Raw genomic sequence first — 230,686 nt, 5'->3', positions numbered from 1 at the left:
ACAATGCATGAAATCCTTCAATCAAATAATCAAGATTGTGTTGTTCAGCCAGTCGTGAATAAACGAATAAGTTCGCTACCAGACTTGCTGCATCGGCAGACATTGTTCCTTCGAAGTAATTGCTATCAATTTCCACGAAAAATTTCTTGTCGGATTTCAGTGACATATAAAATCCCCCATTGCTAAGTTCGATAAATTCCCAATAACCGCTCTTGTAGGATTTAGCGAACTTATTCATGTGGTCATAGACATTATTTTCGAATACTAGGAACAGTCCCGGAAATCGTCTTGGTAATGTCTGCATGCGCAAGTGTCCGGGCACCGGGATTGCATTGATCGCTGAAGTTGCTGGTGATAAAACAGTACTCATGATGATTCTCCTTAACGAAAAAAATAAATGAGGAAAATCATCAGCCCCAGGGGAATGATGAAATTCCCCTGGGGTGAGAGTGGCAAACGCCTGGATTAGATTAAGCCGCGCTCTGCAAATGAGAGTGATTCGGTACCCGATACAATAAAGTGATCCAATACTCGAACATCTACTAACTCCAACGCTGAAACTAATCGTTGAGTTATGCGTTGATCTGCTGTGCTCGCTTCAAGCATTCCGCTTGGATGGTTGTGGGCAAGCAAAACAGCTGCAGCGTTATATTTAAGGGCCGCTTTAACAACTTCGCGAGGATAAACGGCAGCGCCATCTATCGTTCCCATAAATAAATCTTCAGATGCAATTAAGCGATTCTGATTATCGAGAAAGATAACGCAAAATATTTCGCGCTCTGCTTTCCCTAATCTCAGCATCAGATATTGTCGAACTAACTGCGGGCTTGTTAACAACGTGTCGCGTTGCTCCATCATTGATTCCATGATGTGCTTCGCGGCATTGATAACTTCTTCAGCAGTGGTGTAATTGAATGTAGGCTGGTGCCTAATGTGTGAGGATAGCGCCACCAAAGGTGAGATCATCATCGATAAAATATCGTTGCACTGTGGATGATCGTTTTTAAGGGCAGCTTTCGCTGATCTTAAATTTCAAAAATAATGAATTTGTTTTCGACTCAGCACCAAAAATAAATTCATTACTTCTGCATAACAGTGACACATCCATGTGTCTTGGGGTGTTTGTCTTGATGGGTGTGGATCGCAACAAACTACATTCGCGCACAGTCAATTCTGCACAACGATTCACGTCTATTTCTCGCGGACGGGCGCGAATTTGAAGGGATAATGAGCAGTGCTCTGAGAGTGCACCACAGTTGTATACGATGGTGCTTTGTCAAAGCACTGCATATCCGGAACGAAAACGGCCCGGGTACACAGTACCAAGGCCGTTTCTTTGATGGAGCGTGTCGCATCTCATTGCGATGTGATGGCCGAGGTGGCTTGAGTCACCAATTTCTGACGTTGGAGGACACCTAACGGTGTTACAACATTGGTTTCTCGCTCAGCGGGAGGATACAAGGAGGTAGATCGAATACCTACGGACATTTAACCCTGTGTGGTCCGTCAAACCCGTGAGGGCTAAGGGTCGCAGAGACAGCTGCGTCTGGAGAACTGGTGGCGCAATCATACCATAGCACTCGGAATCTTGATCAAGTGCTGTGGTATGACACCTTCAGGAATGGTTAACCCATTCCTAAAAGTATCAAGAATAACCAGCCGATGGCTGATAAAGCGCCGCTCTGCTTGGCTGGTTTCGTTACTGCTGAAACCCGCTTTGCTGGCAATTGCCGGTGTTCTGGTAATTGCCCGTTAACGGCTTTGGGACAGATGGCAAGTTCCATACTGCGTTGGCTTTGGAGAAGACATAACCGGCATTTTTCAATGCATGGTATTTCTCATTGAATGCTGGATCTGATTTTTCCAGTTTGATATTCGCCAAACACCAAGCGAGCTTATCATTGCTCCAACGATAACCTTGCTGTTTCAAACGATCCTTTGCTGCACTGAAGTTAGGATCATTTTTTTGCAACGTTACCAACAATGGTAATCCGAACAGGTTTTGGCTATTGGATGATTGAAGTGATGGTGAATTGCTTTGTGTAGCAGCTGGCTGTTGCGCAGGTACACCAAAATCAGTCGTAGTGACTTGTTTCAAGTCAATTGCCATATCACCCACTTTTAACGCTATGAGTGAGATTAAATTGGCTTGCCAATTAACACCTAACTGACCCGCGAGATTGCTGTTATTGCCATAAATAAATGGCTCAACAGTTACATCCGATATACGTGCAGTCACCCATACCTTGGACTGGTCAGTATTGAGCTGATTAGCGTAAGGTTTGAGAATATCGACAAGTTTTAAATTGACGATGTTGACGTTGATAAATGTTTTACGTGGTTTTTGTGGATTACCTTCATACATGCAGAAGGTACTCACCCAAAACGGTTTGAAATCCTGTCCAGGCTTAGGGGTAATCTCCTTCAAGCCATTCAGATAACCGCATGCTTCAGTATGAGCGTTAAACCAGCGAACATTATTCAAAACTGCAGAATTTACATTAGAGATTGACATGGTATTTCTCCTGGGGCTGAAAAAAGAAAACCCGCTAAGGAGAGACCACGCCCGATGGGAGTGATTGTCCCAGCGGGGTGAGGTTGGCAGATGCCGTGTTTGAAAGGTTAGGTAAGCTTGAAAAGCTTGATCACTAAAATACCTGTGGTGATCGGCTAAAGGCTCGATGAAAGTCATCGAAACTTGGCATTAGTATTATTAGCACAAACCGCTTAGGCGTACAACTTAACCCGGTTATTTGGGGCGAGATTTTGAGGGGATTGCCTCACCCAGGGGGGAGCTAAAGGTCATTTTGTCTGAAAGCGTTGGTGGGCGGCGGCGAAGATCCTTTTCCAAGTCCAACAGGTTCACCAGGTTACCGATAGTGGCGTCCAGAATATAGGGAACCAGGTAAGCTCTATTCTGCTGCAGGGCGACGGATATCAATTCCAGGCGTTGAATTTCATTGTCGTAGGTGACGGCCGTAATTGACCATGGTGCCTGGCCATTGGAATACAGTCCCATGATTCGCTTGCGTTCTGCCTCAAAAGCAACCGGGTCGTTAACCGCGTATACCACTGTGACATAGTTTGGCGCAGAAATTGACTTACCCATAGATTCCAACTCCGTGTCCATTTTGGACGACTTTGGCGACACTTATTGATGCTTCTTAAAGTGTAGCCCTAAAGCGCTGATGTGAAAGTGATCACAAAATGTCGGCACGAAAAAAAGCCAGCGGGTGCTGGCTTGAAACACGTTATTTTTGAACACTCTCTAACTCGACTAGACGGTATTAATCACAGTCGCAATACTCTGAATTTCGGCGGCATTGCTTGCACAAGGGCCGCGATTTTGGCAGAGCATCCACAATTTTTTTCATCAATTGAATTTGCGGGGAGTCATTGAGGCGATACAAGCCCGTCAAATCGCCTAATGATTCACTTTTTGATTCATCTTCAATAAATTCTGACAGTATGTACAAACAACGATGCAACAGTGGAAAGTCGGATGCCAATAAACCGTGAGGCAAAAATGTCCCCTCAGTGTTTTTGGTATAAAAGTCCAGATCCGACGTTCGATATTGATTGCCGTTTCCGCGCCAACAAAATTCATCTGAAATATCCATCTCGTTTTGCCCAAAAGTAAAGCGAGAGTGAGCCATCAAACGATTTATCGATTCGCGTAATACAACCGGCATAATGATCTGGGAAGGGCGTCATCGGGCTAACCTCATGGATGAATGCAATCTTTCAGTTTCGAAATAACTGCGTTCAGCAGAGGTAATTCCTCTTGATTCAACACATCCACACCACGATCATATGCTTTAAGTACAGCAGCACATTCATCGCGGGTAAGATCTACTGAGCAAGGTAAATCCCGGGTCAATTCTCGATAATAATCAAGATCCTGGGGCGCGAATAAACCTAAACCGGAAGTAGACAGTTCAGCCATTTGTATTCTCCTTAGCAGGATGGATGATTAGATCTCATAATTGAATTGAGTCCATTGACCTGATTCAAGTGCGTGGCTTGCGTCATTCTCGCGAGTCCAATATTCATTGGATTCACGAGACAGAGGGCCTTGTTGTTCATCGCACGTACCGATGTAAAAACCGCGAGCGGATTTCAAGACTTTTAATGGAATACCGTTAACTGATTTCTTGATAACACCGTAGTCAATCGACAGCATCCAGTCGCTCTGTGTCATTAGCTGATCAATCTCTGCTAATCGAGCATCCGTGAGGTCAGTTTCTTCACCTTTGGCAATAGCGAGTTCAAGCGAATAGGCTTCGCGTTCTAATGCCAAAAAGGCTTGTTTTGATAAAAAACACATAGCTAGTCTCCTGGTTAGATAGTAAAACAGGAGATGCATTACCTTGCGGGAATGTTCTCCCGAAGGTGGGTATGAAAAGGCATGAGCCGTGAAGGAATATTAGGCACCGTCTTTCGACGCAACCACTTGATGTGCCTGTGGTGGTTCTGGAAAGGATCTAGCCGTAGGCTAAATGCTTTGTGAGTATAAAATAACCCAGGTATCCGCGCAAATAGCAATCCGCTTACCTGGATAGCTGGGTATGGCTGTCATCGGACAAAAACTGAAAATTGTGTATCACCACCATTGAGTCGTCGTTATCTGTCGCATCTATCAGCAACTGTCTTTGGGCATTGAATACATATTTTGCTGCCGCATTTAACTGTTCATTTTCCACGGGGTCATCATAATTCGTTTTATGTTGTTGTATGACCAACTTTAGACTGTCATGGCCACGCCTAACACCCAATTCAAGTGTGCTTCGTTGGCCGTCTTGTGTTCGAAGAGAAAAAATAATCGAACGTCCAAAATAGACTTGTTCGTGGTATGACGCTACACAATGAGTTAATTCCCTTCCTTCGATTATCAGGGCTGCACGACTGGAAAGCAGCGTTGCCGTAACACCTCGATACTGCAGCTCTTTTATCCAAGGGATTTCAAAGGAATATTCCTGATAATAATGTTCATGAATCGTCGTGTTTAATAACTTTGTTAGCGCTTTATGTTCACGCTCAATGCGATTGAACGACCAGTGATCATTGAATGGCTCGTTCAGTCTATTTGCCATGCGACGGCAATCCTTAATGGTCTGCATAGCGTCTCGAAAAAAATGAGGATCGGTTACTTTTTTGCATTGCTTTGCAGCAACCGCAATAGTCAATGAATATTGAAAAATCTGGGCTTCTGATGGATCTAGGTCGATAACTTCATAATCACCATTGTCCAGATAATCATAATGGTATTCATTTCCCTCTATTGCCCGAAGAAAAGCGTTAGATTGCATAATGCCCGAGGGCAATGCATTAAGTGCCTCCAGGATTGGTTTTGCGGTAACGATCGGAACTGTCTGCAATGCAGGTGATTTTAATTCGTTAAATGAGAAGCATGGTCTTATCAATGGAGAAAGCGTTGCTGTGAACGAGGCGCATTTAAATATCAGTTTATTTCGGGATGCTGAGTTTTTACAAAGTGATTTCCAAAGAGATGCGCCAAGACCAGCTTTAATGGTGTTGACATTGGCACCGAAAAATAAAATAGCGGGGATAAGATGAAATTCTTTATTCTTGACGGTTTCCATAATTAAATCGCGGAAACAGTGAAATCGATATACCAGTTCATTATCCAAATGCTTTCCTTTGCGACAGAACCGATGAATTAATTTACTATCCTCACCCACCCATAATGCATAACTGAGTTTTTGATAACGGCGATTAAATTTCCCACCAAGATGGGTGCGATAGAATAATGCATATTGTTCAAACGTACTGTTTTGCGGAAAGCTGACATTGTTATGCCTCAATATGGTGTCTTTACGCGTTTGTTGATTATCGGAGTAAATATACAAGTCTGGGTAGCAATTATAGAATTTTCCGACCTGGAGGCACTTAGGGGAATTGTGAAGCACTAATTCCAGCTGTGTTATTGGCGAAACCAAATCTGTATCTGTGCTCATATGAGATGTGTCTTGCGCAAACATGTATTTACCTTCGGCTATTGCTATGCCATTTCGGAAATATTCGGAACGAGAGATAATTGTGATTCAACCTGTCGTGCAATTTGTTGCGCAAACGCATCCTCTGAGTGATTGTCCGCCCAATAGATAAGTTGTTGCGCGAAGGTGTTTATAATCTGCTCGGATTCACAGCATTCGACAAATCGCTTCATCAATGAAAACAGATGGCTTCTGGACTTCCTCAACGCTGTCCGTTTGGCGGCCGTCTGAAAATCTTCGTTGATCCAATTAGGCCCCATAGACGCTTTGTCTTTGGAGGCCACAATGGAATAGTAAGGTTGTTCATCGCTACCGCGCATATGCTCATCGGCAAGATAAAATAATATCGAGGCAAGCTGTACGGTCGAGCCCGTATCGAGACTCCATAGCATTCTGCGGCGGTTGCCTTGCTTCCCGGATTCCGTTTTATAAAGATCCCGGAAATCAAAAACCAGGTGGTCATGGCCATTGTGGGCAATATCAACACAAAATCCTTCCATAGAGCCTGGGCGACGTTGCTCGCTACGAAATTTTATTCCGTCTTTGTTGTTGACCCTTTTGAATGGAAAATACGTTGGAACGAGATCGAGAGAGGTTTCGAGTTTTTCAACTTGGGAATTATCACGCTTATTCATGTGGTGTTCTCAATTAGCAGGCTTACTCATCCAATCCAAATAATGCCTGGCGGGCTTCGCGAATTGCAGTTTCAGCTTCGTATGCCAAGGCATCCTCATCGACTATTTCATGATAAGACTTGAAATAATGCATGAAACGATTGGCGTCTTCCGCACAAAGGGCCCTGGAAAATCGATAGGCATTATTTAATGCATGGCGCAGCCACACTTCATAAATACAAGATTGTTGAACAAGGTTTTCACATAGATCACGCAATGTGCCCACGCTTACGAATTTCAATTTCCCTACTGACAACCGTAAATAAGGTATTGACGAATCTTTAATAAATACCAAGTCCGTATCTGCAGGAGTGTATTTTAAAATCGAAAACTCCATTGAGTTTCGAATCCACACCTGAAGTTCATCAAGGTATTTAATATCCTCATCCGTTAATAGGCTTTGTGCCATGAAATCACCTACTGAATAGTATTGCTTAACCGCTTAAACAGTGCAGGCTGAATGATATCGACATACAGTTGATTATCAATTCGAAGCAAATTATTTGCCTGACGAAGATTATTTCTGGATGGTGATTTTTGGATAAACTGTGCCAGCTGATTCAGACTGCCAATATAACTTTTGAGATCCTGCTGCAATTGAGCTTCCGCATGGGCAGCGACAAGTTCCTTTGCAATCTCATCAATGTATTCAATAAATGCTGTTCTATTTTCATTCATTCAAAAATTCCTCATTAGCTATCAATCAATGCAAATGATTTAATCCTGTGCGCCGGTCTTGATTCACAGCTTTATGTAACTTGGTGCTTTGTCCTGCTTCGTATCCGGCATAGGCTGCCCGAAAGTCACGCTTAATCACTTTTCGTGACTCAAGTTCTCTGGTGGGAATAGCAGGAAGGTTTTTATCAAAATACGCCTTGATGACTTTCTCGGCCGTTTCATCTGCCTCAGCAAATCGCATGACAGTGCTCCAAACGCCATTCACCCAATTCTCGGCAAAAATTTCACCGCGTCGACGTTTGGTGGTTAATTTGCAACGGGAAAGAGTTGCTACATATTTTTTTCTTGCAGCAGTTAATTGATTTTGAAGTGCGACAAATGCGTATTCACAAAATTGCGGACTATTGTCCAATCCGATGAACACCACTTTAGAGCCTTGTATGGATGATTCTGTAATGACACGGCAATTGAATGCCTTAGCGCAGGTCTGTGCTAATGTGAGCATCCACACGGGGGGACGCTTGCCTGCTGGATGTTTTACCGTATTGGCTTCTGAGGCATCAATGTCCTGCATATCCAGACGGTGTTCTTGCATCAGCTTTTGAGCTTGCCTCCAGGCAATCTCCGCCTCATGAGGATTGGATGAACCTGCCATTGCCAGACATTTTTTGATTCTTTCCAGAATACGCTCATCGCTCATATTTATTTCTCACACTGAATACACTATAGCTACGTTAATTAAACTATCGAATTACAAGGAATTACTTAATTCAAGCGCCAAACTTCATCAATCATGTTCTGCCGAAGCCGCTGCATTAATCGTGTGTGTGCGTGCTTCTCGGCACGTTTCATTTTCCTCAGGTAAACAGATTCATTTCTGCAATGCTTGTGTTGCACGAAAAATCGTCTGCACGCACCGCGAGGCGGCTTATCCTTTAAACCAAGCCGCTTAAACCACTCGCCATAGGCAACTTGGCCATTTACATGAAATAAAAACACTTCACGTAATTTGGGGTCGCCTTTCGGGTCAAAAGGAAAGCTTTTGGTGTTGGATTCAATCAATCTGACCATGAATAACTTCCCGTCTTTAAGTGAAAATTTATAAATACCGAGCGCAGGCTAAATGCCACTGCGCAACTTCCCAACAACTGCTTCCCCGTGCGGAATAGTTATTAAAGAATCCACCATTTGAAAGCAGGTATTTTGCCTTGCGCCTGTGAGCTCTGCGTCTTTTACGTCGATCAGCTGGCCAACCATGTTCAACCGCTTGAGCGGTTCGCATGGGTTTAATCCTGTCTATGGAGTGATGTGAAGGTGTCATTATTCCTTACCTGATTGTTTATTCTGGCGATCAATCAAATACGGTTCCTTCTTCGCATCTGGATGATTATTTTGAATGTCCGATAAATAATAATCGCCCCGTGCTTCTGCCAGATCTTCATCAGTTAATGCTTTTCCGAGTTCGGGAAAGTAATGCGCTATTGCATTTGTTTCATCCACCAGCCGTGAAAGATAGTGATCAATATTGTGCAAATGATAGGGAGTAGAAAATTCACAGGTCTGACTTGAGACTAACGTTGTGAGTAAATGCCTGTATTCCTGCTGGACTTTCCAGTTGGGGTAATTGCCCAGATAGGTGTATATGCGCAGATAAAATTGTCTTAAGGCTTCCAGCTCATTGGTCTGTTGTTTTGATTGATCATCGATGTCGCCAAGCCGCTGTTCTGCAGAGCGGAATTTCTGAGTGTCCAATAATCTTCCAGTTATTATTCCTAGCAATGCAAATCCCGTTGCAAGAAGTGATGTGGCAGGGGCAGTGTCACGCATTCCTTGATTAAGAGGCGAAAAATGCATGACGATTGCAGCTATTAAAAGCAGTACTGAAAATAGGTTTAACGTTGGATGCAGTATTTTAATTGTGTTCTTCATGGGGCCGATGCCTCTGGATCGCTAGCCTTTCTTTCTATCAATAGATTTATTGGGCAATTTGGGGATGGGGTGATGAATTCGCCATTGCGTAACCGAATTCGACGATCCACTATTTCATCCACAGAGTAGATTCTGGGTTGTTCCGGGTAAGCAGATCCAGGTGGTCTGGTATCTCGTGATACGTCTGCAGCGGTAAACTCGCCCCAGATTTCAACATCATCAATACATCCATAATGTTTAAACACACTCCGTAAGCTGGTCGCGACCGACCATTGCTCGCCCTGCAAAAATAAAGCTTTATAAATTGGAAGCGCTTCTTGGATATTCCCGTACCTGATCATTGCATTGGCCTTGAGAAATAAAACTTCAGGCACTTTTCCCGTGTAAAGAGCCATTGCAGAAGATTCATTTATATCCAAGCCATGCTTCAAATCGGATGCTGTAGACAACCCGTGAGAAAACAAAAGATCAATATGGCTGGTTGTAGCAAGTGCTTTAATGAATGCTCGCTCGTTCTCACTGCTGCAAACCCATGTATTAGCCAAGGCATAGCATTCGGCTAGCTTATCCAGTGCAAATTTGACGTTGTCCATTGTTTGATTGGCAATGTATTGTCGAATGGCCGTGTTGCTGGTTTCTACACTCTCATCCCTCACGCGATCATCATGAATAAATCCGTAATAGACAAAAGCACCAAAAAATAAAACGACGACTACAGCGATGACACCATTAAAGAGGAAATCTATTGTCCGGTTTTTTATAGGTTGACTGATCATAGTTGGTCTTCCTTCTTGCGGCGGAAAACACGATAGAGCGACCAAATAGCGTAAGTGCCAATGAAAAGTGAAAAGAACCAAATTACAAGGCGCTCAATAAATGTTTGCTTTTTGGGTGGCTCTGATATTTCAGGTTCTTTTGCTACCAGTGTGTTATCACCTGTAGTTTTCCTGGATAAATCAATAACCAAAATTTGGTCTACTTCAGCTTCAAACGCTGATAATTCTTGGCGACTTGGGTTCGGTATTTCTTTCAAGAAAAGAACTAGTTTGGATTTCACTTCTTCTGATGAAGACTGATTGACTCGTGAAACCAGGCTTTCCAATTCGCTACTGGATGCGGGGCTGTTCTGCCAAAATGTTACCCCCACAATCAGAATACACACCAATATCATCACAAAAGAACTGTTCATTGCTGTTCTCCTGCGGTGTCACGGTTGTCTTGTTGAGTGTTATTTTTTTCGACATCGGTAGTGGTTGGGGTAATAACTTTATATTTATAGTCGCTTTTAAAGAGATGTTCTTCTTCGGTGGCGAACCACCAATCAGGATTTTCTTTTGGCTGAAAATTAATTTCTTCGCCATTGGCGTAGGCAGTAATAATTGGCAAATTATCCTTCCAAAACTTCCGCGAATATCCTTCATCTTCATTGTCATCACTTGCAATATATCCGGCCACACCTAACACAAATGCAACAGCCAATACTGACCGATACCAAACGGGCCATTCGAGAATGTTCCAGGATAAAAATATAAGATAAGACGCGAAATATACAGAAAGGCCAAGCAACAAAAATTTAATGAGATAGACAAATCGTAGCTTCACAAAAAATCTCCTGATAGTAATGACTCATGTCGATATTGCGGAATTTAAAAAAGCCGCCCCGAAGGACGGCAACGACAGACCGCGCTAGCGCGATTAGAAAAATCCACTCATTGCTGCAGCTGTTTTTGAGTAAATAGGCTCAGCTGCTTCTTCCAGGTTTAAGTTCGCTTTATTGGCCGTGGTGACAATACGTGTGCGGTACTCTTTCATATTGCTGATTTCATCAACGGTTTGTTTTGTGTAGCCGTGATCAGATACTTTGGTGTCAATATCCGTTGCGCGTTTTACGACGGCACCATTCTTGGTGCGCTCCTTGATTTGCACATCGCACACCAACATGTAAGTGACATCTTTTACTAAGGCACCACTGACCAAATCGACACCAGCGCCGAGAACACCACCGGCAACGGCACCTTTCCAATCACCACGCGCTGCGCCTCCAATGGCTGCACCGGCTAAAATGCCGCCTTCATAACCCTTGTTTAGCGCCTGTTCGGATGCACTGGGTGAAGCCTTCTCCAGGTTCAGCACAAACGCAGACAGAATAAATTGCGCTTGCTCCGGATCATCAATAAGACGGTAGTTATTATCATTAATGGCAAAGCTGTCTTTCAGCAGTTTTTTAAATATTGCGCGATCAAATTCCTGCACACTGCTTTTTACGTCCACGTATACCGTGCGTTTTGCCGGTGCAACGGGATCAATAAAAATAGCGGTACTGGTTTTGGTTTGGACATCCAGGTCTTTTTTGGATAGCGCAGTATTGGTAGCGGCGCACCCTGATAAAACAAATACTCCGGCAGTGATAACAGTTAAGGTCATGCGTTTAACGAACGAGGTCATAGTCAACTCCTGTTGCTAGGTTTGTGGTAGAAAAATTAATGCTTGGTTATCGTGGTTTGTATTGCGTTACACGCTCTCGTTGCTTGCGCTGGTAGATTTCTTCGCGATCAACAGCGACGTCTTCTGGAGCGTTAATTCCCAGGCGCACCTGGTTACCTTTGTTGCCAAGTACAGTGACGGTGACTTCATCACCGATCATGAGCGTTTCACCAATCCGGCGAGTCAGAATCAACATGACTTACTCCTGCAGTGACAGGGAATGCTGGGTTTCTTTCACGTCGAACCAGATAACTCGATGTAGCGTGTCGCTACGCAATTGCCAGGCTTCGCCCGCAATCGTCTGTAAAGCATCATTCAATGTCACCGGGCCTAATTCCCGGATCACCGACGGTAGCGGTAATGTGTTCAGCAGTTGGTCTTGGCCATCCGGGCTCTGCCAGCGATAGCCGGATCCTTTTAATACTTCTCGCAAGGCATCACCCACCATCGATACATCTTTGCCTAGCGACAAATTCACAATGGATTTGAGCGGTGATTTTTGGTCAGCTCGTGCCTCAGCCGTTACCAGTGTGTAGCGGTCAGTTCGAACCTGGTTCTCACGTTGTTCTGCTTGTACGGCCGTACTGCTGCACAGCAAGGCGAGTAAGACTAATTTGCGGCGGATTTGCATGGTGTAATCTCCTGAGTGAGTGTTTCCTGTGTTGTTGGTGAAGCGGATCCCGCAGCCAGAAGTAGCTCCTGGTTGAGATGTTCTAATTGCTGCTCGATGCTAAGCAGCTCGAGACTCAGCGCTGCTGTCTTGCGCTGCAGGGAAATCAATTTTTTCAACTCGCGTTCGCGAATAACTGCGCCTTCAAGAAATTGATTTAAATCAGAATTGAGAGCGCCCTGCGATGCACTCATGCGCGCACGGACTTCCTGATGCAGCGAATGGAGTTCTGCAGCAGGATGCAGATAAATAATTCTTCGAATCTCATCCGCTCGCGCTGATAGTTGTTTCATTGCTCGTTCAATGACGTCTCGTGAAATTTGATCATTCATGCATTGCTACCTTGTGCCCAGGAAAAGAAGCGACACGTAGGGAAGCTGGTGCAGCCCTTGAATTCTTTGCCTTGATTTTTTCCACTGTTAATGGTGCGTAACACCATTGTTCCTTTCTGGCACTCCGGGCATTTGTCGCCCACTTTTACGGTGCCTGTTGTGGGCGATTTATTACTGGCTGGTTTAGCAGTGGTTTGAGTGGCAGTTTTTTTAGTGGATGTTTTCTCGGGTGTTTTTGATGCGCTTTGGTCGTTTGCGAATTGGGAAATCAGGGCTTTAACCTGATCAGGGATTGCTGCAGCACGGAATTTTTCAATCTCCTGCAGCAATGCATCATGGGCATGACTTATCACAGGTAAGTAGTCTGCTTTTCGTGAGGCAATTTTGTCGAACGACTCTTCAATGTCGGCGGTGTATAGGTATTCCATAAATGAAAAATAATTTTTCAATAAATGGATAACCGCGATGCCTTTGGGTGTGGGTGTAAATTTCAGTGTTTTATGCCGTGTCACATAATCCAGCGTGACGATGCGCTCAATAATGGTGGCATAGGTGGATGGTCTACCAATTCCCAGGCGATCCAATTCTTTTACCAGGGATTTTTCGGTGTATACCAACGGTGGTTCTGTATATTTGACATCGAGCTTCACGGATTCACAGGCAATACGTTCACCAATTTTTAAATCCGGTAGTGAAACAGGAGGTTCTTCCTCTTCGTCCTCACTGGTGGACAGTGACGTAATGGGTATGCACTTTTCAGCAGCATTTCGCCAGCCTGCAGTCTTCATGCGGGTGGCATTGGTTTTGAAAAAATCCATTGCCTCATTGTGAAATTGCACGGTTGTCAGAATGTCTTCACCCGCGCTCAATTGCGATTCCAGAGTGACTTTCCATATCCAGGAATACACGTCGCGCATGATCTTATCGTCAATCTCGGGGCCCAATACCAGCAAGTTAATATCAGTGACCCGTATACATTCATGCGCTTGCTGTGCGCTGTCTTTGGCTTTGTGAAACGGTGCCTGTAACGGTAGGGGTAATTGCTTGCCTCGGGCGAATGCCCGTATCTGCTCAATAAAGTCTTTTGATATGTTGGGGCTATCAGTGCGGTGATAGGTAATTAAACCGGCCTCAAACAGCTTCTGCGCGGCCGCCATGGATTGTTTAGTGGTTAGCTTGAGTTTTGTTGCCATCAGCTGCACAAAGGCGCTGGAGGTCAATGGTACGGGTGGTGAGATTTGCTTGGGCTTTTGATTAACCGCATCGACAATTAATGCCTTGGTGCGCTTTTCGATCATTTCTGCCCGCGCACGATCAGTCATCAATTGACCGGGGGGTAATCCGTTCACCCAAGTGGCAGTAAAGCTTATACCCGCATGTTTAAGCGTTGCTGTTACACCAAAGTGCTCAACAGGTTTAAATGCCTGGATAGCGAGATGGCGTTCAACGATCAGCCGCAATACAACGGACTGAACGCGTCCACCGGTAAAAAAATGATTGATACCCAGGGATTTAAATTTGGCATTGAGTTCCCGGGTGATCAGGTACCCAACATAGCGATCCAGCACACGGCGTGCTTCTTGTGCCCTGACCAACGCCCAATTGATTTGGCGTTTGTTGGCAATCGCTATTTCAAGTGCTTTCTTGGAAATCTCATCAAAGGTAATGCGGGATATCTTGGTTTTATGGGTATTGCCCAATTCGTTGACCACATGTCCTGCAATCGCTTCACCCTCGCGATCAAGGTCAGTGGCGACATAGATAATGGTGGCTTTTTTGGCGGCATCGGTAATGTCTTTAACAACCTTGCCTTTGCCGTGAATGGTTTGCCATTGCGGTTTGTGATGCGGTGGTTCGACACCCATGGTGTCTACCGGCAAATCCTTGATATGGCCCAGCGTAGCCAGGATTTTAAACGTGGGAAAATACTCCCGCATTTTCTTGGCTTTCGCCGGACTTTCAACGATCAGTAAGGTAGACATCCTGGGCGTCCTTATCCGTGGTTATTCGGGAATTTCGTCTTCGTAGTTATGCGGTATGTTTTGGTTCGCATAATCAAAACTATCGCCGCCAGTATTTCCGTTGGTCTGACCTTTGCGCTCGGCATAAATAATTTTTTCAATACCCAGCGGCACAATTGCAACTACGTCAGCTGTTATCACGATAACGGTGCGCTCTTGGCCTTTGTATGCACCTTTGGTGGCTACATAAGTTTCTTGACTCTGTGAGCCAGCAACATATACGCGAGCGCCTTTAATCAAATGTTCGTTGAAAATTTCTGCGCGTTTGCCCCAAATTTCCACCTTGCCCCAAAAACCGCCTGAATCTTCATACTCACCTGTGGCTTGATTTAATTTGTCCACGTTGAAGCGTGCTGAAAACTTCAAAACCGCTTTTTGTTCTGTACCGTTTTTTATCGGTACATACGATAGTGTTGGTGCGCTTCCTAAATTACCTTCACCCGCAAAATAATTTCCCATAGGGTATGCCTCGTTGATCAGTGGATTCGTGACTGAAAAGCGGCTGCATCATTCCTTAAATGAAAACAGTAAAACAGTCAGAAAATGTGCTCCGCCTGTACAAATAAAAAAGGCGCTCAACGAGCGCCAAAGTATGATGTTTCGTGTGTCGCTTGGGATACGTTGAAGGTTCCAGCAACACGATCATTGTAGGGAGGGTCGTCACTGAAAACCGCAATCAAATCGTAAGCGGCTTGTGCAACATGAATAGTGTGTTTCTCTCAAAAATCGTTATAGCTTTTCCCCGGGGCTAACTTTTCAGCGATCACGTCGTACATATTGAGATCTGAATATCGAATCACCCATAGGCCTGCGTTGGGATTATGTTTGTCCGCTTTGATAGTGATATCCAGGCCTGTTACACCTGAGTAATGCTCACTCTGGCGTTCAAGCTCTGCAGTCAGTTTTTGATCGCTACTGCCTTTCAGTTTGTTGCGAAATTTACTTACACTTGTGCACTTGGCAATCGCGTCCCGCGCTGCTTTTTCCTGCTTCTTGGGTGCAAGGGAGGCAATGGCTCTCACCATTGAAAAGGTAATTTTTCCAGCCTGAAATAAACTCATTACTTCCGGTACCAGATTGCGGTATACCCGAAGGTAATGCCGTACCTGGTAATCCGGGAGTTTTGATTGTTTGGAAATGACAGCATTTTTGATGCCTGCGTCGGCGAGCTGGCCGATCAGGTTAACTTTTACCCGACAGTCGGTGCTGTGCTTTAGCGTATTTAACCAATCTTGCGTTTCCATTTAATGCACTTTTCGTTGAGTAAAAAAGTGTCCTGCCTTGATGGTGTCAGATGTCAATTTTATATCGCGAATGACCCAAACGGATTCATCTTGTAAGCCAACTGACTTAGCGTAGTCATTGGTAATGATCAGGCATTCCTCAACCATTTTTGATGTGGATTTTCTGCAGTCACGATAGGTGGTCACCAGTGTTTGATGCGCGTACCCTTTGTCCATGAGGGTTTCCCATTGATCCTTCGCGAAGTGCTCATGCTGTATTCGCTTCCATTCATCGAAACAAGCAATGATGAATAAAGCTGAAAATATTGCTATAAATATTTTTTGTACCGGAATCTTATCCACAAAAGGAATGTATTCGGAATTATTGTGATCATTTCCTGAGCTCATTATCATTCTCCGAGATTAGCTATTCATGAATCAATTTTGATTCTGAGCTTTTTTAGACGCATCTCCAGACTGCTGTACAAACGTCAAATAGCTACCATTTACTTTTGCTTGATTTGCACGATCTACAACAACACCGTGCCAGATGTCGCTTGGCGTTAATTTGCTAACGTCCATGTTGAAATGCTGCAGGAAAAACAGTCGGGCTGAGAGTACTCGCTTGTTATAGAAAGAATATTTCCAAGGCTTCCGTAGATAGACTAAAAAGAAAACAGACAAGGAGAAGATGATGGCCGCAACAACCGTAATCACAATGTTAGTGACTGAAGTAAAAGGTACGTTGTTCGGTGTTGTTTCTGAGAATACTACCAACAAGGTGATCATGGAGATCCACACAAAAATATAAGCCATTCCTAATAATGTTTCATGGCGGCGTTCCAGATCGTTCATGTACTCAAACAATAATTGCTTTCCCATGTCCGGCAAGTATGCCAGGTCTTTTGCAGTCAATATTTTAATCATCATGGTTCCTCAAAAAGTTTGGTTATTTGAATGCCGACCCGTTGAGCATTAATCCATCCGCCCAACTCTTGTCGAGCAGGTTTTCCAGCAGCGGGATGTCGCGAGTACTGCGTGGGCGGTTTGAATCGACATGGCGATTGCCGCGTTTAATTTTGGCAAACGCAAATTGCTTGGCCCATTTGAATTTTGCATGCTGGATGAACTTGGTATTCCAGGAGGGATAGCAGCGCTGCGTTTCCTTCCAGTACAAAATGAATTCCGGTACCAGCTTATGGATAAAATCATCATCCATGTTTGCGTGACGCAATATTTCAACTGCCTCATTGCATGGCTGCCAATCACTGCTAATTGGAGTGGCGGTTACACCTGATTGGGGCAAGTTGTTAAACCTGCTCCATTGGTTTTTTACGTGCTGTATAAATTTGCCATTCCAGGATGCTTCTATGGTTCCGCGTTCCATCCAGTAAATGACAAATTCTGGCACTGCATCTTCAGCAAAAGCCTGATTGATCCCTAATATGCCTGTGATCAAGGCCATGGTGTCTTCGCTTGGGCGCCATGTGGTGGTCATTCGGGTTGCTTGGGGTAGGGCGGCCGCTGAATATGACTCATCACTTACGCCTGGGTTCGTTGTAGCTGCTCGGCACCGCCAACGAGCCATGACAAACTTTAAAAAAACATCAGGCTGATTTGTTGAAAGTTGTGGTACTTCTTGATTGAAAAGCTGAACCTGTTCTTTGATGTAATGTTCAGGGATTGCGAATGAACAAATGCGTTGAATCAATGCATTGTCTGGTTGCCATTTATCTGAAAAGGTATTCATTCAGAATCACCCGATGATGTGCGCACTAGATAGGGATTGATTGCCGGGATATCAGGTGCGTATATTTCTTTAAATGGAATTAACCAGCCATTCAATACCTTATGGGGTGCACGCTTGAGGTGGTATTGGTGCAGATTTATGTCGCCTTTACGTTTGTGAATTTGCAAACGGGAAAAATTTTTGGACAGCTTTCTATGCAAACACTCATCCAGCTGGTGCAGATGAAGATATAGCCTGAAGATACGAGGCGCTAATAAAAACACGCCTTGATCTACAATATGGACTGCCGCAGTCGAATGATTAACGGACAGTACTTGATTGTTCAATCGAGTCACTAACCAGCTTAGAAATACCTCGCCTTTCAATAAATACTCCCGCCTTTCAACGGGATCCATTGGTAGCGGGGCATCTCCAGTGCCTAGCCACAAACTCATGATTGTCTTAGGCTCGGTAGCATTTGCAGTTAGTAATGGTGTGGCTGGTTGATGTGCGAGCTGTAGAAGAGCATAGATTTTCGATGCCAAATTGTGCAATGAATATTTTTGAAGATATTTGTTAGCCATGTGGAGTCCCAATAATGTTTTAGACTTTCGCTGACCTAAAAGATGATGAAACAATGGTGCCGGTGTGGAATAAATAATGACAGTTTCAATCTGTGTCCCGAGACACGATTTTGTTTATAAGAACATACTCCCGTATACCTTCATCCCATACCGCCCCCAATTTGTCTGGATGTTCGCAAGGCAGCACTACTGCATCACCTGTGTCTTCATTGATTCCATTGGATACGGTGAATTCTTTTTCCCCTGTCTTAGTACCTTGTCGGTTATAGATATCGAACCAACCCGTAATACAAATAATTCGACTCATGGCGGATATTTCCGATTCAATCACGGCTTACTTGGCCATTACATCAAACCCGGCGCTTCTTAGTAATTGAGCCTCTTGTCCATGCAGGCCATCTTTGAGCGTAATAGCGCCGTTCTCTCTTACGTGATCGGTTAACGCATCAATTCCATCAAGGGTTTCGATAAGACCCGGAAAAAGATCATCTACATTGCCAAGAATTTTCATTCTCCACTCATCATCGAATTCAACCTGATACCAGGTTCTGCCACCGTCAAAGGTGCGCAAGTTATAATTGACCATTTCTCCATTCCATAGCGTTGTTCCTCCTACTTTTTGATCCCAGTATTGAAACGCTAATTTGTGGTCTGCTTTCAGCTTATCGATGTAGGATTGTTTGTATTTAACACCTATAAAAATGCCAATCATTAACGCCGCTACGCTAACTGCTAGAAGTTTTAATTCATTCATTTCTTTTGCTGCCTTTAGCTATTTGCATAATTCGTGTTCCGAGACATGAATCGCCGGTTATTTGTCTTCGGGCATCCCATAACTGGAGCGGTATTGTTCATGCTCAGCGCAATCAGCAACCAACCCCATCATGGTGAGTAATTGACGCTCCCATGCTCCAGGGCGGCGACTGCCATCCGCAACTGATGCCAGTACAAAGCTCACCAAATCTTCAACTGTTTCCATTGAGCTTGGCGCACCGTGTTCCTTATGTAACGCCACAATGTATTCCAATTCCTTAAGTACTTCTGGGTGTATCTCAACTGTCTTTGTCATAACCACCTCGACGATTGATTCCAAATTGCATTATCAAAATTCATGCGTATAACTGGTTCAAAACATCGGTCAGTTCCTGAAAGCCCGGCAGTGTTTTGAACAATCGACGAGATAGCTTTTCAGCCTCTTTGGCTACATCGTCTGGGTATCGCGATTCCTCACTCACTGAGTTCAGATCCAGAATGGTTTTGCGAAGAGATTTCACAGAGTTGTTTAATGTCACGCGGACGACATCGTAACCAGCAAGCACTTCGTAATACTCGGGGGATTGTTTGCTCACATACTCCCGCACAGTGCAATAGTGGTCATGCTGTGGATTAAACGCATGAATGCGTGCTGTGTTGCCGTAACCGTATGCCAGTGCAAATTCCCGTCTGGCTCGCCATTCCAGTGCCATAGGGCGCTTGGTATGCTCAAACGATAATTCAGCGGCCGATAAATGTTTGACGGTATCAATATCGTCATTCAACAGCTGCGTGCGCAGGTTGGTTGCCAGATACAGCTCAATGCATTCCGACCCGGCAGTTTCCCGACTGAGGCGTTGTTGCGTTTCCAGATCTTTCATTGCTTGTTGCACCAGCTGCATTTTGCGCAGCACTGTGCGAATCTTGTCAGAAAGTCCCGCCGCCCCCTTACCCATTAAAAGGCCTTTTAAAGGACGGTCCGCCGATTGAGTATTCACATGTTGCGAAGAAGCCATATTCACACCTTGCTGCGTTTTAAAGTATTCATTGTCATTACAGGCATTCATCAAATCAGCATTTTATTAGTGTAAAAAATGCTCAATTTGTGTGTGTGTTTTCTGATGGTTCTTGTTCTGTGTTCTGCGATCTTTGCGCACGCTCTTCAAGCGCACGTTTGTTTGCCAGATATTTTTCCAATTCCAGACTGCGTGGCGCGATTGAAGCGCGCTTGGTGCCTTCCATCACGTCAGTCTCAATTTCCAAACGGTTATTTTTCTTCTCAAGGTATTGGCCTTGCGCACGTTTGGCGACCTTGGTGTTTTTACGGATATCGTCACGAGTCACATTGGTGAATATCCAGCGATTCACTTCTTCAAACAGATTCCGCATAGCTCTACCAGAGTCCGTCACAACATCATTCCACTCGGCATCACCGATAAATCCCACATGATGGGCTGTAAGCCCAAGTCTCACGATGCGGTCATATTGCAGAAGGAGTAACACCGAACGGTACGCCCAAGGCGAATGAAAGTTGAGGGGAATTTCTAACGGCTCTGCACAGGCTTGCACACTCACATCGAAGTCTTCCAAGCCTACGATTAAATCCGACAACGATTTTTCACGTTCATCCAGCAACGCTTTGGTGCGCTTATGAGCGGCTTCAATTTCAACCAGACATTGATCCGCATAAGGATCGTCATTCTTTGCCGCTGTCCAAATCAAACCGGCCTGACGTGCAAAGAGGGACATACCCACAATCTGGCGAATATTTTTATGGCGATCACCACGGCGACCACGAAACAAATTGATCGCAAGATGCGTGTGTAATTTCAGCGTGGCACCCATCTGCATCGATGGTGGTAGGTTCACAGTGCGCTCTGTTGGCTCGCCAGAAAGCCCTGGCTGGTTGCGTTTTGCTGCGCGCCCTTTGGGTGTGCTTTTCTGTGTGCTCGCATCGGCTGTGAACATCTTATCGAGCTTACCCATATCCAGGGTGCCCGCGCCTGATGCTTGTGCGGTAGCGCTTGCTCCTTCAACCGCATCTGCAAGATGAGAATCATTGCTTGGCATAAAAACTCCGTTCGTGGTGTGTGAAAAATTTAATAACGATTAAAAACATGCTGTCTCTTGTACAAAAGCGTGTCTCGGGACACGAATTACTTACAATTTCTGCGTCATTCCAACATGAGGTAGGCAACTTCACTCCAAACCCAACCCTGTGTTACTTCAAAGTTCGACCGGCGTTCGAACTCAAACCCACAATCTGCTTCCTTCCCATAGTTCGACCGGCGTTCGAACTCAGTGTCATTGCCTGTGCTGCGTCCGAAGTTCGATAGCCTATCGAACTCAGTTCTGTGTCTGTGCCTCTCAAAGTGAAGCAGGCTGCTTCACCCTGGCACTACTTCCGTAACTCTTCGAAGTGCAACAGGCTGTTGCACTACCAAACCCTAGTGTGGTCGGCGACCACACTCCAAACCCAGCCCTGCACTTGTTTCAAACTGTGGTCGGCGACCACACTCCAAACCCAGTCCTGCGCTTGTTTCAAACTGTGGTCGGCGACCACACTCCAAACCCAGTCCTGCGCTTGTTTCAAACTGTGGTCGGCGACCACACTCCAAACCCAGCCCTGCACTTGTTTCAAACTGTGGTCGGCGACCACACTCCAAACCCAGTCCTGCGCTTGTTTCAAACTGTGGTCGGCGACCACACTCCAAACCCAGTCCTGCGCTTGTTTCAAACTGTTGTCGGCGACCACACTCCAAATTCCGTGTCTCTCTAAGTGCGATAGCCTATTGCACTTCATTTCCTTCACCGTGTTACTCCAAAGTGCAATAGCCTATTGCACTACCAAACCCTGTCCGGGTTATCGGTAAACGCGGGTGGCTGGGAACTGGCCTTATCGTGATAACAGCGCATCAATTCCAATGCCCATTCGTCAGGTACAAGCTCATTAGCCGTTTGCAACGAAACCAGCTTGTGGGTGTAGGCGATGGGGTCACGAATGTGTTCACGCCAGCCATGTGATGCAGCGGCTGTGTGCCCGAGCAGTTGCATCAGCACCAGCTCTTGGCCGTGATTCGGCAGGGGTTTAATTTTCCGGTAGATGGCTGGCAAACAGCTGTCACGGCCTGCCGTCAGGATCAGCGCATAGCGCTCGAAGGTTGGGTGTTTGAGCCACGGCAAATAGCGAGTTATCCAGGCATCCTCGTGGTCAGCATTTGCTCCCCAGCGACCTCGACGCTTAATCTCAAGGTAATTCGCCAGACTTTGCTGATCCTGTTCGCTCTCTATCGCGCGCGCAGTAGATATATATTTATTATTTATAAAACTACTACTACTACCACCGGGGAAAGAATTTTTTTTCTCAGCCAGAGAAAAATTTTTACTCTGGTCATTTTCCGCCAGAGAAAGATTCTTTCTCTGGTCGGTTTCCACCATGGAAGAATTCTTACTCTGGTGATTCGTAAGTCCTGATTCCGCATGGGTTTTGTTATTTTGACCCGTTTCCGCGTTCTCATTCACCAGAGAAAGATTCTTTCTCTGGTGACCATCCGAGGTATTGGGTTCAGTGTTGGTCTCTCCATCCATTGCGAACATGCGATTCAAGCGGTTTAAAAATACATCACCCTCTGTGGGTGGGGCAGACGTTTCCAACGCGCCGATTTCTTGCAGGGCTTTTGCCGCTGCTAACCGTATGCGTTTATTTTCTGACTGGCACTGGCCTTCTAAAAACTGCACATATGTTGGATCAAAGTCCAGCGTACTGATCAGCGAGAGCGGTTCATCGTTCAACAGATAGATATCGCCAACAAAGCGACCTTGCTTACGCACGGTCTTGCACAACGTCATCCAGCGGGAAATCCTCAACATGTTGCGACTGGCGGTCAGCGTCGGTGCCGAGCAGCCGACCATTGCCGCCAGCTCATTGCGTTTCGGTGTTGATCCTGGGCGCGTTGGATCGGTGATCGTCAATCGAATGATTTGCCACGTTACTTTGTCCGTGGCATTCAGCTCGCGATTGAGGACTAAATAGCGCGGAAAAGAATCATGATGGTTGCCGGTAAAAAGTACCGCCATACCATCATCATCGTCGGCATAGGAGCGCTGACTAATCAGGTCTCGCTCCGCCTTATCGATCTGTCGCGCAATAATGTCGAGTTCTTTACTCATACTCGTTGCCTTATTGCAGTTGCTTTATCGTTATATAGGCTTGATCCAGAGCGATATCAGTTTCCTCATATAGCGCTATCAGTCTCACCAAAGGGTCTTCAATATCACGCAGCTTTTCCCACACTCGCAGCACCGTGATTTCTTCCTCCTCACTCAAGACTTCGATGCGTCCGCGACTGTGCTCAGGTAGGTTCATACGCGCCCGTCGCGCTGCAAAATCACGGCGGGTGATGCCTTTTAGTTCTTCAAGCATGGGCTGACGTAAACCAGCGCGAATTGCGCGGTTAACCAGGTCATCCTCGGTGACCTTGCTGTCAGCAAAGCCAAGGTACAGTCGCAGGGTGTGTGGATCGATGCGCAGTTGGAATAGAGAACCCTTGAAGTTCGGCAGACATGCAATACGGTCAGCTGATAACGCCTTTAACTGCGCTGCAACGCCTTGATCCAATGCACCTAACCCCAGTTGGTGAAGCAACTGGCTGTCGCCATTGCGTAATGCTTCGGCAACCGCGAGTAATGCCTGGTGATTTAATGAAGTGATGTAGTAGTTCTGCATATCACTCGCCTCCCAGTTCAACAGTGCTGTTGAGCTTATGAGGTGAGTGCGTACGGTAGTCCACTAACAAGCTGACAATGGCTTCCAATTCAGTTAATGCTTGCCATTGAATAGGGTTCGCATCCGGATCACTGATTTGACGCCCCATGAGGCGGCCTTTAAATGCAGAGCCGAGCGCGAGCAGGGTCAACAAATTATCTTTGCTGATGGAGGGGCAAACCTCCAACAACTCATTCATTGCATTAAACAATGAAATGGGTGCTGTCAGCGCATGCGACTGCGCCCACAGCGTTACCCAATAAAGAATTAGCTCTGAATCAATATTTGAGGGTGGCAGCATGCGATAACCGGTGTGCCATCCATCCTCCTCAAGGTAATCAACATACTCCGATAATCCCACGGTATCGGCATAATCGACGGCGGCTTGGTAAGCCAGCTCTTTGAGAGAGGACACCTCGTAATCCAATAGATACTGCAGTGACGATAAGTCGCCGTAGACATGACGAACTACTGCAGGTGAATTATTTACAGGTTCCTGACTTTGTTGCCCATGCTCCGTATGGAGTGACGAATCAGTTTCCTGATTGCTACCCGGGTTTGATGGGCCTAATTCAGGGGGGCGCTTGGGTGGTTGTGGTGCCTTGGTTGTATTGGTTCCCGTTTGTTTCTGTAGCTGCTCCTGGGCATTGGCTTCGGCGATGATGTCCTTCGGGCGATTACCGCCTTTTGATATGCCTTCTCCAATGGCCTGCACTTCCGCACGTAATTGCAGCACGGGTGAGTCTAGCTTTGCAGACATAGCCGAACAGAGTTCATGCTCTGCTTTGTCTACATCGAAACCGTCGCCATCCAGGGCTTGGAAAACGGGCTTCCAAATGTCATCGAAGGTTCCTTCATGTTCTTGGGCGACAGATTCCCAAAACGTTTTACAGGTTTCGAGCAGCTTCCTGATTTTTTTAACAGTATCGCGACCCATTCCATTCCAAAACGCGTCCGGTATGACAGGGAAAAGGGTCTCGTGGGCATACAGCATCTGTCCCAGATTAGAAAAATCTACAGTCCACCCTTCTGCAGTGATTGACCTTGAAAGCTCTCTGATGGACAGAGCACCTTTTTCAGCTTCCAGTTCAATTTTCAGGTCATAGGCAGCAAGAGCGCGCTCAATGAAGAGGGTATCCCCTTTCATTTCGTTCTCAATCATATGGCTGATGAGATTTTTGAAGTCACTCGTCCATGGCTCAAAATCGCAATCAAACTCGTAGTATTTCGGGTCTCCGGTTTCTTGCCAAAGTTCGCGCAAAATACTCAGGCGAGTATTTCCGCCTTTCTTAATCATGTAAGGATCGGCTGGGGACTCGCGTGTAACTACGGGTGGGTGATCAAGTCCTGCATTGCGAATTGATTCCTTAATTTCGTCGTATCTCGGGTTTCTGGTTCTTCTCGGGTTGCGACGATAAGCAATGGTGTTATCCAGGTTAACCCTGACACGTGTTTTTACGACAGGATCCGGTGGTAATGGGGACCCATCAGACGGCGAAGCACTCAAATGAGGTTTGTTAAGGCGATCAGCAATAGAGGACTTATTCATTGTTCAGTCCTCCTGTTGCTTCTAATTTTTGACAGCCGTGTGCAGGCATGACCTGCACCTCAGCGAGCCGCGTTTTACCAGTTCGGGTGGAACCGCAAACTAGGCGAGGGGTGCTTAGTTGGTCTACCCAATCCAATTGTTCTTCCTCGGTAGGTCTACCGAGGTTTGCGATAGTTGTGTTTTCCATGGCGCAGCCTCACACAGACCATTGAGGCTTGATGCCAAAAAGTTTTGGCTCTAACTCGTAGGCTAGATCAACCATGGTTTCCAAGGCAGAGCGAGTGGGGCCGCTTCGGCTTTTTTCGAAGCGATGAACGGGAATACCTAAGCCAGCCGCTTCTGAATAGGCTTTAAGAGAGGGAATCACGGTGTTCAGCACAGTGACGTGACCATCAGTTTCCTTGTCGAATTCACAGCGTAGATAATTGGAAACCTCGGCCGCCGTTGAGGTGCGATCCCATAGATTTATCAAAACCTTGACTGGTGGCATTGGTCGGCCAGTAATGCTGTAAAAGCCGGGCTTAGGTCGAAATTTATTCACCAGTTCAGTGGTGCCGTATATGAACTCTCTCGAATCCAGCACTTGGGGTTTGATAGGGGACAAAAGCACATCTGCAGCCAGGATGACCGACTCTTGGACGATACCGCTTGCACCTTGGGTGTCGATCAAAATGTAGTCATAATCCAGTTGTTCCAAGGCATGCCTTAGGTGCTGGAAATGGAGGACAGATTCTCGTAAAAAGTTGGGTATTTTCCCCTCGCTACCTTTGTCGTCATTTAAAATGATGTCCAGATTAGCGATGGCAGTCTTCGAGATGCACTCGGAGACACTTGCGGTGCGGTACACATGGCTCAGACCATAAGCGGCTGCTTGGGTGACTGGATAGAAGCGAGACAGTGATTGTTGTGGATCTGCATCTACCAGTAGAACTCGCTGGCCCATATCGGCTAATATGGCGCCAAAGTTCGCGGCTTTAGTGGTTTTACCCACGCCTCCTTTGGTGCAGACAATACCGTAAATCTTTGATTTTGCAGACATTTTGGAACCTCCAACGTCAGATTTCTGATGTTAGAGAACATTGCCAAAAGTTGTCCCCTGCACTGCCAGTGTTGCGCTCAGGCCGTGTGTAGGTTTTAACTAACTGGTTGATTTACATACAAAATCGGCGCGCAGTGCGGAGTAAAAATTGCTTGACACTCCCCCAACTGCTGCATAGAATGCGCGCCACTTACGACACAGTCGTATCCCGTTTTTGGGGCTATAGCTCAGCTGGGAGAGCGCAACACTGGCAGTGTTGAGGTCAGCGGTTCGATCCCGCTTAGCTCCACCAAACACCACCGGACTGTTTTGGTACAGTCTGCGTTACAAAATGAAGAGGAAAATTGAGGCAATGCCCTCAGTTTAGCCACGAAACTCAGGATTGTTCGCGCAGCAATGCGCGAATAACCTATTGAGTTTCAGGCATTTTTCTTTGTTTTGTCAAGCTATCCATATTTTTTTGCCTGACCTGTCTTCTTTTCTTCCAAGCTTTCCCAGACGATTTACGACCCTACCAAGGTGATTAACCCTAGGTTGGACGTATATTCTTGTCGTTTTTAAATCCGTATGACCTAACAGTTGCTGCACCGCAAAAACGTCTGGCGGAGTGTCATCTTCCGGATTGCACAACGCAGTTGCGAAGGTGTGCCGAAACCTGTGAGCTCCCACACGGATATCGAACTTTTTACTCAATCGCTTGAAATAATTGGTAATGGCTTCCGGAGGCATACGTCCCTGGGGGTCTTTCTTAAAACGAGGGAATAAATCAAACGCTCGGAACAGGTAATCACGTCTCAATAGTTTCTTACCGCGTCGAAGTTCGGTTTTCCGAATCAAGAGCTGCAGTGTCTCTTTCAATCCGCTATGCATCGGTACAGTCCATTCGCGCCGTGTCTTCGATCCTTGGTAGCTGAGGCGGATAGTTTCTCTATTAAAATCGAGATCATCGAGGCGGAGATTCACGAGCTGGCGGCGTCGCATCCCCGTGTAGTAAAGACAGCGGAGTACTGCTGCCCAAAACCATCCTGTTTGGTAAAGCTCCTCCTCCAGCATAAGTGCATAATCCAATACGCCGATATCCTCCAATTCAATTGTCTTGGGGGGAATCGTGCCCACTGGAATGAGCTTCAGTTCTTCGAATGGATTTGAAGTGAGGTAGCCAACCTCCACACCATAGCTGGCAATCAGGCGTAGATATTTCAGGTACCCGTTATAGGTGACCGGTTGAATCTCCTTGAGTGATTCATTCTTAAATCGCATCAAGGCCAAACGGTTAATTTCGGAGGTCCTTAAGACAGCCGACCGCTTTACAAATAATTTTGCGATGGTTAGGACTTGTTGTTGGGTGTATGAGTTAACCAATCTCATGCCCGCATATTCTTGTGCTAAATCAGAAAACATCATAATTTTTCACTCCGTGATGCAATAAATCCGTATGCGTTTAAGCATACCTATGATCATAATTTAGGCGCCGCCACTATACTCAGTAACATTTTTGAAATATAGGTTTTGCCGCCACAAAGTGTGATTTTTGTCTCATAATATTTGGGTATAAGTTAATTATTAGCCATCGTCGCCTCCCAGTTTCTTCTTGATGAATTTGTTGGGCTTCGGGATGGGGTAGTCATTCTCGTAAATGACATTGAAGGGCAATAACCAGCCGTTTATTTTTGCAGCGCGATTGGATGAGCTCACCCAATACGGGTGAATGTTGAGATCATTACAACGAATATGCTTGCGCAAATTGGCGAAGCGTTTGCTTAGATTTTTGTGTTTCTCTTCCGGTACGCCATGCAATCGCAAAAACGTTTTAAATATGGCGGGAGCGAGTAGAAAAATACCGTCCTCGACAATATGAACTTCTGCATCGGGATTATTAATCAGAATGGTTTTTTCAAGCAGTCCTCGCTGAAGCCATGACAGGAATTTTTGCGCAGTTTCCGGAGCTTCATACTCCAAATTTTTGATGATGCTGACAGAGGTTTTTACGGGCCCTACATCCTCCTGATTGTTTGAAACAGTATCCAGAGGTTCAGCAGTTTCCTGGATGACTTCGTCATGCACCTCGCTAATTTCAGATTCAGAAATATTGTTATCAATTTTCTCACTTGAGTTTTCAGATGTTATTGCTGCAGCTTCCACACCCATTTCAGGTTCCGGAGTCTGTTCAATATCCTCATTTTCCCCCCCGGTAGTCACATTCTGCAGAGGTTGTTCATTTGCCTGTGCCGCAGATTCAGGGATTATTTTTGCAGAAGCTTGTTCGCCAGGTGCCACAAATTTAATAACACCATCCAATGGTTTTAATTCGCGTGATGAGGGAATTAATCGACGTGATTCAAATTTCAGGCAAGTGAATTGATGATGATAAGTTCCTGTTTCTATAGAAATGGTCCATATCGCTTTGCCATCATCAGTGGATAATGCATACCCATGTTCCTGGAGAATGTCATATACACGCACAGGATCCTGAGGCAAATTTTTAAGCCCAAGGGAATTACATTCCTGGATCAATTTTTCGGCGAGTGATCGGCATACCAAATACAAATGACCATGCTCATCAACCCAGCCCATGCCCCCATTGGTATTGATACGAATTGCTCCGTCCTGAATCCACTGACGCAACAACTTGAGATAGCGATCAATTGCCGGAATGACATTACTGAAGCGATGATCAGGCGGTACTTGTAAATTCTTGGCGGTGGATTCGCGGTCGGCATACTCGATAATCTGCCCAATAGTTCCAGACTCAAATTTGTCCCCCCATAACCACGCGGTCAGTTCTGCCATGATATGGGAGGCTTCAATAAGCCAGGTTCGTCCGGATTTTGGCAAAACACCCCAATGAATTAACGCTAGGTGTTCGTGATATCGGTAAGGTGTCTTACGAAATTCAATGCGATATCCCTCAAGAGGAATTTTCGCTCCATCTTTATCAACCAGATTGGTTAAAGGACCACTACTGGGAGTCCACGGTAATTCTTTACCAGATTTATGTATGGCAACGAGACGAGTATTTGCGCTCAGTTTTCCAATGTCATGCAGGAGGCATCCCACAAAAACAGCATACGTCCACAGTAAACGTTGTTTACCAATATCAGTGAGGCTACCGCCAAGAGGTAATTGATATCCTTTACGTTTTTTCAGGGCGAGGGTAGTTACATCCAGGGTGTGTTTTAACAAGCCGCCTGGACCACTGTGGTGGTGGGCCTCGCTAGCAGGAGCCAACTGGACAAGTTCAGCATATTGCTGAAGCGGTTCGCTGATTAATACATTAAAAATATTGGTATCAAATCCAGCAATTGTTCGAAGTTCAGAAAACTTGCTATCAATTTTGCAAAGTTCAAATAATTTTGCAGCCGATAAAATCGGTAACACCTGGCTCAACGTAAATTCTCCCGAGCCCAGCGTTTGATAATGTCAGTCGAAGGGTAGGAGGATGTACTTTGTTGAACAGTTATTTTTTTCTGGAAATCGGGAATTGGTGTATTCAATGGATCCAGATAATGATGCCGTCCGGATTCAACATGGAAAAAGCGATAAGTCCAACATGTTAAACCTGCCAAGCGAATAGCCATCAATTGACTCAGTGGTAAGCTGGCATCTAATTCAATTGCTTGATGCAGAGCATGGAGAGTGTTAATAATTTCTGTGCCGAAGCTTGTTTCATCTTCCGGAAGCTGGCGAAATTTTTGTTCCAAGCCCTTTAATGGGCTCGCCCATTCCTTTTTTTCTAATTGTTCAAGAATGATTGAAAGGGAGGTTTCAAAAGTGGAAGTTGATTCAGTCATTACGTTTTTGGCCTTTTTGCGGTTTGGTTTTTTAACCCTTCACGGCTTTTTTCCTTTCTGTAGTTAACCCTTCTAATCCTTTAGCCCTAGCGTTTTCGCGCCCGCGCCTCCGGACGATTAAACGAGGAGGAGGCGCGGGCTTTTTCCCTGGGTAAGCCCCTTGACCCTGCTTGCGCGCTTTGTAATGGTTTTGGCTTTTTAGTGCATTAATCAAATTGCACATGGCGAGTTCGAATTGATAACTGACGAAGGGTTTTTGATCGTTATGATTCGCGCCCATCATGAGTACAAAACATCCCGTAGAAAATTTATTACGCCCAGCATACGAAACCATGTCAGCGACTGCTTATGGTCTCGCGGGCGCATTGACGTTGTTATCACCAGCGGTGTTAATGGGTGCACTGAGCACGCCATCATTAAGCTATGGGATTGCGGCGGGATTATTTGCGCGTTGTGGTCAGCGATTTATGCAATCGCGTAAATTGCTGAAATACCAATATGAAATGCATGTACTTACGGGTTTCACAATTGACAGTAATGACATACCGGTATCGAAAGACGATTTATATCTAGGATTAGGTTTTGAATGGACTGCGCGACACACACAGCGCCGCGTGGATTTTGATCGACAGGAATTTGATTGGCATCGATACAGGCACCAAACTCGAAAATACAAAGCTGCACGCGCACTTGAAAAAATTCTACGCCGTTCAGCGCTCACAGCATGGATGGCATGGGTTAGTTCAACGCAGGCCTGGTATAACCCGGTTGCACCCATTCCTTACACTGAAGGAAATCCTGCAATTCACGCGGTTGGTTTGTGGGAGGGTGAAGTCCCAATTTATGAGCGTCAATCTGAACGAGTTGCGCATAAATTTGTTGTCGGCACGACCCGTGTCGGAAAAACGAGATTGGCCGAAGTTCTCATCACCCAAGACATCCACAATAACGAAATTGTCATTATCTTTGATCCGAAGGGAGACCCGGACTTACTCAAGCGCGCATATACAGAGGCTGTCAAAGCGGGCCGTGGTCATCAATTTTATTGTTTCCATCTGGGTTACCCGGAAATTTCTGCACGCTACAACCCTGTTGGTTCCTTCAGCCGAATCACCGAGCCTGCATCCCGTATTGCCGGGCAATTACCAGGTGAGGGTAACTCGGCAGCATTTAGGGAATTTACATGGCGTTATGTCAATGTAATTTCCAAAGCGGCAACGGCATTAGGTAAGCCAATCACTTACGAAAACCTGTTGATGTATGGCGCAGATATCGATCCGTTACTACTTGAATATCTCACGTTTGTATTTACTCAGCCACAATCAGAAAACGCATTGCATCGAGCAGGGCATAGTGATTGGAATAATTCAATCAACGCTATCGCTGAATCTGATCGCAAGCCATCGGATAAAGCACAAGCATCACGTGATCGGAAAACGTGGGCAGCTGTTGAAGTTTATAAAGAAGCGAAATTGGTTGATCCTGTTGCGCACGCACTAATCAAAACGTTTGAGTACGAAAAGACATTCTACGACAAATTGGTTGCATCGCTTTTCCCGCTGTTGGAAAAGTTAACATCTGGCCCAACCGCCGAATTGCTTTCGCCGAATTACGATGACTTGAATGATCCACGGCCTACGTTTACGTGGGATGAAATTATTCGCACGGGCGGGATTGTATATTGCGGCTTTGATGCATTGACCGATGCAGAAGTAGCGCAAGCGGTCAGCAGTTCGATGTTTGCCGACCTAACGTCGACCGCAGGATCGATTTATAAATTTGGTCAGACACAAGGTTTATCGCCTGAGTTGGCTGCACTCGCAACGACTCGCAAAATCTGTATTCACGCCGATGAATTTAACGAGCTGGTGGGTAAAGACTTTGTCCCAATGGCGAACAAAGCGGGTGGTGCTGGATTCCAGTTAACGGTCTATACGCAAACATTATCCGATATCAAAGCTCGATTTGGTGATGACGCAAAAGCCGGTCAAGTGATCGGTAACCTGGGTAATCTTATTATGTTGCGCGTGAAGGAGCTCGCAACCGCTGAATTGTTGACGCAGCTGTTACCACAGGTAGAAGTGAATCATCTCACGTTAGTCTCGGGTACTTCAGACGATACGAATCCTGATAGCCCGAATGACTTTACCTCTAATACACAACAACGTATTTCTACCAAAGAAACACCACTGGTTTCAGCGGGTGATTTAACTCGCCTGCCAAAAGGTCATGCGTACGCAATGCTGGGTGGAAAGCTCTACAAATTGCGTATTCCACAATTTAAAGCGACGGGAGAATTACCGGAAGATCTCGATTTCCTCTACACAAAAATGCGCGAGACCTGTGACAGCGGTAGTGCGAATGATGACTGGTTCTCTATCGCCGATTTGAAGGTGGCAGCATGACAACACAGCATACAACGCGGCCGCCTCGACCAAAGCGGGTTGGTGTCTGGGGTTGGCTGATGCAGACAACGGTAGGCAATGTATTTCGTTTTACCGGATGGTCATTAATCGCTATCGGTGTGTCGATCCTTGTCGAATGGGTGGGTATGGTCAAATTTTGGGGGCCTGACCATTCACGAAAAATTTTGGAATTGGAAATTACGTATTTAGGTGCATACAACCGTAATTTAATTACCGGCCTCTATCCGCAAGATGTTGCTGTGACCTTCATGACGTGGGCGGATAAAGCCGTATCCATTTTACATTTGCGTGAAGTTTCAAACTGGTTTGCAGGGGATGTAAACAGCGTTACGCAGGTCATTGCTTACGGCCTTGATGCCATGATCAACACCATTTTTATTTTCGCCGTGCGCAGCGCTATTTGCATTAGCGCCTTGTCGGGATTTGTGCTGGTTGGACTAGTGGCATTTATTGATGGTCTGGTTGAGCGTGATATTCGCAAGGCGTGTGGTGGGATTGAATCAGCAATGCTTTATCACCGTGCTAAACGCATTGTGGTACCGACTTTATTTTTGTCATTCGGTGGTTATCTCACTGCTCCCATATCCATTCACCCAACATTGGTTTTTCTCCCTGTAATGACAGTGTTCGCCGTTGCGGTATTCGTAACAGCAAAAAGTTTCAAGAAATTTTTGTAAGTAACAATTTTTGAGGATTTTATGAACGAGTTTCCGGAGTTACCTGAAGTCAACAGTTTGCATGCTGATCCTGATGAAACGACTCGCCGTCGTAACAACACGCAGAGCAATCCTCGCAATGGATTGACGAAGACAACAGTTATAGCCGTTATGTTATCAATTGTTGCTGCATTACTAATCTCTCTGACGATTGCAATGTTGGGCAAGGATCCAATACTGCAAATGTTTGGCCTTGCTCCAGAATCCAAAAAACCGGATCCATTTAAGGTGGCCATCGAAGAAATGAGTGGAGTGGTCAAGCAGCTGGCAGACGATCTGGATACGATCAAGTTAAAACAATCTGAACTACAGGAAAATATTAACGCTGGAAATTTCGCCACGCAAAAAGCAACGCAGAGATTGGAGAATTTAGAGCGATTCTCCTCATCGCTGGAACAAAAAATTGAGCAACAGAAAAAAGTCCAGCAAGCCGCTGCAGCTAAACCGGTAGTTAAAGCGGCGCCCAAACCCGTTCCCATCATTCCGGTAGTGCTGATATCCATACGCAACATCGCCGGAACGTCATACGTTTCCCTCCGTGACGGGTTAGATGATTCCGATTTATTAATGCCTGGTGATACCTGGCGTGGATGGACGCTCATTGCAGCGGATACCGCAACGAAATCAGCCATTTTTACCGTGGCAGGCAAGCAACAGGAGCTTCGTTTGTAATGGCTAAGCATCTGATTGGTATATGCATAGGGTTCGTTGTTACTTTGCTTTCAGCAATGCCATCATTCGCACAGTTTTTGCCTCAGACGCCAATTGTTTATACCCCGACAACAACAACTGATTCGCTTTTGAATCGTTATTCAAAAATGCACAGCAAACCCAATGCGTATTGGCAATTGACAGACGAAGAGTGGACAACTTACGAAGAATTGAAAAAGAAATCGCCATGGTCTGTTTGGGAGAACCATTCTACGCCGCTTGCGATGCTGTCTTATTACAGTTCCTCCATGGAGGAGAAACGCCGTTACGCCCGTATCGAGGCAGAGTTGGATGTATGGCGCCAATACTCGGTAACGGAATTCCAGACCCTGTATGACAAAGAGCGCACCATTGTTCAGGAACGTTACGTCGAGTACATACAAAAACGTATGCCGACCTTGGCGACGTTAAAGCCCTTCGACAAATTGCGCCTGTTTGTGAATGCCGGTGATTGTGATGTGCATTGTCGATCATTGGTAACCCGGATATTAAAAACCCAGGCAAAGGTGGATATTTTCATCATCGGTGCGGCTGATGAAAAGGCTATTTTTAAGTGGGCTGAAAGCGCCAGTATTCCCGTCGAGCGTGTAAAAACCAAAGAGATAACGCTCAATTTTGATAACGGTATTTTCGCCGCAGCATCAAAGAGCATGGCTATCCCTACGCCGAAATTGCCCGCACTGTTCAAGCAAACGACGGGTGGTGGTAACCAGGTGGTGGCGATATGAAATTGCGCGTATTGCTGTTAGCAATCCTGAGTGGAACTTCATGTATCAGCATCGCGGAAATTCCGCGTGCCTATCGCATTATTGCCGACTACTACGGCATGCCAGCTGATGTGTTTTTTTCAGTAACCATGCAGGAAAGCGGTAGGTCGAACGATGGAAAATTATTGCCTTGGCCCTGGACGCTAAATATTGATGAAAAGCCATTCTTTTTTGAAACACGTGAGGAAGCCGAAGCTGCATTGATTAATGCAATGACTGACGCTGCGCGTCAGGGACGCATCGGAAAAGTTGCGGTGGGCTTAGGGCAAATTTATATGCCTGCGCATGTAGACAATTTTAAATCACCACTGCAAGCACTCGATCCAACGATCAATTTAAATTACGCGGCTAACCTGCTGGTTAAACATTATCTCTCTACGGTTGAACAAGGTTCTCCTGATTGGTGGGTGGCAGTCGGAAAGTACTACAGTCCCGGTGATGGGCCCAAGGGAAGGGCACAGGCAGCGTCCTATCGGCAAATGGTATTTAACCGCTGCTTGCGATTTAGTGAGCGCTGTTACGAATACGGTCAATCAATGGCGCCTCGCCAGGAAGGGGGGGCAGGATGATTCGCAAATTATTTTCTGTGTTCTTACTGCTGGTGTCGTCTTCCTGGTCCTTTGCGCAGCCCGAGGTCATTGCTGATTTTGGTGGGCGCGACACTGAGTTTCCAAAAAGGAAACACATTAAACAGCAACTCCTTGATCGCAAATCACTCGCAGAAAATATCGTGCCTGCAACAGCACCTGATCATTTTCCTATTCGCTCGGAATTGACGGTTGGGATTGTTGAGCAGACTAAACATTCGTACCAGGTCACCAAGCCGATGTTCATCATTGGTGTCGACAGTTTATCTATCGAATGGTTAATCGCCAATAAAGCCCACTTAAAGGCAATTGGTGCACAGGGCATTGTTATCAATGTGTCGTCGCAGGAAAACATGGATTTTCTAAGAGCGCGTGCGCCCGGTTTAACGCTAAGTGCAGTCCCTATTGATGACATTGCCAGTAGTTACGGCATACATCATTACCCCGTATTGATTGATAAAGAGGATATCAAACAATGAAAAATATGTTAGCGAGGTTGATGGGTTGTGCACTCATGTTCAGCCAAGCAGTAATTGCAGAAGTAGATACCACTACGGAGGCAGAAAAACGTTATTTAATAAAGGTTGCGCAAGAACTAAAGCATCTTGATGAGTTAGCTGCGAAAGCAGCGACTAATGCAGATCCAGATGCACGTGTTACATTGGATTATGTGGCATTGCGAAATGATTTACAGGAAATGCGTAGAGCGCTGGAGGCGCATTTGCAAAAGCCATCGCGCAGCCCAAGAAAAATTAATGAATTGGCATTTGCAGGTAATACCCCGCAATGAATTCTGATGCGAAAGAGGTATTTCTAAATTATTTCGGTGCGGTTGATCGATTGTATTTAGGTTTGGCAGTCACGTTATTTGTGTTGGCAGCGCTGGTTTTGATTTATATAACTATTAAAGCTTTCAAGGATAGAAGCGAAGAGAAAAACAAAGATGATATGAGTGTGTTCATGGTGGTGTTGAGAGGACTGGTGATGCTGCTGTTTCTGGTAGCCATTTTTATGTTCTCTTAAATCATCGGAGTTAATTATGTTACAACTAGTTCCGCCTTCACGGATGGTGATGGCTCGCCTGCGCGCTCAATTTCAACGTTGGGTCTCTCTGTTCAATCTCCCCTTATTACTGCTCGTGGGTCTGTTCAGCATTAATGCTGCATACGCCCAGGATATCACCATGCCAGAAATTGATATTGACGGCATTGATGAAGATTCCGACGGAGCAGACATTCTTATCATCATTCTCAAATTTCTCGGAAAAATCGCTATTTGGGGTGCAATGTTGTACGCCGGTTTCGTTGCACTCAAAACCATTTTGAAATCCTGGAACGAACAAAAATCGAATGACCAAGGCCGTTGGGGTGCTGTGATCGGTGACTCCCTGGGTAGCGTGGTGATGGTGATTTTTGTGATCGCCGTTGGCACTTGGGTTTTACGTTTCATGAGTTAAGTCAGGAGGCCACTATGTCAGAGCATGATGATCCCTTGGCGGACGCGGTCAATCAGGAACCCATCGTGTATTACGACTGCACGCAAACCGAATTGATGACATCAATTTTGGTTGGCGCTGTTGCTGGATTAATTATCGGCGTAATGATCGGCGTCGCTATCGGAATCATCATGTTCGGCATTGTGATTGGTTTGATTATCGGTCTTGGTATTACGTGGGGTTTGTTGGAATGGCTGAAGTACATTCGCCAGAAATATTACCTCACCTGGTTTAAAGAAAAGGTGCTGTTGATGAAGATAAATTTCGGTTTGGTAAACACCAAATACATCGGTGAATCCAAACGTTTTGGAAAAGGAGCACGCCGTGGGTGATGCACGCAACGCGCTTCATTCGCGCGACTCTCACATTTGGACATTACGCATTGCTTTAGTTTTTGCATTCGGCCTGGCGTTTTTCCAGGCATATGTAAATTACCAGCGGCAAAGTGAAATTACGGTACATGTACCGCCGGATTTATCCCGAGGTGCCACATTAAAACCAGGGATGCTTCAAAAGCCTAACACCTATTCATTTGCGCATTATGTATGGCGTGGGCTCAATGATTGGCCGGAGTCAGGAAAGGCGGATTACAAAAAAGCAATTGAAAAATACAAATGCTTGATCACGCCGGAGTTTGAGGCGTGGCTTAAGAAAAACATGGCTGAGAAAAGTCGGGCAGGTGAACTGGATCGAACCCGTGTGTTAACGGAAGAGCTTTTTTACCAAGAGGGTTTTGTCAGCGATGTGGGCGTAAATGTTTTTAGTGTGGCCATGGTCATGAAGCTCCAGGAGCGCGTAGGGGGAATGGTCATCAAGAATGTTGCTATGAATTATTCGCTCCGTGTTGTGCCTGATTTCCGCAACTGTAACGAAATGGGTATGGCGGTGGACGGCTTCATGGTAGACCCGACTCGCGCGGAGAAAGAGGCCGAAGAAAAAAGCAAAAAAGAGAGGGCGAATAAGTCATGAAGAAATCATTGTTGATAATCCTTCTGTGTAGTTTTCCATTGCTTGCTTATGCAGACCGTATGCTGGTGTGGGATAAGAATCCTATTACGATTATTTTGCCAGTTGGTGAAGAAGTACGCGTGACGTTTCCAACTGATGTCAGTTTGCAGATACCCAAGTCATTGATTAGTTCGCTTGAGTCACTTGCACCCAATCAGCAAATTGTTTATTGGAAAGCGACCCAGCCGTTCGATAAAGCTAGAGTCGTCGCCCCGAGCGCAGATAACCAAACAGTGTATTTAATTGACCTGGTTACGCAGGAAAATGCATTAGCGGAATCCCTTGTAATCGAAGATCCGGATCGTGTTATTGCACAACACAATGATGAACCGCCCAGGGATTTGTTGGAAGGTGTTCAGGATCTATTAGATCCACCAGAGATTGTGCTCACACGTTTCGCTTCGCAGTCGCTATACGCACCGCGTCGATTGATGCCGGTTAATCCGGATATTGCAACTATGCCATTGGTTCAAATTCCTGCCAATTTTCCATTAATGCGTAGCCAGAAAGGTGAACAATACCGTCTCAGTGTAGTGAGTGCCTGGTCAGGTTATGGTTTGCATATCACCGCCGTATTACTGATTAACCAAAGCGAATTGAATCTCGCGGTTAATCCAGGATTAGTACAGGGCAATTTTTCTCACATCACACCGCAACATCTCCAGCTAGGTCCTAAGGGAAGTCTTGAAGACCGGAAAACGTTATATCTGATTTCTTCCGTTCCCTTCAATGCGGCAATCCAGGAGGACGGTTATGGCTACTAGTATGAGCAGCAATAAGTTGGTGTGGGTATGCGTCGCTGCATTGGCGGCCATTGTGATTGTTGCCTACGTGAATTCTGACAGTGAGGAACCGGGGAAGAAAACCGAAACTGTTCAATCTGAAAAGGATACAGGCAAAAAGAAAGGGAATGCTCCCAAAACTGAAGATGGCGATACGGTTGCGGAGACTATTCGTGAAGTTCAGGCTCGCTTTGTCGAATCCGAAGCAAAAAATGAAAAATTGAATAAAGACATGGATGAGATGAGACGTCAATTGAATGCGCTGCAGAACAAGGGAAACAGTGGGGGATCTACCAGCGTAACAGACCCACGGGTGAGTCAAGTTCTTGAACAATTTTCGTCAATGCAAACTGCTGTAGATACGCTTACTAAAAATGTGGTGAAACAGAATGACGACTCTACGGCTGAAAATAATGGGTATGAAGTCACTACGATCGATTTAGGTTATTCGGATGGTTCAGGTGGAAGCAGTAAAAATAAAAAAGGGTATTCATTGGAGCCGCAAGCGTTACCCGGATATGTCGTTGTTCGTCCGATGACGCGCACCCAGTTGCTTACCACTGATCCGAAATTAGCGGAAAAAATGTTGCGTGAAAAATTGGGTAACGGTTTGGGGGATGTGAAATCTGCCGCAGGTGCGGTAACACAACAAGCGGAAAAAACTGAATTAACCAATACGTTAAAAAAATCCGGCGGCAAAGTACTGGCAGACGTTAAACCGTATTACACGATCCCCGCTCGTGCCACTATTTTCGAAGCGGTGGCAATGACCGCATTAATCGGTACTGTACCGCTGGGTGGAAAGGTCAATGATCCATTTCCCGCAAAATTCATTGTCGGTGAAGAAAACCTGGCGACCAACGGTTTGCGCATTCCAGGTTTAAAAGGAATTATTTTTGAAGGCATTGTACGTGGTAACTGGAGCTTGTCGTGCGCGGCGGTGAGCTTAACCAAGGCCACCTACACATTTACTGATGGCCGTGTTCACCATATGGGTTATGAACAAGAGCAAGGTGGTTCAGGATCCAAAGCGGGTAAATCCCAATCTCCTTTTGCCGAAGGTGAGGCGTCGGCAAGTATTGGTTATGTGACCAATCCGCAAGGTATTCCCTGCATCCCTGGGAAGCGGGTTACCGATGCGCACAAGCAAATGTTCACTATGGGGCTGCTCGGTGCAGCTGCCAGTCATTTTGAAGCTAAAGCTGCTGCAGAGACTACGACCACTGACAATCCGTTAGGTGGTGGCTCGACCTCAGTTACAGGCAATAAATCAGCCTTTATCAATAACCAAACCTATTCCGACACCATCGCAGCAGCAACTGACTTTTACAGCAAGCGGATGCGTGACTCTTTCGACGCAATCTACGTCGACCCATCGGCCAAAGTGTCTCTCAACATTACCCAGGATTTGTACATCGACTATCACAGCGATGCGCGCAAGCTCGCTTATTCCACAGGAGGCAATCATGTTAATCGCATGGATTAATCGCATTATCGCAATTTTCATTATCGTGCTTTGCACCGGGTGCGCGTCGTCCTTGGAAGGTGTAACAAATCCTGATGCACCGAATATGAAGCAGGTTTATGAGGATTACACCGGTACCAACACCGAGCAGCTCGATAAACGTCAGGCTGAATTACTCCAGCGTCCTGCATTGCATGATGACGATTTGCAATTGGAATTGCCGCCATATCCTGCGCGTCTGGATCATTTGTATCCACGGTTACCCAATCCTGATTTGTTTATGTACGTGCGTCCGCATGCCGTAGGGTTAACCGGTGCACCCATTCCGGCGTACATCACACGCTTTTCCATGTACGAACGCCAGCCCTATGCATTGCCGGGTGAAACCTTGGATGCGGCAAAAATTGTGACTGATCACCGTGTAAAAAAAATAAAAGAGCGTGAAGACGCACAGAAAAAAGAAGCCAATAAATCACAACCACGGGAGTTATTTCACGAATGACGTCAGATCCATTTATGAAAGTATCTGAAGGCATCCGCGATTTTCTGTTACGTGGATCGCCTTTAAATGGCAAACCGGTTACCGCAACGGATGTCAAACGCGCTTACACCTATCGATCCCCCATTGCGGGCTATTTGCCGTGGCTGGATATTATTGATGACGATAAGTTGCTATTGGAGGATGGACGCAGTGTTGCGGCTGTTTTTGAATTGCAACCAGTACCCACCGAGGCACGTTCAAAAGAGTTTCTATTACAGCAACGCAATCAGATTCGCGATTTTATTACGGGGGCTTTTGAAGAGCACACGGTATGTCCCTGGGTTGTATCAACCTATTCCTGGTTGGATGCGGCCGCATTTACGTCACTTGCTGATGCGGTAAAAGCGCATGCGATTAATGTGCATGCACAACGCGATACCGTAGTAGATAAATACACCGATCACTTCATCGAAAATATTTTACGACCCCATGTTGCCGATATGTCACGCAAAGGTGGTTTGTTTACAGATCCATTGGCAAATGACCGTCCATGGGGCGGTTCAAAACGAAAATCCTATGTGGTGTTTTATCGTCGACATACCGGCGCCAGTACCCGGCGTAAAGGCATGACCCCAGAAAAAGAATTGGATACGCAGTGCGAGCGTGTTCATCAAATGCTGCGCGCAGCGGGATTAAATGGGCGGCGTTTAAAGGGCAAAGCCATTCGTGACTGGTTGTTTCGATGGTTCAATCCAAATCCAAAACAAACGAAAGGCGATGTTGAATCCTGGTTGAAAATGAATCCGTACGCGCATACGGAGGATGAGAAAACCGCTGAATACGATTTATCCAACGATATTATGACTCGCGATGTACGCTCTGATAAATCTACCAACTGTTGGTATTTTGATGGCATGCCGCACACGGTATTGTCTGTTGAGCAAATGAGTCAGGTTCCCAAAATTGGACAGCTATCAGCGGAGCGTTATATCAGTGAGGAAGAGGTGAGCGGTGCAAATGCACGCATCACATGTTTGATTGATGAGCTTCCGGAAGGCTCCATGGTTATCACTAATTTTGTCGTGAAGCCGCAAAGCGCTGTGCGCAAACATTTGGAAAAACTCGCGAAAAATTCAAAGGGTGATACGCCGGAAGCCCAGGCAACACGAGACGATGTTGCACATGCTCGGGCGCAAATTGCCCGAGGCAATAAACTTTATCCTTACAGCATCGGAATTGCTGTGCGTGCGGTAGATGATGATGAAATGGATAACATCATTATGCAGGTCGATACCAAGCTCAGTGCAAATGGATTACAGCTGATTGATCCTGAATACGACGAAGTACGATTGGATCGCTACATTCGATTTATTCCCGGTGCTTATGATCCTGCACTAGCGCAAGTCGAGATTCGCCAGCGCCTTGTTTATGCACACCACCTGGCAAATTTATTACCGGTATACGGTCGCAGTGTGGGTACCGGCAATCCAGGCATTCTTGGTTTTAATCGCGGTGGTGAGGCATTTACGTGCGACCCATTATTCCAGGGTGATCGCACGAAGAACGGACATTTATTTTTATTTGGGCCTACTGGTGCGGGTAAGTCCGCCACGTTGGTATGGCTGCAAATGTTGATCACCGCCGTACACAATCCTCGATGGGTGGTGATTGAAGCGGGTAACAGTTTTAACCTCCTCTCCGAGTTTTTCAAACTGTGGGGTAAGAGCGTTGTTGATATTGTTCTTCGACCTGGACAAGCCCCGTCCATCCCTCCGTTTAAACCTGCACTTGATCTCTTTGATGAGGATGGAAATTTAAAACAGAGTCATTCTGTCATTGAAGAGGTAATGGATGGTTCTGCAGAGCTCCAGTCTGCTGCAAAAGAGGCTGATGAATTAGACAATTCGCAACGCGATATCCTGGGTGAAATGCTTATTATCGGTCGCTTAATGGTAACCGGTGGTGAGGTCATGGAAGAAGCGCGAATGAGTCGCTCGGATGTGGGATTGATTAAGACCGCCATTTTAAATTCGGCGAGAGCAGCAAAACTTGCCAAGAAAAAAGATTTGCTCACAGAGGATGTGATTAATGCGCTCGCGGATTTGAAAACAAATAAACCTGAACGTGCTGGACGTATCGATGAGATGGTTGAGGCGATGGGTTTATTTATTGATGGCTTTGCTGGCGAATTATTCAATCGTCCCGGCGATGAATTACCCGATGCTGATTACATCAGGATTGAGATGGGTGCGCTGGCATCGGGTGGATCCAATAAAGACAAACTATCCGTTGCTTATATCTCCATAGTGAATCAAGTCGTTGCACGAGCGCAACGTACGCAGCGCGATGGACGGCCGACCATCAATCTCACCGACGAAGCTCACGTTATTACCACCGATAAATTACTTGCTGCATATCTGGTAGTGCTTTCCAAATTGCTTGGCCGACGTATGGGGTTGTGGCTCTGGCAAGCCACGCAAAATATGAAAGATTATCCCGACGATGCAGAAAAAATGCTCGCGATGTTTGAGTGGTGGATGTGTTTGTTCGTTGATCAAGGTGAACTCGCCAATATCGAACGTTTTAAGGCGCTTACTCCGGATCAAAGAACCATGTTGCTTTCCACAACCAAAGCGCCTCGCAAATACACCGAGGGCGTAATCATGAGCGATACCGTTCAAGGTCTATTCCGGATTGTTCCTCCTGGTTTATGCCTGGCATTGGGACAATCGGAGAAAGAGGAAAAAACGGCGCGAGCGAAATTGATGGATCAACACAATATCACAGAGCTTGAAGCTGCAACGATGATTGGGGAAATGATCGCTAGCGGGCGACGTAAAGCGGCGTAAGTCGAGGAAATAGATATGAGCGAGTCTATAAGTTACGCATTAAAAATTACGGGTGATGAAGAAATTCCGTGTCATCTGAGTGAGTTGAAAAGAGATGATCTTTTTTATCTGGTGCAGGCTAGCAAAAAAAGTAAATTGCTTATCGCAACGGATGATGCGTTTCAATCGGATGTTAATGGTCAAACAATATGGAGTGTACCTCATGAAATTCACGCGTAATGCACTTTTCCAATTCACGTTGCTGCTGCTTTTCAGTATTTCAAACATTGGCCACGCGCAAACACAAATCGAAGTGTTTACCGATACTCCGACGGCATTGGGCAATGTACCTGGTATTGAAGTGATTCACTATGATCTGAGCGTTCCAGAAAGGGTAAAAGAGAAATATTTACCGGCGCTTCCAGGCGATATTGATCGAGCCAAACAAATCATGAAGACCTATTTAGCCTCTGCGCAAGGAATGGAATTTCAGAAGGCGATACGTGAAGCCTACCGTGGCCATGAAAAAATGGTGCAGTACCAATTAGAGAAGATTCCAGCGGTAGTTTTTAACCAGGGTCAATACGTGGTGTATGGCATCACTGATATTCAAAGAGCGCTCGCGCTGTATAAATCACATCGCAACCTGGAGGAAGCGCCATGAAACGATGGATAGCATCAATGCTGATTGCTGTATTGTCATTATCGGCCGCTGCTCAAACTGTGAAGACAGGGAAAAAGAACGGGAAGTTTGGGACGATGGATATTGTGGAATCCGCTGTTGAGTGTACCGACTGTTTTGATTGGGAACTAATAGGGATGTGCTTCTGGTTGAAGTGCAAATTATTTTCGTGCAGCGTCGAAACGTCGATGCGTGTTCGGCATTACATTCCTGACCTGGTTGTGTCCAGCTACACCTACCAATCTGAGTGGGAGGACACCAAAGATTGGAACCACAATCCGAGTGGTGCAATCGGCCAAAGCGAGAGTATTCAGGATCAAGCAACTGCATTGGATTTTAAAAGTGTCGATGTGATTTCCCACCCGGCGCTACCCATTTATAACAGCTTGGGTGGTGAGGAATATTTCTGCGAATCAATGCTTGATATTCCGATGATGCCGTATTTTCTTAGCAGTCATGATCCCTCATGGAATGAACCTGGCATCGAGCAATTGTACCCACAATCAATTTTAGGTTTGCCGCGCTTCAAGACGGGCACCGGTTCCTGGCTCTCCGGATTATTGGAAGGCTCATGGGCACCGTTGTATCCACGTTGCGGATGGGGCGCACATCCATACGATCCTATCAATGCTGCCGTAGCGGCGCACCGTGCAACAGAAATTGTTACGCGTAATGCACAGCCACATATTTATCTACCTCTAACTGGTGACTGCGATAACCGGTGTTGGAAACCGGGGCCCGTCAATGTCAACGAAGGCGGTGACAATCGCTTTCAAATGCTGGTGCCTTGGGTTGAAGACTCCACGCGCATTTTAAATGGCCCAGCTACCTGGGCAAATGGAAAAAACATCACGCGTGAAAGTTACATGTGGACGTTGTGGCGACGCTATTCCTGCTGTGAAAAAAAGGGGCAAGCATTCCTCTTCAAAATTGATTTCAAGAGTTAATCCTATGAGTACATTCACATTATCAATTGCAAAAAAAATCATGCTGGGATTTTTGGTTGTCATCACTCATTCGACGATGGCTGGTGACATTGTTCGCCCCACTGGTGATGGTTCCTGGTATTACGCTATCGGTGGAGGTGATCCCATGATGTATTACCACCAATCCAATAAAACCACGCTCAACCTTTCTGCCGGTGCGGAATGGAATATGTTTCGCGGATGCAGTTTTGATCCGAGTTTTGGTATTGCCGAAACATTCTCTGATATGAAACACAATGTTTATGGCTTGTCGGACGATGTTCTGGGCGCGGCTACTGCGGTGTTTAGTGCATGGGGCTTATCAAAGATCCAGGAGAACTGGCCGGGGTTGTATGACACGTTGACGAAAGGCCTGAAAGACGCCAAGGAAACTTACACGCTGTCTTTAAAAACATGTCGTGATGCAAAGGCTGATCTACGTGCGGGTAGGGATCCCGTTGAGGGGTGGATTGCGGTTACCCGCAAAAGCTCCTGGGACAAAGCATCGAAGGCTGGGGAGAATCCGGTTACTGCAGAAGAAAACATTGAAGCTACAGCAGGGAACAGCGGTGTTACGTTTGCTGGTGGTTTTAAGAAAGGGGGCCTTGGGCAACCACCTATCAGGATTGTTGAAGACACCATCGGTGCGGGTTACGAACACCAGGTAGGTTCTCTCGCACCCGAGGATCCGGATGATGTTACGGGTGATAGCAATATTGCGCGCGTCTTTCCAACTGCAACCAGTGCTACATCCTGGGCAACTGCAGTAGTGGGTGAACGTGAAGTAAGGACTTGCGCAAGTTGTGACAAATTAAAAACAAAAATGGGTCAAGGTTTGCGTTTCCAATATCGCAAAGAGCGTGAGGTTGTGAGCGCTGATTTAAAAACGTTAATGAGTAAACCGCTGAACTACAAAATGTCGGCTGCTGAACTGGATAAATTATCTGTTCCAGGAATGGGCCTGGTTATTAATGATTTGACAATTCAGGATTTGAAACGTGCGCCGTTAGATGAGCAGGCCATTCTCGCTAACAAACTTACTGGAGAAATTGCGCTGGCTCGCGCAATGGAAAAAGCACTCATTGTTCGAGATTTATTAAATGCCGGTGCGCAAGAGCCAAACATTGCATCAGTTGGTGATGCGGCGTCGACAGAAATTGATTATTCACGTCAACGCTTACAGGCCGAAATTGACAATATTTTATTTGAAACAGAAGTTCGCCAAAAAGTAATTACTAATGCGGCCGGTACTATTGCGCAACGGGGCACAAAACGAAATAGAGATGCCGGTGCTACAGATTACATGCGCACCAAAACTAAAGAGCCACGCATGATTGATGGAGCAATCAGTGATGAATAAATCTTCATTGGCCAAGCGTGGCTTCAAACATGTGATGTGGCTTTTTTTAAGCTTCGTTCTGTTAATCATTATTGTGAAAATTGGATTGGGGCTCATTGGTACTGAAGCAGAACAAATTGAAATGCTTAATCGCTGGAGAGATTCAGGATGGCTCATCTGGATACGTTATGCGATATACGCAGTCCTTTGGTTTGGATGGGGGCCACTATTGCGGCAATTTAACAAAGAATTGTCCGATGCAATGATCAAAGCGAGCCGTCGACCATTGATTGCGCTCATTGTGCTGTATGAAATTTTTATCGCGAGAGATTTACCGCGGTTAATTTCAAGTTGGATATCGTAGGGAGGACGTATGCCTGTCGGAAGTACAATCGAACTATACACCACGATACTCGGCTGGATTTTGTATGACGCCATTTGGGGGATATTGGCCTACACGGGCCTTGTTCTCGTTCCGTTTATTATCACTATCATTAATGTAGTTATTGAAACTCGGGATTCCGCTCAGGAGATTTCGGCAGAGGGTTTGATCCGTATCCTGGAAACCCGGATTTACGTCATGATCGGTGTAGTCTTGTTTGCCGCACAGCCGCTGATCAATGTTAATCCGTCAAAGACAACCTACACCCAATATCGATGTGGGGTGACCTCATCGAAAAGCTTGACTAAAACCATGACTGAATTGGCTTATGGGGATAGTAAAAGTACCTTGGATAAATCGACGGGAACCTTTGCTGTCATGCTCGATGGACGCACACCCCGAGCGCCGATTTGGTGGTATCTGGTTACCAAGTTAAATCATGCGATTACTCAGACTGCCCGACAGGAATTACCTTGCCAGGCAGATCTGCGCACGATGGGGGCAGGGCTGTCCAAACTGAATATTGCCGACAAAGCACTTAAAGATGAGTTGAAGGATTTCTATAAAGATTGCTGGCAACCAGCAGCTAACCAATTCGCCCGAGAACGTATTCCGGAAGATGACCTGCCAACGAAATTTAAGGGTGGGGCAGTGTATGACGATATCACTTGGCCAGGTAGCGAATTCTTTATTAACCGCTCAGGGTATTACGACACCCTCCGGGCTACAGCTGCTGTACCGGCGTTCCCTTATGAATCCTTGAGAGACAGTGTCAAAGCTCCTGAACCGCCCACAGGCGTCGATACAGGCGGTTATCCGACGTGTCATGAGTGGTGGTTAGGGTATCCTGCAGATGGCGTTAGTTTTGACAGCGATAAAGGCCTCCGGGAACGCATGCTGACGTATATCAAGAACGACGCCATACCTGACGACTCCGAAGACAGTACCGGCGCCTGGTGGAAGTTCTGGGCAGAGGACAAGTTTGCCACCGCTGGAGATGCGGATGATGCCCTTATCAAAACTACGCTTAATGCGGAAAGTGAAGAAATTCAACTGGAGCTGACTAACGGCGCCTCGGAATATGGTGGCGTGATGGGCTCAACCACAGATCATGTTTTGCGAGGAATGCGATCGCTGATTGGAGGTGCAGGATTATTAATTGGTGGTGCCAAAAAGGCTGTAGAGGTTGAAATGGTTCGCCAGGTTGCACCTATGGTGCAATCCATGGTTCTTCTGATCTTTACGGTTGGTTTACCATTGCTACTAGCGATTGGTTCTTTTTCTCTGAAAAACATGATTGCATTAACGCTGCTGCAATTTAGCATTATTTTCTGGGGATTCTTATTTGCGCTGGCAGCTTGGCTGGATAACTTCCTATTGTCCGGGCTTTGGTCTGGCGCCGACAAAAATGCCAATATGCTTATGGATACATTAATGCCTAATACCAGCGGTGTAGGTACTCAAATTCTTGCAATCAGTTGGGTTACCTGGATGCTCTACACCTTGGCTCCCCTTGTATTCACTTATTGCTTAGGAGTATTGGGGATTCGTGCGGGAAATCAGATATCTACCTTGATAAATCAAGACTCATCATCAGTAGGTGGAGCTGGAGGAAAGGGGGCGGACCTTGCACAAAAGGTAATTACAAAGGGAAAAAAATAATAGTTAGGCGGTGATGCCTATTGCTTCTTATAGCAATGCTCACCGCCATATCCCAGCTCTCCTTCAGCGTTGTAACCATATTCACCTGGCTTGGTATAAATGCTGTCACTCTCATCATTAGAGTCAGATGTGTTGGTCGTAGAAGCCCAAGCTGAAAGAACCGCTACAAACACCTTAGCCATGACAGTCAAAATCGCCACTAAGATCAAGCCAGCATGTTTGCCTAACCACCAAGTCGCTTTGGCCAATGTCAACAACACCACACCAGCAACCTTGGCGGTCTTATTCCAATCGACGCGATGTGTGTCTTTAGTGATCATGGCTCATTCCTCAAGGCATAGGTAGATTTTCAATATATAGCAGATCCAGGGTAAATGGAAAGTGAACAACATAGTGGAAGTACTTTTTGGCGCACAAATCTTTGAGTGTCATTCCTTAGTCAAAATTGTAAAATGCTTACATCGAATGTTCACCGACTGTCTTTTACTCTGACAATCGATTAGCTACAAAATCAAGCATGTCTTTTATAGGACTTGTAAAAAGTTAATGCAAAAAACTGGTCTTGATTCCAAACGTGAAAATGTGTTTTTGATACATGTTCAGCATGGGTACTAGCTCGCAATATTAGATTTTTTTGTTAAGGATACCCACTGGTTTCATCGGCCTTTCCGACAAAAGTAGTCTTGGCGCGATACGTTAAAAAAACCGACGATTTAAAATATGGCCGGGCTTTTTTAATTGTGATTTTACTCTACGTTTTCAAACAGCTTCAAATCGTCTTCTGTGCTTTCCATCGCCCAAATATATTTCCTAAATATCAATTTTGATCTCCCTATTGCGGGTCTTAAGCCAGTTAACACTGATGTATCCCAATACTATCAAGGCAACCAACATCTGTGCGGTCAATGTTTCCAGCGTCGGATAAAGTCCGAGCCATTCTACGCGCGGAGTAGCAATTAAACTTACACTAATCCATCCAGCTTCTTGCAACGCTGACACACCTTTGCCAGTCAATATTACTGCTAGGATCATTACCAGAATGGAAGTGAAAGAGAAGAACTTCTCTAACGGCATGCGTGCGGTGGTGCGTAACAATATCCATGCAATCACAGCCAATAATAATACTGCTGTGAAAAAACCGGCTATAAGTGCTTCACTATTTCCATCTGCTGCCAGAGCGGAATAGAACAGCACAGTTTCAAAAACTTCTCGATACACCGCGATGAACGCCAGCGCAAATAGCGCCCATGCTGATCGACTCGAAACCGCCGCTGATAATTTTCCTTTCAGATAATCTTGCCACTTACCCGCACTGCTTTTTTGATGCATCCATAGCCCAACACTCAGCAAAACGACAGCGGCGAGTAATGACCCAACACCCTCGGTCACCTCGCGGTTAGCACCACTGATTCCTATCAAATAAGTTGCTACCACCCACGTCAGGACTCCCGCTATCAAGGCGCTTATCCATCCCCTGTGAACGTGGCGGAGCGCATCGGGTTTATCAGTCTTTTTCAGGAATGTGATCATGCCGATAACAATTAACAATGCCTCAACACCTTCGCGCAAAAGAATGGTGAGCGCCCCGATGAAAGTAGTCGCAGGGTCTGCTTTTGCTTCTTGTAATACGCCATCAACTTGCGAAAAAAGCAGCTCCAATTGGATGGCCGCCGCTTCAGCATCCTCGATTGTTCCTTTGGCAACCGCTGAGCGATAGTCGAGCATCGCTGTTTCAACAGCAATCATCAGTGTGCTGTCGCGAGTGGCGACTATGGGCTCAAGTGGTTCGAAACCATCCAGATAGGCCGACAAGCTCAAACGGGTAGCAAGATTTCGATCTCCGGCTCGCACAGCGGCGAGACTTTCTGCAAGACGCAACCGCGATAACGCCAAGCCTATGGGTTTATTTGCTTCTACTACAGTGGGATTGGCCCTGAGGTATGCCGTTATAGTATGAGCTGTACTTTCTTTTACTGTCTCGGCCAGACCTGCCTCGGTGATCGTTGTAAGCGCGGTTAAATCGACGAAGCGGCCCTTTATCTGATCATGGTTGTTAGCCCACAGTTGTTTACCGTGTTCGCGCATGGTCTCATCGTGGGAAAGTGTTCCGATATAAAATGCGAGCGACCATCGATCTTCTTCCGATAGTGAATTAAAACTCACCATCGAAGTGCCTTCCACACCTTGGGAAATTACTTGGTAGAGAGCCATCAGACTCCTTGTACGAGCACGCTCCGCATCCGTAAACGCAATCGGTTTAGGTTCCAGGTTTTTTGCAAGCAAACCATCGCCTTTTCCTTCTGCTCCATGGCATGAAGCGCATTGCGCTGCATACAGAGATTGACCACGAACAAGATCGGGAACAGTTCTTGGCGCTACCGGAAAGGGATAGGCGGTTATCAAGAGTGCGTTTGCTTGTTGCGCTAGTGGGGCGACGTTTTTACTCGCTTCCTTCCGCAGAACAGCTGCTCGCAGTTCAGCTATCTTGTCGGCAATATTTTGTTTAGATTCATGCTCGGGTAACAACTGTAATTGCGCGCCTGCGTTCTCCGTGAAATCCAACATTTCAGCATATTCGGCTTCGCTGATGATGACGCCGTCTGCAACCGCTCCACTGTAGTCAACCGCGACGTAATCAAGCAGCTGCCATAACTGCTTCGAATCTCCGGGAGCAACACTTTGTGCAAATGCAGAACCTGCAATAAGAAACCAGGTTACAACAACACTGACGATACACATATGGAAACGTTTCAAATCATTCACCTTTATTTTTACCTTCGAGCTTAGGGAGTGGGCAGATATAAATCAGTATCAAAATTTCATCCGCTGAATTCGCACCGCATTTAAAATGGCCAGTAATGCCACACCAACATCGGCAAAAACAGCTTCCCACATCGTTGCCAAACCACCTGCACCCAATATCAATACCACCACCTTTACACCGAAGGCGAGGGAAATATTTTGCCAAACGATGCGTTTAGTTTGCTTGCCGATAGCAATGGCAGTGGGAATTTTGCTGGGTCTGTCATCTTGAATGACGACATCGGCTGTTTCGATAGTTGCATCGCTGCCTAAGCCGCCCATCGCTATACCGACATCGCTCAATGCAACTACGGGTGCGTCATTAACACCATCCCCTACGAAAGCAACGGTTTCGTTTTGCGCTTTGATTTCTTTTACCTTGTTAACTTTATCCTCGGGTAACAAATCGCCAAACGCGTTTTTGATACCTAATTTTTGCGCAACAAATTGCACCACAGAGCTTTTATCACCACTTAGCATTGTGATGTTAACGCCGAGTTGTTTAAGCGTATCTATTGTTAATTGCGCGTCCTCCTTTATGCTATCAGCAATGGTCAAATAGCCTGCGAATTTACGGTCGTAACTGATGGCAATAACCGTATGCACAATGCTGGCAGGATCTACATCGTATTGAACAGAAAATTTGTTGAGCAATCGAAAATTTCCAACTAGCAATTCTTTACCGTTGATTTCAGCTTTAAGTCCGTGGCCAGAGATTTCTTCCACATTGTTCAATGTAATATCGGTATCAATAGCACCAACAAATTGACTGATGGCGGTGGCTACTGGATGCGTACTTTGACTTTCCAGTGCATTGACCATGTTGAGGATTTCATCTCGATTGAAGTCAGGCTTGAGATTTACTTCTTGTACTTTGAATACGCCCTCCGTCATGGTGCCAGTTTTATCCATCACCACGTTTTTAATAGTTGACATGGTGTCCAGGAAGTTGCTGCCTTTGAATAAAATTCCATTTTTACTTGCAGCGCCTATGCCCCCAAAATAGCCGAGCGGAATACTGATTACCAAAGCACAAGGGCATGAGATCACCAGGAAAATCAGTGCGCGATACAACCATTGGCTGAACACATAAGTCTCAACAAAAAAGTACGGCAACAGACAAATCACAACACCTAATACAACCACAATCGGAGTGTATATTTTGGCGAATTTACGGATGAACAATTCGGTGGGAGCTTTTTGTGCAGAAGCGTTTTGCACTAGTTCTAAAATTCTGGACAGCTTGCTGTCGCTATAGGCGGCGGTCACTTTGACTTGCGATACCACATTTAGATTAATCATGCCTGCTAAAACAGTCTCACCTTTGGTTTTGGTGTCAGGATTACTTTCACCTGTCAGTGCTGCTGTATTGAAGGAAGCGGTTTCGGATAAAAGCGCACCATCCAAACCTAATTTTTCACCTGCTCTAAGCTGGATAATATCCCCAATGCTGACTGTTTCTGCTTTCAGCATAATTGCTTGATTATTTCGTAATACAGTTACTTCATCGGGGCGTTGGTCAAGCAGTGTTTTAATATTGGTTTTCGCTCTTTTGACTGCAAGAGTCTGAAATACTTCACCTACGGAGTAAAACAACATCACGGCAACACCTTCAGGGTATTCGCCAATAGCAAAGGCGCCAAGAGTTGCAATGCTCATCAATAAAAATTCAGAAAATACTTCACCTTTGACAATGTTCTCAACCGCTTCTTTTAACACAGGTAGACCAACAGGTAAGTAGGCAGCAACGTACCAACCAATGCGCAGCCAGCCAGTAAACCAAGTTTGCGGAACATAATTATCCAGAATTATCGCAATTAGCAATGCAATTAAACTAATCGCAGCGGGTAGAAACAGTTCGAAGTTACGGTCGCTACTGCTGGCATGATTATGGTCATCATCATCGGTATGCTGTTCGTGATCGTCAGCCGCACAACAACAATTTTTCACGGATTTGTTTTTTATTAGCGCATCAGCCTGGACATTTATTTTTCCTTCTTCTGTGCAGCACAGTTGTTTTCCCTGTGCATCGTAGCTGTGTGTATGTTCCATAGCGTTTTTCCTTGACTCGAAAAATTGCGATAAAAATGGGCGTCATTAATAGTGCTGACCCAGCACCAGCTCACAGTAAGTAACGTGGGCATGAAAGACGATCAGTGAGCCTCATGCGGCTTTTTTTGATAACTGGCTTTAATGATCAATGCCTGTTGGTGAATGTCATTGATCACTACCGAAAAAGATCCTGTACGTCGGGTATTGGGGCCGTAATGCAGGTGACAGGGTGAATAATCTGTATTGAGAGTTTTTAATAAAACACCTTGGGTATCAAGTATGCGAAGCTGCAATTGTCCGCAAGCGATATGCGGTCTTTTTTGTGTTGGGCCAATGCCACCGCTTATGGTCAACGTGCCGTCGTTAAAGTTGGCTGTCGCATTGCTTAATTCAAGGTTGTGCTGACGCAACGCATCCTCTTCAAACACAATACCGGAGGTATTGGGTACTGTTGTTTGGCAAGCGCTAAGAAATAAGGCAACGACGATTGCAATGAGTATCCGGGAAAGAGTGAGCATAAAAATTTTCCTGTAGTGAATTGAAAGGCGACGGGGAAAAACTTTCCCGTCGCACATTTTTCAGTGCCTACACTTAGGAACCCCCGATGGGCCACGCCTGTTCAATAGCACTCACATAAACCCATCCGGATACATCGGTGCCGATACGACCAGTCTCGCGGATAATGCTGGTAATCGATTCCACTTCCCCGTCTTCACAGGGGAGTGACAATTGCACCTCAGAAATAACTAGCCGGGCTTCTGACGAATAGGTCAATTCAAAATCACCCAACGGTTTAAGTGTGCCTTTGACATCTTGCAAATTGAGATTGCGATAACCAGCATCATTCAGCGCATCAATAACAGCAGTTACCCGCACGTGGTGTAAGAGAGCAGTGATCAGTTTCATAGTTCCAGTCTCCTGACAAAGGCGCGCCTCAGGTTTTCAACGCGCCAGAATTGGGTTGTCACCAGCGCAGGGCTGGTGACAGCTCAGGTTATTGACCTTTTAGTGTTTCGCGATAAGCCATACGGTATAAGCCCGGCAAGACCAGCAGGGTCAATATGGTGGATGAAATAATCCCGCCAATGACCACCGTAGCTAATGGCCGTTGCACTTCTGCGCCGGTACCAGTATTTAATGCCATAGGCAGGAAGCCCAATGCCGCTACCAGCGCTACCATCAATATCGGCCGTAACCGCAGCATGGCGCCCTCGCGAATGGCAACTTCCAATGGTAAGCCGCTCTTCAACCCATCGCGGAATGCCGACACCATCATCACCCCGGTCAATACCGCGACACCGGATAGGGTGATAAAACCTACACCTGCTGTAATCGACAACGGAATGTCCCGTAGCCACAGGAAAATGACTCCGCCCGTAAGCGCCAGTGGAACACCACTGAACACAAGCAGCGCATCCCTGGCCGAACCAAAAGTCATCAATAGCAATGCGAAAATCATCAGTAAGGTCAAAGGCACCAGTAGTGTTAGGCGCGCAGATGCGGACTGTAACTGTTCGAAGGTTCCACCGTAATCGAGCCAGTAGCCTGGTGGCAGCTTGACCTGCTGCGCGATTTTTTCTTGTGCTTCGGCCACAAACCCGCCCAGATCCCGATCACTTACGTTGGCTGTCACCACCAGCCGTCGCTTGCCGTTCTCACGGCTGATTTGGTTGGCACCGGGAGCCAGGGTGATACGGGCAACTTCACCCAAGGGGACATAACCGCCGTCCGGGAGGGGAATGGGTAAATTGGAGAGTGCCTTCAGGTCATTGCGCAGAATTTCTGGAAGCCGGACCACCAGTTCAAAGCGCTGGTCGCCATCAAACATCTGTCCTGCCTCTTCACCGCCCGTCGCGGCAGCCAGCGTGTCCTGGACCTCGGAAATGTTCAGGCCGTAACGCAACAAGATATCCCGATCAGCTTCCACAGAGAGGATGGGTAAACCCTCTGTCTGTTCGATCTTCACCTCTTCAGCGCCCTCAATGCGGTTAAGCACGGCAGCAATACGGTTTCCGGCTGTGCGCAACTGTTCCAAATCGTCGCCATAGATTTTCACACCCAGATCGGAGCGGACACCGGAGATCAATTCATTAACCCGCATCTGGATGGGTTGGCTGATTTCGTAGGCATTGCCAGGGACTTTTTCCAAGGCTTCTTCAATGGCTTCAAGTACCTCCGCCTTGGGCTTGTCCGGATCCGGCCAGTCCGCGTTATCTTTCAACATGACATACCCATCGGAAACATTGGGTCCCATAGGGTCACTTGCCACTTCGGCGGTACCGACCCGGGCAAAAACGGTATTTACCTCGGGTACCGCTTTCAATGCATGCTCCACCTGGAATTGCATCTCCACAGACTGGCTGAGGCTCGTACCGGGAATCCGTAAGGCTTGCACTGCAATATCGTGTTCATCCAGTTCTGGAATAAACTCGGTACCCATGCGGGACGCCAGCCAGCCGGATCCAATCACCAATACCACCGCGCTGATCAGGATGGGTACACGGCGGTGAAGTGCCATGTCGAGTGTCGGTCCGTAAGCAGCGCGAGATTTGGCGATTATCCGGCTTTCCTTTTCCTCGATCCTGCCCGTCATACACAGTGCCAGTGCCGCTGGAACGAAGGTCAAGGACAGTACTAGCGCACCGAGTAAAGCCATGATCACTGTGAGCGCCATCGGGATGAACATTTTGCCTTCCACGCCGGTTAGCGCGAGGATGGGAATATTCACCAGGATCACCACCAGCACACTGATAAGACTAGGCGTGAACACTTCACGGGTTGCCCTGAACACTGTTTCCAACCGTTCCTCCAGACTCAGAAGCTGGCCCACATGGTGTTGGCGTTGGGCAAGTCGCAGCAGGCAGTTCTCAACAATGATCACGGCACCATCCACGATAAGGCCAAAATCCAGTGCACCGAGACTCATCAGGTTTGCACTGACTTTGGTCTGTACCATCCCGGTCATGAGAATGAGCATGGACAGAGGAATCACCAGGGCGGTGAGCAGTGCGGCGCGGACATTGCCAAGCATGACCAACAGCACAACGACGACCAAAATTGCACCTTCCAGCAGATTCTTTTGTACTGTAGAGATGGTCTTTTCCACTAATGCGGTGCGGTCATATACGGCTTCTGCCGTCACTCCATTTGGTAAGGTGCGGTTGATGTCGTCAAGCTTGGCGGCCACAGCGCGAGATACGATTCGGCTGTTTTCACCGACCAGCATGACAGCCGTACCGAGCACGGTTTCCTCACCATCGCGAGTAGCAGCGCCGGTACGCAATTCGTTACCCAGCCCCACCTGTGCCAGATCGCCAATCGTCACTGGAACCCCGTCACGACGCCCGATAATCACGGTTTTAATCGCTGCAATATCGGCGAGCTGACCCGGTGCCCGAATCAGGTATTGCTCGCCGTTTTTTTCGATATAACCAGCCCCGATGTTGGTGTTGTTATTTTTGAGTGCATCAACGAGATCATCAAATACCACACCATAAGCCAGCATTAGTGCTGGATCCGGGGTGATATGAAGCTGCTTTTCGAAACCGCCGATGGTGTTGATCTCGGTAACCCCCGGCACCAGGCGTAATTGCGGGCGTATTATCCAGTCCTGCAAGGTGCGTAGCGCCATGGCATCGTAAGGTTCGCCATTGGGTTGACGTGCTTTGGGATCGGCGTGTACTGAATAGTGAAAAATCTCACCCAGCCCCGTTGCTACTGGCCCCATCTCCGGTTCAATGCTGGACGGCAATTGACTTTTTACCTGTTGCAGGCGTTCGTTGAGGATATTGCGCGCAAAGTAAATATCCGTGCCGTCTTCAAACACAACAGTCACTTGGGACAGCGCATACCGGGAGATAGATCGGGTACTTTCTACATGGGGCAGTCCGGCAATGGCCACCTCAACTAGGTAAGTGATTCGCTGCTCGACTTCCAGGGGTGAATAGCCTGGAGCCTGAGTATTGATCTGGACCTGGACATTGGTAATGTCCGGCACCGCATCGATAGGCAGGCGCTGGTAATTCCAGATTCCGGCTACCGCAATGACCACTACGAAAAACAAAATCAGCCATCGGCGCGCGATAGAAAATTGGATCAGTGCATCAACCATTGCGTGTTACTCCTGTCAGGCAGGAGGACACAATGCCGCCGTTATTGTTATTAATCGTCATCTTCAATGCTCTCCTTGCCCAGATCTGCTTTCAGGATAAAGCTGTTAACTGCGACATAGGATTCACCTGCCACCAGACCGCTGACAATTTCGGTGTAACGGTGATCGGTACGCCCGGTTTGAATTGGCCGAGCTTCAAAGCCGTCAGCTTCTTTAACAAATACAACCGTCTCTCCATCTAGGGTTTGCAGGGCTTCATTGCGTACTGCCACGGCGGCCGGGGTTTCCGAAAGAATGACCTCTGCATTCACAAAATGCCCTGGTATCCAATGGCCTTCGGTATTTTTTAATGAGGCACGGGCAATGATGGACTGGTTAACCGGGTTGGCGATTCCACTCACATACTCCAATCGGCCTTCTGCTTCCAACTGGCGTTGTGGTTGCTGGATAAGGACTGGCTGGCCTGACTTGACCTGACCAACAGCCCGGGGGAAAACATTCAAATCTACGGAGACGGTCGCAGCATTCATGATGGTAAACAAAGGTGTGTCTGTGGTTTGTTCACCTACGGCACCCTGACGGTTGGTAATTACACCGGAGACCGTAGCAGTCACGTTGTACACCTTGAGGCTTTCGTTGCTTTCAATGGTCGCCAGCACTTCACCCGCAGAAACATTGTCTCCTGGTTTGCGGGCCAACTGTCTGATAACACCGGGAAAGCGTGCTGCGATATGTTGGAAGCCCTCGGCATTGGGCGTTACGACACCGTACAGCGGCAATGTTTGACGAACGGAAACCGGTCCTGCTTTGACGATTTGAATACCGGCCTTGCGTAATTGCTCGGCAGTCAATTTGATTTTTCCATCCGCCTCATGCTCTTCATCCTCTTCGGATTTTTCATCTTTATCGACCTGTTTGGGCGATTTCTTGGCTCCTTCATGTTCCGTATGTTTCTCGTCGTCCTTATCCGCCGCGTGAGCTACAGGGAGACTGCTTACAATACAGGCCAATGCCAGAACGCAAGCCATGGCTGGCGTCCTGGTCAGCCAGTTCAGATTGGATAAATTCATGGTGCAACCTCGGTGTGTTGTTCGGTAAATGCGGCACCTGTCAGCCGCTCCAGTTCAATCCGGGTGTACTGCACACGTTGTGCAGCATCGATTACGGCGAGTTGTGCATCCAGCAGCTCCCCTTGGGCGAGGGTCAATTCCAGATAGCTGTACCGGCCCAGATCAAATCCTTGGGCGGTCTCCTGCAGTGCACGTTTTAATGCCGGTACCACGCGGGTACGAAGCATTTCAAGTTCGCTCACTGCTTGCTGTTGCTCTTCAAAAAGGCCAGCTAATTCAGCCTGAAGGCGAATACGGGTACTGCGGTGGGCTTGCTCGGCACCGGCTTGCTGCGCTGTCGCTGTGGCGATGACACCCGTAGCGCGTTTTGTTGTACCCAGCGGCATACTCAGGCCAACTACAGCCGCTGAGTCACCGGTTTCTTCAAGCCGCCGGATACCTGCACTCCATTCCAGATCTCCCCGCCGGTTCGAACGGGCTTCGCGCAGCTCTGCTGCCCGCAAGTCAATCTCGGTGGCCAGCATGGTTAAATCAGGGTTTGCATCCAGACGCGACTCAAGTTCGGGTAAGGAGATGGATGGGGGTAACGCGTACAAATCACCTTGAGCAGTCTGAAAATCAGGGGTGGGGTCTGCCCAATAGCCCGACAACCGGAGGCGTTCACCGCGAACTTGCTGTCTTGCTTGTTGTAAGGCAATCGAGGTGCGAGCAAGTCCTGCTTCAGCGCGTAGCAGCTCTGCTTCCGGAATGCGCCCGGCTTGTACCAATTTGCGAAGGGAGTCCATGGTATTGCGGGCAAGTTGGTCGGCTTCGGTGCGTATTGCCAACTGCTCTTGCGCGGCGATCAGTTGCAAAAATTGCCGGGTTACATCCGATAGCAAATCCAGCGTGAGTAGCCGTTGTTCAGATTGCAATTGTTGCTGCCGCGCCGTGACCACGCCCAAACGGGCATCACGCTTATCGCCCAACTCGATCACCGAGGAGACGGCGATAGTCAATTCGCTGGCTTGTGTACCGCGCAGCTCTCCGGAACCGGCAACATTTTCGAGTTCAGCCGCGAGCCGATATTCCGGACGCAATGCGGCTGTTTGTTGTTCGCCTTTCAGGGCGTCTTCCTTGAATCGGTATCCGGATAGCTCGGGGTTGTATTGGAGTGTTGCCTTAAGCGCATCGTCCAGTCGGATCGACTCCGTGGGTGCTGCCGTTACCCAAGGGGAATAGCACAGGATTGTGATCGCCAGACGTGCGATCACGGTAGAAAAAAAACGCATGGTGTTACTCCAGCCTCAATGACATTAACTCAATAAGCGATGCTTATTGGAGTGTGTAAGGATTTCCAAACAAGGAAACAATCAGGCGTGGATAGATGGCGGAGCACGCAGCGGTGGGCGCAAGCCCGGCTGATGACGAATGGGGGGATGAGGAATTGGTAGCGCGGATAATGCAGGCAAACCTACAGAAAGTACAATCAGGAAGACAGTGAGCAATGGCCCTAACACATCCCACTGATAGGGTTTGGTGGAGAGCGATTGTGACTGGTTTATATCGATATCCTGGTCTGCGTCTCCAGCTTTACTCACCGGGTGACCATCCATTACATCAATGTGAAAGGATACGGGTGGTTCATTGCCATCGAGACAAAAATGCCCATGCACACCGCTCCAGCTAATCATTAGCCAGAATGACAGTGCAATCAACGCATAAAGCCGGTGGCGTAAAATGGATTTCACCGAATCAGTGTCCTGTAGGCGACGTTTAACCAAACCGCATGGGCGGATTGGTTAAAGCCTATCAGGAATTTGCACATAAGAATCATTCGTGTCCACTATTTTGTGAGGATCCACAAGGTTTATCGCAGCATGGTGCCGGAGCACGGTGCTCTTTCAACTCTCGTTTGGCATCGCTCAAAATCAGCCAGGCCCCGCGCAAAATCAGGATGACAATTAGACTGCCAATGATGATGTCCGGCCAGCGTGAACCCACCCAAGCCACTAGCGCGCCACTGATAATCACCCCAAGATTTGCCAGCACATCGTTGGTGGAAAAAATCCAGCTTGCTCGCATGTGCACTTCGCCATGACGATGCTTCTGAATTAATAACAGGCAGGTGACGTTGGCGGCCAGTGCAACCAGTCCCATACCTATCATGAGTTGCGATGCAGGTTCACTGCCAAACACAACGCGCCGGACAATGTCGATCAGGATGATTGCTGCCAGCAACAACTGAAAATACCCGCTCACCAGTGCCGCTTTTGCTTTGTCAGTAATGGCCCGACCCACTGCGTACAGTGCAATGCCATATACGATGGCGTCCGCCAGCATATCCAGTGAGTCTGCAATCAAACCGGTAGATTGGGCAAACCAGCCAACCCCTAGCTCCAATATAAACATAACGGCATTGATGCTCAGCAACCAATAGAGAACAGTCCTTTGTTCACCGTCCTTTAACTCAACTTCGCAGTCGCAATCACTCATGAAAAAAATCTCCTGATAGCCCGGATATACGTAATCACTATAAACTCTATAGCCACTAGAGGGTCAAGAGAGAGTCGTTTTATGAAAATTGGAGCCTTGGCAAAACAAACAGGTTTGTCAGTTCAAACAATCCGGTTCTATGAACAGGAAGGGTTGGTGCCAATTCCACAACGTACGGAAGGCAACTATCGGCTTTACGATATCGAATCGTTACGACAATTAGGATTTATCAAACAATGCCGTAACCTGGGTCTTAAGCTTGATGAAATACGGGAATTAATTAAATATCAGGCTACACCAGAAGAAGCCTGCAAAGAGATCAACCATATTGTTGATGCGCACGTGCAAGAAGTCGATGCGCGAATCACTGAATTAACAGTATTGCGTGAACAATTGGTGGGGTTGCGCAGACAATGTGATAGTGAACGGTCGGTTAAAGATTGCGGTATCTTGCGAAACCTGCTTGAGCAGGGTTAGCACGAGGTATCAGTACCATTCATGCCTAACCCCGCGCTATCATTATTGTGTTCCCGATAAGTTGATGTTGTTACTCTCAATGGGTTATGGCCAGCACAATTACCGACTTCTGCTGCGCAATAGCCAATAAGCCGCAGGCAAGACAAAGAGTGACAATAAGGGCGCAGTCAGCATACCGCCGACCATGGGGGCGGCAATGCGTCCCATGATTTCCGAGCCAGTACCGCTACCCAGAAAGATCGGCAGCAAACCCGCAACAATGACCGTCACAGTCATCATCTTGGGACGCACCCGCAACACGGCACCTTCCTGAATAGCATCCACCAAATCCTGCTCACTGGTTGTTCCTACCTCGATGCGTCGCTGCCAAGCCTGTTTCAGGTACAGCAACATAATGACACCAAATTCAGCAGATACCCCGGCAAGAGCGATAAAACCGACGGCGGTGGCAACCGAAAGATTGTAGTCCATCAGATACAACAGCCAGATACCGCCAGTCAACGCGAATGGCAGGGTTCCCATGATCAACAAGGCTTCATCCAATCGGGAAAAGGTTAGAAATAGCAGCACCAGGACAATGGCGAGCGTTGCTGGAATTATCCATTGCAATCGAGCATTGGCCCGCTCCATAAATTCAAATTGCCCTGCATAGCTGATACTGGTTCCGGGCGAGAGCGTAACGTTTTTTTGAATAGCCTTTTGTAATGCCTCCACTGTCGATCCCAAGTCCCGGTCGCGCACATCGATATACACGATACCGATTGGACGGGCATTTTCGCTTTTGACCATACTGGGTCCATCGGTCACTGTAATGGTCGCGATGGCTCCCAATGTGATCTGCATGCCCATCGGTGTAATTACTGGCAGATTCTGCAATTTGCCAATACTGTCCCGCCAGTCACGGGGATAACGGACATTGATGGGAAAGCGCGCCCGGCCATCAATTACTTCACCGATGTTCTCGCCGCCAATCAAGCTGCTCACCACGGACTGTGCCTGGGCCATACTGAGCCCATAACGCGCCAGTGTCGGTCGATTAAAAGTAATGTCGAGATAGCGGCCACCGCCGGTTCGCTCCGCTACCGCCGAGGAAACTCCCGGAATGGTTTTGGCAACTTGCTCCACTTGATTTGCTATCTGATCGATATCCGCCAGAGATTGGCCTGCTATTTTGACCCCGATTGGGCTTTTGATGCCGGTGGCAAGCATGTCGATGCGGTTGCGGATAGGAGGTATCCACAAGTTCGCAAGACCCGGTACTTTGACCTTTGCATCCAGCTCGGCCATGAGTTTTTCCGGTGTCATGCCGGGGCGCCACTGGTCAAGAGGTTTGAACTGGATGGTAGTTTCAAACATTTCCATCGGTGCGGGATCCGTCGCACTATTGCTGCGGCCTGCCTTGCCAAACACGCGGGCGACTTCCGGCACGGATTTAATAAGACGATCAGTTTGTTGCAGCAATTGGCTAGCTTGTTGCGCGCTGAGTCCTGGCAAGGCACTGGGCATGTAGAGCAAATCACCCTCATCAAGTGGCGGCAGGAACTCACTGCCCAACCGGTATAGCGGCCATGCTGTGGTCAACAGGATAATCCCGGCCATTACAAGCGTGATACGCGGATAACCCAGTACTCCTGCCAGCAAGGGTTGATACACCCGAATCAGCCAGCGATTGAGTGGATTACTATTCTCTTCTGGAATACGGCCACGAATCCAATAGCCCATTAGTACCGGAATCAGGGTAATGGATAACCCAGCCGCAGCAGCCATCGCATAGGTTTTAGTGAAGGCCAGCGGACCGAATAGGCGTCCTTCCTGCGCCTCCAATGTGAACACCGGGATGAATGATAGAGTCACAATCAGCAGGGAGAAAAACAACGCTGCTCCAACTTCGGCGGCTGCCTGAGCCAGTACCTGCCAGCGAGGTCCATCTTCCAAATCTTGTGCGGGATGTTCGTGTTGCCAGCGCTCCAGGTGCTTATGCGCATTTTCAATCATCACAATGGCTGCATCTACCATGGCGCCGATGGCAATGGCGATACCACCCAGCGACATAATGTTGGCATTGATGCCCTGGTAGCGCATGACGATGAAGGCCACCAACACCCCAAGCGGTAGGGCCACAATCGCCACCAACGCAGAGCGCCAGTGCCAAAGAAAAACAGCGCACACCAGCGCCACTACTAGAAACTCCTCCAGTAATTTGTGGCTGAGATTTGTTACTGCGCGATCAATCAGGCTGCTGCGGTCATAGGTGGTGAGTATCTCAACACCCGTTGGCAAGCTGCTTTGCAATTGCGCCAATTTTTCCTTAACAGCGGCGATAGTTGCACGAGCATTCCCGCCTGAACGCATGACTACCACACCGCCGGTGACTTCACCTTCACCGTCCAGTTCAGCGATGCCTCGGCGCATTTCCGGCCCCCGCTGGATTGTTGCAACATCCCCCAGTGTCACCGGGATGTTATTAACCAGCGCAATAGGAATTGCCTTGAAGTCCTCTGCCGTATGCAGGTAACCACGGGCACGCACCATCAGTTCCGCCTCGCCAGCGACCACCACGCCACCACCGGTTTCCTGGTTGGCCTGCTGGATAGCCGCAATTACGGTACCGTGCGAGACGTTGTAGGCGGCGAGCCGAACCGGATCCAGTATTACTTGGTATTGATTGACCATGCCACCAATGGCGGCGACTTCCGAAACATCCGGCAACGGTGCCAATTCAAAGCGGAGGAACCAGTCCTGAAGTGCGCGTAATTGGGCGATATCATGCCCACCGGTTTTGTCAATCAAGGCGTATTGGAAGATCCATCCCACACCAGTGGCATCAGGCCCCAGCGACGGTATTGCTCCGCGTGGTAATTGGGCCTGCACTTGGCTCAATGATTCAAGGACACGTGAGCGCGCCCAATAAAGGTCTGTACCATCCTCAAACAGGACATAGACAAAACTATCTCCATACAGCGAATAGCCCCGCACGTTGCTGGCACCCGGCACCGAGAGCATTTTGCTGGCTAGCGGGTAAGTCACTTGGTTTTCCACCAACTCCGGTGCTTGCCCTGGAAAGGATGTACGGATAATTACTTGCACATCGGAGAGATCTGGCAAGGCGTCAACCGGCGTGGTTTTCACGGCCCAGATGCCCCAACCGGTTAGCAGCAATGACACCAGCAATACCAGCACCCGGTGGGCGATGGACCAATGAATAACACGGCTAATCATGGTCGTGCTCCCCTTTGGCTGGTTCCGGTGTTAGCCCAAGAAACGACGCTTCGGAATCCAGCAAAAATTGACCGCTGGCCACGACTGTTTGACCTTCCTCTAATCCCTTGCCAATAAGGGTTTGATCGCCCATTTCCTGACCGGGAGTGACAGCGACTGGCCGAAACTGTCCCTCCGCCTCGACAACCATAACCAGCGTGCGTTTACCGGTGCGAATAACCGCTTCGGTCGGTATAAAAAGCGCCGTTTCCTTGCCTCCGGATTGAATGGTGACTTGTCCAGTTGTACCCGAAGTGAGGATCCCCTCGGGATTATCCAGCACTATCCGGGCGATGCGTGCACGCGTGGTGGAATTGAGGGTTGGCAATACCTGGTCGATGTGTCCTGTAAGTGCTGGATCTTCAGGATTGGCTGACCTGAATCTGGCGGAATCACCAGTCCGCAATGCGCCGGATAGTCCTTCAGGAATTGCCGCTTCTAACCACAAGGTCTCGGTGCCATTGATTTGCGCGAGTGTTGCGCCGCTATCCAACGCCATACCGTTTTTGACACCCAGTAGCGTGATCACTCCGTCGATGGGCGACGTGAGCGTGATCCGTGTTTCCGGTTGACGTGTTTTTTCAACCTGTTTAATTAAGGATTCAGGCATCCCCAGTAACAAGAGCCGTGTACGCAGGGTCTTTAACCGTTGGGTGTTGCTGGCTACCGGTTGAGACAGCAATTCATTTTGCGCATCAAGCCATTCTGGTATGTGTAACTCCGCAATGGGTTGACCTGAGATGACTCGATCACCCATAGCAAGTGGCCAGACTTTTTCGATAAACCCGGCAGCCCGCAACTGCAAAATGGCTTGACGACGCTCATTGAATTGCAGCTGCCCGGTAACATCCAGCACTTGTTTGACCGGCAAGCGTTCGACTTTGGCCGTACGCAGACCGAGATTCTGGACTAGCGACGGCGACAGGCTCATGGCAGATTCCTGCTTGCCCGCCTCGGCATATTTAGGCACCAGTTCCATATCCATAAAGGGCGACTTGCCCGGCTTATCAAAATGCTGGTCGGGTACCATAGGGTCATACCAATAAAGTACCTTGGGTTCCTGCTTGACTGGATCGGGTACCGAGGTGGCGGTATCTGCCACAAGATGCAAGTTCGCACCTATGGCGATACCCAGTACGAGGGCGCCTATTGCAACGGGCACCCACAGGCGTGGTGAATGAGGTTTCATACAAAATTCCTGACAGACGATAAAAACCATTCCGCCCGAAAACAGGGGTTCAGAGCAGAGCCCATCACCGCGTCAGGCGGGAATTATCAAGGTCAATCAGGAAACGCTTGGAGGTCGCCAGATACTGGCGGGATTTAATGCCGTGATGCGTGGCAACGGTGGCTTAAGTGATACGGAAAGATCCGCAAATGATGTAAAAACCGTTGGTACTGGCAGATAAACCTGGCCCGGTGTTTTACAGAGATGGCAGGATTGGGTGGTTTTGCAGGGTGTAGCATTGGTAGTTTCATCCTTGTCCGGACAGCACGGCATGGATTCACCGCTGTCGGTATCATCCATCCCCATGGCCATTTCCTCCGGGCATGGCGATGCTGACAACATAGCTTCTGCCGCCACTTGCAGGGGCATCAGGATGCTGAGCAGTAATACAACGAGCAGTGTGTATCGGGCCATGTTCCTATTCTAGCCTCAAATGGCAAGGTAAGGGTTCAGCATTATTTGAGCATTACGCCGGTCCGCCGCAATCGCAACGCATTTGCAATCACCGATGCTGAACTTAAACTCATCGCCAGGGCGGCAATCATGGGCGAGAGTAACCAACCCGTCCAGGGATACAGTACCCCAGCGGCAATCGGAATCCCCAAACCGTTATACAAGAATGCAAACATTAGGTTCTGCTTCATATTGCGCACTGTGCCATCCGATAAAAAACGCGCTAATGCAATGCCGCGTAAATCACCTTTTACTAAAGTAACTTGCGCGCTATTCATGGCTACGTCAGTGCCTGTCCCCATGGCAATTCCCACATCGGCTTTGGCCAGGGCGGGTGCATCATTGATCCCATCTCCCGCCATGGCGACCATCTTGCCCTCTGCTTGCAAGCGCTCAACCAAACGCAATTTGTCCTCCGGTTTCACCTCACCATAGACCTCATCGATACCCAAGCGTGCCGCCACAGCCTTGGCCGTTGTGAGCCCATCTCCTGTTGCCATGATGATGCGCAAACCAGCCGCTTTTAGCGTTGCCAAGGCTTCCGGGGTGCTGGGTTTAACGGGGTCAGATACCGCCAGCAAACCCGCTAGTTGGCCATCCACCGCCAGGTACATAACACTGGCACCTTCACCGCGCAGGGCTTCGGCTGTGGACATCAGCGGCGCGACAACGACACCCTGTTGCTCCATCAGCACCGTGTTGCCCAAGGCCAACTTGCGGCCCGAAACGTTTCCATTAACTCCGATGCCAGAACCAGACTCAAATTGTTCAACTTTTTCCAGTGTGAGATTGCGCCCACGTGCTGCCTGGACAATGGCATCGGCCAGCGGATGCTCACTGCCTTGATCAAGGCTTGCGGACAGGCGCAACACATCTTCTTCACTGAATCCATCGGCAGGCACCGCGCGGTCGAACGCTGGCCGACCCTCGGTGAGAGTTCCTGTTTTGTCGATAATGAGGGTATCTATCCGGCGGAAGTTCTCGATGGCAGCGGCATCCCGAAAGAGCACACCCTGAGTCGCGCCGCGTCCGGTAGCAACCATAATTGACATGGGCGTAGCCAGCCCTAGCGCGCAAGGACAGGCGATAATCAGTACCGCTACCGCGTTAATTAATCCAAATATCCAACGCGGTTCCGGGCCGAACAGCCCCCAGGCAAAAAAGGTCAGCACGGCAACCGCGACCACCGCAACGACAAAATAACCGGCAACAGAATCCGCCATGCGTTGCATTGGTGCTTTGGACCGCTGCGCTTGCGCGACCATCTGAACAATCTGCGCCAAGACGGTAGACGATCCAACGCGCTCAGATTGAATGGTGAGTGCTCCATTAGTATTGAGTGTTGCACCGATCACCTTATCACCCACGCGTTTCATCACTGGCAGCGGTTCACCGGTCAGCATGGATTCATCCACTGCGCTGCTACCTTCCACAATGACACCATCCACCGGCACTTTTTCGCCGGGGCGAACACGCAACTTATCGCCGACATGGACATGCGTCAGTGGCACATCCTCTTCACTCCCATCATCGCGAATGCGTCGCGCTGTTTTTGGAGCTAAACCGAGTAAGGATTTGATCGCCGCCGAGGTTTGCGAGCGCGCCTTTAATTCCAACAGTTGCCCTAAAAGCGTCAACGAAATAATGACGGCGGCCGCTTCGAAATAAACGGAAACCCGTCCCATGGATACGAAGGAATCAGGGAATATACCGGGCGCCACTGTCGCTACCAGGCTGTAAACGAAGGCCGCACCTGTCCCCAAGCCAATCAGCGTCCACATGTTAGGTGTGAGATTGATAATTGATTGCCAGCCGCGCACAAAAAAAGGCGTTCCCGCCCAGAGGACAATGGGTAACGTCAGGATCAATTCGATCCAGGTTTGGGTAGACACAGAAAATAGATGAAGCTGATGACCAAACATCGCCAGAACAGTAACGATAATGGTTAGTGGCAATGTCCACCAAAACCGGTGTTGGAAATCCCGCAACTCAGGATTTTCCTCCTCTTCTAATTCGGGAATTAGTGGCTCCAGAGCCATTCCACACTTTGGGCAACTGCCGGGATGATCTTGACGAATCTCGGGGTGCATTGGGCAGGTATAAACGGCTCCGGACCCAGATATTGCCGGTGCTGTATCGCCAACATTGCCGTTACTTGGTGTCCTCAGATACTTGCCGGGATCAGCTTTGAACTTTGCCTGACAGCTCGCGCTACAGAAATGATAGGTTTTCGCCTGATGCTCAATGTGATGGGGCGATGCAGGGGTGACCGCCATACCGCAAACCGGATCTTTCAATGTAAGGTTCGCCTTTTGTTCATGGTGAGAATGTGCGTGTGTGTGTTCCATCAGTAAACCTCTTGGCAGTTGAGTTATTCAGTAATCATAGGGGTCACTGATAGTGCTTGTTTGAGATGTATCAAACCGATCCCTATTTATCGGGCGCTTAGTGGTGGCTGGTTTCAGCTGGCTCGCGTGCGGTCAGGATCTGGTATTGCTCTGGAGTCAAGGTCGGCAATTTCTGGATAAACGCCACCATGCCCCAAATCCGTTGGTCGTCATGGGTCAGCCCCCAAGCTGGCATACCGCTAGCTTTGATGCCGTGCTTGATGATCCAGAATTGGCGCTTCGCACTGGCTGCGTTACCACCTGCATGGGTGTGCTCGTGATCATCCAGCGCTAGAGACAAATTAGGTGGGCTGGGATAAAGCCCGATACTCATATCACTGCGCTTCACGCCCGGTTTCAAATGGCATTGGGCGCACATGTCGTTATAGTCAGGTCCACCCGCCAACAGCAATTCAGCATCCGAAAGATCCGGTACCTGAATATCGGCGGCAGCACGTGCAATCGATTGTTCCCGCAAGGTTTCCAATGCCCTATAAGTCAGCCGGTTATGCGGGACATCGGCACCCATCGGGTAAACGCCGGAATAAATAAAACCCAGCCCTGCGAGCAGCATAATAATGGCTGTTAGCAGTATCACTTTGATCAACGTCATACAGTCTTCTCCTCATAGAGATGGGAGGGCGACGACCGTCGCACTCCCATCAATTTGTTAATGGCCGCCATGACCTTCGTGGTTTGTACTGGATGCCGCTTTACTGGTGGTAGTTGTCTTACCATGGTCCATTCCCTGGTGTTGATCGCCATGCTCGCTGTGTGCAGCGCTGCATTTTTTCATCAGCGCTTGCATGACCGGATCGTTCATATCCATCTTGGAATGATCCATTTTTTTCATGGCTTCACAATCGGGTGCTTCCGCCGTTTTGGCGTGTTCTGCCGGATCATGCGCAAACGCTGGAGCGATCAGTAGTGTGCTGGACAAGATCAGAGCAGCATTCATCAGTATTTTTTTCATCATTAAGTCCTCGTTAGTTAACGTTGGATAAACAGCTATTTAAAACCAGGCCCGAACGCCAGCTACCCATTGGGTATCACTGGTTGATTCGCCATGGTCTCTTACAAAATCGGCGGTATTGCCGAAGCTTCTCGTCCAGTTCACACCAATATAGGGTGCAAATTCACGACGAATTTCGTAACGCAACCGTAAGCCTGCCTGGGCATCCGAGAGACCTGAACCCGTCAGCCGGTGCATATCGTTCTGGCCATAAAAGTTCACCGAGATTTCCGGGGATAAAACTACTTTTTGGGTAAACATCCATTCATATTCTGCCGACAGACGCGCGGCCGTATCCCCGGAATCCCCGACAAACAATGCCGCATCAATTTCAAAGAAATACGGCGCTAGTCCCTGGATACCAATGACACCCCATTCGCGATCAGGTGTGGGCTTCAAGTCTTTGCGCACACCGACTTGTACGTCCCAAAAAGGGGCAATGGCATGGCTGTATAGCGCTTGTATTTCAGCTTCCTCAGTTTCACCATTCACACGTTCCACATCGGTTTTAATCCAGAGTTTGTGCAGGTCTTTACCGATCCAGGCTTGCGCCTCCAGGACGTAAGGATCAGCTTCATCCCCACCGTCGCGCCACTCGAATTGGTCGATCATGACGCGCGCCAGTAAAGGGTCATCCCCCTCATGGGCCAATACCGGCAGACTGGAAAATGCGGCTGCCCACAGTGTCAGGGTAAGTTTTGTTGATAGGTTTTTCATGGTGTTCTCCTAAACGACCCTGACTTCACGCATCATGCCGAGCATGTGGTAAAGCAAATGGCAGTGATAAGCCCAACGGCCTTTGGCATCGGCGGTGACGAGGTAGCTGATACGGGATCCAGGCTGGACGATGATGGTGTGCTTGCGAGGGATGTACTCAGGATCACCCGTTTCCAACTCGCTCCATAACCCATGCAAATGGATGGGATGGGTCATCATGGTGTCGTTGACCAGGATAATTCGGACACGCTCACCAAACGCCAATTCCAGTGGCTCGGCATCGGCAAAATTGAGACCGTTAATCGACCACATGTAACGACGCATATTTCCGGTCAGGTGCAGCTCAATTTCCCGTGAGGGTTCGCGCTTGTCATAAGTGGGGTGCAGTCCGCGGATGTCGGCGTAGGTCAACACGCGTCGGCCATACAGTTTCATATGGTCGCGCAAACCAATTCCTGGATCGGCCAATCCGCTTTGGGGGGCTTCGGAGTGGCTATCTACATGAGGGCCGAATTCCGTATCGGGATGTTTGATTTTGGCAAGGGGATCGAAATTGCTGCCAAAACCCGCTTTGGCCAACCGCGATTTACCAGTGTGCTGACTATGATCCATTTTCATGGCTGACATATCGTGCCCGCTATGGTCCATCGCGCCCATGTTATGGCCGGAATGATCCATGCCTTCCATTGCGGGCTTCGAATGTTGGCTGTGGTTCATACCCGGCATCGCGCCTGACATGTCATGACCACTGTGGTCCATCGTTTTTTCACCCTGCTTGCCGTGATCCATAGCTTTCATCGCCGACATATCATGACTGCTATGATCCATACCGCCCATATCGTGACCACTGTGATCCATGCCGGACATATCCATCCCCATTTCGCGGTGACCCAACGTGGGAGCCGGATCCATCGCCGGTATCTCGGCATGCAAAGCAATATCGGTCGTCAGCGTGCCACGTGCATAACCTGTGCGATCATTACTCTGGGCAAAAATGGTGTACGCCGTGTTTTCGGCCAGCTCCACTATGACGTCGTAGGTTTCCGCAACCGCGATGCGGAATTCGTCCACTATCACTGGCTGGATGTTCTGACCATCGGCCGCCACGACAGTCATTTTCAATCCCGGGATGCGCACGTCGAAAATACCCATCGCTGCACCGTTAATAAACCGCAGGCGAACCTTTTCACCGGGTTTACACAGCCCCAGCCATCCCTGAGCGGGTGTAACGCCATTCATCAGGTAGGTGTAGGTATAACCGGTCACATCCGAAATATCGGTTTCGCTCATGCGCATCTGGTTCCACATTGAGCGATCATTCCAGGTAGCCGATAGCCCTTTGGTTTTGAGATCGCGGACCAGATCGCCAACCGTCCGCTCGCGGAAGTTGTAGTAGTGGCTCATTTTTTTCAGGGTGCTATACACTTTTTCCGGCGCGGTGTCCGTCCAGTCAGACAGCAGCACAACCATGTCGCGGTCGTAGGCAACCGGGTCAGGATCTTTGGGATCAATGACGATGGCGCCCATCAACCCGGTTTGCTCCTGAAATCCGGAATGGCTGTGGTACCAATAAGTCCCGTTTTGATTCACATCGAATTCGTACACGAAGGTCTCGCCCGGTTTGATACCGTCGAAGCTCATACCCGGCACACCATCCATTTCCGAGGGCAAAATGATGCCGTGCCAGTGGATGGAGCTGTCGTGATCTAGCGTATTGGTGACTCGCAAGGTCACGCGTTCTCCTTCTTTCCAGCGAAGGATGGGCGCAGGCAAACTTTGGTTAACCGTGGTGGCGATCCGTTGTTTGCCGGTAAAGTTAACCTTCTGGAAGCCAATCGACAGGTCAAACTGGTTTCCAGACAGGGTTTGAGGACCATTGGTTGGCCGAGGCGCGTCGGCAAATACCTGGCTGGATAACGGTAATGCACTCAGTGCTACCAAGGAGGAAGCACCGAGTACAAACCGACGGCGTGACTGGTCGGGTGACAACACGTCAGGGTTCGCCGGATAGCGATCCATTGCGGCAACCAACTCCGTTGTTGTGTGTATCCCCGCTGTGCGGGTATCGGGAATTTTCATGCCCATTTCTCCTTAGAAGGTTTGCGTCAAACTGGTGATACGGATGTATACCTCGCTGCTGCCATCGCTTTTCAGCAAGAGCACATCGTAGGGTGTGAAGCGTTCGCCCATTTCCATACCGGGGCTGCCCACAGGCATACCGGGAACGGCCAGTCCTATGGCCCCTTGAGGTTTTTCGGCGAGGAAACGGGTAATGACCGGAGCCGGAATATGCCCCTCAAACACATACCCCTCGGGGGAGACAGCGGTGTGGCAGGACTGGTATTGGGGGCTGATCCGATAGCGGTTTTTGATCGCATTCAGATCATCGGGATGATGGATAGTGGATTTCAGTCCATGGGATTGCAGGTGGGAAATCCATTCTTCACAACAGCCGCAAGTCGGGCTTTTGTATACCGCTAACTGAACGGGTTTATCGGCAGCCGCAGCTAGCGATGGGATGGATGAGGAGTGTGCTGTGTGGCTTATCAATAAAAACGTGATCGCCAGGCTACCGATAGCGCCTATAAAACGCTGGAAAACCATAAAAGCTCCAAAACAACGCGAAGGTTGTTAAACATCTACGGAGGGAGCTAATGTCACTCCCGCGAATACAATTGGAAGATCTATACGCCAAATTTCAGGCGTAACTGTCCTGTATCAGCGGAAAATGGGGGGACGATAGAGAGATGAAACGGGCGAGCTGGGGATGTGTTGGTGATACGAGTTGGTATTCACGGAGGTGTCAGATTGGATTGCAAACGCGACGCTGTAGCTCAACGCCGGTGCTGAACAACTACTGGAAGAACAATGCCCCATGGTTTTGCAACAATCGTGGGTGGTTTTCATATTCATGGCGTTATCCTGGGCATCCATTTGGCTCATATCGTGATGCATACCCATCATCGAATGATCCATGGATTCCATGTTATGGCTCATGGGAGCAACGTCCATCAACTGACATGGCATAGCCACAACCGCCAACGATTGGCCTAAAAAGACCAAGGTAAGCAGTGCGATTAACCACATAGAATGACGTTGTTTACTGATCATAGTAATTGAATAACCTGAGAGTTAAGGAAAGCATAATCCAATAACTCGATTACCGTCTACGTCAATTGCAATAACCGATGACCCGCCGAGTAAGAAATTATATATATCTGCATTCATCGGTCCAATATGATGGAATGGGTTGCCAATATGTATCAATATCCGTATATTCAAATATTCATATATATTAACATCTCATCATGAGCTCTAAAATCCGGGTGTTATTTCTTTGTACGGGCAACTCTGCACGATCACAGATGGCTGAAGCCCTTTTACGTCATGCAGATAACGAGCATTTTGAGGTGTACAGCGCGGGAACTGATCTTGTGCCCATCAATCCTTCAGCGCTTAGCGTGTTAGAGCGTGCGGGGGTGTCAGTTGAAGGCTTGTATAGCAAGTCGCTACCTGACTTGGAGAGTAGTGAATTTGATGTGGTGATAACGCTGTGTGACAAGGCTGCGCAAGAGTGTAAACGCCTTCCACAAAATAGCGAGGTACTGGCCTGGAGCTTCGAAGACCCGGCCACCAGCAAAGATCCTCGTGCTTTTGAGCACACCCTTCAGGCTATCCATGACCGTATCAAGCTGTTTGTTCTGGTCAAAACCAAAAGGTAATTTCATGTCCCTGACCCCCGATCAGTTTTGTAAAAGTTTGGCTGATGAAACCCGTGCACGAATTGCGTTGTTAGTTGCTGGCGAACAGGAGCTTTGCGTCTGCGAACTGACCTGCGCCCTGGATGAAATTCAGCCCAAAATATCCCGCCATTTAGCGCAACTGCGTTCCTCTGGCGTATTGGCTGATCGCCGCCAGGGCCAATGGATTTACTACCGGCTGCACCCGGACCTGCCTGAGTGGGCTGTCGAGATTTTGAAAGTGATGCGTAAGTCCCACAAAGAGTGGCTTGCCGATAATGTCAGTCGTCTGTGTGCGATGGATGATCGCCCTCAACGTTGCTGCTAACAGAGACCGCTCCTGATGAAAATCCTGTTTTTATGTACGCATAACAGCTGTCGCAGCATTCTCAGCGAAGCACTGTTTAACCATGTGGCTCCCGAGGGATTTACGGGCTACAGCGCGGGCAGTTTCCCCAGTGGCCAAGTCAATCCACTGAGTCTACAAGCCCTTGCTCGCGCCGGTGTTTCAGCGGTTGGATTACACAGCAAATCATCCGATGTGTTTGAGCAATTGGCCCCGGACATCGTTATTACTGTGTGCGACAAAGCTGCTGGTGAGGCCTGCCCGTTGTATTTAGGGAGCGCAATCCGTACACACTGGGGGCTGAGTGATCCTTCGGAATTAGCGTGTGATAACACTTTGGGTGAAGAATATATAAACGCTGCATTTGATGCGTGTGTTGCAAAAATTCAACAACGTATTTCCGCATTGCTGGCATTACCACTTAATGCACTTTTCCTCGATAAAGTGCAGCTGCAAGTTGCTCTGGATGGAATTGGAGAATTATGACGGTGATGCAAAAGAACTTTCCTATGAATTCGGTAATTGATGATGACTAATGACTCCATGCCCAACCTCAACAGCGATTTGTTGGCCGCGCAGAGCAATCCACTTTCGCCGCTCACGCAGACCGCTAATCACAAGCCGCGCATTTTGTTGCTTTACGGCTCCAATCGGCCTCGTTCATTTAGCCGGTTACTCGTATTAGAAGCCGAACGCATATTGCAGTATCTCGGTGCTGAAACGCAGATATTTCACCCGGAAGGTTTACCCCTTCCTGATGACGCTCCTGATACTCATCCAAAAGTGCAGGAACTTCGCGAACTTGCGCAATGGTCTGAGGGCCAAGTGTGGTGTTCCCCCGAACGTCATGGCGCGATGACGGGAGTATTCAAATCACAAATTGATTGGATTCCCTTATCAGCCGGTGCATCGCGTTTAACGCAGGGCAAGACGTTGGCATTGATGCAAGTGAGTGGTGGTTCGCAATCATTCAATGCGGTGAATCAGATGCGCATTCTCGGGCGGTGGATGCGTATGTTCACCATCCCTAATCAATCATCGGTCGCCAAGGCATTTCAGGAGTTTGATGATAATGATCGGATGAAGCCTTCGTCATACTACAACCGGGTTGTTGATGTGATGGAAGAGTTGGTGAAATTTACATTACTACTACGTGATCAAAAAGATTTTTTGGTTGATCGTTATTCGGAGCGCGTAGAAACAGCTGAGCAATTGATGCAACGTGTCAATCTATCGTCCATTTAATTAATTGATTTTTGTATCAGGATAATATCCATGGGCTTGTTTGAACGGTATTTATCATTGTGGGTAGCAATTGCAATTGTAATTGGGGCTGTTCTTGGCAATGTCTTCCCAGCTTTTTTTTCATTTGTTGCAGGGCTTGAATATGCTCACGTGAATATCGTTATTGCATTACTTATTTGGATAATGATTTACCCAATGATGGTGCAAGTGGACTTCAGTTCACTTAAGCATATTGGGACCCGCCCACAAGGAATTATCCTGACATTGATTGTGAATTGGTTAATCAAGCCATTTACTATGGCTGCATTGGGATGGTTGTTTTTTAAAGTTCTCTTTGTCGACTGGGTGGATCCACAAACTGCTCAAGAATATATCGCAGGAATGATATTGCTCGGTGTTGCTCCTTGCACCGCGATGGTGTTTGTTTGGAGTCAATTAACAAAAGGGGATGCAAATTACACGCTGGTTCAAGTGTCGTTGAACGATGTGATTATGATTTTCGCATTCGCACCACTGGCGGCATTCCTGTTGGGTGTTACTGACATTATTGTACCTTGGGAAACCCTACTAGTTTCAGTTGGGCTATATGTTCTACTGCCGCTAATTGCAGGTGTGTTGACTCGTTATTATTTAGAAAAGAAATCTTTTGGTGATCAAGTTTCATTACAACGCTTTTCTGCCTCGTTTAAGCCTTGGTCAATTCTCGGTTTATTGGGAACGGTCGTTTTGTTATTCGGGTTTCAAGCCAAAACTATTTTTGACCAAACCATCGCCATCGTTCTCATTGCAATTCCTTTGGTGATCCAATCCTATGGTGTGTTTGCCATAACGTTTATTGCCGCTCGGGCAATTCGGCTTCCGTATAGTGTCGCTGCTCCCGCCTGTTTGATTGGTGGATCAAACTTTTTCGAGCTGGCAGTTGCCGTTGCTATTTCGTTATTTGGGCTTCACTCAGGCGCCGCGCTGGCCACTGTTGTGGGTGTTCTAGTTGAAGTCCCTGTGATGCTTTCTCTCGTTGCTTTTTGCAATCGAAGCCAACACTTATTTAATCGAACGTAAAAACATATTTCTAAGGAAATTCCATGCCGTTAGTACATCCCTTCACTTCGCTTAACCTCGAAGGTGCGGGCCAAATTCTTTTCACTCCGTGCCCCGGCACCAAAGAGGTTGGTCTGCAATTGTCTCTTGAGCAACTGGCCGAGGCCGGAGCTGCTGCTGTGCTTACCCTTATGCCAAAAGAGGAAATACAGCGTAATGCCGTTACTGATTTGCCAGAGCTATGCGCGCAGTTAGGTTTGCAATGGTTTCATTTGCCCATCGAGGATGACCATGCGCCCGAACAGCTATTTCAGGACGCTTGGCTGTTATCGAAAGAAAAAATCCATGCGCTGGTAGCCCAAGGAAAAACAATTGCCATCCACTGTAAGGGCGGCTCTGGTCGTACAGGGCTAGTTGCGGCGCAAATTTTATTGGAGCGAGGATTGCCACTGGATGAAGTGATTGATCGAGTACGTGCAATTCGCCCCAGCGCATTGCAGATTCCCGCGCATCAGGAATACATCAATAAACTTGCCAACCAAATAGCATCCGAACCCTTAAATTGAAAATTCGTTGAAGGATTAATCCATGAAAAAAATTAAAGTTGGTATTAACGGGTTTGGGCGCATTGGTCGGTTGGCATTGCGCGCCTCCTGGAATTGGCCGGAATTTGAATTTCTGCAAATTAATGATCCTGCTGCTGATACGGAAACCTACGCACATTTATTGAAGTTCGACTCAATACAGGGCACTTGGCCAGAGGATGTTTCTGCTGATTACGGCAAGATAATCATTAATGGAAAAGCAATTCGCGTTACCACGAACAAAGCTATTGCTGAAACGGATTGGTCAGAATGTGATGTCGTGATTGAAGCCAGTGGCAAAATGAAATCGGTGGCTACTCTGCAAGCTTATCTTGATCAAGGCGTCAAGCAGGTTGTGGTCAGTGCACCGGTCAAAGAACCAGGAGCATTGAATATTGTGATGGGCGTGAATCACCATTTATTTAATGTGGCGGAAAATCGTATTGTGACAGCAGCATCTTGTACCACGAATTGCCTTGCACCGGTAGTAAAAGTAATTCATGAGAAGCTTGGTATTCGCCATGGCTCTATCACCACAATTCATAATTTAACAAATACCCAATCAATTCTGGACCAGTCTCATAAGGATCTACGCCGCGCGCGTTCCTCGGGTTCCAATTTAATTCCTACTACAACCGGATCAGCAACTGCCATAGCCGAAATATTTCCGGAATTACGCGGTCGTTTGAATGGCCACGCGGTAAGAGTTCCATTGGCAAATGCCTCGTTAACGGATTGTGTATTTGAGGTTGAACGAGCTACCACAGTAGAAGAAGTCAACGGCTTATTGAAAGCGGCCAGCGGAAATGAATTAAAAAATATTCTGGGTTATGAAGAGCGCCCGTTAGTTTCCAATGATTATTGCGGTGATTCACGCTCATCGATTGTTGATGCCTTATCAACGATGGTAGTGAATGGTACCCAAGTGAAGATTTATGCCTGGTATGACAACGAGTGGGGTTACGCAAATCGTACAGCGGAGTTGGCAAAATTAGTTGGACTTGCCAACTAAGGAGATCAGCTCATGACAATAACAGGCGCAGGAAAAAAGTTAAGTGCGGAAGTAAAACAATATCTGGTTGTGACCGGTAATTACTGGGCATTCACCTTAACCGATGGTGCATTACGCATGTTGGTGGTATTGCATTTCCATCAACTTGGCTACACCCCCTTACAAATTGCTGCGCTGTTTTTGTTTTATGAAATCTTCGGTGTGATCACCAACCTCGTGGGTGGTTATCTGGGCGCTCGTATCGGGCTAAACAGCACCATGAACATTGGTTTGGGCTTACAAGTAATCGCGCTATTAATGCTCGCTGTACCCACAGTGATGTTAACTCCGCTGTGGGTGATGGGCGCGCAAGCTCTTTCCGGCATCGCGAAAGATCTGAATAAGATGAGCGCTAAAAGCACGATCAAATTGCTCGTGCCAGGCGATCAGCAGGGACAATTGTTCAAATGGGTTGCATTGCTTACCGGATCTAAAAATGCGCTCAAAGGTGTGGGCTTCTTTCTCGGCGGCGCGTTGCTGGCGCTGTTGGGGTTTGTTGGTGCTGTTGTGGCCATGGCGGCGGTATTGGGTGTTATCTGGATAGCAAGCTTATTGTTCTTGAAAAAGGACTTGGGCAAAGCAAAACAGAAACCGAAGTTCCGCGAATTATTTTCCAAAAGTCGTGCGATTAATATTTTATCGGCTGCGCGTTTATTTTTATTTGGTGCACGAGACGTCTGGTTTGTTGTTGCATTACCAGTCTTTTTGAGCAGTCAATTGGGGTGGAGCTTCTGGTGGGTTGGCGGTTTTCTCGCTATCTGGATTATCGGTTACGGTATTGTCCAATCCATTGCCCCGGTATTAATTAATCAAGGTGAAAATAGTGCGCCAGGTGGATTACATGTATTTGTCTGGGCATTGATGCTGACGGGTATTCCTGCTGCCATTGCGGTGGGATTCAATTCATCACTTCCAATCGAAGCGGTGCTGATTGGCGGCCTTTTAATTTTCGGCGCTTTGTTTGCAATCAATTCCTCATTGCATAGCTACCTGATTGTGAATTACGCAAAAAACGATGGTGTTTCCCTGGATGTAGGGTTTTATTACATGGCGAATGCACTGGGCCGATTAGTAGGAACATTGTTGTCTGGCTGGATTTACCAAACCGAGGGATTAGTCGCGTGCTTGTGGGTATCAAGTGCGTTTATTGGATTAGCGGCATTGATCTCGTTGGGGTTGCTGCGTACCGTCAGTAATAATTGAGCGGGTTAAAAATATGACAAACAACGATGCAAGCTGTGAAATTCCGGGGTGCGAATCGCTAAGCAGTATGATTGCGACTCGCTTGAATGAAGATTGTTTTTGCCAAACGTTAGACCGGGAACGCCTGGACTATGTTCTTAGGCATGATCAGCTACAAGGAGATGTGCTGGCGCAGCACCCGCAATTGTTTTCCAACATTGCCACGTTTGTTTCCCACACACAATTTACGTCAATTAAAAACGCCATAGAAGCGATTGAACGTACGATTGCTCTTCCGGCATTTAATGATTCTGTAATGCGCGAAGCACATTCTCATGCCCGTGTTAACCATGGCCCCAAGGGTGCCTTCATGGGTTATGATTTCCATTTGTCTACCGATGGTGCCAGACTCATCGAAATTAATACCAATGCTGGCGGCGCATTTTTAAATGCAATATTATTAGGCGCACAGAAAGCATGCTGTCCTCCCATGGACGATGCACTGCACAGCCAAACGCAAAAACTATTCGACGACTTCGTTTCAATGTTCCGGAATGAGTGGCAATTGCAGCGTGGAGATAAGCAACTACGCCGAATTGCTATCATCGATCATAATCCGGAGGCACAGTTCCTTTATCCCGAATTTGTAGTCGCACAGCGTTTATTCAATAGTCATGGAATCGACGCCATAATTGTTGATCCGCAAGAACTCGCATACGAAAATCAGGTGCTGTCCCATCTTGGGCAGCCCATTGATTTAGTGTATAACCGATTAACCGATTTTTATCTCACTGATCCAATCAATATTGCTTTGCTCAATGCGTATCTATCAGGGGGTGTAGTCGTCACACCCAATCCATATCATCACGCACTTTACGCAGACAAACGCCATCTGATCATCTTAAGCGATAGATCAACATTGGATGCATTGGGTTGCAATGCGGATGATGCCAGGACATTGATCGACAGCATTCCCTCCACCATATCAGTGACAACAGAAAATGCCTCGGAATTATGGTCTGGGCGAAAAGGATTATTTTTCAAGCCTGCTTGCGGCTACGGCAGTAAAGCCACATATCGCGGAGATAAACTCACAACAAAAGTGTGGAGAGATATTGTTGCTGGCAATTACGTTGCGCAAACGTCAGTGTGGCCGAGTGAGCGTGCTATTTTATTGGATGGTGTGGAGAGTGCGTTAAAAATGGATATTCGCGCGTACAGCTATGATGGAAGAATTCAATTGTTAGCAGCACGTTTATATCAAGGGCAAACAACAAATTTTCGCACGCGTGGCGGTGGTTTTGCGCCGGTTTTTATATTGTGATAAGAGCTATCAAAAGAGTGCATTCGAATATATTAAATTTAGTGTTTGAAGAGCAAATTTTTACTTCCCATTTATCGATATGATCGAGTTGGATTCAATTGCTGCACTACGTAGATAATCTTTGATTTCAGGAAGACTCCAGTGCATTGGTAGGTTGTAGTATTTTAAAAAAGTATGACGAGCTTCATTGCTTGTTAGAAACTCCGTCCGGCGCTTTACTTGTTCATACGAAAACTGTGAAGCATCTCCAAAGTAAAGTTCGTAATTACTAATAACGCCCTGGCGTTTGCCTGGGTAAGTTTTTGCGAATTTTTCCAGCTGGTTGCGGATATGTTCCATATCATTACTGTCTGTAATGATGTTTTCCTCAGTATAGTAATGGAGCACCTGCTGTCTGTATCGAGCGCTATTGAAAAATAAAACGCGCAACCGCTTGTGCTTTGAGTCTAGTAGCGACTCGTCGCCAAAAAGCCATGTAAAAGTGTTATCCGGAATTTTCTCTGAATGCTCACGCTCTGAAACTTCATCAATGAGTGCATCAAAAAAATCTTTACCTTCAAGATCTTTTAATTTTGAAGCATCGATCCCCTTTGACTCAAGTCGCTCACGTTCACTTATAGTGAAGATATCAAACTCTGGTACATCGTCGTGTAGGGCTTTGGCTTTGTAAGCCATAAACAGGCTTTCTGCAAAGCCTTCATTCAAGCCGCGAACCTCATACAGTGTTCGCTTCACAATCATGTATTCGTTATGGGTCAAAGGTCTGTACGGCATAATTTATTATCCTCAACCTGCAGTCGTTTATATGGATTGCCATTGTCCTGCCTAACCAATTGAATATAGGCGCCCACCATAACAATCCAGATAATGACGATCATAGCCAGAAAAAATAAAAGCGTTATTTCCTGGTTGTTAAACACATTTAACACAGACACTGTTCTGCTCCCTCGGATACCTTAGTCTTATTCAGCAGCTGTGGCGTCCTAGGAGGTTTTCAGTATACGGTAGATGGTAGTACGCCCTAATTTATGCGTTTTCACCAATTCTCCGATTGTCTTCCCCTGGGCGCGCTCAAGTCGAATAAGTTCCTCCTTAGCATAGTCAGACAGTTTCGGCCTTCCAAATTTCACGCCATTACACGTGGCTTTCTCGATACCTTCTCTTTGCCGCTCTGCACTCAGTTGTGTTTCAAATTCGGCGATGGCTGCGAGTAGGGTAAAGGTAAGTTTTCCGGTAGGTGTTGAGGTATCAATATGCTGATCCAACACGTGTAAGTGAATACCTTCCACTTCAAATCGTTCGGATATGTTGACCAGTTCATGTACTGACCTGGCTAATCGATCCAGGCGAGTAATCACCAATGTATCTCCCTCCCGGAGATAATTCATACAGGCCTTGTATTCCGGTCGTGCTTTTTTGGTACCGCTAAGCTTCTCCCGATAAATGCGTTCGCAACCAGCGGCCGTCAATTTGTCCAGCTGGATCTCCAGGCTTTGTCCAATAGAGCTGACGCGTGCGTACCCGATTTTCGCCATATGTTCCAAAAGTCGCCAATAGTTTATGGAAAACCAATTATGGCACTACTTTTGGGACGGTCAATAGAGAGTGTCCCAAAATGTGTACCTTATGGAACATAAATGCCATTAGGTAATTGATGGAGTTCCTTATTGACAGGTCTGTCAATAAGGAACTATATTTTGATCAAATTTGAGCAATTGCTAAAAATACGTATCAGCTGATTGCTTACTTAACTGACCATTTCCCCACAGCGGTAGCTCTATGATCCCTACCGCCAACTTCGGACAGTTAACTAACATACATTTTTTGCCTCAAAGCGCTCGGGGCTAACAAAGCCAATAGCGCTGTGACGGCGGTAGCGATTGTAATCCACTTCGATATATTCAAAAATAGACTCGCGCGTGTGCTTTCCATCTAGCAATGGCTCGCCGTGAACCAGCTCAACCTTAAGTGAATGAAAGAAGCTTTCCGCACACGCATTGTCCCAGCAATCACCCTTGCGACTCATACTCTGTATTAGCGAATATTTTTCCAGTAAATCCCTAAACGCATGCGATACATATTGGCTGCCACGGTCACTGTGAACAATAACGCTTTTTGGGAATTTTCGTCGCCACAACGCCATCATCAATGAATCACAAACCAATTGCGCATCAATATGTTTGCTCATCGACCAACCAACAACTTTTCGAGAATATAAATCAATCATCACGGCCAGATACAACCAACCTTCTGTAGTTTGAATATAAGTAATATCGGTCACCCATTTTTCATTAGGTTGTTGCGCAGAAAAATCTCTAGCCAACAGGTTGGGCGCAACAGGCAGTGTATGATTGCTGTCCGTAGTCACCTTGAACAGCTTGGCCGCTTTTGCAATTAACCCCTGCCGTTTCAGGCTTTTCCGAATGGTTTTTATGTCGAGCGGATTATCTTGCTCCGCCAAATCATAAAAAATCCGATCCGCGCCATACCGGCCTTTTCCAGCCTCAAATGCTGCCTTTACCAACGCATCAATCGCTTCTCTTTGCTGCATGCGCCAACTAACCATTTCACGATTATCAAGCCAGCTGTAATACCCACTTCGCGAAACCAACAGAACGCGCGCCATCATCGCGATTGAATATAGCGCGCTATTTGTCAGCATAAATTCGTAGCGTTTTATTTTTGATGCTTCGCGAAGTAGGTAGCCGCCTTTTTTAGGATTTCAAGCTCCTCTGCTTGCTCGGCGAGCTGACGCTTGAGGCGTGCATTTTCAGCGGCGAGGAGCGATTCTCTTTCAACATCAGTACGGCTATTGTTGAGTGCGCTACGCCAACTGTAAATTTGACTGGCATATATGCCCAGTTTTTCGGCGGCTTCCGCTACGCTCAATCGTTCGGCCAGTTTAATGGCCTCACTTTTGAACTCGGCTGTATACTTCTTATTCTCTTTTGGGGTTGGTTTCTTGCTCATGGATCACCTCTGGAGTAAGTTTACTCAGTTTCTAAGGTGTCCGATATTCGCGGAGGGGATCACCTAACGAGACAGGGCCTAACTCCCGGATCACAGAGGGCAGGGGTAATGTATTGAGTAATTGATCTTGGCCATCCGGGCTTTGCCAGCGGTAGCCAGAGCCTTTCAATACTTCTCGCAGCGCATCGCCCACAGAAAACACATCTTTGCCCAGGGACATGTTTACGATGGATTTCAGGGGGGCTTTTTGGTCATCACGTGCTTCTGCCGTTACCAGCGTGTAACGGTCTGTCCGCACTTTGTTTTCACCCTGTTCTGCTTGCACGACTGTATTGCTGCATAACATTGCAATGAGGGCTATTTTCCAATGGACTTGCATGGCCTTATCTCCTGGATGAATGTTTCCTGTGTTGTTGATGAATGGGTTTCCTCAACCAGAAGTAACTCCTGGTTGAGAGTGTCTAGCTGCTGTTCAATGCTGAGTAATTCGAGACTGAGCGCGGCTGTGCGGCGCTGTTTGGAAATACGTTTTTTCAAGTCACGCTCTTGATCAACCGCAATCTTTAGAAATTCACACAGATCAAGATTGTTTATGTCGCCTTCGGCCTTGGCCATGCGATCACGAACTTCTTGATGGAGCGATTGGAGTTCAGCGGCAGGATGCGAATAGATAATGTCTTTGATGCTGTTCGCTCGCTCTGACAATTGAGTCATTGCGTGGGCAATAACCTCGCGTGTGATTTGCGCATTCATGCGTGGCGGCTCACTTGAGGCCAGGCAAAAAAACGGCAATCAGGAAAGCCTGTGCAACCTTTAAATTGCTTACCGGCATTTTTGCCGCTAGTAATATTGCGCAGCACCAATGTGCCTTTTTGACAATCAGGGCATTTATCGCCAATTTTTGCTGGTGTATGTGATGTAGTGCTTTTTGAGTCTGACTTACCACAGGTAGTGGTCTCTTTTTTTGCAGGTATTTTTTTCGCTGATGCTTTTGGTGTAGGTGTCTTATCGCCTTCAAATTGGCTTATTAGCGCTTTCACTTCTTGTGGAATTTCTGCTGCACGAAATTTTTGAATTTCCTGTAACAATGCATCGTAGGCATGGCTGATGATTGGTAAATAGTCCGCTTTACGGGTAGCGATTTTGTCGAATGATTCTTCAATATCAGCGGTGTATTGATACTCCATAAATGAGAAATAATTTTTCAGCAAATAAACAACCGCCATGCCCTTGGTTGTCGGTTCGAATTTCAAACTGGCATGGCGTGTGACATAGTTCAGCGTCACTATGCGTTCAATGACGGTAGCGTAAGTTGATGGTCTGCCAATCGCCAGACGATCCAATTCCTTCACCAGGGTTTTTTCGGTGTACACCAAAGGCGGTTCGGTATGTTTAATATCAAGCTTGACTGAGACGCACGGAATAGTAGCGCCGACTTTCAAATCCGGGAGTGCTGTTGTTGGTTCTTCATCTTCATTGTCGCTCGTGGAAAGCGATTTGATGGCAATGCATTTTTCAGCTGCATTTCGCCAACCAGTCGATTTCACCCGCGTGGAATTAGTTTTGAAAAAATCCATCGCCGCGTTATGAAATTGCACAGTAGTCAACGTATCTTCACCTGCAACCAATTGTGATTCCAGGGTAACTTTCCATATCCAGGCATACACCTCGCGAAGCCTGGCATCCGTGATTTCAGGCCCAGGCGATAGCAATTTAATATCGGTTACGCGGATACATTCGTGCGCCTGTTGGGCGCTGTCTTTTGCTTTATGGATGGGCGGGTGAGCAGGTAATGGCAAGTGCTTGCTCTTGGCAAACGACCGTATCTCATCGATAAAGTCTTTTGATATGTTTGGGCTATCGGTTCTGTGGTACGTGATTAGACCGGCTTCAAACAGCGTCTGTGCGGCTGCCATTGATTGTTTTGTGGTGAGTTTAAGCTTTGTTGCCATCAGCTGCACAAAGGCGCTGGAGGTCAATGGAGCGGGCGGTGATATCTGTTTGGGCTTATGAGTGACTGAATCCACAATTAAATGCTGGGTGCGATTCTTCACCGTTTCAGCGCGAGAGCGATCCGTCATCAATTGCCCTGACGGCAAACCATTCACCCAGGTCGCAGTGAATGCTATATCGGCGTGCCGCAATGATGCGGTAACGCCATAGTGTTCCACAGGTACAAAGGTCTTGATCGCATGATCACGCTCGACAATCAGGCGGAGTACAACCGATTGGACACGTCCACCGGTAAAAAAATAATTAATCCCGAGGGATTTGAATTTGGCGTTGAGTTCGCGGGTGATCAAGTACCCAACGTACCGATCCAATACCCGTCGCGCTTCCTGTGCTCTTACCAATGCCCAATCAACTTGGCGTTTATAGGCAATTGCCGCCTGCAGGGCTTTCTTTGAAATTTCATCAAAGGTGATGCGAGATATTTTGGATTTATGCGCGGTACCTAGCAGGTTGACCACATGGCCTGCTATTGCTTCGCCTTCGCGATCCAGGTCTGTGGCCACATAGATCGTAGTGGCTTTTTTAGCGGCATTATTTAACTGTGTGACAATCTTGCGTTTGTCCGCAATGGTTTCCCATTGCGGTTTGTGGTTGGGCGGTTCCACGCCCATGGAATCCTTCGGTAGATCTTTAAAATGTCCGAGGGTTGCTTCAATGATAAAGTCGGGGAAATATCCCCGCATTTTCTTTGCTTTTGCCGGGCTTTCAACGATCAGTAAGTTAGGCATCCAAGGGCGTCCTTATTCTTGATTATTCTGGTATGTCGTCAGCATAGTCATGCGGTATTTGTTGATTCGCATAGTCATAACTATCACCACCAGAATTTCCGTTAGCGTTACCTTTGCGCTCGGCATAAATAATTTTTTCAATGCCCAAGGGCACAATCGCGACTACATCAGCTGAGATCACGGTAGTGGTGCGCTCTTGGCCCGCGTATTCACCTTTGGTGGCGGTAAACGTTTCTTGGCTCTGAGAGCCTGCAACATATACGCGAGCGCCTTTAACTAAATGATCATTAAAAATTTCCGCGCGCTTCCCCCAAATTTCTACCTTTCCCCAAAAACCACCTGAATCTTCGTATTGGTTGGTTTGTTGATTTAATTTATCGACGTTGAATCGCACTGAAAATTTCAATACCGGTTTCTGTTCTGTGCCATTTTTTATTGGTACATAAGAAAGTGTTGGTGCACTTCCCAAATTACCTTCGCCCGCAAAATAATTTCCCATAGGGTATGCCTCGTTGATCAGTGAATTCGTGACTGAAAAGCGGCTGCATCATTCCTTAAATGAAAACAGTAGAACAGTCAGAAAATGAGCTCCGCCTGTGCAAATAAAAAAGGCGCTCAACGAGCGCCAAAGTATGATGTTTCGTGTGTTGCATGAGAGACGTTGAAGGTTCCAGCAACACAGATATTGTATGAAGAGATTTAAATGAAATCCGCAATCAAATTGTATGCAGGTTGTGCAGCAATATTTAAATTTTGTGGGCGATTGTTAATGCGGTTTAACTTTTCCTTAAAATCTAAAAATCGTCTAGTGTTTTGCCATTGCCAATTCTATCGGCGATCACGTCGTACATATCCAAATCGGCATAACGAATCAGCCATACACCGGCTTTCGGATTATGTTTATCAGGCTTGATGGTGATATCCAAACCCGATATGCCTGAGTAGAGTTCGCTTTGCCTTTCCAATTCGGCTGTTAATTTTTTGTCAGTGCTATCTTTCAATTTATTACGAAAGCCGTTAACGCTTGTGCCTTTGGCAATCGTATCTCTAGCGGCCTTCTCCTGTTTTTTTTCGTCCAGTGAGGCAATAGCCCTAGCCATCGAAAATGTAATTCTTCCCGCTTGGAATAGGCTCATCACCTCCGGTACCAAGTTGCGATATACTCGAAGGTAATGCCGTACCTGGTAATCACGTATTTCTGTTTCCTTTGAGATTATTGTGTTTTTAATCCCGGCATCAGCCAGCTGACCGATGAGGTTTACTTTCACTCGGCAGTCGTTACTTTGTTTGAGCTGAATTAACCAGGCTTGTGTTTGCATAGAGCAGATGAATTAAGTAATTTTTTTCAGCAATTAGAGTGGATATGAATTTTATAATGGCTCACAAATTAGTTGGTGTTTCTGAATTGTTTTTCTCCCCAGGGTTCACTTGTACAAAGGTTAGGTATTCACCAGTTTCCTGTGATTTATGTGCGCGTTCTACAACTACACCTTGCCATATGTCGCTTGGCGTTAATCCGCCAATATCCATATTGAAATTCTCCAAAAAAAACTGACGGGCGGTTTGCACGCGGCGATTATGTTTGGATAAGTTCCAAGGCTTACGTAAACAGATTAGATAGGCAGTGGCGAGGGTGAAAATGACAGCAGCAAATGGCCATATCAATTCGGTGACAGTGGAATAGGGTGCATTATCTGGTGTTGTTAGCGATACAAGGTAAAGCAGCACCGCCATTGATAGGTATACAAAAATAAACAGAATTCCAAGCAGGGATTCTCTGCGCGCTGAAAGATCCTGCATGTAGTTGAATAAGATGTTTTGATCCGCTTCCGGTAAATGAATTAGATCGGCCTTGGTGAGTCGGTTGTTCATTATTATTCCTCATCATGTATGTTTGAAGATCGGAGAATCCGCCCAGCTTCTATCGAGCAAATTTTCCAGTAATGGTATATCCCGAGTACTGCGCGGACGTATCGAATGCACGTTGCACCTTTTGATTCTGGCAGCATCAAATTGTTTGGCCCATTTGAATTTTGCATGCTGAATAAATTTGGTATTCCAGGAGGGATAACAGCGTTGTGTTTCCTTCCAGTACAAAATAAATTCCGGCACCAGCTTATTGATAAATGCATCGTCCATGTTTGCATGCCGTAATATTTCTACCGCTTCGTTGCATGGTTGCCAATCGCTAGTAATCGGTGTTGCAGTTACTCCCGACTGGGGAAGGTTGTTAAATCTGCTCCACTGATTCTTGACATGTTGGATAAATTTTCCATTCCAGGATGCTTCCGAAACACCTCGCTCGATCCAATAAATCACAAACTCCGGTACCGCATCTTCTGCAAATGCCTGATTGATTCCTAACATGGTTGTAACCAGGATCATTGTGTCTTCGCTGGGACGCCATGTATTGGTCATCCGGGTTTGTTGGGGTAGGGTGGCCGTTGGCCATGATTCACTGGTTACAGCTGGATTTACTGCAACGGCTCGGCATCGCCAGCGAGCCAATACAAATTTCAAGAAAGCGGTATGCTGATTTGCAGAAAGCTGATGGAACTCTTCGTTGAATGATTGAATTTGTTCCTTGATGTAGTTTTCAGGAATAGCAAATGAGCAAATGCGTTGTATTAAGTCATTGTCAGGTTGCCATTTAATGAGAGGAGAATTCATTCGTAACTGCCTGCAATTATCTGTAGCGATTATTCGCGGTCTTCCAGGGTTGTTAATTAGCGAGTGGTAATTTTTATCCTCGCCATGTATTTTTGACAGGGTTAATTCGTGTCCCGAGACACGTTTTATCGTCAAGTACATACTCCCGGATATCTTTATCCCATACCGCACTCAATGCGTTTGGATGTTCACACGGCAGTATCACGGCATCGCCGGTGTCTTCATTGATTCCATGAGATACAGTGAAGTCCTTTTCTCCTGTCTTCATTCCCTGGCGGTTGTAAATATCAAACCAGCCTGTAACACAAATAACCCGACTCATTCTTTGGATACCAACTCGGTAGGTGTACGTGCTGACATTTCCTGTTGCCATACACGTTTATAAATTTTGCGATTGAAATACGTTAACAGCTGAGGTTCATATCGATCATGTTGCACATGGTTTATTGCTAATGCTTCGGCCATCTGGGGATTGTGATCATTCATTGCTGTTATCACGGTGCTGAAAAACTTAAACAGTAAGCCTGCGATTATTGGCCCGATAACCACTACACCTATTATCATTCCCATCGCTATCCAAAACGGATCAATATTCATCACTCATCTCCCATTCTCAGCATCACCCTAATAACCGTGTCCCGAGACACGTATCACCGGCTATTTCACTTCGGAAGGTCCATAATGTGAACGGTATTGCTCATGCTCCGCGCAATCGGCGACCAATCCCATCATGGTGAGCAATTGACGTTCCCAAGCTCCAGGTCTACGGCTACCGTCAGCAACAGACGCCAGCACAAAGCCCACCAAATCCTCCACGGATTCCATCGGACTTGGTGCACCATGCTCCTTGTATAAGGCCACCATGTATTCCAATTCCCTAAGTACTTCAGGATGTATCTCAACAGTCGTTGCCATAACTACCTCGGTGACAGATTCAAAAAGAGTTTTCAAGAATCATGAGTACAACTGGTTCAACACATCAGTTAATTCTTGACTGTCCGGCAATGCTCTAAACAATCGGCGTGACAGTTTATCGGCTTCTTTAGCAACATCATCCGGATAGCGAGATTCCTCATTCACCAAGTTCAGATCCAGAATCGTTTTACGGAGTGACTTCACCGAATTGTTCAACGTCACCCGGACAACATCGTAGCCAGCAAGCACTTCGTAATATTCAGGGGTTTGCTTATTTACATACTCCCGCACAGTGGAATAGTGATCATGCTGCGGATTGAAGGCATGAATACGTGCTGTGTTTCCGTAACCGTGCGCTACCGCAAAATCCCGTCTGGCTCGCCATTCCAACACCATAGGGCGCTTGGTGTGTTCAAACGATAATTCACCGGCTGGCAGTTGCTTAACGTTATCAATTTCAATGTTCAGAATTTTCGTGCGTAAGTTAGTAGCCAAATACAATTCAATGCATTCAGACCCGGCGGTTTCCCGACTGAGTCGTTGTTGGGTTTCCAAATCTTTCATGGCGTTTTGCACCAGCTGCATTTTGCGCAGCACTGTGCGAATCTTGTCAGAGAGTCCCGCCGCCCCCTTACCCATTAAAAGGCCTTTTAAAGCATCGGCCGCCACTAGATTATTCACATGTTGCGAAGAAGCCATATTCACACCTTGCTGCGTTTTAAAGGATTCATTGTCATTACAGGCTTTCATAAAATCAGCATTTTAATATTGTAAAAATTGCTCAATTTGATGAAGTGTTTTCAGGTGCATCTTGCTGCGCTTCTGGCTGTGAGGGGTGGTGCTTGGATGGAACTGAATGCTGTGTGCGTTTCGTTGAGAGATATTTTTCCAAATCAGGATTACGCGGCGCGATGGATGCGCGCTTGGTGCCTTCCATCACCTCATCCTCAATTACCAAGCGATTATTTTTCTTTTCCAGGTACTGGCCTTGGGCACGTTTGGCTACTTTAGTATTTTTACGGATATCGTCGCGTGTGACATTGGTGAATACCCAGCGGTTTACTTCTTCAAACAAATTCCGCATGGCGCGCCCGGAATCCGTAATCACATCATTCCATTCAGCGTCACCGATAAATCCCACGTGGTGAGCTGTTAATCCCAGCCTCACGATCTTGTCGTATTGCAACAAGAGCAACACTGAACGGTAAGCCCAGGGCGAATGAAAGTTGAGGGGGATCTCCAGCGGCTCAGCACAGGTCTGCACGTCCACTTCAAAACCTTCCAAGCCTTCAATCAATTCGCTTAACGCTTTCTCGCGTTCATCGAGCAAGGTTTTAGTTCTTTTATGGGCTTCTTCAATTTCAATCAGGCATTGATCCGCATAAGGATCGTCATTCTTCGCTGCTGTCCAAATTAAACCCGCCTGACGTGCGAAGAGCGACATGCCCACAATTTGACGAATATTCTTGGAACGATCACCGCGACGACCGCGAAATAAATTAATCGCAAGGTGCGTATGAAGTTTCAGCGTGGCTCCCATTTGCATCGATGGTGGCAAGCTCACTGAGCGCTCGGAAGGCTCACCAGAAAGCCCTGGCTGGTTACGACGCGCTGCACGCCCTTTGGGTGTTTCTTTTTGTGCGGTCGGTGAAAACATCCGATCAAGATTGTTTAGCAAGTTGGTGTCTTGTGTGGTGGCGTTCGCTCCTTCCGCATCCACAACATGTGATTCATTGGTTGTCATAAAAACTCCATCAGTGTTGAGTGAAAAAGTTAATGTGGTTTAAAAACGTTTTGTATTTACTTAAAAGCGTGTCTCGGGACACGAATTACCTGCAATTACGAATGCTCAGCTTCATCGAAAATATCAGTAGGTATATAGAGCCAAGGATCCACACCGAGTTTGCGAGCAACATATTTACGAAAGTCCTCTGCTGGACTGAAAACACCAGTCAGTGTTTGGCGAAGGTAACTGCGATTTCTTCCACCTCCATCAGCCAAATCATTAACATTGATTCCTTTAGCCTTACAGAGCAGCGTCACTCCCAGATGCAAAGGAATATTATTTTTTTGCAACACAGCTAACACTTCGCTCGCCTGTGCGTTTGATATGTTCATTGCGCATATCCTCATTGCTTAACTAAAATAGGTGGGAAGGTAGTCCGGCAGGTTCGGTTGTACTGAACACAGCCAAAACCCTCGTTAGTGGATAGTTCGGAATCTTAAAGATTGTTCAGCCAGTAACGCACAAAGTGACAACTGAACAATCGCGGCAGCGTTTGTGCGCGGTCGTTAAAATTCACAAGCCTTTTTCCAAAACAAGACGTGCATATCTTGCTAGGTCGCCCGGCCGTCGAAATCGGCCTCCACTATTTCCGGACTACCTTCCCAATTCTTTGCTCACTTGAAAGTTCGGTAGGCTACCGAACTCAATCCCACTATCTGTGCTGCCCTAAAAGTCAGATAGCCTTTCTAACTTTGCTTTTGCTTACCGCAAATGTTCGATAGCCTGTCGAACTGCCAAACTCAGATTTATTCATAAATGAAGTAGGCTACTTCACTCTGGCACCTGCTTTGTGCCTCTTCAAAGTGAAGTAGGCTACTTCACTCCGGTACCTGTTCTGTGCCTCTTCAAAGCGCAATAGCCTATTGCATTACCAAACCCTGTTTGGATTATCAGTAAACGCGGGTGGCTGAGAACTAGCCTTATCGTAATAACAGCGAATCAATTCCAGAGCCCATTCGTCAGGCACAAGCTCGTTGGCCATTTGCAACGAAACAAGTTTGTGGGTGTAGGCGATGGGGTCACGGATATGTTCACGCCAACCGTGAGATGCAGCTGCTGTGTGTCCCAGCAATTGCATGAGCACCAGCTCTTGGCCATGGGGTGGAAGTTTTTTAATTTTTCGGTAGATCGCTGGCAAACAGCTGTCGCGGCCAGCAGTGAGAATCATTGTGTATCGCTCGAACACGGCGTGGTTAAGCCATGGCAAGTAGCGATTCGTCCAGGCATTTTCGTGATCCGAATTTGTTCCCCAGCGACCTCGACGGGTGATTTCAAGGTAATTCGCCAGACTCTGTTGATCCTGATCGTTCTCTATCGCGCGCGCAGTAGATATATTTTTATTATTATTAAAACTACTACTACTACTACCGCCGGAGAAAGAAATTTTTTTCTCAGCCGAAGTAAAAATTTTGCTCTGGTCGTTTTCAGCCGGAGAAAGATTCTTTCTCTGGTGGGTTTCCACCGGAGAAGAATTCTTACTCTGGTGATTCGTAAGTATTGATTCCGTATAGGTTTCGCTATTTTGACCAGTTTCCGCGCTGTCATTCACCGGAGAAAGATTCTTTCTCTGGTGACCATCTGGCACTGGGGGTTCGGCTGTCGCGTCCCCGTCCATTACAAACATACGATTCAAGCGATTTAAAAACACATCACTTTCAGTCGGCGGGTTGGAAGTCTCCAGTGCGCCAATTTCCTCCAGTGCTTTTGCCGCGGCTTCCCTCAGGCGTTTATTTCCTGACTGACACTGGCTTTCCAAAAACCGGACATAAGTAGGGTCAAAATCTAATGTGCTAATCAGCGAGAGAGGTTCGTCATTAAGCAGGTAAATGTCACCAACGAAACGACCTTGCTTACGTACGGTTTTGCATAAAGTCATCCAGCGTGAAATCCGCAACATATTGCGGCTAGCGGTCAGCGTCGGTGCCGAACAGCCGATCATTGCCGATAACTCATTCCGTCTCGGTGTCGATCCTGGACGCGTGGGATCATTGATCGTTAATCGAATGACCTGCCACGTCACTTTGTCGATGGCATTCAGATCGCGATTAAGGATCAAATAGCGCGGGAATGAATCATGATGGTTGCCGGTAAATAACACCGCCATACCATCGTCATCGTCGCCATAGGAGCGTTGACTAATGAGGTCACGCTCTGCCTTGTCGATCTGTCGCGCAATAATGTCGAGTTCTTTGCTCATGCTCGTTGCCTTATTGCAATTGCTTTATCGTTATGTAGGCCTGATCCAATGCAATATCAGTTTCCTGATGAAGTGCTATCAGTCTCTCTAGTGGATCTTCGATATCCCGAAGTTTTTCCCAGGCTCGCAAAACGGTAAGTTCTTCCTCCTCACTTAATACTTCGATACGGCCGCGACTATGCTCGGGCAAACTCATCCGCGAGCGTCGCGCAGCAAAGTCCCGGCGAGAAATGCCTTTAAGTTCTTCGAGCATTGGCTGACGTAATCCCGCTCGTATCGCGCGATTAACTAAGTCGTCCTCAGTGACCTTGCTATCAGCAAAGCCGAGGTAGAGGCGTAGCGTGTGTGGATCAATACGTAGTTGGAACAATGAGCCTTTGAAGTTCGGTAGACAGGCAATGCGGTCAGCCGATAAAGCTTTCAGTTGAGAGGCAACGCTTTGGTCGATAGCACCCAGCCCCAATTGATTGAGTAGTTGGCTGTCGCCGTTGCGCAATGCTTCCGCAACCGCAAGTAATGCTTGGTGATTTAAAGAGGTGATGTAGTAGTTCTGCATATCATTCACCTCCTGCTTCAACGTTTTCGTTGAGTTTGTGAGGTGCATGTGTGCGGTAGTCCACCAGCAAACTAACAATGGCTTCCAGTTCAGTGAGTGATTGCCATTGAATTGGGTTAGCATCAGGATCACTGATTTGACGGCCCATCAGTCGGCCTTTAAAAGCGGTACCAAGTGCGAGCAACGTTAAGAGGTTGTCTTTGGTAAGAGTAGGGCATATCTCCAGCAGCTCATTCATTGCAGTCAACAATGAAATAGGCGGGGTTAATGCGTGTGAGTACGACCACAAGGTAACCCAATACAGAATCAGGTCAGAATCAAGTTGGGTGGGCGGCAACATCCGGTAACCGGTGTGCCAGCCATCCTCCTCAAGATAATCAACATACTCCGAGAGCCCTATCGTATCGGCATAATCCACTGCTGCTTGGTACGCGAGTTCTTTGAGTGAGGAAACCTCATAATCTAAAAGGTATTGCATCGAACTGAGATCACCGTAGACATGACGAACTACAGGGGCTGATTTATTCGCAGCTTCCCGACTGTCCTGTACATTCTCGTTTTCAGGGGATGGATCAGTTTCCTGATTGCTACCAGTGTCCGGAGGGCTTTCCACAGGTGGGCGCTTGGGCTGTACCGGTGGCTTGGCTGCACCGGTACCCGATTGTTTATCCAACTGTGCATGGGCATTTGCCTCAGCAATAATATCCTTCGGACGATTACCACCTTTGGATAAGCCCTCACTAATGGCCTGTACTTCCGCACGTAATTGCAATACCGGTGAGTTGAGTTTTGCGGACATCGCTGAACACAGCTCATACTCCGCTTTGTCTATATCAAATCCATCACCATCCAATGATGTGAAAACAGGTTTCCAAATTTCATCAAAGCTTCCTTCATTTTTTTGCGCAACAGATTCCCAAAATGTTTTACAGGTTTCGAGCAGCTTCCGGATCTTTTTTACACGATCTATTCCGACCCCCGACCAAAAGGCTTCCGGAATGATTGGAAAAAGCGTTCCATGTGCGTATAGCATTTGCCCAAGATTCGCTTGATTTAATGTCCAGCCTTCAGCTGTAATTAACCGTGCTAGCTCTCGGGTCGATAGCTCACCTTTCTCAGCTTCCAATTCAACCTTCAGGTCATAGGCAGCAAGAGCGCGTTCAATGAAAAGGGTATTCCCTTTCATTTCATTCTCAACCATGTGACTAACTAGATTGTCTCGATCACTTGTCCATGGCTCGAAATCACAATCAAATTTAAAAAATTTCTCGTCGCCGGTTTCCTTCCACAGCTCATTCAAAATTTGCAGGCGAGTGTTCCCCCCCTTTTTGATCATGTACGGGTCGGCAGGTTTTTTTCTCGTAACAATGGGCGGATGGTCTAAACCTTTGTTGCGAATAGACTCCTTAATTTCGTCATACAACGGGTTTCGGGTTCTTCTAGGGTTGCGGTTATACGCAATCAGAATGTCCAGTGTTACGGGCACGCGAGTTTTAATAACAGGATCGGGCAGAATTAAATCTGCGGACGAGGACTCACCTAAATGCGGTTTGTTAAGACGATCTGCGATAGAGGGCTTATTCATCACGCCTCTCCTTGCTTTTGCTGCAGTTCGCTAAGTGGTTGCACATATGTGGCGACAGCTGTATATCCGGCCTCAAGCAGTCTTGTTGCAATTTCCGGAGTGTCGGGTGTAATGCTCAGGTGGGGCGGCGTTAAATCGCCCACCCAATCCAATTGCTCCTCGGAACGTTTACCGAGGTTAACGATATTTGTAGTTTCCATGGCTCAACCTCACGCATTCCATTCGGGCTTGATGCCATAGAGTTTCGGTTCTAATTCGTACACCAGCTCCAGTAAGGTATCCAATGCAGAACGGGTGGGGCCTTCACGAGAGGGCTCATGACGATGGGCGGGAATACCTAACCCCGCTGCTTCTGAATACGCTTTGAGGGTGGGTATGACGGTGTTCAGCACCGTGACATGGCCGTCAGTTTCCTTATCGAAAGTGCAACGTAAATGGTTGGATACTTCGGTTGCTGTGGTTGTGCGGTCCCACAGATTAATTAGCACTTTCACTGGAGGCATTGGCCGTCCGGTTATACTGTGAAAGCCCGGTTTTGGCTTAAATTTATTCACCAATTCAATGGTGCCGTGAATGAATTCACGGGAATCTAATATTTGGGGCTTGATCGGGGACAGAAGTACATCAGCGGCCATGATCACCGATTCCTGGATTATGCCGCTCGCCCCTTGGGTGTCGATGAAAATATAGTCATATTCAGATAGCTGCTCTAAAGCATGGCGGAGGTGCTGGAAGTGGAGAATAGATTCTCGTAAAAAGTTGGGTATTTTTCCCTCGCTCCCCTTATCGTCATTTAAAATAATGTCCAAGTTGGGTATTACGGTCTTCGATGATCCCTACCGCCAACTTCGGACAGTTAACTAACATACATTTTTTGCCTCAAAGCGCTCGGGGCTAACAAAGCCAATAGCGCTGTGACGGCGGTAGCGATTGTAATCCACTTCGATATATTCAAAAATAGATTCGCGCGTGTGCTTTCCATCTAGCAATGGCTCGCCGTGAACCAGCTCAACCTTAAGTGAATGAAAGAAGCTTTCCGCACACGCATTGTCCCAGCAATCACCCTTGCGACTCATACTCTGTATTAGCGAATATTTTTCCAGTAAATCCCTAAACGCATGCGATACATATTGGCTGCCACGGTCACTGTGAACAATAACGCTTTTTGGGAATTTTCGTCGCCACAACGCCATCATCAATGAATCACAAACCAATTGCGCATCAATATGTTTGCTCATCGACCAACCAACAACTTTTCGAGAATATAAATCAATCATCACGGCCAGATACAACCAACCTTCTGTAGTTTGAATATAAGTAATATCGGTCACCCATTTTTCATTAGGTTGTTGCGCAGAAAAATCTCTAGCCAACAGGTTGGGCGCAACAGGTAGTGTATGATTGCTGTCCGTAGTCACCTTGAACAGCTTGGCCGCTTTTGCAATTAACCCCTGCCGTTTCAGGCTTTTCCGAATGGTTTTTATGTCGAGCGGATTATCTTGCTCCGCCAAATCATAAAAAATCCGATCCGCGCCATGCCGGCCTTTTCCAGCCTCAAATGCTGCCTTTACCAACGCATCAATCGCTTCTCTTTGCTGCATGCGCCAACTAACCATTTCACGATTATCAAGCCAGCTGTAATACCCACTTCGCGAAACCAACAGAACGCGCGCCATCATCGCGATTGAATATAGCGCGCTATTTGTCAGCATAAATTCGTAGCGTTTTATTTTTGATGCTTCGCGAAGTAGGTAGCCGCCTTTTTTAGGATTTCAAGCTCCTCTGCTTGCTCGGCGAGCTGACGCTTGAGGCGTGCATTTTCAGCGGCGAGGAGCGATTCTCTTTCAACATCAGTACGGCTATTGTTGAGTGCGCTACGCCAACTGTAAATTTGACTGGCATATATGCCCAGTTTTTCGGCGGCTTCCGCTACGCTCAATCGTTCGGCCAGTTTAATGGCCTCACTTTTGAACTCGGCTGTATACTTCTTATTCTCTTTTGGGGTTGGTTTCTTGCTCATGGATCACCTCTGGAGTAAGTTTACTCAGTTTCTAAGGTGTCCGATATTCGCGGAGGGGATCATCTTAATCGTATTTGGAATTCCAGAAATCACGTTGGTGAATTGGATGATGATTTGCGAAGAGAATTTACGCAGTTTCCGTCCGATATAAGTTTTTTTGGTTAAGCGATCCAGGTTCTTAAAATGAGAAGTGTCGAATCCATATTCAGGGAAATAGAGCAGGTGCCGGACTTTGCAGCCCATATCATCGATTCAGTCAGTTATCGTAATGGTTATGGTGACACCCCTTTGCATATTGTCTCTTATTGGGGTGACTGTGAAGCAATTGCTATTCTCGTTGCTGCAGGTGCAGATATTAATGCGCTAGGTGAGTCTGGTTATACTCCATTGCATTGTGCTGCAGAGTCGAATAAATCAGAAGCAATCTCTTTGCTGTTGCGTCTGGGAGCTGAGCTTTTAACAGATTCAGCGGGCGATACCGCTTTGGATATTGCTGTGTCGTTAAATAATAAAGATGCAATTGCGGCGTTAAGTTAATCAACCGGGAAGAATCATGATCGACGCGGAAGCCAGAAAAATAGCTGCCGAAGTTACCCGACGGTTTGTTGCAGGGCAGATCTCGAATTTCAAGTTTGAAAATCAGTTTCCCAGCTCTAAAGACCCGGTTATGTACGCGATTGAAGATACGCTTTGGTGCTTTTATGATGACTTTGAGGAGCATTGCATTAAAGGGAAGTGGGCTGTGCCTGATGCAACCCAATCAATTATGCGGCGTTGGGTAATGTTTTTGTATTCTGATGAAGAATACCTATGGCCCACAATCAGATTTCCCGGGATTCGCCCGATTCAATTTGGTTTACTGGGGAAAATTTTTAATCGCCATAAAAGGCAGCACGAATTTTTAAGTGCGGGTGACATTGAGTTTTGGCCGTTTGTGAGTAAAGAGTCTTTCCTAAAGGCCAAGGAAAACCCGGTGCTTTTAGCGGGCATCCAATAAATTGAGTTATTCGGCGGAGTTTGTATGTCCCTCACATGGGTAATTATCGGTTCCATCGCCCAGCTAATGCTGGCCTTTTTTCTGTTTATGCTGGTGGTGTTTTCAGCGGCGGGGATTGCGAATAATAATGAGGCGCTCAAGCCCATTCATTTAACATTGCTGAACCTCTCTATTTATTTACTGCCTGCTTTATGTCTGATCAGTGCCGGGGTAGTGATATATGAGTATCGCAATGGGGGAAGTGCTATTGCCTATTGGTGGTATCTTTTGCCGGTGGTTGCGGCAGTCGTTTATCTGGTTTATGCCGTAAATCTAAATAAATAGCCTTTTAGAATTGTGCCGATTTACATCTATCGCAACATGGCACAATCACCATTTCACATTTTTCGCACCTTGTCGTTTCCCTCTACCACACACATCTGTAACCACCAAACTGTTACCCAAATCCGCAGGGTGAGTTAATTCCTTCACAAATACTGTAACCCTATTGCGCAAAAAAGTGAGAAAAGTGTTTCAGATTAGGTTTTCGAAAGTGGGAAGCTACCGCGCTGAAGTTCGAGTTTTTTCAGTTTGAGTTTGTTAGCCGAAAACACCTGATTTATAAGGCTTTTTTGTTTCGTTTGATTATTTGAGTTTTAATTACATTTTTTTATACTCGTCCTCGTGCTACAGCGATAGTACCCAAAAATAACAAAGACACTGGGCACATTTTCGGTTTAATCATCTGATTTATCCCTCTGGTATGGGCGCGTGCTACCCATGCCATGGTGAGCCTTTATCTGGAGAAAAACCATGCTCAAAAATAATACGGTCATTATCAACTCCAGGGCGCTAATGTGGTGGTGTTTATTAGTTTCCCTGTTTGCTACACACGCGGCTGTTGCAGCTTCGGGTCATACGGTGTTATCGGCGACCAGTGTGAAGTTTTATGTAACTGATGCCCCCTGGGCTGACGTGCATTACACGATTAATGGTGCGAACCAGCAAAATATTCGTATGACGGCGAGCGGTACCAATCACGAATATATTTTGAATGCAGCCACCAATTCGGTGGTGCGTTACTTCTATACCATCGGCAATAACTCGGGCGGCGCTACCGATACTGCCTGGGTGCAATTTACTTTAACGGCACCGACTACGCCGCCGCCCACTGGCGGTGTGGCGCGCGTTTATCAGCATTGCAGTTACGGTGGCACTGCGGTGGGCCTGGCAGCGGGTAATTACACACTGGCGCAACTGCAAGCACTGGGTGTGCGCAATGATGATATTTCATCGGTGCAGGTGAATAGCGGTTACGAAATTGTGCTTTACCAGAATGATAATTTTGGTGGTACTGCAGTTACCAAAAGTGCAAATGATGATTGCCTGGTGAATGACAATTTCAACGATGCCGCCAGTTCAATCATTGTGCGCGCTACTACCAGTGTTCCGCCGGGAACACCGGGTACTGCCAACGGTACGCACAAGCGGTTGAAAATTATCAATGGCTGCGGCGACCCTATGTGGGTGCAATGGTTAACGGCGCCGGGCATTAACTTCAGCGGGCCAAATCGCCATCGCCTGGCGAGCCTTGGCAGTTCGATCGAATACGACATCCCCGACAAAGGTTTGCCGAGCATGCGCTTCTGGCCAGGTTTTGGTTGCGATGCGAATGGCCATAACTGCCGTGTAGGCGCGAGCGGTGGCCCGGCGAATTTAGGGTTTACCTGTCCTGCCGGTGGTTGTGCACCGCCCATCGATTCCAAATTTGAAGCTTCATTCGGTTGTATTCCCGGCGTGACTGACGCGCAGTGCGTACAGAATCCTTCTGCACCGGGAACACCATTGGGGCGTGGTGATTGGTGGAATAACAGCTTTGTGGATGGTTACACCACACCGATGAAAGTGATCGTAAAAGGTCATTGCCCGGTCGGCCCGCAACCGGCGCCTGTGTTTGGTCCCGGCGGCCCACCGGGCGGCATTATCGATTGCTCGACGATTCGTATTTCAGATTGCCCGACTAACGAAAATTTGAGTACCGATGGCCGCTACCCCGCGCTTGCCAATGTGAATTTAATTGCGACCAATCCACTCACCGGCGCGCAAGCAGGTTGTTATTCACCCGCAGCGAAACTCACTTATCGCCAATGGCCATCGACGACACCGGTTTACAACCCGGCTGATCCGCAAGCGCAAATGTACACCTGCCCAACACCGCCAATTTCTCCCGAGCAGTGTATGGCGGGGCCAGCGGATCGCACCAAATATCGCAATATGGTGCATTCACATTGCGATACCTATGCCTATGCCTACGACGATGGTGTTGGGTTATCGAGTTGTCCGGCGGCGACCAACCTGGTTTACGAAGTGACTTTTTATTGTCCGCGTTAGGTCATAAAAAATGGCCAATGCTAAAGAGCTGCTAAATGGCGTATGAACTACTCATACAATTACGTTAATACCTTATTTAAGGAATCAGTTATGAATAATAAAAAATCTGCAACGCAGCAATTTCTGAAAGCAGCGCTAATTGCCTGCGCAGGCATTGCCTCTGTTGCCCATGCGGTGGTTTACCAGGCAGAAAATTACAACGCCTTTTCCGATACAACTCCTGGCAATAGCGGCGGTGTTTTTCGCGGCGATGCAGTGGATATAGAAGCAACCACCGACAGCGGTGGCGGTTACAACGTGGGTTGGATAGTGCAGGGCGAATGGCTGGCATTTAATGGTTTAAATATTCCCACAACTGGTAGCTACACAGTGCGCATGCGTGTTGCATCGCCCAATGGTGCAACGGCATCGGTGGATTTAAATGCGGGCTCAATTCAACTCGGTAATTTTGTAATTCCCGCGACCGGTGGTTGGCAAAATTGGACCACGGTATCGCGTACCGTAAATTTAAATGCAGGTACTTACAACCTGGGCGTGTTTGCACAAACATCCGATTGGAATTTTAACTGGATTGAAATTATTCCTAACACAACCAATCCAGGTCGCACTTTGGTTTGGTCCGATGAGTTTAATAGCATCAATACCGCTAACTGGACCTTTGAAACCGGTGGTGGTGGTTGGGGTAATAATGAATTGCAATATTACACAAACGGCCAAAACGCCTTTATCCAGAATGATGCGCAAGCCGGCGGTAATGTATTGGTGATTGAAGCGCGCAAAAATAATCCATCCAACTACGGTTGCTGGTACGGTACCTGTACTTACACCTCAACGCGTATGGTATCGCGCGATAAGAAAACCTTTAAATATGGTCGCATTGAAGCGCGCTTGAAATTGCCACAAACACAGGGAATTTGGCCGGCGTTCTGGATGCTGGGCAGTAACCTGGGTTCAGTAGGTTGGCCGCAATCAGGTGAGATCGACATTATGGAGCACGTAGGCTTTGAGCCTACCACTACCCACGGTGCATTGCATGGCCCGGGCTATTCGGGCAATACACCCATCATGGGCACGCACAACCTGGGTGAATACGTGAATGTAAGTTATCACGTGTATGCGGTGGAGTGGGATACCAACGGTATTCGCTGGTTCCGCGATAATATCCAGTTCTATTCGGTAACGCGTGCGCAAGTGCAAAACTACGGCACCTGGGTATTTGATCAACCCTTCTTCTTGTTACTGAACGTTGCCGTAGGCGGAAGCTGGCCAGGTAGTCCGGATGCAGGCAGTGTATTCCCGCAACGTATGTATGTGGATTATGTGCGTGTTTATCAGTAATTATTGTTGAGGCTATGCGTTTAAAAAACGGCAGCAATCAGCTGCCGTTTTTTTTGCAGAAAAATAATTACCGCGCAGTAACCTGAAAAACCCCCGCCAGTTGGTGTAATTTGGTCGCGGTATTTTTTAAACGATCTGAACTGGTGTGCAGTGCACGCACTACTTTATTCATGGTTTGGCTTGCGCTAGCTACCTCGCGTGCATGGTGCCCATGTTGTTGGCTGTTGCTATCGATGTGGTGAATAATATCGAACATGCGCTCTACAATTTGATGCAGTTGCGAATTATCGGTGGAGGCTTCTTCGGCTAAACGCAAACCGCGATCTACATCGGCCACACTGGCTTCCATATAGGTTGCTGCCGTTTGTGATTCTTGCCGAATTGCTTCAATTTTTTCACCAATTTCTTGTGCAACGCTGGCAGTCCTGCCGGCCAGGTTACGTACTTCTTCGGCAACAACCGAGAAACCGCGCCCATGTTCGCCGGCTCGTGCTGCTTCAATAGCAGCATTCAATGCGAGCAAATTGGTTTGGCTGGTGATGTCGCTAATGAGTGAAACCATATTGCCAATTTCAGCGGTGCGATTATTTAAGGTGTGAATGGTGCGCGCCGAGGTTTCCACTACATCGCGAATACTCTGGGTGCCGGTACGCACTGATTCAAATTGGCTGCGCGCCTGTTCCACCACAGTTTCCATGACTTTTTTCATATCGCTGGCAGTGCCAGAGGCATTGCTAATTTCTTGCAACTGGTTGTGCATCAGCTCCAGCATTTTTTCCATAGAATTGGAAACATGGCTGGATGACTGATTGGCTTCGCTGTTGCGCTTGAGCAGGGTATCGCTATTTTTCATCACTTCATCGGCGGCGCGAATAACTTCGCCGACGATATGATCCAAGTTATCGATAAAACTGTTGGTCCATTTTCCCAGGTCACCGGTTTCGTCGTTGGCGAGTTTGCGCGTGTCCAACCGCTGTTGCAAATTGCCACCACCTTCAGCAATGGTGTGAATCACCTCAGTCATTTTTCCGAGGCGTCGCGCAAGGCGCCGGGGGCCGCGTTGCTGGAAAATTTTCGCCCCTATTATCAGCGTTAGTAAGGTAAGTGCATTAATTAAATTGTTTGACCAATCGGTAAATTCATGTAGCCCTGCATTTAATAAGAATGCGCTGCCAACGCAAACGGTGTAGATATTCATCAATTTAAAACTGAGGGAACGGTGACGATACACTTCTTCCAAATCTGCTTCGCACATCATGCCCCAGGTATCGGGCGAGCCGGGCAAATTAAAGGTCACACCTTTGCCTACCACAGGAATATGGCGATAGTCGGAGTAGCCGGGGTAGGTGACAAATAAATTATTGCCCTTGCGAATAGTTTCGCGCACACCCGGGTGTAAATCATTAGTGGCCGGGTCAGTAAAGCGAATTTCAAATTCAGTGTGTTGCTGGATTTTTACAGTGCCCCAGGCGGTATGCACTCCGGATTTTAAATTTTCACCGTGAGTAAAGGTGTCGTCTTCAAAACGAGAACGGGAGAGGGCAGTTCCGCTTTTGATGGAATTATCGAAAACCGATTTCACCATAAATAAATAGTTATCACCGGATTCTGCAAAAATATGTCCGGCTTCACGCTGGATTAAATCACCCAACACATCATTGGGAATACGCGCGCATAAACAACCTTTATTGCCGGGGTTTAATTCAATCGGCAAATAAAACATCAGCGTGACTTGATCGTGAAAGGCTGAGCTGCGTTTTCCTATGCTCAGGGTTTGTGGGTCTTTATAGGGGCCGTGTAAAAACGGAGCGGCGAGGCCTGCTTCAACCGCACGTGAATGTAAATCCTGCTTGCCAATGTGTTGGCTATAGGTAGATGAAATGACTACACCTTGTTCATCAAGTAAAAAAAGTTCAGTGCAATCCCCCATTGCCTGCCAGGCTTTGCGCAAAATGTTTTCAGCGGAATCGTCCAGCAGTTGCAATTGGCTGCGACAGGATTCCAGTTGGGTCCATTGGCGCTTTACCCATTGTTGCAAGAGTTTAATGCGGGTGTTGGCGATACTTTCAAAGGTTTGTTCCATGATGGGGTAGCGGCTGCGATTTAACCAACAGGCCCAGCCCATCGCGAGTTTTCCGGTTTTTCCTGACCAATTCAGCCAGCCACGCTCCGCGGGCGACAAATGCATTGAGTCGCTGTGTAAATACATAGGCCTTCTTCACCTGTTTCCAGAATTGCTAGTAGTGGGATTAAAACTTTCAATTGTTGTATTTGGTGTCAGGCAGAATGTGTGCCAGCTCACAAAGTTTCGCGGAATAGGCTGATGGGTCAGGTTGGTGTGGGCATTGATGGTGCGCTTTGGGTTTCCATTTTGGTGCTTTGGCAAATTTTGTGCGCAGGATTGGTGCTTTTTGTGAGGTTTGTTGTTGTTCGATCAAAAGCGGGTATTGTTATCAAACCCGAGATTATTGATTTTTGTTTTGCCCAACAATTTCAGCAGAAGGTTGCGCAGGAAGCGCAGTATCGGGTAAAAAATGTGCGACAGCCGGGGCGACTTAAACACCCAATAATTCACGCGGTTAAAAAATCCCGAACGGCTGCTGATGAGTGCCAGCGCATGGATCGCATCGGCGCCGTAATAAAGCTGGCTATCCATTTTCAATACCATGCCTTGGTCTATATCCCAACCCAGTGCGGTAACTTCATCCAATATTGCGCTGGGTTCACGTGCATCCAGCAAAATAAATTCACCGATATCTTCACGAATGCGCACCAAGCGGCAATAGTTGTCGCAGGCGGGGCACTCTTTATCGTACACCAGCACAATTTTTCCTGCGTGACTCATAGGTTTTTCTCTTGAAGAAATCAATCGAGTTTTGAATCTCCCCCGGCCCCTCTTTGTTAAAGAGGGGAGCAATGCCTCTCTCTTTAACAAAATGCTCCTCCCTTTAATAAAGGGAGGTTGGGAGGGAATAATTAGATGTAGTAATTTGCATCAATAATTTCACCCAGTTCTACGCTGGCCACTTGTGGCTGGGCTTTTAACCAGGCAAGGAGTTTTGCTTTATCGGCTTCAGTTGTTGACCCATAACGCTGATTGGAACCGACAAAGCCGGATAAGCGCTTGCTGGATAAGCCACCGCCAAAGGCCAAGCCAGCGCCGCTGATGGCATCGATAAAAAAACTGTCGACAAATTGGCTGATAATTTCTTCACTGATGTCATCTTTAAATTCACACTCCAGTTCGAAACCAAAAGTGGCGAATTCGTCCTGGAACAATTTCTTACGCAAACGTTTACTGCGCTGCGGGGCTTTTTTGGTGTTTGCGTTGGTTACTGCGGTCATGGGTCTACCTTTCATTTAAATCAAAAAAATACTGCAAAAACAGCAATGGATTGGGCTAATTACTTCTATAAAAACTAATTGGCTGCGCGCTAAGGTGATTAATTCACGATAAATCGGTGTCGCTAACGCCATTCAATTCCATGAGTGCAGCGACTTGCTTTTCCAGAGTGGCGATGCGCAATTCCAGAGAAAGAATTTTTTCTTCCTGATCGGCGCGGACGTCACTGCTGGCGGATTTATTCGCGGCGGCTTGTGCGGCAATCGCACTAATATCCGGTTGGCCACAGAGTAAATGAGTGTAGCGATCTTCGCGCTGGCCGGGCAGGCGTGGAATATGTATCACTAATGGTTTGGTTTTAACGCACAGGCTTTGCAGCTTTTCTTCCAGCGCCTGTGGTGATGCGAACTCCACCATGCGTTGGGTACGGGTTAAAATTTCCGCGACTGTTTGTGCGCCGCGCAACAACATTACCGTGAGAATGGCTTGTGTGGCTTTATCGACACTGAGCACACGGGTAAGGCGTTGGTCGTAGCGCGCCGCACGCGAACCGTAATCCACGGCGATTAATTGCCGATCCTGTAACTCACTCACACAACGCTGCAAGGGTCCCGAATCATAGTTGGTAACGGGTTCGCGGCTGGTTTTTTGGTTGCATGCGAGCTGCAGGCTATTCAGGGTTAAGGGGTATTGGTCGGGCGTAGTCAGTTGTTTTTCCATGAGCGAGCCGAGTACGCGTGCTTCCATATCGTTGAGCAGGGCTTCATTGGGGCTTTGTGGATTATCCGTAGGGGCTAGGTTTTCCATCATGGTGTCTCTGGCTGTTTGCGAGGGGTGACACTCTACGCCCATGGCGGTGAAATTTCATCTGTTCGGATCTGAGCAGCTATTTATTCATAATTTATATGACGGATTGCAATTGTCTGCCTATATTTTAAGCATTAAGTGACGTTGAGCAATTTTGTCGAGGAAGACCGCTATGGAGGCATTATGGGTTTTAGCCGGGCCGGATCGTTGTTATCGCGTACCCGACCAAGAGCTGATTGTTGATAGGCAAGGTGAAGTTACGAAAGCTGGTGAGGCGTATCTCGTTAGTTCGTCGCAGCTACAGGAGCCGAGCGCGTGGGAAGCACTTTGTTCCCAGGTGGATATTGTGGTGCTAGTCGCCGGTAATGTTCAGTTAAACAGCCTTTGGTTATCCAGTATCCCCGCGAACTTGCCCAAAGTGGGTTTTTTGGATGATCGCAGTCATCCTGAAGTTCGGCTTCAACTAACCCTGCTGGGTGTCGATGGCTATATATCCGTGGTGATGAGTCAACCTGATTTTGCAGTTGTGCTGCAGAAAATCCATGAAGATAAACAGGCAATCAACAACCTCCAGGAGGAGTTGAAAAACTTTTCTGCCGTTGCTTTTACCGCTATGTCATCAGCGTCGGAGATGGGCATAGTGGCTGTGTTTGCTGAAAAAGTGCAATCCTGCATGGAACTGCACCGCCTCGCTAATTTAATCCACGTTTGTTTAGCGGACCTAAGTCTGGAGGGTGTCGTGCAATTTATGTTCGAGGAAGACACCAGCCTTTTCCCGCCCGACATCCCGGCGTCTTTTGCACGCTTACTACAAAGTGCAAGCGAAGCGGAAACCCGCATTATTTCTCACGGGCGTTATTTATTATTCAGTTTTGATCACGTGCAACTACTGGTGACTAATGCGCCCCATCAAGATCAGGAGCGCTACGGCCGTTTGCGCGATGTGCTCGCTCATGTGGTATCGATTGCTGAGGCCAGAGCAAAAACCTTGAAAGTGAATACGCTGTTAAAAGTTCAGCAAGATAATGCGCGCATGGTCATGATGTTGTTGGAAATGGCGGCGGCGGATAATCGCTCCGCAGTAAAGCAAATCATGACGGAGCTCTCTGACTCGCTACGCATTATGGCTACCGGATTTGATTTGAATATGGAGCAGGAGGGGGAGCTGCTTAGCTTATCGGATCGTGCGCTCAACTCACTGGAAAGCCTGCAAGAAGCCACTATGACGGTGGAAGAGCATTTTCGCAGTTTACTGCAGCAGTTGGATGAAGCTACGCTGTTGCTGCAAGCCCCTCCGGAAAGCGCGACGGCTGAAGAAAATCACGATAGTAAAATTGAATTATTTTAATGTTGCTGCGGAGGGTCAGGCGTCCTCCGCTGCAAAATCTTCCGCCTCCTGGCAAATCACCTCCTCGACTAATTGATCCTGATTTTTCCCCTGACAATCGATCACTATATCGGCGTAACGCAAATAAAGTGGGCGGCGTTCCGCATAAAGTTCCGCAAAGGTTTGCTGGGGCGCGCGTGCAATTCCGCGTGTATTCATATTGTTAATGCGCTGTTCCAATTCCTGAATTGCAACGTCCAGAAAAATAATCTGGCCGAATTTTTTTAAGTGCTGCATTGCTTTATCGCTGTACACCGCGCTGCCACCGGTTGCAATAATATGGTTTGTGTAGTGGGTGTTGAGCAATATTTTTTCTTCGTGATCGCGCAGCGCTAAATGGCCTTGTTCATGCAGAATGTCCTGCAGGGTTTTGCGGTGCTCCAGCTGAATTAATAAATCAGTATCAACGAAATCCTTGGCCAAGTGTTTGGCGAGCAGCAGGCCAATCGTACTTTTTCCTGCACCGGGCATTCCAATAATAATCAGGCTTTGGTGATAGGGGTTCATAGTGTGCCTCCAGCAGTCGGTGGGTCGGGTGGGGCGGGAGCGGCGGGTCATTCAACTATAGCTGATTTAGTTGATGATGACGCTAGGGTGATAAGAACGAGAAAGAAAAAGCCCCGGTGTTTTTGTTCCGGGGCTGAGGTTTATATTGCCATTATCATCGGCAATTAATGAACGGCTTTGAGCTTCGCGGGCAGGCTTAGCTCATTCAGCAATAAATTGCCGATGGGCGCGATTTTGCCGCAACTCATGGTGGCGGCCACATTCAAATCGGCCGCGCGTCTGGCGAGGTCATTGAAGTTACGCATCACCGCCGGGTTGCGTGGATCAGGCACAGAAATACCCGTCAGGAAGCCCGACAGCTGCGCGGGGAATCCGGGGACTGAGTTATAATCCAGATGTGCAAAGGGTGTTGAAGTTTCCATTTGGTGGCAACCGCTGCAGGTATTTAATGCCAGTTCAAAGAGCGCATCGTCGCGCACAGTGGCGGGTGGCGGAGTAACTGGCGCTGGCGTGGTGGGAACGGTTAACAAACCGGCTGGCGCATTCCAGAGTACAGGCACGGGTGCACTGCCAGCCGTCATTGCCGTAGGAACGGTATGTTGCGCTGAAGGTGGGCCTACTAATAGCGGCCAGTTGGCATTCAAGTAGCTGGCGAGCGTTGCCGAGTTATTGAAGCTGATATGGGGTTCCTGCTTCACATCGGTTTCAACCAGATTACCCCCCGTTGCCGGTAGTACAAATTCGCGCAATTCCCACAGCGGTGAGCCGGGCAGGAATTCATTGGTGCGCACCTGGCCTATAGCACTTTGATTAGGCGCGGATGGATTGGCGCCGGCCGCCGTAAACACTTGCGTCAAGCTTTCCAGGTCGGCGTTGTAGTTGGGCGAGCCCGCCAGCGCCACCCATTTTTGCGCCCAAGTGCGGATATTGCTGCAACCGCTAATGGGTACCTTGTACTCGAGGATGATGGTTTTACTCAGGTTATTGCAGTCACCATCGTGCAGGGCGAACACAAAGCGGCCTTCACCCGCATCGCCACCGGCATAGGGGCCGGTACCGCCGCGCAGGTCAACGCGCAATACAATTCCTAGTAACCGGAAAGGGCTCTCTTGTGGCAACAGTGTTGCGCCGGCGCCTCCACTGCGAATCTCCCAGTCCTTAATCACTTTTTGATACACGTTCGGACGCGCGGCAACATTAAAACCGTTGATAGTTTGTGCCACTGTCCAGTGTTTGAAGAGTGCTTTAATAAAGTCCGAGGTGGACGAAGTTCCATTAGCCATATTTTCCATCAAGCGCCAGAAAGTCCATTCCCCGACCGGGTTACCGGCGGGTGAACTGTTGGTAGTTGAGCAAGCCCAGGTTCTGCCGGGATCGTTCACAACGCTCACATCGGTAACCATCAGCGACTGTGGAATACTAATGGCGGCCGGTATGGGATCTACCTCCGGCGGCAAACCGATTGGAATATTGAGTAGCGGCAGTCGAATGGTGTCATTCACTTTTATTTGTGCAGCATCCAGCGGTAATGCAAAGCGCGCTTCTTTCCCATTGCTTATGCCACTGAACTCCAGCGCATTTCCAGTTGCGAATATTTTTTGCTGGGTGATGGCCTGGCGGTTACCCGGTGCAAAGAATAATTGTTTTTCCAGGTTGGTGGTGCGCGCTAATTGGTTGTTGCCTTTAGCGAATGCGTCAAAATCAAATTCTGTTTTAATACTGAATACACCATCGCCAGCGCGCAAATCGCCACTGGTGCCGTCATCCACCAGGCTGACAGATGTTTTGCCGATTAACAGGCTTAATTTTTTTTCGCGTGTAGACATGGCAGAAAAGCTCGCACTTATTGCTGCTGTTTTGTCGTCGAGTTTGGTGATGCTCAATGCACTGGGCTTTGGATTTGCAGTTTGCGCAATGCTTGCCGCAGAAAAACCCATAGTAGTAAATAACACGGAAGCAAGAGTAATGAACAAGCTATTCCTGGCTCGCATAAATAACCCCTTAATTAAGATGTTGAAGAAATCCTGTTGGTGAGCACGCAATGTCCTTGCGCTAACTAGAGATAAGGGAAAACAATTAGGCTGTCAAAGGGGATGAAAATTATGGCGTATCAACAAGCGCGATTAATAAAATTATGTTTCGGTGGGGATTATTTACTCAGTGGAAAGCGTTACTAAAATTCCAGTAATTTTGCAGATATTCAGTGTTATCGAAAAAGCAGTGATTTTTTCACCTTGGTGGTGTGACGTATTTATTTTGAAAAAATCAGGTTTTATTTTTTGTTATTTCTAATAATTTTTTGAAAATTACATTTTATTTATTTTGTTATAAAGGTCTGGTATCGGATTGAACCGATACCAGATAACGATTATTTCTTTAATTGATGTGCCCATGCAATCAGGGCCGTGAGTTGGGTATTGATAGTGCCCTGGATTTTTTCATCAACCAGATTGCCATCGGCGTCAAAGGCGCCGGAAAATGCGTTAGCAAATACTTCGGGTTTGTTGAGTGGATGTAAATTCAAATATACGCACACCTGGCGAAAATGGTACTGCGCACGCGAGGTGCCCATACCACCGCCGGCACCCATGAGTGCTACTGCTTTCCCGCTGAGAAGTTTGTTGTCAGGCTCGCGCGAGGCCCAGTCGAGAGCGTTCTTTAGCGCGGGAGCGATAGAATAGTTGTATTCGGGGCAGCCAAAAATCAATGCATCGGATTTTTCCAGTTGCTGTAAAAGTTCGATTACGGCTGCGGGTTTTTCGGTAAGGTCAGCGTTAAAAAAAGGCACCGAGGATAAATCGGCAATAGTAATGTTGCTACCTGCCGGGGCCTGTGCCTGCGCGTAACGCAACAGACCCATATTGGTGGATTTTTTGCGCAGGCTGCCGCAAATGGCCAGAATATTCATTGTTCATCTCCTTAAAAAGTAATGATAAAAAAATTAACGACTAAAAGTGAACGGCTGGAAAGATGATGCGCTGTAACTTGAACAACTAGCTTGGTCTAGTTTCGCTGCACAATCAATTCCACTTCCAACAAATGTTCCGGGTCGTAGAGGCGACTAACTTGCACCCAGGTCGCGGCTGGATATTGACCGGGTTTGAAAAAGCTTTTTCGGGTAGGAATGACTTTGATCAAGGCATCTATGTCGGTGGTGTAAATCGTTTCCTTGATAATTTGCTCGCTGGTCAAGTTAAATTTTTTCAGTATGTCCTGGATGTTGGTGTAACAAGATTTAACTGCTTCCTCCATGGTTTTGCCGGAGCAGGCAACTCCGGAAACATAAAGCTGGTTGTTGACTTCAGTAATGCCTGAGTAGCCAATATCGCGTTCCCAGCTGCCGAGTTCATGGCGTTTGATGGAGTTGCTGTCGCTGGCAAAACTGCCAGTCGCCGTGAGCAGGCAGGCCATTAAGAGGAGTTTATGCATAGCTCTGGTCCTTGGGGGATGGATGGTTGTTATTAGATTCAGACGAGTCTACGCCATTGCATAGCGCTTGTGGGAAAGCTTTTGTTAATCGTCGGAGGAAAAAAGTCAGCAGAAAATCGAACGCTTGGATGGATAGGCGAATCAATAAAAAAAATTCATCAGGCAAAACCGCCGCCGGCTTTTAGGAAAGGCAACAGGCGCAAGCTGATTTTATGCGGATGGTGGCGGAGTAAGCCATTGATGCAGGCCGTTGGAGTGAGGTAATCGTCGTAATATTGCTGCACCGCGAGTCGCAATTGGCGGCGCTGGGTATCAGGCATTGTTACTGCTTGTTGGATTACTGCAAGTAATTCTGTTTCGTTGTTAAACACCAAGCAATTTTTTCCATGTTCCAATGCAGGGAAAAACATTTCCGGGTATTGGGTGATTGGAATGCTGCCCACTGCCATGGCTTCAATCAAATTATGCGACATGGGATAACGCACACCGGGGCACGCCAGAAAAAAGTCGCTGTTTGCCAGGGTTCGTAACCAGTTCACCGGCTCGACTTTGCACTGGCGAGTATTCATCACTACCAGCCCCTGAATCTGCTGCGTATTTGCCTGTTCCAATTCGCTATTGGAAAGCAGCTCGCGATACTCATAAAGCGGTGATGGGTTGTCTTGAATGGATCGTAACAATTGTGCGCGAGTTAATTTTGCATAAATACGGCGAATAGAATCCTTATCGTATTTGTCCGGGTTTGCGTCACCGCCGAAGAAAATACCCCAGCGACGCTGTTGCTGGCGATATTGGTGCAACTGCAGATCCTGCTGTAAAGCGTAAATTGGTGGAAACATGGGGAAGGGCATGGGGAAGCAGGCATCCGCACGTGAATAATCTGTTTGATAATTTAGCGAGACAATTTTTGTGGCCGCTGATGCAAGCGGCGAATGCCACTTATCGGTGACCAACACATAGCTGTCCACTTGCTCTTGGCCACGCACAAGGGGTTGGTGGACACGCAAGACAGAAAATTGCTCCTGCAAACAGAGCTTTTTGTATTTGTCTTGAATGTTGCCAAGGAAAAAATAGTTTTCACGCAGCAGGGGATAAAATCCCGCGCGGATAAAAAAAATAAACAGGCAGTAAAAGCGACGCCCCTGGGGGCCATCAATACGTGCATCGCGAAAATCAAATACCACCAGGGGGCGGTTGGCGGGAATATCTGTGCATTGCTGCTTTAGCCAGCGCCGGTAATCCATATAGCGCCGGGGGTAAAACATCGCTTTGTAGCGATTGAGTGCGCCATCCAGTTGATGGCCATATTTGGCGAGTTGCAGAAGAATGCTTGCCATAGTCTATGCTGGATAATTGCGATGTCTAAAGCCTACCCAGGTCGTATGACAGCATGATTGCAGCAAGACATTTGCGGGGGAATCGATATTCATGCCCGCAAAACCAAGTCTGCTATTCATTTTTGCGTTTTGGTTGTGATCTGATAGTTCACCCTCAAACGGACACGGGCAACTTTTGGCGCCAACTGGCTATTCGTCACTATACTAAGGGGATTCCCAAGCCCGGAGGCTTTAATTTGTCTGTGGTTTCCATGAATACCGGTCGGCCGCTATCGCATTGGCAAAAAGTCCAGGTGCTGGTACTGCTTTATGTGGCCAGTGGCTACTTGGGAATCTGCGTCGCGGCGTTTCCCGGTACTTTTTTTGCGCAGGTCTGGTTGCCTTCAGGTATTGGTTTGGTGATGTTTTGCCAGTTTGGGCGGCGCGCATCCTTTATGGTTGTTCTGGCATCATTACTGGTGAATGGTCCGTTTGCGCTGCAGCATCTTGCGCAAAATGGCGCGATCGCAACAGTGTTGCTTATCATTTTTAGCCCATTGTTAGATACCTTGCAAAGCTATCTTGCCTGGCGCTTCTGGCGTTTGGATCGCGAGCCGCGTTTAAGCCGGCTGGGTCTGCAGCGTTTTCTTAGTGCAATTTTATTGGCGGTGTCGGTGAGCATTTTGCTCATGGCGAATGTGCATTTGTTTCTCGGCTTGATTGAGCCCAATGAATTTATTAGCCGGTTTGCCATGATGGCGCTGGCAGATTTGCAGGGACTGTTTTTAATTATTCCACTGTGGCTGGCGTTACGCCGGGCTGCCCATGATGTGTTGAGCTATCCATTATTTTTTAGTGGGTTGGCAATTCCAGTTCCGTTGTTGCTGGCGCAGTTGGAGCCAACGCTGGCAGCACTGCTGTTCCCATTAATTGCATTTATTATTATACGTTTGCGCTTTATCGGGGCTGCGTTAGCGGTATTTGTCTCGGGTTTGTGTGTGGTGCTTCTGGTTGCCACTGGCAACGATCCCTTGCAGATGGGCGAGGGCGTAGAAGCCTATAGTCGCTGGGCTTTGATCGTTCTCGCGTTGGGCACGCCCATGTTGCTGATGGGCATAGTGTTGGATGACAGTCACGATTATCAAATACATCTGGAGGCGCGCGTCAACGAGCGTACTCAGGCATTACAGGATGCTTTGGCCGCAGCTCACACGCTGGCAATTACCGATTCGCTGACACACGCCTTTAATCGTCGGCAAATGGAAACACTGGTGCACGATGAAGTTGAGCGTGCGCAGCGCTACGAGCAACCAATGTCACTAATCATTTTGGATATTGATCATTTCAAAAAAGTAAACGATAACTACGGTCATCCGGTAGGGGATAGAGTTTTGCAAAAAGTGAGTGAGATTCTGGCGGGCAGTTTGCGCCAGTCAGATTCACTCGGGCGTTGGGGTGGAGAAGAATTTTTAATTTTATTGCCGCAAATTCATGTGGGCGCGGCGGCGAGCGTGGCGGAAAAGTTGCGCCTTGCAGTTTGCACTACAAACTTTGAATTAAAGGCGCCCGTGACTATCAGTTTGGGTGTGGCGGAATTGCGCGCTGATGAGTCGGCAGGTGAATGGATTACTCGCGCCGACCAAGCCTTGTATCTGGCAAAAGACCTTGGCCGCAATCAACTGGCGATTGCCGACTAATAACGTTTTAAATTGATTAACTGTGTTCGTAGGGGCGCGATTTATCGCGCCCTCTTATCACGCTTTTTGTTGCGCTGAGCCAATCACTTACTTGTGCGCTTTTTTATTTTTCGGTTTGCTCGCATGTTTTTCGATTTTAGCCGGTGTTTGCTTGGCGAGCATTAATTGAAAGCCACCAAATACAATGGCCATTAACCCGAGCAGGGCGGAGAAGATATAAGCACCGCCATCAGCCGCAAAGTAAAGCCCGATAATTAACAGCAGACCAAAAGCGATAAAGCCGTAGCCCAGTTTTTGTTGGAATTGCGCAGGTTTTGTGTTCATAGAAGGGTCCTGTAACCAAGAGACGCTTTAGGGGCACGATTTATCGCGCCCGTGATGAAGTAGTTCAGATGCACATCGCCTTGGGGCGAGTTTATTATCCGATCCGATTATCAATAGGCTCTGGCTGTGGCGCAAGCCCCCGGATTTTCCCGGGAGAATTGATGGCTTCTTGGGAAGATCACCCTTGCAGGCTATAATCCCTAGCCTGTGGCCCTCAGGGCATGTTGTCTGCTGTTACAGCAAAGCGATTCCTCAGCGAGATTTCCCTTGGATAAATCAAAATCCCCCCAATTCCATCGCAGTTTTTTAAAACCCCGCTTCTGGTCAACCTGGCTCGCGCTGGGCTTTTTTTGGGTTATCGCCCAATTACCGGTGCGCCTGAACCAAGGCGTAGGGCGTTTGCTGGGCTTCTTGCTTTATCACCTTGCCCAATCGCGTAAACGCTATGCCGAGATCAATATCGCGCTCTGCTTCCCCGAACTCGATGCCCAAGCCCAGGCGCGGATGGTGCGAGGAGTGATTACCTCGTGCGGTTTAAGCATCTCCGAGACCGCTATGGGGCTCTGGGGGCAGCAAGACAAGATGCGTGACCGCTACAGCATCACCGGCCTTGAGCATATCGAAAGGGCGACTGCGGAGGGTAAAGGCGTTCTCCTATGTGGCAGTCACCTGACCACCATTGATATCAGTGGCCGCATTATGGCCTACCACATAGTGGCGGATGTGCTCTATCGCCCCGACCCCAACCCACTGATGTCTTATGCCATTGCCAGCGCGCGCAATCGCGTGAACGACGGTGCAATTCATCGCAACGATACCCGCCAGTTGATTAAAAACCTGCGTGCGGGTCATATTGTTTGGTATGCGCCCGATCAGGATTACGGCCCGGCCCACAGCGTTTTTGCTCCTTTCTTTGGGGTACAGGCCGCGACCGTGGTGGCGACATCGCGCATTGCCAAAATGTCTGGCTGCGCCGTGATTCCTTTTTTCTGCTTCCGGGAACCCGGGGGACGCTATCGATTGGAAATTCAACCGGCGCTGGATAATTTTCCGAGTGGCGACGATCTGGCCGACGCTACCCGCGTTAACCGCATTATTGAAGCCGCTATTCGTCAGGCGCCGGATCAATACCTGTGGGTGCACCGCCGTTTTAAAACGCGCCCGGAAGGCGAGGCAAGTCTGTATCCTCCCAAAAAGAAACGCAAAGCGCGCCCGCAAATTTAATCTGTGCTTGCTCATTTTGAGTAAGCCGTTGAGGTCAGTGAATGATGGATGCCTGTGTCCAACCGGGTTTACTGCCCGTACATGAAGCGATAGTGCGCATGCTCGGTGAATTAGCGCCTATCACAGCAACAGAGATTGTCTCTCTTTACGAAAGCCTCGATCGTGTATTGGCGGAAGCCATAGTCGCACCGATTAATGTGCCGGGTGGTGATAATTCTGCCATGGATGGCTACGCCGTTCGCCATCAGGATTGCGGTGAAACACTAACCCTTATCGGCGAATCATTCGCAGGCCATCCCTTTAAAGGGGAGTTGCTCGCGGGGCAAGCGGTGAGGATCATGACCGGCGCGTTGGTTCCTGCGGGCGCAGATGCCGTTGTCATGCAAGAAAATGTTACGCGGCAGGAACAGTGCATCGCAATTAATCAAGTGCCAGACCCGGGTGAAAATATTCGTCGTGCCGGTGAAGATATTGCGCAGCACGCACAGGTATTTGCCTCAGGCCAGCGCGTGTCGGCCTTGGATATAGGTTTGCTTTCTTCCTTGGGAATAACCCAGGTTCGCGTGACGCAACGCGTGAAAATTGCGTTGCTCACCACGGGGGATGAATTGCTCGCACCCGGCGCGCACTATGAGAGCGGAAAAATTTATGACAGTAACCGCCCCTTATTGCGGGCGTTGTTATCGCGTTTGCCGGTGGAGATTTTGGACCTCGGCATAGTGCCGGATAATCCCGCTGCATTGCGTACCGCATTTTTGCGTGCGCGCGAATTTGCGGATTTGGTCGTTTCCACGGGCGGTGTTTCCGTGGGCGATGCAGATTACACCAAGGATATTCTTGCAGAGCTTGGCGAAATTAATTTTTGGAAAATTGCAATGAAACCCGGTAAACCCTTTGCGTTTGGTTTGTTGGGTAAAAACGCGCGGGCAGGAGCCTGTTGGTTTTGTGGTTTGCCCGGTAACCCGGTGTCGACAGCGGTAACCTATCACCAATTAGTGGTGCCGGCATTGCGTTTCCTCGCCGGTGAAACCGTCAGCGATCTACCGGTGATCAGCGCCATCGCGGCTCATCCGCTAAAGAAACAGCCGGGGCGAATGGATTTTCAGCGCGGGATTTTTACTGGTGTGAATGGTATTAATTCAGTAGCAAGTGCGGGTTTACAAAGCTCCGGAGTATTGAGCAGTATGAGTAACGCCAATTGCTATATTCGTTTGGCGGCGGAGCGCGGTCATGTTGCCGCCGGTGAAACGGTGGACGTCATTTTATTTGATCAATTTATTCGTTAAGGTTTCGGGGATAGGCCTATGGATTGGAAAGGTGGTCGTCGCAGCGATAACATCGAAGACAGACGCGATTTTTCAGCGGCAGGTGCCGGCGCAGGTTTGGGGTTGTTATTGCGCTTGTTGCCATTTCTGTTGCAAACAAAATTCGGGCGCGGATTACTCCTGGTGGGGGTGCTGGGCTATTTCGGTTTACGTTTCCTCGGAATAGATTTATTAAATCTGGCCGCACCGACAGCGGTTGCTCCATCGCAGCAACAATTTTCAGCGCAAGATCAGGAGTTGGTGGATTTTGTCTCTGTAGTGCTAGCCAATACTGAAGACACCTGGACAATGTTATTCCAGCAAATGGGCCGCCAATATAAAAAGCCGAAGCTGGTTCTTTTTCGCAATGGCGTAAGTTCGGCATGCGGATTTGCGCAATCGGCGATGGGGCCGTTTTATTGCCCGGGCGATAACAAACTCTATATTGATTTATCGTTTTATCGGGACATGAAAACCAAGTTAGGGGCGCCCGGTGATTTTGCCCAGGCCTATGTGATTGCGCACGAAGTGGGGCACCACGTGCAAAACTTGTTGGGCGTTGCAGCTAAGGTAAACCAATTACAGCAAGGCAAGGATAAAGCGGCAGTCAATCGTCTGTCGGTATTGCAGGAACTTCAGGCGGACTGCTTCGCGGGAATATGGGGGCACTATGCCGACAAAAATTTTCGCATGATTGAGGATGGCGATTTGGAAGAAGCGTTGAATGCAGCATCGGCCATCGGCGATGATAAGTTGCAGCAGCAAGCGGGTGGACGCATTCGCCCGGAGGCATTCACCCATGGTACATCCAAACAACGAATGGAATGGTTTAAGCGCGGAATGGACACGGGTGATGTTAAAGCCTGTAATACCTTTAACGCCACCCGTTAGGGCAATTGCGATGAGCTCCTGTTAGTGCATGTGTTTAACGTTGCGCAGTATTTGCAAATCCAGCTGATCAAATACGGGCAGTGGGTAGCTCAGGGTTAACTCCTTGTGCTCTGTTGCCGTGGTCATTTCAATCGTACCGTTGGCTTGTCGCTCCAGTTCGCGGAAGCCATTTTTAATATACCAATCCACCGCGACCGCAGGTGCAAAGGTATGCAAATCCCGACCACCCTTGGCCGCGCGCAACAACATTTTCCCTATCCCATTGCCGCGAAAACGGCGCCCCACAATCAGAGCGTCAATACGCCGTACTGGCTGATCATCCGCTTCGGTATAAATAATCATACCGATTGGCGTGCCGGAATAGAGTTTGGTGATAAGCATTTCAGATTTGCCCTGTTCAATCATAACCTGGGCTTTGATGAGTTCGGTGTAGCGGTGTTCGTTTGACCATTGCAAAGCAGATTGCATTTCAATGCCGAAGTACATACTGATCATCATTGAAACACACACATCCGTATTTAAATCTTCCTTTCTTATAAGTTGTGTATAGGTATTTTGCATCGCCGATATTTCCCCTTGTTTACAACTGCACATTTTAATTTTGTTGTTGTTGACGTTTTGTTTTGAGCATAACTACAGGGTTCTGCTTATGAAACATAAGCATGTATTTAAGCTTATCGTGCGATTTTTATTCGACAATAGCGGGAAAATTATTTGCACGACATTCGTATTGTTATAATTAATGATTTGTTGTCTGGTTCACAAATCTAGGCGGGGGTGGAGTGAAAGTAAGCGACAGGGTTCAATCTACTATTTGCCCTGTCACCTAAAAATTAACAGCGTAAGCGCGGAAGAAAAATAACGGAATTTTTTCTGTTTAAGCTGATTGGCGTGAATTATTTAAGGTACATATCACCACTGCTAAATTCAAACTTTCGGCCGTCATCCAGGGTAATAGTAATCAGGAAGTTGTGAATTCCTTCGGTGGGTTGCTCTCGGAGAAAAATGGTCAATGCTTGAGGGGCGGGAAAGCCTGGGGGTAGATCTGCCACTGATGTGAACGGCAAATCAAGGGCGCCAAATAAATTCGCAAGTTCAGTTCCCGCAGGGTGATTTGCGTCAAAATCTTGTGCGCTGGTAATGGATAATTTTTTTAGCATTTGACGCGCGCCGTCATTTGGCGGTGAACAGGCATAGGCACTGGCAAATAAACTAAAACGGGGTGCTTGTACTGAATAGGTTTGCACGTCGGCTTTAACCGATAACGCGAAACGGCGCCAAGCTATCGCTGTACCGGCGACGGCCGGCTTACTGCTCGGATCTGCCATGGCGTGCGTCAAATCATTAGTGTACTCCAGTGTTTTTCCCTGGTATTGAGTGATTGAATACTCCTTCGCAGGCGGCGGGTTGCAATCACTACCACCATTTCCACCGCACGCGGCCAGAGTTAATAAACTACAAAAAATAATTGTTTTTACAGGTTTGGAATTGTTCATGTGCAGGCTCCTGTGCGAGGTTTTCCTGGGGGCATCCCATTTGGAATGTTCTGGTAAATTTAAAAAACTGTAATGCGAAAACGCCAGGTAATTTGTGGGCGAGCGATTATAGGCTCAAATACCGAGCCAAAGGCAAGTCAGCGCCATCAATGCAGGCAGGGTTTGAATATACAGAATTTTCTTTGCGGCAGTCGCAGCGCCATAAACGCCAGCAATGGTGATACAAATAAGAAAAAAGTATTTGATTGCGTTGCCTTCCATGCCGAGCCATAACCCCCAGAATAAACCAGCTGCCAAAAACCCGTTGTATAAACCTTGGTTCGCGGCGAGCACACGGGTCAGCGCTGCTTTTTCCGGTGAGTTGCGGAACGCGCGCAGGCCAGCCGGTTTTTCCCACAGGAACATTTCCAGTACGAGTATGTAAACGTGCAAGAGTGCAATGAATGCAACGAGGCTATTGGCGATTGGCATATCCATAATTAATCCCTTCAGTTATTGAATGTTATACGCGTGTTTTACTACCTAACCAGTAGCTGATGTTGATCAGAACCAATGCTATCAAACTACCCAAAAACTCCCTGGCCTCTTCGATATAAGGTTTGGCAGGGCTCATACTTTGCATGAGCGCCTCTTCATTGCTATGCAAATAATAGGTGTAAGCCCCATGAGTGTAGATGCCCATGTCGAGAATGCAGAGTCCGACCGCGATCCAAAATACGTAACGATTGCGTTTATTGATGAGTTCCAATAACGGTACTACTGCGCAGATCAAATAAAACAGCGTCCAGACCACCGGGTCAGGGTCGTTAAGTTGCAAGTACGCGAACGCGACAAGAGTGAGTGCAAAGAGCAGATGAATTGTTTTGGTGGCAAGGGTGAACATAATTTTTCCAGGCGATGGGGAGTTAGAGTAAGTTTGGTTTCACTGGGTGGAGTTTAGCGTTTGATAGCAACAAACAGGGCGTTACCGGATGTTTCATTCCAAGGCAGGATTGTACGGTAATCATGCTCAAAAATATGGACTTCAAATGTGGGCTCCAGCAGTTCCTGCATTTGCGCAAAGCTGAGGGCAGCCATAGGGTGGTGGTCGCGCCAGAGTTCAGTGTTTCCCGCGGTAGTCTTCTCAATGGACAACTGTAATTGCTGTTGTTCACCTGTGCCGGGGTAGTGCCAGTTGGATTGAAAGCAAAACTCACTACCCTGATGTGATAAATGTCGTTTAATGCCCGGACGATTATCGATGAGGTTTTTGTCTACCGAATTAAAACAAAATATTCCGCCAGGGTTTAACGCTGCATGCACCTTCGCAATGCATGCTTCGAGTTTCGCAATCGTTTGGTTGTAGTGAATGGAATACAAAAAGCAGGTGATTAAATCCACTGGCGTTGCCACTTGCAGTTCGCTCATATCCTGTTGGAAAAAATATGCCTCCGGGCAACGGCCTTGGGCAATATCCAACATCGGCTGGTTCATATCCATGCCGCTCGCCGCATAACCAAAATCAATAAAGTGCCGAATATGTGGCCCTGTGCCACAGGCCATGTCCAGATACTGATTTCCGCCATTACCGAATAGCCGATGCAGGCGGGAAACCTGTTTGCTTTGCTCGAGATAATCGATATCCGCACACATCAGATCGTAATAGTGCGAGAGGTCGGAGTACAACGCATTACTGGGCATGGTGGGGGGCTGTCCGTTATCAGATGTGTATTATTTTCATCCGCAGCAATGATGCAGTCATTACTTTCTATTAAGCAGTGAAAATAGGGCCGTCGACAAATTTAACACAATCCACGCCACAATATCGCGCTGAAGATTTGCGTGCCAGCAAAGAACTGATTTTCCATAGGATTTTTTTTCTGGTGCGCGTTATGCGTGTTAATTCGCGTTGGTTGATCGTCAAAGCCGATGAAGTTTGTCGGCTTATCTGCGCAGAAGAAAGACGAGGTGTGATATGAAAAAAATGATCAAGGTAGTGTTAATCAGCATTTTTTTAAGTGCTGTTGGTTATGCCCAGGCGGGCATAATAAATTTTATTTCGTTAACTGAAGCTCCCGGAGGTTATGGTGAAGGCGCCTGGGATCCACTGGTACTCAGTGTGGGCGGCGTTACTATGACGGTGACTGGTCATTCCACCAGTGATACTGATGGAAAACAATTTGCCTACCTGGATTGGGGCAACGCCGGTTTGGGAACTTGTCAGGATGTTGTGGATGGCACCAAGGTCAATACCATGGTGAGTGGGCGTAGTACCAATAACTGCGATCCCAGCAGTGATGACAATGTAAGTTTTTATGAGTTTTTGCGATTTACGTTTGACAGCGATGTGGTAATCGATAACTTCTGGTTTAACAATAATCACGATGGCGGTTTTGGTGCAGGTGATAAAGTTAACATCGGCGGTACTGATTATTTGGTCATGACCGGTTATGCCGGAGGCGCAAATGGCATTGGGTCATTCATGGTAAGTGCAGGTGACTACATAGACGTTGCTTTCTCCAATGAGCAATTTTATGTGAGTGGAGTAGAAGTTCGTAAACTAGCAGAGCCCGGTTCATTATTGATGATCCTTATCGGTTTGGGTTCTTTGTTAGGTGTTCGTCGCTGGTGTGGTAACTGAGCCACCATTTCCCTCTAGTATCAGAGGGTTTTGTTTGTGGATGTTTGAAAAGGGCGCACTTTATTGCGCCCTTTTTTTTGGTAGGCGCAACGTTTACAGTGCGTTCCTTACCAAAACAGCAATTATCGCCGCCTGATTCCAGACTTTGTGTGCGTCCTCTCATTAATGCCGTGTCAGCGGCTGTACTTTAGCATTTCAGAGCCTTATTGTTTTCTGCCGTTAACGATTTTCTGCTCGCTACTTTCGGCATTGCCCCTCACTTCATTTACGCAAAGGAGTTGATTATGAATTGTTTACTCGGTGCTGCAGTAAAAATAATTTCCGCGTGCTGCTCTGCTATTGTCTTATCGTTTGTTTTTATCACCCAAGCACAAGCAGTAGTGATTAATTTTGATGATCTTACTTATGTACCGCTTGATCCAGAATTCCCTTCCTTCGGCGATACTCCGCTTTATGATCAGTATCGATCGCAAGGGCTGCAGATAAGTAATGCCTATTTGCTGCCTTACGCTGGTGATGATGAAGCGATATCGGGAATTAATTACCTGTTGGCGGGGGCAAGTGGAAGTCCGATGGTCCTCTCATTTGTGGGGGATTTGCCAACCTATGTTGGTATGTACATAGGTGGCAGCCCCTTAGGCGTTCTTTATACCAACGCCTACGGCCCATCGGGCCTGTTCGCATCTCTTGAAAGAGAGGATAGCGGCTGGCGGTACGTGAGCTTTACGTCCGTTACGGGAATTGCGCGAATCGAAATGTACTCCTCCCAACAGCAACGCGTGTCGGGCGCAACCATTGATGATTTAACTTACACCTATGGTGCGGTCCCCGAGTCTTCCTCGCTTGTGTTGTTGGCTTTTGCAGTTATTGTTTTATTTTGCCGGCGTTCTGAGTGGATTCAGAAGGTGAAATATACATTTTGTGCATAGCAATTTCCTTGTGAGTGCCATTTTTTAGTTTTGCTTACACAACAGCTGGGTGCGATAGGGAATATAGATCACCAATTCAGTTATCCCGCTGCGCTGCCATTTGACGCGATTGGATATTCCATCCAGCTGAATATCACAGCTTTGGCCAATTGCCTGGCGCAGGCGAGTATTTTCTTCGGCGATTTTCTGGATAACTTCATAACGATATTTTTCCGGGGTGACAATACTCAGGTCAGCCTCGCCCTTTAAGTCCAGTTCGGTGCGCCCCACTTTTTTTGCGGATTTAATAAATTTTTCCAATGCAGCTTCCTGTTCATGTGCGGACAGTTGCTGATTTATTTTCTGCTTTACCGAGAAATTAAAATAACTGGTGTCTGCGCGCGAACCATCCTTAAGGAACACTAGCGATTTATCTTTTGGGTCCAATGATCGTAAAAATTCATCGCCGTAGGCAAGTTGGATGTTTCCCTGTTTACTGGCTGATTCCGCTAGGGCTTGTAAGCTTTCACGAATTTCCTTTTCGCGTAGATCGCTAGCGCGGGAATCATTAACAATTTTTACATCCTGCACCAGGAAATCCCCTTGTTTCTTAAGGGTGACGGCAGGCATTTCATAATATTCCCCGGAGTCCATAATGCCGGAAACTATGACCTCCTCTACGGCTTCGTCCTGGGCTTGCGTGTGCGCACACCAGAGTGCGAGAAGTGCTATGAATACTGTCTTGCGCATAATTACTCCGATCTGCCAGTTTGGTTATTGGTTTTTTGTCTATCTTCAAATGCTTGAATTAACTTGCTTGTCTCATTACCTTCGGTGGTGCCGTCCGGGAAATTGCGAAGGTAGTCGAAGATATCCGCTTCAGATACATAAACTTCTGCCCCAGCTCTTAGGGTAGGGATGTGATAAGGCTCATTTTGCAATATGCCTTTTATTCGCTTATTCCACGCAATAACTTCTATCCACATCCATTCATTGGAGTCATCGGGCGTTTTGAACGGTGCTTTAAGGTAAATAAATTCGCCGGGTTCAAGTCCCTTATTGAAATCTTGCTTTAATTTAGGCAGTTTTTTCCTGGCTTCCTCACTTGCTGCTCTTATTTCTTCATCATGTTTTACATAGATGACTTTATCTTCTGATCCGAAAAATTGGGATATGAACGTTTCTTGCTTCTCTTGAAGCCCATTACCGACCTGAGGGTCAAAATCTATTTCTAACAAAAAGTTATCCGGATCTCCTTCTTCGGGTGATGTTTGCTTTAAGGGAATCATCGCCCGGGCCGTGCCGTTTTCCTTTAAGGAAGAAAGTACTTCTTTTTTTAGCGATTCATTTCGCATTTCATGAATATTTACGTTGAGCTGATGGGTTTTATTTATTTTGCTACCCTCGAGCATAGACTGGCCGATAATATTAATTAAGTTGGCCATTTGATTGTTGTTCGTCCAGGTGAAATCATTAACTACTATGTCCGGCAGATTAAATTTTTGCATGCCTAAACTTATCGCCCGTATCAGTTCGTTATTTTTATAAGCATGGATTACTGTATGGTCGGAAATTCTCGGTCCATCCTTTCCCCAGCGCGCGATTCTTCGTTCATGCCACGCGTCAGGACTAAATGCCTCCCGCGTTGTTTCATCCCAAATCACACCTTTGCATGTCTCTGCGACTTTATTGGTGAAGGATAACGCTTCACTCATACCGGATAAAACGTAATCCTGCGGATAGGAAAAACTTAAGATAATCGCCATTTTGCTCTTTTGGAGTTTCTTGCCTGTATCCGTGTCTATTCCTCGGCCAAAGTAGTGCAAGCTCTCTTCATCGGGTGGGGTGTATTCAGTTTGGACATTTGTAATGATATGAATGTCCAGCAATGGCTTTTTTCTGGCGTCACTGACATCAGCTTTTATCGCAAAACTGGGTAAGTATTGCTGCGCATGTTGTTTTACCGTTGTCGCAGGATCTTTTCCGCAGGTTGGAATAAGATAAATAGCGAATTGATAGGTAATATTGACGGGATCCTTATCGTTAGTGTTGTGTGATTTGTTGCTATCACTTGCCCAACTAAATTGACATGATAAAAGTATTAATGCTGCCAGTACGATGTTTCTCATTTTGCATTCCATTGAAGTGTTGATTAGCAACTGTAATTTTTCAACCAAAATCGCATGCGGCCTTCACTGTCCCGAACCTTTACCCACTTGTAGGGAAACAAATGCGTGGTTGAAAACATGCCAGACCCATCTGTTAAAACCGGGTTTCTGACTTCTACTTCCTTCGCTATTAGTGCATAAGTGTTGCCATTAAATTTTTTGAGCTGAACGACTTTTTCGCTCGTCCAACCAATTAAACGGTTTTGTGGGTTATAGGTGTAGGGCGCCCCGTAGGACTCCTTTTCAAAGGTCGCTGATGTTCCTTTGGTCTCAAGCCATACATAAGCTAAGTCCGGCTCTTCGCAGCCACCTGTAAACACACTCAGTTCACCATACATAGGGATGGTCACCAAGGCGAGAGACCCACTGACTTTAAATACCGGTAACTCGATGGTGACGGTTTTCGTTCTGGTGTCTTTATTGGCTAGATTTGCATCAATCAACACCTGCAGCGGGTAGGGTACGAAAGTGTCTGTAAGCGGTTTGTTCGCGTCTAAAACGCTAAGTGGTTTTGTGTCATCAGTAAGTGTTAATTTTACTCGGCCAAAATCAGGTGCTATTGGTGTGACCGTCTTTTGAAATAGGTCATTTAAATTAGAAGTCAGGTCAGGTACTCCATCTTCATTAGAGCTATCGGAAGCGGTGAAGCTTGGAGCTTCCACGAAATCCGCTCCCTGTTCTCCTACTAAATCGTCAAATAAAAATGGCTTTAAGCCATTTGCCTGAATCCAAAATTCTTTATTATCGGTATTTTTCACTAAATAAAATTGATTGCCTGCTGCGTCGGTGCTTTTTTTCTTAAAGAGTACCCCCGTTTCACAATCCCCACCTCCACCTCTCAAGCAATGCGTGGTGACTTCAATTTCCGTTGTAACACCATTTGCTTCAGGCGAAATAAGAGCGTTGCTCAACTTTGGGTATGATTCTGACCAAAACTGATTGGCTTCCTGCGTTGCTGTTGGTAAAAATCCAAGATAAGCATCAGAAAATATTGTATCCGTGTCCACTGCATCAGAGAATGCTTTCAATGAAGTAGTTAGGGCTAGAAAAATCGAAAGTTTTGCTAATATTGTTGAAATGTTTTTCAGACTGTCCATTTTTAAGTGATCCGTGTGATGCTGTCTAAAATGGGTCTGGCTATCTAGGTAGCCGTGCTTAATATATCCATTTTTTCCGACAATTAATGGTTATGAGTAATCAAAAAATTTTCGCCGCTCTGCGCCTGCACTATTTGAATTTATTTTATTAGGGTGTTTGAATTCCTTCCAGTTATCTACTCGCTTGCCTACATTTAAGTGGGGGAAATCGCCGGTATTGCTGCCTTCTATACTCAAAAAATCCAATAGCTGTTTCAAACTGCCAGTCTTGCTAATGTCGATCGCTAAGAAATCATCGCGCTGTGCAAAATAACTGAACACGGCTTGCTGGTGTGTGCGATAGCATTCTTCCAGGTGTTGCGGGGCGAGTGGGTTCTCGCAATCGAAAGGTGCAAAGATTTTATTGATGCAGCGTTTCAGTACTGGATTGAGATAGCCTGATTTCGGGGCTAATTCCGGCAGCATTTTATTCATTAACATTTGCATGGATGGTATCCATGCGGGCAATGCCCTATCAAGATAGACAAATTTTGAATTGGGAAATAGTGCGTCCAGCTGTTTATAGTCGGCAAAGCAGGGGGCATCGGAGATTACATCGGCCAGCTCAAAAGCGTGTTTGGTATAGGCCGTGTGCGCGACTTTAAAGCCGTAATCCAGTAACGCAACACTGATGCTGGTAGTACCAGTGCGCGGTAGGCCGATGATAAAAAGTTTGTTCATGCTACTCATGGAATGGCGATCATTGAAACCAAAATTGATTTGTCTGTGTGTTGCCCAGCCTACGTACTTTGTTAATTAGAATATCATTTACCGTAAACACGTCCCGTTTCGCGGATTTCATTAAGTTGTTCAGCGCGCAATTCATCTAGCGCCATTTTTTCTTTTAATACAAATACATCGAATAAATCGGCTTGTATATGTTTGGCCCACAAGCGCCTGCCAGTGGTGATGACTTGATATTGCATCACGGTGGATGTGGCACGCAGGTCAAGCAAGTCTGCCTCGTAACCGAGTTTATCGGCCAACTGATTGGCCATTTCAAAGAGCTGTAATGGGTCGGCATGGCCGGCAACCAAAACCGCCAAGTCCAAATCGCTCTGCGCGTTGGCTGTGCCTTGAATGCGGCTGCCGAAGGCGTAAATACCGAGTGCATTGGGGAGGGTGTTTTGCAGTTCGATGCAGATTAGGGTTTCGGCTTCGGATGTTAAAGAATAATCGCTCATAAAAACTCCAAAATATTCTCGCACCTTAAACCAAAATTGATGAAACGGGTAGGTTGGGCATTGCTGCCCAACCTGTGTGCAGAAGGCTACTCACTAATTGCTCTACTTGATATCAGAAAATAGCGCTTTTAATGGCTCTGGTGTTGAATTTGAAATATTGTCATTTTTGATGAAGAAAAAGTTACTTAAATAGAAAATGTTATTTATGTTAATAGGCGGCTTTTTCCTAAGTAATGTGATTTTTTTAATTAATTCGCTTCTCTCTATTCGATATATTTCTTTAGCTAATTTGGGGTTGTCGTCTAGTATTTTTTGAGAAGAGCTGTTGAGTTTTCCTCCTGCTCTTAGTCTGAACTTTGTTCGAATCATTTGTGTCCACTCGTTGGATTTGTAGTGACGGTAAGCTAATTCTTCGAAAAGTTTAAGTGTGCTCCAGTCTGCAGTTTCTAGTGACGCATAGATACCATTAAGCGTTCTGCTAAGGTCATTGTGTGTACTCCAGTCTTCTTTATGCTTATATCTTAAGTCATGGTCTATTTCATGCCAGCCTTCTGATAGCATTGTTCTGAATTGAACTTCAAAAGAAGAATCGATGTAATCGTATTTTTGTAAAAGTTCACTTTCTTTAATCTTTTCACTTGGTAGTCTGAAAACTAAGTTGCAACGTTGTGCAGAAAAGTGATTATTGCTTGGTGTATCAATTGATGATGAATTTTTGTCGTGCTCGAAAATACTTTTAATTGCTGTTTGTGCGGTTAGGTTATCATCGGGGAAGTACAGTACGACTCTGGCTCCAAAGAGGTCCTGTATTTTTTTTCCGTCTCTCGAATATTTTCCGGGGTTATTATCGTATTTTTTTTCAATAGATTCTGCGGTTTTCACTCTGGAAAAAACGCGAGACAATAGTCCAATGCTATTTATTTCGTTTTCGATTAGTCCGTGTAATTCTTTCGCTAATCTTTCGTCAGCTAAGCTTTTATACATTGTTGTTTTTCCCTAGTGCACTTTTTACTTCAGCAATTTTCATAATATTCAATTCCAGAAAGCTGGACTTTACTGGTGTTGTAAGTATTTCTTGTTTTCGTAAAGACTCCATTGCTCTTAGAATTTCTTCTTGTGTATATTTGTTTGTATGGCTGCATATTCCTTTAATGGGTCTGTGTTTTATAAAAGTTTGTCGGCCTACTGGCCAAAATTTTTCTAATATGTAAATTTCTTCTTCGGTGAATGCATGGTTTTCGTCAAGTTTGTTTTCTTCTGGTGTTAATTTTATGAATTCATTATTGTCTTGGCAGCCTGAGAAGTAGAATTTTCTATCATCTGTTGTTTCGTGCGATTCGCAATTGAAAAAACTGCACCCGACAAAATTCACTGATTGTATGTTTGACTCAACAAATTGCACGTTATTAAAAGTGCAATTAATAAACGTTGTGTTTTCTATTTTGTGATTTTTAGCAATTGCTATATTTGAAATAGAAATATCGCTAATGGTTTCATTTTTAATTTCTATGTTTATTTCATCTGTTAGTTTTATTGCGCTTTCTATTTTTTCGGACGCTTCTGCAAATTCAAGACTGAATTTAATTGCGTTCCAGAGATCTAATTTTTTTCTTTTGGATCTCGAGTTGTAGGCAAGAATAGAGGGCTCTATAAAACGTAAGTCTCCTATCCACTCTCCTGATGTGTCTTCTAATATTGTGTCGGCGCAGAAGTTTCCTAATACAAAATCATTTACAAATCCAATGCCTTGCTTTTCGTCTGACTCGCGATCCAATAGGGCGTGACCAGTCAGTTTGTTTAGCAGCTCATCAATTGTAGGGCGCTGTTCTGCTATATATGTTTTTCTTGATTCTTCTAATACAGCCAGGTGATTGTTTTGAATTACTCCAGATAAATACTCTCTCGATTCTGCTGTATAGTTTTTTTCTGTCATATCTTTCGCAATGCTTTTCAGTATCTGATATTGTTCGGACGGCTTCAAATGGATGTCTTGGCGTATTTGTTCTCTTTCAAACATGGTTGTGAAATATTTTTCTACTATGCTGTCTGGATCGTTAATTGCGTTGTCGAATGCATCTTCATCTATGAATCTAAGGTAAGAGAGTAGAACTGGATTTGACAGTGTTTCAATAGGGAATTCTTTTTCATGCAGCAGCATTAGCCTATTTTGCGGGAGCCATTCTGTTACTGTTGGTTCATTGATTCTTATTCGGACGATTTCGAAGTCATCTCCGTGACTTTCGATCCATTCATGGAACTCATCGCCATCAAAAATGGCTGTTCTTCTTGTGGTGAGAATTACTTTTGCATTTTTTGAAAGTAGTTCTCCAATGGTTTCAAGCATTGGTTCTGCGTTTTCATATGTTTCTCCGTCGTCCCTTCTGTGTAGAAGTTCGTCAAATCCATCAAGTATGACGGGGACGTTTCCATTTTGGATTTCGGTGCGTACAAGTTTGGAGCTCAATGAAGGGAATGAGCGATCAATTTCATCAAGTAAAACATAGCGAAATATTTTGGCTCCTCTATTTCTTGCTAACTCTGTAAAAAGAGGAATTTTTGAATCGTATCTATTTAGTATGGACTTAAGTATTTCAAAGGCGGTGCAGGTTTTCCCAAATCCTGCTGCTGCCTCTATGAGAAATAGAGTTGGTTTTTTCTCTTCTAATTTTGAAATTACTTCGGTTATTACGTCCTTTTCGCCTGGTGATTTTTCTATGTAATAGCCTGACTTAATATATGAGTATGTTGCGTTGTTTGGGTAGGCGGCGATAATTGAGGATGTGAATTTTTCGTATTCCCGCATTAATCGTTGTTTGGTGCTTTCAACTGTAAAAAAACCTTTGAATAGAGCTGATTCAACTTCTTCAAGCGAAGAATATTTTCTGATTTTGCAAGCATAACCAGCTTCCTTGTATTGTTTGAATACTGATTCTTCATTTGCATCCTTTTTTATTGGAACGATATCGGCGTTATGAAAATGACCTGAATGCAGGGTGTATACATATACCCCTTCTGCACCTGAAGGCTGTTCCTCAAAACCATATTGCGAGTAGATTTTTTTTAATTCGATTTGATTTATCATGTCGTTCGTCAAAGTAAAAAACCGCTACCAAGCCCCACCAGAAAACTCTCTGACAAAACTCAATAGCGGTTCAGGTTTATTCGCTCCGGAATATGTAATCCGTTCGTAATGGTTTGTTGGGCATCGCTGCGCTCAGCACCAACCTACGCTTGAATTAAATAAATTTTAATCCCAAGAAAGCGCCCCACCAGTCTGATACTCAATCACTCTTGTCTCAAAGAAATTCTTCTCCTTACGCAAGTCCATAATTTCGCTCATCCATGGGAATGGATTCTGTGCGCCGGCGAATTGTTCTTTCAGGCCGAGTTGGGCGCAGCGGCGGTTGGCGATGAAGTGGAGGTATTCTTCCATCATGGCGGCGTTCATGCCGAGGATGCCGCGGGGCATGGAGTCGCGCGCGTATTGGATTTCCAATTCGGTGCCTTGCAGGATCATTTGGATAACTTCTTGTTGGAATTCAGCAGTCCACAAGTGCGGGTTTTCCAGTTTGATTTGGTTGATGATGTCGATACCAAAATTCAAATGCATGGATTCATCGCGCAGGATGTATTGGAATTGCTCGGCAACACCGGTCATTTTGTTGCGGCGGCCCATGCTCAGGATTTGGGTGAAACCACAGTAGAAGAAAATACCTTCAGTCACTACGTAGTAAGCCACCAAATTGCGCAGCAATTCCTGATCGGTTTCCGGCGTGCCGGTTTGGAAAGTCGGGTTGGAAATTGAATGGGTGTTTTTCAAACTCCACGCGGCTTTGTTAGCAACTGAGGGCAGTTCGCGGTACATGTTGAAGACTTCGCCTTCGTCCATGCCGAGCGATTCGATACAGTATTGGTAAGCGTGAGTGTGAATCGCCTCTTCAAATGCCTGACGCAAAATGTATTGGCGGCACTCGGGGTTGGTGATCAAACGGTAAATCGCCAGTACCAGATTGTTGGCAACCAGTGAGTCGGCGGTAGAGAAATAACCCAGGCTGCGCATAACCACGCGGCGCTCGTCTTCGGTCAGGCCGTCTTTGCCTTTCCACAGGGCGATGTCGGCGGTCATGTTAACTTCTTGCGGCATCCAGTGGTTGGCGCAACCGTCCAGATATTTTTGCCATGCCCAATCGTATTTGAACGGAACCAATTGGTTGAGGTCAGCGCGGCAGTTGATCATGCGCTTGTCATCTACCTGAATACGGGCAGCGCCCATTTCCAATTCTTCCAAGCCCGGTGCCGGGTCTAAAGAGGCGAGGGCAGCGCGCGCTTGGGATAATTCTGCGCTAATGCCGTCTTCTTTGGCGGCTTCGGCAAAGTTGGTGTTAACGACAGCAGCAGCCGCTGAAGCCGTGGCTTGCGCTTGCGCGACTTGTGCAGGTTGCGCCTGGCCGGCAGCCGGTGCCGCAGGCTTGGTTAAATTTGCGCTAATTGCTTCCTGGCGAGCGGTTTCTTTTGCAGCTTCTTCGCTGTCGAAATCATCCCAACTTAACATGGTGATCCTCGTTTTCTTTGTTGGGCGCGGCGAGCGGCACCCCTACGTGTTTGGTTGTTTATTTGCACTCTTTTTCAAAAGAAGCCAAAAGCGAATCCCTCCTAACCTCCCTTTTTCAAAGGGAGGGACTTCCACCCCCCTTTGAAAAAGGGGGCAGGGGGGGATTTAAATCACTGGCAAGCTTCGCAATCTGGATTGTCGATCGAGCAGGCCAGCGGCACGGGTGCTGCTTCGGCAAAGCTCGCTTCTTCAATTTCTGATACGGCTGGTTTTGCCGCAGCAGGTGCTGCTGATAAACCGCCAGCACCACTTGCCGATACCGCGTTCAATGCACCGGTGTTAATGGTGGATTTTTCAGTGGTAGTTGCTGCCAATGCGCGCAGGTAGTAAGTGGTTTTCAAACCGCTGTACCAAGCCATGCGATAGGTGATATCTAATTTTTTACCGTTAGCGCCAGCGATGTAGAGGTTCAAGCTTTGTGCCTGATCGATCCACTTTTGACGGCGGCTGGCGGCTTCTACAATCCAGCGTGGTTCCACTTCAAATGCAGTGGCGTAAATCGCTTTCAAATCAGCGGGAATGCGATCAATTTTTTGCAGTGAACCTTCGTAATATTTCAAATCGTTAACCATTACCGCATCCCACAGGCCACGCGCTTTCAAATCGTGCACCAAGTGTGGGTTAACTACGGTGAATTCGCCGGACAGGTTGGATTTCACGTATAGGTTTTGGTAAGTCGGCTCAATCGATTGGGTTACGCCAGTGATGTTGGAAATGGTTGCTGTTGGTGCAATCGCCATCACGTTGGAGTTGCGCATACCTTGTTTAACTTGGGCGCGCAGTGTGTCCCAATCGAAGGTTTTGCTGCGATCCACTTTGATGTAATTCTCGCCACGGTTTTGCGCGAGGATTTCAATCGAGTCGATAGGCAATGTGCCTTTGCTCCACAGTGAGCCTTCAAATGTTGAATACTTGCCGCGCTCTTGTGCCAGTTCGCAGGAAGCCTTAATTGCGTAGTAGCTCACTGCTTCCATCGAGGTATCGGCGAAGTCTACGGCTTGTTGCGAGCTGTAGGCGATGCGTTGTTCGTAGAGTGCGTCCTGGAAGCCCATGATGCCCAAACCGATGGGACGGTGACGCAGGTTGGACTGCTTGGATGTCGCAACAGCGTAGTAGTTAATGTCGATCACGTTATCCAGCATGCGGATTGCGGTGGTCACTGTTTTTTCAAGCTTGGCCAGGTCGAGTTTGCCATCCACAATGTGTTGCGCCAGGTTCACAGAACCCAGGTTACACACGGCGATTTCGTCGTTGGCTTTGGTGTTCAGCGTGATTTCAGTACACAGGTTGGACGAGTGCACTACACCCACATGTTGCTGCGGGCTGCGCAGGTTGCATGGGTCTTTAAAGGTGATCCATGGGTGGCCGGTTTCAAACAGCATGCCCAGCATTTTGCGCCACAAATCCAGTGCACGCACGGTTTTGAAAACTCTGATCTTGCCTTGGGCAGCCAATTGCTCGTAGTGCTCATAGCGTTCTTCGAAGGCTTTGCCGTAAAGGTCGTGCAGATCGGGCACATCGTTGGGCGAGAACAGGGTCCACTCTTTATCGTCAAACACGCGCTTCATAAACAGGTCTGGTACCCAGTTAGCGGTATTCATATCGTGCGTACGGCGACGGTCATCACCGGTGTTTTTACGCAGCTCAAGGAATTCTTCAACGTCCATATGCCAGGTTTCCAGATACGCACAGACTGCGCCTTTGCGCTTGCCGCCCTGGTTAACGGCTACTGCGGTGTCGTTAGCCACTTTCAAGAAGGGAACCACGCCTTGTGATTTGCCGTTGGTGCCTTTGATGTAAGCGCCCAGTGCGCGCACGGGAGTCCAGTCGTTACCCAAGCCGCCGGCGAATTTGCTCAGCATGGCGTTGTCTTGCATTGCGCCGTAAATACCGTGCAGATCGTCGGGTACGGTGGTCAGGTAGCAAGAGGACAACTGCGGCCGCAGGGTGCCGGAGTTGAACAGGGTTGGGGTAGAACTCATGTAATCGAAAGAAGAGAGCAGGCGATAGAATTCAATCGCGCGCTCTTCTTTTTGCTCTTCCTGAATCGCCAGACCCATAGCCACACGCATGAAGAAAATTTGCGGTAATTCAATGCGGGTGTTGTTGCTGTGGATGAAATAGCGGTCGTACAGGGTTTGCAGGCCGAGGTAGGTAAATTGCAGATCGCGCTCGGCGATCAGTGCCTTGCCCAGCTTATCCAAATCAAATTCCAGCAATTCCGGAGACACCAACTCCAGTTCTACCCCTTTTTTCAGGTAAACCGGCAGGGTCTTGGCGTATAGGGTTTCCATATCCGCTTGCGTAGCGGAGTCGGCAATACCGAAGAAACTCAGGGCTTCGGCGCGCAGCTTGTCCATCAGCAAACGCGCGGTGACGAAAGAGTAGTTAGGCTCTTTTTCTACCAGGGTGCGCGCGGTAATCACCAGTGAGGTGTTCACGTCTTTCTCGGCCACACCGTCGTAGAGGTTGCGCATGGCTTCATCGAGGATCGCTTTCTCTTCCACGCCCGCCAGGCCAGCACAGGCTTCGTGCACGATGGTGCGCATACGGGCGATATTCAGCGGCGCGCGGGTGCCGTTTTCCAGCACTACGTTCAGGCTTGGGTAATCCGGGTCCGGTTCTTGAGTAGCTTGTTTTTGGGCGCGCAGGCGAGCGTGCTCTTCGCGGTAGAGCACGTAGTCGCGGGCGACTTTTTGTTCGCCGGAGCGCATCAGAATCAGCTCAACCTGATCCTGGATCTCTTCAATATGGATGGTGCCGCCCGAAGGCATACGGCGCTTGAAGGTGGCGGTAATTTGTTGGGTGAGGCTTTCTACCATTTCGCGCACGCGGGTAGAGGCAGCGGCTTTGCCACCTTCTACTGCTAAAAAGGCTTTAGTCATGGCGATGGCAATTTTGCTGGCATCGAAGGGAACCACCGTTCCATTGCGCTTGATAACGCGCAGCTGCCCGGGTGCTGTGGCCGTGAGGTTGGCTGAGCCGCCGTGAATATCGTGTTGGACGTTGGTCGTGCCGGTGGTTTGTTCAATGTCAGTATGCATAGACGTCTCCCGCGTGAGGTCTTCCCGGTTGATAAGCTTGGATAATTAATTTGGTAAAACATTGACCCATCTGGAACTGCTGTGTTTGGCAACGCCATTACCACAAGTGCCATTATTAAAATCAGTGCAGAACACAGCCTTTTTGGGTTTTTGTCGACCACTAGATATTGTGGTCAGACAAATACGCCCTGGTGCCCATACTACTGATGCCTTCCAACCTTGCCGTCATTGGAAATCGCCACAACTTATGCCGAATCAGGTGAGTGAACCTGTGAATGGCGTCAAAATTGCGTTCAATGGGATCAAAAAATTACTTGACGATTTACGCTTTCAAGTCTAGCGCTTGCCTTGGGTTTTTACCCGGGCAACACCTATATCTAGGGGTAAATCGTGAATGTGCTACAAGATAATGCGGTTGAGGGTTTAATGCAAGCTTGGCAACCTGTGGATAAGATGTGCGTGAGCGCGGGAAAAACTGGGGGAAACGCCGTGATTGATGCGCCAAACACGGGAAAATCAGCGTCTGCGCCCGGTCATTCCATTCATGACATTTTTTCGAGGTATTTAGATTTTTTTCTAATAGTAGAAGTCGCGGGATATGACTACATATTGTGTCTGCTGGTTTGTGCGGCAAATTGGCTTTTTCGTCTGCAGATTGGCGCGCAAGCGGTCTTGGGTTTAGCCGATGTGAAGACTGATTTTCATCTGTTGATGAAGAACACGCACAATCTGAATTCCAGAGTCTATTTCATAGAAGTAGATCGCGTGCTTTTGAAATAAGTAACGCCGGTAGTGCGGGCGTATATCTGGAACATTCTGTCCAAGTTGTGGATTTTCGCTCAGTTGAAGAAGGATTTCATTTAGCCCGGTTAGATAAGCTTTGGTTTGTGATTCACCAAATGTAATTCGGGAATATTGACTGATAGAAATAAAATCTTTTACTGCTCTATTTGAGAGTTTGTATGTCTTCACGAGAAGGGAATTCCATTTCTATGATGTCTTCAAGGGTAAGTGATGAAGTGCCGCTTTGTTCTCCCTCGATCAAAGCCAGGCGAATTGCATCTGTGGTTGATTGGTTCGTACGTATTAGGTCCCGAATATAGTCACTGGCATTGGCATATCTGCCACTGGCGATTTGTTGATCTACCCATTTCCGCATATCGTCGGTAATGGAGATATTTAGGGTGCTCATAGTTTCTGTTTCCGATTAAGGGTGATCAAAAATATGGCATGGATTGGCAAGCTTTGCCAATAGGTTGGATGCATCCTTGCACATTCATACCCCAATTATTGATGTGCGGGCTTGTTCAGGGCGCCGAGTAGTTGCAAGCGATAGGTTGCTTCCAGCATCGCGCGGCTATTGTGGAGTGGACCTTTTATTAGGTTGGCGCGCGGTTCTATGCGCTGTTTGCCGGCCGCATCAGTGCCCCAGTACCAATCACCTTGCGGGTGAACAAGGTGCGCCTTGATAAAACCCCAGTTGCGCATGGCGCCCATGAAGAATTGCATGTCGCCACTGATTTGATAGGCGCCGAGGAAGGAAACCAACGCCTCACCCTGTGCCCACCAGTCTTTGTTGGTGTCTTTGGGGTTATTGACGATACCGCCGGTGCCATCCAGCGCCATAAGGCCGTTAGTCGCAACTTTAAGGGCAAACTGTTCGGTTTGTTGGATCAATTCGTCGTCATCCTGCACCTTGGCGGCAACTACCAGTGACCAAGCGGTTTCCTGATCCAGCCCATTGTTGTAGGCATCGTTCTTGGGTTTCCAGTCGCCGTCGAAGTTGAGCCCAAAATGCCCGGATTTGCGGTCGAACAGTTTATTTTGCAGTAAGTCTATTAACGCCCGGTGGTTTTTCTTTAGCTCGGTGTCCGGCCAGAGCGCTAACAGACGGCTGTAGGCTTGCAGCACCACCAGCTGGGTGTGCAGGGTCTTTTCCGCGCCGGTATTCAAACTATCGGGTGCTTTGCCCTGACTCCAATCCTGATTCAAGGTTTGCACATAGCCACCCTGAGTTTTGTCGTGCGCGTGCTTTTCCAACAGCTGGTAGAGCGCTTTGGCTTGTTCCAGCGCAGGCTTGTGAGTGCGCGCGTATTCACCAAAGGCGAGCAGCGCGAGGCCTTGGGCGTAGATTTGTTTGTGGTTTTGGGCAGGTTTACCGCTGCTATCTATCGACCAATAAACACCACCGTGTTTCGTATCCAGAAAGTTTTTTTCCAGATCGGCAAAGGCGTAGTCGGTAAGCTTTTTATAATCCGCACTGGATATTTCCGCATCAGCCGCGGAGAAGGCCCAGAGTATTTCGCTCGTGAGGGTCAGGCTGCGAATCGCGTTGGGGGTTGCGGTCCCTTTGTCATCTAGCGTGCCATAAAACCCGTTATTCGTTGGGTTGGGCAGGTTCTTTTGCCAAAAAGGCAGGATGTGGCTCGTTAGCTCTTGCTGAAACTCATTGGACATTTGCAAGAGTGCTTCAGTGGAGGGAGCCGGGATGGTTTGAGCAGAAACCAGAGCAGGCGTTGTCAGGATCGCCAGACCAAGAAGTAGTCGTTTCATGTTGTACCTTTTGTTATTAATAGTGTTTGTTATTAATAGTGTTTGTTATTAATAGTGTTTGTTATTAATAGTGTTTGTTATTAATAGTGTTTGTTATTAATAGTGTTATTGGTTGTTGCCCCGGGACCTGTTGCGTCCAGGTGAATTCTACGAGGCGCAGTGACGCGAAGCGTTGCGCTTGCAGTCTATCCCAGCGGTTGGGTGGAGTGGTGAGTGACGAGTTTGTTTTTTATCAGAAAGATGTGAATTATCGGTAAAAATCGCAGTGGTGTTTTTAGTAGTAAAACAAGCCATGAAAAAAGGGGCCCTAAGGCCCCCTTTGATGAGATCTTGCACAACCTCCTTGTTTGCCTCCTTGCGGCTATTACGTTCCCTGCATTGTTATGATGATATGGGTGAGTTACAGACTGATTAACATCCTGTTAATAGTTAGTGTCATAACTTAAGTGCCACAGGCATTAGCCATCAGGCGTTTAACTACCGATCAGACCACCATCGTTTTTGGTCACAATTACCGTGGCAGAACGTGGGCGTGCACTACCGCCATCGGGCCAATTACTGGTAAACGCTGTGGGGGTAGAGCGGTCGCCCGGGTGTTGGATGTTGACGAACATGGTTTTCAAATCCGGGGTCAGGGTTACACCGGTGACTTCGGCGTCTACCGGGCCGACGAAGAAGCGTTTCACCTGCTTGGTTACCGGGTCCGCTGCCAGCATCTGGTTGTTTCCGAAGGGGCCACTCGCTTGCTGGCTGCCACTCATGTCGGTTTGAATCCAGGCTACGCCGCGGGTATCAATCAACAATCCATCGGGGCTGGCGAAGTGGTTGTCAGCAGTCAAGGTTACGGCTTTGTCGTCAGTTCCGGTTTTGGTGCCTACATCGCCACCCAGCAGGAAGATGTCCCACTTGAAAGTGGTTTTGTCGGCATCTTCGCGCCAGCGAATGATGTGACCAGTGGTGTTGTTAGCGCGTGGGTTGGGCGCATCGATTTGCGCTTCGGTACGGCTGGTGTTGTTGGTAAGGGTGAAATACACCTCGCCAGTTGCTGGATGTACTGCGCCCCATTCCGGGCGATCCATTTTGGTGGCGCCCATCAAATCTGCTGCGGTACGGGTATTGATCAGCAGATCAGCCTGACTGGCGAAGCTTACGCCAGCGGCGGCGGCCTTCGCAGTAAACGCGCTGTTGGTGATATCCAATGGCAACCACTCGCCAGTGCCATCGGCATTGAATTTAGCCACATAGAGAACGCCGGTGTTTAACAACCAGCCGCCCGCGGTGGCTTTGTAGAAAGGTTCGGCAGAAACAAACTTGTAGATGTATTCGTTTTGGGAGTCATCGCCTGAGTAACAGACCACGGGCTTGCCTTCAACGGCCGGGGCAAAGATCACGCCTTCATGGCCAAAGCGACCCAGAGCGGTGCGCTTTTGTGGGCGACCTTCCGGATCGAAGGGGTCAATCTCCACCATCCAACCAAACGTATTTGGCTCATTGCGATAGTCATCCATCGCCGTGGCACCTTTGGTGGATGCATCAAAGCGTACATATTCATCGGCGGCAGAGTCAGCCACTTCCCAGTAGTAGCGGCCGTTTTTAGTGCCTACCCCGTAACGTTTGTGTTCGCGTGGCTGGGAGGCATCTTTGTTCATGAAGTAGCCAGCCCAGTTCTCTTCGGCTGCCAAATAAGTATGCCAAGGGGTGGCTCCCATTCCACAGTTGTTAAGGGTGCCGCGGGTGCTGGTGCCATTGGGGCTGTATTTGGTAGCAAGTTTTGCATTGCCGGACGCGGGGCCACGGATATCCATCGGCGTTGCACCGGTGATGCGACGGTTGAACGGGCTGTTGGATACCACGCCCCAATTGCTGCCGTTTTTGCGGATATGAATAACACTCACGCCGTGAGCGGCAATTTCTTTGCGCACTTCATCGGCCGGGCGAGTTGCGCCCAGGGTTTGACCATTGGTGTGGATCAACGCAGGGTCGATGTATTCGTGGTTCATCACCAGCAATCCTTCACTGGAATTGGTGCCGGTGGTTTTTGCGTCCATCGGAAAAAAGTAAACGCCGTCGTGGTGCGCGCCGACTTGTTGTTCCTGGTCAGCACCTGAGTTGGATCCATCAGGCTTGTAGGCAGGCATGGTGCCAGTCAGAGGGGTGCCCCAAGGTACGAAAGACACAGCGGTGTAACCGCTAGGAACAGTGATCGCATCGGCGCGGCTGGTAGCGATGGCGGTGAAGCCCAGTAAAGGTGCTGCCGAAGAAGACGCCGCCGAGCTGCTTGAGGCCGGGGCGCTGCTGGCACTGGAGGACGATGGCGCTGGGGAATTGGCTTTTTTATCGTCATCTCCACCACAGGCAACCAGGCTGGTACCCATAAATGCAGCGACCGCTGTGCTCAGGCTTCCTTTCAGGAATTGGCGACGCTGGGTCAGTATTTCACCAAAGGTTGGGTTGCTGGAGGTATTCGACATAGGCTCAATACCTGAATTGTCGATTTCGTAAAGGGTATGGTCACTCATTGGTTGCTTCCTGTGGTTTTGGTTGAGTAGGAATGGCAACGATTAAAGCGACGCTATATGTCATTCAGACGACAGATTTTTGAAGATTTGGTAACAGGGGGATTACGGTTTGATGAATTGCTCAAGCAATATCCAACTTTGATAAGTGCGAGTTTCTGTCGTTCCATTTATTACCGCGGCAGTTAAATCTGCTACGCTTGGGCAATCTTATAAATTGATAGTTGTTGAGATATATGGAATCCAGCGAACAACCGGTGCAAACCGATTATTCAGTTTACCGCAGTGTGATTAATAACCTGCTAAGCGGGAGCGAACAGCTACCGAGTCTGCCGAGTATTACGTTTGAAATTCGCAAGGCGATGGGGCAGCAAGACTTGTCTATGGTGGAGTTGAGCAAACTCCTGGCGAAAGACCCGGCGCTCTCGGCGGTGTTGCTCAAATATGCGTCCAGCCCCTTGGTGGGTAGCCAGACTCCGCCGCAAAACTTATTGGATGTAATTCGTTTGTTGGGAATGAATCAGGTGGAGCGCATAACCATGGTGCATTCCATCAAAAGTTTATTTTCGGTGCATTCGGTAAAACACAAACGTTTGTTTATGGAAGCCTGGCGGCGCCTGGCGCTCAAGGCGAGCTTGAGTACCTATATTGCCAAGCAGGTTCATATTCGCAACGTGTTACCTGATAACGTCCTTATGGCGGCGCTCTTAAGTGAAGTAGGAACTTTGGCCGTGCTCTCAGCATTTAAAAATAGTGAAGAGACACCGGACATTCCCACCTATGTGGCGCTGTGCCGCGAATATGCGAAATCGCTCGGTGTTATCACGCTGAAACAATGGCAGGTGGATGAGCAATACGTGAAAGTCGTACAGGAAATCGGTCACTGGAAAGAAGAGAGTCCAGGCTCGGTTAACCTCAGCGATATTATCAATTTGGGCTTGTATCACTCCCTCAAATTGAGTCATTCCAAAACCGATTTGCCGCCATTGCAGGAAATCACCGCCTATAAAAAACTGGAAGAGCCCGCGAATAAAATGATCGCTGGAGGTTTGGATTTAGTGATGACTAATGTTCAGGAAATTCGTGTGGTGGCGAAGAGTTTGTTTTGATGGAAATGGTCAGGTTACTTTCGCATTTTCCAATGCTTTGGGCATTGGCGGGCATGGATAACACCAATTACCACGAGTGTTGACTGAATAATTACATAGTAAATCCCGTAGGGATAACGATGGATAAAAAGGCGTCTGATTTGTTGGTGAACCTCTTTATAGATTTGGGGTTGCGTCGAATTTTATTCAGCCCCTCTTCGAGGCAGAGCAGGAAATCGAGACTGTAAATAAATCTGTGTAACTGTTTATCATTAACCTCATATAGGCAGGATAAACAGTATGAACAAAAAAGACCTTGAAGCCTTTGCGCGCGAAGCAGCAAAGCACATGAAGACTGAGAAAGACCTGAGCGACTTCAGTCAAATGCTCACCAAAATCACCGTTGAGGCAGCTCTCAACGGTGAACTTGATGCCCATCTTGGCTACGAGAAACACCAAAAATCAGGTGCTGCCAATAGCCGCAACGGCTACACCACCAAAACCCTGAAAACGGAAGACGGTGAGATGGAGCTCAAAACGCCGCGTGATCGCGAAGGCAGCTTTGAGCCGCAGTTGGTGAAGAAACACCAAACCCGCTTTACGTCGATGGATGACAAAATACTAAGCCTCTACGCCAAGGGCATGACCACCCGCGAAATCGTAGCCACTTTCAAGGACATGTATGGTGCAGACGTCTCTGCTACTCTTATTTCCAAAGTGACAGATGCTGTTATTGAGCAGGTCGTCGAATGGCAATCGCGCCCGCTGGATTCGGTTTATCCTATTGTTTATCTCGACTGCATCGTGGTAAAGATTCGCCAGGATAAGCAGGTTATCAACAAATCCATTTACCTTGCATTGGGCGTTACCATGGAGGGCCAGAAAGAATTATTAGGCATGTGGCTCTCGGAAAATGAAGGCTCAAAATTTTGGCTGGGCGTGCTGACGGAGCTACAGAATCGCGGTGTTCGAGACATTTTGATCGCATGCGTTGACGGGCTAAAAGGGTTTCCGGAGGCGATTAACGCGGCCTTTCCCGAAACGCAGATTCAACTGTGCATCGTACACATGGTACGCAACTCAGTGAAATACGTGCCGTGGAGGGACTACAAAGCCGTTACGGCAGACCTGAAGCGAATTTACCAATCCATCACTGAAGAAGAGGCACTGCTGGCGCTCGCGCAGCTCGGTGCGCGCTGGGATGAAAAGTACCCGCAAATTAGTCGCTGCTGGCATACCCATTGGGAAAATATACGCACCTTGTTTGCTTACCCTGAAGACATTCGTCGCGCAATTTACACCACCAACGCGATTGAATCGCTGAATAGCGTAATCCGTCAGGCAATCAAAAAGCGCAAATTATTTCCAACGGATGAATCAGCCAAGAAAGTGATTTTCTTGGCAATCCAGGATGCCTCCAAAAAATGGACTATGCCCATTCGCAATTGGAGAGCAGCGCTCAATCATTTTATGATTGTGTTTGATGAGCGATTGATGGATTATCGTTGAGCTGGCAGTTACACAGAATTTTTTACAGGCTCAGGAAATCGTGCCCCAGATTTTTTCGGCAAGATTCGTAATACTCAAATGCTTCTAAAATATCTGCTTCAGCTTTTTTCCTTACTGAAATTTGATAATCCATACTATTTTTCCGCAATTCTACCTTTTACATTTTCCCATGTGTCTCCCAAATCCCCATCAGATGCCAACTCCGCCAGCCGGCTATCCAATAATTTAACGAGCTCCTCTGATAGTTGAATATCATTGCTGTGTGTCCTGACGCTGTCCCATAATTGCTCTGCGAGTAAAATTCGCTCCGATACGCTAAGTGACTGGATGTTCATAGATTTCCCATCATTTCTACAGTGGCTTGAGTGAATTATACATGCTGTACAGACTTCGTGATTCAATTTACATATTGCCGTTGACTAGAGTATTCAACCTGATTGCTCTTGCCAACTCAAGCACTGACAGCGGTGCTGATCCCTCCGCCTTATTACTGAGTGTGATAAAAACATTTTGCCCAGCACCGGCAGTACCTGTTATTACGCGCACTAACGCGGCTCGCGTTTCCGGATCGGGATCGATCATTTTGTCGTAGGGTTCATAGGCATCGCGTGCATCTTCATAACCGAATGCACCGTGAATCGGGTTTAAATTCCAGCGGCATACCAAGGGCCCGGGCCAGAGCGCGCGCAGAATAGGAAGTTGTTCGGTGATAGGCGGCATTTTGGCGTGCAGGCCCATGCAGTAGGTAGCTCCGGTATCGCGCAGTGCGTTTACCAATTGTGGAGTTAACCATTGTGGGTCGCGCACCTCCACGGCGATGACGCCATCGGGCGCGCTATGTTTTAAATTGGGAATTGCACGTAATAAATTGTGTAAGCGATCAATCAATTTTGGCATTTGCGCCAGCCAGGCACCGGGCAGGGGGCTGATCTGAAATACCAGCGCACCGAGTTTTTGGCCCAGGCCTTCCAGTGCGGGTTCAGCAAACATTTGTAGGGCTTCTTCGGCATTTAAAAAATGCGTGTTGGGGCGCATGCCTCGGCCGGATTCGTCGCGCACCAGTGCATCGGTAATCAAGCTGGGCGCTTTCACTACAAAGCGAAAGTCTGGCCCCACTTGCGCTGCGTGCTGTGCAAACTGCGCAACATTGAGCGGGCGATAAAAACTGCGATCAATACTCACCGTGCGCATGAGCGGGTGTTTGGAATAGGCTGTTAAACCATAGCGCGATAAATTGGTTTCTGAATATTCGCCGTCCCACATCAAGCCGTTCCATCCCGGATAATTCCATGACGAAGTACCCAGGCGCAGGTGAGCGGGTAGGGCGGCAGCAAGTGCAACCCATTCAGGGTCCGCTGCAATTGGCGCTATGTCGCGGCTGGATTTGCGCGCGGGTTTTGCGTTGGGCGATTCGGCTTCGCCAAACAACGAGTTTTGCATAATCGGGAATTCGTGGAATTAACAGGAGCAGCATACCCAAGTCCATCGGCGTCAGCTATCTTCCGTTGGCCGCTTGTCGGTAAGATGCGCGACTTCAGTAATTGATGGTTGGATTTTGTATGTTGAGCGAACTGCTCGCGATTCTCGCCCCTATTGTTATTTCGGTCGGTGCCGGTTTTATCTGGGGTAAAACCGGCACCGATTTTCCATCGGATTTTATTTCGCGCATTGTGATGAACATTGGTACGCCCTGTTTGATCATCAGTGTAATGGCGAAAGTAAAAGTGCAGCCGGAGGTGATGGGGCAGGTCGCGCTTGCTACGGCGATTATTATGACTGCCATGGGGTTGTTTGGTTGGGCGTTGCTGCGTTGGATGAAGCTGGAAATTGCCACCTATTTGCCACCCTTGGTATTTCCCAATAATGGCAACATGGGGTTGCCGCTGTGTATGTTTGCTTACGGGCAAACCGGTCTCGCGCTCGCATTAGGTTCATTTATGGTGATGATGATTGCCACTTTTACGGTAGGCCTATTGATTGTCACCACCAGCGAAGGTGGTATTTTAAAACGGATGGAGTCTATCGCCAGACAACCGGTTATTCACTCCATGGTTATTGCTGTGTTATTGCTAGTAACCGGAACTGAATTACCGCGCTGGATTAGTAATACGCTGGATTTACTCGGCGGTATTGCGATTCCGTTAATGACGATTGCATTAGGCGTTTCGCTCGCGACCTTAAAAATACATTTCTGGAAGCGCAGTTTGTTTTTTAGCCTGGTGCGCGTTGGTGGTGGTTTGTTGCTCGGGTTTATTGTATGTGAGTTGATGGGCTTAACCGGCGTATCGCGTAATGTGGTGTTATTGCAATCGGCCATGCCTATTGCAGTATTCAACTATTTGCTGGCCTTGCGTTATGATCGCAACCCGCAGGAAGTTGCAGCCATGGTATTAGTGTCTACACTGGTGGCATTTGTCGGCCTGCCATTTTTATTGATGGCGATTTTATAATCACCCACTGGTAGCAGGGATTTCCAGTCAACTCAACAGTGAGCCTGTGAATGGAAAATCCTGCGTCAGCGTCAATGAGTGATCCCGTCCTTGTCAGTGTGCCTGTTGGTGCAGTGAATACTTCTTCTACAACGATCTCTTTTGCAAAGCTCGTTAGCATTGCGTCGCTTGCGGCCCTGCAGGCAGAAGTTGAATCTTTGTTACTCGTTTCCAGTGAACAGAATTCCTGGGTTGATCACGTTAATAAAAACGACTACTCCGGCGGATGGGATGTGTTGCCTTTGCGCTGCCAGCGCCAGCACTTGGATGCCCACCCAATTTTGCAAGGCTTTGCCATTGCCGAGGGGGATGACTGGGAAAATTTACCGGTGATGGTTCAGTGCCCGGAAATTCAACAGCTATTGGTGCAATTGCAATGCCCTATTAAAGCCGCGCGTTTGATGCGCTTAAAAGCCGGTGCGGAAATTAAACCCCATCGCGATCATGAATTAAGTATCGAATTTGGCGAGGCACGTTTGCATCTGCCTATTCATACCAGCGATGCGGTGAGTTTTTTCGTTAACCACAAAAAAATTCCCATGAGAGCCGGTGAGCTTTGGTATTTTAATGCCGACCAAGTACATGAAGTTTACAATCACGGTGACGAGGACCGGATTAATCTGGTGATCGATTGCACAGTAAATGATTGGCTGCGCGCGCAAATTCAGCAGGCCGTTGTGCATGGATAATTATTTTTCCCAATATTGTGCATTGCTAGGGTCGCAAGAATCTCTCGCCAACTGCCAGCAGGCTGAGTCGCTGGGTGATTTACTCACACGCATTAAACAACTCTGGGGGTGCGAGCATCTGGATGATGGGGAATTGCTGGGTGAGATTAATCGCCTTAATCAAATCCCGGTTGATGATTCAGTAAAACTGGCCGGAAATTGGTTGCCTTATCGCTATCAACCCAGGCGCAAGCAAGTGAGTTGGCTGGTACCTGTTGGCCATGCGACCGAGCCATTTCAAGACGAATATATTTCCCGCTGTAGTCAACTGTTATTTAATCAAATTTTCCAGCCGCGAACCTCATTGGAATCTGCACGCCAGCAAGCAGTAGAAATAGCGGATGTGCAACCCGCCGGATTTATTTTTCATTTATCGCGCTGTGGCTCCACCCTGATTTCCGGTTGTTTGTCCGAGCTGGATTCCACATGCGTCTTTTCTGAATCACCGCTGCTTACAGAATTACTGTTGGATAACCAATTAACGACGGACGAACAAAAAAAATCCTTGCGGATCTTTATTAATCTGCAGGCAGCGGCCTTTCCTGCGCGCCCGCAGATGATTATTAAATGGAATGCCTGGGATATTTTTCGCTGGGAGTTAATTCGTGGGCTGTATCCACAGGTGCCTACTATTTTTCTGGTGCGCGACCCGGTGGAAATTCTCGCGTCTCACCAACGCACGACGGGGCGCCATATGGCGGGTGATCCTTCACTTGGTGTATTACATCCGGTATATGCAGGACAAGGAGCCGCGCTAAGTATGCTCGATTGCCGAATTGAGGTGCTGCGTACACTGTTATTGGCGATGGGTAAGCAATCGTTCAGTTCTAATACCAGGGTGGTTGATTATCGACAGGTAAATGCACAGCATGTGGCGGAGGTCTTGAATTTTTTTGGTTGTGTAGTTGATAAACTTGGTTTTTTAAAAATACAAGAACGCATGCGCTTCAATTCAAAAGCTCCAGGGCAAATATTTGTTGATGACAGCATAAAAAAACAGCATTGCTTTACAGTTGAAGAACAGGAGAGAATTAGTTTGCAAATAAACGAGTCATATACTCAATTGTTAATGCTGGCGCTTAAACCCCGTGAGGCGGTTATAAATGATGACTGATGTTTCCTTGCCTTTTGGTTTGACTCTACGCGTGATGGAGTTACGGGATCGTGAATTCACCGAAGCATTGTTTGCATCCACGCGCGACTATCTTTACCGCATGCCTGTTCCAAAGTCGCAGGTTGATTTTCTCATCAAACAACAATTTCAGCTGCAACAAGCTTCTTATGCATCGTCATTTCCCGGGGCGGAAACTTTTATCATCGAGCGTTATAGTAAGTCGATTGGCAAGATTATTTTCAATAGTACCACTGCAAGCCTTCATGTTATTGACATTGCGCTGATGAGCGATGAACGTAGTAAAGGATGGGGTTCCGCGATTTTGCGCGCGCTTAAAAAAATAGCTGAACAACGCAGGGTTCCGGTGCGTCTTGCAGTTGACCAACAAAACATTCGCGCGAAAAAATTGTATTTATCGCTTGGGTTTGTGGTGATAGAGTCCTCGGCAACGCACGATACCTTGGTGTGGGATTGACAATATTTTTTTGGAAAATGCTTCTGTTATAAGGCGTAATGGGATCTTGCTAGATGGCTCCGTACACTGACAGTAGAGTCATTCTGCCTGGGAAATGGGTATAAAAATTAACCGATTGGTGTTTTGAGGAATATTGCCTAAAGTTGGGTAATGTTTTTTACGGGGAAGCATGATTTTCAATCGAGTATTGTGCTGTTTTTGATGGGATTGAGGCGGTTGCTCGAACTTGTTAAAACCTAAGGATCATTGGTGTACTTCAATTAATCTTAAAATCAAGTTAAGGAGAAAATGATGTCTGATCCGTTTATTGGCGAAATTCGCATGTTTGCCGGCACTTATGCACCGCGTGGCTGGGCGTTTTGTCAGGGGCAGCAGTTAGCAATTGCCAGCAATACTGCGCTGTTTTCGCTTTTAGGCACCACTTATGGTGGAAACGGTACTACCACATTTGCGTTGCCGGATTTACGCAGCCGTGTCCCGGTGGGAACAGGAGCAGGCCCTGGCCTGAGTGCTATTACTTTGGGCGAAGTGGCAGGCACGGAGAATGTCAACGTGCTCTCTACTAATGTGCCAGCGATGGTTGCTCCTGTAACGGCGACTGCATCTGTGGCGATACCCGTCAATGCAACCAATGGCACCACGAAAACGCCGGCGAACACCTTGGTGTTGTCGACGACCAGCGATACAGCGGCGGGTGCTGAAGTGGATCTTTATAGTGCTGGCCCAGGTACCACCACGCTTCAGCCATTCAATGCCACCGTAACTGGTCAGGCGGCAATTCCCGGCGGCAGTCAACCTCTGGGTATTCGCAATCCATTTTTGGGTATGAATTTTATTATTGCGTTGGAAGGGATTTACCCGAGCCGTAATTAGTGAATCTTGCAAAGCAGTGTGGGAATAACACTGCTTTGCAATTTGTTTGTGTGTTGTATTAATGCCTGGGTCCAGTCGCCCTGGAAAAGTTGAATCTCTGTTGCTTGAGCCTTGTGAAAAGGAAAAATTATGTCGTGGACTATTTCCAAAAAACCATCTTCAGCACGTTTATCAAGTGAGAAATTTCCGTTAAAAAAATGGAAAGCCTTTTCTAGCTTGTTACTGGGAGGATTGATCGCTTTCCCTTGTTTTGCTGCAGAACGGCAAGAATTTATCTACGTCGATTCACATGTGCAGGACTACCAGAAATTTATTAATGAGCTGCCTGATTCATCCAGTGTGGTGGTTCTTGATCCGGCGAGAAATGGTATTGCGCAGATAGCAGAACACCTCTCCGGTTATCGCGGTAATGTTGATGCCATTCATTTAGTTTCACACGGAAAGGCGGGTGCTGTGCAGGCTGGTGATATCTGGTTGTCAGCGGAAAATGTTCAGGCTAACCATCGCAGCCTAGCCAGAATTGGCCACGCACTTGGCCCGAACGGCGATTTCCTTATCTATGGTTGCCAAACGGCGGCGGGCGCTCGCGGTGATTCCCTGATGAATCAATTGGCGTCATTGACCGGTGCAGACCTTACAGCGTCTACGAATTTTACGGGCAGTGCCTCCAAGGGGGGGGACTGGGCACTGGAATCTCAAACTGGCGCCATTGAGGCACAGGTATTAGCTAGCGCTGACTATAACCATGTTTTGGCAACACTGAGTGCCGGTGACATGGTTGTCGTCGGATGGAGCGCCCTGAACGACACCATCACCTTTGCATCCCTGGTTGACATACCTGCGGGAACCGTAATCAAAATTACTGACAAAGGCTGGGACCAAGCTACCGGCGCCTTTACGACGAGTACTACAGGTGATGGAGTTATTACTTGGACAACCAGTAGTTCTATCAGTGCAGGTGATTTGTTCACTCTCTATTTAGGGGGATCGGACGCGGCTACGACATTGACGGATGTGACCAATGGCGGCGCAGATCTTAGTGCCGATATTTCCACCAGCACCTATACAGTCACAGACCCTATGACTATTGCAGGCGATGGAGTTTTTATTTACCAGGATGCAGACAATAACCCCTTTTTTATTTTCGGATTAAACAATACCTCAAGCACCAATATTGATGGTACCAACTGGGGAACAGTTGCCTCACCGACCTTAACTAATTCAATGATTCCCGATGGTTTTGGCAGCCAAAACTCTTTAACCAATGGCACCGATGCCGTTGGCATAACAGGTGGAGCATCGCAAACCGACAATGTGCAATACACAGGTGCGACCACCTCAGCCAGCCGAGCCACATGGTTGTCGCGCTTCGCCGATGTCGCCAATTGGAGCGGGGACAATACCGGAACAATCACCACCAGCATTGGTACCAGTAATGGTAGTGCGGTAACCATGACTCCGCCTGTACCGACAGTGACCGATGCCCGCATAAGTATTTCCGGCGCTACCGGTACCGGTGGCGCTTATAAAATTGGCGATACCGTTACCGCAACCTGGAACAACACCGCCGGTGGTGATAACAATACCGGCATTACCGGGGTTACGGTAGATTTCTCCCAATTTGGGGGCGGTGCTGCTGTTGTGGCATCCGATAGCAGCAATACCTGGACCGCGACTTACACAATTACCGCCGGTGCTGTTGATTCCACTAACCGAAATGTCAGTGTGACAGCCACCAACGCCGCTGGTAGTACGACGACCGCCGATACTACTAACGCCACGGCTGACAATGTAGCGCCCACGGTTACCGATGGTCGTATCAGCATTTCCGGCGCTTCCGGAACAGGTGGGGCTTTTAAAATTGGCGATACTGTCACCGCGACCTGGAACAATACTGCCGGGGGGGATAACAACAGCGATACCATCAGCTCAGTCACTGTTAATTTCACCCAATTTGGTGGCGGCGCTGCAGTGGCGGCATCCAATAGTTCCGGCACTTGGACGGCAACCTATACGGTAGTTGCCGGTGCTATAGATAACACCAACCGCAATGTGACGGTGACCGCAACAGATAATGCGGGCAATACGACATCAACGTCAGATACTTCTAACGCAACTGTCGATAACATTGCACCAAGCGTGACCAGCATAACGCCAGCGGGCGGAGCTGTATCCAGTGATACCAGCGTGGATTTCATCGTGGATTTCAGTGAGTCGGTCAGTAATGTCTCCACCGATGATTTCACCCGCGTAGTAACCGGATCAGCAGCAGGTACCATCGCCAGCGTATCGGCAGCATCTGGCGATCCTATTACGGTGACGGTAGGCGGGATTTCCGGAAGTGGTACGCTCAAAGTCAATTTAAATGGATCTACCAACATAGTGGACGATGCGGGCAATAGCATTGCCGCTTACTCCAGTGGAACCACCCACACGGTGAATATCCTGACCGCGCCTGATGCCCCCACCATTGGTACAGCCACCGCTGGAGATGGACAGGTAGATGTCACCTTCACCGCCCCAGGCAGTAACGGCGGTTCGGCGATTACCACATACACTGCAACGGCTAGCCCTGGCGGTGCTACTGGCAACTGTGCTGGCCCGGCGGCTTGTACGATTACAGTAGGTTCATTGACTAATGGTACGGCTTACACCTTCACCGTAACTGCAACTAACGCTATTGGTACCAGTACGGCCTCGGGGGCTTCGGGTTCGGCAACGCCAAAAGCTAATCAGACCATCACCTTTGCTAATCCCGGTGCGCAAAACTTTGGTTCGACGCCCACATTGAGCGCGACCGCTACGTCCAGCTTAACCGTCAGTTTTACCTCCTCCACAACCGGGGTTTGTACCATTACCTCCGGCGGCGCCTTGACCTTTGTTACCGCAGGTTCTTGTACTATCGATGCCGACCAGGCGGGCAATGGGGCGACCAATGCTGCGCCTACCGTCAGCCGTACTTTCACGGTAAATGCGATAGTTCCGGGTGCGCCAACGATTGGCACTGCAACCGCCGGCGATACCCAGGCGGATGTGACTTTTACGGCACCGGTTAACACCGGCGGCACTGTGATTACTGGCTATACAGTGACTTCCAACCCGGGTGGTCTTACCGGAACAGGGGGAGCGTCGCCGATTACCGTGACCGGATTGACCAACGGTATTGCTTATACCTTCACCGTAACGGCGACCAACTCGGCGGGTACCGGTGCAGCTTCTGCGCCATCTAACTCCGTTACGCCAAAAGCGGCACAAACCATCACTTTTGCTAACCCGGGAACTCAGACTTACGGGACCGCGCCAAACTTGTCGACATTGGGCGGAGGTGCGTCATCTACGTCGGGTTTGACCATCGCCTTTAGTTCATCCACCACGGGTGTTTGTACCATCACTACCGGTGGGATACTGACCTTTGTGACGGCGGGTACCTGTACCATCAATGCAAATCAAGCGGGTAATTCGATCTACCTGCCAGCGCCTCAAGTAAGTCGCTCGTTTACGGTTAACCCAGCTGCACCCGCTGCGCCAACTATCGGCACGGCTACCGCTGGTGACACCCAGGCGAGTGTGGCATTTACTGCACCGGCGGATACTGGCGGCTCATCCATTACCGGCTATACAGTGACTGTCAGCCCGCCGGATGTAGCGCCAGTGAACGGTGCTAGCTCGCCCATAGTGGTGAACGGATTAACCAATGGACAGGCTTACACCTTTACCGTAACGGCGGATAACGTGGCGGGTACCGGGCCGGCGTCGGGAGCATCCAACTCGATCACGCCTAAAGCGACCCAAACGATTACCTTCGCTAACCCTGGTGCGCAAAACTTTGGTGCGACACCAACATTTAGCGCAACCTCAGATTCCGGTTTGACCCCTACCTTTACATCGTCAACCACCGGTGTTTGTACAATTACCGGTGTTGGCGCAGTGACTTTTGTAACAGCCGGTACCTGTACGATTAATGCGGATCAGGCCGGCGATAGCAGCTATCTGGCGGCAACCCAAGTGACACGCAGCTTTGCTGTCAACGCGGTAGTTCCCGGCGCACCCACAATCGGTACTGCAACGGCTGGTAATACCCAGGCCACGGTAACTTTCACTGCGCCGGCTTCTAATGGTGGAGCAGCGATTACCGGTTACACGGTAACCTCTAACCCAGGCGGCATTACCCGTGCGGCGACCGCATCACCATTTACCTTTACCGGGCTGACCAATGGCACCAGCTATACCTTTACGGTAACGGCAACCAACAGCGTTGGTACCGGTGCTGCATCGGCAGCGTCGAACGCCGTTACTCCATCCTTGCCTCCCAACTCTGCGCCGGTAATTGCGCAGGGCGGTTCGGTGAGTGTGACCATGAGTGAAGATGGAACACCAACACCATTTAGCCTGAGCCTGAGTGCGACAGATGCGGATAGCGACCCGTTGACCTGGAGCATCACCAGTGTTGCCCTGCACGGCGGCGCGAGTGTGTCCGGTGGCAGTGTGAGCTATGTGCCAACGGCAAATTACCATGGCAGCGACAGTTTTGTGGTGCAGGTGAGTGATGGCAGTGCCAGTGCAACTACCACGGTGAATGTCACCGTTAGCCCGGTGAACGACTTACCGGTGATTTTCGGTGTTCCTACCACCAGCGTGGATCAAGACACAGCCTACAGTTTCACACCAACGGCGAGTGATCTGGACACGGGTGATGTGTTGACCTTTAGCATCAGCAATAAACCCACCTGGGCCAGCTTTAACACTGCAACTGGCGCCTTGACTGGAGCACCGGCGGGCACAGACAGTGGTAAAACGCTCGGTATAGTGATTAGTGTGAGTGACGGCACCGCTAGTGCATCACTGCCGGCCTTCGATATAGAAGTCATCTCGACCATAGATCCATTGCAGCCAATCGTTACAGCACCGGCAGACCTGGAGCTAAACGCCACCGGGTTGTATACCCCTGTTACTCTCGGGGAACTGCTGGGTGGTGGGCCAAACACTAACCCGGTGGAGATTGAGCAGATTCTGAAGACCATTGCTAAAGATGGTGTTAGCGGAAATAACTGTTGTACCACCGTAGTGGTGGGGCTCGGTGAAACCAAACTCCTGTCGTTGTCACCCGGCCGCCATGAAATCAAGTGGAGGGCGACTAATGCTGTGGGGGTTACCGGCGAGGCCACTCAGATCGTCAATATCAAACCGCTGGTATCCCTCAGTCCGTCTCAGATCGCTATCCGGGGGAGCGAGGTATCGTTCGGAGTGTGGCTCAATGGCCCATCGCCAGTATACCCGCTGACCATACCCTGGGTTGTGGATGCCTCATCCACGGCGACCGCGGCGGAGCATAGCGCGGTGAGCGGCTCCGTGACCTTTACCCAGGCGGGTCAAGTCGAGGTGGTGGTTCCGGTGACCCTTGCAAATGTAACGGGCTTTACCGATAGCAAACTGGTTATCGCTTTGGGTGACGGAATTAATGCAGGAGCGACTAACAAGCACGTTATCGACATCCGCCAAGGTAATGTGCCGCCGGTGGTGAGCTTGAGTATTCGCCAGGGCGGAGTGAATACCAGCCTGGTAACTCCGGCGGGTGGGCCTGTAACCGTAACGGCGACAGTGACTGATGCCAACAAAAATGATACTCACACCTTTGATTGGTCTGCCACTAGTGGCTTGGCAGATACGGATGGTAACCAGGCCGATGCCAGCAGAACCTTTGATCCTGCTGGGCTGGCTGGCAGCCATCAATTACAGGTCAATGTAACTGATTCGGGTGGTGCAAATGTGCAGGCATCAGCGTACTTCCGTGTTGTGGCCTCGCTTCCCGTACTGGATGTAAATACTGATACCGATCAGGACGGCATTGGTGACAGCCTGGAAGGCACTGGCGACACAGATGACAACGGTATCCCTGATTATCTGGACAACATGCCGTCACCCAACATATTGCCGCAACAAAGCAATACCACTAACGCTTACCTGATTGAGTGTGATCCAGGTGTTCGTTGTGGTCTGGGGTTGTTCGCTCGTAGTGGTAATTCCGGTGGTGTACAAATTCTGGATCAGGAAATTGGAACCTTGGATGACTTGGTCATTGACCCTGCCTTTGAGCCTGTTGGAGGTGTGTTTGACTTCGCTATCCGCGATTTGCCTACACCAGGGCAGTCCGTACGCGTAGTTATTCCGCAGCGCGTCGCGATTCCTGCCAATGCGGTGTACCGTAAGTATCAGCGTGGTCGCTGGGTAACATTTATCTCGGACGCTGATAACGCTGTGCATTCTGCAGCAGGTAGCCCCGGATATTGTCCACCACCTGGTTCGGCGGATTGGACGTCTGGTTTAACAGCAGGTCATATGTGTGTGCAATTAACCATTGAAGATGGCGGCCCTAACGACGACGACGGCTTGGTTAACTCGGCAGTTGTAGACCCTGGCGCTGTGAGCGAGGCAAAAGTTATAGTGCCGCCAGAACCACCCAAACCGCCTGTCCAGGTTAACTCCAAGGGCAGCGGGAGTGTTGGGGGTGTATGGATTGCGCTTTTAGGAGGTTTATTAATGTTCAGACGGATTAAGCATCGCCATTGGTTGGCGTTGGTTGCACTTCTTGCTAGCCATAGCCAAGCGCAAACGGCAGAAGGTTTTTACATGCGCGCTGACGTGTTTTCGGTAGAGTCTACCCAGGAGGAGGAAGATTTCGCCGGTGCGCTCAATGATGCTGGTCATGAGTTTAGTATCGGCAAATACGATACTGATCGCACCGGCTTTCAGCTGGCGGTCGGCTACGAATGGAACAGCTTTACCTACACCCAACTCGGTTATCTTGATTTGGGTGAGGTGCGCGTCGACTTATTGCTCGATGGCGACGCGGATCAGGGGGCCTTTGCGACCGATTTGGCCGACGAATACCCCATCACCGCTACCGGAGCAACCTTGGTGCAGGGGTTGAAGTTTGGTGTTGGTGAGCAGGTTAAGCTCGGCTTTGAAGCGGGGGTTTACCTTTGGGACGGTGATGTAGACGTTAACGGCGTTCCTTTTGCAATCGCTGAAGATTCCGGTACTGACCCACTCGCCGGTGTACTGCTGGATTTACCCTTGGGTGGTAACTTCACTTTAGGGGTTGGCCTGCGTCGTGTTTTCTTTGATAAACAGGAAGTAAACCTGTATTCCTTCGGTAGCAGCTACCACTTTTAATCGTTGCTAACTGGTGGGATTAACGCGGGGAATACCCCTGAATTAATCCCGCCAGTGTTGCCAACGCCCTTTCTACCCGCGAACCCCACTCGCAGGCGCAAGACAAACGCACGAATGACGAATATTTTTTGCTGGCTGAAAAAATCGGGCCGGGTGCGATACTAATGCCTGCTGCGAGCGCTTGTTTTGCCAAATCAAAACTATCGATATTGCCCGGCAACTCCAGCCATATTACGAAGCCGCCTTGGGGTTGGCTGATCTTGGTTCCCTCAGGGAAAGTCTCTATCAGTGCTTTGGTCATGCGCGAGACTGCTTGGGCATAATCGCTGCGCACCCGACGCAGGTGACGCTCGTATTGGCCGCTCTCCAATAATTCAGCCACTGCCAGTTGCGGTACTGTGGCAGTCGCCAGATTTAAAACATATTTCAGGTATTCAATGCGCGGTTGGTGAATTCCGCCTGCGATCCAGCCTACGCGCAGCCCCGGCGACAGGCTTTTGGATATGGAGCTACACAGAATTACATTCTCATCCAATGCCTTGAGCAGGGAAGGGCGCGTCTGGCTAAAACCCAGATCGCTGTAAATATCATCCTCAATCAGCACAACTCCCCGCGCTTTTAACATGCTTACTAAGCGCTGCTTATTGGCATCCGGCATTGAGCAGCCAAGAGGATTGCTGAAATTGGGGGTGACTACGCAGGCTTTTACCGGCCAGCGGCTCAAGGCTAGCTCTAGTGCCTCTAACGACATGCCGGTTTGCGGAGTAGCGGGAATTTCCAGTGCTTCCAGACCTAAAGACTCGATTACTTGTAGTAACCCATAAAAAGTAGGGGATTCGATTGCTACAACATCGCCGGGTTGGGTGACGGCGCGCAGCGCCAGTGTTAATGCTTCCTGACAGCCGTTGGTGATGATCAATTCATCCGGGTGGATTGCGCAGCGAGCCTCCGCTAACCGGCGTGATATTTGCCTGCGCAGTTCAGGCGCACCGGGTGAGAATTCGTAATTCGCTGAGCGAACGCGTTGCTGCCGTGCGACCTTTGTCAGCGCCTGCTCTATGGCGCGGGTGGGAAGAAACTCGCTCGCTGGAACGGCGGCGCCCAGCTGCACTATGTTTGGATCGTTGGCGGCCTTAACCAATTGCAGCACCATATCCTGACCACTGACGGGGGCCGGGCGCATGGTGGTTACATGGACACGGGGAGCTTGAATTTGCGCTAACGGCCGCGGCTTTACGTAAAAGCCTGAGCGGTTACGCACCTCCAGTAAACCCCAGTCTTCCAGTTGGCGGTACGCGGAGATTACGGTAGCGATACTTAACTGATGTTGCTGCGCTTGCTGGCGCACCCCGGGCATGCGATCACCCGCTTGAAAGCCGCCGCTGGCAATTAATCCTGCGAGTTCATCGGCCAGTTTGCGATACAACAGATCCATAGCTAACGCCTTTGGGGTTAATTTTAACGGGTATCGAAACACAAACTGATTGAAGTCTTCAATCTGTACTGTATCACTTTAAAAAATTTTTAACTGTAATGGTTGATGCACGGAAAATAAACTGCCGCCCGATGGAATAACTGATTTTTATCATGCGCGTTACAAGCGAAGCGGTGCGCACAAGGGCTAAAGGAAGGGGCTTGGCATATAAAACTTTACTTCCAAATGGGCATTGCTAAAGTTATTCAATAGGGCAGTGAAATGAGTGGAGCGATATGAAATACGGTTTATTTTTCATTTTCATTCTGTTTTTCACCTTGCCAGCGAAAGGCGACATTCCTATTCATTACGTCCCCACGGAAGATCCTGGTGATCCACGGCTAGCCTACATCATTGAAATACTGAAGCTCTCGTTGAGCAAAAGTCTGCCCAACGAGCGAATTGTGTTTACTCCCTTGCCAGCGTCAATCAGTTACGCCCGGTCAATTCATGAATTGAAAAAAAATGTTTACCCCAACTATTTTTCGCCCGGGGGTGTGAACGTTGAACAATTAGGTACGGATAATCTGCAAGCCGTGGATTTTCCATTGGATCATGGGTTGCTATCCTATCGAATTTGTTTTGTCTCGCCGAACGCTAGCAAAAAAATTGAAAAAGTAACTTCTATTGAAGAGTTGCGCCAATTTACGATTGGGCAAGGAACCAATTGGCCAGACATACCCATATTGACCGCGAATGGCTTCAAGGTCATAGAAGTACCGGTTTACACCAGCTTGTTTAAAATGGTGGTCAGCAATAGAGTCGACATGGTATGTCGAGGGGTCAACGAATTGCGTCGTGAGGCAATCCAATTTAAACACTACGGCAATTTAATTTATGACGAGAGTTTTGTATTAATTTACACCATGCCTTATAAGCTTTATTTCAATAACCTCAATGCGGAATTAGTTAAAAAAATTGAATTGGGTTTGTCGATAGCCAAACAAGATGGATCCTTAGAGAAACTGTTTATGACGCATTTTTCTGAGGACTTAATTTTTGCCAAATTGAATCAGCGTAAACGCTTCATACTGAAAACTGGATATGAAGATTCATTTTCAGAAAATTATAAGCAGTATCTCTACGACCCGTTTAAATAGACTCCCTTCTTTCGCGGTATTTTCCTTCTTGTTTGCCAGATAACCAATCCTTAGCCAAAGCGATTAGGTACAGTTTTCACCGAAAGTAATAGGTACAGATTACGTATATATCAAATCTGTAACGTATCAATTTAAAAAAAGTGAAACTGTAATGACTCAAGTTTGCAAAATACACTGCCTTTCCCAGAGCTAACCATAGCGCACGTTTATTTACTCAATAGGAGGGACTATGCCTTTTCCCCTGTATTTAGTGGATGCCTTTGTCGACCAGCCCTTTAGTGGCAATCCGGCCGGCGTCTGCCTTTTGCCAGAAGAACAGCCTGCTAAATGGATGCAACAAGTGGCCATGGAAATGAATCAGGCAGAAACGGCCTTTGTCTGCCCGAAAGTAGACGGCAGCTACAGTTTGCGTTGGTTTACCCCGCAAGTAGAGGTCGATCTCTGTGGTCACGCGACCCTGGCGGCGGCCCATACACTCTGGCGTGAGGCGGGGCGAATTACAGTCTGTCATCCACTTTCACACGCGCAGTGGTTTGCTAAGCGCAATCCGCAAGGGCGATGAAATTCAACTGGATTTTCCCAGTGATCAACCTAAAACCCGCGAAATTCCTGGGGCGTTACTGCAGTTCCTGAGTAAGCCGCCGGTGTGGTTTGGTCGCGGTCGGGATGATTTATTGTTGGTGTTGGAAAATGCGGCGGCCGTTGAAAGTTTTGTCCCGGATCTCGAGCTGATTAATTCAATTACTGAGCGTGGTTTGATCGTAACGGCGCCGGGCGATATCAATTCCGGGCTGGATATGGTCTCGCGCTTTTTTGCACCCAAAGTCGGTATTGCAGAGGACTCGGTGACGGGTTCCGCGCACTGCTTGCTCGCCGTTTATTGGGGGTATCGGCTGGGCAAAAAATTATTGTGCGCCCGTCAGGCCTCGCTGCGCGGTGGTTTGCTAACACTGGAATTGCAAGGCGATCGCGTGCTGCTGAGTGGCAAGGCAAAAACTATGCTTAAAGGTGAATTTTATGGTTGATTTAAATAAGGCTGAGCCAATCAGTTGGTTAAATGGCAAGTTGGTTGCTCCCGCCCAAGCCATGGTATCGGTATTTGATCACGGGCTTTTGTACGGCGATGGTGTGTTCGAAGGGATTCGTTTTTATCACGGGAAAGCATTTCGTTTACTGGCACATCTTGAACGCCTGCGACTTTCCGCGCGCGCTATTGCGCTGGAGATTCCTTACACCACGGAAGCGCTCACACAAGCTGTGTTGGATGTAATCGCTGCAGCGCCATCGGCTAACGGTTATATACGTTTAGTAGTGACACGCGGCGTTGGGCCGCTCGGAATAGATCCATCGCGCTGTAAATCCCCGCAAGTATTTATTATTGCTGATGCATTGCACATGGTGAGTGAGCGCGTAAGAACCGAAGGTGCAAAAGTAATTATTGCGGCGACTCGGCGGTTAGGCGCTGATGGCCTTGATCCACGCATCAAAAGTTTAAATTATCTCAACCATATTCTCGCGCGTATGGAAGCGACTCACGCCGGCGCAGACGAAGCGATTTTGTTAAACAGTGGGGGCCGAATTGCCGAGGGTAGTGCAGATAATATTTTTATCGTGAAAAAAGGAGAGCTGTTTACGCCCCCGGTAATAGAAGGCGCGTTAGATGGAATCACTCGCCAGGCGGTTTTGGAATTGGCGGAAAAACTGGGAATAAAAGCGCGCGAAATTCCACTCGCCCCCTACGATTTATTCACCGCCGATGAATGTTTCCTAACGGGCACAGGGGCAGAGTTAATTCCTGTAGGCTATGCAGATGGCCGTGCAATGCCGCAATGTCCCGGACCTGTTTACCAACGATTGGCAGCAGCGTTTAAGGAATTGGTCGCTATCGAGTCGGCGGAATAAAGCGTATAGCTGCACGGAAGCTGACAAATTTTTCATGTTTTGGTAAAGAGAAATGCAAAAATTATCCAATAACATTAGAAGTTGCTGACGGGGCGCTGCATACTGGTCGAAATATCGGTTAATTGAGTCCTGCTGCGATGCGTGACATTAAAAATATTGATTTAAATTTATTAAAAGCCTTGGATGCGCTACTGGATGAGCGCAATGTCACGCGTGCTGCAGAACGCCTGTCGCTTACCCAGCCGGCAATGAGCGGTATGCTGACGCGCTTGCGTGAAAGTTTTAATGATCCGCTGTTTGTGCGTTCTCAGCGCGGTGTTGTCCCCACGCAACGTGCGTTGGAATTAGCGGGTCCGGTTAAGCAAGTGTTGGCGGAAATTGCAGTATTGCTTACGCCGGTGGAGTTCGACCCTGCAACAGCGGAAATGACCTTATCAATCGCTGCGACTGATTACGCCTTGCAAGCCGTTGCTGTCCCATTTGTATTGGAATTAAAAAAGCGCGCGCCACGTATTCGTGTGGCTTTATTGCCCATTGAAAATGAAAATCTGCATGCGCAATTGGAGCGTGGTGATATTCAGTTCGTGCTACTAAGCCCCGCAAATTGTCCGCCCGATTTACATGCCCGCCGTTTGTTCGACGAAGAATATGTGTGCGTAATGCGCGCGGAACATCCCGCTGCGAAAACGCCGTTGTCGCTCGATGAATTCTGCAAGCTGGAGCATGCACTTTTTTCTTATAACGGTGGCTGTTTCAGTGGCGCAACGGATGAGGCCTTGGTGAAAATCGGGCGCGAAAGGCAAGTGGTACTCTCGGTAAAATCTTTTCTGGTGATGACGAATATAGTGCGTGCGAGTGAACTTATATCCGTTGTTCCCAAGCGACTCGTTGAGCACCTTGAAGGCTTGGTTATGCAAGACACGCCGCTTCCGGTTGAAGGGTTTGCATTGGTCGCCGCGTGGCACGAGCGAACCCACAAAGACCCGGCGCAACGCTGGGTGCGCGAGCTGTTGTTTGAGTTATTTGTTACCAATTAGCCGCTTTGGTAGTGGCGAATTTGCCCAGATATAAAAATTTCTGATGACAATCATAAGAAAATAGGATTTTTTATATACCTGAGGGGCGGTTACTCTGCACACATCAACACCTTGCAGCAGCAACTGCTTTCTCTGGAGACCTATATGTCCGCGCTCTTTACCCGTTTCAAGCTTAAAGATATTGAATTGCGTAACCGCATCGCCGTACCCCCTATGTGCCAGTACATGGCTACCGATGGTATTAGCAATGACTGGCATCTCGCGCATTACAGCAGCATTGCGCGTGGCGGTGCAGGTTTGGTGATTGTCGAAGCGACCGCCGTATCCCCGGAAGGTCGTATTTCTCCCGGCTGCCTTGGGTTGTGGAATGACGAGCAAGCCGCCGGCTTGGCACAAATCGCCAGTGCGATCAAGAAAGCGGGCGCTGTTCCCGGTATTCAAATTGCCCATGCTGGCCGCAAAGCCAGCGCCAATCGTCCATGGGAAGGGGATGACCACATTCCCCCCAATGATCCGCGCAGTTGGGAAACGATTTCTCCCTCGCCAATTGCTTTTGGTGGTGATCTGGATAAGTTACCGCGTGAGATGACTGTTGAAGATATTAACCGTGTTCGGGCTGACTTTGCGGCGGCGGCACAACGCGCGTTGGATGCTGGTTTTGAATGGTTGGAATTGCATTTTGCCCACGGTTATCTCGCGCAAAGTTTTTTCTCGGTGCATGCGAATCAACGCACCGATGAATACGGTGGCAGTTTTGAAAATCGCAGCCGTTTTATACTGGAAACACTGGCCGCGGTGCGCGCGGTTTGGCCGGAAAATTTGCCGCTGACGGCGCGATTCGGCGTTATTGAATATGATGGCCGCGATGAAGAAACCTTGGCAGAATCCATTGAACTGACCAAACAAATGCGCAAGCAGGGTTTGGATATGTTGAGTGTGAGTGTAGGTTTCTCCACACCAACTGCGAATATTCCATGGGCCCCTGCATTTCTTGCGCCTATCGCTGAAAAAGTTCGCAACTCTGCAGATTTGCCTGTCGCATCGGCATGGGGTTTCAGTACGCCGGAATTAGCTGAGCAAGCAGTCGCGAATAAACAATTGGACGTAGTTATGATTGGCCGACCGCATCTCGCTAACCCGCATTGGCCTTACCTGGCCGCGCGTGCACTCGGTGTTGAAAAACCTTCCTGGGTTTTGCCTGCGCCTTATGCGCATTGGTTGGAGCGTTATAAATCTGCCTAGTTTCCGCGCCTTTGCAAACATCCCCAAAAGTGTCTAATTTTTTTCGTATTAGAAACTGAGTGCATAAAAATCCTGTTTGCGTGATTGGAAGCAGGATTTTTAATAGTTCCTCATTGCTTTTGCGCTATTCTTGTACTCATTCTGCTCAACAGGTTCGAGATATTTCTTCAATGCGAGAAGTGCTAGTCGATATGCTAATGGGGAGTCGGATGTAAGACTTGATAATCGAGTCGAGGCGAACTTTTCTGGATACAACTGAGCCTTCTCTGCTTCCTGCATCATTAGTATTGCCTTCAATAGTGGTAATCATCCTGCCATTAACACTTTCTACAATTCCTATGTGCGAGAAGGTAAAAACTACAATATCTCCTTTTTGGGGAGTAAAAAGTGTTGAACTTCTTGGGAAAATTATACAGTCATTGTTTTTCGCCCAGATGTGCAAAAAGCGACTTACAGAGGCCTCCCGGGGAGGGATGACTGTTGGGAAAAACGGAGAATAGTTTAGGAGCTTTTGTACGCAAAATGAGACAAATGCTGCACACCAAGGGTAGCCATCAGTAACTCCATTCACCGTTACGGAATCAGATTTGAATATGGCCTGTAGTGCCTTGCTGGTGCCTGCCTTGTTAACTCCTGTCTCTTTTACCCCAATGTACTTGGCTGCAATATCGGCGAGTAAACCATGCGGTGAAGATGCTGTAGTCAAAGTTGTATTGGCTGGTGATGTTGTCTTGCCGAGCGGTGCTCCCGGTGATAGTGCTCGCCACGTTTTAGGTCCGACTACACCATCTGCCGTCAGCCCATTGTTTTGCTGAAATCTTTTAACAGCTTCTAGTGTGGCTGCTCCAAAATCTCTATCAACCTTTAAGAATGATTTTTTATTGTGTGCATTGAGTAGTTTTTGGAGTTGCTCTACAGAGTCACCTATAGAGCCTTTGCGTAGTATTATTTGTGACATACAAAAATTCCCTCTTTTAATTTCTTTCTAAATAAATCCACAATTCCGATGGAATAAATTCTATTTCAGATTTCAGTTCAAGCCATAGAATGCCTTTTTCAGTAAATATTCCTCGAACGTTTTCGCCATATAAATAGCTATCATTTATGCAGAGTTGGCTGAAAGAAGTGGATATTTTTTCTGTGCCAGGCTCGCTATAATTGCGCTCAATTCTGTGCGTACCATTTAAGGTTCGCATATTGATTGTTATGCTTGCGCCACCTGTTTCGGTTTTAAAATTAGTGCCTGAAATATTTGCAGGTTGGAATTTATTTATTGCAATAACATTGGTTCCATCCAAAACATTTGACGGCAATTGATTAAATGCATCTGTGGGTACTTTGCAGCGTTGGGTGTGGGTGTCTTTTGCTGGGTGATTTACTTCACTTGCGGCAATAGGGGTGTTCAAGCAGCCACAAAGCAAAAATAATACTGAATACAACAAGCCTTGTTGATTGATATTGATCAAAATTAATCCTCCATAATTTATGAACGGTGAGGTTTATACTGGGTTTCACTTTGTACTACAAATACAAAATCCTGATTAAGATAATTTGCTCACATATTTACTGGATGGCTGGCGTATAAAGATCTTTCAGATAGCATGAGGTTTAAGTATGCCGGAAATAGCCGATCAAGCGGCCCCAACAAACACTGGATGTGGCTGGCCACCCACACCTTGCCAATCCACATTGGCCATATCTGGCGGCATGCGCCTCGGCGTTGACAAACCCTCTTGGGGTGTTGCCTGCACCCTATGCGCATTGGTTGGAGCGTTATAGGTCTGCCTAGTATCCGCGCCTTTGCAAACATCCCCAAAAGTGTCTAATTTTTTTCGTATTAGAAACAGAGTGCATAAAAATCCTGCTTGCGTGATTGGAAGCAGGATTTTTAATAGTTCCTCATTGCTTTTGCGCTATTCTTGAACACATCGAACTGTTCAATAGGATTCCGGTTATATATAACTATTGGATTGATTATGTTGTGGTTGTTGAGTAGAAAAATCTATGCGCTGTGTCCTCTGCTGGCTATCAATTATTTTCCTGTGTGTCTCAGGTTGCACCACTGCAAAGAAGTCGGCAATTCCAGTTTACGTGTACCATCAATTTTCTCCCTTCGTAAATGATCACCAGACCGATTTAAGCGAGCTGTTTGTCGAATATCTTAACCGTCATACCAGCTATCACTGGCAACTTGTATTGTTAAGTCGGGCGGAGTTAAACAGTTTGCGCGCACAAGGGCGCCAGGGCGCTATTTTATGGTCAAATCCCAAATGGTTCGGGCATTCACCGGATATAAAAGTCAGCGAGCCACTGCTCTGGGATGCTGATGTATTGGTGTATAACCAACAGCAACCCTTGGTTGGCAATTTTCCCTCGGCAATAATTCATAAGTCATTCTGTACGGTCGCAGGGCATCGCTATTTAGCATTGGAGCCTTATTTTGCTGATAGTCGTGTGAAAGTTATCGAGCAGAGTTCGCAAGACGCTTGCGTTCAACTGCTGAAGTCAAAACAAGTAGATTTTATTCAATTAGAAAAAAGTAATCTGTTTACCGAACACACTCAGGCATTAAAAAATGACCTGGGGTTTATTGAACCCGCCATCGATAATTTCCAACGCTTTGTATTGGTAAGTACGTCCTATTCCTATGTGCTGCCTCAGCTTAATCAAGTCATTATCAATTTGCATAAAGATAAGCAATGGCAGCGTGAGCTGGAAAAAATTGGTGAGTCCCGCTTTGTGGATTTGTTTGAATTAAACCTAGAGGAATTGATGAAGGTGGAAATGCCGGATTGATTTTTTAACGACAGCAATAGATTAGTTAGTTTTTTAAGGTAGAGTATTTTTCCATGGCAAGCTGTCTAGTAGGTTGAATAGTTACTTGTTTAGACAAATAGGCGATTCTGGTGTGTGGAAAAGTACAATCGCCTGATTCCCACTCAGACAGCACACTGATCTCCATCCTAAATCGGAAAAGTCTTTCTGTAGAATTTCGTCGGGTTTAATTAGTGGCGCCCGTGTTCTTGTGACGTAAAAAATTAAGTCAATTTCATTTTAATATAAATATATTGCTTGCTTTGTGATTTTTTCTTTGCTTCATCAACCACTAAATCGTAAATTTTTGCTACAGGCGGGATGTCTTCATCGATAGTTGGAAATTTCAAACCCGCGATAGTGCTTGCTTGTTCTGCATCTTTAAAAATTTTTCTGGTGTAAGCCGTTAGGCGGGTGCCAGGATTGCACATTTCTTTGACTTGAAAACGTGCAGATCTAAAAATAACATCAGTTTTGCTAGTTTGTCCCGGTGAAATTAACTCACTCTCGTTAAAGACAACAGATAAATTTTTTAGAAATGCGGGGACTGCCCAGCGTTCTCTTTCGGTTTTCCCTTTATTTGAAAAGAAATCCCGATCATCCTTTGTTTTTTCTTTGTGGTAGCTGAGCCATTCTTTCTCATCCATTTTCTTTACCTATGTCGATCTATGGCAAGAGATGGGTTTGCATTCCAAATGCTGCCCGTTCTCGGTTACTGAGTAGCTTAATGGAGACCTAGTATGGGCGATAGCTACTGCTTGCGTACAGAAATAAGTACAAGTAGCATGGTGCGTTTACGATCCTTTGGGGAATGACCTATGGATACCATGAGCTATACCGCCTTTCGCAATGATCTAGCCAGTGTGCTGGATAAGGTGAACGATGATCATAAGCCGGTACTAATTACCCGTCAGAACGGTAAGCCGGCGGTGGTGATTAGCCTGGAAGATTTTCAGGCCTATGAGGAAACTGCCTATTTGATGGCTAGCCCTAAAAATGCTGTGCGCTTGAATGATTCGATTAACCAGGTGGCCGCTGGGAAGGCTACGCCGCGGGGGTTAATCGAGGAATGATTCTGGCGTGGGCGGATCATGCCTGGGAGGATTACCTCTACTGGCAAAAAGCCGATATGAAAACTCTTAAGCGCATTAATACCCTTGTTAAAGAGATCCAGCGCCAGCCGTTTGCTGGAATAGGCGACCCGGAACCGCTGAAGCATCATTGGTCGGGTTATTGGTCGCGGCGGATTGATCGCGAGTATCGACTGGTTTATCGCGTTGAGAATGAAACTATCTTTGTGGTGCAATGCCGTTATCACTATTGATAAACCTATTTTTAAATTGAATTTGATAAAGAGAAAATCACATGTCTGCTGTTAAGGAAATCGTATTAACCTTCAGTTGTCAGGACTCAAAGGGGTTGGTGGCCGCCGTCGCTACCTTGTTTGCTACTCTGGGTTTTAACATCAAAGAGTCCTCCCAGTTTGAGGATGTAACCAGTAACCGCTTTTTTATGCGCACCGTATTTGAGTGCCCCACCGGTTATAACATTGGGCAGATTCGCTCGTTGTTTAAACCCCTGGGTGAGCAGTACCAAATGGATTGGAATATTTTCGATAGCGGTAGTAAACCGCGTGTTCTGATTGCCGTTTCGCAATGGGGCCACTGTTTGAATGCGCTGCTAAACAGCTGGAAAAATGGCTCTTTGCCCATTGATATTGTGGGTGTGGTTTCCAACCATAATGTGATGCGCGATCTTGCTGAGTGGTACCAATTGCCATTCCATTATTTGCCGATTACCGCTAACACCAAGCCACAACAAGAAGGGCAGTTATGGCAATTAATGCAAGATCTGCAGGCAGATTTTTTGGTGCTCGCGCGCTATATGCAAATTTTGTCCGACGATTTGTGTAAAAAATTAAATGGACGTGCGATCAATATCCATCACTCATTTCTGCCGGGCTTTAAAGGCGCGAAACCCTATCACCAGGCGTTTGATCGCGGGGTGAAACTAATTGGTGCCACAGCGCATTTTGTCACCGCTGATCTCGATGAAGGTCCGATTATTGAACAATCCGTTGAGCGTGTTTCCCACGTCAATTCACCGGATGAAATGGCAGAGATTGGTCGCGATATTGAAGCGGTAGTGTTGAATCGTGCAGTGCGTTGGCATGCAGAACACCGGGTGTTATTAAACGGTACTAAAACGGTGGTGTTTTCCCGCTAGTCCATAAATGCTGCGCCCAAAGGGCGCAGCATTTCAGACCGCTGACAAACCCCTAGCCAAAAGCTGGGGGTTTGCGTTTAATGGCAGCACACTTTCTTGTGATGACTGCCATGCTCAAAGAACCTGCGCCGCGCCAACACACACTGGAAATGGTGATCCTTGAGGATCTCGTTCCGGCTGACCATCTACTGCGCAAAATCGACAAGTACATCAACTTCGAATTTATCCGCGACCAAGTCCGCCATTTATATTGCGATAACAACGGCCGCCCTGCAGTTGATCCGGTGTTGTTATTTAAAATGCTGTTTATTGGTTATTTGTTTGGTGTGCGCAGCGAGCGGCAGTTAGTGCGCGAGGTGCAAGTGAATGTGGCATATCGTTGGTTTTTGGGGTTGAGTCTCACGGATAAAATCATTGATGCCTCCACCTTTAGCCAGCAACGTCGGCGCCGGTTTTTAGCGACTGATATTGAGCAACAAATTTTTGATGAGATTGTTCGCCAAGCAATTGGCCACGGCTTGGTGGGCGGCGATGTGCTTTACACCGACAGCACCCACATGAAAGCCAATGCCAATAAAAAGAAGTTTGAAATTCACACCGTCACGCAAACGCCGACGGATTATTTAACCGCGTTGGAAGTGGCGATTGATGAAGACCGAATTGCCAACGGCAAAGCCCCACTAAAAGAAAAAGCGGGCGATACCGAGCCAAAAACCCGCGACATTAAAGTCAGCACCACTGATCCCGATAGTGGTTATTTAACACGCGAAGGCAAGCCCCAAGGATTTTATTATCTCGACCATCGCACCGTGGATGGTAAATACAACATCATCACGGACACCCACGTCACACCGAGCAACGTGCATGACAGCAAACCTTATTTGGCACGCCTGGATCGCCAATTAACGGCCTTCAATATTTATCCGTACACGGTGGGATTGGATGCAGGCTACAAAACTGCAGGCATCTGCAAAGGTTTGGAAGATCGCAATATTGAGGGCGTTATTGGCTATCGCCGCCCCAACAAAGCGGAAGGCTTATTTGCCAGGCGCAAATTTGTGTTTGATGCCGATCAGAATCATTACACCTGTCCGGCGGGTCAGTTGATTTCATATAACACCACCAACCGATTGGGCTATCGCGAATACCGCTCCGATTCAGAGCAATGCAAACGCTGTCCGTTTTTGGATCAATGCACGCGCAGTCGCAACCACACCAAAGTCATCACACGCCATGTGTGGCAAGACAGTGTGGAGCGCACTGATGCGCGACGACTCACCGAGCAAGGCAAACGGATTTATCAACGCAGAAAGGAAACGGTGGAGCGCAGCTTTGCCGACGCGAAACAATTGCACGGTCATAGATATGCACGTTATCGCGGCTTGCGTCGCGTGAGTGGCCAGTGTTTGTTGGCGGCTGCGTGCCAGAATATGAAGAAGATAGCGCTGTTGCTGGCGCGTTTTTATAATCCATTGGTGGTGTTAGGCCTTGTTCAAGCGCTGTGGATACTTATATCGCGTTTTATCGAGAAAAATGAACGGATTGGAAATCAATCGCCAGAAATGCGGTTGATGCACAGCGCGAGCTAAAAAAATAAAACCCCACTTTTTTAGGGTGGGGTTTGTCAACGATCTGAAATGCTGCGCCCAAAGGGCGCAGCATTTTTAATGTTATTTCGTTATTCCGTACGTGTAACTTTGTTGGCGCAAGCCGCTAGTGCAATAAGTCCAAGAGCTACAATACAAAGCGCAATTGAAAGGCTGGTGAGTTCGGCGATAAAGCCAATCAACGCCGGCCCCGCTAGTAATCCCGCATAACCCAAACTGACTACCGCTGAAATAGCTAAACTCATCGGCATGGATTTTTGATTGCCCGCCGCTGTAAATAGTACGGGAACAATGTTGGATGCCCCCAAACCAATCAGCGTAAAGCCAAGGTAGGCGGTGAGGGTGTAGGGAGCAAAAACGACAATGGCAAAGCCGAGCGCCGCACAGCTGCCACCCCACAATAAAATTCGTTTTCCTCCCAGCGCTTGTACAATACGATCACCGGTTAAACGTGCAATGGTCATGGCGACGGAGAAACAGGCAAAGCCCAGGCCTGCATGTACCGGGTTTACCTCGCGCACCTTGGTAAGGAACACTGCGCTCCAATCCAACACTGAGCCTTCCGCTAAAAAAACAATAAAGCAGAGCACGCCGAGCAATAACACTTTGCCGCGCGGAAATACAAAAAATGGATCGCGTTTTTCGCTGCCCGTTTTATTTCCGGTGCTGCCATAGGTTAAAAGTTTAGGGGCTGCGTACGCCAGCATCACCAGCAGTATTACGGTCAGTATCAATAACGCATGAAAGGGCGAGAGTGATAGCCAGAGTAATCCGCTGATAATCACCGCACCAAAAATTCCTCCCAAGCTATAAAAACCATGGAAGCTGGACATCATGCTGCGGCCGCTGGCTTTCTCCACGATAACCGCCTGCATATTCATGGCGACATCGGTGGCACCGAGCGATAAACCAAAAATTAATAAAGTCAGTGCGAGGCCGGGTACGCTCGCGACTATGCCCAGAAATACCAGGCTGAAACACATCAGCAATAGGCTCAGGGTGATAAATTTTTTGCAGCCAAATTTGTTAACCAGCGGGCCGGTCAGTGGCATGGCAATCAGGGAGCCGCCACCGAGGCACAGCAGCAGCGCACCCAGTGTGGCCTCGTTCACGCCCAGTCGCTCCTGTGCGAAAGGAACCAGCGGCGCCCAGGCGGACATAGCGAGCCCGGTAATTAAAAAAGCCAGGCGGGTGGAAAGTTGTTCAGCAAAACCGGGGAGTGGAAGTGCATTGTGTTGGGTGACAGATAACTCGGAAGCAGACATAAATGTTCTCAATCATACCCCTGTGCGCCTGGAGTTTGCGCAGCCAACGGGTACTACAGCTCGATTAACTTTGTGGAAAGGGTGTTGCCGAGGGTGGCTTAAAGCGGTTTTTACTATAACAGTTTGGTGGGTTAATTGAGGTGATGATTTGTAAAGCGCAACAACAACCCGGTGAAAACCGGGTTGTTGTTGGCTGTGGTTTAGTTGATGTGTGTGGTTTACTGGATACCTAGGGAAGTTCAGGTTCTTTTATTTTCCAGGCGCGAATCTGCGCGGAAGCAATGTAAGCTTCCTCGCTCAAACACGCCGCAATCAACCGGGTGTTGTGGTCAAGGTTGGGGCTGGCTAGCAGCTCCAGGTGTTCTCCCTTACCAGCATGAATATACAGATGTGTACTCGCATCAGCCCAGCCGTAATCGTCAGTGTTATCAACCGGAATATCTGCCTTAATTAAATGCACGGGCGTTTGCAAGGCGCCAGAGTTAATCAACCCCTCCATATAAAGTCCGTAGCGATACGCTTGCTCCACCAAGGGTGCGAGCATTGAATCATCCAAGCTCAGGTGGTTGCGCGCAAACGCATCCTGCAGGTCTTGGGTAATTTGCGCTGCAGGTCGCGCCTGGCCAGTTTGTCTGCGTCGCACGGAATCCAGCAAAATCAATCCACCCAATCGATGCCCGCGCGCTTCCAATACGCGTGCAACTTCAAAAGCAAGATTACCGCCGGCAGAATAGCCAAACAAATAAATAGCACCTTGGGTTTGCGCGGCGGCAATAGTGTCGGCGTAAATTTCCAGCCGTTGCGGATTATCGAGATAATTAAAGCAATAGAAACGATAGTCCGGTAACTGCTGGCTGAGTCGTGCGTAAATTGCTGCTTCACCCAATGCCGGTGGAAACAGGAACAGATTTTTTTCACTCACTGGGTTCAGTAGTTGATAAATAGAAACCAGATTATGATCTGCACGCTGTTCGCTGTGGCGTGTTATGAGGCTGGCAAGTTGCTCCAGGGCGGAGTGCGTAAAAATATCGGTTAACTTGAGCAAAATATTCCACTGCTGGTTAATGCTGGTGAGTAATTTAATCGCCAATAATGAATGTCCGCCGACGCGGAAAAAATCTTCATCGACGCTGTAACTGCTGCCACCTAATAAATTGCACCAGATTTCAGCCAGCTGAAATTCAATGGGCGTGCGCGGCGGTAAATAATCAGTGCGAATAATGCTGTCGGGTTGGGGTAGAGCTTTTTTATCTACCTTGCCATTGGTAGTTAATGGTATTGCATCGAGGTAAATAAATTGCGCGGGAATCATATACTCAGGTAACCATTGCGCGAGTTGTGTGTGCAGTGCTTTATGATTCAATGCGGTTGCGCTTGTGTAATAGGCGCAGAGGCTGGCATTGGCGGTATCCTGATTGCGCACCGTCACAATGGCTTGTTGCACGCCCTCAATTGCCATCAGACGAGTTTCAATATCACCAGTTTCAATGCGATAACCACGGATTTTTACTTGCTGGTCAATCCGACCAATAAAGCGAATTTCCCCGGTGTGAGTCCAAGCGGCGAGGTCGCCCGTGCGATAGAGTCGTGCGCCCGCGATAAAGGGATTTACGGTAAATTTCTCTGCTGTCAACGCTTCGCGCTGGTGATAACCGCGCGCAAGGTTATCGCCACTAATGCACAATTCTCCTGGTACGCCTATAGGTTGTACGCGCCCGAGCCTATCCAGAATTAACGCATGAGAATTAGCCATGGGTTTGCCAATAGTGTCATCGCTTGCACTGCAGGCTTTGCTGGTGGCGTTTACGGTAGTTTCGGTGGGCCCGTATACATTGTGCAAACGATAACCGCGCGCGAGTATTTGATCTTTCAATAAAGGGTCAAGGCGTTCTGCTCCGGTAATAACCAGCGCAAGTGAGTCCATCGCAATGTTGTCGAGTAAATAGTCTGCCAGCAAACTCGGCACCAGTTCGACGATCTGAATGCGATGCTGTTGTACAAAATGGGTAAATTGTTTCTTATCCATTTTGCTGGCGTCATTCAGGATAAAAACTGCTGCACCATTTAGCAGTGGCACCAGGGTTTCTTCAATGGAAACATCAAAACCCGGGCTGGTCATTTGCAACATGCGTGTGTTGTGTTCCAGGTTGTATTCGCGACCGGCCCACTGCGCCAAATTAAGTACGCCGCGCTGTTCTACCAGAACTCCTTTGGGAATGCCGGTAGAACCACTGGTGTAAATAGTGTAGGCCAGATCTGTCGCACTACAGGCAGGCGCAATATTTTCCGCAGAATAATTTTTTGCATCTGCAAGCAAATTATCCAGATAAATTTTCTGGCAATTAGCGGTAGTTAGCTCGCTTGCGGTGCCCGGTGTGCAAATAAGGAGTGGTGCATTTGCATCCTGCAAAATACTGCGGATACGCTCTTCCGGCCAATCGGGTGCGATAGGCATATAAACCGCTCCTGCTTTCAGCACGGCGAGCATGGAGGCAATCCAATAGCGCGAGCGCTCCAGCATGACTCCAACAAATATTTGCGGTGTTAACTCGCTTTTGGGCAGGCCTTGTTGGACTCGATCTTGTTGACGTTGATCTTGTTGACTTTGACCTGGTTGAATGGGACCCAGCTGGATTAAACAGGCAGCCATTTGATTGGCCAGTTCGTTGAGTTCGCGATACGTCAAGGTTCCTTCGGCGTCATGCACCGCCAAATGTTCGCTATAGCGCGCGGCCATTTTTTCAAATTCAAGCGCGATAGTAGACGCGCGTGGATAACTCATTGTCGTGTTATTGAAATCCAGCGTTAATTGCTGGTATTCGGTAACAGAAAGGCAATTCAGGTTGCGCAGTGGTTGTTGCGGGTGTTCAAGCAATTGCTGCAGCATTATCAAATAATGATGGCCCATGGCAGTTGCACGCGCTGCGGTTAATAAACTGGTGGCGTAATTTACAGACAATAAATATTGCCCCTTGCGTTGATCCAGGCTCATTGCCAAATCAAATTTTGCTTCTGTTACTGGCAAGGGGTGGGGGATAAATAATTCCTGCGCGCCTGCATTGCTCAGCCAATCGCTGCCCAGTGAAAACATGGTATCAAAAAGCGCATTGCGCCCGGGGTTGCGCGGCAACTCCAGCGCGTTGACCAGTGCATCAAAGGGAAAATCCTGATGCTGCAAATCATCGAGTAATTGCGCGGAAATCTGGTGCACGCAGGCTTGCGCAGTTTGCTCTGCATCCAGGTGGATATGCAGAGCGAGGCTGTTAACCATTAGCCCGGGAATATTGGCAAACTCGGCCAGGCTGCGCCCGGAAACCGGTATGCCAATCGCCATATCGGTTTCGCCGCTGTAACGCCACAACCACAGTGCATATGCGGTTAATGCCACCGCAAATACACTGGTACTTTGTTGTTGCGCAAAATTTTCCAGCGCATGTGCCAACGCGGAATCCAGTGGCAATGAAAACTCTGCACCGGCAGTGCTACGTTCCGGTGGGCGAATAAAATCCAGCGGCAATTCCAGTGCGGGTGGCAACTGGCGGAAGCGGTTTAGCCAATGGTGTTTTTGCGTTTGGTAATTAGGCGTGTGTTGCCAGTGCGTCTGCCAATCGATGTAGGTTGCGTAATCGTATTCCACTGCAGCCAGCGTTTCGCCGTTGTATAACGCCATGAGTTCCCGCAATAAAATTTCAACGCTGACACCATCGGCAATGATGTGGTGTAAATCCAATAGCAACCAATGGCCTTGCGTACTTTCAATATCCAGCAATTCCATGCGGAATAATGGCTGTTGATGCAAAACAAAAGGCTTAACCCAGTTGGCCAGGTAAGTATCCAATTCTTCTTCTGCAATCGCATGATGTTGAATAGCCACGGCATCCTGCACAATCGTTTGCATGGGCTGCCCATCGTGAATAGCGATACGTGCACGTAAAATACCTTGGCGTTCCACCAACTGCTGTAATGCATTTTCCAGTTGTGGCAAATCGATACCGGGTTGTATCCGCGCGACAAACGGAATGTTGTAGTTGGTGGTTGGTCCCGCTAGTTGATCAAGCACATAGAGGCGCTGCTGTGCCGATGACAGGGGAATCCAGTTTCCTGGTATAAATCCGGAATAATTTTCAGTGCGAACAATTAGCGATTTATCGGCAGTATTTTCCGTGGGGGAATCCTTGCTTGTCTCTTTCGTTTGGGCTTGTTTGCCGGTAATCAATTCTGCTTGTTGTTGCAAAGTGCGTGCAGCAAATAATTCTTTTAGTGAAACAGGAATATGCCATTCATGCTGGATGCGGCTGGCAAGCGCTGCCGCATTCAAAGAGTGGCCACCCATTGCAAAAAAATCGCTCTCCAAATGGGGTTCCGGAATTCCCAGTAATTCTTGCCAGAAGCTCGCCAGACGAATTTGTATCTTGCTCGCCGGTTTTTGTGCATTGCTATGCGTAGCCAATGTAACAGCGGGTAGCGCGCGTTTATCCAGCTTGCCATTGGCAGTCATTGGCAGTTGCATCAGCGGAACAAAAAAGGCCGGCTGCATATAAACAGGAAGTTCATTGGCGAGCGCCTGTTTAATGGTATCTAACGCAACATCCGCGGATGTTGTTGTATGTAGTACCAGATAGGCAATCAGGTAATTATTGCCCTGGCGGTCGCGTTGGGCGATAACGGCAGCTTCATGGATGCCAGCCTGTTTGCGCAGGCAGGCTTCTATTTCGGCTGGTTCAATACGATAGCCACGCACTTTGATTTGTTGATCGCCACGGCCTAAATAAATTAATTCGCCGGCTTCGCTCCAGTAACCCAGATCGCCGGTGCGATAAATTCGCTCGCCATTCAATGCCAAAAATTCAGTGCTGGAAAAATAAGTATTCTCCGTGAGTGCTGCAAAGTTACCGGCAGTTAAAAAGCGCTCTTGTGTCAGTGCAGGTTTCTGCCAATAGCCGCGCCCAACGCTTGCGCCGCCAATAAAAATTTCACCCAGTGCACCGCGTGTTTGCAGTTTGCCGTGCTTGTCCAGCAAGTAAATTCCCGTACCGTTTATCGGTTTACCAATTGGCGGAATATCAGCAATGTCAGATTGCTTGCTCAACACCTGTGTGGTGACTACGTGAGTTTCAGAGGGGCCATAATGGTTGTGCAACAGCACCTTGCTTGCTTGCAAGAACTGGCGCAAATGGGGTGATACCAGTAGTTGTTCACCAGCGGTAATAATATGTTCTACACAGGCGGGAATTTGTGCGATTCGCTCCGGTGTTGAAAATAAAAACTTTAAATAGGCTGTAGGTAAAAACACCGTATCTATCGTATTGGTGCGGATAAACTCCAGCAGGTAATCGGCATCTTTCTTTAATTGCTCGTCAATAATATGCAAGCATCCGCCTGCTAACAAGGTGCTGAAAATTTCCTGGTAGCACACATCAAAGCTATGGGTTGCAAATTGCAGTACCTGTTTATTAAATGGCAATAATCCCTGTTGTGTTTGGCTAACAATCAACGCCAATAAATTGCGCTGTTCCAGCATTACACCTTTGGGTGTTCCTGTAGTCCCCGAGGTGTAGATCAGGTACAGCAGCTGGGCATTGCTCAGTACCGGCAGTTGCATTGATTCAACTGCAATCGCTGGTGCTGCTAGCCATTGGCTAATTGCATATTGTTTAATTCCGGGGCGAGTTTGTGCCAGCTGGGTATCAATGTCATCGACCAAAACACAAGCGGAAGTGGAGTCAGCTAATAAATAGTGAATGCGCTCTTCAGGCAGATGGGGATCTATAGGCACAACCACTGCACCGCTTTGCAAAATTCCCAAGAGTGCTGCAACCATGTTGCAAGACCTGTTTGCCAGCAACGCTACGGGTTGTTCGTGGCGAATGCCCAGGGCGAGTAAATGCTGCGCAATTTGATGAGATTGTCGTGCAAGTTGGGCGTAACTAATTTGTGTAGTGCTATCGCATACGGCAAGCACATCGGGCGTCAATTGTCGCTGCTGTAAAAAGCGGGCAATCAGGTTGTCTTCCGATGGCACAGGAAGGGCTGGAACTGTGCCGAGCGTAATTAATTCCAGGGTCTCTGCCGGGTTAATAATAGTGTGGGGTAATACAATCTCCTTACGCTCAGCCCATGTGCGCAATAGATCCAGTAAATGCCCGGCAATACGCGCTACGCTAGCCGCAGGGTGGGCTTGGCTATTAACAATAAAACGGAAATGTAATTGCTCGGCCGGTTGTACCAGCAAATTAAAATCGTAATGGGTTTGCTCATACAAACTAATTTTATCAATACGTAAATTACTACCTGATAAGCGATCCTGTACCGGATAGTTTTCAAACACCAGCAGGTGGCGGAATAAATCACTGGAAATACTTGCGGCACTGGTGATATCCGCCAAGCCAATAAAAGCGTTTTGTTCTGCCTGCAAATGAGTGTCTTGCAGCTTACACAGCCACTGTTGAATATCTTCTGTTGCAGAGCTGGATTGGTTAAATTGTGGAGCCGCAATCCGCACCGGAATGCTGTTAATAAATAACCCCAGCATATGTTCAATGCCGGCAACGGGCGCAGTCCGGCCAGATACCACGCTCACGAATAATGCATCATCAGCGTTGTTGTAACGCTGTAGTAGCAGACCCCAGGCGGCTTGAATCAACGTGTTGAGCGTTACTTCATAGTATGCGGCTAATTGTTGCAAACCTTGCAGATAATTGGCCGGTAATTGGTATTCAGTCTCTTGCAATGAATAGCCCACATTGTTTGCAGCAATTTCACCGGGAAGACGAGTTATATCATCTATGCCTGCCAAGTGTGTGCGCCAGAAAGCGCGCGCCGGTTCCGGGTTCTGCTCGGTCAGCCATGCCAGGTAATCACCAAAATCAGCGGAAGGTTTTGTTGTCGAATATTCTTCTGTTATTTGCTGTCCAACGGAACTAGGCAAATTCGGTTGCTGTAATTGCAAATAGCGTCTTAACAACTCATCAATTAAGGCTGCGCAACTCCAGCCATCCAGAATTAAATGATGGTAAGTAAATAGCAGCAGCGATTTCTGCTCGCCCGTTTTAAACACGTGCAAGCCCAGCAATGGCAATTTCCAGTCAAAGCCAGCAGTGCGCAGCTGATGTTTTTGTTGGCTAATCCACTCTTCCTGTGCGCTGGCCGTTAGGGCGGATATATCGATAACGCTCAATGTGGTGCGCGCATTGTCGCAGACTATTTGCTGAACCTCTTCGGTGCCTTCCTGAATAAACAGGCTGCGTAAAATACTGTGCTTTTTGGTCAGCTGGTTTAACGCTAGTTGCAACAATTCTGCATCCAGTGCCTGGTTTAACGACAGCCCTAATTCTTCGTAGTAAAGTTCATTGCGTTGTTGGTCAGACGGCTTTCCAGATAATAGATTGTCGGATAACAGCTTGCCGGATGATTGGGTGTCAGGTGACTGCTTGTAAAATAATTGTTGCTGCGTGTGAAAATAAATTCCCGCCTGGGTCGGTGTGAGTTTGCGAATGGCAGTAATTGGCCCCTGGCTTTTCAATCGTCGCGCGAGTTGCAGATAGGTTTCCAATGAATAGTGCGCATCACCTAAATCGCTGGGCGTGTGTAATGCAGTAGGTTGAAGGCAACAGTGAGCCGCAATATCCAATAGTTGCGCACGTAATAGCTGGTTAAATTTATTGATTCTGGATGCAGAAAATTGCTTGCCTGAATAGTGAATCTGCCAGGTTAGGTGCCCGCTCTTGATCGCCATGGTGATCTCAATGCTATGGCTTCGACGATTCTGCAGGCCGGAATAAAGGCCTGTAGTATGCAATTGCCAATCCGGATTTCCGCTATCCAGATGACCAAGATAATTAAATAAAACATCCGGACCGCTGGTGCGCAATTGCTGTTGCTGTGCTTCTGTGCCGAAATATTTTAGCAATCCAAAGCCAATACCTTTATCCGGTATACGACGCAAGGATTCTTTAATCTGCGGGAGCTGGTGGGTGAGTGGTGCATGCCTATCCAGATCTATAACCCAGGGGGAAATCGCGGTAAACCAACCCAGGGTGCGCGAGCAATCCAGTGCGTCAAAAGGTAAATGGCGCCCGTGTGCTTCCAAGTCCAACGCAATGCGTAATTTCCCGGTCCACTGTTGCCAGGCTAGGGCAAATGCACTGATTAATAAATCCTGCGTATCAGTGTTATAGGCTGTGTGCGCATTGGTGAGTAGCGTTAATGTTTCTGTATGGCTTAAGCAATCGCTGCTGGATTCGGTTTGCCAGCTTCCATCAATTATCTCTTCCGTTTTTTTCTCGTCTGTTGTTTCCAATAGCGCTGCGGGAATGGATTGTTGTATTGCCTGCCAATAAGTAAATTGCTTTTGCAGATAGCTGGTTTTTGCGCAGGCCTTGCTCGCACTTATCCACTCATTGGGTGATGTAGATGATGGCAGTAGTGTCGTTGGTGTACCTTCATTCAGGTGATAATAATGATTCAGGTCATCCAGCAGTATGCGCCAGGAAACACCATCAATAATTACATGGTGAATACTAATAAGCAGATAATCCTGTGTTGGCGTTGATAACACGCCGGCAGCGTAAAGTGCATTATCCAGCTTGATGCACTTTTGCAAATCCTGCAGTAACCGATTTAATTCGAGTTCAATATCAGCACCATTTTCCAGGTCAATTGTGCGCTGGATAAATTGCGTGCCCTGCCAGTTACGCTGACCATCTTCCGCGATATGCAGTTGATAAGTGTGCGGGAAATTATCTGCATCTGTATGTATGACCTTTGCATTCAACAACGGATGCTGTTGCACCAGGTAATTTAATGCCTGCCGCAAACGGCTTGAGGTAAAGCGTGTTGTTTGCAAAATAATGTATTGGCAATAAGCATCGGGTTGCGTTAGTCGCTGTTCAAAAAATGCCTGTTGAATAGGTGTTAATGCGATCTTGCCAGTAATCGGCGAATGAATTGATGTTGGTTGCAGCGCAGGGCGTAGTGCATGTTGGGCCAGCTGACCTATGCAAGGGTATTTGAATATATCCTTGATAGTAATAGCGAAACCCTGCTGTGCGGCGCGTGCTGACAGTTGGATTGCGCGAATGGAGTCACCACCGCTGTGGAAGAAATTATCATCCAGCCCTATTTGAGAGTTGTTTAATAGCTCACGCACTATGTGTAACAGGCTGCGTTCGCTGTCGCTGAGTTGCGAGTCATCGATAACCCTGGTGGAAACTTGTGCAGTAATTTGCGGAGCTGGTAGTTGTTTACGATCAACCTTGCCACTGGGATTTAACGGCATTTTCTCCAGCAGCACAAATTCGGTGGGCACCATGTAATCGGGTAAGGAATCAGCGAGGTGCTGGCGTAGTTGTTCAGTGGTAACGGATGTTCGAGCTACCAGATACGCACATAAAAAATCTTGCCCGGCATTATTTTTGAGTGCAGTGACTGTGGCTTCGCGTACCGCAGTGTGCATCAGCAATGCATTTTCAATTTCACCGAGTTCAATACGGAAACCGCGAATTTTTACCTGGTGATCCAGCCGTCCCAGGTATTCAATATTGCCATCCTCAAGCCAACGACACAGGTCGCCAGTGCGATACATGCGCTGCCCTGGAAAAAACGGATCAGCCAAAAATTTCTCGGCCGTTAATTCCGGTTTATTAATATAACCGCGCCCAACACCGGTGCCGGAAATATACAATTCCCCTGCAATTCCCAGTGGAACCAGTTGTTGCTGGTTATCGAGAATATGCAAACGAATATTGTCGATGGGCTTTCCAATTGGAACGCGTTTCACCTTACCATTTATCGGACAATCGAAATAAGTCACGTCAATGGCGGCTTCAGTGGGACCATAGAGATTGATTAATTGCGCACCTGAGTGCGGATGAATTAAATGATTAAACTCTTCTACCTGATGCGGGTTTAGTGCTTCACCACTGGCAAATACATAGCGCAAACTGTTTAGGGTCCAATTGTTGTTCTGGTGCGCTGCCAGAAATTCCAGAGAAGCGGTGAGCATGGAGGGCACAAAATGCATGATAGAAATGCGCTGTTTGTCGATGCAGGAAAAAATTTGTTGTGGGTCTTTTTCTGCTTCGGGTGCAATAAAATATACCGAGGCCCCCGCAAACGACCACCAGAATAATTCCCACACAGAGACATCAAAGGTATAGGAGGTTTTTTGCAAAATCACGTCAGAAGTGGTTAAAGGATATTTATCCTGCATCCAGTAAATGCGATTCACTACTGCGCGATGTTCAACCATAGCGCCTTTGGGGCGACCGGTGGAACCGGATGTGTAAATGATATAGGCAAGATCATCCGGTCCGCATTGCGCAGTGGGATTAGTGTCCGGGCCTGTCAACTGCAAAGCATCATCCAGAAACAATATTTTTCCTGCAAATCCCATTGCCTGCGCGTTGCCTTTTGTGGTGGTAATTAATACCGGGGCATTGCTGTCGGCCAGCATGTATTCAATTCGCTCTGGCGGCAAATTGGGTGCTATAGGTAAATAGGCGGCGCCTGCTTTACCAATGGCGAGTATTGCAACCGGCATTTCCAGGCTGCGGTCCAGCATTACGGCAACTATCTGGTTTTTGCCAATACCTGCAGCGATTAACTGATGGGCCAGCTGGTTGGCTTTGGCATTTAATTGGCCATAGCTGAATGATTTTTCTGCAAAACCTACGGCGATTTTATCCGGTGTTGTTACTACTTGTTGTTCAAAAATGCTGGTTAACGTTTGGTGTCGTGGGTAGTATTTTTCGGTGTTATTAAATGTATGTAGCAATTTGTAGCGCTCAGCGTCATTTAACAGGCTGAGTGCACCTAATTGCGCACTGGGTTGTTCTACCATGCTTTGCAAAAGGACAATAAAATGTTGCCCAAGTGCCTGAATGCGCTGTTCATTAAATAAATGGCTGGCATATTCCAGATCGAAGTGGATGTGTGTCCCTTTATCAATCGCGTCCAGGGTTAAATCAAATTTCGCTTGTTGATAGGCAACGGGTAGGGGATTCACTGCGAGGGTTGCGGTGACAATTTCCGCTAATGCATCTGCTTGCAGCACCAGCGCGCAGTCGAATAATGGGTTGCGGCTTAAATCGCGCTCCAGTCCGAGGTGATCAAGCAATTGTTCGAACGGGTAGTGCTTGTGTAAAAATGCCTGGCTAACATTGGTTTTAATTTCTTGTAAAAATTCAGGCAGATATTTAATGGGCGATGGGTAGGTACGTAGCGGCAGGGTATTAACAAATAACCCTACCAATTCGTCAAATTGCTCATTCGGACGATTGCTAACTGGCGTACCTACTATTATGTCTTCGCGCCCGGTATATTTGGCGAGCAACAGATTGTAGGCAGCCAACAATAGCATAAATAAGCTGACATTATTTTTTCGGGCCAGATTTCTGACTGCATCACTTTGGGAATTACTTAAAGAAAAACTGAGACGTTTGCCAGAAAATTGCTGCTGCGGCGGACGTGTGTAATCGGTAGGGAAATCCAGGCTGGGCAGGGTACCGGAAAATTGTTGCTGCCAATAATTGCCAGCCTGCTGCCATGCCGGGCTTTGTTGCCATTCGGTTTGCTTCTGGATGAAATGACGATAATCAGCGGGCACCGGTGTTAGCGATTGCTGCTCATACAGTGAAAATAAATCGCGTAGGAAAATGTTGATGGACAAACCATCGGCTACCAGGTGATGCATATCGATGAGCAGGACATGTTGTTGGGCCTCACCTAGCCACAGTTGCGCACGCACCAGTGGTGGATGATTTAAATCGAATGGCCGTACAAACCCCCGGATGGCTGTGGGTAACCAGTTAGATAAATTTTCTGATACGTCTGCCGGAAATAGTTTTTGTTCGAGCGAGAAGTCACCGGCGGGCATGACTTGCTGAAAAAGTTCCCCCTGGTTTTCATAAAAACGACTACGCAGCGTGGGATGGCGATCCAGCAATTGTGTAAACGCTATTGCCAACTGTGAGTGGTTGATTGAGCCGCGAATTAATAAGGCGCCGTACATATTGTACGCCGTTTCACTGGCTTCCCTTTGCTGCAAAATATACAAGCGCTGTTGCGCAGAGCTGAGTAGAAAAGGCGAGTTCTCGTTATCTCTGACAAGCTTCAGTGTGCAGTTATCAATTGTTGCCGTGTTGGTATTTGTCAGTCGTGATGTTAATAGGTCTGCAAAATCCATCAGGCGGGAGTGTTGGAAAATATCGGCCGCTTCGACGGCAATGCCTGCTTTGCGCAAGCGATTAACCAGTTGGATATTGCTGATTGAGTCGCCGCCCAACTGGAAAAAATCATCAGTACGCATTGGGTTTTCTACGGCCAGTAGATCGCTCCAAAGCGCGGCAATGGTTTGTTCCAGTGGAGATTGTGGTAATTCCTGGATACCGGTTTGTGAATTTAACTCCGGCTCCACCAATACTTTGCGATTAATTTTTCCATTCGCTGTTAGTGGCAATGCGTCTAGCCAGGTGTAAGCGGCGGGCAGCATATACTCAGGCAAGCTGTGTTTCAGGTCATTGACCAATAGTTCACTGGGAACAGGGGTGGTATTTGCCACACAATAGGCGGCTAGATAATTTTCACCGCGCGCATCGCGCCAGATTTTGACGGCTGCATCTTTTACTCGCGGGTGCTTCATGAGCGCCGTTTCAATATCACCCAATTCAATACGATAACCGCGAACTTTTACCTGGTCATCATTGCGGCTGCGAAAATGCAGCTGGTGTTTGTCGGAGAGTTCAACACTATCCCCGGTTTTATAAATGCGTTGAAATTCCATACCGGGCAGTTTGTGCCATATAAAACTGGCGGTTGTTTTTTCGGCATCTTGAATATACTCGCGCGCCAGGCAATGACCGCCAATATAAAGCTCGCCAGATAAATTAAAACCCGCTGGGTAGCCGAGTGCATCCAGCACAACATAATAACTATTATTGATGGGATGGCCCAAGTGTACTTCGCTGTTATTCGCGTGTTGAATTTTGGCCGTTGAAGACCAGACAGTGGCTTCAGTGGGGCCATACATATTCCATAATTCCACCTGCGGAAACTGGCCGAATTTTTCCAATAATACGGGTGGCAAGGCTTCGCCACCGCACAAGGCTTTAAAGTTGCCATCGGGTTGCCAGTCCGCATGGAATAGCATTTTCCAGGTGGCCGGAGTGGCTTGCATGATATTTACACTGTGCGTTTGCATTAATTCGCGCAAGGCAAATGCATCGCGTACCTGATCGCTGGTGGCAAGAACCAACGTGGCGCCGTTTAGCAGCGGTAAAAATAACTCCAGAACATGAATATCAAAACTGATAGTGGTTACCGCCAGCAATGTACTCTCAGCGGTTATGCCTGGTGCACTTGTCATGGCCGTTAAAAAATTGGCTACGCTGCCTTGCTCGATAGCGACACCTTTGGGAATGCCAGTGGAGCCGGAGGTGTAGATCACGTAAGCCAGATCTGTTAATGAATAATCAGTTGCCAGTTTCAACGGTGAATGTTGGTTGCTATTAATTAATTCCGGCGAAAAAACACAGCAAGAAATTTTCAACTTGGCAAATAATGATGTAAAGGCTGAGTGGGTGATGACCCACTGCAATTGCGAATGCTCGATCACTTGTTGTAAACGTGCGGCGGGATATTGTGGGTCCAGAGGAATATAAGCGGCACCGGCCTTCCATATTCCCAGTAAGACCACCAGTAAATCACTGGTGCGATCCATGCAGACGCCGATAGTTGCTCCGCGGATAATTTCCTGCCGGGTTAGCCAATGTGCAAACGCATTACTGGCGTGATCCAGTTGCTGGTAAGTTAAGGATTTATCACTGCCGATAACGGCCGTCTTGTGCAGATTTTTTTCTATTACCTGGTTAAAGCGTTCAAGCGTATGAGGATATTTTTTAACAACAGGTGCATATTGATTAATAGTTTGCAGCGCTTGCAGCTCATGCTCCGGTAACCAACTTAGTTGACGCAGGTCCAGGTCAGGCTGAATAGCTAACAGTTTGATCAAATGGCGCAGGCGACCTTCGATCCAGTGGGCATCAGTGGCGGAAAAAAAGTCGCTGTGCAATTGCAAATCAAATTCAAAATCCCCCGATGTTGCGTACTGGCGAATAAACAAACTGAAGGGCGTTTGATCCTGGCGATGGGTAAGGGGGTGGGGAGTAATCTGCAAGCCCGAGAGACTGCTTTGCTGGTAGGCAAAATTTTCATAAGACACAAACACATCGAAGAGCCGTTCGCGACGTTCGTTCAGGTTATTAACGCCCCGGTGTATTTGACCCAGTGAATATTCCTGGTGGCGAAAGTCGCGCAATAAATTCTGTTTTATTTCTGTTAATAGCTCATTGTAAGAACTACCCGGTGATGCCTGGATGCGAGTGGGTGAGGTGTCGGCCAGCATACCGATAATGTGTTTGGTGCGGGCATTGTTGCGCTTGTGCAATGGTGTTCCAATTAGCAGGTCATGGGTCCCTGTTGCGCGCATAAAATAACAATAAATCAGCGCAAGCAGCGCATGGAATGCAGAGGCGTTTTGCTGTTTGGAGTGGGCTAGCAGCGGTGCAATATCGGCTGCGCTGACGACAAATTGATGGCGATTGCTGGTGTGGCCTGATTGGTCGCTGAGTGTACTTTTGCTGCGTTGTAACAATAGGTGGTCGGGACTATTGGCCAGTCGCTCCCGCCAGTAAGCGCGCACTTTTTGTTGGTTATCTGCTGCTGTTATGGCAATCGACTGCTGATGTTTGTGTTGAATGAATTCCCAATAACCAGGCGATGAGAGCAGTTCAGTATCCCTGGTGTCACTGCTGTAATGATCCGCAACGCGTTTTATAAATAGCGTATAACTCCAGCCATCCATAATTAGGTGATGGGCTTTTAAATAGAGCCGGTGTTCATCTTGTGCAATTTTGCAAATGGCGAGCTGGAAGAGTGATGTTTGCAAGCTGAAGGGCAATGCAAAATTTTGCTCTAGCCATTCCTGCGCCTTGGCGCGGGCTGTCTGTTTGTCTGAAGTGGCTTGATAAAAATCCAGCCACGCAACTGTTGGTGATTCTGGTGGCAACAGGTATTGCTGTGGCAGGTCGTTGGATAAATCCAATTGCAGATGAAATGCCGATTCAGCCTGGATAACTGCAGTGACGGCAGAAATTAAGCGCGTGGTATCCAGTGCGCCAATAATCTGGAAATAGCCACCAATGTTGTACCGGCAGCTGTCCGGTGTGCGTTGTTGATCCAGGAATATATCCAGCTGGGATTGGGTTAAGGGAATTTTGGGAGAATTGATAATTTCCATCTAAACAAGCACCTATCACGTTAAGCATCTATCACAAACGCTGTTGCAGGATTGTAAGTAAATGTAACTGCTGCAAATGCGTTGCAGCAGTGTGTTAAAAACAGCACTTGGTGTGGAATTTTTAATCACACAAATGTTGCTGTTTAAACATGCAATCGTTTCAGGTTCGTAGAGGTGTTGCAGTGGTGGTGGTTTGTTTTTAATTTGATCTTTAATTTATTTTTTATACAGGCAAGTAATAATGCCGACAAATAAGAAAAACTATTGTGATCCAATGTAATCACAAAATCATTAAGTTTTTATTATTTCTATAATGCTGTCGTCTAAATCATTATTTTTCGTTGTATGAAAAAACAGCACAAAAATTTTTTGATGACAGAAAAAAATTATTTGTTATATTGCCGCGCCATTGAGCACGGGATTACGCGAGTGGTTTACAATTTAATTGCAAACTTTCTTGAAGAGCAGTTAATAATTTTTTAATACTCATTCGATAAGCTGATCGTTAACAGTTTCACATGTTTACTATTTAATCTGATTTGAAACAAAAAAAATACAATTTGTTCATGGTCAGAAAATTCATTTGAATTTATAAACGTACAAAACCAATAAAACATTTTAGAAATGTTAGTTTCACAATGACCACAAGCAGCTCGGAGTAGGCGCGGACATTAGTCCCTAATGGACTACGTGAGGTACTACGATGAGCGAAGCTGTTGATGTACAAATTTATAGCCTTCAAGGCGAGCGAAACAATTATTCCTTTACTGAGCAAAGTGCAACACTGGCCGGAACCGATTGGCTGGAAAAAATTCTTGCCGTTAAACGGGCGGCGACAGCGCTGAGCGTTATTACCGATCCCTTCGATTACCAGGGTATTGACCAGGTTATTCCCATGCAACCTGAGCAGTACTTTATGATGGATTATTTGCTTCCTACCGATGTGCAGGGTGCAAATGTATTGGAAGTTGGACTCGGTTCTGGCGTCTTGAGTATTTATGCCTTGCAACAGGGCGCTGCAAAAGTTACCGGTCTGGAAATTAACCCCAAAGCAAAAGTTTATGCGGGATTTAATGCACTGATTAATGGTGTCAGCGATCGCTTGGCTATTCGCGATGGCGATGTGAACAGTATTTTTTCACCGGTACAGGGTGAAAAGTTTGATTTAATTATTTCTAATCCTCCCTTTGAGCCAACCCCACCGGGTATGGATTACTACCTCAATTCCGCAGCCGGTATTTACGGCTTTACCTTTCTGGAAAAAATGCTGGCCAGTGTAGTGCCGCAGTTATCGGACAGTGGCGTGTTGCAAATTGTCACTATGGCGCCGGGTAACCTTGAGCGCCCGGAAATGCTGATTAAAACCGCACGGGAATATTTGCCGCAGGGCGCAACCGAAATTATTTGCGACCTGGCGCCCATTACCTATGACGCTTTTGTGGATCGTTTTGTAGGAATCTTTGGTCAGGATAAAAGCCTGATTGAAACCATGAAAACACAAGCGGCGACCGACGGTGTTACGCATCTGCATATGTGTATTTTGCGCTATCGCCACAATGCTCCCTCATCGTTAAGTATTTCATCCACGCCAAAAATTTACGAGCCCTGGGAAACCCCGTTGGGGATTAAGTAATTTTCCCTTTTATCGGTGCGAGTTTTTTGCCTGATTACAGGTGTTTTTTGTAATTTTAATTGCCGACAGATTTTATTTTGAGAGGGAGTCATGTCCATTAATATTTTAGGTTTGAATTGCGCATATCATGAGTCGTCAGTGGCGTTAATTCGTGATAACAAAGTCATTGCAGCGATTGAAGAAGAGCGATTGAATCGCGTTAAACACGCCAAGCCGGCGCTTACCGGTAACCCCAATGAAATTCCGTTGCAGGCTATGAACCTGTGTTTGGAAATGGGCAATTTATTATTGTCAGATATAGACATTATTGCGTTTTCATTTAACCCACTAAAGCGTTTGCATAACAACCTTAAACTGGATGAGCAGGTGCAGGAGGGGGAGTGGGGTACAGCGGCGGGCGAGCAAAAATTCTATAAAAAGTTGGTCGGTATTCCCGAGCAGATTCGTGCACTGGGGTTTAACGGGCAATTTATGTGGGTGGATCACTGCGTTGCCCACGCGGCGTCCGCGTATTATCCATCACCATTTACCGATGCAACCGTGATCTCTATTGATGGTATTGGTGAATATGAATCCGTCACCATCAGTGCTGCCCGTGAAGGAAAATTGTTTTCCATGAAGGAAATCAGCTACCCCAATTCTTTGGGGTTATTGTGGGAAAAAGTAGCCCAGTTTATGGGGATGAGCGAATACGATGCCTGCAAGGTAATGAGCCTTGCATCCTTCGGAAATTCGGAGCGGTTTATCGGCCATTTCCAACGCTTTGTTGAGATAAAGCCCGATGGCTTTACTATGGATATTGATGTATGCCGTTTCCGCAGTAACGATTTTTCTACCTTTGAAACACTGTTTGGTTTGCCCGCATTGCAAGATCGTTCGGCGATTACCAGCGATTACATGGACCTGGCAGCTGCACTGCAACAAATCACCACCGATATTTTACTGGCACTCACACATTATGCGGCGCAAATTAACCCATCCACAAACCTTTGCCTTGCTGGTGGCGTCGCCTTGAACTGTGTGGCGAATACGGCAATATTTGAACAGGGTCCGTTTGAGAATATTTATATCCAACCGGCGGCGAATGATGCAGGTACTGCATTGGGTGCTGCGCTGCATGCGTATCACAATATTTTTTATGGCGAGAAGTGCGCTTCCTTTGAAGCCAATGACACCTATCTCGGCCCGGAATATTCCGAGTCAGAAATTCTGGCGACCCTGGGTTTGTTTGATGTGGTGTATGAGCGTGCCGACAATATTGCCGATGAAGTTGCCGCGTTAATTGCATCTGGCAAAGTGGTTGGCTGGTTCCAGGGGCGTATGGAATTTGGCCCGCGTGCATTGGGTAACCGGAGTTTGCTGGCGGACCCGCGTGATCCGGAGATGGTGAAGCGCATGAACCTGCTGGTGAAGCATCGCGAAGATCATCGCCCTTTTTGCCCGAGCGTGTTAAAGGAAGATGCGAAAGCATGGTTTGATATTCAGAAGGATGCCGATTCAGCGCATTACATGTTGATGGCTTATCCGGTGAATAAAGAGCAGCGCGCGCGTATCCCTGCGGTGGTTCATGTGGATGGCACTAGCCGTATTCAACTGGTGAGCAAAACCACCAACGCTAAATACCATGCGTTAATTTCTGCATTTAAAAAATTAACCGGAGTTCCACTGTTATTGAATACGTCATTCAATGATCGCGAACCCATTGTGTGTAGCCCGGAAGATGCGTTGAAAACTTTCCTGCGTACCAAAATTGATTTTTTGGTGATCGATAATTTTATCGTGCGCAAGAAAAATCCAGCGCCTGTGCAGAGTAAAAGTATGGAGACAGCTGACGTAATGCCAGTCAGTTAAATAGCTCTCTGCTAAATCCCTCCCAGCCTCCCTTTATAAAAGGGAGGTGCTAAGAGGTAACTTCTCGCTTTTGTAAAAAAGAGGCACTTTCGCGCGGAAAAATTTGGCTCCCCTCTTTGACAAAGAGGGGCTGGGGGAGATTGCGTGCGAATTAACTTTTGCTTTGCCAGGTAATTAATTGGATTTCAGCGGGCGCCGAAGCCGCACTGTGGGCGGGAATTACCCGGGCGGTAAACAAGTGCAACGGGCGATCCAGCGGCTGGCTGAGCTTGTAACGCCAGGCGTGGGCATCACTGCCAAGGCTTTGCTGCAATTGTAAATCCAGGGTCGCGGCCGGCAGCCTAGTGTTAACGACGTCGTTTATGGGGTCGGCTATTAATTGCACTTTTATTAACTCCGGTAACAAGCCGCCCAAGTGCACGCTCAGATAAATATTTTCTCCTTCTGTTTGTAATTCGCCCATATGAATTTCATGCCAGTGTTGTTGTAACTGCGATTGCCACTGGCGCAGCTCGCGCGCCAGTTGGCCTTGGTTGCTGGTGCGATCTTGATAGCCGCGAGCAGCGGGCACGTAATAATTTTCCAAGTAGTCGCGCAACATGCGGTTGCTGCTGAAATTGGAGGTGAGCGTGGACATGCTGGCGCGCACCCGGGTGAGCCACTGGCGCGGCAAATCCTCGCTGTCGCGCTGGTAGAAACACGGAATGATTTCTTCTTCCAGGCGGCGATAAAGTTCCTCGGCATCGTCTCCATCGGCCTCGGGACCATGTTCCTGTCCATCGCCCAGTGACCAGCCAACATCGGCTTGAAACGCCTCGGCCCACCAGCCATCGAGACTGGATAGATTCAATCCGCCATTGACCAGAATTTTCATTCCGCTGGTGCCGCTTGCCTCCCAGGGGCGGCGGGGGTTGTTGATCCACAAATCCACGCCCTGAATCAGGCGTTGGGCAAGGTCTATGTCGTAGTCTTCGATAAATACCAGATGCTTGCGCACTGATTCGCGTTGCAAAAATAATTGCCAATGTTGGATTTTACTTTTGCCAATTTGGTCTGCAGGGTGAGCCTTGCCAGCGACCAGCAATTGTACCGGGTAGCGCGGATTACAGAGAATTCGCTCCAGGCGATCCGGGTCCTGTAGCAGTAAATCCGGGCGTTTGTATTCGGCAAAGCGCCGCGCAAAACCGAGGGTCAAAATACTTGGGTCCAGTGGCATCTCCTGGGCTAAATCGCAGTGTTCAGATAGCGTGGATTCTTTGCGCCATTGGTGTAACAAACGCAGGCGCGCGTAGTCCACCAAATTGGTTCGCCCTTCATTAGCTAGCTGCCACAATTCCCGATCACTCACTTCATTAAGCCGGGCGAGATTCAGCTTGCTCCAATCTTTGCGCCAGCGCTCTTTGCCATAGAGTCGGGTCCAGAGTTGATCAGCCAAGGGGGAATCCCATGTTGGTATGTGTACGCCATTGGTGACATGCCCAACCGGCACTTCGCGCTCGGGCCAGCGCGGGTAAATGGTCTGGAAAATACGGCGACTCACGGCGCCGTGCAGGGCGCTAACACCGTTGCTGTGAGCGCAGGTGCGCATCGCGAGCCAGGCCATATTGAAGGGTTCATTTTCATCTTTGGGATTCGCACGCCCCAGAGTGATAACGTCTTCAACAGTTATGCCCATCTCGGCGCCGCTGTTATCCGCATAGCGACGCAGCAGCTCGGCGGGGTAGCGATCAAACCCGGCTTCCACCGGGGTGTGGGTGGTGAACAAGTTGCCCATGCGCGTTGCCCATAGGCCTTGCCAAAAATCGCAGCGATGTAATTTGCAGTAATGACGAATGCGTTCGAGTGTGGCAAACGCCGCGTGGCCTTCGTTCAAATGGCAAATATCGACTTCCAGCCCCAGCTTTTCCAGTAATCGCCAGCCGCAAATACCCAGCACAATTTCTTGCACCATACGCAGCTCGCTGCCACCGCCGTAGAGTTTGCTGGTAATGCCACGATCGCTCGGCAAATTGCGTGGGTCATTGCTGTCGAGCAAATAAAGATTTACTCGGCCCACCTGTGCTAACCAAACACGAAAGCAAACTTCACGGCAGAGAAAGTGCGCTTTGATAATCATCCAGCTACCATCCGGCCCACGCAGGGGTTGGATGGGCAGGCTGCCGGGGTCGTTGTAGAGATAAGTTTCCTGCTGGGTACCCTGGCGATTAATGCTTTGATGGAAATAGCCTTCTTGATAAAGCAGGCCAACGCCAACCAAGGGTAAGCCCAAGTCGCTCGCCGTTTTTAAATAATCACCCGCTAGCATGCCCAGCCCGCCAGCATATAAAGGTAGTGCGTCGCAAATACCAAATTCCATACTGAAATAGGCAACGCAGCGCAACGGTGAGTCGGGGTAGTTCTGTTGATACCAGGCGGGTTCTTGTAAATATTTTTGTTGCGCGACAACCAGGCGATCCAATAGCGAGAGAAAATTTTTATCCTGCGCCAGCGCTGAAAAATGTTCATCACTGGTGAGTTGTAATACCAGTACCGGATTGTGCGAATAATTCCAGATGTCGGCATTGATTTGCCGCCAGAGTTCATCTAAAGCGTGATTCCAGCTCCAGTGTAAATCCAGCGCGAGCGTGTGCAGTACGAGTAAGTTTTCGGGCAGTGAACGATCAAATTGCGGCATAGTATTTGTCCCTCGCCGGTTGACATAACTGCAAATTTTTGGTGCTATTCCACGAGCGTCATTTGTGAAAAGTCCTGCTGCTCAAAATAGCGAATATTGTCGAGTGTAATGGTCGCGATGCTAGTTAGCGCCTCGCGGGTAAAAAATGCTTGGTGGCCTGTAATGACGACATTGGGGAAGGTAAGGAGGCGAGCGAAAATATCGTCTTGCAATAAATTGTTGGATTGATCTTCAAAAAATAAATTGCCTTCCTCTTCGTAAACATCCAAGCCCAGGTAACCGATTTTTTTTGCTTTTAATCCAGCAATCACAGCACGGGTATCAATTAAACCGCCGCGCCCCGTATTGATTAGCATCACACCGTCTTTCATGGCTGCAATGGTTACCGGGTTAATTAAATGGTGGGTGTTGTTGTTGAGAGGACAGTGGAGCGAAATGATATCGGCAGCGGGCCAGAGATCATCAGGGGCAACATAGGTTATGCCGGCGGCGGCAAGCGCATGATTTGGTTGGGGGTCATAGGCAATTACTTCGCAGCCGAGGCCTTGCATGATGCGCGCAAATGTCTGGCCGATTTTTCCGGTACCGATAACACCGACGGTTTTTTTTACCAGATCAAAACCCAGCAGGCCATTGAGCGAATAATCATTGTCGTGCACGCGGCGGTAGGCGCGATGCAATTGGCGGTTGAGCATTAATATTAAACCCAATGCATGTTCCGCAACGGCGTGTGGTGAATATTCCGCAACCCGTGCAATTTTAATATTCAGTGTTTTTGCTGCGGCTAAATCGACCTGATTAAACCCGGCGCAACGCAATGCCACTAATTTTACGCCCACCTGCGCTAGTTGCCCTAATACCTCGGCATTTAACTGGTCATTCACGAAACAGCACACTGCTGTACAACCTTGCGCCAGTATGCAGGTGTGCAAATTAAGTTGTGCTTCATAAAAAATAAGTTGCTGCGGCTGTTCTAAATTGTCGTTTGCAGCCGTTAAAAATTCACGGTCATAGGGTTTGCTACTGAAAACAGCAACTTTCATAAGCAGTTTCCTTTTTGTAACCTTAAGTTGTTTTTGGGTAAGACTTGTTACCTATTCTGGTTTCAGAGTCTAGACCTAAAAGTTGAGGTTCGTTTGCAAAAAGCAGTTAGCCGCCACGGGTGAATTGCGGTGGTTTAATAGTGCGGATAGTTTGTTGCAAGAGTTCGCTGTAAGCCCGGGCTATGGCGTGAGGATTCGGGCTGCAGGGTAGGTGTAGCTTGATGTGTTGGCTGGCAATAATATTCCGGGTTTGCATATCTATCCAATCTACATGCGCTTCGAGAATCGCTTGATCAGCAAAGGCATCCAAGCGCTGAATATCCAGCCTGAGGGAGTAATCAGGGTGCTGCTTGCCGGGCCACGGAAATTGCATTACTCGCCAATCATGTTGGCTTGCTTGTAACTCCAGCGCGAGTACTCGGGTAATGCCGCGTTCCAGTGGTTCTGCCCAGTAGTAGTTGTGCAGCAGAATTAATTGTTGTGGGGTTTTCCAGTAGGCAATTTTGTCGTGTTGTACATATTCCGGAATACTGATTGGTCCAACCCCCACAATCCGATTAACCGGCGTCTGTTCGCTGAGGGTAAAATCCGCCGCACTGGCACTCAAGGCGAAATATTCTTTGCGCGGTGAATGTTGGCAAGCGCAAAGGCTAAATAGGGCAAGCAATAGCAGGACTTTTTTTTGCATTTAATTTTCCTCCAACGTGTGTTTGCCACGCAGTAGAGACTCGGGCTGCTCTTCCAGTGTATCGCTCAGGTCACGCAGCGCATTCGCAGAACGGCTGACATCCTTCAGAGTGCGGTTGAGTTGATAAACCAGCGGAGAATCTTCAGCGAAAGTAGTGTCCAGTGTCTGTGCGGTGTCGTTAAATTGTGCGAGGCTTTGCTGAAGCTGCGTCAGAGTGTTGTTTAAATTCAGCGAAATAGCCGGCGCTTGCGTGTTCAACGTGATCAGTAGCGTGTTTAATTCACTGCTGGTTTTCGTTAACTCCTGGCTAATAGCGTTAATATCTGTGCGAAAACTGATGGCTGTTTGGTCAATAGCGTCGGCGGCTGTTTTTACGCTGCCCAAGGTTTTTTCCACAGTGCCGCTTTCCACCAATTTAGCAATATTGGCACTGAGCTTTTCCAGGTTATTAATCACGCCTTTGATGTTCAGGTCTTGCAGATTTTTAGATATTTCCTCAAATTCTGTACCCACTGTTGGCAGCTCGAGTACATCATTTTGAAAACCATATAAATGTGCAGGCATGTTGGGGAAAAAATCCAATTCCACATAAAGTAATCCGGTGAGAAAGCTCTGGAAATTAAGCTGCGCACGCAGCCCTCGTTGTATGGCGCCTTCAAAAAATTCCTGATCGACATTCGCACCTTTGCGATTAATACGTTGTAATGCCAATTCGGCGGTTACGGCGGTAAGGATGTTTTTGTCGTCGCTTTGAAAATTGATTTGGATGTCGGTGATTTCTCCTAGCACTACGCCTTTTAATTTAATAGGGGCTCCTATCTGCAGACCTTGCACCGACCCTTCAAAGTACATAATGACCCGCTCTTTATGGGAAAAGAGTTGGCCGCCGGAAAAAAATAGCAGTGCAATAAATACCAGCAACAGTGCACCGACAATAAATGCACCAATCACAACAGATCTGGGTTTGCTCATAAAGCCCCTCTGCCTCAATAAACGGTTCAATAAGCACTTAACGCGCCGTGCCAGCACGACTTAAAAACTGACGAACTTTTTCTTGTTGACTGTGTTCCAGTAGAATTTTTGGATCCCCGGAATCCAACATGGTTTTGGCTTGCGCGTCTAGAAATACACTGTTAGTGCCAATGGATAAAATACTGGGTAATTCATGAGAGACGATTATCACCGTAGAGTTCAGTGCAGCACAGACCTGAACGATCAACTGATCAAGGCGCAGGGAACTAATTGGGTCAAGCCCCGCTGAAGGTTCATCAAAAAATAATAGCTGTGGGTCCAGCGCAATAGCGCGCGCTAGCCCGGCGCGTTTGTGCATTCCGCCACTCAATTCGGATGGATAAAAGGCTTCATAGCCGGCCAATCCAACCAGGGCCAATTTGTAGGCGACCGTTTCGGCAATTTGCGCTTCCGACAAATCGCTATAGAGCTGTAAGGGTAGGGCGACATTTTCAGCGAGGGTCATGCTGGAAAAAAGTGCACCGGATTGATAAGTAATTCCCCAGCCTTGCAGCAATTGCAGACGTGTATTGTCATCGGATTGGTAAAAGTTAGTACCTTCATAAAGTACCTCACCTTTACTGGGGGCGAGCAAGCCGATCATGTGTTTTAATAAAGTAGTTTTGCCGCACCCGCTGCCACCGATAATAAAAAATATATCGTTTTTCTGAACGGTAAAATTCAAATGCTCTTGTATTACACGGCTGCCATAGCCAATGCTTAAGTCGCGCACTTGAATAAATGCGGGATTATTCACAATGCTAAATTCCCAATTTGTCGTAAAGAATATTAAATGCAGCATCGGCGACCACGAGATACACGATCGCGCGCACTACGGCATTAGTTGCTGCCATGCCTACTGCGTCAGAATTGCGGCCGCAATTTATACCCGCCTGACAACCTGCCAGTGCAATCAAAACGCCAAAGAAAATACTTTTGATTAAACCGGTGAAGATGTCGACCCAATCCACCGCACCCTGGGTTTGCAAAATATATTGCACAAAATTCACATCCATACTGGTGGCCACTATGGCGCCCCCAATAATGCCGATCACATCGGCGTAAATACATAACAGTGGCATCACCAATATCAGTGCGATTAAACGCGGCAGCACTAAAAATTCCATGGTGGATATGCCCATGGTTTTTAGTGCATCAATTTCTTCATTGACTTGCATAGTACCCAGTTGCGCTGCGTAAGCGGCACCGGTGCGGCCCGCCATGATGACTGCTGTCATGAGCGCGCCCATTTCGCGCACCATGCCAATCGCGACTAAATCTGCAACATAAACCTGCGCGCCGAGCTGACGTAATTGTACTGAGCCAAGATAGGCGAGAATCATACCCACCAGTAATGCAATCAGCGTTACTATGGCCAGTGCGCGCGGGCCGGACTGCTCGAAAAAAAATAATATATCCTGGCGGCGGGTCTTAGCCTTGCCACGCATCCCGTTGCCTAGTGCCAATGCAACATCGCCGATAAAACCCAGTGTGGTTTCCGTTGCTTGCCCCAGGTTGCGTAGAAATTTTATAAATGCTTGTTTGCGGGTAATGGCACCGCCGGTAGCGGGTGACTGATAAACGGGAATGCTGGTGGCGAGCGCGAGTAACTGTTGCAAGCCCGCCGGTGTCTGTTGCCAGGTAAATTGAATCTGCTGTTGTTCGCAGTGACGCAACAGAGGCAGAAGGGCGATGGCCACGCTTGAATCCCAGTGCTGTAATGCGTGCGTGTTGAGTGTTAATGTGCGGCAAGTTGCAGGCACAGCGGCAATCAGCTCGTTGGCGACTGGCGTGTTCCCCAGATGCCAATCGCCCATTAGCTTCAATTCAAAGTGGGTTTCGTCCCGGTTTGCGTCTTGTTCAATGCAGTAGAGCAAGGCGTTTTCCTGCGCAAGGGATATGATGTTTATTTGATCATAGCGCGTTGACTGTGAAATTTAAAAGCGTGCTGGCAGTTCGCTGCAATATTATTTATTGGCTTTTGATCCGTATCAGCTAAATAATGCGCGCCTATTGCGGATAGATACGGCGAGCGATTGATAACTATGGCCAGATTGCTGTTTAAACTTGCACAGGTTCCTGCGGATGAAGCGCAGGAAATTCGTGCACTGCTGGATGATAACCAAATTCGTTACTACGAGACGGATGCCGGATTTTTTCGGGTGGGGCTGGATGCAATCTGGCTGGCCGATGATTCTCAGGAAGAACAGGCGCGCGGCTTGCTTCGTGCTTATCAGGATGAGCGCAGTGCCCGTCAGCAAGCGAGCTATGCAGAGCTGGTGGAAGCGGGGCAAGCACCGAGTACGTGGCAGCATTTTTGCGCGCAGCCGATTCGCGTTTTACTGCTGGTCTGCGCGATTATTTTTGTGGCGGGGCTGACCTTGGTGCCGTTTTTAATGCTGCTTAAACAGGCGTAGTTGTCTACGCCTTTTGCTTAGGCTTCTGCAATTGCGCCCTTACCAATTCCTTCAAAGGCTTTTACGCGGATAAACGTTTCCGGGTTTTCCTGGCGGGTTTTGTGGGCGATGTGATAGGCAATAAATTCCACTGTGCTATCGGTGTCAATTAAATAACAGCAGCGCTGCGGCAGAGTGATTTCAAATGGCCCCTGCTGCGCATCGTAAGCGAAGCGATAATAATCAATACCATCGTATTCCGGTTTGCCCACTATGTCTTCGCGTGTACCTATGTACACATCCTCCCAGGCATCGGCCCAGCGTTGCTCAAGCAGGGGCGACTTTTTGCCGTTGGCCCAAATATCAATTCGCGACCGATGCCCGTGGGCAATACGTTGGCAATTTCCCAAATGTTTTTTCAATCCGTGGCTGTAGTGATAGTAGGCACCATCGATTGCTTCGGTAGTAAAGTCCAGCTCCAGACGTACGTGGGGCGGAAAAAGTTGTTTGAGTTGGGTGATACACCAGGCGGCTACTGATTTGGGCGTAAGCTCTTCCGCTTCCACCAAAGCGATAGCATCGCGTGGCGAGCGGGTGCTCAGGAATTCGCCTTTGGCCCCGAATTTCCACTCGATAGTAAGGTAATCGCCCTCTTCGGTGATGCGGATGTTGGGCGAGCGCACTGGTACGGCGAGGCGGTGATCCAGTTCGTCATCCAGCCACTTGCGGGTCAACTTTTTCACTGTGCCGAAGTCGCACACCATACCCTGTTCGTCCAGCTCGCCTAGCAGGCGCACATTCGCCAACCAGGTTTCACCCAGCAAGCCGCGCAGCGGGTCGAGGAAACTGAAATCGACATTGGTGAGGTTATCGACAAACAACAACATAGCAAAACCATTCGGGCAATTTGGAAGGGGCGCCATGATACCACTTGGCGATCAGAGTTTGTTCGGTGGTTTTAGGCTCTTAATTACCTCTGCTGCGTATTTTCTGGCGCCTTAGTTTCACGGGTTTTAAAACTCTGGTCTATTCTCATGTGATTGATTGACGGGTCTTACGTGATTGATCAATAGCGTGCTTTCAGGGGTTAGTCATGGAAGTTCGGATGGAGACCAGCAGGGGAGGTGTGTTTGGTTGAGTGGGTGAAAAGGTCGATGGGCGCAATGTGCCAATACCTGATTTCGGGTGTTGCGCTTCTGCTTCTGCTTCAGGGTCAAATGGCATCGGCTCAGGCATCCGAGGCAGGGTTACGCGTGGCTTTCGTCTACAACTTCCTCAAGTTTATCGAGTGGCCTGAGCGCACTGGCGATGATCTCTATTTGTGTGTATTGGGTGCCACGGACGTGACGCGGGAGTCGCTGAGCCAAATCAATAATAAAAGCAACCAGAAGGCAACTATCAGGGTGCTATTTCTGGATAACGCCAGTGATGTGGAGCCGCAAATGGGCCGCTGCCATTTGGTGTATGTCCCTACGACGGGCGCAGATCTGCCGCTACCCGCTGCCTTGCCGCGCGGCGTAATACTGGTTATGGATGAGCCGGATCAACAAGATGGGCGCGTTGCCATCGCATTAAACCGAACCCGGGAAGATCGTATTGAATTTCAAATTAATGAACCCGCCGTCAAGCAAGCGGGCGTTAAAGTTAGTAGCCAGCTACTTAAGTTGGCCAAAAAACAAGTGGGAGGCGCGCGATAATGGCACTCTCTAACGCTGCCGCCCCGACGAAGTCCGCCTCATTGGCGCGACGTATGGGGTTACTCGCCATGTTGCTCACCAGTATTGCCGTGTTGGGGGCGAGTCTCGCCAGCAGTTGGCAGCAATACAATTATGTGTGTGACCAAATCAACAAGCAGGTTCAAGTACTGGCGGAGGCTACCGCTATTAACCTGGGTGCTGCGAGTATGTTTGTGGATGCAGAAGCGGCCGACCAAACTCTGGATGCATTGCGGGTTGAGCCCAAGGTATTGGCGGCGCGCCTGCAATTGGCTAACGGGCAGGTGCTAGCGGATTACCAAAGTGCCGGCGCAACTATGCCGCTAGATACCCAGGTAAAAGTTCAGGTGGGTTGGGAAGGTGAAAATCTGGGGCAGCTGGAGTTGGATATCACCCTGGAACCCTTGCGGCGGGAATTTTATAGCCAGGTAATCTGGATTTTGGTGATTGCGCTGGTTGCCATCCTGACCTGTGGAATTTTGGCGCGGGTGCTCATCACTTCAGTGTTGCGCCCACTCGGCGTTCTTAGTGAAATCGCTCAACAGATAGGTCATGAGGGTAACTATCAGGAGCGCGCACCTAACCCGGTTGTCCAGGATGAAGTGGGTAAGCTCACGCTGCGGTTTAACAATATGTTGGATCGTATAGAGGCGCAGGACGGTGAGTTGCGCCAGCATCGCGAATTATTAGAGCAGCGGGTTATCGCCCGTACGCTGGAACTGGAAACTGCGCGCGTTCAGGCTGAAGCGGCTAGTAAAGCCAAAAGCGAATTCCTGGCGGTGATGAGCCACGAAATCCGCACTCCGCTCAACGGCATCATGGGCATGACGGGCTTGTTGCTAGACACCGAACTGGACTCCAAGCAAAAACGTTTTGCGCGGGTAGCACGCCGCTCCAGCGAAGACTTATTGCTGATCATTAACGACATTTTGGATTTTTCCAAAATCGAGGCGGGCAAACTTGAACTCGAGTACCGGCCCTTTCAACTCAACTTACTGATAGAAGATATTGCAGAGCGCTATGCCCCTATTGCCCAGGGCAAGCAGTTGGAGCTGCTATGTAAAACTCCACTGCCTCCGTTATCCGTTGTAGGTGATTCTGCCCGCTTGGGCCAGATTCTGACGAACTTGCTCAGCAACGCCATTAAATTCACGGAAAAGGGCGAAGTAGAGATTGAAGTTAACTTGTTGGCCGAGCAGGGCGACGACGTGCAACTGGCATTCTGTGTACGTGACACTGGTATTGGTATTACTGACGAGCAACAGGGGCGCCTGTTCCAATCCTTCACCCAGGCTGATTCCTCCATGGCGCGCAAATATGGCGGCACGGGTTTGGGATTAACAATCTCCCAACGCCTGGTGCAAATGATGGGCGGGGAGATAAAGCTTTCCAGCAAGCCGGGCGAAGGTAGCCGCTTCCAATTCTCGTTAACATTGGAGCGCGTACAAGACTCGCAGGATTATCAATTAGTCGATGGATTTGGCAAGTTGCACACCTTGGTGGTCGACGATAACCCAACGAATCGTGAGATTCTGGATTACTGGTTAAAGTCATGGGGAATGTCGCCGGTGATGGCGGCATCCGCTCCTGAAGCGATGGCGCTATTGGTGCAGCAGCATCAAGCGGGAACTCCATTTGATCTGATGTTGACCGATTGGGCGATGCCGGAAATGGATGGGGGCCAACTGTTGGATGCCCTGACCGCAGACGGTCGTTTCAAAGACTTGGCGATCATTGTGCTCAGTTCCGCGGGCATGGCCGCGCGCCCGGACATAGCGGCGCGTGCCCCTTTGCTGCTTAAGCCGGTACGACAATCCGAATTACATAATCTAATCGCCCAAACCATTGCCGGTGACCTGAACGCACGGGCTCTACAGCCGACTGAGGTTGGCGTAGAAGCCAAATTACCTAAATTGCATGGGCGGATTCTGCTTGCGGAAGACAACCCGGTAAACCAGGAAGTGGCCAGCGTTATGTTGCAGCGGCTGGGTGTGTCCATGAAGATCGCCAATAATGGTCAGGAAGCGCTGGAGCACGTGCAATTTGAGAATTTTGATTTGGTATTAATGGATTGTCAGATGCCGATTATGGATGGCTTTGACGCCACCGCCCGGATTCGCGCGCGCGAGAAAGATTTGGGGTTACCTGGCCTACCCATTATTGCACTTACCGCCAATGCCATTAGTGGAGATCGCGAGCACTGTCTGTCGAAAGGCATGGATGATTACCTGAGCAAACCATTTTCCCAGCAGCAGCTGCATGAGGTGTTATCGCGTTGGTTGCGCGCGCGCGCGGATAACCAGGTGGAAGATTGGCCTATCGCGAATGGGGTCGGCCAACGGATTCCTACGACGAGCAAGACGCTATCGGCTGCCGGTGTGGATATTGAGATTGACCAGCAGGTTATTCGCCAGTTGCGTGAGTTGCGCGAGGGTTTATTGCTGCGGATTATCCAGTTATTTCGCAGTACCAGCCCTGATTTACTGGCGCAGCTAGGTCGCGCAGTTGAAGACCGCAACGCCGAAGCCGCCTATAAAACGGCACATAATTTCAAAAACAGCGCGGCCAACTTGGGGTTGGTGGAGTTGGCCGCTGCCTGCCGTGAGTGTGAGGCCAGTGCACGCCAAGGGCATATGGAACAAGCCGATAGCCAGTTGGAAGCCATTCAATCTTTGTACGAATTGTCACTGCAGGCGTTAACCCTGCTGGAGCAGGAGGAGCAAGTCCAGTGAAGAATTCCGGTGCTGTTATCGCCAACCAACCCGCAGTTATCAATCTCGGCAGTGCCCCGGGAGGGGAATGGGTATTAGTTGTTGAGGACGATGAAGCAGCACGGCTGACTACCAGTATCACTCTGGAGCGCGCCGGGTATAAGGTGATGGAAGCGGTAGACTGCGTGAGCGCGGTCGCGCAGTTTCGCGCGCACCGCCCGGACATAGTGTTATTGGATGTGCTATTGCCCGATGGTGATGGTTTCAGTTTGTGTCGCGAATTATTGGCCTTGCCCGGTGGTAAAGACTTGCCCATTGCGATGGTTACGGGCCTGGATGACATCAACTCTATCCATCAGGCGTATGAATCCGGCGCAACTGATTTCATTACCAAGCCAGTGAGCTGGGGCACCTTGCCTTATCGCATCCAATTTATTTTGCGTGCGAGTAAGGCGTTTCGCGATTTAAGCATTAGCGAGGGAAAAACCCGCGCATTGCTTGCCGGAATTCCCGACATTATTTTGCGTATTGATCGCGATGGCCACGTGTTGGATATGCAGGTGGGCGCTTATGTAAATGATATGGAAGAGTGGGTGATTCACGATCCAAAAACGGGCGATGGCCATTTGCCCGGCCCGGTTTATCGCAGCCTTGCGACACCCATTCGCCGTGTGTTTGCCGGCCAGGGTGAGCAGTTGGTGGAATTTGAATGGACGCAAAAAAATCACCTGCGCACTTGGGAGGCACGGTTGTTATTGCGTGAGCGCGATGAAATGGTCATGGTGGTGCGCGATATTACCCAGCGCAAACAACAGGAATCAGAATTGCGTCTGTGGGCCAAAGTGTTTGAGGGTAGTAACGAGGCGATTTTAATTACTGATGCCAAATTGCGCATCGTTCTGGTCAATAAAACCTACGAAAAAATGATGGGTTTTATGGAAGAGGAAGTGCTCGGTGTCGACACTGCCAAAGTCGGTGCGCAACTGCATTCGCACGGTTTTTTCCGCAACCTGGTATCGGTATTAAAAGAGCGCGGCCATTGGCAGGGTGAACTGGTTAATCGCCGGAAAAATGGTGAGAAATTTCCCACCTGGTATTCTATCAGTCAGGTATTAAACGCGGAGGGGCAGGCTGAAAATTACATCGCCATCTTTAGCGATATTTCCGAGCGAAAAAAATCGCGCGAGCGTATCGACTTCCTTGCTCATCACGACAGCCTGACGGAATTGCCCAATCGCGCGTTGTTAAATGATCGCCTGGAAATGGCGATTAATACTGCTAAACGTCGCGGGGAAAAAGTGGGCATTTTATTTATCGATCTCGATCGCTTTAAAAATATTAATGACTCACTCGGTCACAGCGCCGGCGATCAAATTCTGCGACAAACAGCAGCGCGTCTTACCAGTTCGGTGCGCAATGACGATACGGTGGCCCGCCTGGGTGGCGATGAATTTGTGGTGCTCCTGCCGCGTGTGCGCGATGAGCGTAGCCTCGCGGAAGTGGCCATTAAATTGCGCGAGGAATTATTAAAGCCCTACATAGTGGAAGATATGCCTCTGCATTTAAGCCCAAGTATTGGCATAGCGGTTTACCCGGACGATGGAGATACACCCAGCACGCTAATAAAAAATGCTGATGCCGCCATGTATCTCGCCAAAGAAAAAGGTCGCAACAATTATCAGTTCTATACACCGATTTTAAATGCGCGCACGCTTGATCGGCTCAAGCTGGAATATGACTTGCGCTCGGCGCTGGATTTCGGTCAATTTGAATTGCACTACCAGCCGCAAATCGATGCGCGTACCAAACATGTTTACGGTGCGGAAGCCTTGGTACGCTGGCGCCATCCGGAGCGCGGACTGGTGCCGCCCAATCATTTCATTCCTATCGCTGAAGAAATTGGTTTGATTATTCCGCTCGGTGCCTGGGTCATTGGCGAGGCCGCTCGTCAGGTCAAACATTGGCGCGAAGCCGGGTTTGGCGATTTGGTCGTTAGTGTAAATATTTCGGCGCTGCAATTTCATCAGGCCGGTTTTCTCAATGAAGTTCAGGGGTTGCTGGAAACGGCGGGCACGCCGCCCAGCGCGCTGGAGCTTGAGCTGACAGAAAGTATGTTGATGACTGATATGGAAGTTTCCATTCAGGTGCTACAGGCATTTCGCGACCAGGGTTACCGCATCGCCATCGACGATTTTGGTACCGGCTTTTCCTGCCTGAATTATTTGCGCCGTCTGCCCGTCAATATCCTCAAAATCGATCAGTCGTTTGTGCGCGATATGCAAACGGATAGTGCATCGCTTGCCATAATTTCTTCGATTATCCGCTTGGCCGATTCATTAGGCATGGAGACGATTGCGGAAGGGGTAGAGACGGCCGATGAGCTGGCGATTTTGCATGGCGAGGGTTGCCATTTAATGCAGGGGTACCATTTTTCAAAACCCTTGCCATCGACCGATTTTGAACAGTGGCTGCAGCGTTGGATTAGTGTTCAAGCCAGCGGTTAAAGGTGTGTAAGTTGACAGATTGATACGCGGGCTGAGCGAGTGTGCGTTGGATGTGCACTCTGTTTCATAGGCTCTGTTTTTATGGTTAGTCGATAGCGCGGGATTTTTCTGCAGTGGGGCCTGCCGTTCAAGCGGGTAATCCAGGTAAGGAGGAATCGATCATGCTCATCAAGTCTGTGTGGTTAACAGCCTTGGTCATTTGTTTATCGGTCAGCCCTGTTTGGGCGGCCGATGAAGATTTGGCTTATCTGCAATTAAATCTGGAACAGTTGTTGGATGTTCCTGTGACGGGATCGACCCTGACGCAAGAGTCGCTCAAAACGGTTCCCTCGGTGGTGACGGTTTTTACCCGCGATCAAATCGACCGACTCGGATTGGACTACCTTTACGAATTATTGCGTTTGGTGCCGGGCTTTCAGGTCACCCGCAATGCGGATAATCCCTTTAACTATACCTACAGCGCCGGCGGGCGTCGCTTGGGTAATCGTGCACTGGAAATTCTTCTGGTGGTTGATGGTCGCTTATTTGGCAATCCGCGTGCGGTGGGTGCCGATACCGGGGTTTCGTTATTTCCATTAGCGCAGATTGAGCGGGTGGAGGTCATCCAGGGGCCGGGTTCAGCACTCTATGGTTCCGGTGCTTATACCGGTGTTATCAACGTTATCACCCGCAAGGGTCAAACCAATATCAAAGTTTCCGTGGGCAGCGATAACCGACATCAGTTGGATTGGAGTTGGTCAGCGCAGCTGGGTGATTGGCAGAATGATCTGTTTTTTCACAATTACGGTGATGATGGTCAGACATATCATTTGAGTGATGGTCGAGTTACCAGCGATGCGCGTCGCGAGTTGGATGTTAATTGGGATTTACACGATGAGAGCCGCCGGATTCAGGCCGCATGGTATCGCTTGCAAGGTGAGGATTTTTACACCCTGGAGCGAGTGCTCAATGGCTTTAACGAATATCGCCAACAATTGCGGCACCTGAGCCTGGAGCAGAAGTTCCAGCCAACCGAGTCCTGGGATTTACACCTGACGCTGGCCTACCGCGACGGGGAACAACATTTTCACGCTCCGCTCGTAAATGCGGGGCTTTTGGTGTCGGTGAGTAACCCTCCGAGCGCTGAACCTATGCTGGCAAAAGTTACCTTTAATACTCGGGCCACACAGTTAACTCTGGCCAATGAACTGAATCTGGAAGAATGGGGGAACCTGCAATTTGGTTTGGACTGGCAAAATGCAGAAGAGGATAAAACCTACGGGCATACCAATTACAACCTGGAGGAGCTGGTTAAGCGGCAGGGTCTGGTGACTTACTATGGTGATTTCGATTATGCGGTAGTCGTGGAAAAAGCCGTTGACCGCGACACGACCGGCGTCTACGGGCAATGGATATATGATCTGGGCGCTGCAACACGCATGACCTTGGGCGGGCGCTACGATTATTACGAACGTATTGGCGACCATATCAGTCCGCGCTTGGGGTTAGTGCATCAGCTCAATTCGACGCATAGTTTAAAACTGCTTTATGGTGAGGCATTCCGCGCCCCCAACTTTGTTGAAGTTGCCTTACTTAACAACCCCTACCTGGCGGGCAACCCGGATCTGGATCACGAACTGGTTAAAACCTGGAATCTTGCCTGGATAGCAACAGGAAAGCGCACGGGCTTGGAACTTGCGGGTTTTTATAGCCAGTACGAAAACCCCATTCTCGCCGGCATACAGGGTACTACGCGGATTTATATCAATGGTTTGGATCAGGAGGCGCAAGGCGCTTCCTTGGATCTGCATTATCAGTTGGATTCTCATTGGTTAATGCGGTTGAGCTACACCCATCTTTACGACTTACCCGATTCGGCGTTTGCAGAATCGGATCAACTGGCGGCAGCGGTATTTAATTACCAGCGTGGCCGTTGGAACTGCAGTTTGTCGGCCAGTTTTCAGGGGGTGAGGCAATACCTGATTAGCGCGAACCAACGCGGGGATTTGCCCAGTTACTGGCTTGCCAACGGGCAACTGAGTTACAGCTTCAGCGCGGAAACCCGAGTCAGGTTTAGCGTAAAAAATTTACTGGATGAACGCTATTCGAGCCCCGCCTTGGGGGTGGGAATTCAGGGCGGAGTGCCCAATCGCGGGCGCGAAGCCAGCATAGGTATGGATTGGCAATTTTAATGATGAAAAACTTTTCTAAAACACTATTCAGCGCGACTCTGTTGCTTGTAGCGGCAGCGGTAAATGCTGAACAAGAAGAGTTATTGATGATGGATCTTGAACAGCTGATGCAAGTGAATATTACCGGTGCAACCCTGCGCGATGAATCGATAAAAACAGTTCCATCGCCCACCACAGTATTCACTCGCCAACAGTTAGATAACCTGGGTTTGGATTACCTGCACGAATTATTGGCCATGGTCCCCGGGATGCAAATTAATCGCAGTGCAGACTCTCCAATTAATTATTCCTACAGCATTCGCGGGCGGCGCCAAGGGGGGCGGTCACGTGAAATTTTATTGTTGGTTGATGGGCGTGCATTTGCTGATCCGCGGTCCGGGGGTTCGGACAGTGCACTTTATCTCTATCCATTAGCCAATATCGAACGAGTCGAAATTATTCGCGGGCCTGCCTCGGCAATTTATGGCTCGGGGGCATTTACCGGAGTGATCAATATTGTAAGCCGTCAACAAACGCGAGCGCTTCGCATAGGTGTGGGGGAAAATAATAAGCGCGTGGCGGATATTCATCTCGCGCATGAATCCGGCTCATGGCAAACCAATGCGTATGCTCACTTATTGGCGGATGATGGACAAAGCTACCAGATCAATGGTGTCCATACCCGTGACCCACGTGAAGAAACCATTATTGATTGGAATCTTGCTTACAACAAAAGTAAATTGAAAGTGTTTTTTTCGCGGTTGGGGGCTGAAGACTTCTTTGTCGTGGAAAAAATAAATAACGATTTTAATTCGTATCGCCAGGAAACGCGTTATTTATCATTTGAGCAAGGTTTTAACCCCGCAGACAATTGGCAAGCGAATATTTCTGCTAGCTATCGCGATATGCGTCAATACCTGCACGGAATTTTAGTCAATGCCGGTGCGTTAAGTGCTATCAGTCAACCATCCAGCAATGAGCCGATGCTTGCCAAGGCTAGATTATTTGGTGAGGCATACCAGATTAAACTGACTAATGATGTCGAAGTTACCGCTGATGTTAGCACGCAGTTTGGTGTTGAATGGCAGAACGAGCGCGAGGCAGAAGCCCAAGCCTATAATAATTATGATCTGGAACAGTTGGCTAAGCGCCAATACCCCATTACGTATTATGGAAATTTCGATCATAAAAGTGCAGTAGGGGCGGAGGACTCCAGAAATACGGGCGGCGTGTACGCTCAGCTTTTGTATAACGTTACCGCTGACACGCGCCTACTCGGCGGGCTCCGTTATGATTACTATCAAATGATTAGTGGGCGTACCAGCCCCCGTATTGGTGTTGTGCATCAAGTCAATAAACACCATACGCTGAAATTACTCTATGGCGAGGCATTTCGTGCTCCCAGTTTTTCTGAAACCAGTTTGCTTAATAATCCTGTGCTGGTGGGTAATCCCGATCTGGATAATGAAATTGTAAAAACCACTGAGTTGGTATGGTTAGGCACGTGGAATCCTATCAGTCTCGGCGCAACTATCTATCACAATAAATTTGAAAACCCCATTGCCGCCGGTTTTATTGATGGTGTGCGCAGCTATGTAAATGGTGGAGATCAGGAGCATTATGGCGGTGGGGTTCGGTTTGAATGGCAAATAAATACTGCCTGGATGCTGCGTGCTCACTATAGCGAGTTACGCAGCTTGCCTGAGAGCTATTTTCGCGAGGCAGATGAGCTTAGTTCTATGGGAATAAATTATCAGCAAGGAAAATGGAATTGGAATTTTTCCGCTGTTTATAACGGGGCTCGCGAATACCAACTTACTAGCACCCGCCGCGCCACACTGGATTCCTACTGGTATGGAAATACTCAGCTTAGGTATCAATTCAATCGTCAACAAAGTATTTCGCTTGCTGCAAAAAATCTATTCGATAAAGATTATGCAACACCACCACAAGGCGCAGGTATTCTTGGTGGCGTACCCAATCGCGGGCGAGAGGCAAGTATTGTTTGGCGGTGGGAGTGGTAAAAAGGCTCATCCGTGAGCGAAGGGGGTTGAGTTGCGTTTAGGTCCAGGCTTTTTGTCGACGTTTTACCAGCGTTGCGCACCGATTTCAGTTAGATAAATCCGCACTCAAAGCAGCCCTTTAATCAGAAAAAAACATCCTACTGCCAGCAATAATATGGCAAAGCATTTTTTAAGCTTGGTTGGGGATAATGCGTGTGCGGTTTTAGCGCCTAACTTTGCGCTAAAGAAGCTCATGGTGCTAATGCCCAGGAAGGCATAAATATGGACAAACCCAATGGAATTCGGAACATTTACCTGCTCCTTCATACCAAAAAAGATAAAACCAAACGCACCGGCGATGGCGATAGGTAAGCCACAGGCGGCTGATGTTCCAACCGCCCTTTGCATTACCACACCGTAATAATTCAGGTACGGCACAGTTAAGCTTCCGCCGCCAATCCCGAATATTGCGGAGGCCAGGCCTATTCCTGTGCCTGCACAAAGTTGTTTGATCGTGGATGGTAACGCTGAATCATGCTCTTTCATTCGCTTGGACCCAAACATCATCCTATAAGCAACCCAAATTACAAAAACACCAATAATCAGCTGCAAATTTGTACCTGAAAGCGATCCAGCAATGCCTGCTCCTAAAAAAGACCCTATTACCAACCCCGGTGCCAGATTTTTAAATACAGACCAGATAATCGCACCATTTTTATGGTGTGCAAGTGATGAACTAATCGATGTCACAATAATTGTTGCTAATGAGGTTCCCAGAGCCATATGCATGATAACCTCAGGCTCATACCCCATTTGCGTAAATACTGTATACAAGATGGGTACTATGATTACTCCACCGCCAATACCAAAGAGCCCTGCAGAAAATCCTGCTATTGCACCTATTACTAAAAAAAATATTAATTCCACGGCATACTTACTTGATGGTTTGATTTAAAAAAGGTTATGTAAATAAAAGGGTGACGTTAAACTAGCATGGTGTAAAATAAAAACGTGTTTAAATAACGCTCACTGTAAATGTCGAATACTTTAAACTCTAGTCGCTTGTCCCACCTGATGGTAAGCCCGATTAAAATAAACCAAGCTTTGATCCTGCCGGGCTTGCTGAATCGCTAAAACCCGGCAAATGAAAATATCATGTGTGCCGACGGTTTGAGCTTGTTCCAGCTGACAATCAAAACTCACTAATGAGTCCACTAAGACGGGTGCCCCCGTTTTTAGTTCTGTCCAGACTCCATGTTTAAAACGTTCTGGTGAATCCAGTTTTGACGAAAATACACTTGAAATAGTCTGATGATGTGCGCCTAATACATTCACTACTAAAATTTTGTTTTCTACGAATTTTGCATGCAAATACGATGATTTATTCATGCAGACTAATAATGTCGGTGGCGTATCTGTGACACTACAAACGGCGGAAGCGGTAAACCCGTAGCGACCAGTTACCCCAGCAGTCGTAACAACGCTGACAGCGCTTGTTAATAACGACATTGCATTTCTAAAGTCTGTTGCGTCAATCATCGTTTTATTCCTGAATTGAACCTAACGTATTTTATTTTCCCAGGAGTTCTCTGCGAACGATTTCCGTGCCTGCACTTAACGCATTTAACTTGTCTCGTGCCACTTGGCGCGATAAAGGTGCCATGCCACAGTTGGTGCAGGGGCAGAGCTTGTCGGCATCGACAAATTTAAGGGCCTTGCGCAGGGTATTGGCCACTTCCTCGGGGGTCTCAATGGTATTGGTTGCGACATCAATAGCCCCGGCCATGATTTTTTTACCGCGAACGAGTTCCAGAAGCTCCATAGGAACACGCGAGTTGTGGCATTCCAGTGAGATGATATCGATGGTGGATTTTTGCAGTTTAGGGAAAATTTCTTCGTATTGCCGCCACTCGGCCCCTAAGGTCTTTTTCCACTCGGTATTGGCTTTGATTCCATAGCCGTAACAAATATGTACCGCTGTTTCGCATTTTAACCCTTCAGTAGCTCGTTCCAGGGCGGCGATACCCCAATCATTGACTTCATCGAAAAACACATTGAATGCAGGTTCGTCAAACTGGATTATATCGACGCCGGCGGCCTCTAATTCTTTAGCTTCCTGATTAAGAATTTTCGCAAATTCCCATGCTAGCTTTTCACGGCTTTTATAGTGCGCGTCATAAAGCGTATCGATCATCGTCATGGGGCCTGGCAGGGCCCATTTAATGGGTTGCTTGGTTTGTTGGCGTAAAAATTTAGCATCGTCCACAAACACCGGTTTTTGGCGAGAAACTGCACCAATAACCGTGGGCACGCTCGCATCGTAACGGTCGCGAATTCTAACGGTTTCACGTTTTGTAAAATCAACGCCGTCCAGATGTTCAATAAATGTCGTAACAAAGTGTTGGCGCGATTGCTCGCCGTCACCGACAATATCAATTCCCGCTTGCTCTTGTTCGTGTAATGACAAGCGCAAAGCATCTAGTTTGCCGTCAATTAATTCCTGATCGTGCAATTTCCATGGTGACCACAGCGTTTCAGGTTGAGCAAGCCAGGAGGGCTTTGGCAAGCTGCCCGCTGTTGATGTGGGTAATAGTTTTTTCATAAAAAGTAGTCTTGCTTAAATAGGGTATTGTGTAAGTCGGAAAATTTCCGGCTAATTAAAACCGGTAACTTGCTAACGATTAAAGCGCAAAGCTGGCAGACCATCGCTCAAGAATGGTCTGGTGCGGCTTAATGAAATGTTCCTCAGCAAATTTCCCTTGCAGGATAGCCAGACGGCTACGCTCTTCCCGGTCATAAACAATTCGTGTTAATGAGTGATCCTGATTCTTCAAGTTTGGCTGATAGCAAGTTCCAGCTGCCGCATTGGCGTTATAAATTTCCGGGCGATAAATTTTCTGAAATGTTTCCATAGTGCTGATGGTGCTGATCAGTTCAAGGTTCGTGTAATCGCTCAGCAAGTCGCCAAAGAAATAAAAGGCCAAAGGTGCGGCGCTATTGATCGGCATAAAATAACGAACCGATAATCCCATTTTCTTGAAATACTGCTCGGTCAGCGATGACTCATTTGGCTGATATTCAACACCCAAAACGGGATGCTGATTTTCAGTTTGATGATAGGTTTTGTTATCCGAAACGCTCAGGCAGATAACCGGGGGTTTGGTAAAGTGCTCTGAATAGGTACTCGAATTCACGAAGCTTTTAAAAAGTTTTCCATGTAAATCACCAAAATTTTCCGGAATGCTAAAGGTGGTTTTGTTTTTATTGTGCTCTAACAGGCGCACGCTAAAGTCATAATCGCGCACATAAGAAGAAAAATTATTCCCGACAATACCTTCGATGCGTTTGTTCGTGTTGCGATCCACAATGCTGGTCTTCAATATTTCGATCGACGGGAAGGTATGTCCATTACCCTCAACATTAATATCCACAGAAATGATATCCAACTCGACTGTATAGCGATCGCCTTTGGGGTTATCCCAGTGCGCAAGGGCATTAAAACGGTTGTCAATCATCTTCAGGGTGTTGCGCAAATTCTCCTGGCGACGCTCACCTCTGGCCAGGTTGGCAAAGTTAGTAGTAATGCGCGTAGTGTCTGAGGGGAGATAATTCTCATCAAAACGAATGCTTTTAATGGCGAAGGTAAAGTCGGTATTCATCGTGATATTGCAACCTGATTTCTGAGATAAATCCGGGACCGGATTGGTATGGGGGCATTCTCATCGAGCTGGCAACATGAATCAAACTGATAATTTTCAGTTTAAATATGAATATTTTTAATGTTTAATGGGGGAGCCCCTCCCAGCCTCCCCTTTGAAAGGGGAGGAGCTAAAAGCAGTGCTTCTTGAAAAGCCAGTGCTAAATGCGGAGCACGACCAGTTCCCTCCCGCTTTTTAAGGGGAGGGTTAGGGTGGGGTTGTTTGTACATTTGAGGTTATCTATATGATCGAAATCCGCCATTTAAAAACCCTGATAGCGTTACGCGAAACCGGTAGTCTGGTGGAGGCTGCTGAACGGTTGTTCCTCACCCAATCAGCCTTGTCCCACCAGTTAAAAGAACTGGAATCCCGGTTGGAATGCGAGTTGTTCATCCGTAAAAGCCGCCCTTTGCGTTTCAGCGAAGCCGGTAAACGCATTTTGCAATTGGCGGATGACGTAATTGCTAAAGTTGCTGAAGCTGAGCGCGATGTTAAAAAGTTAGTGCATGGAGAAGCGGGGCGCTTGTATATGGCGATTGAATGCCACAGCTGTTTTAACTGGCTGATGCCGACGATTGATATTTATCGCAACCAATGGCCTGGCATTGAGCTGGATTTTTCCGGTGGCTTTACCTTTGAGCCGCTGCCCGCATTGGCACAAGGTGATATTGATTTGGTGATTACGTCGGATCCGCAAGCGATTAAAGGAGTGGAGTATGTGCCGCTATTTGGCTATGAAATGCAAATCGCACTGGCAAACAATCATTCATTGATCGAAAAGCCATTTTTACAGCCGCAGGATTTGGTGGACCAAACGTTAATTACCTATCCGGTTGCGCGCAATCGTCTGGATATTTTTAACCAGTTTTTGGGGCCGGCAAACCTTGAGCCGAAAGCGGTGCGTACCTCGGAATTAACACTCATGATGGTGCAATTGGTTGCCAGCGGTCGCGGGGTCTGTGCGCTGCCCAATTGGGTGCTGGCTGAGTATGTCCTTCAAGGGCTAATTAGCGTGCGCTCCGCGGGTCTTAAAGGTATTTGGCCCACGTTATATGCCGCGGTTCGTGAAGAGCAGGTGCAAGCTCCATTTGTGCAGGATTTTTTGCAGCTCGCGCAAGCGCACTGCCTCAAAAATCTGCAAGGTGTTATTCAGGTGAGTTCATAAATACATCGGATCACGCGATTTTTGCTGCTTCTCGATTGGTGTATTCGTTGAGGAAGTCAAGTAGCTTTTGTTGTGGTAATGGGCGTGAAAATAAGTAGCCTTGACCAAAGTCACAGCCATGCATTTGTAAAAAATCTTGTTGGTTAGTGTCTTCAACACCTTCGCCAACGATTTGCATAGGGATGATTTTACTGAGACCAATGATCGCTTTGACCATTTCATCATGTTCTTTGGCGGTGCCGATACGATTAACAAAGGAGCGGTCCACTTTCAAATAATGAGGTGCAAACCGGATAATGTAGCTCAGCGAGGAATAGCCTACCCCAAAATCATCCAGCGATATTTTTATTCCCATTGCCTTGAGTTCGCTGATTTGTTTCAAGTTATTGTCCGTATTTTCCAAAAACATTTGCTCGGTAATTTCAACAGTTAGTCGGTGCGCAGGCAAGCCGGAACTTTCTAGCGCTTGGTTAATGATGGATAACAAATTTTGTTGCACGAATTGCCGTGCTGAAATATTAACCGATACCGAAATCGGGTGGCCTGCTTTTTCCCACTCCTTGGCCTGAACACAGGCTTGCTTAACAATCCATTCGCCCATGGCAACTATTAGCCCCGCTTCCTGTGCGTAGGCAATGAACTCGTCTGGCGGCACCATGCCGCGCGTTGGGTGATTCCAGCGAATTAAAGCCTCGGCAGAAATGATTTCGCGGGTGTCCAAACTGACTACAGGTTGATAGTGCAGTTCGAATTCGCGGTTGCTGATGGCTTTGCGTAAATCTGCATCCAGTAATAAACGGTTGTGTACGTACTCGGTTAATTCTTTACGATAAAGTTGATAGCAATTTCTGCCTTTAGCTTTTGCATCGTAGAGTGCGCTGTCCGCATTTCGCAGTAGCGTTTTAGCATCATTGCCATCGGTAGGGTAGAGTGCGATCCCAAAGCTCATTCCCACATGAACCCGGTTAGTGCCAAGCTTTATTGGCTTGCGAACTTTTTTAATCAGCTTTTCTGCGACGGAAACCACGGCTTCAAATTTGGTCACATCTTGTAAAAGAATTACAAATTCATCGCCTCCCAAACGGCAAACGCTGTCTTCGTGGCGAAGCGCTTTTTGCAAGCGTCGGGCGATGATTTTCAACAGCTGGTCGCCTGCTTCATGGCCGAGCCCATCATTAATTTGTTTGAAGTGATCTATGTCGCCAAACAGCACCGCAAAGGGTGCCGCGTTACGGTGGGATTTTTTAATTAAAAATTCAATTTCCTGATGCAGCTTGGCGCGGTTCCCCAGGCCAGTTAGGGTGTCGTAATGCGCAAGCTTAATGAGTTGTGATTCGTAACGTTTTCGTTCAGATAAATCAGAGATCTGCAGTAGGTAACATGACTGATCATTAAACTTGTTAATAAAAGCGGCGCTTATTAGCGTGGGTACATAGTGCGTTGCGCGAGTAGATAGTTGTGCTTCAAATTGCACAAATCGTATTGAGTCTGAACGCAATTTTTCCAACTGAAATTGCGCGTTATCCAGATCTTGTTCGCTTATAAATTTTGTAAATAAGGTGGGTGGCGGCTCGCGCTCGTTGTCGAAAATATGGTTGTCATAACCAAGAATTTGGCACAAGGCGGGGTTAATTTTAATAATCTGGCCGTGCAGGTTAACCAGCATCATTCCCAAAGGAGCATATTCAAACACTGCTTGAAAAAGTTGCTCGCTGTTTGCAAGTGCCTGGCGAGTTAACTCCACATCAGTGATATCCGTGTTGCTACCAAGCCAACGTACGATCTCTCCGGAATTGTCTCGTTGTGGTATTGCACGTGTGTCAAACCAACGATAGGCGCCGTCGTGGCGGCGGATGCGGAAAATAACAAACATCTCCTTTCCAGACTCTACCGCAGCGCGCCAGGATTTCATCAGATAGTCCCGGTCATCCAGATGAACATTATCGAGCCATCCATAGCCCAATTGAGATTCCAATGTTCTGCCTGTGTATTCGCACCAGCGGCGATTGACAAAATCGCATCGTCCATCTGCCAAACAAGTCCAGGTTAGTTGCGGTAGGCCTTCAGCGAGTTGGTTAAACCGGGTTCGGTCTTCTTTCGTCTGTAGCTCGGTGTCTGCCCATATCTGGCTGGCCAACAAGGTCTTGCGCAATAAGTCGGCATCTAGGTTGCGTTTTGGGAGGTAATCAAATAAGCCCTCGCGCATTGCGTCCGCAATTACACGTTCGTCAGAATACTGACTGATCATAATTACGGGTGTTGGTTTGTGTCTATGATTCAAAATTTTGTCGATTAAATCTGAACCATTCGTATCCTCCAGAATGTAATCAACCATGACGCAATCGAATTGATATTGTTTTAACAGTTCTTCGGCATGGCTTGCTGAAGTGGACTCCATAATCCGCAACTTGAGCAAGGTTTTGGCCAATGTACGTTTAATTTTCTCCATGTCGACATCGTCGTCTTCAATTAACAATAGCAACATGGATTTATTGTCTGCAAAGCTATCCGGCATCATAGTCAGTGTCCTCGTGACTCTGCTATCGATAAAAATGGAAGGTTAGCCCGGTAGGCTGACTGAGCTGCGATAATTGTCTAGCAGGCTTGCCAGTTTGGCGAACTGGGGGCCCACCGCTGATTTCACCATATAGCCGGCAATATTTTCGTGGTAGGCGCGGGTACGATCTGAGTCAGCATCGGAAGTGGTCAACACAAAAATAATGCTATCGCGCAGATTGTTGTCATTGCGTACCTCATGCAGAAATTCGAAGCCATCCATGCGTGGCATATTCAGGTCCAATAACACCAGATAGGGGCGTTCGATGATCAAATCTGTGTGGTCGCCGCGCAATATTTCCAGTGCTTCCAAGCCATCGCGCGCGAGTACCACCGGAAAATCCATGGCGTGTTTGCGTAAACTGCGAACCACTGATTCTGCGGCTACATCGTCGTCGTCAACCAGTAAAATACTAACCTTGCTTTCATTACTCATCGATATCTTTCCTCGCAAAGCGTGGCCACCATACATGGAAGCTACAACCACTATCATCACTTATTAATTCAATTTGCCCGCCGTGACTTTCGGTTAGCCGTTTGGCCAAGGCGAGGCCGATACCACTGCCGGAGCTTTCGCTGTTGCTTAAAGTTTGGAATAAGCGGAACACACGCTCTTGAGCGCCTTTGGGAATACCCGGCCCGTTATCGACTACTTTAAATAAACAGTAACTGCCACTAGCCTCCGCGCTGATGGAAATCACAGGGTCTATGCCGCTGTGGTGTTTCAGTGCGTTACTGAACAGGTTTCTTAGCACCGTTTCTAACGGAATTTTTGCCGCGATTATTTCTTTAATGCGTATGTCTTGCTGGATATGGAAATGCGCTGGAATCGGGTGCATTTCGATGATGCCACTAATCAATGAGGCTACATCAATTATGCTTGATTCTTTTGCCCGTTTGCCGGCGCGCGCATAGAGCAACAAATCTTCGATCAGCCGTTCCATTCGGCCAATTCGTAAACGAATTCGCTCGATATTTTTGCTGACTGGCTCGGGCGTGTTATCACCCAAGTCTTCATGAATCCATTCCACGAGATCACTAATGCCGCGTAAGGGCGATTTCAAATCGTGTGAAGCGACGTAGGTAAATTCTTCCAGGTGGGCGTTGGCCTGCTTTAAATTTAATTCCAGGCGTTTGCGCTCGGAAATATCCGTGACCACCGCGAGTGTTAAGTTACCCAAATCGCTTTCTACTTGGCTTAACCCGATTTCGATTGGAATTTCTGTTCCACTTTTATGGCGCCCGGTTAAATCCCGCCCCAGGCCCATGGGGCGCAAGCTGGGTTTTTGGATGTATCCGGCACGCAATTTTTCGTGGCCATCGCGATAGCGTTCGGGCAATAAAATATCCATGGATTTACCCAGTAATTCATCGCGGTTGTAACCAAACAAACGCAACAAGCTGGGGTTAATCATCTGAATAACGCCGTGCTCGTCCACCAACAATTGGCCATAGGGCGAAGCATCGATAACTTTGCTAAAGCGTTCTTCCAATTGTTTGCGGCGAGTAATGTTAACAATAGTGGCGACAATAAATTGTTCGCCATCTGCAACCAGCGAGCGCAATCCGATTTCCAGGGGAAACTCGCTATTGTCTTTGCGTTTACCGTAGAGGTCTCGTCCGGCTCCCATGTACCGGGTCGATGGTTGGTCTATATAGCTTTGCCGCAGCTGCGCATGGTTATGGTTAAATCGGTCGGGAAGTAGGAGATCGATGCTCTGTTCAATGAGTTCTGCGCGCGCATAGCCGAATAGGCGCTCTGCCTCGGCGTTCAGATAACTGATGCGTCCATCCTGATGGGTCACGATTATGCCCGCAGGCACTGCATCAAGTAGTTCGCGGATATAGCCTGGCTGTTTCGGTGAATCGCCCTGAGGTGGCATCCTGTAAGGCTCCCTTGATTACCACGCTGAAACTCTACCGCAGTTTTTCATTCGCAAATTGCCCGTGAAACTCCGCGGTTCCTGGCTTGAGTATAGGCAGTGGCTACTTATCAGGCGGCGGGATCAACAAAAAATAGCGCTGTTTTTCAGAGTTTTTGGCTATTAAAACAGCTGACTAATTTCTCTTTCAGGCAAGTTGGTGGTGAGTTGGCTCACTAAGGCGGGTGACTGCGATTTTCTATTGCTCCAGAAATGAAAACGCCAGCACTAAGGCTGGCGTTTTGAACGTCGCAGAAGCGGGTGATTTACGTCAAGGCTTTCAGTGCGGCATCATAGTTGGGTTCGTGCGCAACTTCACTGACCAGCTCGGTATGCAATACTTTACCTTCAGCATCCAGCACCACTACTGCACGGGCAGTTAGCCCGGTCAATGGGCCATCAATTAGTTTTACACCGTAATCAGACGCGAACGCAGAGCGGAATGCAGATGCCGGGATTACTTTATCCAGGCCTTCAGCGCCGCAGAAGCGAGCCAGTGCGAATGGCAAGTCTTGTGAAGCACAAATTACTACGGTGTTTTCCAGTGCGCTGGCTTGGGCATTAAAAGTGCGAACAGATTGAGCGCAGGTAGGGGTATCAACACTTGGGAAAATATTCAGCACAACACGCTTGCCAACCAGATCGCCAGAGGAAACTTCGGAAAGGTCGGTTTTTACCAGTTTGAACGCTGGTGCCTTGCCGCCTACTGCAGGCAGGTTACCGTTGGTATTGAAAGGGTTTCCTTTGAGGGTCACTGTTGCCATAAAAATATACTCCTGAAACTTGTGTGTTTGATTTGTCGCTGAAAAATCTGAAGAGAAGCCTAGTTGATGGCGGCAAAAAAGGGAATTGCAAAACGCGCCACTGCGGAAAAAATCTTTGTAATAACAGGGAATTGGTCATGTTTTGGTGAAATTGCAGGGTATTTTTGCAATCTGTAGGGGTGCAATTTATTGCGCCCAAAAATGGGGCTATAAATTTTCTGTGATCATGGCGGGGGTTGCGCGAATAAATCTGGGCGCGATAAGTTGCGCCCCCTACGATCAACAATCGCACAAAAGTGCGAAACCTAATTTCCGCCTTGCAATGAAACAGCAAAGTGATGATAATGCGCGCCTCTTGCGCTAGCTGCTCGGCTAACGTAAGCGCAATGGTGACCTAACCGGTCCCCTCGCAATGATGATCTGTAAACCCCGCCAGGCCCGGAAGGGAGCAACGGTAGCAGTAAGTTATGTGCCGGGGTGTGGCTGGTTGGGTTGCCTCCTAAATTCCCTCTGTTCCGCCTGTTTTCTTGTATTTATTCAATCGCGCCCCAGTGATTCCTTGCCCTTGTTGGTGTCTATTTCTGCCTTGCACCGCTATAATCGCCGCCTGATTTTTCACTCCTCCTTTTTGGCAAGAGAGCAGCATTCGGCATGAGCTATCAAGTTCTGGCACGCAAGTGGCGACCACGGGTTTTCCGCGAAATGGTGGGGCAGGAGCATGTTCTCCAAGCTCTGATTAACGCCCTGGATCATAATCGCCTGCACCATGCCTACCTGTTTACCGGTACGCGCGGCGTGGGTAAAACCACCATTGCGCGCATTTTGGCCAAGTGCCTGAACTGTGAAACCGGGGTGAGTTCCGAGCCCTGTGGTCAATGCTCAAGCTGCCGCGAAATTGCTGAAGGCCGGTTTGTCGATTTGATTGAAGTGGACGCGGCCTCGCGTACCAAAGTCGAGGATACGCGCGAGTTGTTGGAAAACGTTCAGTACGCGCCAACACGTGGCCGCTACAAGGTTTACCTGATCGACGAAGTGCACATGCTCTCTAACAGCAGTTTTAACGCACTGTTGAAAACACTGGAAGAGCCACCTCCTCACGTAAAGTTTTTGTTGGCAACGACTGATCCGCAAAAGCTGCCAATGACTATTCTGTCGCGCTGCCTGCAGTTCAATTTGAAAAACATGAACCCCGAGCGCATCGTCCAGCATTTGAAATTCGTGCTGGAACAGGAGTTGGTACCTTACGAAGAATCTGCCCTATGGCATTTGGGGCGCGCCGCCGATGGCAGTATGCGCGATGCCATGAGTCTTACCGATCAAGCGATTGCCTATGGTTCCGGCAAGATTGCCGAATCTGAAGTCAGTTCCATGCTCGGTACCATCGACCAGACTGCGGTTTACGATATTGTCACTGCACTTGCCAGCTACGATGGCCGTGCAGTGCTGGCAGCGGTAGAGCGTATGTCTGAGCAAGCGCCGGATTACGCCAGTGCCCTGGCGGAAATGCTTGCGGTATTGCACCGCATTGCCATTGCCCAAGCCTTACCGGAGGCAGTGGATAATAGCCATGGCGATCGCGAGCGAATCCTGCAATTGTCGCTGCAACTTCCTGCTGAAGATGTACAACTGTTTTATCAAACTGCCTTGTTAGGTCGCCGTGATTTGCCGCTGGCGCCGGATCCGCGCGCGGGTTTTGAGATGGTCTTGTTGCGCATGCTGGCATTCAAGCCGCAAGGCGTTGTTGATATGCCAACCCAGGCATTGCCAAATTCTGCGGCGCCGGTAAGACCTGTTGCGGCAGCACAGGTTAATACTCCAGCTCAAAATCCTGCACCAGTAAACACTCAGCAGGCAGTTGCTCAATCGGCAGCGCCCTTACAGCCGCCAGTTGCGCAAGCTGCTGCGCAACCGACAGCAACAGCGCCAGTTAATTTCACTAGTGTTGCTGCGCCAGCGAATGCTGGTGGATCTGTACCACAAGTCACTGCACCACAAGCGACTGCGCCACAGGCAATGCAAGAATCTCCGCCGTTTGATGGCCCTTACGACAATGTGCCTGACGACGAATACGCCGAATATGCACAAGCCCCGGCTTATTACGAAGCGCCAGCGGAGCAAGCGGCTAGTCAGGGAGTACCTGAGCCAAAAAAGTCTGAGGCGGCTCAGCCGCCTGCAGCGGCCATCCTAAACTCTGTACTGAATTCGCCTGCAACGCCTGCGCCCGTCGAAGTGCCCACAGTAGCTGTAAAACAAGCTGCACCTGAGCCGGTGCGCGCCAAGCCAGTTCGCAAGATTCCCTATGATCAGGCGGGTCCGCAGGAGTGGACGGAAATTTATCTAGGCTTGGGTGTGACCGGAATTTTGCAAAGTACAGTTGCGAATTGCCAGCTCATTGGTCGACAAGGTAACGCGTTCCAGTTTGTTCTGGATGAAACTAACAGCACGCTCTTTGATGTAAGCCACGAAAAACGTTTAGCGGATTTGTTGACAGACTATTTTGCGGAGCCTATTCGCGTGAGTATCCAGTTAGGAAAAGTCACCGCAGAAACACCTGCATTAATGGCGATTCGCTTGCGTGCCGAGCGACAACTGCAGGCGGAAGATTCCATCAAAAATGATCCAATCGTATTGCAGCTGATTGCGCAGTTCGGCGCAACTTTACGTGAAGATACGATTCAACCCATTAATTAATTCTCGATTTAAATTTTAAAAAAGAGGACGCAATGAAAGGTCTTGGCGATTTAATGAAGCAGGCCCAGCAAATGCAGGCCGATATGCAAAAAATGCAGGAAGACTTGGCGAAGGCGGAAGTAAAAGGCGAAGCCGGCGCAGGTTTGGTGTCGGTCGTGATGACAGGTCGTCATGACGTAAAACGAGTCCACATCGATGACAGTCTGATGCGTGAAGATAAAGAAATGTTGGAAGATTTACTCGCTGCGGCGGTGAATGATGCGGTACGTAAAATCGAACAGCAAAATCGCGATCAAATGGCGAAGATGACTGCCGGTATGGGCATCCCGCCCGATTTCAAAATGCCGTTTTAATGTTTGATCAGCACTATTTTAATTATCGACTAGAAAATACTATTCATGTTTAGCCCGTTGATCGACGAACTCATGGCATCCCTGCGCTGCCTGCCTGGTGTTGGCCCCAAATCCGCTCAGCGTATGGCGCTGCATTTACTGGAGCGCGACCGCGTGGGTGCCGAGCGTCTTGCCGCCAGTTTGCAAAAGGCCGTTGCCGGTGTTGGGCGCTGCCAGCGCTGCCGCACACTCACCGAACAAAAATTTTGCGGCATCTGTGCGAATACGCGGCGCGATAACGGTTTATTGTGTGTGGTGGAAACCCCTGGCGATGTATTGGCTATTGAACAGGCAGGTACCTATCAGGGTAAATATTTTGTATTGCTTGGCCACCTTTCACCGATTGATGGCATAGGTCCGGAAGACATTGGTGTTGATCAGCTCATCAGTTTGTTGCAGGCCGATCCCAATCATCCGGAAGATCGCGTGCGCGAGGTGATTCTGGCAACGAATCCAACTGTGGAAGGCGAGGCGACTGCGTATTACATCAGTGAGCGCGCTAAAAATCTGAATGTGATTGTCTCGCGCATTGCTCATGGTGTTCCACTTGGTGGTGAGCTGGAGTTTATTGATGGCGGTACCCTTGCGCACGCGTTTTCATCGCGACGCAATTTATAAATTGCGTGAACTGCGTATATTTTAGCGCTGATATTTTTTTGAACTCTTACACTTTTTTGATAGTCATCGAATGCTGATTCCAACTGAACCTATCTGGATTGATCGGGATGATCAATTAGCTGAGCTGTGCGCTAACTGGCGCCTGCAAGCGGCTATTGCTGTAGACACGGAATTTATGCGCAGCGAAACTTTTTATCCCATCGCTGGGCTGCTTCAAATTGGCGATGGAAAAGGTTGTTATTTAATTGACCCCTTGGCGATTAATAATAACGCGCCGCTGCGTGAGTTAATGCTCGACCCTGCTGTGACCAAAGTATTGCACTCCTGCTCTGAAGACCTGGAAGTATTTCAACGCTGGTTGGACGTAGTGCCTGCACCGATATTTGATACGCAAATTGCCGCCGCGTTTGCGGGTCTGGGGTTTAGCCTGGGTTATTCATCCCTGGTTAAAACCTTGCTCGCCATTGAAATTCCAAAAGATGAAACCCGCTCTGATTGGCTGCAACGTCCACTCAGTGTGGCGCAATTAAAGTATGCCGCCCTGGATGTCGCCCACATGCTGGTGGTCTACGGCAAATTATTGCAATTGTTAAAAGCCAATGAGCGGTTGGAGTGGGTAAAAAGTGACTGTGCCGATTTGGTGGCCAATGCCCGCAAAGCGGATGATTTTTTGGATGCCTACCAGAAAGTCGGTTTTGCCTGGAAGCTGCGCCCACAAGAATTGGCAGTGCTGCGCGATCTGTGTATCTGGCGTGAACGCGAAGCGCGTGCCCGCAATATTCCGCGCAACCGTTTAATTAAAGAACCTAGTCTGTGGGAAATTGCACGCAAAAAAGTGCAGGATCTAGCACTGTTACCCAAGATTCCGGATATTCCTTCGCGCACGGTTAAGCACGATGGTGAAACCATCGTAAAAATAGTTGTTGATGCGCTGAACTCGGCGGAAATCAGTTGGCCAGCGCGCTTGGATCCTCCGCTCGCACAGAGCGAGGGCCCGCTAATGAAAGCGCTGAAAAGTTTTGTGCGCGAATTTGCCGAGCAACAGCAAATTCCAGCGGAAGTATTAATTCGGAAAAAAGATTACGAATTTATTGTGCGCTCAGGGATGAAAGGCGGTACTTATCAATTACCCGTGCGTTTGCAAGGGTGGCGTTTTGGTTTGATTGGCGAAGGTTTGTTGCGTCTTGCTCAGACCCAAACGCTGTCTTAAATACTTGCTTTTTTTATTAATCGATTATTCAACCTATGAAAATTATTTGTGAAATTTATCGCAGCCCGAAGGAAGAGGGCATGTATCTTTATGTAAAAAAAGAAGAAGGTTTGAGTCGTGTCCCAGAGGATTTATTGAAGCTATTTGGTAAACCACAGCAGGCTATGGTCTTGCTGTTGACTCCGGGGAAGAAGCTCGCCAATGCCAGTGCAGAAAAAGTGGCAGAGAGTTTGGAAGAGAAAGGTTTTTACTTGCAAATGCCACCACGTGGTGAACGCGATGCAGATGCTGAGCGTATTCGCGCATTAAATTCAAAATTATCCGGTCATTAGTTTGGTATGGCACAACACGTATTCTGGCTGGCAAAAACATTGGAGCAGATGTCGCCCGAGGAGTTTGAATCCCTCTGTGACGGCTGCGGTAAGTGCTGCCTGCATAAACTCGAAGATGAAGATACCGGCGATGTGTATTACACGAAAGTTGCCTGCCGCTATCTGGACCATGACACTTGTCGCTGTCAGGAATACACTAACCGTCAGAAACTGGTGGAAGCCTGTGCGGTCCTTACGTCAGACTCCGTCAAAGATACTTATTGGTTGCCGGAAACCTGTGCCTATCGCCTGGTGGCAGAGGGAATCCCTTTGTTTGATTGGCACCCGTTAATTTCTGGCGATCCAGAGACAGTGCACACGGCCGGAATTTCGGTGCGCGGGCGAGTGGTGCACGAGCAATCGGTAGACCCGGATGACTTGGAAGATTACGTTATTCGTTGGGTGAGTTAATAGTTGTGTTAAAGCAGTTTTTAGTAAATGAGTTTGTATTAATGGCTGTTGCAGCTATGACGCTTGTAGCAATAAAGCTCCGGAGATTTAGCTAATGGAAAATATCACTGAATACCAATATGCCTGGGCGTTGTACCTTGCTGGGGCGCTGGGTTGCACTTTGGCTGCCTGGTTGCTGTTTCGTCGTCTGGGGCGTGTGGTTACGCATTTCTTTGTTATCACGGTGATGGTGATTCTATTTACTCCTTACGCCATCGATGCTGAGAAAATGATCATGGCTCCCGGCGTCTATACCTTGGTGTTTGGTTATTTTGACGGTGGCTTTGCGACGATTAAACCACTGTTGAAAGTTATGTTGGGGATTTGGGCGTTGGCGCAGGTACTGTCATTGATTTACCAAATGCTTACGCGTGGCAAACGCTCCAAACATCAGGAGGATTATCATCCGTATCAGCAAAACAGTTATGAAGATGAGGAAGACTATAACTACAATCAACGGCGAGCGGATCGGAATTCAGGTCGCGGGTTGTCGCGCGAGGAGCGTCTCGCGCGCGATGAGCTCCTCCATGAAGAACCGATTCGCGCGATTCGCTAAATACTGTTTCTTCTTCGTACCCCATATCTGCAAAAGCCAGCTTCGTGCTGGCTTTTTATTTTTCCCGGCGAAATGATTTATCACGCTACCGTTTTTTACAAATTCCAGTCCTGTCAAAAATGGCGAATTGGCTCACGGCTGCTATAACTAATGGCAATAACATCCAGAGTGGGCGAGCTTTGCCTGCCTGTTGTACACGCCAATTGATTAACAGGAATCCCCATGCGCCAGCTGTGTTTCGCCCTGGTTTCTGCCGCGCTGCTCTTATCCTCCCCTCTGTGGGCTGAGGAAATTGCCAAGCCCTTGCCAGCAGATGTGCGCGTGGTAATTGATATATCCGGCAGCATGAAGAAAACCGACCCCCAAAATCTGCGCAAGCCGGCAGTGGATTTAATAGTGCGGTTGCTTCCGGATAACAGCAAAGCTGGTATCTGGACCTTTGGCCAGTCAGTGAATATGTTGGTGCCGCATCGTGTTGTGGACCAGGCGTGGCGCACCGATGGCTCGCAAAAAGCCAGCACCATCAATTCTATCGCTATGTTTACTAATATCGGCGGTGCCTTGGATAAGGCCGCTGAAGATTACGCAAACCCCGCTAAAGACTATCGCCGCAACATTATTTTGCTAACAGATGGGGTAGTTGATATCAGCAAAGAAGCGGTGGTGAATTTGAATGAACGCAAACGCGTACTCACCGAAATTTTACCGCGTTTAAAAGCCTCCGATTACCGGATTCACACCATTGCTCTTTCGGGCGACTCTGATCAGGAATTGATGAAAAAGCTCTCCATGGCTACTGACGGTATTTCAGAAGTCGCTGACACTGCAGATGAGTTAATGAGCACTTTTCTGCGCATTTTTGATCAAGCGGTTCCAGCGGAACGCGTCCCTTTGGACGAAAATGGTTTTTTAGTCGATAGCAGTATCCAGGAATTTACCGCGTTGATTTTTCGGCGCGCTGAAGTTCCAGCAACGATTATTGTTGCCCCGGATGGCAAAGAGTTTAGCGGCACGGACCCTAAACATAATGTAAATTGGTATCGCACGGATAAATACGATCTGATAACCGTGCAATCACCGCTGGCGGGTCAGTGGAAAGTAAAAACCGAGATGGCTCCAGGTAGTCGCGTCACCGTAGTGAGCAATTTACAGCTGACCGTGCAGCCGATGAAAAGCAATATTAAATCCGGTCAGTCGCTGGATTTAGCTTATTCGTTTCAGGAAAACGGCAACACGATTATCAATAAGGATTTCCTTGGTGTGTTAACCGGGGAGGTGCTTACCTCCGGTGGTGATAGTCCTGAAGTTAAATCGACCACACTAACCATGGGAACGCCGGACGATGGTGTTTTCCATCAAAAACTGGAAGGTTTTGCTGGGCAGGGTGAGTTCGACGTAAAAATTCTGATCGACGGCAAAACGTTCAAGCGCGAATTTATCCATCACCTGAATATCTCTGATTCTGCGTTCAAGCTGGAAAAAACGATCGATGAGTCCAGCGGTAAAAAGGTGTATGGCTATAAACTGATCGCTGATGTGGAAACTGTGGATGTAGGCGCAACCACAGTGAAAGCAATTATTAAAAACTCTAAAGCGAATAATTTGGAGCGCGATTTAAATACCATTGGCAATGAGCGCTGGGAATTCTCATTTACTCCGGTGCAAACCGCGCACTACGACATCAGCTTAAGTGTTGCTGGTAAACAAATCGACGGCAGTCCACTCACGGAAACAATTAAAGCGGATAGCTTTTATTTTCCCGATGAAGCCAGTGTATTAGCTGCCGAGCAACCAGCAAGTTCAGTGGCTGCTTCATCCTCAGCATCCAGTGACGCTGTGGTAGAAAAGGTCGATTCTGCGCCAGAACCAGAAGCCACGGAGGAAGATTCCAACCTTTGGCTCTACGTAGGCATAGGCGTTGGCAATATATTGGTGATTATCCTGGGCTACTTTGTTTACCGTTTAATTGCGGGCGGCAAAGATAAAGACGATAGTGATGAAATTGAGAAAACCCTTAAAACAGACATTAACAGTTTGAAAAAGCCAGCTGCTGCTCCAGCAGAAAAAACGGTGATTGATGTATCCGATGAGTCCGACATGGGCACCATTCCCATGAATGACAGTGCCGAGGGAGAAATGAAAATGGCTGATGATTTGATGGCCGATAATTTGTTCCCGTTAGATAATATGGAAGAACCCGGCGATAAAGATAAAACCTGATGTCTGTGTGCGAGCCTTCCTCAACCATTAACGAATCCGCATTTTTATTGTTATCGCTTGAGCCTGCGCGCCTCGCGCTGGCGGACCGTTTTTATCGTTCCTTTGGCTATAAGGTCAAATGCGCTCCTCAGGAGCGGGTATTTGTGTTGTCATCGCCCGCAGGGGAATGGGCTGGTGCTGCGCGCTTCGTTCCCCAGAGTTCCGGCCATTACTGGCTGCGCAATTTACTGGTGGCTCCCGAATATCGAGGAAATGGGTTGGCATCCCGCTTGCTGAATCAGGTTAAACCACTTCTCGCTCCACGGGGGTGTTATTGCTTTGCACTGCCACATTTGACTGATTTTTATACGCGCTTGACGTTTGAACGCGACCCACACCATTGCCCGGCCGATATTGCTGCTATTCATTCGCGCTACCGCACGCGCGGTCGCGATTGGGTATTGATGGGCTATCAACAGACCTGAAAAAGTTTTTATCCGGGCCATAAGTAAAACCAAATGGCTGCTGCGGGTGTCTGTATCTATAGTTCAGTTAACTCAACGTAAGTGCATGGCTAAGGAGTCACTATGAATATTGATATTGGAATTTCCCAGGTTCAGCGCGAGGAAATTGCGCAGGGTTTATCCCGGCTGTTGGCGGATACCTATACGCTTTATCTCAAAACGCATAATTTCCATTGGAACGTAACCGGCCCTATGTTCCAAACCTTACATTTAATGTTTGAAACGCAATACACCGAGCTGGCGCTGGCGGTGGATTTGGTTGCTGAGCGCATTCGTTCTCTGGGGTTTCCTGCGCCGGGAACTTATAAACAATATGCAGCGCTGAGCAGTATTAAAGAAGAGGAGGGGATTCCCAAAGCTCAGGAAATGATCAAGTTGTTGGTGGAAGGGCAAGAGGCAGTCGTACGCACCGCGCGCTCACTGTATCCAGTGGTGGAGTCGGCACAGGATGAAGCCACGGCTGATTTACTTACCCAGCGTATCCAGCTTCACGAAAAAACGGCCTGGATGTTGCGCAGCTTGCTTGAATAATTTTAGTCGCGAAAAGCACGCAAAAAGCCCGGCAGCTGCAGCAGTTGCCGGGCTTTTTTGTCCATTTTTTCGGCGTACAAATATGGGAAGTTTCCCAGAACCTGTTTCAATTCAACCCTAAAATCAAAAAGTCTGTCCCATTTTTTAAAATATGATTTTTTAACTGTCTGATTAAAAAGGAATTTTGCTCATACTAGTAAAACACTTTCTTTCGAACTTCCCACCTTCCCGAATTGAAGTCTACTCGGACGCCTGTTTTGAATGAACTCGTGAAGATAGCCTCGGGATTAGTAGTAGGTCTCTATTACTGATCCCTAAATAAGCAAGACCAGTGAGGTAACTGGCTTAGGGTTGTCACCCTGCGGAGGCACCCGCACTACAGCGAGTTACGATAACAATAACGGTTCGAGGATTAAGTTCATGCAAAACCCAATGACATTTAAAAAGAAAGTGATTGCTACCACTGTTGCATCGGTCATGGCAGCAGGTTTCAGTAGCGTCGCATTTGCACAGGAAGATGGTTCAGTAGAAGAAGTAATGGTGACTGGTATTCGCGCGTCGTTGACTCGTGCGGTGGATGTCAAACGTAACTCACCAGGCGTTGTTGATGCGATTTCTTCAGAAGACCTCGGTAAAATGCCGGATTCTAACCTGGCTGAATCATTACAGCGTATCACCGGTATTTCGATTGATCGTACTGACGGTGAAGGATCTAAGCTCACTTCACGTGGTTTCGGTCCAGCTTACAACTTGGTAACCCTGAACGGACGTCAATTGTCATCAGCGTCTATCGGTGAAGGTGGTGGCGTTGATAGCACCCGTTCATTTGATATGAGCAACATTGCTTCTGAGTCAGTGAATGGTGTTCAGGTTTATAAAACCGGTAAGGCAAGCGTTCCTACCGGTGGTATTGGTGCAACGGTGAACCTCTCAACCGCTAAACCATTTGATTACGATGGCTTCAAAGCCACTATTGGTGGAAAGGCGCTGTACGACGAATCTAACGACGTTGGCGATGACGTTACACCAGAGCTGTCTGGTTTTGCCAGCTGGTCAAATGATATGTTCGGTGCGTCCTTGTCGCTGGCTCACCAAGAGCGTGACAGCGGTCGTTCGGGTTATGCGAACAGTGGTTGGGGTGATAAGTTACAGCGCTACGCCGGCGGCGACATTTTTAACAGTGGTTATACTCCCGGTGCTGTTGTTGTTAACGAGCCAACCAAGGCGACGCCTAACGTACCTGGCACAGGCGACTTGGCGACGCGTCTTCAAGAAGCGAACTTTTTTCACACGGATACAACACGTGAGCGTGATAACGCCTTGTTGACCTTGCAATTCCGTCCAACTGAAGCCCTTACCGCCACACTGGATGTTCTGAGTGTAAAAACCAAAGTGGAATCGCAACAAGCGATTTACTCCTTGTGGTTCTCTGATGGTGCATGGCCAACGAATGCTGTGCAGTGGGATGACAGCTCAATCAGTAAATCACCGCTGTATGTGTGGCAGGCGAACCCAACTGGCGCGCCGCGCGATATCGCGCTGAAAAACTCCT

Annotated in this window: 214 protein-coding genes, 1 tRNA gene and 1 other RNA gene (2 of these 216 only partly in view); 85 read left to right on the top strand and 131 right to left on the bottom strand. The window is 47.9% G+C overall.

The genetic code is table 11. From position 1 onward, the window contains the following. The 36 genes from D0C16_RS08420 to D0C16_RS08245 all read right to left on the bottom strand — a co-directional run. Window positions 1-370, bottom strand: partial view of an antirestriction protein gene (locus D0C16_RS08420; RefSeq protein WP_151031901.1) — the 5' portion only. It extends 56 nt beyond the left edge of the window; only the first 370 of its 426 coding nucleotides appear in the window; it begins with the start codon at window positions 368-370; the stop codon falls past the left edge of the window. A 95-nt stretch (window positions 371-465) separates the two neighbouring features. Beyond that, window positions 466-969 carry a RadC family protein gene (locus tag D0C16_RS08415; protein ID WP_151031900.1) on the bottom strand — a complete coding sequence of 168 codons (504 nt, stop codon included), beginning with the start codon at window positions 967-969 and terminating at the stop codon, window positions 466-468. Window positions 970-1,699: 730 nt separating this feature from the next. Next, window positions 1,700-2,515 carry a DUF3577 domain-containing protein gene (locus D0C16_RS08410; protein ID WP_191968671.1) on the bottom strand — a complete coding sequence of 272 codons (816 nt, stop codon included), beginning with the start codon at window positions 2,513-2,515 and terminating at the stop codon, window positions 1,700-1,702. A gap of 234 nt (window positions 2,516-2,749) precedes the next feature. Beyond that, complete coding sequence (locus tag D0C16_RS08405; RefSeq protein WP_151031898.1) at window positions 2,750-3,109, bottom strand: hypothetical protein; 360 nt, start codon at window positions 3,107-3,109, stop codon at window positions 2,750-2,752. Window positions 3,110-3,724: 615 nt separating this feature from the next. After that, window positions 3,725-3,946, bottom strand: a complete 222-nt coding sequence (locus D0C16_RS08400) for a hypothetical protein (RefSeq protein WP_151031897.1) — start codon at window positions 3,944-3,946, stop codon at window positions 3,725-3,727. 27 nt (window positions 3,947-3,973) lie between these two features. Further along, window positions 3,974-4,327, bottom strand: coding sequence for a hypothetical protein (locus D0C16_RS24765; RefSeq protein ID WP_370458209.1), 354 nt, complete (start codon window positions 4,325-4,327; stop codon window positions 3,974-3,976). Window positions 4,328-4,550: 223 nt separating this feature from the next. Next, a complete protein-coding gene (locus tag D0C16_RS08390; RefSeq protein WP_151031896.1) occupies window positions 4,551-6,002 on the bottom strand; it encodes a PcfJ domain-containing protein in 1,452 nt (483 codons plus the stop codon). Between the two features lie 20 nt (window positions 6,003-6,022). Then, complete coding sequence (locus D0C16_RS08385; RefSeq protein WP_151031895.1) at window positions 6,023-6,652, bottom strand: hypothetical protein; 630 nt, start codon at window positions 6,650-6,652, stop codon at window positions 6,023-6,025. 22 nt (window positions 6,653-6,674) lie between these two features. After that, window positions 6,675-7,100: a hypothetical protein gene (locus D0C16_RS08380; protein WP_151031894.1), complete on the bottom strand. Its 426-nt coding sequence runs from the start codon at window positions 7,098-7,100 to the stop codon at window positions 6,675-6,677. 8 nt (window positions 7,101-7,108) lie between these two features. Then, window positions 7,109-7,369, bottom strand: a complete 261-nt coding sequence (locus tag D0C16_RS08375; protein ID WP_151031893.1) for a hypothetical protein — start codon at window positions 7,367-7,369, stop codon at window positions 7,109-7,111. 25 nt (window positions 7,370-7,394) lie between these two features. Then, window positions 7,395-8,069, bottom strand: coding sequence for a DUF2786 domain-containing protein (locus D0C16_RS08370; RefSeq protein WP_151031892.1), 675 nt, complete (start codon window positions 8,067-8,069; stop codon window positions 7,395-7,397). Between the two features lie 65 nt (window positions 8,070-8,134). Beyond that, the gene (locus D0C16_RS08365) at window positions 8,135-8,440 is read right to left on the bottom strand and encodes a hypothetical protein (RefSeq protein WP_151031891.1); all 306 of its coding nucleotides are present in this window, start codon (window positions 8,438-8,440) and stop codon (window positions 8,135-8,137) included. A 249-nt stretch (window positions 8,441-8,689) separates the two neighbouring features. After that, the gene (locus tag D0C16_RS08360; RefSeq protein WP_151031890.1) at window positions 8,690-9,298 is read right to left on the bottom strand and encodes a hypothetical protein; all 609 of its coding nucleotides are present in this window, start codon (window positions 9,296-9,298) and stop codon (window positions 8,690-8,692) included. Beyond that, window positions 9,295-10,074 carry a hypothetical protein gene (locus D0C16_RS08355; RefSeq protein WP_151031889.1) on the bottom strand — a complete coding sequence of 260 codons (780 nt, stop codon included), beginning with the start codon at window positions 10,072-10,074 and terminating at the stop codon, window positions 9,295-9,297. The genes D0C16_RS08360 and D0C16_RS08355 overlap by 4 nt, the downstream gene beginning before the upstream one ends. Further along, on the bottom strand, window positions 10,071-10,487 hold the full coding sequence (locus D0C16_RS08350; protein WP_151031888.1) for a hypothetical protein: 417 nt from the start codon (window positions 10,485-10,487) through the stop codon (window positions 10,071-10,073). The genes D0C16_RS08355 and D0C16_RS08350 overlap by 4 nt, the downstream gene beginning before the upstream one ends. Further along, a complete protein-coding gene (locus D0C16_RS08345) occupies window positions 10,484-10,900 on the bottom strand; it encodes a hypothetical protein (RefSeq protein WP_151031887.1) in 417 nt (138 codons plus the stop codon). Before D0C16_RS08345 ends, D0C16_RS08350 begins: the two co-directional genes overlap by 4 nt. 93 nt (window positions 10,901-10,993) lie before the next feature. Continuing rightward, window positions 10,994-11,743: a complement resistance protein TraT gene (locus tag D0C16_RS08340; RefSeq protein WP_151031886.1), complete on the bottom strand. Its 750-nt coding sequence runs from the start codon at window positions 11,741-11,743 to the stop codon at window positions 10,994-10,996. A 46-nt stretch (window positions 11,744-11,789) separates the two neighbouring features. Next, window positions 11,790-11,978 (bottom strand): carbon storage regulator CsrA, encoded by a 189-nt coding sequence (gene csrA / locus D0C16_RS08335; RefSeq protein WP_151031885.1) that lies wholly within the window; start codon window positions 11,976-11,978, stop codon window positions 11,790-11,792. Window positions 11,979-11,981: 3 nt separating this feature from the next. Then, on the bottom strand, window positions 11,982-12,413 hold the full coding sequence (locus tag D0C16_RS08330; protein ID WP_151031884.1) for a hypothetical protein: 432 nt from the start codon (window positions 12,411-12,413) through the stop codon (window positions 11,982-11,984). After that, window positions 12,392-12,784 carry a hypothetical protein gene (locus D0C16_RS08325; RefSeq protein WP_151031883.1) on the bottom strand — a complete coding sequence of 131 codons (393 nt, stop codon included), beginning with the start codon at window positions 12,782-12,784 and terminating at the stop codon, window positions 12,392-12,394. Before D0C16_RS08325 ends, D0C16_RS08330 begins: the two co-directional genes overlap by 22 nt. Next, window positions 12,781-14,766, bottom strand: coding sequence for a DNA topoisomerase (locus D0C16_RS08320; protein WP_151031882.1), 1,986 nt, complete (start codon window positions 14,764-14,766; stop codon window positions 12,781-12,783). The genes D0C16_RS08325 and D0C16_RS08320 overlap by 4 nt, the downstream gene beginning before the upstream one ends. 21 nt (window positions 14,767-14,787) lie before the next feature. Then, complete coding sequence (locus D0C16_RS08315; RefSeq protein WP_151031881.1) at window positions 14,788-15,264, bottom strand: single-stranded DNA-binding protein; 477 nt, start codon at window positions 15,262-15,264, stop codon at window positions 14,788-14,790. A 260-nt stretch (window positions 15,265-15,524) separates the two neighbouring features. After that, complete coding sequence (locus D0C16_RS08310; RefSeq protein WP_151031880.1) at window positions 15,525-16,049, bottom strand: hypothetical protein; 525 nt, start codon at window positions 16,047-16,049, stop codon at window positions 15,525-15,527. Beyond that, window positions 16,050-16,436 carry a hypothetical protein gene (locus tag D0C16_RS08305; RefSeq protein WP_151031879.1) on the bottom strand — a complete coding sequence of 129 codons (387 nt, stop codon included), beginning with the start codon at window positions 16,434-16,436 and terminating at the stop codon, window positions 16,050-16,052. A gap of 30 nt (window positions 16,437-16,466) precedes the next feature. Next, entirely contained in the window at window positions 16,467-16,958 is a 492-nt protein-coding gene (locus D0C16_RS08300; protein ID WP_151031878.1) for a hypothetical protein, read from the bottom strand. A gap of 19 nt (window positions 16,959-16,977) precedes the next feature. Continuing rightward, the gene (locus D0C16_RS08295) at window positions 16,978-17,526 is read right to left on the bottom strand and encodes a DnaT-like ssDNA-binding domain-containing protein (protein ID WP_151031877.1); all 549 of its coding nucleotides are present in this window, start codon (window positions 17,524-17,526) and stop codon (window positions 16,978-16,980) included. Window positions 17,527-17,774: 248 nt separating this feature from the next. Then, entirely contained in the window at window positions 17,775-18,341 is a 567-nt protein-coding gene (locus D0C16_RS08290; RefSeq protein ID WP_151031876.1) for a conjugal transfer nickase/helicase domain-containing protein, read from the bottom strand. A 334-nt stretch (window positions 18,342-18,675) separates the two neighbouring features. Beyond that, window positions 18,676-19,095, bottom strand: coding sequence for a hypothetical protein (locus tag D0C16_RS08285; RefSeq protein ID WP_151031875.1), 420 nt, complete (start codon window positions 19,093-19,095; stop codon window positions 18,676-18,678). A gap of 57 nt (window positions 19,096-19,152) precedes the next feature. Next, window positions 19,153-19,410, bottom strand: coding sequence for a hypothetical protein (locus tag D0C16_RS08280; protein ID WP_151031874.1), 258 nt, complete (start codon window positions 19,408-19,410; stop codon window positions 19,153-19,155). 40 nt (window positions 19,411-19,450) lie between these two features. Then, window positions 19,451-20,110 (bottom strand): hypothetical protein, encoded by a 660-nt coding sequence (locus D0C16_RS08275; protein ID WP_151031873.1) that lies wholly within the window; start codon window positions 20,108-20,110, stop codon window positions 19,451-19,453. 82 nt (window positions 20,111-20,192) lie between these two features. Next, window positions 20,193-21,164, bottom strand: a complete 972-nt coding sequence (locus D0C16_RS08270) for a PFL_4669 family integrating conjugative element protein (protein ID WP_151031872.1) — start codon at window positions 21,162-21,164, stop codon at window positions 20,193-20,195. A gap of 367 nt (window positions 21,165-21,531) precedes the next feature. Next, window positions 21,532-21,849, bottom strand: a complete 318-nt coding sequence (locus tag D0C16_RS08265; RefSeq protein ID WP_151031871.1) for a hypothetical protein — start codon at window positions 21,847-21,849, stop codon at window positions 21,532-21,534. 89 nt (window positions 21,850-21,938) lie between these two features. Next, complete coding sequence (locus D0C16_RS08260) at window positions 21,939-23,264, bottom strand: STY4528 family pathogenicity island replication protein (protein WP_151031870.1); 1,326 nt, start codon at window positions 23,262-23,264, stop codon at window positions 21,939-21,941. Between the two features lie 10 nt (window positions 23,265-23,274). Beyond that, a complete protein-coding gene (locus tag D0C16_RS08255; RefSeq protein WP_151031869.1) occupies window positions 23,275-23,820 on the bottom strand; it encodes an STY4526/YPO1902 family pathogenicity island replication protein in 546 nt (181 codons plus the stop codon). Window position 23,821: 1 nt separating this feature from the next. Beyond that, the gene (locus tag D0C16_RS08250; RefSeq protein ID WP_151031868.1) at window positions 23,822-25,408 is read right to left on the bottom strand and encodes a ParB family protein; all 1,587 of its coding nucleotides are present in this window, start codon (window positions 25,406-25,408) and stop codon (window positions 23,822-23,824) included. Between the two features lie 196 nt (window positions 25,409-25,604). Further along, window positions 25,605-26,447: a ParA family protein gene (locus D0C16_RS08245; RefSeq protein ID WP_151031867.1), complete on the bottom strand. Its 843-nt coding sequence runs from the start codon at window positions 26,445-26,447 to the stop codon at window positions 25,605-25,607. 216 nt (window positions 26,448-26,663) lie between these two features. Here D0C16_RS08245 and D0C16_RS08240 point away from each other — a divergent pair. After that, window positions 26,664-26,739, top strand: a tRNA-Ala gene (locus tag D0C16_RS08240). Between the two features lie 149 nt (window positions 26,740-26,888). Here the strand turns inward: D0C16_RS08240 and D0C16_RS08235 are convergent. The 3 genes from D0C16_RS08235 to D0C16_RS08225 form a co-directional block, all read right to left on the bottom strand. Continuing rightward, entirely contained in the window at window positions 26,889-27,851 is a 963-nt protein-coding gene (locus D0C16_RS08235; protein WP_151031866.1) for a site-specific integrase, read from the bottom strand. A 159-nt stretch (window positions 27,852-28,010) separates the two neighbouring features. Beyond that, complete coding sequence (gene mobH, locus D0C16_RS08230) at window positions 28,011-29,825, bottom strand: MobH family relaxase (RefSeq protein WP_225319029.1); 1,815 nt, start codon at window positions 29,823-29,825, stop codon at window positions 28,011-28,013. A gap of 5 nt (window positions 29,826-29,830) precedes the next feature. Further along, a complete protein-coding gene (locus D0C16_RS08225; RefSeq protein WP_151031864.1) occupies window positions 29,831-30,238 on the bottom strand; it encodes a hypothetical protein in 408 nt (135 codons plus the stop codon). 281 nt (window positions 30,239-30,519) lie between these two features. On the opposite strand from D0C16_RS08225, the gene traD reads away from it, so the two are divergent. The 21 genes from traD to D0C16_RS08125 are packed head-to-tail and all read left to right on the top strand — an operon-like array spanning window position 30,520 to window position 48,534. After that, the gene (gene traD, locus D0C16_RS08220) at window positions 30,520-32,643 is read left to right on the top strand and encodes a type IV conjugative transfer system coupling protein TraD (protein WP_151031863.1); all 2,124 of its coding nucleotides are present in this window, start codon (window positions 30,520-30,522) and stop codon (window positions 32,641-32,643) included. 59 nt (window positions 32,644-32,702) lie between these two features. Beyond that, entirely contained in the window at window positions 32,703-33,341 is a 639-nt protein-coding gene (locus tag D0C16_RS08215) for a DUF4400 domain-containing protein (RefSeq protein ID WP_191968670.1), read from the top strand. 21 nt (window positions 33,342-33,362) lie between these two features. Further along, on the top strand, window positions 33,363-34,052 hold the full coding sequence (locus D0C16_RS08210; RefSeq protein WP_151031861.1) for a hypothetical protein: 690 nt from the start codon (window positions 33,363-33,365) through the stop codon (window positions 34,050-34,052). Further along, window positions 34,052-34,819, top strand: coding sequence for a hypothetical protein (locus D0C16_RS08205; RefSeq protein WP_151031860.1), 768 nt, complete (start codon window positions 34,052-34,054; stop codon window positions 34,817-34,819). Before D0C16_RS08210 ends, D0C16_RS08205 begins: the two co-directional genes overlap by 1 nt. Then, on the top strand, window positions 34,816-35,427 hold the full coding sequence (locus tag D0C16_RS08200; protein ID WP_151031859.1) for a transglycosylase SLT domain-containing protein: 612 nt from the start codon (window positions 34,816-34,818) through the stop codon (window positions 35,425-35,427). Before D0C16_RS08205 ends, D0C16_RS08200 begins: the two co-directional genes overlap by 4 nt. Next, window positions 35,424-35,924, top strand: a complete 501-nt coding sequence (locus D0C16_RS08195) for a PFL_4695 family integrating conjugative element protein (protein WP_151031858.1) — start codon at window positions 35,424-35,426, stop codon at window positions 35,922-35,924. The genes D0C16_RS08200 and D0C16_RS08195 overlap by 4 nt, the downstream gene beginning before the upstream one ends. Next, on the top strand, window positions 35,921-36,235 hold the full coding sequence (locus D0C16_RS08190; RefSeq protein ID WP_151031857.1) for an RAQPRD family integrative conjugative element protein: 315 nt from the start codon (window positions 35,921-35,923) through the stop codon (window positions 36,233-36,235). The genes D0C16_RS08195 and D0C16_RS08190 overlap by 4 nt, the downstream gene beginning before the upstream one ends. Continuing rightward, on the top strand, window positions 36,232-36,468 hold the full coding sequence (locus tag D0C16_RS08185; RefSeq protein WP_151031856.1) for a hypothetical protein: 237 nt from the start codon (window positions 36,232-36,234) through the stop codon (window positions 36,466-36,468). The genes D0C16_RS08190 and D0C16_RS08185 overlap by 4 nt, the downstream gene beginning before the upstream one ends. A gap of 16 nt (window positions 36,469-36,484) precedes the next feature. Then, entirely contained in the window at window positions 36,485-36,901 is a 417-nt protein-coding gene (locus tag D0C16_RS08180) for a hypothetical protein (protein ID WP_151031855.1), read from the top strand. 14 nt (window positions 36,902-36,915) lie between these two features. Next, window positions 36,916-37,272: a DUF3487 family protein gene (locus tag D0C16_RS08175; protein ID WP_151031854.1), complete on the top strand. Its 357-nt coding sequence runs from the start codon at window positions 36,916-36,918 to the stop codon at window positions 37,270-37,272. Next, a complete protein-coding gene (locus D0C16_RS08170; protein ID WP_191968669.1) occupies window positions 37,265-37,909 on the top strand; it encodes a DUF2895 family protein in 645 nt (214 codons plus the stop codon). Before D0C16_RS08175 ends, D0C16_RS08170 begins: the two co-directional genes overlap by 8 nt. Continuing rightward, window positions 37,906-38,712, top strand: a complete 807-nt coding sequence (locus tag D0C16_RS08165) for a DUF3438 family protein (RefSeq protein WP_151031852.1) — start codon at window positions 37,906-37,908, stop codon at window positions 38,710-38,712. Before D0C16_RS08170 ends, D0C16_RS08165 begins: the two co-directional genes overlap by 4 nt. Further along, window positions 38,702-40,216 carry a TIGR03752 family integrating conjugative element protein gene (locus D0C16_RS08160; protein ID WP_191968668.1) on the top strand — a complete coding sequence of 505 codons (1,515 nt, stop codon included), beginning with the start codon at window positions 38,702-38,704 and terminating at the stop codon, window positions 40,214-40,216. The genes D0C16_RS08165 and D0C16_RS08160 overlap by 11 nt, the downstream gene beginning before the upstream one ends. Continuing rightward, window positions 40,197-40,697: a hypothetical protein gene (locus tag D0C16_RS08155; RefSeq protein WP_151031850.1), complete on the top strand. Its 501-nt coding sequence runs from the start codon at window positions 40,197-40,199 to the stop codon at window positions 40,695-40,697. Before D0C16_RS08160 ends, D0C16_RS08155 begins: the two co-directional genes overlap by 20 nt. Then, window positions 40,694-43,525 carry a conjugative transfer ATPase gene (locus D0C16_RS08150; RefSeq protein WP_151031849.1) on the top strand — a complete coding sequence of 944 codons (2,832 nt, stop codon included), beginning with the start codon at window positions 40,694-40,696 and terminating at the stop codon, window positions 43,523-43,525. Before D0C16_RS08155 ends, D0C16_RS08150 begins: the two co-directional genes overlap by 4 nt. A 15-nt stretch (window positions 43,526-43,540) precedes the next feature. Then, window positions 43,541-43,744, top strand: coding sequence for a hypothetical protein (locus D0C16_RS24000; RefSeq protein WP_191968667.1), 204 nt, complete (start codon window positions 43,541-43,543; stop codon window positions 43,742-43,744). Beyond that, window positions 43,728-44,168 (top strand): TIGR03757 family integrating conjugative element protein, encoded by a 441-nt coding sequence (locus D0C16_RS08145; RefSeq protein WP_191968666.1) that lies wholly within the window; start codon window positions 43,728-43,730, stop codon window positions 44,166-44,168. The genes D0C16_RS24000 and D0C16_RS08145 overlap by 17 nt, the downstream gene beginning before the upstream one ends. Continuing rightward, window positions 44,165-45,133: a TIGR03756 family integrating conjugative element protein gene (locus D0C16_RS08140; protein ID WP_151031847.1), complete on the top strand. Its 969-nt coding sequence runs from the start codon at window positions 44,165-44,167 to the stop codon at window positions 45,131-45,133. Before D0C16_RS08145 ends, D0C16_RS08140 begins: the two co-directional genes overlap by 4 nt. Beyond that, complete coding sequence (locus D0C16_RS08135) at window positions 45,024-46,511, top strand: integrating conjugative element protein (protein ID WP_191968665.1); 1,488 nt, start codon at window positions 45,024-45,026, stop codon at window positions 46,509-46,511. The genes D0C16_RS08140 and D0C16_RS08135 overlap by 110 nt, the downstream gene beginning before the upstream one ends. Next, window positions 46,504-46,854, top strand: a complete 351-nt coding sequence (locus D0C16_RS08130; RefSeq protein ID WP_151031845.1) for a hypothetical protein — start codon at window positions 46,504-46,506, stop codon at window positions 46,852-46,854. The genes D0C16_RS08135 and D0C16_RS08130 overlap by 8 nt, the downstream gene beginning before the upstream one ends. Window positions 46,855-46,863: 9 nt before the next feature. After that, window positions 46,864-48,534, top strand: coding sequence for a conjugal transfer protein TraG N-terminal domain-containing protein (locus tag D0C16_RS08125; protein WP_151031844.1), 1,671 nt, complete (start codon window positions 46,864-46,866; stop codon window positions 48,532-48,534). Between the two features lie 17 nt (window positions 48,535-48,551). Here the strand turns inward: D0C16_RS08125 and D0C16_RS08120 are convergent, their stop codons facing one another. From D0C16_RS08120 to D0C16_RS08075, 10 genes are all read right to left on the bottom strand, one after another. Beyond that, a complete protein-coding gene (locus D0C16_RS08120; protein WP_151031843.1) occupies window positions 48,552-48,854 on the bottom strand; it encodes a hypothetical protein in 303 nt (100 codons plus the stop codon). 490 nt (window positions 48,855-49,344) lie between these two features. Next, on the bottom strand, window positions 49,345-51,297 hold the full coding sequence (locus D0C16_RS08115) for an FTR1 family protein (protein ID WP_225318955.1): 1,953 nt from the start codon (window positions 51,295-51,297) through the stop codon (window positions 49,345-49,347). A 48-nt stretch (window positions 51,298-51,345) separates the two neighbouring features. Next, on the bottom strand, window positions 51,346-53,160 hold the full coding sequence (locus tag D0C16_RS08110; protein WP_225318954.1) for a heavy metal translocating P-type ATPase: 1,815 nt from the start codon (window positions 53,158-53,160) through the stop codon (window positions 51,346-51,348). 329 nt (window positions 53,161-53,489) lie between these two features. Next, window positions 53,490-53,906, bottom strand: a complete 417-nt coding sequence (locus D0C16_RS08105; RefSeq protein WP_151031841.1) for a hypothetical protein — start codon at window positions 53,904-53,906, stop codon at window positions 53,490-53,492. 73 nt (window positions 53,907-53,979) lie between these two features. After that, window positions 53,980-54,294, bottom strand: coding sequence for a P-II family nitrogen regulator (locus tag D0C16_RS08100; protein WP_151031840.1), 315 nt, complete (start codon window positions 54,292-54,294; stop codon window positions 53,980-53,982). An 88-nt stretch (window positions 54,295-54,382) separates the two neighbouring features. Beyond that, complete coding sequence (locus tag D0C16_RS08095; RefSeq protein WP_151031839.1) at window positions 54,383-57,499, bottom strand: efflux RND transporter permease subunit; 3,117 nt, start codon at window positions 57,497-57,499, stop codon at window positions 54,383-54,385. Window positions 57,500-57,549: 50 nt separating this feature from the next. Continuing rightward, window positions 57,550-58,527, bottom strand: coding sequence for an efflux RND transporter periplasmic adaptor subunit (locus D0C16_RS08090; RefSeq protein ID WP_225318953.1), 978 nt, complete (start codon window positions 58,525-58,527; stop codon window positions 57,550-57,552). Window positions 58,528-58,565: 38 nt separating this feature from the next. Further along, window positions 58,566-59,840 carry a TolC family protein gene (locus tag D0C16_RS08085; RefSeq protein WP_151031837.1) on the bottom strand — a complete coding sequence of 425 codons (1,275 nt, stop codon included), beginning with the start codon at window positions 59,838-59,840 and terminating at the stop codon, window positions 58,566-58,568. A gap of 81 nt (window positions 59,841-59,921) precedes the next feature. Next, window positions 59,922-60,299, bottom strand: a complete 378-nt coding sequence (locus tag D0C16_RS08080; protein WP_151031836.1) for a hypothetical protein — start codon at window positions 60,297-60,299, stop codon at window positions 59,922-59,924. Window positions 60,300-60,381: 82 nt separating this feature from the next. Next, the gene (locus tag D0C16_RS08075) at window positions 60,382-61,044 is read right to left on the bottom strand and encodes a cation transporter (protein WP_151031835.1); all 663 of its coding nucleotides are present in this window, start codon (window positions 61,042-61,044) and stop codon (window positions 60,382-60,384) included. Window positions 61,045-61,125: 81 nt separating this feature from the next. Between D0C16_RS08075 and cadR the strand changes: the two genes are divergently transcribed. Then, window positions 61,126-61,521 carry a Cd(II)/Pb(II)-responsive transcriptional regulator gene (gene cadR, locus D0C16_RS08070; protein ID WP_151031834.1) on the top strand — a complete coding sequence of 132 codons (396 nt, stop codon included), beginning with the start codon at window positions 61,126-61,128 and terminating at the stop codon, window positions 61,519-61,521. A gap of 99 nt (window positions 61,522-61,620) precedes the next feature. Here the strand turns inward: cadR and D0C16_RS08065 are convergent, their stop codons facing one another. The 10 genes from D0C16_RS08065 to D0C16_RS08020 all read right to left on the bottom strand — a co-directional run bounded on the left by D0C16_RS08065 (window position 61,621) and on the right by D0C16_RS08020 (window position 73,687). Further along, window positions 61,621-64,740, bottom strand: coding sequence for an efflux RND transporter permease subunit (locus tag D0C16_RS08065; protein ID WP_151031833.1), 3,120 nt, complete (start codon window positions 64,738-64,740; stop codon window positions 61,621-61,623). Beyond that, window positions 64,733-65,968, bottom strand: coding sequence for an efflux RND transporter periplasmic adaptor subunit (locus D0C16_RS08060; protein WP_151031832.1), 1,236 nt, complete (start codon window positions 65,966-65,968; stop codon window positions 64,733-64,735). Before D0C16_RS08060 ends, D0C16_RS08065 begins: the two co-directional genes overlap by 8 nt. A 96-nt stretch (window positions 65,969-66,064) precedes the next feature. Continuing rightward, window positions 66,065-66,421 carry a hypothetical protein gene (locus D0C16_RS08055; RefSeq protein ID WP_151031831.1) on the bottom strand — a complete coding sequence of 119 codons (357 nt, stop codon included), beginning with the start codon at window positions 66,419-66,421 and terminating at the stop codon, window positions 66,065-66,067. Between the two features lie 41 nt (window positions 66,422-66,462). After that, on the bottom strand, window positions 66,463-68,808 hold the full coding sequence (locus D0C16_RS08050) for a heavy metal translocating P-type ATPase (protein ID WP_151031830.1): 2,346 nt from the start codon (window positions 68,806-68,808) through the stop codon (window positions 66,463-66,465). Between the two features lie 97 nt (window positions 68,809-68,905). Then, a complete protein-coding gene (locus D0C16_RS08045) occupies window positions 68,906-69,460 on the bottom strand; it encodes a cytochrome c (RefSeq protein WP_151031829.1) in 555 nt (184 codons plus the stop codon). A gap of 57 nt (window positions 69,461-69,517) precedes the next feature. Further along, window positions 69,518-69,823 carry a hypothetical protein gene (locus D0C16_RS08040; RefSeq protein WP_012487445.1) on the bottom strand — a complete coding sequence of 102 codons (306 nt, stop codon included), beginning with the start codon at window positions 69,821-69,823 and terminating at the stop codon, window positions 69,518-69,520. Window positions 69,824-69,859: 36 nt separating this feature from the next. Beyond that, window positions 69,860-70,576 (bottom strand): copper resistance protein B, encoded by a 717-nt coding sequence (locus D0C16_RS08035; RefSeq protein WP_151031828.1) that lies wholly within the window; start codon window positions 70,574-70,576, stop codon window positions 69,860-69,862. Window positions 70,577-70,585: 9 nt separating this feature from the next. Continuing rightward, complete coding sequence (locus D0C16_RS08030) at window positions 70,586-72,661, bottom strand: copper resistance system multicopper oxidase (protein WP_151031827.1); 2,076 nt, start codon at window positions 72,659-72,661, stop codon at window positions 70,586-70,588. Window positions 72,662-72,667: 6 nt separating this feature from the next. Then, entirely contained in the window at window positions 72,668-73,180 is a 513-nt protein-coding gene (locus tag D0C16_RS08025; protein ID WP_049629734.1) for a DUF411 domain-containing protein, read from the bottom strand. A gap of 114 nt (window positions 73,181-73,294) precedes the next feature. Next, window positions 73,295-73,687, bottom strand: coding sequence for a hypothetical protein (locus tag D0C16_RS08020; protein WP_151031826.1), 393 nt, complete (start codon window positions 73,685-73,687; stop codon window positions 73,295-73,297). 254 nt (window positions 73,688-73,941) lie between these two features. Here D0C16_RS08020 and D0C16_RS08015 point away from each other — a divergent pair, with 254 nt between their 5' ends. From D0C16_RS08015 to D0C16_RS07975, 9 genes are read left to right on the top strand one after another with little or no spacing between them, the layout of a single operon-like run. Further along, entirely contained in the window at window positions 73,942-74,298 is a 357-nt protein-coding gene (locus D0C16_RS08015; protein ID WP_255482022.1) for an arsenate reductase ArsC, read from the top strand. Between the two features lie 4 nt (window positions 74,299-74,302). Then, on the top strand, window positions 74,303-74,644 hold the full coding sequence (locus D0C16_RS08010) for a metalloregulator ArsR/SmtB family transcription factor (protein ID WP_151031824.1): 342 nt from the start codon (window positions 74,303-74,305) through the stop codon (window positions 74,642-74,644). 15 nt (window positions 74,645-74,659) lie between these two features. After that, window positions 74,660-75,148 carry an arsenate reductase ArsC gene (locus tag D0C16_RS08005; RefSeq protein ID WP_151031823.1) on the top strand — a complete coding sequence of 163 codons (489 nt, stop codon included), beginning with the start codon at window positions 74,660-74,662 and terminating at the stop codon, window positions 75,146-75,148. Between the two features lie 42 nt (window positions 75,149-75,190). Continuing rightward, complete coding sequence (gene arsH / locus D0C16_RS08000; RefSeq protein WP_151034851.1) at window positions 75,191-75,907, top strand: arsenical resistance protein ArsH; 717 nt, start codon at window positions 75,191-75,193, stop codon at window positions 75,905-75,907. 30 nt (window positions 75,908-75,937) lie between these two features. Then, window positions 75,938-76,966: an ACR3 family arsenite efflux transporter gene (arsB, locus tag D0C16_RS07995; RefSeq protein ID WP_151031822.1), complete on the top strand. Its 1,029-nt coding sequence runs from the start codon at window positions 75,938-75,940 to the stop codon at window positions 76,964-76,966. Between the two features lie 23 nt (window positions 76,967-76,989). Continuing rightward, on the top strand, window positions 76,990-77,511 hold the full coding sequence (locus D0C16_RS07990) for a cyclin-dependent kinase inhibitor 3 family protein (protein ID WP_151031821.1): 522 nt from the start codon (window positions 76,990-76,992) through the stop codon (window positions 77,509-77,511). 22 nt (window positions 77,512-77,533) lie between these two features. After that, window positions 77,534-78,541 (top strand): ArsJ-associated glyceraldehyde-3-phosphate dehydrogenase, encoded by a 1,008-nt coding sequence (locus D0C16_RS07985; RefSeq protein ID WP_151031820.1) that lies wholly within the window; start codon window positions 77,534-77,536, stop codon window positions 78,539-78,541. A 12-nt stretch (window positions 78,542-78,553) separates the two neighbouring features. After that, entirely contained in the window at window positions 78,554-79,783 is a 1,230-nt protein-coding gene (gene arsJ / locus D0C16_RS07980; protein WP_151031819.1) for an organoarsenical effux MFS transporter ArsJ, read from the top strand. Window positions 79,784-79,796: 13 nt separating this feature from the next. After that, window positions 79,797-81,086 (top strand): hypothetical protein, encoded by a 1,290-nt coding sequence (locus tag D0C16_RS07975; protein ID WP_225318952.1) that lies wholly within the window; start codon window positions 79,797-79,799, stop codon window positions 81,084-81,086. A 60-nt stretch (window positions 81,087-81,146) separates the two neighbouring features. Here D0C16_RS07975 and D0C16_RS07970 read toward each other — a convergent pair whose 3' ends face one another. From D0C16_RS07970 to D0C16_RS07870, 21 genes are all read right to left on the bottom strand, one after another. Beyond that, complete coding sequence (locus tag D0C16_RS07970; protein WP_151031818.1) at window positions 81,147-81,860, bottom strand: hypothetical protein; 714 nt, start codon at window positions 81,858-81,860, stop codon at window positions 81,147-81,149. Window positions 81,861-82,069: 209 nt separating this feature from the next. Beyond that, window positions 82,070-82,621 (bottom strand): recombinase family protein, encoded by a 552-nt coding sequence (locus D0C16_RS07965; protein WP_151031817.1) that lies wholly within the window; start codon window positions 82,619-82,621, stop codon window positions 82,070-82,072. Window positions 82,622-82,896: 275 nt separating this feature from the next. Continuing rightward, a protein-coding gene (locus D0C16_RS07960; RefSeq protein ID WP_225318661.1) for an IS3 family transposase occupies window positions 82,897-84,056 on the bottom strand; the annotation gives its coding sequence in 2 pieces (ribosomal slippage) (window positions 82,897-83,801 and window positions 83,801-84,056; 1,161 coding nt in all). Between the two features lie 31 nt (window positions 84,057-84,087). After that, window positions 84,088-84,435, bottom strand: coding sequence for a hypothetical protein (locus tag D0C16_RS07955; RefSeq protein WP_151031816.1), 348 nt, complete (start codon window positions 84,433-84,435; stop codon window positions 84,088-84,090). Then, on the bottom strand, window positions 84,414-84,809 hold the full coding sequence (locus D0C16_RS07950) for a hypothetical protein (protein ID WP_151031815.1): 396 nt from the start codon (window positions 84,807-84,809) through the stop codon (window positions 84,414-84,416). The genes D0C16_RS07955 and D0C16_RS07950 overlap by 22 nt, the downstream gene beginning before the upstream one ends. Then, on the bottom strand, window positions 84,806-86,797 hold the full coding sequence (locus D0C16_RS07945; RefSeq protein ID WP_151031814.1) for a DNA topoisomerase: 1,992 nt from the start codon (window positions 86,795-86,797) through the stop codon (window positions 84,806-84,808). Before D0C16_RS07945 ends, D0C16_RS07950 begins: the two co-directional genes overlap by 4 nt. Before the next feature lie 22 nt (window positions 86,798-86,819). Continuing rightward, window positions 86,820-87,296, bottom strand: coding sequence for a single-stranded DNA-binding protein (locus D0C16_RS07940; protein ID WP_151031813.1), 477 nt, complete (start codon window positions 87,294-87,296; stop codon window positions 86,820-86,822). A 295-nt stretch (window positions 87,297-87,591) separates the two neighbouring features. Next, complete coding sequence (locus tag D0C16_RS07935; RefSeq protein WP_151031812.1) at window positions 87,592-88,065, bottom strand: hypothetical protein; 474 nt, start codon at window positions 88,063-88,065, stop codon at window positions 87,592-87,594. 112 nt (window positions 88,066-88,177) lie between these two features. Further along, window positions 88,178-88,669 carry a hypothetical protein gene (locus tag D0C16_RS07930; RefSeq protein ID WP_151031811.1) on the bottom strand — a complete coding sequence of 164 codons (492 nt, stop codon included), beginning with the start codon at window positions 88,667-88,669 and terminating at the stop codon, window positions 88,178-88,180. A gap of 12 nt (window positions 88,670-88,681) precedes the next feature. Further along, a complete protein-coding gene (locus tag D0C16_RS07925) occupies window positions 88,682-89,602 on the bottom strand; it encodes a DnaT-like ssDNA-binding domain-containing protein (protein ID WP_151031810.1) in 921 nt (306 codons plus the stop codon). A gap of 183 nt (window positions 89,603-89,785) precedes the next feature. After that, window positions 89,786-90,064: a hypothetical protein gene (locus D0C16_RS07920; RefSeq protein ID WP_151031809.1), complete on the bottom strand. Its 279-nt coding sequence runs from the start codon at window positions 90,062-90,064 to the stop codon at window positions 89,786-89,788. A gap of 60 nt (window positions 90,065-90,124) precedes the next feature. Further along, window positions 90,125-90,331: a hypothetical protein gene (locus D0C16_RS07915; RefSeq protein WP_225318951.1), complete on the bottom strand. Its 207-nt coding sequence runs from the start codon at window positions 90,329-90,331 to the stop codon at window positions 90,125-90,127. 90 nt (window positions 90,332-90,421) lie between these two features. After that, window positions 90,422-91,132 (bottom strand): hypothetical protein, encoded by a 711-nt coding sequence (locus D0C16_RS07910; RefSeq protein WP_151031807.1) that lies wholly within the window; start codon window positions 91,130-91,132, stop codon window positions 90,422-90,424. 31 nt (window positions 91,133-91,163) lie between these two features. Beyond that, on the bottom strand, window positions 91,164-92,126 hold the full coding sequence (locus tag D0C16_RS07905) for a PFL_4669 family integrating conjugative element protein (protein ID WP_151031806.1): 963 nt from the start codon (window positions 92,124-92,126) through the stop codon (window positions 91,164-91,166). 95 nt (window positions 92,127-92,221) lie between these two features. Then, window positions 92,222-92,500, bottom strand: a complete 279-nt coding sequence (locus D0C16_RS07900; protein ID WP_151031805.1) for a hypothetical protein — start codon at window positions 92,498-92,500, stop codon at window positions 92,222-92,224. Window positions 92,501-93,036: 536 nt separating this feature from the next. After that, entirely contained in the window at window positions 93,037-94,365 is a 1,329-nt protein-coding gene (locus D0C16_RS07895; RefSeq protein ID WP_151031804.1) for an STY4528 family pathogenicity island replication protein, read from the bottom strand. Window positions 94,366-94,375: 10 nt separating this feature from the next. After that, entirely contained in the window at window positions 94,376-94,921 is a 546-nt protein-coding gene (locus tag D0C16_RS07890) for an STY4526/YPO1902 family pathogenicity island replication protein (RefSeq protein WP_191968664.1), read from the bottom strand. Window position 94,922: 1 nt separating this feature from the next. After that, window positions 94,923-96,506, bottom strand: a complete 1,584-nt coding sequence (locus D0C16_RS07885; RefSeq protein ID WP_151031802.1) for a ParB family protein — start codon at window positions 96,504-96,506, stop codon at window positions 94,923-94,925. Next, complete coding sequence (locus D0C16_RS07880; RefSeq protein WP_151031801.1) at window positions 96,506-96,706, bottom strand: hypothetical protein; 201 nt, start codon at window positions 96,704-96,706, stop codon at window positions 96,506-96,508. Before D0C16_RS07880 ends, D0C16_RS07885 begins: the two co-directional genes overlap by 1 nt. A 9-nt stretch (window positions 96,707-96,715) precedes the next feature. Next, the gene (locus tag D0C16_RS07875) at window positions 96,716-97,315 is read right to left on the bottom strand and encodes a ParA family protein (RefSeq protein ID WP_151031800.1); all 600 of its coding nucleotides are present in this window, start codon (window positions 97,313-97,315) and stop codon (window positions 96,716-96,718) included. Window positions 97,316-97,366: 51 nt separating this feature from the next. Further along, a protein-coding gene (locus D0C16_RS07870) for an IS3 family transposase (protein WP_225318950.1) occupies window positions 97,367-98,526 on the bottom strand; the annotation gives its coding sequence in 2 pieces (ribosomal slippage) (window positions 97,367-98,271 and window positions 98,271-98,526; 1,161 coding nt in all). A 183-nt stretch (window positions 98,527-98,709) separates the two neighbouring features. Here D0C16_RS07870 and D0C16_RS07865 point away from each other — a divergent pair. The 5 genes from D0C16_RS07865 (at window position 98,710) to D0C16_RS07845 (ending at window position 103,231) form a co-directional block, all read left to right on the top strand. Next, the gene (locus D0C16_RS07865; RefSeq protein WP_151031799.1) at window positions 98,710-99,063 is read left to right on the top strand and encodes an ankyrin repeat domain-containing protein; all 354 of its coding nucleotides are present in this window, start codon (window positions 98,710-98,712) and stop codon (window positions 99,061-99,063) included. A gap of 16 nt (window positions 99,064-99,079) precedes the next feature. Beyond that, the gene (locus D0C16_RS07860) at window positions 99,080-99,523 is read left to right on the top strand and encodes a hypothetical protein (RefSeq protein ID WP_151031798.1); all 444 of its coding nucleotides are present in this window, start codon (window positions 99,080-99,082) and stop codon (window positions 99,521-99,523) included. Window positions 99,524-99,547: 24 nt separating this feature from the next. Then, window positions 99,548-99,847 (top strand): hypothetical protein, encoded by a 300-nt coding sequence (locus tag D0C16_RS07855; protein WP_151031797.1) that lies wholly within the window; start codon window positions 99,548-99,550, stop codon window positions 99,845-99,847. Window positions 99,848-100,315: 468 nt separating this feature from the next. Continuing rightward, complete coding sequence (locus tag D0C16_RS07850; protein WP_225318949.1) at window positions 100,316-101,893, top strand: thaumatin family protein; 1,578 nt, start codon at window positions 100,316-100,318, stop codon at window positions 101,891-101,893. Window positions 101,894-101,983: 90 nt separating this feature from the next. Beyond that, window positions 101,984-103,231 carry a family 16 glycosylhydrolase gene (locus tag D0C16_RS07845; RefSeq protein ID WP_151031796.1) on the top strand — a complete coding sequence of 416 codons (1,248 nt, stop codon included), beginning with the start codon at window positions 101,984-101,986 and terminating at the stop codon, window positions 103,229-103,231. Window positions 103,232-103,298: 67 nt separating this feature from the next. Here D0C16_RS07845 and D0C16_RS07840 read toward each other — a convergent pair whose 3' ends face one another. The 4 genes from D0C16_RS07840 to D0C16_RS07825 form a co-directional block, all read right to left on the bottom strand. Further along, window positions 103,299-105,440, bottom strand: coding sequence for a methyl-accepting chemotaxis protein (locus D0C16_RS07840; RefSeq protein WP_225318948.1), 2,142 nt, complete (start codon window positions 105,438-105,440; stop codon window positions 103,299-103,301). Between the two features lie 225 nt (window positions 105,441-105,665). Further along, the gene (locus tag D0C16_RS07835) at window positions 105,666-106,076 is read right to left on the bottom strand and encodes a DCC1-like thiol-disulfide oxidoreductase family protein (RefSeq protein ID WP_151031795.1); all 411 of its coding nucleotides are present in this window, start codon (window positions 106,074-106,076) and stop codon (window positions 105,666-105,668) included. Between the two features lie 131 nt (window positions 106,077-106,207). Then, the gene (locus D0C16_RS07830) at window positions 106,208-106,576 is read right to left on the bottom strand and encodes a YggL family protein (protein ID WP_151031794.1); all 369 of its coding nucleotides are present in this window, start codon (window positions 106,574-106,576) and stop codon (window positions 106,208-106,210) included. A gap of 103 nt (window positions 106,577-106,679) precedes the next feature. Next, the gene (locus tag D0C16_RS07825; RefSeq protein ID WP_225318947.1) at window positions 106,680-107,384 is read right to left on the bottom strand and encodes a YceH family protein; all 705 of its coding nucleotides are present in this window, start codon (window positions 107,382-107,384) and stop codon (window positions 106,680-106,682) included. Window positions 107,385-107,553: 169 nt separating this feature from the next. Between D0C16_RS07825 and D0C16_RS07820 the strand changes: the two genes are divergently transcribed. Further along, a complete protein-coding gene (locus D0C16_RS07820) occupies window positions 107,554-108,729 on the top strand; it encodes a hypothetical protein (RefSeq protein ID WP_151031793.1) in 1,176 nt (391 codons plus the stop codon). A gap of 15 nt (window positions 108,730-108,744) precedes the next feature. Here the strand turns inward: D0C16_RS07820 and D0C16_RS07815 are convergent, their stop codons facing one another. From D0C16_RS07815 to D0C16_RS07795, 5 genes are all read right to left on the bottom strand, one after another. Next, window positions 108,745-109,275 carry a shikimate kinase gene (locus D0C16_RS07815; protein ID WP_151031792.1) on the bottom strand — a complete coding sequence of 177 codons (531 nt, stop codon included), beginning with the start codon at window positions 109,273-109,275 and terminating at the stop codon, window positions 108,745-108,747. A 164-nt stretch (window positions 109,276-109,439) separates the two neighbouring features. Continuing rightward, the gene (locus D0C16_RS07810) at window positions 109,440-111,266 is read right to left on the bottom strand and encodes a choice-of-anchor X domain-containing protein (protein ID WP_151031791.1); all 1,827 of its coding nucleotides are present in this window, start codon (window positions 111,264-111,266) and stop codon (window positions 109,440-109,442) included. 377 nt (window positions 111,267-111,643) lie between these two features. Beyond that, the gene (locus D0C16_RS07805; protein WP_151031790.1) at window positions 111,644-112,183 is read right to left on the bottom strand and encodes an NADPH-dependent FMN reductase; all 540 of its coding nucleotides are present in this window, start codon (window positions 112,181-112,183) and stop codon (window positions 111,644-111,646) included. A 95-nt stretch (window positions 112,184-112,278) separates the two neighbouring features. Further along, window positions 112,279-112,704: a RidA family protein gene (locus D0C16_RS07800; protein WP_151031789.1), complete on the bottom strand. Its 426-nt coding sequence runs from the start codon at window positions 112,702-112,704 to the stop codon at window positions 112,279-112,281. Between the two features lie 158 nt (window positions 112,705-112,862). Further along, on the bottom strand, window positions 112,863-114,041 hold the full coding sequence (locus D0C16_RS07795; protein WP_151031788.1) for a glycosyltransferase: 1,179 nt from the start codon (window positions 114,039-114,041) through the stop codon (window positions 112,863-112,865). Between the two features lie 242 nt (window positions 114,042-114,283). On the opposite strand from D0C16_RS07795, the gene D0C16_RS07790 reads away from it, so the two are divergent. After that, window positions 114,284-115,717, top strand: a complete 1,434-nt coding sequence (locus D0C16_RS07790; protein ID WP_225319027.1) for a diguanylate cyclase — start codon at window positions 114,284-114,286, stop codon at window positions 115,715-115,717. Between the two features lie 87 nt (window positions 115,718-115,804). Here the strand turns inward: D0C16_RS07790 and D0C16_RS07785 are convergent, their stop codons facing one another. Then, window positions 115,805-116,041, bottom strand: a complete 237-nt coding sequence (locus tag D0C16_RS07785) for a hypothetical protein (protein ID WP_151031786.1) — start codon at window positions 116,039-116,041, stop codon at window positions 115,805-115,807. A gap of 267 nt (window positions 116,042-116,308) precedes the next feature. Here D0C16_RS07785 and lpxL point away from each other — a divergent pair, with 267 nt between their 5' ends. From lpxL to D0C16_RS07770, 3 genes are read left to right on the top strand one after another with little or no spacing between them, the layout of a single operon-like run. Then, a complete protein-coding gene (gene lpxL / locus D0C16_RS07780; protein ID WP_151031785.1) occupies window positions 116,309-117,265 on the top strand; it encodes an LpxL/LpxP family Kdo(2)-lipid IV(A) lauroyl/palmitoleoyl acyltransferase in 957 nt (318 codons plus the stop codon). A gap of 41 nt (window positions 117,266-117,306) precedes the next feature. Continuing rightward, window positions 117,307-118,551 (top strand): gephyrin-like molybdotransferase Glp, encoded by a 1,245-nt coding sequence (gene glp, locus D0C16_RS07775; protein ID WP_370458208.1) that lies wholly within the window; start codon window positions 117,307-117,309, stop codon window positions 118,549-118,551. 18 nt (window positions 118,552-118,569) lie between these two features. Continuing rightward, window positions 118,570-119,460 (top strand): neutral zinc metallopeptidase, encoded by an 891-nt coding sequence (locus D0C16_RS07770; protein ID WP_151031784.1) that lies wholly within the window; start codon window positions 118,570-118,572, stop codon window positions 119,458-119,460. Between the two features lie 21 nt (window positions 119,461-119,481). Here D0C16_RS07770 and D0C16_RS07765 read toward each other — a convergent pair whose 3' ends face one another. From D0C16_RS07765 to D0C16_RS07745, 5 genes are all read right to left on the bottom strand, one after another. Then, a complete protein-coding gene (locus D0C16_RS07765; RefSeq protein ID WP_191968662.1) occupies window positions 119,482-120,021 on the bottom strand; it encodes a GNAT family N-acetyltransferase in 540 nt (179 codons plus the stop codon). Window positions 120,022-120,356: 335 nt separating this feature from the next. Then, window positions 120,357-120,956, bottom strand: coding sequence for a hypothetical protein (locus tag D0C16_RS07760; RefSeq protein ID WP_151031782.1), 600 nt, complete (start codon window positions 120,954-120,956; stop codon window positions 120,357-120,359). Window positions 120,957-121,070: 114 nt separating this feature from the next. Further along, entirely contained in the window at window positions 121,071-121,433 is a 363-nt protein-coding gene (locus D0C16_RS07755; protein ID WP_255482021.1) for a DUF1304 domain-containing protein, read from the bottom strand. Between the two features lie 25 nt (window positions 121,434-121,458). Beyond that, complete coding sequence (locus tag D0C16_RS07750; RefSeq protein WP_151031781.1) at window positions 121,459-121,839, bottom strand: transmembrane 220 family protein; 381 nt, start codon at window positions 121,837-121,839, stop codon at window positions 121,459-121,461. Between the two features lie 53 nt (window positions 121,840-121,892). Next, a complete protein-coding gene (locus D0C16_RS07745) occupies window positions 121,893-122,636 on the bottom strand; it encodes a class I SAM-dependent methyltransferase (RefSeq protein ID WP_151031780.1) in 744 nt (247 codons plus the stop codon). Between the two features lie 274 nt (window positions 122,637-122,910). Here D0C16_RS07745 and D0C16_RS07740 point away from each other — a divergent pair, with 274 nt between their 5' ends. Further along, the gene (locus tag D0C16_RS07740; RefSeq protein WP_151031779.1) at window positions 122,911-123,576 is read left to right on the top strand and encodes a hypothetical protein; all 666 of its coding nucleotides are present in this window, start codon (window positions 122,911-122,913) and stop codon (window positions 123,574-123,576) included. A gap of 284 nt (window positions 123,577-123,860) precedes the next feature. Beyond that, window positions 123,861-124,505 (top strand): hypothetical protein, encoded by a 645-nt coding sequence (locus D0C16_RS07735; RefSeq protein ID WP_151031778.1) that lies wholly within the window; start codon window positions 123,861-123,863, stop codon window positions 124,503-124,505. Window positions 124,506-124,529: 24 nt separating this feature from the next. Here D0C16_RS07735 and D0C16_RS07730 read toward each other — a convergent pair whose 3' ends face one another. The 9 genes from D0C16_RS07730 to D0C16_RS07690 form a co-directional block, all read right to left on the bottom strand. After that, window positions 124,530-125,234: a hypothetical protein gene (locus D0C16_RS07730; protein WP_151031777.1), complete on the bottom strand. Its 705-nt coding sequence runs from the start codon at window positions 125,232-125,234 to the stop codon at window positions 124,530-124,532. Window positions 125,235-125,236: 2 nt separating this feature from the next. After that, entirely contained in the window at window positions 125,237-126,613 is a 1,377-nt protein-coding gene (locus tag D0C16_RS07725) for a DUF2314 domain-containing protein (RefSeq protein WP_191968661.1), read from the bottom strand. A 23-nt stretch (window positions 126,614-126,636) separates the two neighbouring features. Continuing rightward, window positions 126,637-127,749, bottom strand: a complete 1,113-nt coding sequence (locus D0C16_RS07720) for a hypothetical protein (protein WP_151031775.1) — start codon at window positions 127,747-127,749, stop codon at window positions 126,637-126,639. 90 nt (window positions 127,750-127,839) lie between these two features. Then, window positions 127,840-128,469: a sulfotransferase gene (locus D0C16_RS07715; protein WP_151031774.1), complete on the bottom strand. Its 630-nt coding sequence runs from the start codon at window positions 128,467-128,469 to the stop codon at window positions 127,840-127,842. Window positions 128,470-128,552: 83 nt separating this feature from the next. After that, window positions 128,553-128,972: a nucleotidyltransferase domain-containing protein gene (locus tag D0C16_RS07710; RefSeq protein ID WP_151031773.1), complete on the bottom strand. Its 420-nt coding sequence runs from the start codon at window positions 128,970-128,972 to the stop codon at window positions 128,553-128,555. A gap of 102 nt (window positions 128,973-129,074) precedes the next feature. Then, a complete protein-coding gene (locus D0C16_RS07705) occupies window positions 129,075-129,956 on the bottom strand; it encodes a RelA/SpoT domain-containing protein (RefSeq protein ID WP_151031772.1) in 882 nt (293 codons plus the stop codon). Further along, the gene (locus D0C16_RS07700; protein WP_151031771.1) at window positions 129,949-132,054 is read right to left on the bottom strand and encodes an NACHT domain-containing NTPase; all 2,106 of its coding nucleotides are present in this window, start codon (window positions 132,052-132,054) and stop codon (window positions 129,949-129,951) included. Before D0C16_RS07700 ends, D0C16_RS07705 begins: the two co-directional genes overlap by 8 nt. 165 nt (window positions 132,055-132,219) lie before the next feature. Continuing rightward, a complete protein-coding gene (locus D0C16_RS07695; RefSeq protein WP_151031770.1) occupies window positions 132,220-133,524 on the bottom strand; it encodes a ribonucleotide-diphosphate reductase subunit beta in 1,305 nt (434 codons plus the stop codon). A gap of 170 nt (window positions 133,525-133,694) precedes the next feature. Next, window positions 133,695-136,628, bottom strand: a complete 2,934-nt coding sequence (locus D0C16_RS07690; RefSeq protein WP_151031769.1) for a ribonucleoside-diphosphate reductase subunit alpha — start codon at window positions 136,626-136,628, stop codon at window positions 133,695-133,697. 390 nt (window positions 136,629-137,018) lie between these two features. Between D0C16_RS07690 and D0C16_RS23995 the strand changes: the two genes are divergently transcribed. Then, window positions 137,019-137,408, top strand: coding sequence for a hypothetical protein (locus D0C16_RS23995; RefSeq protein ID WP_191968749.1), 390 nt, complete (start codon window positions 137,019-137,021; stop codon window positions 137,406-137,408). Here D0C16_RS23995 and D0C16_RS24760 read toward each other — a convergent pair. From D0C16_RS24760 to D0C16_RS07670, 4 genes are all read right to left on the bottom strand, one after another. Further along, window positions 137,307-137,600 (bottom strand): type II toxin-antitoxin system RelE/ParE family toxin, encoded by a 294-nt coding sequence (locus tag D0C16_RS24760; RefSeq protein WP_151031768.1) that lies wholly within the window; start codon window positions 137,598-137,600, stop codon window positions 137,307-137,309. The two genes, D0C16_RS23995 and D0C16_RS24760, sit on opposite strands and share 102 nt — an antisense overlap. Next, entirely contained in the window at window positions 137,575-137,820 is a 246-nt protein-coding gene (locus tag D0C16_RS07680; protein WP_151031767.1) for a type II toxin-antitoxin system ParD family antitoxin, read from the bottom strand. Before D0C16_RS07680 ends, D0C16_RS24760 begins: the two co-directional genes overlap by 26 nt. A gap of 95 nt (window positions 137,821-137,915) precedes the next feature. Continuing rightward, window positions 137,916-139,181 (bottom strand): AGE family epimerase/isomerase, encoded by a 1,266-nt coding sequence (locus D0C16_RS07675; RefSeq protein WP_151031766.1) that lies wholly within the window; start codon window positions 139,179-139,181, stop codon window positions 137,916-137,918. A gap of 473 nt (window positions 139,182-139,654) precedes the next feature. Beyond that, on the bottom strand, window positions 139,655-141,700 hold the full coding sequence (locus D0C16_RS07670; RefSeq protein WP_151031765.1) for a PhoX family phosphatase: 2,046 nt from the start codon (window positions 141,698-141,700) through the stop codon (window positions 139,655-139,657). A 233-nt stretch (window positions 141,701-141,933) separates the two neighbouring features. Here D0C16_RS07670 and D0C16_RS07665 point away from each other — a divergent pair, with 233 nt between their 5' ends. Together D0C16_RS07665 and D0C16_RS07660 are read left to right on the top strand one after the other, a co-directional pair. After that, entirely contained in the window at window positions 141,934-142,806 is an 873-nt protein-coding gene (locus tag D0C16_RS07665) for an HDOD domain-containing protein (RefSeq protein ID WP_225318946.1), read from the top strand. 279 nt (window positions 142,807-143,085) lie between these two features. Then, entirely contained in the window at window positions 143,086-144,294 is a 1,209-nt protein-coding gene (locus D0C16_RS07660; RefSeq protein ID WP_151031701.1) for an IS256 family transposase, read from the top strand. Window positions 144,295-144,428: 134 nt separating this feature from the next. Here D0C16_RS07660 and D0C16_RS07655 read toward each other — a convergent pair whose 3' ends face one another. After that, a complete protein-coding gene (locus D0C16_RS07655; protein WP_151031763.1) occupies window positions 144,429-144,629 on the bottom strand; it encodes an addiction module protein in 201 nt (66 codons plus the stop codon). Between the two features lie 67 nt (window positions 144,630-144,696). Then, window positions 144,697-145,734 (bottom strand): DUF72 domain-containing protein, encoded by a 1,038-nt coding sequence (locus D0C16_RS07650; protein WP_151031762.1) that lies wholly within the window; start codon window positions 145,732-145,734, stop codon window positions 144,697-144,699. 119 nt (window positions 145,735-145,853) lie between these two features. Here D0C16_RS07650 and D0C16_RS07645 point away from each other — a divergent pair, with 119 nt between their 5' ends. The 6 genes from D0C16_RS07645 to D0C16_RS07620 all read left to right on the top strand — a co-directional run bounded on the left by D0C16_RS07645 (window position 145,854) and on the right by D0C16_RS07620 (window position 157,146). Continuing rightward, window positions 145,854-146,744, top strand: coding sequence for an AEC family transporter (locus D0C16_RS07645; RefSeq protein ID WP_151031761.1), 891 nt, complete (start codon window positions 145,854-145,856; stop codon window positions 146,742-146,744). 50 nt (window positions 146,745-146,794) lie between these two features. Continuing rightward, window positions 146,795-147,472 carry an aspartyl/asparaginyl beta-hydroxylase domain-containing protein gene (locus D0C16_RS07640; protein WP_225318945.1) on the top strand — a complete coding sequence of 226 codons (678 nt, stop codon included), beginning with the start codon at window positions 146,795-146,797 and terminating at the stop codon, window positions 147,470-147,472. Next, window positions 147,465-148,625 carry a sulfotransferase family protein gene (locus D0C16_RS07635; protein ID WP_151031760.1) on the top strand — a complete coding sequence of 387 codons (1,161 nt, stop codon included), beginning with the start codon at window positions 147,465-147,467 and terminating at the stop codon, window positions 148,623-148,625. Before D0C16_RS07640 ends, D0C16_RS07635 begins: the two co-directional genes overlap by 8 nt. Continuing rightward, the gene (locus D0C16_RS07630) at window positions 148,615-149,100 is read left to right on the top strand and encodes a GNAT family N-acetyltransferase (protein ID WP_151031759.1); all 486 of its coding nucleotides are present in this window, start codon (window positions 148,615-148,617) and stop codon (window positions 149,098-149,100) included. Before D0C16_RS07635 ends, D0C16_RS07630 begins: the two co-directional genes overlap by 11 nt. 291 nt (window positions 149,101-149,391) lie before the next feature. Continuing rightward, entirely contained in the window at window positions 149,392-149,973 is a 582-nt protein-coding gene (locus tag D0C16_RS07625; protein WP_151031758.1) for a phage tail protein, read from the top strand. 129 nt (window positions 149,974-150,102) lie between these two features. Next, a complete protein-coding gene (locus D0C16_RS07620; protein WP_151031757.1) occupies window positions 150,103-157,146 on the top strand; it encodes a DUF4347 domain-containing protein in 7,044 nt (2,347 codons plus the stop codon). A 19-nt stretch (window positions 157,147-157,165) separates the two neighbouring features. On the opposite strand, the gene D0C16_RS07615 is transcribed toward D0C16_RS07620, so the two are convergent. After that, entirely contained in the window at window positions 157,166-158,581 is a 1,416-nt protein-coding gene (locus D0C16_RS07615) for a PLP-dependent aminotransferase family protein (protein ID WP_151031756.1), read from the bottom strand. 275 nt (window positions 158,582-158,856) lie between these two features. Between D0C16_RS07615 and D0C16_RS07610 the strand changes: the two genes are divergently transcribed. From D0C16_RS07610 to D0C16_RS07590, 6 genes are all read left to right on the top strand, one after another. Beyond that, window positions 158,857-159,720: an amino acid ABC transporter substrate-binding protein gene (locus tag D0C16_RS07610; RefSeq protein ID WP_151031755.1), complete on the top strand. Its 864-nt coding sequence runs from the start codon at window positions 158,857-158,859 to the stop codon at window positions 159,718-159,720. A 229-nt stretch (window positions 159,721-159,949) separates the two neighbouring features. After that, on the top strand, window positions 159,950-160,282 hold the full coding sequence (locus tag D0C16_RS24420) for a PhzF family phenazine biosynthesis protein (RefSeq protein WP_225318944.1): 333 nt from the start codon (window positions 159,950-159,952) through the stop codon (window positions 160,280-160,282). Further along, complete coding sequence (locus D0C16_RS24415; protein WP_225318943.1) at window positions 160,254-160,745, top strand: PhzF family phenazine biosynthesis protein; 492 nt, start codon at window positions 160,254-160,256, stop codon at window positions 160,743-160,745. Before D0C16_RS24420 ends, D0C16_RS24415 begins: the two co-directional genes overlap by 29 nt. Next, window positions 160,738-161,622, top strand: coding sequence for a branched-chain-amino-acid transaminase (gene ilvE / locus D0C16_RS07600; protein ID WP_151031754.1), 885 nt, complete (start codon window positions 160,738-160,740; stop codon window positions 161,620-161,622). Before D0C16_RS24415 ends, ilvE begins: the two co-directional genes overlap by 8 nt. A 137-nt stretch (window positions 161,623-161,759) precedes the next feature. Beyond that, window positions 161,760-162,659, top strand: a complete 900-nt coding sequence (locus tag D0C16_RS07595; RefSeq protein ID WP_151031753.1) for a LysR family transcriptional regulator — start codon at window positions 161,760-161,762, stop codon at window positions 162,657-162,659. 144 nt (window positions 162,660-162,803) lie between these two features. Further along, window positions 162,804-163,901 carry an NADH:flavin oxidoreductase/NADH oxidase gene (locus D0C16_RS07590; RefSeq protein ID WP_151031752.1) on the top strand — a complete coding sequence of 366 codons (1,098 nt, stop codon included), beginning with the start codon at window positions 162,804-162,806 and terminating at the stop codon, window positions 163,899-163,901. Between the two features lie 145 nt (window positions 163,902-164,046). Here the strand turns inward: D0C16_RS07590 and D0C16_RS07585 are convergent, their stop codons facing one another. Both D0C16_RS07585 and D0C16_RS07580 read right to left on the bottom strand, forming a co-directional pair. Further along, entirely contained in the window at window positions 164,047-164,859 is an 813-nt protein-coding gene (locus D0C16_RS07585) for a peptidoglycan-binding protein (protein WP_151031751.1), read from the bottom strand. Window positions 164,860-164,875: 16 nt separating this feature from the next. After that, window positions 164,876-165,367: a hypothetical protein gene (locus tag D0C16_RS07580; RefSeq protein WP_151031750.1), complete on the bottom strand. Its 492-nt coding sequence runs from the start codon at window positions 165,365-165,367 to the stop codon at window positions 164,876-164,878. Window positions 165,368-165,905: 538 nt separating this feature from the next. Here D0C16_RS07580 and D0C16_RS07570 point away from each other — a divergent pair. Continuing rightward, a complete protein-coding gene (locus D0C16_RS07570; protein ID WP_151031749.1) occupies window positions 165,906-166,697 on the top strand; it encodes a hypothetical protein in 792 nt (263 codons plus the stop codon). Window positions 166,698-166,939: 242 nt separating this feature from the next. Here the strand turns inward: D0C16_RS07570 and D0C16_RS07565 are convergent, their stop codons facing one another. Further along, entirely contained in the window at window positions 166,940-167,362 is a 423-nt protein-coding gene (locus tag D0C16_RS07565) for a DUF1780 domain-containing protein (protein WP_151031748.1), read from the bottom strand. Between the two features lie 171 nt (window positions 167,363-167,533). Between D0C16_RS07565 and D0C16_RS07560 the strand changes: the two genes are divergently transcribed. From D0C16_RS07560 to D0C16_RS07545, 4 genes are all read left to right on the top strand, one after another. Further along, window positions 167,534-167,788, top strand: a complete 255-nt coding sequence (locus tag D0C16_RS07560) for a type II toxin-antitoxin system Phd/YefM family antitoxin (RefSeq protein ID WP_151031747.1) — start codon at window positions 167,534-167,536, stop codon at window positions 167,786-167,788. After that, window positions 167,785-168,039, top strand: coding sequence for a Txe/YoeB family addiction module toxin (locus D0C16_RS07555; protein ID WP_151031746.1), 255 nt, complete (start codon window positions 167,785-167,787; stop codon window positions 168,037-168,039). Before D0C16_RS07560 ends, D0C16_RS07555 begins: the two co-directional genes overlap by 4 nt. A 41-nt stretch (window positions 168,040-168,080) precedes the next feature. After that, complete coding sequence (gene purU / locus D0C16_RS07550; RefSeq protein WP_151031745.1) at window positions 168,081-168,941, top strand: formyltetrahydrofolate deformylase; 861 nt, start codon at window positions 168,081-168,083, stop codon at window positions 168,939-168,941. 110 nt (window positions 168,942-169,051) lie between these two features. Then, window positions 169,052-170,530, top strand: a complete 1,479-nt coding sequence (locus D0C16_RS07545) for an IS1182 family transposase (protein WP_225319008.1) — start codon at window positions 169,052-169,054, stop codon at window positions 170,528-170,530. An 89-nt stretch (window positions 170,531-170,619) separates the two neighbouring features. Here D0C16_RS07545 and D0C16_RS07540 read toward each other — a convergent pair whose 3' ends face one another. Together D0C16_RS07540 and D0C16_RS07535 are read right to left on the bottom strand one after the other, a co-directional pair. Beyond that, window positions 170,620-171,813 carry an MFS transporter gene (locus D0C16_RS07540; RefSeq protein ID WP_151031744.1) on the bottom strand — a complete coding sequence of 398 codons (1,194 nt, stop codon included), beginning with the start codon at window positions 171,811-171,813 and terminating at the stop codon, window positions 170,620-170,622. A gap of 229 nt (window positions 171,814-172,042) precedes the next feature. After that, window positions 172,043-187,108: a non-ribosomal peptide synthetase gene (locus tag D0C16_RS07535; RefSeq protein ID WP_151031743.1), complete on the bottom strand. Its 15,066-nt coding sequence runs from the start codon at window positions 187,106-187,108 to the stop codon at window positions 172,043-172,045. 703 nt (window positions 187,109-187,811) lie between these two features. On the opposite strand from D0C16_RS07535, the gene D0C16_RS07530 reads away from it, so the two are divergent. Together D0C16_RS07530 and D0C16_RS07525 are read left to right on the top strand one after the other, a co-directional pair. After that, window positions 187,812-188,741 carry a methyltransferase gene (locus D0C16_RS07530; RefSeq protein WP_151031742.1) on the top strand — a complete coding sequence of 310 codons (930 nt, stop codon included), beginning with the start codon at window positions 187,812-187,814 and terminating at the stop codon, window positions 188,739-188,741. Window positions 188,742-188,831: 90 nt separating this feature from the next. Continuing rightward, on the top strand, window positions 188,832-190,592 hold the full coding sequence (locus D0C16_RS07525; RefSeq protein ID WP_151031741.1) for a carbamoyltransferase C-terminal domain-containing protein: 1,761 nt from the start codon (window positions 188,832-188,834) through the stop codon (window positions 190,590-190,592). Between the two features lie 151 nt (window positions 190,593-190,743). Here D0C16_RS07525 and glgP read toward each other — a convergent pair whose 3' ends face one another. From glgP to D0C16_RS07495, 6 genes are all read right to left on the bottom strand, one after another. Continuing rightward, on the bottom strand, window positions 190,744-193,266 hold the full coding sequence (gene glgP, locus D0C16_RS07520) for an alpha-glucan family phosphorylase (RefSeq protein ID WP_151031740.1): 2,523 nt from the start codon (window positions 193,264-193,266) through the stop codon (window positions 190,744-190,746). A 44-nt stretch (window positions 193,267-193,310) separates the two neighbouring features. Continuing rightward, entirely contained in the window at window positions 193,311-194,309 is a 999-nt protein-coding gene (locus D0C16_RS07515) for a 2-hydroxyacid dehydrogenase (RefSeq protein WP_151031739.1), read from the bottom strand. A gap of 106 nt (window positions 194,310-194,415) precedes the next feature. Next, window positions 194,416-194,997 (bottom strand): membrane integrity-associated transporter subunit PqiC, encoded by a 582-nt coding sequence (locus D0C16_RS07510; protein ID WP_151031738.1) that lies wholly within the window; start codon window positions 194,995-194,997, stop codon window positions 194,416-194,418. Further along, window positions 194,998-195,969 (bottom strand): MlaD family protein, encoded by a 972-nt coding sequence (locus D0C16_RS07505; protein WP_151031737.1) that lies wholly within the window; start codon window positions 195,967-195,969, stop codon window positions 194,998-195,000. A gap of 37 nt (window positions 195,970-196,006) precedes the next feature. Further along, window positions 196,007-196,765 carry an ABC transporter ATP-binding protein gene (locus tag D0C16_RS07500; RefSeq protein ID WP_151031736.1) on the bottom strand — a complete coding sequence of 253 codons (759 nt, stop codon included), beginning with the start codon at window positions 196,763-196,765 and terminating at the stop codon, window positions 196,007-196,009. A gap of 4 nt (window positions 196,766-196,769) precedes the next feature. Then, entirely contained in the window at window positions 196,770-197,885 is a 1,116-nt protein-coding gene (locus tag D0C16_RS07495) for an ABC transporter permease (RefSeq protein ID WP_225318942.1), read from the bottom strand. Window positions 197,886-198,053: 168 nt separating this feature from the next. Here D0C16_RS07495 and D0C16_RS07490 point away from each other — a divergent pair, with 168 nt between their 5' ends. Then, window positions 198,054-198,425: a DUF6164 family protein gene (locus D0C16_RS07490; RefSeq protein ID WP_151031735.1), complete on the top strand. Its 372-nt coding sequence runs from the start codon at window positions 198,054-198,056 to the stop codon at window positions 198,423-198,425. Between the two features lie 17 nt (window positions 198,426-198,442). On the opposite strand, the gene D0C16_RS07485 is transcribed toward D0C16_RS07490, so the two are convergent. Beyond that, window positions 198,443-199,291, bottom strand: coding sequence for a 6-carboxytetrahydropterin synthase (locus D0C16_RS07485; RefSeq protein WP_151034842.1), 849 nt, complete (start codon window positions 199,289-199,291; stop codon window positions 198,443-198,445). Window positions 199,292-199,558: 267 nt separating this feature from the next. Here D0C16_RS07485 and D0C16_RS07480 point away from each other — a divergent pair, with 267 nt between their 5' ends. The 5 genes from D0C16_RS07480 (at window position 199,559) to D0C16_RS07460 (ending at window position 209,508) form a co-directional block, all read left to right on the top strand. Further along, a complete protein-coding gene (locus D0C16_RS07480) occupies window positions 199,559-200,101 on the top strand; it encodes a YfiR family protein (RefSeq protein ID WP_151031734.1) in 543 nt (180 codons plus the stop codon). Continuing rightward, entirely contained in the window at window positions 200,101-202,851 is a 2,751-nt protein-coding gene (locus D0C16_RS07475; RefSeq protein ID WP_151031733.1) for a response regulator, read from the top strand. Before D0C16_RS07480 ends, D0C16_RS07475 begins: the two co-directional genes overlap by 1 nt. After that, complete coding sequence (locus D0C16_RS07470; protein ID WP_225318941.1) at window positions 202,848-205,334, top strand: EAL domain-containing protein; 2,487 nt, start codon at window positions 202,848-202,850, stop codon at window positions 205,332-205,334. The genes D0C16_RS07475 and D0C16_RS07470 overlap by 4 nt, the downstream gene beginning before the upstream one ends. A 161-nt stretch (window positions 205,335-205,495) precedes the next feature. Continuing rightward, window positions 205,496-207,505 (top strand): TonB-dependent siderophore receptor, encoded by a 2,010-nt coding sequence (locus D0C16_RS07465; RefSeq protein ID WP_151031732.1) that lies wholly within the window; start codon window positions 205,496-205,498, stop codon window positions 207,503-207,505. Further along, complete coding sequence (locus D0C16_RS07460) at window positions 207,505-209,508, top strand: TonB-dependent siderophore receptor (protein WP_151031731.1); 2,004 nt, start codon at window positions 207,505-207,507, stop codon at window positions 209,506-209,508. Before D0C16_RS07465 ends, D0C16_RS07460 begins: the two co-directional genes overlap by 1 nt. A gap of 105 nt (window positions 209,509-209,613) precedes the next feature. On the opposite strand, the gene D0C16_RS07455 is transcribed toward D0C16_RS07460, so the two are convergent. From D0C16_RS07455 to D0C16_RS07440, 4 genes are all read right to left on the bottom strand, one after another. Continuing rightward, window positions 209,614-210,414, bottom strand: coding sequence for a sulfite exporter TauE/SafE family protein (locus D0C16_RS07455; RefSeq protein ID WP_151031730.1), 801 nt, complete (start codon window positions 210,412-210,414; stop codon window positions 209,614-209,616). Window positions 210,415-210,534: 120 nt separating this feature from the next. Then, entirely contained in the window at window positions 210,535-211,026 is a 492-nt protein-coding gene (locus D0C16_RS07450; RefSeq protein ID WP_151031729.1) for a flavin reductase, read from the bottom strand. Between the two features lie 31 nt (window positions 211,027-211,057). Next, complete coding sequence (locus tag D0C16_RS07445) at window positions 211,058-212,089, bottom strand: methionine synthase (protein WP_151031728.1); 1,032 nt, start codon at window positions 212,087-212,089, stop codon at window positions 211,058-211,060. A 79-nt stretch (window positions 212,090-212,168) separates the two neighbouring features. Further along, the gene (locus D0C16_RS07440) at window positions 212,169-213,146 is read right to left on the bottom strand and encodes a DUF1852 domain-containing protein (protein WP_151031727.1); all 978 of its coding nucleotides are present in this window, start codon (window positions 213,144-213,146) and stop codon (window positions 212,169-212,171) included. Between the two features lie 283 nt (window positions 213,147-213,429). Between D0C16_RS07440 and D0C16_RS07435 the strand changes: the two genes are divergently transcribed. Beyond that, the gene (locus D0C16_RS07435; protein ID WP_151031726.1) at window positions 213,430-214,350 is read left to right on the top strand and encodes a LysR family transcriptional regulator; all 921 of its coding nucleotides are present in this window, start codon (window positions 213,430-213,432) and stop codon (window positions 214,348-214,350) included. A gap of 10 nt (window positions 214,351-214,360) precedes the next feature. On the opposite strand, the gene D0C16_RS07430 is transcribed toward D0C16_RS07435, so the two are convergent. The 4 genes from D0C16_RS07430 to tpx form a co-directional block, all read right to left on the bottom strand. After that, window positions 214,361-216,868: an EAL domain-containing protein gene (locus D0C16_RS07430; RefSeq protein WP_225318940.1), complete on the bottom strand. Its 2,508-nt coding sequence runs from the start codon at window positions 216,866-216,868 to the stop codon at window positions 214,361-214,363. A gap of 42 nt (window positions 216,869-216,910) precedes the next feature. After that, on the bottom strand, window positions 216,911-217,342 hold the full coding sequence (locus tag D0C16_RS07425) for a response regulator (protein ID WP_151031725.1): 432 nt from the start codon (window positions 217,340-217,342) through the stop codon (window positions 216,911-216,913). Continuing rightward, window positions 217,335-218,789: a PAS domain S-box protein gene (locus tag D0C16_RS07420; protein WP_151031724.1), complete on the bottom strand. Its 1,455-nt coding sequence runs from the start codon at window positions 218,787-218,789 to the stop codon at window positions 217,335-217,337. The genes D0C16_RS07425 and D0C16_RS07420 overlap by 8 nt, the downstream gene beginning before the upstream one ends. Window positions 218,790-219,094: 305 nt before the next feature. Further along, window positions 219,095-219,592 (bottom strand): thiol peroxidase, encoded by a 498-nt coding sequence (gene tpx / locus D0C16_RS07415; RefSeq protein WP_151031723.1) that lies wholly within the window; start codon window positions 219,590-219,592, stop codon window positions 219,095-219,097. A 396-nt stretch (window positions 219,593-219,988) separates the two neighbouring features. Here tpx and ffs point away from each other — a divergent pair. The 12 genes from ffs to D0C16_RS07355 form a co-directional block, all read left to right on the top strand. Then, window positions 219,989-220,084: signal recognition particle sRNA small type (gene ffs / locus D0C16_RS07410), an RNA gene on the top strand. 159 nt (window positions 220,085-220,243) lie between these two features. Next, complete coding sequence (gene dnaX, locus D0C16_RS07405; protein WP_151031722.1) at window positions 220,244-222,283, top strand: DNA polymerase III subunit gamma/tau; 2,040 nt, start codon at window positions 220,244-220,246, stop codon at window positions 222,281-222,283. A gap of 32 nt (window positions 222,284-222,315) precedes the next feature. Then, window positions 222,316-222,636, top strand: a complete 321-nt coding sequence (locus D0C16_RS07400; RefSeq protein ID WP_151031721.1) for a YbaB/EbfC family nucleoid-associated protein — start codon at window positions 222,316-222,318, stop codon at window positions 222,634-222,636. A gap of 45 nt (window positions 222,637-222,681) precedes the next feature. Next, complete coding sequence (gene recR / locus D0C16_RS07395; protein ID WP_151031720.1) at window positions 222,682-223,293, top strand: recombination mediator RecR; 612 nt, start codon at window positions 222,682-222,684, stop codon at window positions 223,291-223,293. A gap of 70 nt (window positions 223,294-223,363) precedes the next feature. Continuing rightward, complete coding sequence (gene rnd / locus D0C16_RS07390; RefSeq protein WP_151031719.1) at window positions 223,364-224,503, top strand: ribonuclease D; 1,140 nt, start codon at window positions 223,364-223,366, stop codon at window positions 224,501-224,503. A 35-nt stretch (window positions 224,504-224,538) separates the two neighbouring features. After that, on the top strand, window positions 224,539-224,835 hold the full coding sequence (locus D0C16_RS07385) for a YcgL domain-containing protein (protein ID WP_151031718.1): 297 nt from the start codon (window positions 224,539-224,541) through the stop codon (window positions 224,833-224,835). Window positions 224,836-224,841: 6 nt separating this feature from the next. Continuing rightward, a complete protein-coding gene (locus D0C16_RS07380; protein ID WP_151031717.1) occupies window positions 224,842-225,285 on the top strand; it encodes a YcgN family cysteine cluster protein in 444 nt (147 codons plus the stop codon). Window positions 225,286-225,379: 94 nt separating this feature from the next. Further along, window positions 225,380-225,880, top strand: a complete 501-nt coding sequence (locus tag D0C16_RS07375) for a dicarboxylate/amino acid:cation symporter (protein ID WP_151031716.1) — start codon at window positions 225,380-225,382, stop codon at window positions 225,878-225,880. Between the two features lie 222 nt (window positions 225,881-226,102). After that, a complete protein-coding gene (locus D0C16_RS07370) occupies window positions 226,103-228,100 on the top strand; it encodes a vWA domain-containing protein (protein ID WP_151031715.1) in 1,998 nt (665 codons plus the stop codon). After that, window positions 228,100-228,564, top strand: a complete 465-nt coding sequence (locus tag D0C16_RS07365) for a GNAT family N-acetyltransferase (protein ID WP_151031714.1) — start codon at window positions 228,100-228,102, stop codon at window positions 228,562-228,564. Before D0C16_RS07370 ends, D0C16_RS07365 begins: the two co-directional genes overlap by 1 nt. 102 nt (window positions 228,565-228,666) lie before the next feature. Then, on the top strand, window positions 228,667-229,134 hold the full coding sequence (locus D0C16_RS07360; RefSeq protein WP_151031713.1) for a Dps family protein: 468 nt from the start codon (window positions 228,667-228,669) through the stop codon (window positions 229,132-229,134). Window positions 229,135-229,554: 420 nt separating this feature from the next. Next, window positions 229,555-230,686, top strand: the 5' portion of a protein-coding gene (locus D0C16_RS07355) for a TonB-dependent receptor (protein ID WP_151031712.1). It continues 1,991 nt past the right edge of the window; the window shows 1,132 of its 3,123 coding nt (coding positions 1-1,132); its start codon is at window positions 229,555-229,557; its stop codon lies off the right edge, out of view.

This window comes from Cellvibrio sp. KY-GH-1 (genome assembly GCF_008806975.1).
Lineage (GTDB): Bacteria > Pseudomonadota > Gammaproteobacteria > Pseudomonadales > Cellvibrionaceae > Cellvibrio.
Note: the sequence above shows the minus strand (reverse complement) of the source record. Positions and strands in the feature narration are given on the sequence as shown.

What these genes read in the sequence shown, in the direction of transcription:
- D0C16_RS08405 (WP_151031898.1), bottom strand. Translation starts at nt 3,109, where the DNA reads ATGGGTAAGTCAATTTCTGCGCCAAACTATGTCACAGTGGTATACGCG.
- D0C16_RS08020 (WP_151031826.1), bottom strand. Translation starts at nt 73,687, where the DNA reads ATGATCAGTAAACAACGTCATTCTATGTGGTTAATCGCACTGCTTACC.
- D0C16_RS07445 (WP_151031728.1), bottom strand. Translation starts at nt 212,089, where the DNA reads ATGAAAAAACTATTACCCACATCAACAGCGGGCAGCTTGCCAAAGCCC.
- D0C16_RS07965 (WP_151031817.1), bottom strand. Translation starts at nt 82,621, where the DNA reads ATGGCGAAAATCGGGTACGCACGCGTCAGCTCTATTGGACAAAGCCTG.
- D0C16_RS08245 (WP_151031867.1), bottom strand. Translation starts at nt 26,447, where the DNA reads ATGTCTGCAAAATCAAAGATTTACGGTATTGTCTGCACCAAAGGAGGC.
- D0C16_RS08285 (WP_151031875.1), bottom strand. Translation starts at nt 19,095, where the DNA reads ATGAATGAATTAAAACTTCTAGCAGTTAGCGTAGCGGCGTTAATGATT.
- D0C16_RS08325 (WP_151031883.1), bottom strand. Translation starts at nt 12,784, where the DNA reads ATGAATGATCAAATTTCACGAGACGTCATTGAACGAGCAATGAAACAA.
- D0C16_RS08310 (WP_151031880.1), bottom strand. Translation starts at nt 16,049, where the DNA reads ATGGAAACGCAAGATTGGTTAAATACGCTAAAGCACAGCACCGACTGT.
- D0C16_RS08185 (WP_151031856.1), top strand. Translation starts at nt 36,232, where the DNA reads ATGAATTCTGATGCGAAAGAGGTATTTCTAAATTATTTCGGTGCGGTT.
- arsJ (WP_151031819.1), top strand. Translation starts at nt 78,554, where the DNA reads ATGACAATAACAGGCGCAGGAAAAAAGTTAAGTGCGGAAGTAAAACAA.
- D0C16_RS08320 (WP_151031882.1), bottom strand. Translation starts at nt 14,766, where the DNA reads ATGTCTACCTTACTGATCGTTGAAAGTCCGGCGAAAGCCAAGAAAATG.
- glgP (WP_151031740.1), bottom strand. Translation starts at nt 193,266, where the DNA reads ATGCCGCAATTTGATCGTTCACTGCCCGAAAACTTACTCGTACTGCAC.
- D0C16_RS08135 (WP_191968665.1), top strand. Translation starts at nt 45,024, where the DNA reads ATGGAAAAAACATCACGCGTGAAAGTTACATGTGGACGTTGTGGCGAC.
- D0C16_RS07745 (WP_151031780.1), bottom strand. Translation starts at nt 122,636, where the DNA reads ATGCCCAGTAATGCGTTGTACTCCGACCTCTCGCACTATTACGATCTG.
- D0C16_RS08225 (WP_151031864.1), bottom strand. Translation starts at nt 30,238, where the DNA reads ATGACTGAATCAACTTCCACTTTTGAAACCTCCCTTTCAATCATTCTT.
- D0C16_RS07990 (WP_151031821.1), top strand. Translation starts at nt 76,990, where the DNA reads ATGCCGTTAGTACATCCCTTCACTTCGCTTAACCTCGAAGGTGCGGGC.
- D0C16_RS07675 (WP_151031766.1), bottom strand. Translation starts at nt 139,181, where the DNA reads ATGAAACGACTACTTCTTGGTCTGGCGATCCTGACAACGCCTGCTCTG.
- cadR (WP_151031834.1), top strand. Translation starts at nt 61,126, where the DNA reads ATGAAAATTGGAGCCTTGGCAAAACAAACAGGTTTGTCAGTTCAAACA.
- D0C16_RS08260 (WP_151031870.1), bottom strand. Translation starts at nt 23,264, where the DNA reads ATGAGTAAAGAACTCGACATTATTGCGCGACAGATCGATAAGGCGGAG.
- D0C16_RS07465 (WP_151031732.1), top strand. Translation starts at nt 205,496, where the DNA reads ATGCTCATCAAGTCTGTGTGGTTAACAGCCTTGGTCATTTGTTTATCG.
- D0C16_RS07555 (WP_151031746.1), top strand. Translation starts at nt 167,785, where the DNA reads ATGATTCTGGCGTGGGCGGATCATGCCTGGGAGGATTACCTCTACTGG.
- D0C16_RS07975 (WP_225318952.1), top strand. Translation starts at nt 79,797, where the DNA reads ATGACAAACAACGATGCAAGCTGTGAAATTCCGGGGTGCGAATCGCTA.
- D0C16_RS07505 (WP_151031737.1), bottom strand. Translation starts at nt 195,969, where the DNA reads ATGAGCAAACCCAGATCTGTTGTGATTGGTGCATTTATTGTCGGTGCA.
- dnaX (WP_151031722.1), top strand. Translation starts at nt 220,244, where the DNA reads ATGAGCTATCAAGTTCTGGCACGCAAGTGGCGACCACGGGTTTTCCGC.
- D0C16_RS08215 (WP_191968670.1), top strand. Translation starts at nt 32,703, where the DNA reads ATGCAGACAACGGTAGGCAATGTATTTCGTTTTACCGGATGGTCATTA.
- D0C16_RS07755 (WP_255482021.1), bottom strand. Translation starts at nt 121,433, where the DNA reads ATGGATATGCCAATCGCCAATAGCCTCGTTGCATTCATTGCACTCTTG.
- D0C16_RS07710 (WP_151031773.1), bottom strand. Translation starts at nt 128,972, where the DNA reads ATGAGCGATTATTCTTTAACATCCGAAGCCGAAACCCTAATCTGCATC.
- D0C16_RS07370 (WP_151031715.1), top strand. Translation starts at nt 226,103, where the DNA reads ATGCGCCAGCTGTGTTTCGCCCTGGTTTCTGCCGCGCTGCTCTTATCC.
- D0C16_RS08370 (WP_151031892.1), bottom strand. Translation starts at nt 8,069, where the DNA reads ATGAGCGATGAGCGTATTCTGGAAAGAATCAAAAAATGTCTGGCAATG.
- D0C16_RS07525 (WP_151031741.1), top strand. Translation starts at nt 188,832, where the DNA reads ATGTCCATTAATATTTTAGGTTTGAATTGCGCATATCATGAGTCGTCA.
- D0C16_RS07660 (WP_151031701.1), top strand. Translation starts at nt 143,086, where the DNA reads ATGAACAAAAAAGACCTTGAAGCCTTTGCGCGCGAAGCAGCAAAGCAC.
- D0C16_RS07655 (WP_151031763.1), bottom strand. Translation starts at nt 144,629, where the DNA reads ATGAACATCCAGTCACTTAGCGTATCGGAGCGAATTTTACTCGCAGAG.
- D0C16_RS07665 (WP_225318946.1), top strand. Translation starts at nt 141,934, where the DNA reads ATGGAATCCAGCGAACAACCGGTGCAAACCGATTATTCAGTTTACCGC.
- D0C16_RS08065 (WP_151031833.1), bottom strand. Translation starts at nt 64,740, where the DNA reads ATGATTAGCCGTGTTATTCATTGGTCCATCGCCCACCGGGTGCTGGTA.
- D0C16_RS08085 (WP_151031837.1), bottom strand. Translation starts at nt 59,840, where the DNA reads ATGCGTTTTTTTTCTACCGTGATCGCACGTCTGGCGATCACAATCCTG.
- D0C16_RS08355 (WP_151031889.1), bottom strand. Translation starts at nt 10,074, where the DNA reads ATGATCAGTCAACCTATAAAAAACCGGACAATAGATTTCCTCTTTAAT.
- D0C16_RS07830 (WP_151031794.1), bottom strand. Translation starts at nt 106,576, where the DNA reads ATGACCGCAGTAACCAACGCAAACACCAAAAAAGCCCCGCAGCGCAGT.
- D0C16_RS07825 (WP_225318947.1), bottom strand. Translation starts at nt 107,384, where the DNA reads ATGATGGAAAACCTAGCCCCTACGGATAATCCACAAAGCCCCAATGAA.
- D0C16_RS07885 (WP_151031802.1), bottom strand. Translation starts at nt 96,506, where the DNA reads ATGAATAAGCCCTCTATCGCAGATCGTCTTAACAAACCGCATTTAGGT.
- arsB (WP_151031822.1), top strand. Translation starts at nt 75,938, where the DNA reads ATGGGCTTGTTTGAACGGTATTTATCATTGTGGGTAGCAATTGCAATT.
- D0C16_RS24420 (WP_225318944.1), top strand. Translation starts at nt 159,950, where the DNA reads ATGCCTTTTCCCCTGTATTTAGTGGATGCCTTTGTCGACCAGCCCTTT.
- D0C16_RS07565 (WP_151031748.1), bottom strand. Translation starts at nt 167,362, where the DNA reads ATGGATGAGAAAGAATGGCTCAGCTACCACAAAGAAAAAACAAAGGAT.
- D0C16_RS07365 (WP_151031714.1), top strand. Translation starts at nt 228,100, where the DNA reads ATGTCTGTGTGCGAGCCTTCCTCAACCATTAACGAATCCGCATTTTTA.
- D0C16_RS07860 (WP_151031798.1), top strand. Translation starts at nt 99,080, where the DNA reads ATGATCGACGCGGAAGCCAGAAAAATAGCTGCCGAAGTTACCCGACGG.
- D0C16_RS07645 (WP_151031761.1), top strand. Translation starts at nt 145,854, where the DNA reads ATGTTGAGCGAACTGCTCGCGATTCTCGCCCCTATTGTTATTTCGGTC.
- D0C16_RS07695 (WP_151031770.1), bottom strand. Translation starts at nt 133,524, where the DNA reads ATGTTAAGTTGGGATGATTTCGACAGCGAAGAAGCTGCAAAAGAAACC.
- D0C16_RS07800 (WP_151031789.1), bottom strand. Translation starts at nt 112,704, where the DNA reads ATGCATAAACTCCTCTTAATGGCCTGCCTGCTCACGGCGACTGGCAGT.
- D0C16_RS08290 (WP_151031876.1), bottom strand. Translation starts at nt 18,341, where the DNA reads ATGGCTAACAAATATCTTCAAAAATATTCATTGCACAATTTGGCATCG.
- D0C16_RS07955 (WP_151031816.1), bottom strand. Translation starts at nt 84,435, where the DNA reads ATGCAAGTCCATTGGAAAATAGCCCTCATTGCAATGTTATGCAGCAAT.
- D0C16_RS08025 (WP_049629734.1), bottom strand. Translation starts at nt 73,180, where the DNA reads ATGGTTTTCCAGCGTTTTATAGGCGCTATCGGTAGCCTGGCGATCACG.
- D0C16_RS08210 (WP_151031861.1), top strand. Translation starts at nt 33,363, where the DNA reads ATGAACGAGTTTCCGGAGTTACCTGAAGTCAACAGTTTGCATGCTGAT.
- D0C16_RS07950 (WP_151031815.1), bottom strand. Translation starts at nt 84,809, where the DNA reads ATGAATGCGCAAATCACACGCGAGGTTATTGCCCACGCAATGACTCAA.
- D0C16_RS07430 (WP_225318940.1), bottom strand. Translation starts at nt 216,868, where the DNA reads ATGATGCCGGATAGCTTTGCAGACAATAAATCCATGTTGCTATTGTTA.
- D0C16_RS07570 (WP_151031749.1), top strand. Translation starts at nt 165,906, where the DNA reads ATGCGCTGTGTCCTCTGCTGGCTATCAATTATTTTCCTGTGTGTCTCA.
- D0C16_RS08055 (WP_151031831.1), bottom strand. Translation starts at nt 66,421, where the DNA reads ATGGCCCGATACACACTGCTCGTTGTATTACTGCTCAGCATCCTGATG.
- D0C16_RS07475 (WP_151031733.1), top strand. Translation starts at nt 200,101, where the DNA reads ATGGCACTCTCTAACGCTGCCGCCCCGACGAAGTCCGCCTCATTGGCG.
- D0C16_RS07845 (WP_151031796.1), top strand. Translation starts at nt 101,984, where the DNA reads ATGAATAATAAAAAATCTGCAACGCAGCAATTTCTGAAAGCAGCGCTA.
- D0C16_RS08140 (WP_151031847.1), top strand. Translation starts at nt 44,165, where the DNA reads ATGAAACGATGGATAGCATCAATGCTGATTGCTGTATTGTCATTATCG.
- D0C16_RS08150 (WP_151031849.1), top strand. Translation starts at nt 40,694, where the DNA reads ATGACGTCAGATCCATTTATGAAAGTATCTGAAGGCATCCGCGATTTT.
- D0C16_RS08275 (WP_151031873.1), bottom strand. Translation starts at nt 20,110, where the DNA reads ATGGCTTCTTCGCAACATGTGAATACTCAATCGGCGGACCGTCCTTTA.
- D0C16_RS08125 (WP_151031844.1), top strand. Translation starts at nt 46,864, where the DNA reads ATGCCTGTCGGAAGTACAATCGAACTATACACCACGATACTCGGCTGG.
- D0C16_RS07400 (WP_151031721.1), top strand. Translation starts at nt 222,316, where the DNA reads ATGAAAGGTCTTGGCGATTTAATGAAGCAGGCCCAGCAAATGCAGGCC.
- D0C16_RS07610 (WP_151031755.1), top strand. Translation starts at nt 158,857, where the DNA reads ATGAAATACGGTTTATTTTTCATTTTCATTCTGTTTTTCACCTTGCCA.
- D0C16_RS08120 (WP_151031843.1), bottom strand. Translation starts at nt 48,854, where the DNA reads ATGATCACTAAAGACACACATCGCGTCGATTGGAATAAGACCGCCAAG.
- D0C16_RS07380 (WP_151031717.1), top strand. Translation starts at nt 224,842, where the DNA reads ATGGCACAACACGTATTCTGGCTGGCAAAAACATTGGAGCAGATGTCG.
- D0C16_RS07460 (WP_151031731.1), top strand. Translation starts at nt 207,505, where the DNA reads ATGATGAAAAACTTTTCTAAAACACTATTCAGCGCGACTCTGTTGCTT.
- D0C16_RS07515 (WP_151031739.1), bottom strand. Translation starts at nt 194,309, where the DNA reads ATGAAAGTTGCTGTTTTCAGTAGCAAACCCTATGACCGTGAATTTTTA.
- D0C16_RS07425 (WP_151031725.1), bottom strand. Translation starts at nt 217,342, where the DNA reads ATGAGTAATGAAAGCAAGGTTAGTATTTTACTGGTTGACGACGACGAT.
- D0C16_RS07635 (WP_151031760.1), top strand. Translation starts at nt 147,465, where the DNA reads ATGGATAATTATTTTTCCCAATATTGTGCATTGCTAGGGTCGCAAGAA.
- D0C16_RS08390 (WP_151031896.1), bottom strand. Translation starts at nt 6,002, where the DNA reads ATGTTTGCGCAAGACACATCTCATATGAGCACAGATACAGATTTGGTT.
- D0C16_RS24000 (WP_191968667.1), top strand. Translation starts at nt 43,541, where the DNA reads ATGAGCGAGTCTATAAGTTACGCATTAAAAATTACGGGTGATGAAGAA.
- D0C16_RS08280 (WP_151031874.1), bottom strand. Translation starts at nt 19,410, where the DNA reads ATGACAAAGACAGTTGAGATACACCCAGAAGTACTTAAGGAATTGGAA.
- D0C16_RS07715 (WP_151031774.1), bottom strand. Translation starts at nt 128,469, where the DNA reads ATGAACAAACTTTTTATCATCGGCCTACCGCGCACTGGTACTACCAGC.
- D0C16_RS07585 (WP_151031751.1), bottom strand. Translation starts at nt 164,859, where the DNA reads ATGTCACAAATAATACTACGCAAAGGCTCTATAGGTGACTCTGTAGAG.
- D0C16_RS07615 (WP_151031756.1), bottom strand. Translation starts at nt 158,581, where the DNA reads ATGGATCTGTTGTATCGCAAACTGGCCGATGAACTCGCAGGATTAATT.
- D0C16_RS07650 (WP_151031762.1), bottom strand. Translation starts at nt 145,734, where the DNA reads ATGCAAAACTCGTTGTTTGGCGAAGCCGAATCGCCCAACGCAAAACCC.
- D0C16_RS08200 (WP_151031859.1), top strand. Translation starts at nt 34,816, where the DNA reads ATGAAATTGCGCGTATTGCTGTTAGCAATCCTGAGTGGAACTTCATGT.
- D0C16_RS07385 (WP_151031718.1), top strand. Translation starts at nt 224,539, where the DNA reads ATGAAAATTATTTGTGAAATTTATCGCAGCCCGAAGGAAGAGGGCATG.
- D0C16_RS08040 (WP_012487445.1), bottom strand. Translation starts at nt 69,823, where the DNA reads ATGATGAAAAAAATACTGATGAATGCTGCTCTGATCTTGTCCAGCACA.
- D0C16_RS07760 (WP_151031782.1), bottom strand. Translation starts at nt 120,956, where the DNA reads ATGAACAATTCCAAACCTGTAAAAACAATTATTTTTTGTAGTTTATTA.
- D0C16_RS07815 (WP_151031792.1), bottom strand. Translation starts at nt 109,275, where the DNA reads ATGAACCCCTATCACCAAAGCCTGATTATTATTGGAATGCCCGGTGCA.
- D0C16_RS07540 (WP_151031744.1), bottom strand. Translation starts at nt 171,813, where the DNA reads ATGTCTGCTTCCGAGTTATCTGTCACCCAACACAATGCACTTCCACTC.
- D0C16_RS08295 (WP_151031877.1), bottom strand. Translation starts at nt 17,526, where the DNA reads ATGACCACCACATGGCGCCCAAGCGAAGACACCATGGCCTTGATCACA.
- D0C16_RS08380 (WP_151031894.1), bottom strand. Translation starts at nt 7,100, where the DNA reads ATGGCACAAAGCCTATTAACGGATGAGGATATTAAATACCTTGATGAA.
- D0C16_RS07770 (WP_151031784.1), top strand. Translation starts at nt 118,570, where the DNA reads ATGGATTGGAAAGGTGGTCGTCGCAGCGATAACATCGAAGACAGACGC.
- D0C16_RS07450 (WP_151031729.1), bottom strand. Translation starts at nt 211,026, where the DNA reads ATGATTGACGCAACAGACTTTAGAAATGCAATGTCGTTATTAACAAGC.
- D0C16_RS07765 (WP_191968662.1), bottom strand. Translation starts at nt 120,021, where the DNA reads ATGCAAAATACCTATACACAACTTATAAGAAAGGAAGATTTAAATACG.
- D0C16_RS07725 (WP_191968661.1), bottom strand. Translation starts at nt 126,613, where the DNA reads ATGAGAAACATCGTACTGGCAGCATTAATACTTTTATCATGTCAATTT.
- D0C16_RS07750 (WP_151031781.1), bottom strand. Translation starts at nt 121,839, where the DNA reads ATGTTCACCCTTGCCACCAAAACAATTCATCTGCTCTTTGCACTCACT.
- D0C16_RS07915 (WP_225318951.1), bottom strand. Translation starts at nt 90,331, where the DNA reads ATGGTGGCCTTATACAAGGAGCATGGTGCACCAAGTCCGATGGAATCC.
- D0C16_RS08190 (WP_151031857.1), top strand. Translation starts at nt 35,921, where the DNA reads ATGAAAAATATGTTAGCGAGGTTGATGGGTTGTGCACTCATGTTCAGC.
- D0C16_RS08365 (WP_151031891.1), bottom strand. Translation starts at nt 8,440, where the DNA reads ATGGTCAGATTGATTGAATCCAACACCAAAAGCTTTCCTTTTGACCCG.
- D0C16_RS08010 (WP_151031824.1), top strand. Translation starts at nt 74,303, where the DNA reads ATGTCCCTGACCCCCGATCAGTTTTGTAAAAGTTTGGCTGATGAAACC.
- D0C16_RS24765 (WP_370458209.1), bottom strand. Translation starts at nt 4,327, where the DNA reads ATGTGTTTTTTATCAAAACAAGCCTTTTTGGCATTAGAACGCGAAGCC.
- D0C16_RS07880 (WP_151031801.1), bottom strand. Translation starts at nt 96,706, where the DNA reads ATGGAAACTACAAATATCGTTAACCTCGGTAAACGTTCCGAGGAGCAA.
- D0C16_RS07895 (WP_151031804.1), bottom strand. Translation starts at nt 94,365, where the DNA reads ATGAGCAAAGAACTCGACATTATTGCGCGACAGATCGACAAGGCAGAG.
- D0C16_RS07900 (WP_151031805.1), bottom strand. Translation starts at nt 92,500, where the DNA reads ATGAACATATCAAACGCACAGGCGAGCGAAGTGTTAGCTGTGTTGCAA.
- D0C16_RS08075 (WP_151031835.1), bottom strand. Translation starts at nt 61,044, where the DNA reads ATGAGTGATTGCGACTGCGAAGTTGAGTTAAAGGACGGTGAACAAAGG.
- D0C16_RS08030 (WP_151031827.1), bottom strand. Translation starts at nt 72,661, where the DNA reads ATGGGCATGAAAATTCCCGATACCCGCACAGCGGGGATACACACAACA.
- purU (WP_151031745.1), top strand. Translation starts at nt 168,081, where the DNA reads ATGTCTGCTGTTAAGGAAATCGTATTAACCTTCAGTTGTCAGGACTCA.
- D0C16_RS08340 (WP_151031886.1), bottom strand. Translation starts at nt 11,743, where the DNA reads ATGACCTCGTTCGTTAAACGCATGACCTTAACTGTTATCACTGCCGGA.
- D0C16_RS07735 (WP_151031778.1), top strand. Translation starts at nt 123,861, where the DNA reads ATGAATTGTTTACTCGGTGCTGCAGTAAAAATAATTTCCGCGTGCTGC.
- recR (WP_151031720.1), top strand. Translation starts at nt 222,682, where the DNA reads ATGTTTAGCCCGTTGATCGACGAACTCATGGCATCCCTGCGCTGCCTG.
- D0C16_RS08305 (WP_151031879.1), bottom strand. Translation starts at nt 16,436, where the DNA reads ATGAGCTCAGGAAATGATCACAATAATTCCGAATACATTCCTTTTGTG.
- D0C16_RS07530 (WP_151031742.1), top strand. Translation starts at nt 187,812, where the DNA reads ATGAGCGAAGCTGTTGATGTACAAATTTATAGCCTTCAAGGCGAGCGA.
- rnd (WP_151031719.1), top strand. Translation starts at nt 223,364, where the DNA reads ATGCTGATTCCAACTGAACCTATCTGGATTGATCGGGATGATCAATTA.
- D0C16_RS07920 (WP_151031809.1), bottom strand. Translation starts at nt 90,064, where the DNA reads ATGAATATTGATCCGTTTTGGATAGCGATGGGAATGATAATAGGTGTA.
- D0C16_RS08300 (WP_151031878.1), bottom strand. Translation starts at nt 16,958, where the DNA reads ATGATGATTAAAATATTGACTGCAAAAGACCTGGCATACTTGCCGGAC.
- D0C16_RS07970 (WP_151031818.1), bottom strand. Translation starts at nt 81,860, where the DNA reads ATGCCGTACAGACCTTTGACCCATAACGAATACATGATTGTGAAGCGA.
- tpx (WP_151031723.1), bottom strand. Translation starts at nt 219,592, where the DNA reads ATGGCAACAGTGACCCTCAAAGGAAACCCTTTCAATACCAACGGTAAC.
- D0C16_RS08195 (WP_151031858.1), top strand. Translation starts at nt 35,424, where the DNA reads ATGATTCGCAAATTATTTTCTGTGTTCTTACTGCTGGTGTCGTCTTCC.
- D0C16_RS07820 (WP_151031793.1), top strand. Translation starts at nt 107,554, where the DNA reads ATGGAGGCATTATGGGTTTTAGCCGGGCCGGATCGTTGTTATCGCGTA.
- D0C16_RS07670 (WP_151031765.1), bottom strand. Translation starts at nt 141,700, where the DNA reads ATGAGTGACCATACCCTTTACGAAATCGACAATTCAGGTATTGAGCCT.
- D0C16_RS07730 (WP_151031777.1), bottom strand. Translation starts at nt 125,234, where the DNA reads ATGCGCAAGACAGTATTCATAGCACTTCTCGCACTCTGGTGTGCGCAC.
- glp (WP_370458208.1), top strand. Translation starts at nt 117,307, where the DNA reads ATGATGGATGCCTGTGTCCAACCGGGTTTACTGCCCGTACATGAAGCG.
- D0C16_RS08415 (WP_151031900.1), bottom strand. Translation starts at nt 969, where the DNA reads ATGATGATCTCACCTTTGGTGGCGCTATCCTCACACATTAGGCACCAG.
- D0C16_RS08315 (WP_151031881.1), bottom strand. Translation starts at nt 15,264, where the DNA reads ATGGGAAATTATTTTGCGGGTGAAGGTAATTTAGGAAGCGCACCAACA.
- D0C16_RS07740 (WP_151031779.1), top strand. Translation starts at nt 122,911, where the DNA reads ATGAAAAAAATGATCAAGGTAGTGTTAATCAGCATTTTTTTAAGTGCT.
- D0C16_RS08060 (WP_151031832.1), bottom strand. Translation starts at nt 65,968, where the DNA reads ATGAAACCTCATTCACCACGCCTGTGGGTGCCCGTTGCAATAGGCGCC.
- D0C16_RS08130 (WP_151031845.1), top strand. Translation starts at nt 46,504, where the DNA reads ATGAATAAATCTTCATTGGCCAAGCGTGGCTTCAAACATGTGATGTGG.
- D0C16_RS07720 (WP_151031775.1), bottom strand. Translation starts at nt 127,749, where the DNA reads ATGGACAGTCTGAAAAACATTTCAACAATATTAGCAAAACTTTCGATT.
- D0C16_RS07985 (WP_151031820.1), top strand. Translation starts at nt 77,534, where the DNA reads ATGAAAAAAATTAAAGTTGGTATTAACGGGTTTGGGCGCATTGGTCGG.
- traD (WP_151031863.1), top strand. Translation starts at nt 30,520, where the DNA reads ATGAGTACAAAACATCCCGTAGAAAATTTATTACGCCCAGCATACGAA.
- D0C16_RS08235 (WP_151031866.1), bottom strand. Translation starts at nt 27,851, where the DNA reads ATGATGTTTTCTGATTTAGCACAAGAATATGCGGGCATGAGATTGGTT.
- D0C16_RS07590 (WP_151031752.1), top strand. Translation starts at nt 162,804, where the DNA reads ATGTCCGCGCTCTTTACCCGTTTCAAGCTTAAAGATATTGAATTGCGT.
- D0C16_RS07640 (WP_225318945.1), top strand. Translation starts at nt 146,795, where the DNA reads ATGGAAAATCCTGCGTCAGCGTCAATGAGTGATCCCGTCCTTGTCAGT.
- D0C16_RS07940 (WP_151031813.1), bottom strand. Translation starts at nt 87,296, where the DNA reads ATGGGAAATTATTTTGCGGGCGAAGGTAATTTGGGAAGTGCACCAACA.
- D0C16_RS07360 (WP_151031713.1), top strand. Translation starts at nt 228,667, where the DNA reads ATGAATATTGATATTGGAATTTCCCAGGTTCAGCGCGAGGAAATTGCG.
- D0C16_RS08180 (WP_151031855.1), top strand. Translation starts at nt 36,485, where the DNA reads ATGTTACAACTAGTTCCGCCTTCACGGATGGTGATGGCTCGCCTGCGC.
- D0C16_RS07595 (WP_151031753.1), top strand. Translation starts at nt 161,760, where the DNA reads ATGCGTGACATTAAAAATATTGATTTAAATTTATTAAAAGCCTTGGAT.
- D0C16_RS08360 (WP_151031890.1), bottom strand. Translation starts at nt 9,298, where the DNA reads ATGAAGAACACAATTAAAATACTGCATCCAACGTTAAACCTATTTTCA.
- D0C16_RS08160 (WP_191968668.1), top strand. Translation starts at nt 38,702, where the DNA reads ATGGCTACTAGTATGAGCAGCAATAAGTTGGTGTGGGTATGCGTCGCT.
- D0C16_RS07420 (WP_151031724.1), bottom strand. Translation starts at nt 218,789, where the DNA reads ATGCCACCTCAGGGCGATTCACCGAAACAGCCAGGCTATATCCGCGAA.
- D0C16_RS08330 (WP_151031884.1), bottom strand. Translation starts at nt 12,413, where the DNA reads ATGCAAATCCGCCGCAAATTAGTCTTACTCGCCTTGCTGTGCAGCAGT.
- D0C16_RS07375 (WP_151031716.1), top strand. Translation starts at nt 225,380, where the DNA reads ATGGAAAATATCACTGAATACCAATATGCCTGGGCGTTGTACCTTGCT.
- D0C16_RS07890 (WP_191968664.1), bottom strand. Translation starts at nt 94,921, where the DNA reads ATGCAGAACTACTACATCACCTCTTTAAATCACCAAGCATTACTTGCG.
- D0C16_RS07630 (WP_151031759.1), top strand. Translation starts at nt 148,615, where the DNA reads ATGATGACTGATGTTTCCTTGCCTTTTGGTTTGACTCTACGCGTGATG.
- D0C16_RS08035 (WP_151031828.1), bottom strand. Translation starts at nt 70,576, where the DNA reads ATGAAAAACCTATCAACAAAACTTACCCTGACACTGTGGGCAGCCGCA.
- D0C16_RS08095 (WP_151031839.1), bottom strand. Translation starts at nt 57,499, where the DNA reads ATGGTTGATGCACTGATCCAATTTTCTATCGCGCGCCGATGGCTGATT.
- D0C16_RS08400 (WP_151031897.1), bottom strand. Translation starts at nt 3,946, where the DNA reads ATGGCTGAACTGTCTACTTCCGGTTTAGGTTTATTCGCGCCCCAGGAT.
- D0C16_RS07535 (WP_151031743.1), bottom strand. Translation starts at nt 187,108, where the DNA reads ATGGAAATTATCAATTCTCCCAAAATTCCCTTAACCCAATCCCAGCTG.
- D0C16_RS07840 (WP_225318948.1), bottom strand. Translation starts at nt 105,440, where the DNA reads ATGTATTTACACAGCGACTCAATGCATTTGTCGCCCGCGGAGCGTGGC.
- D0C16_RS08005 (WP_151031823.1), top strand. Translation starts at nt 74,660, where the DNA reads ATGAAAATCCTGTTTTTATGTACGCATAACAGCTGTCGCAGCATTCTC.
- D0C16_RS08385 (WP_151031895.1), bottom strand. Translation starts at nt 6,652, where the DNA reads ATGAATAAGCGTGATAATTCCCAAGTTGAAAAACTCGAAACCTCTCTC.
- D0C16_RS07680 (WP_151031767.1), bottom strand. Translation starts at nt 137,820, where the DNA reads ATGAGCACCCTAAATATCTCCATTACCGACGATATGCGGAAATGGGTA.
- D0C16_RS07700 (WP_151031771.1), bottom strand. Translation starts at nt 132,054, where the DNA reads ATGATAAATCAAATCGAATTAAAAAAAATCTACTCGCAATATGGTTTT.
- D0C16_RS07910 (WP_151031807.1), bottom strand. Translation starts at nt 91,132, where the DNA reads ATGAAAGCCTGTAATGACAATGAATCCTTTAAAACGCAGCAAGGTGTG.
- D0C16_RS07620 (WP_151031757.1), top strand. Translation starts at nt 150,103, where the DNA reads ATGTCGTGGACTATTTCCAAAAAACCATCTTCAGCACGTTTATCAAGT.
- D0C16_RS08375 (WP_151031893.1), bottom strand. Translation starts at nt 7,369, where the DNA reads ATGAATGAAAATAGAACAGCATTTATTGAATACATTGATGAGATTGCA.
- D0C16_RS07435 (WP_151031726.1), top strand. Translation starts at nt 213,430, where the DNA reads ATGATCGAAATCCGCCATTTAAAAACCCTGATAGCGTTACGCGAAACC.
- D0C16_RS08250 (WP_151031868.1), bottom strand. Translation starts at nt 25,408, where the DNA reads ATGAATAAGTCCTCTATTGCTGATCGCCTTAACAAACCTCATTTGAGT.
- D0C16_RS07835 (WP_151031795.1), bottom strand. Translation starts at nt 106,076, where the DNA reads ATGAGTCACGCAGGAAAAATTGTGCTGGTGTACGATAAAGAGTGCCCC.
- D0C16_RS08050 (WP_151031830.1), bottom strand. Translation starts at nt 68,808, where the DNA reads ATGGAACACACACACGCACATTCTCACCATGAACAAAAGGCGAACCTT.
- D0C16_RS07490 (WP_151031735.1), top strand. Translation starts at nt 198,054, where the DNA reads ATGGCCAGATTGCTGTTTAAACTTGCACAGGTTCCTGCGGATGAAGCG.
- D0C16_RS07905 (WP_151031806.1), bottom strand. Translation starts at nt 92,126, where the DNA reads ATGACAACCAATGAATCACATGTTGTGGATGCGGAAGGAGCGAACGCC.
- D0C16_RS07930 (WP_151031811.1), bottom strand. Translation starts at nt 88,669, where the DNA reads ATGAACAACCGACTCACCAAGGCCGATCTAATTCATTTACCGGAAGCG.
- D0C16_RS08155 (WP_151031850.1), top strand. Translation starts at nt 40,197, where the DNA reads ATGTTAATCGCATGGATTAATCGCATTATCGCAATTTTCATTATCGTG.
- ilvE (WP_151031754.1), top strand. Translation starts at nt 160,738, where the DNA reads ATGGTTGATTTAAATAAGGCTGAGCCAATCAGTTGGTTAAATGGCAAG.
- D0C16_RS07945 (WP_151031814.1), bottom strand. Translation starts at nt 86,797, where the DNA reads ATGCCTAACTTACTGATCGTTGAAAGCCCGGCAAAAGCAAAGAAAATG.
- D0C16_RS08255 (WP_151031869.1), bottom strand. Translation starts at nt 23,820, where the DNA reads ATGCAGAACTACTACATCACTTCATTAAATCACCAGGCATTACTCGCG.
- D0C16_RS08145 (WP_191968666.1), top strand. Translation starts at nt 43,728, where the DNA reads ATGAAATTCACGCGTAATGCACTTTTCCAATTCACGTTGCTGCTGCTT.
- D0C16_RS08205 (WP_151031860.1), top strand. Translation starts at nt 34,052, where the DNA reads ATGGCTAAGCATCTGATTGGTATATGCATAGGGTTCGTTGTTACTTTG.
- D0C16_RS08410 (WP_191968671.1), bottom strand. Translation starts at nt 2,515, where the DNA reads ATGTCAATCTCTAATGTAAATTCTGCAGTTTTGAATAATGTTCGCTGG.
- D0C16_RS07810 (WP_151031791.1), bottom strand. Translation starts at nt 111,266, where the DNA reads ATGCGAGCCAGGAATAGCTTGTTCATTACTCTTGCTTCCGTGTTATTT.
- D0C16_RS08350 (WP_151031888.1), bottom strand. Translation starts at nt 10,487, where the DNA reads ATGAACAGTTCTTTTGTGATGATATTGGTGTGTATTCTGATTGTGGGG.
- D0C16_RS07855 (WP_151031797.1), top strand. Translation starts at nt 99,548, where the DNA reads ATGTCCCTCACATGGGTAATTATCGGTTCCATCGCCCAGCTAATGCTG.
- D0C16_RS08165 (WP_151031852.1), top strand. Translation starts at nt 37,906, where the DNA reads ATGAAGAAATCATTGTTGATAATCCTTCTGTGTAGTTTTCCATTGCTT.
- D0C16_RS07560 (WP_151031747.1), top strand. Translation starts at nt 167,534, where the DNA reads ATGGATACCATGAGCTATACCGCCTTTCGCAATGATCTAGCCAGTGTG.
- D0C16_RS07805 (WP_151031790.1), bottom strand. Translation starts at nt 112,183, where the DNA reads ATGAATATTCTGGCCATTTGCGGCAGCCTGCGCAAAAAATCCACCAAT.
- D0C16_RS08045 (WP_151031829.1), bottom strand. Translation starts at nt 69,460, where the DNA reads ATGACGTTGATCAAAGTGATACTGCTAACAGCCATTATTATGCTGCTC.
- D0C16_RS08100 (WP_151031840.1), bottom strand. Translation starts at nt 54,294, where the DNA reads ATGAAACTGATCACTGCTCTCTTACACCACGTGCGGGTAACTGCTGTT.
- D0C16_RS07480 (WP_151031734.1), top strand. Translation starts at nt 199,559, where the DNA reads ATGGGCGCAATGTGCCAATACCTGATTTCGGGTGTTGCGCTTCTGCTT.
- D0C16_RS07865 (WP_151031799.1), top strand. Translation starts at nt 98,710, where the DNA reads ATGAGAAGTGTCGAATCCATATTCAGGGAAATAGAGCAGGTGCCGGAC.
- D0C16_RS07485 (WP_151034842.1), bottom strand. Translation starts at nt 199,291, where the DNA reads ATGTTGTTGTTTGTCGATAACCTCACCAATGTCGATTTCAGTTTCCTC.
- D0C16_RS07785 (WP_151031786.1), bottom strand. Translation starts at nt 116,041, where the DNA reads ATGAACACAAAACCTGCGCAATTCCAACAAAAACTGGGCTACGGCTTT.
- D0C16_RS07850 (WP_225318949.1), top strand. Translation starts at nt 100,316, where the DNA reads ATGCTCAAAAATAATACGGTCATTATCAACTCCAGGGCGCTAATGTGG.
- D0C16_RS07510 (WP_151031738.1), bottom strand. Translation starts at nt 194,997, where the DNA reads ATGCAAAAAAAAGTCCTGCTATTGCTTGCCCTATTTAGCCTTTGCGCT.
- D0C16_RS08015 (WP_255482022.1), top strand. Translation starts at nt 73,942, where the DNA reads ATGGCTGAAGCCCTTTTACGTCATGCAGATAACGAGCATTTTGAGGTG.
- D0C16_RS07795 (WP_151031788.1), bottom strand. Translation starts at nt 114,041, where the DNA reads ATGGCAAGCATTCTTCTGCAACTCGCCAAATATGGCCATCAACTGGAT.
- arsH (WP_151034851.1), top strand. Translation starts at nt 75,191, where the DNA reads ATGACTAATGACTCCATGCCCAACCTCAACAGCGATTTGTTGGCCGCG.
- D0C16_RS08090 (WP_225318953.1), bottom strand. Translation starts at nt 58,527, where the DNA reads ATGGCTTGCGTTCTGGCATTGGCCTGTATTGTAAGCAGTCTCCCTGTA.
- D0C16_RS07705 (WP_151031772.1), bottom strand. Translation starts at nt 129,956, where the DNA reads ATGTATAAAAGCTTAGCTGACGAAAGATTAGCGAAAGAATTACACGGA.
- D0C16_RS07440 (WP_151031727.1), bottom strand. Translation starts at nt 213,146, where the DNA reads ATGAATACCGACTTTACCTTCGCCATTAAAAGCATTCGTTTTGATGAG.
- D0C16_RS08175 (WP_151031854.1), top strand. Translation starts at nt 36,916, where the DNA reads ATGTCAGAGCATGATGATCCCTTGGCGGACGCGGTCAATCAGGAACCC.
- D0C16_RS07690 (WP_151031769.1), bottom strand. Translation starts at nt 136,628, where the DNA reads ATGCATACTGACATTGAACAAACCACCGGCACGACCAACGTCCAACAC.
- D0C16_RS07625 (WP_151031758.1), top strand. Translation starts at nt 149,392, where the DNA reads ATGTCTGATCCGTTTATTGGCGAAATTCGCATGTTTGCCGGCACTTAT.
- D0C16_RS08270 (WP_151031872.1), bottom strand. Translation starts at nt 21,164, where the DNA reads ATGCCAAGCAATGATTCTCATCTTGCAGATGCGGTTGAAGGAGCAAGC.
- csrA (WP_151031885.1), bottom strand. Translation starts at nt 11,978, where the DNA reads ATGTTGATTCTGACTCGCCGGATTGGTGAAACGCTCATGATCGGTGAT.
- D0C16_RS08105 (WP_151031841.1), bottom strand. Translation starts at nt 53,906, where the DNA reads ATGCTCACTCTTTCCCGGATACTCATTGCAATCGTCGTTGCCTTATTT.
- D0C16_RS07545 (WP_225319008.1), top strand. Translation starts at nt 169,052, where the DNA reads ATGCTCAAAGAACCTGCGCCGCGCCAACACACACTGGAAATGGTGATC.